This window comes from Dyella sp. A6, assembly GCF_036320485.1.
GTDB lineage: Bacteria > Pseudomonadota > Gammaproteobacteria > Xanthomonadales > Rhodanobacteraceae > Rhodanobacter_A > Rhodanobacter_A aluminiiresistens.
Map to the genome: position 1 here is coordinate 2,800,159 of NZ_CP132911.1, position 230,686 is coordinate 3,030,844.

Genomic DNA, 230,686 nt, shown 5'->3' on the forward strand with positions numbered 1-230,686 from the left:
AGGGAAGCCGCTGCCGTGGCGTCGACCTTCGACGTGCCAAGCAACATGGCCAAACCAAACACCAGCATCCCAGCCATGGGTCCCCTTGCCTCCCCCATCGACGACGGCCATTCCCTTAATCAAAGCCGCCATAAGCGGGTCATGATGCCAAAACCCTGTCCCACGGGCGAGTGACCACCGGCTGCCGCTACACTCCGCGCATGACCCGACGCCCGCGCCTGCTGCTTGCCGCGCTCGCCATCGCTGCCCTGCTATGGCTGCTGTTCGCCGCCGCTGAACGCGCACTGGCGCTGGCCCAGCGCTTCCTGGCCCTGCCCTCATGGCTGCAGTGGACACTGGGGAGCGTGCTGCTGGTGTTCTCCCTGGCCGGGCTCGCCGTGCTGTGGTGGCTGCTGCGGCCACGTCGCCGGCGTCGACCCGTACCGGCACCCGACCGCAACAGCCTGGAACAGCGCATCGGACAGTTGCGCGAGCGCGGTGCCGATACCTCGCCGCTCGCCACCGAACTGGCCGAACTCGACCGGCGCCGCACGGAACAGCGGGTCTACGTCGCCCTGTTCGGCGAGATATCCACCGGCAAGAGCAGCCTGATCCGGGCGCTGGCGCCCGATGCGCTGGCCGGCAGCGACGTGCGCGGCGGTACCACCCGCAGCGTGAGCCACTACGACAGCCTGTTGCCGGATGGCCGCCCGCTGGTGCTGGCCGACGTGCCCGGCAGCCGCGAAGCCGGCGGCGAAGCACACGAAGCGATGGCGCGAACCGAAGCTCTGCGCGCGCACGCGGTGATCTACCTGTGCGCCGGCGACCTCACCCGCAGCCAGATGGACGAACTGCGCTGGCTGGCGGACTTCGGCAAGCCGCTGCTGCTGGCACTGAACAAGGCCGACCAGTGGAACGACAGCGAACGCAGCCAGTTGCTAAACCGTCTGCGTCGCCAGACCCGCGACCTGGATGCCACCGTGACGGCGATCAGTGCGGGCGGCAGCGAACGTTTCCAGCGCCGGCTGGCCGATGGTGGCGTGGAGCAGGTGGAACGTCAGCGCACGCAGGACATCGCGCCGCTGCTGCAGGCGCTGGGCCGGCTGGTGGCGCCGGGGGCAAGCGGCCTGGAACCACTGCGCGAACACGCCGTGCTGGCCGGTCTGCATGAACGCACCGGCGAACTGGAAGCACGGACCCGCGCAGCCGAGGCGGAACGCATCGTGCGCAAGTATGCGCGTCGCGCCGTGGTCGGTGCGCTGGCCGCGATCGCGCCAGGCAGCGACCTGGTGATCCAGGGCGCACTCGCGGCCGCACTCACCCGCGAACTGGCCGCGCTGTACGAGGTGCGCGTCAGCGATGTCCAGGTCGAGGACTTCGTGCAACAGGCGCGGTTGACCCTGCGCACCGGCAGCTCGCTGGTACTGGCCGTGGCGGGCAATGCGCTGAAGGCGTTCCCGGGCCTGGGCACGCTTGGCGGCGGCGTGCTGCACGCCTTCGCCTACGCGCTGATCTTCGACTCGATGGGCCGCGCCCTGGCCGGCTCGCTGGCCGAGCGCAAGACGCTGGACCAGCAGGACGCCGGCAACCGGCTCAAGCAGCTGCTGACGGATGCCAGGGGCGAGCGCATGCGCGGACTGGCCACGCTGACCATGGAAGCCTGGCGTGAACGTGACCAGGACAAACAGGACCCGGGCCTGCGGCTGCGCCACGACTGATCCGCGTGGCGCATCCGTTGCGCAACCGGCATCACTCGCCACGGAACCACGATCTGGTGAACGATCCGTTCCATCGCGGCAACTGGCATCACCGGCGTGGTTCGGCCAGACTTCACGACATGCCTGCCCCACCCTTCATCCGCTGGCTGTCGCTCGCCCTGGCCGCATGGCTGCTGCCGGCCGCCGCGTGGGCGTCCATGCACACGTACCGCTACGACCTGGTGCACAGCCAGATCCTTTTCAGCATCGACCATGACGGCTACTCGCGGCCGTTCGGCCGGCTGCACATCGTGCACGGCTGGCTGCGCTTCGACGATGACGACTGGAGCCGCTCGGCCACCGTGCTCGACATCGATCTCGGCGGCGTGGACATGGGCGACGCCAAGTGGAACAAGGCGGTCTGCGGGCATGCACTGCTCGACTGCTCGCGCTACCGCTACGCGCATTTCGTCAGCACCTCGGTGATCCGCAAGGACGCCACCCACGGCGTACTGCACGGCACCCTCACCATGCACGGGGTCAGCCGACCGATCAGCATCCCGTTCCGGGTCAACCGGATCGCCCGCACCATCTTCGGCCTGCACGAGGTCGCCGGCTTCTCAGCCACCGCATCACTGGACCGCACCGACTTCGGCATCAATGCCTTTACCCATGCGATCGGTCATGGCGTGGCGATCTGGCTGGAGATCGAGGCGATCCGCGACGATCATCTCAACACCACTTCGGAAGCTTCACCATGAAACTGCGCAACGACCAGAACCAATGGGGCGCCGTCGCCAAGTTCCTCCACTGGATCATTGCGCTGGGCATTCTCGGCAATGGCATCTGGGGCCTGCTGATGACCGGCATGTCGCCGTCGATGGCCAAGATCAACGTGTTCGCACTGCACAAGTCGATCGGCCTGACCGTGCTGGCGCTGGTGCTGCTGCGCCTGGCCTGGCGCGCCGGCAACCGCGCGCCCCGCGACGAACCGATGCCGCGCTGGCAGCGCTGGGCCGCACACGCCACCCATGTGCTGCTGTACGTGCTGATCGTGGCGATCCCGCTCAGCGGCTGGTGGTTCAACTCGCTGCGCGGTTTCCCGCTGCAATGGTTCAAGCTGTTCAACCTGCCCGCACTGGCGGCCAAGAACGAGAGCATGGGACATCTGGCGCACGCGGTGCACGAGTACCTGTTCTGGCTGCTGGTCGTGGTGCTGGTGGGACACGCCGGCGCCGCCATCAAGCATCACGTGTTCGACCGCGACAACGTGCTGCGGCGCATGCTGCCATTCGTTCGCCCGCTTCCCCGCTCTTCGAATGAAGGAGACCGCTCATGACACGCCCCCGTCTGCGTACCTGGCTTGCGCTTGCCGCCTTCGCGCTGCCCTTCGCCAGCTTCGCCGGCAGCTACACGGTGCAGCAACCGGGCAGCACCCTCGGCTTCAGCGGCACCTTCCAGGGCGCCAGCTTCGATGGTCACTTCGGCAAGTGGAACGCGACCATCAGCTATGACCCCGCGCACCTGGCAAGCTCGAAGTTCGACGTCACCGTCGACCTGGCCAGCGCCAACACCGGTGACAGCGATCGCGACGGTGCCCTGCCCGGCCCGGACTTCTTCGACACCGCCAAGTATCCGCAGGCGCACTTCGTCACCACCCGCTTCCAGCAGGTCGGCGGCAAGGTGATCGCCGACGGCATGCTCACCCTGCGCGGCGTCACCAAGCCGGTCAGCCTGACGGTGAACTTCAAGCCGCAGGGCAAGGGCGCCACGCTGGACGTCAACGGCACGCTGAAACGGCTCGACTTCGGCGTGGGCGGCGGCCAGTACGCCGACACCTCGGTGATCGGCGCCGACGTCAAGGTCACCGCACACCTGGTGCTGCAGGCGAAGTAAGCCTGGCCATGGACCTCCACGCGCTGTGGCAGCGTCTGCGCGGCCGGCCGACACCGGCCGCCACGCCGGGCGCGCACACAGGCGCCGGGACGGGAACCGCGGCGACCGCCGTCGACGCACGCATGGCAGAAAGCCTGCGCAACCTGCTCGACGATCCCACCATTCCGCCCACCGTGCGCCACGAGCTGGCTGCCGATTTCGCGCGCGTGGAAAGCATGCTGGCCCGGCTCGAACGCGGCGAACTGCACGTGGCGGTGTTCGGACGCGTCTCGGCGGGCAAGTCGGCGCTGGGCAACGCCCTGCTCGGGCGCGAAGCCTTCGCCGTCGGCGTTCTGCACGGCACCACCACCGAGGCGGCGCAGGCACCGCTGGACGAAGCCGAGCATGACGGCCTGGTGCTGATCGACACGCCCGGGATCAACGAACTGGATGGCGAGACACGCGAGCGGCTCGCCTTCGAGGTCGCCGAGATCAGCGACCTGGTGGTCTTCGTCTGCGACGGCGACCTGACCCGCGACGAACTCGACGCGCTGAAAGCACTCGCGGCCACCCGCCGACCGCTGCTGCTGGCGCTGAACAAGGCCGACCGCTACGGCACTGGCGAACGCGACCGCCTGCTCGAGCAATTGCGCGAACGCACCCGCGGCATGGTGCGCGAGGCCGACGTGCTGGCGGTGGCGGCACACCCCGCACCGCTGCGCGTGATCGAGGACGACACCCGCGGCCGCAGCGTCATGCGCGAACAACCCGTGGCCCCGGATATCGCCGCACTGCGCGAACGCCTGCTGGCGATCGCCGCCAGCGAAGGCAAGACGCTGTCCGCCGTCAACGCGGGGCTCCATGCGGGCCGGCTTACCGACCAGGTCAGCGCGCGCATCGCCGAGACGCGGCGTGCGGTGGCCAGCCGGGTGATCCGCAACTACTGCCTGGCCAAGGGTGTGGCGGTGGCGCTGAACCCGATTCCGGTTGCCGACCTGCTCGCCGCCGCCGGGCTGGACGCGGCGATGGTGGTGCAGCTGTCGCGGGTCTACGGGCTGCCGCTGACACGCGCCGAATCCGGCCGGCTGGTCGCGGCGATCTCAGCCCAGCTTGCCGCACTGATGGGTGCGATCTGGGGCGTGCAACTGGTGTCCTCGGCGCTGAAAGGCGTCAGTGGGGGTCTTTCCACCGTACTGACCGCCGCAGCGCAGGGCGCGCTGGGCTGGTACGCCACGGTACTGATCGGCCGGGCGGCGGAGCGTTACCTGATCGCCGGAAAATCATGGGGCGAACAGGGCGCCAAGCGGGCCGTCGCCGACATCGTCGCCAGCCTCGATCGCGACTCGATCCTGCGCGAGGCGCGCGAGGAAATCCTCAAACTGCTGAAGTCGCGCCGCGACGGATGAAGTCGGCCACTCCGGCTGCATCGAACGGCCAGTCCAGCTCTCGTCCATCGCGCTGGTCGCGCAACACCGGCACGCGCGTACCGTAACGACGCTCCAGCGCCTCGCTGTCTTCCAGCCACACGCTTTCGAATGCCGGCATGCGAGCTTCCGCCAGCACGGCCAGCGCCATGTCGCACAGGTGGCAGTCGTCGCGTTGGTAGAGCACGAAGGGAACCGGCATGGCGCACGACGATACCCCAGCGGTGGCAACCACGGGAATCGATGTGTTGTCGAATCCTCGGCTTGATTGACGTTAATGAGAACCATTATCATATCTGGACACCCGCTCCAGCCACCGCGCCGCGACTGTCCGCGCCCCGCCTCGCCACGAGCTTCACCGCCCTCCGCGAGGATGTTCCACGATGCACATTGCCGCCCTGTCGCGCCTGCCTGCGCGACGATCCACCCTGCTCAGCCTGAACACGGCCTTCTGCCTCGCCGCACTGGCCCCGACAATTGGCCATGCCGCGACCGAAACCGCGATGACGCACGACCAGCATCACCCGGTGACGCTGAAAAGCATCAGCGTCACCGGCGTCGCGCAGGACGCCGACAGCTACACCACGCATGCCAGCGACAGCTCCACCCGCCTGCCGCTGACACTGCGCGAGACGCCGCAGTCGGTCAGCATCGTGACCCGCGCGCAGATGGACGACTTCGGCCTGGACAGCATCAACGCCGTGCTGGACGACACCAGCGGCGTGCAGGTGGAACGGGTGGAAACCGACCGCACCTATTACAGCGCCCGAGGTTTCGACATCACCAACTTCCTGGTCGACGGCGTGGGCATGCCCTTCGCCAACGGCGCGCAATGGGGCGATGTCGATACCGCCGCCTACGAACGCATTGACGTACTGCAGGGCGCCAACGGGCTGCTTTCGTTCACCGGCAACCCGTCGGCCACGGTGAACTTCGTGCGCAAGAAGCCCACCGCAAATTTCCAGGGAAGCGCCACGTTCGGCGTGGGCAGCTGGAACACGCGTCGCGGCGTGCTCGACCTGTCCGGTCCGCTCGACAACGCGCGCGATCTGCGCGGCCGGGTCGTTCTGGTGGATCAGCGGGGTGACAGTTATCTCGACCGTTACCATCCGCGCAAGAAACTGTTCTACGGCACGCTCGAGGCGGATCTCGCCGACGGCACGACCCTGAGTGCCGGCATCACTGCGCAGAAAAACCAGCCGCGCGGCGTCATGTGGGGCGCGCTGCCGCTCTACAACACCGACGGCACGCCCACGCACTACAGTCGGTCCACCAGCACCGCCACCAACTGGGCCTACTGGACCACCAGCGATACGCGAAGCTTCGTCCAGCTGGACCAGGCGCTCGGGCGCGGCTGGACGCTCAAGGCCGAGCTGGACTATCGCCGTCTCACCAACGACAGCAAGCTGTTCTACGTGTACGGCACGCCAGACGCGGCTACCGGTCTGGGCCTGTATTCCTATCCTTCGCACTTCACCGGACCGGAAAAGCAGTATGTGGCCGACATCTACGCCAGTGGCCCGTTCATGCTCGGTGGACGCCAGCATGAGCTGGTGATCGGCGCCGACTGGGCACGCGACGACGACAGCCAGTTGTCCGGCTACGGCAATGACACCATCGGCGTGGCGCTGCCTTCGCTGGCGCAGTGGAACGGCAGCTTCCCGCTGACCTCGCTGGATGATTACTTCAGCAACGCACACTTCCGCACGGACCGGCAGAGCGCCTACCTCACCGCCCGCTGGAACCTGACCGATTCGCTCAAGCTGATCACCGGAAGCGCCCTGGTCCATGTGCGTGCCGCCGGCGAAAGCTACGGTGTGCCGAACGCCTATGACCGCACGGGCAGCACGCCATTTGCGGGCGCGGTATACGACCTTTCGTCGCATTACTCGCTGTACGCCAGCTACGCGAAGCTGTTCAATCCGCAGACCCAGTTGGACAAGAACAACCGCATCCTCGATCCGGTGACCGGCTCCAACCTGGAAGCGGGTATCAAAGGGGCATGGTTCGGCGGCAACCTCAACGCATCCTTCGCCGTATTCCGCACGAAACAGGACCACCTTGCCGACTATGCCGGCTACAACTTGGCTACCGGCCAGGACTACTACCGCGGCATCGATGCCACGTCGAAGGGTTACGCGTTCGATATCGGCGGCCGCCTCGGCCCGAACTGGCAGCTGAGCGGTGGCTTCACCCAGCTCGGCCTGACCGATCCGCAGGGCCACAACGTACGCACGTATGTGCCGCGCCGCAGCGCGCACCTGACCACCAGCTACCGCGTGCCGGCCCTGCCCGGCCTGAAGCTGGGCGCCACCCTGCGCTGGCAGGGCGCGATCTGGCGCGACCAGGACAGCGTGGATACCCAGGGGCATGAGATCGTCACCCGCCAGGGCAGTTACGCCTTGCTCGGCCTGATGGCCGGCTACGACTTCGCACCGGGGTGGAACGCCACCCTGAATCTCGACAACGTGACCAATCGCAAATACATCAACAGCCTGTACTGGAGCCAGGGCTACTACGGTGCCCCGCGGCACTGGATGTTGAACGTGAGCTATCGCTTCTGAGCCTGCGCTGCGACGGCAGGCCTACCGTGGATGCCCGGCCCGTGCACGTCATGACGTGTACGGGCCGGGCACTCAGAGGTTACTTCGAGCTGCCGCCGGGCAGCCGCGTGAACACATCGCGGCCGAACACCGGCACGCTCTTCGCGCCGGCATAACCAAGGTAAGGCAGGCCGAACCAGTGCTCGATGCTGCGCAGGGTGGAGTAATGGTTGTACGGATGGCTGGACACGGTGCCCGGCCGGATGAACGGCGACAGCATCACTGCACCGATACGACCGCCGCCGGGTCCGTACTGACCGGGCGTCGGACCACCCGGCAGACCCTTTTCGCCACAGCAGGCCCGCGCGTCGGTGCCCTCGTCGAAGGTGATGATCAACAGGCCGTCCTTGCGGAAGGCGGGCGAGGCGGTGATCCGCGGCACCCAGGTGCGCAGGAACTTGTCGGCCGAGACCAGCCCGCCGGGCTCGCCGTTGCGGCAGGGCGCATCGTGACCGTCATGGCACAGGTCGGGGGTGATGAAAGCGAAGTTGGGCGTGGTCGCCACCGTCTGCAGGTCCTTCGTCATGTCGGCCAGCGGCACCACATGCGCATCGCAGTAGGCCTGGTCGTCGATGATCGAATGGAAGTAGACGAACGGGTCGTGCTTGTCGGCGTAGCGGTCCTTCACCGTCTCGAAGCGGGTGTCGTCATGGCTACCGATGGCCACATGCCCACACTGCGCCGCCTCGCGCGACGGGTCGCTGCCCATGCTCTCCATGTAACCCTTCCAGGACAGGCCCGCCGCATGCAGCTGATCGGCCACCGTCTTCACCTGGGTCGGAAAAATGCAGCCTTGCCCGGCCAGCTGTCCGTTGGCATCGAGCTTGCCGGTGGTCGGCTTGAATTCCTCGTAGCGTCCGCAGTCTTTCTGGGTGGCGGGGTTGGGCGCCTGGCCGCTGATCAGCGAGATGTAGTTGTCCAGGCTGTAATGGCCGGTCGCGTAGTACTGGGTCAGCAGCGCGCCCTGCTTCGGCAGCACGTGCGCCAGGTAGGGCGCCAGCGATTTCGCGCCGAAGGTGACCTTGTAGGGCTCGTTCTCCAGCACGATCAGGAACACATGGCGCACCGGCGCCACTACGGCCTTGGCCGGTGCGGCGGCCAGCGGGGCGGACATGGCCAGGGCCGGCAGCAACAGCGCCGCGGCACAGCGCCACAAAGAAAACGCAAGCGACTTCATGGGGAACTCCTGCAGGGTTTGCCGGGGAACGGGACCGCGTGAGGAACCGTACGGTCGCGAACAGACTGCTATGGCCAACAGCCGACGCGTAGAATGGCTGTTTGCTCCGACAAGTTTGACATACCACCATGGCCGTCAGCGTATTTGACCTCTTCAAGATCGGCATCGGACCGTCCTCCTCGCACACGGTGGGCCCGATGCGGGCGGCCTCGCGTTTTGCCGAGCGCTGGCTGGAGGAAAAAGGCGTGCTCGACCGTGTCGCGCGCGTGCGCGTCGAGCTGTACGGATCGCTGGCGATGACCGGCCGCGGCCATGGCACCGACACGGCGGTGCTGCTGGGGCTGGAAGGTGCGCATCCGGATACCGTCGACCCCGACGCGATCCCCGCAACGCTGGAGCGCATCCGCGGCAGCGGGCGCATCCGCCTGCTCGACAAGCATGAGATTGACTTCGAGGAAAAGCGCGACCTGGTCTTCAACAAGCGCCAGAAGCTGCCGTTCCACACCAACGGCATGCGTTTCTCCGCCTACGATGCAGAGGGCGGCGAGCTGGCCACGCGCGACTACTACTCGGTCGGCGGCGGTTTCGTGGTGAATACCGACGAAGCGGCCGAAGACCGCATCGTCGCCGACACCACCGAACAACCGTACCCGTTCAATACCGGCGAACAACTGCTGGCGCAGTGCGAGAAGCACAGCCTCAGCATCGCCCAGCTGATGCTGGCCAACGAGAGCGTGTGGCGCCCCGAAGCCGAGACCCGCGCCGGCCTGATGACCATCTGGAAGGCGATGCAGGACTGCGTGACGCGCGGCCTGCGTTCACCCGGCACCCTGCCCGGAGGCCTGCACGTGGCGCGGCGGGCTCCGGCGATGGCAGATGAACTGCGCAACCAGCCCGAAGCCTCGCTGCGCGACCCGCTCACCATCCTCGACTGGGTGAACCTGTATGCGTTGGCGGTGAACGAGGAAAACGCCGCCGGCGGACGCGTGGTCACCGCGCCCACCAATGGTGCCGCCGGCATCCTGCCCGCCGTCGGCCACTACTACCTGCGCTTCTGCCCCAAGGCGGACGAAAGCGGCATCATCGACTATCTGCTCACCGCCGCCGCCATCGGCATCCTGTACAAGGAAAATGCATCGATCTCCGGCGCCGAGGTCGGTTGCCAGGGCGAGGTCGGCGTGGCCTGCTCGATGGCTGCCGGCGGCCTTGCCGCCGCGCTGGGCGGCAACATCCACCAGATCGAGAATGCCGCCGAGATCGGCATGGAACACAACCTCGGACTAACCTGCGACCCGATCGGCGGACTGGTGCAGATTCCCTGCATCGAACGCAACGCAATGGCCTCGGTCAAGGCGATCAATGCCAGCCGCATGGCGTTGAAGAGCGACGGCAAGCATCGCGTCTCGCTCGACAAGGTAATCCGCACCATGCGCGACACCGGCCGCGACATGAAGGACAAGTACAAGGAAACCAGCCGCGGTGGCTTGGCGGTGAACGTCATCGAATGCTGAGGCACCGCCCGCCCCGGTGGGGCGGGTTCCGGATCAGCCGAACACGATGCTGGCGATCGCGCCGTTGGTCTCGGCGCGCGGCCGCATCGACACGTTCCAGCCATACAGGTCGCACAACCGGCGCACGATCGCCAGTCCCAGCCCGGCGCCGCTGCCGCCCGCGCCTTCACCGCGCACACCTCGCTGGAACAGGCGCTCGGCGTCCTCGGGCTTGATCCCGGGGCCGGTATCGATCACCTCGATGCGGTTGCCGTCCACCTCGACCTGCACTGTTCCCTCGAGCGTGTACTTGATCGCATTGCCGATCAGGTTGGTCAGTGCCACCGACAATACCGACGCCGGCGCGTTGACGCTCACCGGTTGCCTGATCTCCAGGCCGATCTCGACCGGCTTGCCGCGCAGCTGCGGACGCTGACTCTCGATCACATCGGCGGCCACCTTGCCCACGTCGGTGGTCTCGCCGCGGGTCGGCCCGCGCCGCTCGGCGCGCGACAGCAGCAGCAACGCCTCAATCAGCTCGGTGGCCTGGCGCGAGGCACGTTCGATGCGGTTGAGACGTTCGCGCAGCTTGTCGGTGAGATCGGGCGACCCCTGCAGCAGTTCCGTGGTGCTGGAGATCACCGCCAGCGGCGTACGCAGTTCGTGGCTCACGTCGGAGTTGAACTCGCGATCGCGCTCGACCATCGCGGTAAGCCGCGCGGCATATTCGTCAAGCGCCAGTGCCAGCTCGCCAACCTCGTCGTCGGCAAAGTTGTCGGCCAGCGGCTCGGCCTTGCCGGCCTTGCGGAAATCGCGCAGCCGCTGCGCCAGCTGGGTCACCGGCTTCAATACCTTGCGCGACAGCCACAGGCCGATCGCCAGCGAGAGCAGACTGAACAACACCACCGAAGCTACCAGCGAAGTGATCAGCTGGCGCTTGCTGAGGTCTTCGCGATCGATGTCGTAGCTGAGAAACGCTATCAGACCGTACTTGCGGCTGACTGCCAACTTGTAGTGGCGACGACGGCCCTGCGCATCCACGTCATGCATGTCGTAGACGCCAGTACCCAGGTTCTGCCAAGCCAGCGGCGCCTTGTAGATGGTTCGATCGCTGTAGAGCCAGGCGGAGATGAGCTGCGACTGCAACGGCTGGTCGGGATGCTCATGCTTGTTCTCCACCGCCTGATCGACGTCGTTCTGTAACGCCGACACCACCAGCTGGTCCTCGACCTTGGCGCGCACGTAAAGCGAAGCCACGGCGAACAGCGCGCTGAGGCCGAAACCGAACAGCGCGAACGAGACGACCAGCCGATACCGCAGCTTACGCCTGGACTGCATCCGGATCGACCATGCGGTAACCGATGCCGTGTCGGGTGTGGATCAGCGGCTTCTCGAACGGCTTGTCGATGGCCGCGCGCAGGCCGTGGATGTGTACCCGCAGGGAGTCGCTGTCGGGCAGCTCCTCGCCCCACACTTTCTGCTCCAGGTCCTGCCGGGTCACCACCGAGGGGCTGGCTTCCATCAGTGCCTGCAGCAGCTTCAGGCCGATCGGGTTGAGCTGGATCGACTTGCCGTCGCGGGTGACGGTGAGCGTGTCGAGGTTGTAGGTGAGATCGGCCACCTTGAGCACGCGGCTCTGCGGTCCCTTGCCGCGACGCGCCAGTACTTCCAGCCGCGCGGCGAGTTCCTGCAGCGCGAACGGCTTGGTCATGTAGTCGTCGGCGCCGGATTCGAAACCGGTGAGCTTCTGCTCCAGCGCATCGCGCGCGGTCAGCATCAGGATCGGGGTCTGCTTGTGCGCTTCGTGCCGTAGCTTGCGCGCCACGTCCAGACCATCCATGCCGGGCAGGGTCAGATCAAGCACGATCACGTCGAAATCGTGCACCACGGCCAGGTGCAGACCGGTCACGCCGTCGCCCGCGAAATCCACCACGTGGCCACGGTCCTCCAGATAATCGCCGATGTTGGTCGCGATATCGCTGTTGTCTTCAATTACCAGTACGCGCATGCGTCGCTCCGCTACGCTGCCGGCCACGGGCCAGCGGAGCCTAAAGCTTAAAGGGGGAAGGCCGCCGACGTAAGCGGCAAAGCTGAATCGTGCCGTCGAAACGCTTCCAGAACCGCCTCGGCGAGGGCGCACAGGCAACAAAAAGCCCGGACATAGGGCCAACTGGCCATATTGCCCGGGCTGAAGCTACGTGCCCCGATACCATCGCCCGCTGCCACCTTGACCTTGCGGTTGAAGTGCCAAGCAAAAACAACAGTGTGGCCTTTATAGGGGGCCATCGGTTATGCGGTGGTTAACCGCCATGTGCCAGGCGTCACGGTGTTCACATTGCGGCCGTACGACGGCCCCTAATCGCACGCGTGTTGTTCCAGATGCTGGATGATGCACGTGGATACGTCCACGCCCGTGGCCGCCTCGATGCCTTCGAGCCCAGGCGAAGCGTTCACTTCCAGCACCAGCGGGCCGCGCGCGGAGCGCAGCAGGTCCACACCGGCGATGCCCAGTCCCAGCGCGCCGGCCGCACGCACCGCGAGCTGCCTTTCCTGTTCGCTGAGTTCGACCGCATGGGCGGTACCGCCGCGATGCAGGTTGGCGCGGAACTCGCCGGCGCTGGCCTCACGCTCCATCGCCGCCACCACTTCGTTGCCGACGACAAAACAGCGCAGGTCGCAGCCCTTGGCTTCGCCGATGAATTCCTGCACCAGGAAATTGGCATAGAGGCCGCGAAAGGCTTCGACCACGCTCTGCGACGCGCTGCGCTTCTCCGCCAGCACCACGCCGGTACCCTGACTGCCTTCGTTCAACTTGATCACATGCGGCGGGTCGCCCAGCATCGCCAGCACGTCGTCGGTATCGTCCGGGTTGTCGCCGAACACGGTCACCGGCATATCCAGCCCCTGTGCGGCCAGCATCTGCAGGCAGCGCAGCTTGTCACGTGCCCGCAGCACCGCATCGGAGGAGTTGGGCGTGTACGCCCCCATCATCTCCATCTGGCGCAACACCGCGGTGCCGTAGAACGTGGTGTTGGTACCGATGCGCGGGATCACCGCATCGATGTCACGCAGCGGCTTGCCCTTGTAGCGCATCTGCACCGCACCTGGCGCGATGCGCATGTAGCAACGCAGGGGGTCGAGTACGCGCACCACGTGGTCGCGGGCACGCGCCGCCTCCACCAGCCGGCGAGTGGAGTACAGCCGTGCATTGCGCGAGAGGATGGCGATCTTCATAAGGGGTCCGCATGAATGCCGCCACGCACCGACCGCGGCCAGCCACGGCGCCGGATGGCGTCGAATCGTTGGGAATGCTTCGGAAAATGTCGGCCGATGGCACGGCTGATGGTCACCTTCATCGACACGCGCCCACGGGTCGTAACATCGAAAGCCGGTTGCCGGTGACTGCCCTGAGCGGGCGGAAGATGGAGCGGGCGATGGGAATCGAACCCACGTCAGTAGCTTGGGAAGCTACAGCTCTACCATTGAGCTACGCCCGCGCCGCCGGCGGATGGTAACCCGGGATCGTTGCGTTTTGGAATCCCGCCGTGCCGCCGCCACCGGCGCGCAGGCACCTGAACTGCGATGGTCGCCCGCGTGAATCGCCGTTGGCCAGCCTCACCGATCACTAAGTATTGGCCAGTTACAGTGTCATCGCGAGGACCGATCGCACGTTCTCGCGACCACGGTACCCAAGGACGTGATCCCCATGCGCCCACACGGAGGATGCCATGCGTAGGTCTTTCGTCTTGCCCGTCTTGCCGCGCTTCCGCGTTGCGGCACTTCTATTCCTGCTGATCGCCAGCCTGACCGGCACTGCCATGGCCCAGACCGGCGGCAATGGCACCGGCGACCCGCCCGCACGTGCCGCAAGGCTGTCTTATCTGGCCGGCGAGGTCGGACTGCTACCGGCAGGCAGCCAGAATGACTGGCGCCAGGTGGACATCAATCGCCCGCTGACCGACGGTGACCGGCTCAGCAGCACCCCCGGCGCACGGGCCGAACTGGAACTCGGCGGCGCCGCCTTGCGCATCGGCGGCGACACCCGCCTCGGCGTACTCGTGCTGGATGCCCAGCTCGGCCAGTTCAAGCTGACCCGGGGCACGCTGGAGCTCAGCGTGCGCCAGCTGGCCAGTGGACAGAGCTATGAAGTGGACACGCCCACCATCGCGCTGGTGATCGATCGACCCGGTCGCTTCCGCGTGGATGTCCGTCCGGATGGCAGTGCCACCCGGGTTACCGCCTTCGACGGCAACGCCGAGGTCTATGGGGTGGATGGTGCCCGGCAGGACATTCTTGCCGGCCGCAGCTACCGCTTCGAGGATGCCTCACTCGATCGCATGCTGATCAGCTACATCGCAGGCGGCGATGCCTTCGATGCGTGGTGTCAGGACCGGGATCGGCGTTACACCGACTCGATGGCTTCGCAGTACGTTCCGGCCGGCATGGTCGGTGCCGAGGACCTGGACAACTACGGCAGTTGGGTCGACGAACCCGATTACGGCGCCGTCTGGTTCCCGGCACAGGTCGCCGCCGGCTGGGCACCCTACCGTTTCGGCCACTGGGCATGGATCCAGCCATGGGGCTGGACCTGGGTGGACGACGCGCCATGGGGTTTCGCACCGTTCCACTACGGCCGCTGGGCGTTCATCCGCGGTGCCTGGGGCTGGCTGCCGGGAACCTATTTCGGGCCCCCGGTGTACGCACCAGCCCTGGTCGCTTTCGTCGGCGGCCGGCACTGGGACGTGTCACTGAGCCTGGGCGGTCCGATCGGCTGGTTCCCGCTGGGACCACGCGACATCTTCAATCCGTGGTACCACGCCAGCAGACGCTATTACGACCGGCTCAACCGGCAGGACCTGGACCACCACAGGGATCACGACCGACGCGACCGACGCGATATCGACGCACGCATCGCCCGCCACTACGACGCCTACCGCCGCGGTCGTGTGCAGGCGATCGACGCCGGAACGCATGGTTTTCATCCGCGCGGATTCAGTGCCGTACCGGCCCGCAACTTTGCCGCTGCGCACGACGTGCATCACCACCTTCTGCAGGTGGACCCGCAACGGCTTGCCGATGCCCGACCAAGCCTGCACGGTCCAGCGCACAGACCGCAGGCCGACCCGGCACGTCGGTACGGTCCCCGCCTGCACGCACTGCCCACCGATGGCCTGCATCGCCCGGTGGTGATGCGGCATATCCCGACTGACGGCCGGTTCCAGCGCGTCACCTGGCATGCGCCGGCCCGGCCACGCAGCTTCGCATCGACGCGACCGGCAATTCGCGCCCCCGTGCGGCCCGATGTCCGCTACGGGTCGCCCGCGATGCAGCGTGGCCAGCAGAATGCAGCGGTCCGCGACGAGATGCGTCCGGGCGTCAGCTTCATCAGTCGGGGGTCGGAACCCGGCCGTCCGACCGGACGCTTCAACGGCGGCCTTCCGCAGGTACCGCATCTGGAACCGCTGCGATCGCAAACTGCACGCAGCCCCATTTCCCGCCCCGTATCCAGGCCCGTCGCCACCGCCCCACGGCCGGCCGAGGTCCGCTTCGAGCCGGTGCGTCGGGCACCGCCGGCGGTCTTCCAGTCGCACATGGTGTCGCCGCGCGGCAATGGCTACGTCGCGCATCGGACCGAACAGGCTTATCGCCCGCCGGCATTCCGGCCGCCGCCGCGCGTCATGATGGAGCACCGGCAGGCACCCCGTGCACAAGCCCAACGCGCGCAGCCGCAGCGCAGGGCCCCGCCACCCTGGCACGGCAACGACCATCGGCACTGACCTTGCCGGTTACAATGCGCCGGCACGCACGCGTCCGGCGCCTTCGGCCCGATCCGTCGCCAGGCTGCCCATTGCCGTCCGTTGCAGCACCGCCGACGAGGCATCGCCGCACGCGACCGTTACACTTGTCGCCACTTCCCGATCTACGCACGCCGTCCCCGCTCGACCCGGGCATGGCCCGACCGCAGCACACGCCATGACCGACCATGACAGTTCCGCACATCCACGCCGCATCCGCAGCTTCGTCCTGCGCGAAGGGCGCATGACACCGGCCCAGCAACGCGCCTTCGACGCCCACTGGGCCCGCTACGGCATCGACTACAGCGGTACCGCGCAGGACTACGCGGCACGTTTCGGCCGCACGGCGCCCGTCGTCCTGGAGATCGGTTTCGGCAACGGCGAGGCACTGGCCTGGGCCAGCGAGCACGACCCCGCCCGCGATTACATCGGGGTCGAAGTCCATGGCCCCGGCGTGGGCCGACTGATGAACGCACTGGCTGCGCGTGATGCCGGCAACGTGCGGATCTACAAGCACGACGCCGTCGAGGTGCTGCAACACGAGATCGCTGCGGGCACCCTGGCCGAAGCCCGCATCTGGTTTCCCGACCCCTGGCACAAGAAGCGCCACAACAAGCGGCGCATCGTGCAAGCGGAATTCGTCGCCCTGCTGGCCTCGCGCATGGCGCCCGACGGGCTGCTGCACCTGGCCACGGACTGGCAGCCCTACGCCGAACACATGCTCGAAGTGATGGAAGCGGCGCCGGACTGGCGCAATGCCATCGCCGCCGGCAGTTACGCGGAAAAGCCCGACTGGCGCATCGAAACCCACTTCGAGCGCCGCGGCCTCAAGCTCGGGCACGGCGTGTGGGACCTGCTCTACCACCGGACCTGACCCGGCTCGCGCACAAAAAATGGCGGCAAATACGTCACGGTTCACCAGTCCTTGCATCTGGCCGCTTATACTTGCGCCCCAAACGGGGACCTGACTGCCGCAGCGTGACTGATCCACTGCACATCCGCATCGAGCCTGACCACGCATCCTGCCGGGACGACCGCTAGTGGGACTGTCGCTCACGCCCGACATGGTGCTTGTGCTTGGGCTGGTGCTCTTCACCATGCTCATGCTGGTGCTGGAGTGGATCCGTGCCGACATGGTCGCCCTGCTGGTGGTCGTCGCCATCGGCCTGACCGGCCTGATTCCCGCCGACCGCGTGTTCAACGGCTTCGCCGGCAATGCGGTGATCGCGATCATCGCCATCATGATCATGGGCGAAGGGCTGGACCGGGCCGGCGTGCTCAACCTGACCGCGCAGTTCGTGATGCGCATGGCGCGCGGCAAGGAGTCGCGCCTGGGCGTGGTGATCAACTCGGTCACCAGCTTGTTCAGCGCGGTCATTCCCAGCCAGGCGCTCGCCGCGCTGATGATCCCGGTAACCAGCCGCCTGTCCGCCCGTACCGGCGTGCCGATCTCGCGGCTGCTGCTGCCGATGGCGTTCTGCATCCTCACCGCGACGAACACCACGCTGATCGCGAACTCGCCGTTGATCATGCTGAACGACCTGATCGCCAGCGCCAACAACAACCTGCCGCCGGGGGCGCAGACGATCCCGAAATTCGGCCTGTTCAGCGTGACCCCGGTGGGTATCCTGCTGGCCATCGTGGGCGTGGTGTTTTTCCGCCTGTTCACCCACAAGCTGCTGCCCGACCGCGAGGACAGCCGGCAGAAGGTGACGCCCGGCCGCACCGAAAGCTACTTCGCCGAAACCTACGGCATCGTCGGCGAAACCGCCGAGCTGACGGTCACCGCCGAGAGCCCGCTGGTCGGCATGAGCATCGGCGAGGCCGAGCGGCTGCACGGCGCACCGCTGATCCTGGCGATAAAGAGCGGCAACGAGGCCCGCATGGCCCCGCCGATCGACCAGGTGATCTGGGTCGGCTCGGTGCTCGGCGTACTGGGTCCGCGCGAACAACTGGGCCAGTTCGCCAACAACCAGTTGTGCCGCTTGTCGCCGCGCATGCGCCAGCTGGGCGAACAGTTCAATCCCAGCCGGGCCGGCATTTCCGAGGCGGTGATCCCGCCCAATTCGCGCTGGATCAAGCAGTCCATCGGCGAGCTGCACCTGCGCAAGCGCCACGGCATCTCGGTGCTGGCGGTGACCCGCGGCGACCATGTGTACCGGGACGATGTGCGTGCGGTCAGCCTGCGCGCCGGCGACACCATGGTGCTGCACTCAAGCTGGCCGGATCTGGTCCAGGCATCGGAAGACCGCGACCTGGTGGTGGTCACCGACATCCCCCGCGAAGAACAGCGTCCCGGCAAGATCTGGCAGGCGGTGGGTTTCTTCCTGATGGCCAAGTGCCTGGCCCTGTTCACCAATCTGGACCTGTCGATCGCGATGATGTCCGGCGCCATCGGCATGCTGCTGTCCGGCGTGCTGAACATGGACGAGGCCTACAAGGCGATCAACTGGAAAACGATCTTCGTCACCGCCTGTCTGATTCCGCTGGGCTGGTCGATGGACTCCACCGGCACGGCCGCCTGGGTCGCGCAGGAAGTCCTGGCACACATGGGTGGCGCGTCGCCGTGGGTGCTGCAGGCGGCACTGGCCGTGCTCACCCTGCTGTTCTCGCAGGTGATGTCCAACGTGGGCGCCACGGTGATGATGGTGCCGGTCGCGATCAGCGTGGCGGTGGCCACCGGCGGCAATCCCTCGGCCTATGCGCTGATCGTCGCGGTGTCCTCGTCCAACACTTTCCTGATCAGCTCCGGCCACCCCGCCCTGATGATGGTGACCGGCCCTGGTGGCTACAACAGCAAAGACTTCCTGCGTGCCGGCATCCCGCTGACCCTGGTCGTGCTGGTGATCACCCTGGTGGCGATCAACCTGATGTTCCACTGAGCAATTCGACTGACACCCGGCACGGCGATCGACGTGGCAATGACTCCGCTTGCCGATCCGCAGCGGCACTCAGGCCAGCCAGACCTCATCGCTGTCCAGCCGCAACGGCACCGCATGCAGGCGATCGCCACGGCAGGGACCACCAACACAGGCACCGTTCTGGGTGCTGAAACTCGCACCATGCACTGCACACACCAGCAAGCCCTTGCTGATCAGGAACCGGCCCGGTGCCCAGTCCAGTCGGCGTCCGGCATGCGGGCAGATGTTGAGCCAGGCCCGCACCTCGCCGCCCTGTCTCAAGACGATCAGGTTCTCCTCGCCACCGGGCAGCATCGCATCCAACGCGACTGCCTCGCCCTCGGGCAATTCGTCGAACCTGCACAGCGGACGGGGCGAAATCTTTGTATCCATTGGCACTTGTCTCACGGGCCGTCAGGCCCCATCGTTGCACTCGTAAGTCGTTGATTTTAGCACACGGATTTTTAACACATGCGTTTTGTCCTGTTGCCCACGCGCCGCCCCCGCCATCCGCTGGCCCGCGCCCTGTCCCTGCTGCTGGGACTGGCCCTGGTCGGCATCCTGCTGGTGTTCGGCCTGATGGTGGCTGGCGTGCTCCTGGTCGGCGGCGGACTGCTGTTGGCCTGGCGCCATTGGCGGCATGGTCGTGCCCCGATCAGCTCCACGACCGGACCGACTCCCTCTGCGCACCGACCCGACCTGCTGGAAGGTGAGTTCGTGGTGATCCGGCAGGGGCGTCCTGCCGCACATTGAACTGCGTGCATCGAGCGGGTGCCGTGCGGCAACCCTCGTCGCATGCGCATAATCCGGATGGCCCGACGCGGCCGGCATGCCTAAGCTGGCCATGGATATTTCCACCGGCCAGGCCATGAACAAGTCCACCGAAAACGCGCTTGAACGGGTGCGCCAGCAGCTCGAAAGCGCCGACGAAGCGCCGACGCTCGACAGCCTGGCGCAGATCGCGCAACTCAGCCCCGCCCACCTGCAGCGCGTATTCCGCCGCCGCTACGGCATGAGTCCGGCCGAATACCACCGCGCACGCCGCTTCGGCCAGCTGAAGGCTGCGTTGCGCGAAGGCGCACCGGTAAGCGAGGCCGTATACGGCGCCGGCTTCGGCTCCGGCAGCCGCGTCTACGAACACAGCGACCGCCTGCTCGGCATGACCCCGGCCAGCTACCGTGCCGGCGGCGCCGGCGCCAGCATCCGCTACACCACCACGACCACTTCACTGGGCTGCCTGCTGGTCGCGGCGACCACGCGCGGTATCTGCGCGGTAACACTCGGCGTTGACGATGCCGAGCTGGAACAACGCCTGGCTGATGAATTTCCGAGAGCCGCACGCGAACGCGTGGACGCCGGCCGTGAAGAGTGGCTGGACGCGGTCATCGCCCGCATCGCCAGCGAACTTGGCTGGAGCAGCGGTAATGCGCCCGCGCTGCCGCCGCTGGACGTGGCCGCGACCGCCTTCCAGTGGCGCGTTTGGGACGCGCTGACCCGCATCCCGGCCGGCCAGACCCGCAGCTACGGCGACATCGCCGCCACGATCGGCAAGCCCGGAGCAGCACGCGCCGTGGGCAATGCCTGTGGCAACAACCGGCTCGCGCTGATCGTGCCCTGCCACCGCGTGATACGTGAAGACGGCTCGCCCGGCGGCTGGCGCTGGGGTGTGCAGCGCAAACGGCAGTTGTTGGCGCACGAACAGCAGCTTCACGGCTGACCTTGGCGTCCGCCACCAGGCTTGATCCAGGCTCAAGCCCGGCTTGCACCGTCATCACTGGCGCAGGCGGCTGCCAGGCGCCAAGATACGCGCCCGCGCCGGGTCTTGATGACGGCGAAACCTGCCCGGATCAAGACCATGAGCGACGCCTCCGCAACCACCGCCAACGACCCGACACTGGCCCCGTCGCCGCAGGCACTCGTGCCGTTCGGCCTGCTCGCCCTGTACCTGATCTGGGGTTCGACCTACCTCGCCATCCACTTCGCGCTGCAAAGCTATCCGCCCTTCCTGCTGGCCGGTCTGCGCTTCCTGTGTGCTGGCGTCCTGTTCTACGGCGTCCTGCGCCTGCGCGGCGCGGCACCACCGTCGCCACGGCAATGGCGCAACGCCGCGGTCACCGGCGTGCTGCTGCTGGGTTTCGGCAACGGCTTGGTGTGCTTCGCCGAGGAGCGGGTCAGCTCGGGCATCGCCGCGGTGGCGGTGGCCTGCATGCCGCTGTTCGCCGCCCTGTTCTCGGGCCTTTTCGGCGAGTGGCCGAACCGGCGCGAAGGGCTTGGCCTGGCGATCGGTTTTGCCGGCGTAGTCGTTCTGAATCTGGGCAGCAGCCTGTCCGGCTCGCGTCTCGGTGCACTGGCGCTGCTGACCGCCGCTGCCGCCTGGGCCTTCGGTTCGGTCTGGAGCCGACACCAGGACATGCCCAGCGGCCCGATGAACACCGCCGCGCAGATGCTCTGCGGCAGCGCGGCCCTGCTAGTGGCGGGCTTCGGCAGTGGCGAACGCCTGCCGGCGCACCCCACGCTGCACGCCACGCTTGCCGGCCTATACCTGCTGGTGTTCGGCTCGATGATCGCCTTCAGCACCTACCTGTACGTGCTGAAGCACGCGCGCCCGACCCTGGCCACCAGCTACGCGTACGTGAACCCGCCGGTGGCCGTGCTGTTCGGCGTGCTGTTCGCGGGCGAACACGTGGGGCCGATCGACCTGACCGGCATGGCGGTGATCCTCCTGGGCGTGGTGGTGATTTCGCTGGCACGCCGGAAGCGCCGGTAACGCGGAGCCCGCGAGCGAGCGCAAGACCGTCGGCCGGTCACGAACCGGCCATGGAAACTGCTAGGCTTTCGTCATGAACTACATCATCGCTCCACCCACCCCTTCCAGCCTGCCGGTTGCCGGCAGCGACCAGCGCTTTCCCGTGCGTCGCGTGTTCTGCATCGGCCGCAACTATGCCGAGCACGCGCGCGAAATGGGTGCCGCCGTCGAGCACGGCCAGCCGATGTTCTTCTGCAAGCCGGCCGACGCGGTGGTCACCGATGACACCGATGTGCCCTACCCCTCCGCCACCAGCGACCTGCATCACGAGGTGGAAATGGTGGTGGCCCTGAAGGCGGGCGGACGCGACCTTTCCCCCAGCCAGGCGAACGAGGCGGTGTTCGGGTATGGCGTGGGCCTGGACCTGACCCGGCGCGACCTGCAGGCCCAGGCCAAGGCGAAAGGCCATCCGTGGGACGTCGCCAAGGCCTTCGACCATTCCGCCCCGGTCTCGGCACTGCACCCTGCCACCGAGGTGACGCCGACAGCGGACACCGCATTGCGGCTCAGCGTGAACGGCGAGCTGCGCCAACAGGGCCGGCTGGGCGACATGATCCACGACGTGCCGGCGATCATCGCCGCCCTCTCGCGCCTGTTCGAGCTGAAGCCCGGCGACCTGATCTTCACCGGCACGCCCGCCGGCGTGGCCGCGCTGCAACGTGGCGACCGTTTCCATGCCGAGCTCGTGGGCATCGCCGAACTGGACGGCCAGATGGTCTGAGCACCGACTGGGCATATGCCCGATGCGGGCGTCGTTGCGCTGGGCTAAAGTGCTCCTGCCAACCGGCAACATCTCGGAGGAAACACGATGGGCATGATGAAGGAATTCAAGGAATTTGCGATGCGCGGCAACGTGCTCGACATGGCGGTCGGCATCGTCATCGGCGGCGCGTTCGGCAAGATCGTCACCTCGCTGGTGAACGACGTGATCATGCCACCGATCGGCATGATCACCGGCGGCATCGATTTCTCCAAGATGAAATGGGTACTCAAGCCGGCCGACGACAGCGACCCGAAGCACAAGATCGCCGAAGTGGCGATCCACTACGGCAGCTTCATCAACACCATCATCACCTTCATCATCGTCGCCTTCGCGATCTTCATCCTGATCAAGGCGATCAACCGGTTGCACAAGAAGGAAGAGGCCGCGCCCGCCGCACCGCCCGCCGACGTGGTCCTGCTCACCGAAATCCGCGACCTGCTCAAGAACAAGTAAGCCGCCGCACCGCGACGCCCCGCCAGGGGCGTCGCCCACACCGGCCATGCTTCATCAGCCGGCGCACGGAGCACATGTCGGACGTCATCAGCCTGATTGAACTCGAACGCGTTCCAGCCCCGCGTTCTGGTGCGTCGAAGCGACCTGCACCAAGGCCAGTGCATGCGGTGCAGGTGCCGTCTTAGTTGCCCGCCTCGGTCATGGGTTGCTCGGCCTCGTCCAGCGCCTGCAGGTTTTCCTTGATGCGGGTCAGCACGGCGGTCATCTGCATCATCTCCTCGCAGGAAATGCCCGTGCTGGCATCGATGCGCAGGTCTTTGGCGATGCGCTCCATGTCATCGACGACTTCGTGCGCCTGTTCGGTGGTGTAGAGACGCCAGGCGCGACGATCCTTGGGATCGGGGCGACGCTCGACGAAACCGGCCGCCTGCAGGCGGTCGATCACACGGCCAACCGCGATCGGTTCCATTTCGAGGAATTCGGCCAGTTCGGTCTGGCGCAGACCGGGGCGACGGTACAGCATCTTGGTGGCACGCCACTGCGCACGGGTCAGGCCGAACTTCACCGCTCGACGGTCGAAATGCTTCCGGAAAAGCAGTGTGACGTCGCTCAGCAGATAGCCGAATGAAATATCTTCCACATTCACCATGATGTACTGCCGTCTCCCCATCGTCTGGATGCAAGCATAAACGCATGTCGATCGTCGTGATCACCGCCGATATCGTCCAGCTGGAAGTGGACGCCATCGTGAATGCCGCCAACCCCACCCTGCTTGGCGGCGGTGGCGTGGATGGCGCCATTCACCGGGCCGCCGGACCACGTCTCTTGGCCGCCTGCCGCGCCCTGCCCGAGACCTCTCCGGGCATGCGCTGTCCAACCGGCGAGGTGCGCATCACGCCTGGCTTCGACCTGCCCGCCCGCTGGGTGATCCACACGGTCGGACCGGTCTGGCAGGACGGCAGCCATGGCGAGCCGGGGCTGTTGGCCCACTGCTACCGCGCCAGCATCGCGCTGGCCGCCGCCCATCGGCTCCATTCCATCGCCTTTCCGGCCATCAGTTGCGGCGTCTACGGCTTTCCCGCCGAACGGGCCGCAGCGGTGGCGGTGGCCGCGCTGCGCGAGGCACTGCTCCACCATGCCGACCTGCAGGTGCAGTTATGCGGGTTCGATGTGCGCATGAGTGCCATCCTGCAGCACGCCCTTGACACCCACGAACACGGTTGAACTAGCGCGAACCGAGGTCGAACGGATACAGCGGCGGCAGCGGCGAGTCGCCGGCGCCGGGACCCTCGTGCTTCCAGACAAAGCCGCGTTCGAACGCAGACCGCAGATCAGGGGCGTCTGCAGTGGGTACCGCAGCGCCATATTGCCGGCGCTGCAGCCCGGCAATCGCCGCCCGTTGCGGCTCGTATGCCAGCGCCGCCGACAGCTCGCCCAGATTATGCAGATCCGGTCGCTCGGCCCGCGCCCAGGCCAGTAGTTGCCGGGCCTGGGCAGCGACGTCGTTTCCGCGTGCAGCGTCGAGGAAAGCCTGCCGCAGGGCCTTGTCCGGAAGTGGCCTGATCACGGGATCCACCTTCGCCTGAGCCGGTGCCGGTCGCGGCGTGCGCCGGCGCAGGATCAACCAGCCCAGCAACCCAACCAGCAAGACTGCCAGGCTGCCGATTGCAAGCCAGCGCCACCAGACCGGGACCGTTGCACCGGTAGTCGCCGCCGCAGTCACTGCTGCATCCGGCTTCGATGCATGCGAGGCCGGCGCAACCGTTGCAGGTGCCGACACCGAAGCCGCGGCCGCCGGGCCCGACGCCGCGCCTGCTGCAGGAAGCACCGTGAGCGTGGTTGCCGGAATGCTCGCCGTCTCGGCCTGCCCGCTCTGCACGTTGAACCACTTCAGAGTGGTTGCCGGAATCGTCAGCGTGCCCGCCTGCTGCGGCACGATCGCAAAGGCGCGCTCGCGCTTGCCCTGTAGCCATTTGCCATCGTCGGTAGTGGTATCCACCGGGCGGTCCGGGTACACCGCGGCACCGCCCAGAGTCGGCAGGCTCGGCTCGGGCAGCGAATCGGCCGGCAATCCGCTCGCCTGGACAACCATGTGCAGGTTCAGTGCCTGGCCGACATGCACCTTGCCATCCGCCGGCAGGCCATCCAGCGAAAGCGTCAGCTGACGTGCAGGCAGCCAGTCGGTGCTGCCCCAGCCGGATGGCTGGGCTTGCACATGCAGCGTCACCGCCGGCGAAGCCGCCGATACGGCCTGCCCGACGCCGAACAGGCTCGACTGGCCAAAGAAGTTGCCCGGGTTGAACGGGTTCGACGGATCGCTGGCCGTACCCTGGAACTGCATGGAAGGCACCGTCAGCGTGCCCGCGCGCTGCGGCACCAGAGCGTAGCGTCGCTCGAGCACGTGGTATGTGTGCCCGTCGCGATTGACGTCGTAGTTGATGTCCTGCCCGATCCTGCGCACGTCGACACCGGCCAGCTGCGGTTCCTGCAGCGAACCGCTCAGGTCGACGTCGTGGTACAGCCGCACGGTGTACACCATCTGCTGGCCGACATAGCCATGGTCCGGCTCCACACCCGCTTCGATGAACACGGCCTTGCCGCTGTTGGCCGCGGCATTCGGGTCGGGGGGCGTCACGTCCAGCAGCAATGGCGCGGTATGTCCTCCCGCGATGGCCAGGGATGGGACCTTCAGCTGGCCGATGTGCTTCGGCCGCAACGCGATGCCGATGGTGTACTGCGCGCTCTGTCTGCCGTTGATGATGCTGATGCTGCTGCTGTTGGAGGTGCCCAGCACGTCGAAATCGCGCCGCAACGGATCGAGATCGGGCATGCCGACGCTGTCGCTGCCGTCCACGCTGAGGTTCAACGTGACGGTTTCGCCCAGCTGCACCTTGCTGCGGTCCAGCGAGGCACGCACGCTGCTGGCCGAGGCCAAGGCCGGCAGCAGCAAGGCAAGCAACAACAGTACGTAGCGCCCTTTCATGGTTGTCCGTTCTCCGACGAAGCGCGTTGCTGGCGCTCCAGATATTCGAGCATGAACTTGCGGCGCAGCAGCGCACCGGGGTCATCGGGCACGACCTGCAGCGTGTGACGCACATCGGCCGGCAGTTTCGACAACGGGTCGTCGTTCGCCATGGCACCCAGTTGATGGACGGGCGGTTGGGTCGTCTTCCGAGCCAGCGCCCGGTTCATCTGCTGGTGCAGCGCCTGCTGTGCCTTGGCGGTCGCTGCCTGCTGTGCGGCGCGTTGCTGCGCTGTCTGCGGCGTCGGTTTGTCCTGCCCGCCGGCCCCATGACGAGCCTGTCCGGTCTGCGCGTCCTGCGGGGACGACGATCCCTGCGATTTGGAACCCGATGGGTTGCCGGGTGGCGTGTGCTGGTCGCCATGCGGAGTCGAATCGCTCGAACTCTTGCCCTGCCCGTTGTTGCCCTGCGGCTGCTTGTCCTGCGGCTGGCCGCTTTTGTCCTTTGTGCCGGAGCCTTTGCCCTGCGACGACTGGTTGCTGCTTTTCCCGCTGCCGTTCTTGTTCTGTTTCTGCTTTTTCTGCTGTTGTTGCTGGCGTCGCATGGCTTCTTCCACGGCCTTGCGATTGGCGCGGGCATCGTCATTGTGCGGATTCATCTTCAACGCGCGGTCGTATGCCTTGATCGCTTCGGGATAGCGTCCCAGGCGCGCCAGCGCATTACCGAGGTTGTAGGCGGCATCGGCACCCTTGGCCTGCTGCAGTGCCTGCACCGCAGCGCGGTAGTTACCCGCCCGGTAAGCCGCGGCACCGCGCAAGGCCGGATCTTGCGCCAACTGCTCGGCCAGCTTCGGCTTGCCGTCGTGGAGCGCCGTGGACGCCTGCTGATCGGCACGTTGCCACCAGTCGCGCCATCCCGACGCATGCGCCGTCGATGGCAACGCCAGCGAAAACACGATCCAGGGCAGCACCAGCAGCCAGCCACGTCGGAAGCCCAAAGCCACCACGACCAGCAACGGCAGCAACAGCCACGGACCTTCGTCCTGCCAGGTGTCACCCTGCTGACCCGCCGCCACGGTCGCATGCTCCGGCGTGCGCAGCTCGCGGTGCAATGAGGCCACGTCCCGGTCGTCATTCGTCATCGGTACGTAGATGCCACCGCCGGCATTCGCCAGCGCAGCCAGGGCTGCATCGTTACGCCGGGCCAGTACCAGGTTGCCCTGCGCATCGTGCAGGAAGCTGCCATCGCCCAGCGCTACTGGGCCACCCTGTGGGGTCCCCACGCCGAGCACCGAGACCCGCACCCCTTCGGCATGTGCCTTGCGTGCTGCCGCTGTCGCTGCGGCATCCGCCGTATCGGTGATCAGCACCAGCGAGCCGTCGGCAACTTTCGCGTCTCGGATCAGCTTCACGCCCTGCGCGATGGCACGGGCGGCGTCGTTGCCATCCTCCGGCATGACATCCGGCGCCATCGCATCGAGCAGGTCGTCCAGACTGTGCGCGTCGCTGGTGAGCGGCGCGACCACGAACGACTCGCCGGCATAGCCGATCAGGCCATTGAAACCGTCGCGGTTCGCGTACATCAGGTCGTGCGCCTTGAATCTGGCGCGCTCGATCCGGCTCGGTGTGACATCGCGCGCCAGCATGCTCCTGGACAACGAGATCGCGATCACCTGGGCCGCACGGTCGGCATACAGCGGCCGCGCCACCCGATGCCAGGTCGGCCCGGCCAGCGCCAGTGTCGCCAGCAGCCAGCCCAGCGCCAGCAGGCCGGAAGGCGCGCGCCGGCTGCGCGGTCGTCCGTGCATGACATGCGGCAAGAGCTCGGGATCGACCAGCCTCGACAAGGCGCGCTGTGCGCCGTCTTCGCGCCGTCCCAGCCACAACAGCCAGGGCAGTGCGAGCAACGCCAGCAGCCAGAACGGCTGCAGGAAATGGAATGCGTGCAGGGTCGCACTCATGCGCGCGCCCTCCGCAACCGCGGCAACCAGGCCAGCAGCATCAGCAGGGCCGCGGCCAGCAGCGGCCAACGGAATAGTTCGTGGTGCAGGCGATAGCTGGGACCATGCTGGGGCATCGGTTCCAGTGCATCGATGGCGCGATAGGCATCGGCCAGCTGATGGCTGTCGGTCGCACGGAAGAAGCGGCCGCCGGTCATCTCGGCGATCCGGGTAAGCATGTGCGCGTCCAGATCGGCCGAGGGGTTGATCAGCTGGCTGCCGAAGAAACCGGACACCCGCATGCGCGTGGCACCGATGCCGATGGTGTAGATGCGCACACCGGCAGCCTTCGCCGCACGCGCCGCATCCAGCGGGGTCACGTTGCCGGCGTTGTTCACACCATCGGTCAACAACACCAGTACCCGCGCCTGCTGCGGCAGTGCGGACAGCCGCTTCACCGCCACCGCAATCGCATCGCCAATGGCGGTCTGCGTTCCGGCCAGGCCGACCGCGGCACCCTTCAGCTGTGCCCGCACGGCGCTGAGGTCATAGGTCAATGGCGTCACCAGGTAAGCCCGGCTGCCGAACAGGATCAGGCCCATTTCGTCGCCGCTGCGTCGCGCGATGAAGTCGCCGGCGATCGCCTCGACGGCACCGAAGCGACTGACCGGCTGTCCGGCCAGCGTCATGTCCTGCGTCTGCATGCTGCCGGACAGATCGACCGCAAGCATCAGTGCCCGGCCGCTGTGTTCCTGCGCATGCGGCGGCCCGAACTGCTGCGGTCGTGCTGCCGCGGTCAGCAGGCACAGCCATGCCAGTGCCAGCAGCCACGGCAATGCCCCATGCATGACCGTGGCACCTGCTTCATGCAGTTCCAGCCCCGGCTGCGGCAAATGCAGTGCACGACCCGGTGATGCGGGGCGCCACCAACGCCACAACAGCCAGGGCAGTGGCAACATCACGAACACCCATGGCCAGGCGAACTCAGGCATGGGCCTTGCTCCTATGCGTGCCCGGCATCCTCCGCCATGCCATCGACAACCAGGTGCGCGTCGCGGCCAGTGCCTGTACGCGATCGAACGCGCTGCTGGAGCGGTAGATCCGTTGTTCCAGCCCGACCAGGGTGTCCAGTACGGAAGCCTGCACCGGGACCTCTGCCAGGGTCGTGCGCCATGACTCGCCACGCGCGGTCACGGCACCGGCCGCGTAGCGCCGGGCCATGCGTCGCAGCAGTTGATGGAGCCCGTACGCCAGGGCCTCGTCGTCGTCCGCATGGCGCGTATCGAGCCGATCGACTTCGGCCAGCACCTGACGCAGTGCACGGCGACGCCGGAAACGGCGTGTCGCGAGCCATGCCAGCAACACGATCAACAGCAGCAACAACAAGGCCGACAACCACCAGCCCGGGGCCGGCGGCCACCAGGACGGCGCCGGCGGCATATGGATGTCACGCAGCACCAGCTGCGGTGGTGGTAGTTGGCCGGGCATGCCGTTCACCTCGTCCGCCCACGCGCACGCAGGAGTGCGGTGACCGCATCGCCCGGATCGACCACGGTGTCGATCCGCTCGACCGGCAGTGCCAATGTTTTCGCCAATGCCTGCAGGCGTGCCGGACCCGCCCCCATAGCGGTGCTGAAATCGCGCCGCGCACGTTCGCCAAGCAGTGCGATCTGCCGCTGTTCGCCCTCGTGTTCGATGGGATACCGGCCTGCGGGTGGCATGCCCAGCTCCAGCACATCGGCCACCACCAGGATGCGCACGGACGCATGCCGCGCCAGGTCGAGCAGTGGTCCGTGCGCCGCCGCGTCGCAACTCCAGCCGTCGCTGATCAGCAGCACCTGGCTGGCACCATGTTGCACCTGTCGTGCGCGGCGCAATGCCCTGGAAAGCGGTTCGCTGGAATGGCACGGCAGCCGGTCCCATTCCGACAGCGCACCACAGACCGACAAGGCACCACGTGCGCCGGCAGCGGGTTTAAGCAGCGACTGGTGGCCACCGAACGCCATCAGCCCGACACGTTCGCCGGCTCGCACCGCGTGCCAGCCGGCGAGTGCTGCCGCGCGCGCGGCCTGTACCGACTTGAACCGTGCACGGGTACCGAAACGCATGCCGGCATGGGTGTCCAGCAGTACCAGCAGGCGCGCCTCGCGCTCCTCCTGGAACAGTTTGGTGTGCAGCCTGCCGCTGCGCGCGGTAAGGCGCCAGTCCAGCCGGCGCACGTCGTCTCCGGGCTGATAGGCGCGCGATTCGGCGTAGTCCATGCCTCGCCCGTAAAGCCGGCTGAGGTGCTGACCGGCTCTTGCCGCATGCGTATCAAGCATCGTGTGGACCGGTCGCCCCACGCGGGTACGCAATGCGATCAGTTCGTCCAGGCTTGCCTGCGTACGGCCGTCGCCGGACACGTGTTGTGGCAGCACGACGCTCACGGCAGCGGCACGAGATCCAGCAGGCGGGCGATGACCTGGTCGCTACGGACCCCTTCCGCCTCGGCCTCGTAGCTGAGCAACACGCGATGACGCAGCACTTCGTGGACAATCGCATGCACGTCGTCCGGCAGCACGTAGTCGCGCCCTTCGAGCCAGGCATGCGCACGCGCGCAGCGATCCAGCGCGATGGTGGCGCGCGGACTGGCGCCCCAGGCGATCCAGCGCTTCATTTCCGGTCCATAGCGACCGGCATCGCGGCTGGCCAGCACCAGCTGCGTGATGTACTCCTCGAGCGCGGGCGCCATGTGCACGGCCAGCGCCGCTTCGCGCGCGGCGAATACATCGGCCTGGCTCAGCATGGCGGAGGGTTCGTCGTGCGAATGCAGGTCGCGGCGTGCCTGCTCGCGTGCAAGCCGCAGGATCGCAAGTTCGGCGGCAGCATCCGGATAAGCGATCTTCACGTGCATCACGAAGCGGTCGAGCTGCGCTTCCGGCAAGGCAAACGTGCCTTCCTGTTCAATCGGGTTCTGCGTGGCCATTACCATGAACAGCTCGGGCAGATGCCAAGTGCTTCGGCCCACCGTGATCTGCCGCTCGGCCATCGCCTCCAGTAGCGCGGACTGCACTTTGGCCGGCGCCCGGTTGATCTCGTCGGCCAGCACGATGTTGTGGAACAGCGGGCCACGCTCGAACTCGAATCCGCCGGACTGCGGGCGGAACACATCCGTGCCGGTAAGGTCGGCCGGCAGCAGGTCCGGCGTGAACTGGACCCGGTGGAAATCCGCTTCGATACGCGAGGCCAGCGCCTTGACCGCCGTGGTCTTGGCCAGTCCCGGTGCGCCTTCCACCAGCAGGTGACCGTCGGCAAGCAGCGCAACCAGCAGGCACTGGATCAGGTGCGGCTGGCCGATGATGCTGTGCTGCAGATCGTCGCGAAGCCGTGCAAATGATTTCTGCAACGCGCTCACGGGCTGATTCTCGGGCATGTCCATGGTCCTAAATCCGGTTTGCATGACGCGGTTACTGACCGCGTTTGTCCCGGAAAGTTTGCCATGGGTGTCCAACAGCCTCCGGATGTGGGTAGCGACAATGAAAAGGGCGGCACGATGGCCGCCCTTTCATGACCTTGCTGCAAGGCCTATTGCAGGTTGTCGCTGAGAATGCGCGGCGTTACAAAGATCAGCAGTTCCGCTTTGCTGTTCGTCCGCGACGTCTGGCGGAACAGGCTCCCCAGGATCGGAATGTCGCCCAGTCCCGGCACCTTCACGATCGAGTCGTTCTTGGTGATCTCGTAGATACCGCCCAGCACCACGGTCTGGCCATTGTCGACCAGTGCCGAGGTGTTCACCGAGCGCGTATCGATCAGCGGCACCTGGCCATTCGGCGTGGTGATGAACTTGTTCAGCGCGTCCTTCTTGACGTTGATCGACAGATAGATGCGGTTGTCGGCCGTGATGGTGGGCGTCACCTTCAGTTCCAGCACGGCATCCTTGAACTGCACCGAGGCCGTGGGCACGCCGCCGGCGCTGGCGGAGCCACTCTGGTAGGTCACGTAGCCGATTTCCTGACCCTGACGGATATCCGCTTCCTGCTGGTTCGCGGTGATCACGCGGGGGCTGGAGATCACCTCGCCACGACCCTCGGTCTGTGCGGCGGAAAGCTCCAGGTCCAGTGCATAGTTTTTGCCCAGAATGGCCAGGCCCAACGCGCCACCCGTGGTGGTCGACGGCAGGTTCACGTTGAACCCGCTCGGGCTTGCAATGCTGGCCGTACCGGTCCCGGTCGTCGTAGCACTGGTGAGCGGGCCACCGATCTGCAGGACCTGACCGCTAGGGTTGGTCTGCTGCCCGTTGATGCCCCACTTCACACCCAGATCGCGTTCGAAGCTGTCGGTGGCGATCACGATGCGCGACTCGATCAGCACCTGCTGCACCGGCTTGTCGAGTTCCGCTACCAGCTTGCGGATCTCGGCGGTCTTCGCGGCGGTATCGTTGAGCAGCAGGGTGTTGGTACGGTTGTCGTACGACACGCTGCCACGCGGCGACAGGAAGCCATGGCTGTTGTTGCCCGAGCTACCGCCACCGCCACCACTCTGCATGCTGCCCGTGGTCAGCAGCTTGGCGATGTCCTTGGCCTTGCCGTAGCTGATCGGGATATAGCTGGTGATCAGCGGTGCGCTGTCCTCTTCCTTGATCCGCGCCTGGGCCACGCTCTCCTCATAGGAAGCGATCTCCTTCTGCGGAGCGATCCAGATCACGTTGCCGTCGCGGCGCTTGTCCAGGCCCTTGGCGCGAAGGATCACGTCGAGTGCCTGGTCCCAGGGCACGTTCACCAGGCGCAGCGTGACGCTGCCACCCACGGAATCGGACGCCACCAGGTTGAGGCCAGACACGTCGGCCAGCAGCTGGAGCGCCGAACGGACAGGGATGTTCTGGAAATTGAAGGTGACACGATTGCCGGTATAGACGTGATGCTGCGACCCGTTGGCGATGGCCTCGGCCTTGGCATCGACCTTCTTCGGCGATATTTCGACGACGTACTGGTTACCCGTCTGGTACGACGAGGTATCCACCGAACCCCTGAACGAGATTTCCATGCGAGCACCACCCGGCGTCGCACGCGTGCTGATGTACTCCACCGGCGTGGCGAAATCCAGCACATCCAGACGCTGCGCGTCGCTGGCAGGCAGACGCACGTGCTCCAGATCCACCAGGACCTTGTCGCCTTCGCGATGCATGTTGGCATGCGCACCCGGACCGGCGAAGCTGATCAGAACCCGGCCAGAACCATTCACGCCGCGCCGGAAATCGATATTGCTTACCAACGGCCCATTGGTCGCCGAAGGCAGTACTTTCGACGGATCGATGGTTGCCGCCGCTGCCGCAGGCTGAATCGCGCTGCCGTTGTCGACAGTCAGCACCAGACTGTCACCCTCGACCTTGGTTTCATAGGTCGAGCTGCGGATCAGGTCGACCAGCACGCGTGTACGACCACCTGCAGACACCGCAGTGACGCCGGTAGTTGCACCCACGTTGAGATCCGTGTGCCGCGCGGCTCCATTGACCGTATTCGCAAAATCCACCGCGATGCGTGGCGGATTGTCCGTGGTGAAGATGCGTGGTTGCGGCACGGGGCCACCGGCGAAATCCAGATGCAGCGCCACGCGCCCACCGGGAAGCGTTTCTGCATGGATGTCCTTGAGGGTGGTCGTGGCCGCCGCGTCGGTCGCCCACACGGTGCCACCGATCAGCAGGGCCAGCATCAGGCAACGGCTTGCCAGGCGCATAACAGGGCTCCGGACGGGTTGGATTGATTTAGTCATTGCTTCAGCCCCTGTAGTCCTATTTCTCGCCTAGCGCGATGCTGGCGGGACGTTCCATCCAGCCACCATTGCCATTGGGAACCAGTTCCACCAGATCGACATGATCCGGAGCCACCTTGGTGACCCGGCCATAGTTCTGGCCCATGTATTCATCGACTGTGACGCGGTGAATCACGCCACCCGGGTCCTGAATCAGCGCCTGGATGTGCGAACCGGTGCCGATGGTTCCCACCATCTTCAGGCTGTCGAGCGCGAACATCTCCAGCGGTTGCTTCGGCCTGTTCTGGTCGGGGCGCGGACCGGAGGATGCGTTGTTCTGTTGCTCCTCGACCGGGCTTGGACCAAACGGGTCGCGCTTGTCCTGATCCTGATAGGTGAAGGTTTCGAACGTCTTGATGACAGGCAACGGCGGAATCGGCGCGCCCTTGAGTGATTTCTGATGGGCCACCCAGGCGCGCAGGTCACTCATGCCGCGTGTGCAGCCACCGAGCAGGAAAGCTGCACCCAGCATCAAGCCGATGCGGGCCAGACGGAGGGTTTTGGGAGCGTGCATGCTCATCACCGCCTCCCCCCGCGTGCAGGTTTCTTGTTGCTCTTGCTCATTTCACTGTCGTCGAGATAGCGGTAGGTTCTGACCGTACCCTGCAACACCAGTTGCTCGTTGGCGCGCGGCTCCGCCCCCTTGGCAGGCGGGTGCAGCGGCTTGAGCGACACGTCGTGCATGGTGAGGATCACCACGCGCGGCAACGAGGCCACATCACTGATGAACGTGCCGAACTGGTGGTAGGTACCGATCATCTTCAGCTTGATCGGCTTCTCGGCGTAGAAGTCCTTGGGCGTCTCCGGACCCGGCTGGAACAGCTCCGGATCGAGCCCTGCCGACAAGGCCGCTTGCGATATGTCGACCAGCAGCTCCGGCATCTCGGTCTTGCTGGGCAGCTGGCGCAGCAGCTGACGCAACATGTCCTGCATCTCGTCGAGCTGCTTCTGCAGCGCCTCAAGATTGACCGCCTTGGCCTGCTTCTGGGCAAATTCGCGCTTGAGCTGGACTTCCTTGCCCGCCAGGTTGCTCAGGTCATCCTGCTGGTTGCTGACATGCAGATACCAGCCGAAGAACACGATGACCAGGAAAACCAGCGCGGTGAAGAAGATCTTTATCGACTGCGGCCAGCCGCCGATGTTGTTGCGATCGAGATTGCGCAGTTCGTCGAAGAATTTCATGACTTGGCGCCCCCCTTGACCGCGGCATCATGTGCAGCCGGCGGATGCGCTGCCGGCTGCATCGCGCTGACCGAAACCGTCGGCTTTTCCACACTCTTGCCCTTCGTGGCAGTGGATGCGCTGCTGGCCGGCAGCTGAGCCGGCTTCATCGGTTTCATCGCCTTCGTTGCCGCTGCCTTGGTGGCGGGACCGTTGGTACCCACAGGCAGTTCAGCCTTGCTGCTGTCGGCGTCCTTGGGCCGGCTCAGGGCCACCGTCAGCCCGAAGGTGTACGGCATCCGCGTGGCCTCATGCGTGTTCTCGGTCTTGCTGAGGCTGGCCTGTCCCATCCAGGGCGATTTCTCGATGTTGCGCATGTACTCGGCAACACTCGCATTGGACTCGGCCACGCCATCGAGCGTCATCGACTGTCCGTTCTGCTTCAGTGCGGTCAGCCGTGCGCTCGACGGGATCGTCTTAACCAGTTCGTCGAACAGGTGCACCATCTGCGAACGGTTTTCCTGCAGCTGCTCGATGATCTTCTTGCGCGCCAGCAGTTCCGAGCGGACCTTTTCCAGACTGTTTATCTTGGCGATCTTCACGTCCACCTGCTTGATCTGGCCCTGCAGGTAGGCATTACGGTCGTTCTGGTTGTCGATACGCATGCCCATCCAGAACGACCACAACAGCACGAACAGGATGGCCGCCACGAAGGCGGCACCAAGCTGCATGAAGAATTCGCGTTCGCGCTGCTTGCGACGTTCGATGCGCCACGGGAGTAGATTGATGCGTGCCATCAGTCGAAGCTCCTCATGGCCAGTCCGACCGCGATCATCAGCGCCGGGGCGTCCTGTGCCAGTGCCTGCGCCTGCACGCGCGAGGAGAGCGACATGCGGGCCAGCGGATTGGCCACGATGCATGGCACACCCAGCTGTTCCTCAAGCATGCTGTCGATGCCCTCGATCGATGCGCAACCGCCTGCCAGTACCACCTGGTCGACCTTGCTGTACTCGCTGCCGGCATAGAAGAACTGCAGCAGACGGCTGATCTGCTGTACCAGTGATTCCTTGAACGGCTCCAGCGCCTCGCTCTCGTAGGACTCCGGCAAGCCGCCCTTGCGCTTGGCGCGGCCAGCCTCCTCGTACGAGAGCCCGTAACGACGCATGATTTCGTCGGTCAGCTGCTTGCCACCGAATACCTGTTCGCGGGAGTAGATCGTGCGCTGGTTGCGCAGTACCGACAGGGTGGTCATGGTCGCGCCGATATCCACCACCGCGACCAGTCCGTCGCGCCCGACGTTCAGCTGGTCGGCCAGCAAGGCGAAGGCATTCTCCATCGCGAACGCTTCGACATCGATCACCTGCGCGACCAGCCCGCCCAGATCGAGCGCGGCCACGCGCATGTCCACATTCTCGGTCCGCGAGGCGGCCAGAAGGATGTTGGTCATTTCCGGATTGTCGCGAACCGGCCCGAGCACCTCGAAATCGAGACTGACTTCATCGATCGGGTACGGGATGTACTGGTTGGCCTCGACCTGGATCTGGCCTTCGAGGTCGTCCTCGGACAACTCGCTGGCCATTGGCACGATACGCGTGATCACCGCCGAACCGGCCACGGCCGCCGCCGCATGCTTGAGCTTGGAGCCCGAGCGTGCCAATGCGCGCCGGATCGCCTCGCCCACAGCCTCGACTTCGACGATGTTCTTTTCGACCACGGCATTGGGAGGCAGTGGCTCCACCGCGTAGTGCTCCACGCGATATCGCCCGCCTGACTGACTGAGCTGCAGCAGCTTGACGGCCGTCGAACTGATATCGACGCCAACCAGCGGCGGCTTTTTGGGTGTAAAGAGACCCACGATTTTCCCCCTTGCCCCTTGCGGTTGCGGCCAGAGAAATGGCTCGCCTGCCGGGTCATTAAATCCAAAAATTAACGTAATGGCAACGGCCTACGCGATTTTTCTCGACTTTTTGGCGTGATCGTCGCCACATTATGTGCCATCGCGCTTTCCGGCCCGTGATCCGGTCGCGCCGTTCGCCTGTTCCGGTCAGGGATACTCCTACATCTATACTCTGGCGTGTTTTGACTCAGGTCTCGCTACATTCACATGATTCCATTCTTGAAGCGTTTGCTGCGCTGGCTGCTGATCCTCGGATTTTCCGGAATGCTGCTGGCCGTTGTTGCCGTTGGTGTCGCCTACTGGCTGGTCGCACCTCGCCTGCCCGCGGTGAGTGTGCTGAAGGACTATCACATGCAGGTGCCGCTGCGCGTGCTCAGCGCCGACGGCAAGCTGATCGCCACCTTCGGCGAGACCCGGCGCATCCCGGTCAGCATCGACCAGGTGCCGCCGATGCTGAAGGATGCCGTGCTGTCCGCCGAGGACGCCGACTTCTATCACCACCCCGGCATCGACTGGCGCGGCATCGTACGCGCAGGCTGGCACGTGATCCTGGCCGGCGGCCAGAAGGTGCAGGGCGGCTCGACCATCACCCAGCAGGTCGCGCGCAACTTCTTCCTCAGCCCCGAGAAGCTTTACTCGCGCAAGCTGATCGAGATGTTCACGGCGCTGCGGATGGAGAAGGAGCTGACCAAGGACCAGATCCTGGAGCTCTACCTCAACAAGATGTTCCTCGGCCACCGCGCCTATGGCGTGGCCGCTGCCGCCGAGTATTACTACGGCAAGAAGCTGGATCAGCTGACGATCGCCCAGTGCGCATCGATCGCCTCCACGTTCCAGTTGCCCTCCGCGGTCAACCCGGTGACCAACCCGAAGCGGCTGGTGGCCCGCCGCAACTGGGTGCTCGGCCAGATGCACGAGCACCACTTCATCAACAAGGCCCAGTACGAGCAGGCGATCGCCGCACCGGATGATGCCTCGCCGCACGAACAGCCCATCCAGGTACACGCCCCGTACGTCGCCGAGATGGTGCGGCAGCAGGTGCTCAAGCGCTTCGGCAACGATGCGCTGACCGAAGGCTATGTGGTGAAAACCACCATCGACAGCTCACGCCAGCAGGAGGCTGTAACCGCCCTTCGCAACGGGCTGATCGCCTATGACCGACGCCACGGCTGGCGTGGCCCCGAAGGACACCAGGATCTTCCCGCAAGCCCGTCCGCGGCGAACCTGGAACACGCCCTGGCCGGCTACAGCGCAATCGCCGGCATGGAACCCGGCATCGTCACGGCCGTCTCGTCCACCGCCGCCACGGTACACCTGGACACCGGCGACGACGTCCAGATCGGACTCGACGCCGTAAGCTGGGCACGCAAATACATCAACGACAGTCATGTCGGTCCGAAGCCGAAGGCGGTCAGCGATGTGCTGAAGCGCGGCGACATCGTCCGTCTTTCGCGCGACACCCAGGGTGACTGGCAGCTGGCACAGATTCCCAAGGCACAGTCCGCGCTGGTCTCGGTCAACCCCGAGGATGGCGCGATCCAGGCCATGGTCGGCGGCTTCAGCTTCACGCTGAGCAAGTTCAATCGCGCCACCATGGCGGCGCGCCAGCCCGGTTCGAGCTTCAAGCCCTACTTCTATTCGGCTGCATTCGACCGGGGCTTCACACCCGCCTCGATCGTCAACGACGCCCCGCTGGCCCTGCCCGACCCGTCGCGCCCGGGCGGCCTTTGGACGCCAAGCAACGACGACGACAAATTCGCCGGCCCGATGCGCCTGCGCACGGCGCTGGTCCTTTCCAAGAACCTGGTTTCGGTGCGCCTGCTCGATGCCATCGGCGTGGACTACGCCCGCACCTTCGCCACCCGTTTCGGCTTCTCGCTGGCCGCCCTGCCCGACAACCTGTCGCTGGCGCTCGGCACGGCCTCGGTCTCGCCGATGGACATGGCCCGTGGCTATGCCGTCTTCGCCAACGGCGGTTACCTGGTCACGCCGTACTTCATCAGCGAGATCGACAACCGCGACGGCAAACCGGTCTATATCGCCAACCCGGCACGCGCCTGCCGCAGTTGCGAAGAACGACTGCTGCATCCCACCCCTCCCGCACCACCTCCGACCAACATGCTGTCGACACCGGCCAACGGCGTCGCCACGGGCAGCTCCTCGCCCGCACCTGCTGCCAGTGCAGCGGAGGAAACGGAAGCCCTGCCAGCCGATGCCCATGGCGCCGGCGATCATCCGCCAGTCCTGGCACCCCACGTGCTCGGCATCCGCACCGATTACCTGATCACGTCACTCATGAAGGGAGTGATCCTTCACGGTACCGGTTCGGCCGCGGCGGCCCTGAAGCGCCCCGACCTTGCCGGCAAGACGGGGTCCAGCAGCGATTTCAGGGATGCCTGGTTCGTCGGCTTCAACGGCGACCTGTCCACCGCCGTATGGGTCGGCTTCGACAACTTCAGCTCGCTGGGCCGCTCGTATGGCGTCGGCGAGTTCGGCGCTCAGGCCGCCCTGCCGATCTGGATGAGCTACATGGGCAGCGCACTGAAGGGGCTGCCCGAGAACAGCCTGCCCATGCCGCCCGGCATCAGCACGATACTGATCAACCGCGATACCGGACTGCCGACCACGGCCAGCGACCCCAATTCGATGCCCGAAATCTTCAAGGTCGAGGACGTCGACCGCCTGCGCGCCAAGGCGGCACAGCAGCAGGACAAGGATCAGCAGCACGCATACAACATCTTCTGATGTCCATGGCATCTGTTCACGCGCCAAGCGTGAACGGATGCGTTTTTCCGTGTAGCCTGTCTGGCAAGGCTACGGAGGAACGCGCATGGCACGAGGCGAACACCACCGCATCCACGCGCACGACCGCGTCCAGCGCAACCGCCTGCGGGTTGCCCAGGAGGCGGCCCGCCTGATGAGCGAACACGGCATTCGCGATTTCCATCGGGCCAAGCTCAAGGCGGCGGAACGCTTGGGCATCCTCGATACCCAGGCACTGCCGCGCAACCACGAAATAGAACAGGCACTGCGCGAGCACCAGCGCCTGTTCCACGCCGAAAGCCAACCCCAGCTGCTGCGGCAACGACGCGAAGCAGCGGTAGAGGCCATGCGCTTCCTGCGGGCATTCGAACCCCGCCTGGTCGGCGCCGTGCTGGACGGTACTGCCGACGCCCACTCGGCGGTCTGCCTGCACGTATTCAGTGACGACGCCGAAGCCGTCGCCCTGTTCCTCCGCGAACACGGCGTGCCGTGCGAGACACAGACACGCCGCCTGCGTATTACCCGGGACACCCAGGCCGACTATCCGGTCCTGCTGTTCGCCGCCGAAGCCATCCCGTTCGACCTGACAGTGCTACCCCGCGACGCCATGCGCCAGGCGCCGCTGGACCGGATCGACGAAAAGCCAATGCGACGCGGCCACCTGGCCACAGTCCAGGCATTGCTGGACGCGCACGAGAACGCCGACTTCGAGCGCCAGCTGGCCGCCGCCCTGCGCTGAGTATGACGGCAGGCCCGATCGTGGCGCCAACCCAGACAAACAAAACGCCCCGACATGCGGGGCGTTTTGCTGTTGCGGAATACAACGCGTGGATCAGCGCTTGCCGGCCGCCACGTAGTCACGCACGTCGTGACCGGTGTAGATCTGACGCGGACGGCCAATGCGTGCACCCGGGGTTTCGTGCTGCTCGATCCAGTGTGCGATCCAGCCGGCAGTACGGGCAATGGCAAACATCACGGTGAACATCTCGGTGGGGATGCCCAGCGCCTTGTAGATGATGCCCGAGTAGAAGTCGACGTTCGGGTACAACTTGCGCTCGACGAAGTAGTCGTCCTTCAGCGCCGCTTCTTCCAGCTTCATCGCCACGTCCAGCAGCGGATCGTTGACGCCCAGCTCGGCCAGCACCTTGTGGCACATCTCGCGGATGATCTTGGCGCGCGGGTCGAAGTTCTTGTAGACGCGGTGGCCGAAGCCCATCAGGCGGAAACTGTCGTTCTTGTCCTTGGCGCGCAGCACCGCCGACTCGACGTTGTCCGGCGTACCGATCTCTTCCAGCATCTTCAGCACCGCCTCGTTGGCGCCGCCGTGGGCAGGACCCCAAAGCGCGGTGATGCCGGCGGCGATCGAGGCGTACGGATTGGCACCGGTGGAACCGACCAGACGCACAGTCGAGGTGGACGCATTCTGCTCGTGGTCGGCGTGCAGGATGAACAGCAGGTCCAGCGCCTTGGCGGCGACCGGGCTCATCTGCAGCGGCTCGCTGGGCACTTCAAACATCATGTGCAGGAAGCGATCCACGTACTCGAGGTTGTTGCGTGGGAAGCGGAACGGCCAGCCGATCGAATAGCGGTAGCAAGCGGCGGCGATGGTCGGCATCTTGGCGATCAGGCGGATCGCGGCCAGCTTGCGGTCGGCCGGATTATCCACGTCCAGATCGTCGTGGTAGAACGCCGACAGCGAGGCGACCGCGGCGGCCAGCATCGCCATCGGATGTGCGTCGTGGTGGAAGCCCTTGAAGAAGTCCTTCAACGACTCATGCATCATCGTGTGATGCGTGATCTGGTTCTCGAAGCGCGAGAACTCGTCCTGCTTCGGCAGCTCGCCGTTGAGCAGCAGGTAGGCCACCTCGAGGAAGTTGGAATGCTCGGCCAGCTGTTCGATCGGGTAGCCGCGGTACAGCAGTACGCCCTTGTCGCCATCAATGTAGGTGATCGCGCTCTTGGTGCTGGCCGTACTGCCGAAACCGACATCGTACGTGAAGTGGCCGGTGTCCTTGTACAACGTGGAGATGTCGATGCAGGCGGGGCCGAGCGTGCCGCTCAGCAGGGGCAGTTCGCTACTGCGATTGCTCGACTCGTCCACCAGTTTGACGGTCTTGGTATCGGACACGGAAACCTCCTTACGGCAAATGTCGACGCCGGCTAATGTCGATGGGGGACATCGGCCAGCGATGGGGAATGAAGTGGCGCGGGTGGGGAAACCACGCCATACAACCGACGCATTATCGCACAACAGGCACTGAACATCCGTCAGCGGATGGTCTAGATACAAGCGCAAAAAAACACGGAGCGGGCAGGGCCCGCTCCGTGTCGAATCAGCATCGGCTGGCCGCCTCAACGGCCGAGCAGATTACTTCTGCGCGTAGCGGCGACGGAACTTGTCCACGCGGCCGCCCGCGTCGATGGTCTTCTGCTTACCGGTGTAGAACGGGTGCGAGTGACTGGAGATATCCACCTTGATCAGCGGGTACTCGTTGCCGTCTTCCCACTTGACGGTTTCCTTGGACGCGATCGTCGAGCGCGTCAGGAACGCGAACTCGGACGACAGGTCCTGGAACACCACCGGGCGATAGTTCGGATGGATATCAGGCTTCATGTTCGGCTCTAAAGCGGCGGGTGAAAAGAGCGCAAGTTTACCGACGAACCGACCAGACCGTCAACCCACGCCCGGCTTGTCCGGCGATCAGGCTGCCGGGCCCGCGCCGAGCGCCGTCCGCACCATGGCGGCGAAGCGCGCCTGATCGACTTCGAGCACGATGTTGGCGTTCGCCGGATGCCCCAGACGCCCGGCCCAGTCGACCACCGTGGCACCACGGGTCAGACGGCCATCCAGCTCCACCGCCACATGACGCCGCTCGCTGCGAGTGACCATGTCCGGGTCGATCGCCACCGCCATCGCCAGCGCATCCGCCGCCACGATGCCATGCCGGTCATGCGTGGCATTGTAGGCCCGCGCGGTGCCGAACACCTTGCCGAAGAACGCTGCGCGCTTGTCTCCATCGGCCAGCCACTGATCGAACTCGGCATCCTCGAAGGCATGCCGCAACGTGGCCTCCCAGTCCACCAGATCGAAGTCGGAAAAGCTCTCGAACACCACGTGTGCCGCTTCCGGATCGAACCCGACATTGAACTCGGCCGGCACGTTGCCGGTATTGCCGTGGCCCGTCACGGCCCCACCCATCACTACCAGTCGCTTGACCCGCTGCGGCAAGGAAGGATCGAGCCGCAAGGCCAGGGCCAGATTGGTCAGCGGCGCCAGCGCGACCAGGGTCAGCTCGCCCGGGCGTTCGCGGGTCAAGCGCAACAACGCCAGGGCAGCGGACTCGTCCGATGCCTGCGCGACCGGCTCGGGAAAGCCGACATCGCCAAACCCGTCACCGCCATGCACAAAAGCCGCGTCCTCTTCCGGCTGACGTACCAGCGGGGTCGGGCAACCGCCGAAAACCGGGGTATCGGCACCGAGCAGATCGACCAGGATACGAGCGTTGCGTACGGTATGGTTCAGCCCCACATTGCCAGCGGCAATGCTCAGCCCTGCGACATCGGCATGCGCGTGCGCCATCAGGATGGCCAGCGCGTCATCCACGCCGGGGTCCGTGTCGATCAGGAGTTGCGGTCTGCTCATGGCGGGTCTTCCGTGTCGTCGGGCAGTCCAGTGTAGAGACATCCCGGTAAACCGAAAACCGGCTCAGGCGTGTGCGTAACGTGCGGCTGCACCGATCCAGCGCGTCATCAGCCGCCCGGCCTGCTCCGCGTGCGCAGCCAGCATCTGCTCACCCACCTGCTGCACCACCGGCAGCAGGTGGGCATCGCGGGCCAGATCGGCGATACGGAAAGCCAGCTGGCCTGTCTGACGCGTACCCAGCACTTCGCCCGGGCCGCGCAACTCCAGGTCCTTCTCGGCAATACGAAAACCATCGCCGGTTTCACGCATCACCTGCAAACGCTGCTTGGCCAGGCCGCCCAGCGGCGGCTGGTAGAGCAGCACGCAACTGGACGCAATCGAGCCGCGCCCGACCCGACCCCGCAACTGGTGAAGCTGGGCAAGGCCAAGACGCTCACTGTTCTCGATCACCATCAGACTGGCATTGGGCACATCCACCCCGACCTCGATCACCGTGGTGGCCACCAGCACGGCCAGCTCACCCGCCTTGAACGCATCCATCACGGACTGCTTTTCCTTCGGCTTCATGCGCCCATGGATCAGCCCCACCCTGCAATCGGTCAGCGTCGCCGCCAGCTCGGCATGCGCCGCCTCCGCCGCCTGTGCACGCAACTGCTCGGACTCCTCGATCAAGGTGCATACCCAGTACACCTGCCGCCCCTCGCCACAGGCCGCGTGGATACGCTCGATGACCTCGGCACGGCGCGCATTCGAAACGGCGATGGTCTGCACCGGCGTTCGTCCGGGCGGCAGTTCGTCGACCGACGACACGTCGAGATCGGCATAGGCACTCATCGCCAGCGTACGTGGAATCGGCGTGGCCGTGAGCACCAGTTGATGCGGTACATCCGCGGAATCTGCGCTGGCACCCTTGTCGCGCAGGCTCAATCGCTGCTGCACCCCGAAACGGTGCTGCTCGTCGACGATCACCAGCCCCAGCCGGGCGAAGACCACGCCTTCCTGCATCAAGGCGTGCGTGCCGATGGTGACTGCCGCCCCCCCGGCCACGCGTGCCAATGCACGCTGCCGAGCCTTGCCGGTCACTTTGCCGGCCAGCCAGACCACCTCGACACCGAGCGGCTCCAGCCAGTGGCGGAAATTGCGCAGGTGCTGTTCGGCCAGCAACTCGGTAGGCGCCACCAGCGCCACCTGCCAACCCGCCTCCACCGCCGCCAATGCCGCCAGCGCAGCCACCACCGTCTTGCCCGAACCCACGTCGCCCTGCACCAGCCGCAGCATCGGACGGACCTGGGCCAGGTCGGCCAGCACCTCGGCACTTACCCGCTGCTGTGCCGCAGTTAGGCGAAACGGCAACGCCGCCAGCATCGCTTCGCACAGGTGCCCGTCCCCACCCAGTACCGGCGCATGCCGCCGGCGTACGGCCGCACGCATGCGCTTGAGGCTGAGATGCTGTGCCAGCAGCTCCTCGAACGCCAGGCGCTGTTGCGCCGGATGACGCCCCAGCACCAGTTGGGACAAGGCCGCATCCGGCGGCGGCCGATGCACATACAGCAGTGCATCGCGCAGGGATGTCAGGCCATGTTCCGCACACAGTTGCGCAGGAATCAGTTCCAGCCGGGCATCGTCCGGCAACAGCCCCAGCGCCTTGTCGATCACGCCGGCCAGCCTTTTCTGGCCCAGGCCCTCGGTCGTGGGATAGATGGGACTGAGCCGATCCTCGACCGCCACCGGCTCGTCACCAGACATCCGCTGGTATTGCGGATGCACCATCTCCAGCCCGTGCGCGCCCTGGCGCACTTCGCCAAAGCAGAGCAATCGCGTGCCGGGCTGCAGTTGCTCGACCTGGGCACGCCGGAAATGGAAGAACCGAAGCAGCAATGAATGGCCGGCATCGTCGCCGATCGCCACCTTCAGCTGCGGCCGATAGCGAAAGCCCCGCTCGACCGCCTCCACGACACCGGCCACCTGCACGCGATCACCCACGCGCAAATCGGCCATGGCTGCCACACGGGTCTTGTCCTCATAGCGCAGCGGCAAATGAAACCAGAGATCCTGCACCCGCTCGAGACCCAACCTCCCGAGCGCTGCCGCTAACGCAGGCCCCACCCCCGGCAGACGGGTGACGGGCGCCAGCCCGGGATCACCCGTCTCGTCCGGCACAACTGGGCTGCGTGAAGCCATCGGGCAAGCCTAACCGAGCGACAGGCCATCGCCCAGCGCCACGGACACGGCACACTGCAGGCCCCGGCCACACAAACACGTCGGCCACCGCCGCAGCCGACCACCGGCCACGCGTCTGCCTGCCGACATCACGCCAATGTCATCAACGACAGGCGTCAGGACAGCACCATCACCGCATCGACTTCCACCTGCGCACCTTTCGGAAGCGCAGAAACCTCGATGGTGGAACGTGCCGGATAGGGCTGCGCGAAGTATTCGGCCATCACCGCATTCACCGCGGCGAAATTGGCCAGATCGGTCACATAGATGCCCACACGCACGATCTGGCCCAACGAACCACCTGCCGCCTTCGCCACTGCCGTCAGGTTGTCGAACACTCGTCGCGTCTGAGCATCAATGTCACCTTCGACCAGCTGACCCGTCAGCGGATCGAGCGGAATCTGCCCGGAAAAGTAGACCGTGTCACCCGCACGGACAGCCTGCGAATAAGGGCCGATGGCGGCCGGTGCCTGGTCGGTGGCGATGATCTGGCGGGACATGAAGACACACTCGCTATGACATGGAAGAGCTGGAGTCTAAACGAGACCGGACGATCGCGCAGGGCCCAATGCGCGACTGCGCGCAGACCCCACACCGGGATGACACTCAGCGGCCGGACACTCCGAAACCGGGACACCCCAACGGGTGCCGCGCATACGCGACGACCCGGTTCACCAGTCAGCGTCAAGCAGTCATTGCGGCTGTCGCGGCCAGCCGATGTCAAAGCGGGTAACGATGCACGCCGCTGACTACGCCGGTGCGTCGCACCCGGCGCATCACTTCAGCCAGGTGCTTGCGGTTCCTGACCTCGATGGTGAAGAGCAGAGTGGCGGCAGCCAGGTCGCGCTCCACGTATTCGACGTTCTCGATGTTCGAATCGGCCGCCGCAATCGCTGCCGCAATGGTAGCCAGCACCCCGGGGCGATTGATCACCTCGATACGCAGTTCGGCGCGGTAGTCGCCCTGCACGTCGCGATCCCACTCGATGGCCACGCAACGCTCCGGCGACTTGCGCAGCTCGACCACGTTGGGACATTCGGCCTGGTGCACCACGATGCCCTTGCCCGATGACAGGTAACCGATGATCTCGTCCCCCGGCAACGGGTGACAGCAGTTGGCGAAGCTCAGCACGCCCCGCTCGGCACCAGTGATGCGGATCTTCTCCTGCACATGCGGCGACGGTGCCGCACCACTCGTGCGACGCCCCCTGGCGGCAGCCGCCAATTGTCCGGCCACCTGGTCAGGCATGCGGTTGCCGAGCGCGATGTCGGACAGCAGTTCCTCGAGGCGCCTGAACTTGGAATCCTGCAGGAACCTGTCCAGCACCACCGGCGGAATAAGCTCCAGACTGGTGCCCAGGGTATCCAGCGCGCGATCAAGCATGCGATGACCGAAGTCGACCGCATCCTCGTGCTGCAGGTGCTTGAGGTATTGCCTGATCGCCGTTCGTGCCTTGCCGGTCACGACCACTTCCAGCCAGGCCGGATTCGGCACCGCGGAAGGCGCCGTGATGATTTCCACCAACTGCCCGGACTCCAGTCGCGTGCGCAACGGCAGCAGCTTCTTGTCAACCCGCGCGGCCACCGCGTGGTCGCCCACGTCGGTGTGCACGGCGTAGGCAAAATCCAGCGCAGTGGCATTGCGTGGCAGCGCGAGAATGTCGCCGCGCGGGGTGAACAGATAAACCTCGTCCGGGAACAGGTCGATCTTGACGTTTTCGATAAATTCCGCGGACGACGGCGTATGCACGGAGCTGTCCGCCAGCGAAGACAGCCATTCGCGCGCCCTCGCCTGCGCACTGTTGGCCGGCCCCGAATCGGTCTTGTAGGCCCAGTGCGCAGCTACCCCGCTCTCGGCCACGGAGTCCATTTCGGCCGTGCGTATCTGTACCTCGATCGGCGCCCCGAACGGCCCCAGCAGCACCGTGTGCAGCGACTGGTAGCCGTTCGCCTTGGGAATGGCGATGAAGTCCTTGAAACGGCGATCGACCGGTTTGTACAGCGCATGCACCACGCCCAGTGCCATGTAACAGCTCATCGCGTTTTCCACCACGACGCGGAAACCGTAGACATCCATCAGCTGCGCGAAGCTCTTGTGCTCATTGCGCATCTTCGAATAGATGCTCCACGCCGACTTGATCCGCCCGACCACCCGTCCCGGAAGCTGCTCGACGTCGAGCGCCATCGCCAGCGCCGCCTCGATCTTGCCCATCGCCTCCCGACGATTGCCCAGCGCGGCCCTGATACGATCGCTGATGACGCGATAGCGGTCGGGATAAAGGGCACGGAAACCCAGATCCTGCAGCTCGGCCTTGATCTTGTTCATGCCCAGCCGCTGGGCGATCGGCGCGTAGATTTCCAGCGTTTCGCGGGCGATACGACGGCGCGACGGCGCATCCTTGGCACCCAGCGTGCGCATGTTGTGCAGACGATCGGACAGCTTGATCAGGATCACGCGCAGGTCGCGCGCCATCGCCATCAGCATCTTGCGGAAACTTTCCGCATCAGCTTCCTGGCGGCTGCCGAACTTCATCTTGTCCAGTTTGGTGACACCATCGACCAGTTCGGCCACGGTCTCGCCGAACTCGCTGGCCAGTGCGGAACGGCTCAGCTCGGTGTCTTCAAGGGTGTCGTGCAGGATGGCCGCAATGACGGTTTCAGCATCCATGCCAAGCTCGGCCAGGATGCCTGCCACCGCCACCGGGTGAGTGATATACGGTTCGCCACTTTTACGCGCCTGCCCATCGTGCGCCTGCGCACCCACTTCATAGGCGCGCAGCACTCGGGCCACCTGGGCCTCGGGCAGATATCCAAGGCGCTCTTTCAGCGCCAGCACGTAGGGAGGCAGCACGGACGGGTCCACAGAACCAGGATGCGTGGCCGCCGACATGGTTGCGCGAGGGCCGTTCAGGCGCCCGCCCAGGGAGCGCACTCAGGTGTGCCGGCAATACCGGCCCGGCGACTGCACTGTCGACAGCCGCCGCCGTCCATCAGTCGTCGCCGCCCTTGGAGAGGTCGTCGTCCACTTCCGCCGCCGCCCACTCGAGCGCCTCACGCTCGGCCCGCTCGCGCTCGGCCTGCTCGATCTCGTCGATGGTGGCCTGGTCGATGCGGCGATCAGCAATCTCGCGCAAGGCAAGCACGGTCGGCTTGTCATTGTCCGGGCGGATGACCGGATCGGCTCCCTTCGCGAGCTGACGGGCGCGCTTGGTCGCCATCAACACCAGCTCAAATCGGTTGTCGACTACCTCAAGGCAGTCTTCGACGGTAATGCGTGCCATGTGAAATCCTGCGGGGCAAACAGCTTAAATTGGGATGATAGTTTAGCCAGCGCAGGCTTGGCTGGCAATGTAAGGGCTCGTATCATAAGCGGTCGCCTTCCCGCCAAAGCCAACGCGAAGGCAGACCGTGTAAAATAACAATACCAAGCGGTACAATTATGAACCCCTTGCAGCGGACTCCCCTGCCGATGCCTTACCTGCCCCGTATTCGTGTGCTCAAACCGGTCATCGCGGCCGCCATCCTGCTGCTTGCAGGTTGCGCCATCGCACCGCCCCGGACTGACGACCCGCTGCAGCACTTCAACCGCAAGGTCTACGCTTTCAACAGCGCGATCGACAAGGCCGCCATCCGGCCCGTGGCGGTTGGCTACCGCAAGGTGACCAACCCGCCGGTACGCCGTTCGGTCAGCAATTTCTTCTCGAACCTGCGCATGCCGATCACCGTGGCCAACGACCTGCTGCAGGCACGCCCGAAGCAGGCGCTGGTCGGCACCGGCCGATTCCTGGTGAACCTCACCCTTGGCATCGGCGGCATCTTCGACCCAGCCACGGCAATGGGCATTCCGGACAACCAGACCGACTTCGGCATCACGCTGGCGCGCTGGGGCGTTCCCGAAGGCGACTTCCTGATGCTGCCGCTGATCGGTCCGACCACGGTCCGCGACGTCTGGCGCCTGCCGGTCGATAGCTACTTCTTCGATCCACTCAGCTACGTCACGCGCAATCACAAGTTCCATCACGGCCTGTATTACACCCCCACCGTGCTCTACCTGATCTCGCTGCGTGCGCAGGCTATCGACGCGGAGAGCTTCCTGGACAGCGCCTACGATCCCTACGCGTTCCTGCGTGACGCCTATCGCCAGCAGCGCATCAACATGCTTTATGACGGCAATCCTCCGGCGTCGGTCATCGACCGCATGCAGGGTCTGGATCAGAAGGGCTTCGACCCCGACCTGTTGCTGGAGCAGCAGCGTCAATGGGAAAAGCAGCAGAAGAGCAAGCCCGCCGGTCAGCCCAAGCCGTCCGGCGCCCAGAACGGTACGCCGACACAACAGTAGGATTGCCTTACACCAGACATGAAAACGGGGCCTGTTGGCCCCGTTTTCATGTCTGGAAGAAGCAGGATTCAGACGGCAATCAACGACGCAACCCCGCTTACCTGTGCCAGGTCATGCATGCCGGCCGGCACATTGAGCACCCGCACGGGCCGGCTCGCAGCCGATGCTTCGGCAAGCACCGCCAGCACACAGGCAAGCCCGGCACTGTCGCAACTCTCGACCGCAGCCAGATCAAGCTGGGTGGCCCGGCCACGCGCAAATGCACCACCGAGAGCCTCCAGCACTGCTGCCGCGGTAGCAAAGCTCAGCCTGCCGGACACCTTCACGGTATCCGGCAGGCTGCAATCCAGCTGAAAGCCTTTCGCATCCACGTTAGTGGCCCTGATCCTTTTCCATCGACTTCAGCGCCTGCGCGCCCTGGTTCTGCAGATTCTTGATCAGCTGGTCAAGACCGATCTTGCGGATCTCGGCATCGACCTGGTTGCGATAGTTGGTGATGTAGGAAATGCCTTCGATGATCACGTCGTAGGCCTTCCACTCGCCGCTCTGGGTTTTGCGGAAGGCATAGTCCACCGAAACCGACTTGCCGCTCTCCAGCATCACCCGGGTACGCACGACCGTACGCCGATCGTTGAGCGCACCATTGAACGGCAGCACCTTCACCGCACCCTGCGTGTAATTGAGCAGGCCCTCGGCATAACGGTGGGTGATCGACTCGTAGAACGCCTTGGCAAAGCGCGAACGCTGTTCCGGCGTGGCTTCCCGCGCGTGCTGGCCAAGTACCAGGATCGCGGCATAGTCCACGTCGAAGTGCGGGCGGAAAATCTTGTTGATGACCGAAATCAGCTTCTCCCTGTTCCTGGAGAGCTCGGCCTTGTGACCGGCCACGGCGACATCCAGCTCGTGAGCGATATCCTGAACGACCTGTTCGGGCGTCGCATCGACGGCAGGGGCCTGGCTGGCGGTGTTCTGGGCCAACACGGGAGCGGCAAGCGTGCCGCCCAGGGCGAGGGCCGTGGCAAGTACCAGACTGCGCAACATGGAATCTCCTTCAAATATCGGGGGAAGGGCCGGTCAGTGTTTGCCAGCCGGGGAATTCGACGAACCACCGCCCGACTTGTCGCTGCCGGACCCGTTGACCAGGAACTTGCCGATCAGATCCTCCAGCTGCATCGCGGACTGGGTCAGGATCATCTCGTCGCCATTCCTCAGCATGTCCGGCGAACCGCCCGGCTGGATCGCAACGTACTGGCTGCCGATCAAACCGCTGGTGAACACGGCGGCCGAAGAATCGTCCGGAATCTGGTTGTAGCGGTTATCGATCGCCAGGGTCACTTTGGCGTCCAGCTTGGTCGGATCGGCCTGGATCGAGGCCACGTGACCGATCGCCACGCCGGCCATCTTCACCGGCGCCCCCACCGAGAGCGTGCCGACATTGCCGAAGCTGGCCGTCACCATGTAGGTGCCGCCAATGTCGTCCGCGGCACCGCCGGCGCCGAAGAACTTGCTGATCATCGCTTCCAGCGGCTCGCTGGAACGCGTCAGCGCCAGCTTGCTGCCGTCGGCCAGGTCCTTCTTGGCATGGCCGTATTCGATACCCACGTACTGGTCGCCCAGCAGGCCACTGGTGTAGATGGTGGCCACCGAGTCGACCGGAATGGTGTCGTAGCGCTTGGCGATCGACAGCTTCACATCCGCCACGGACTTGCCGGGCTCAAGCTCGATCGACTGCACCTGGCCGACCCGTACCCCGGCCACCTTCACCGGCGCACGCTCTTTCAGCTGGCCGATGTTGGTGAACTGGGCGTCCACGGTGTAGCTGTCGCCCTGATGCCGGTTGGCCACCGAACTGGTCTGGGTTGCCAGGTAGGCCAGCGACGCAAAACCGAGCACGATGAACAGGCCGGTGCCGACGGCATAGGATTTTCTCTGGCTCACGGCACGATCCTCGAAACGGTGGAAGTCATGGAATGGGTCATGGCGACAGTCACATCAGGAAGGCAGTCAAGACGAAGTCCAGCGCCAGGATGGCAATGGACGAGGCCACCACGGTGCGCGTCGTGGCATAGGCCACGCCCTCGCTGGTCGGTGGCGTGGTGTAGCCCTGGAACACCGCGATCAGCGAGACCACGGCGCCGAACACCAGGCTCTTCCAAATCACGCCGTTGATAATGTCCTTCCAGACATCGACGGTGGCAGTCATGTTCGACCAGAACGTACCGTTGTCGATGCCCAGCCAGGTCACCCCGACCAGATGCCCGCCGAAAATGCCCAGCGAGCAGAACACGCAGCACAGCAAGGGCATGGCGATCAGCCCCGCCAGGAAACGGGGGGCCGCGACATAGGACAGCGGATCAACCGCCATCAGCTCCATCGCGGCAATCTGGTCGGTGGCACGCATCAGGCCGATTTCGGCGGTGATCGCGGTACCGGCCCGGCCGGCGAACAGCAGCGCAGTGACCACCGGGCCAAGCTCGCGGTAGATCGCGATCGCCACCACCGTGCCGGTCGCCGCGGTGCCGCCGAAGATCGACAACACGTGATACAGCTGCAGCGCCAGCACCATGCCCACGAACAGACCGCAGACCATGATGATGGTCAGGCTCATCGCGCCAACGAACCACAACTGGCGTATGGTTTCGCGCAGGTAGCGCATGCTGCGCGGAACGGCGGCCAGCACACGCAACAGGAACAGGCCGCACTCGCCGATCTGCTCCAGCGAGCGCATCACGATGTTCTCATTGCCGACACGAGCGTTCATGCCCCACCCCGCTTGAAACCCAGCGCTTCCGCATAATCGCCGGCCGGATACTGGAACGGCACCGGGCCGTCGGCCTCACCACCGAAGAACTGGCGGGTCCACGGCGACCCATCGTCGGCGATCGTCTTCGGGTCACCCTGAGCCACCACCTTGCCATTGGCGATGAGGTAAATGTGGTCGGCCACCTGCTTGATCGCTTCCAGCTCGTGCGCCACCAGCACGCTGGTGATGCCCAGCGTCTCGTTGAGCGTGCGGATCAGCTTGAGAACCTGGTTCAGCGCGATCGGATCCAGGCCGACAAAAGGTTCGTCGTACAGAATCAGCATCGGATCGAACACAATGGCGCGCGCCAGCGCCACGCGCCGCGCCATGCCGCCGGACAATTCGCTGGGCATCAGCGCCGCGGCGCCGCGCAGCCCTACCGCCTGCAGCTTGGTCAGCACGATGTTGCGGATCAGCACCTCCGGCAGCCGGGTATGCTGGCGCAGCGGAAAGGCCACATTTTCGAACACGTCGAAATCGGTCAACAGCGCCGAGTTCTGGAACAGGTAACCGATGCGCTCGCGCAGCGTGTACAGCGCTTCGCGGTCCAGCGTAGGCACATTCTGCCCATCCACCCGGATCTCGCCGGCATCGCCGCGCATCTGGCCGGTGATGTGTTTCAGCAAGGTGGTCTTGCCCGTGCCGCTGGGGCCCATGATGGCGGTGACCTTGCCGCGCGGGATATCCAGATCCAGCCCGTCGAACACTTTTTTGCCGCTGAGCACCGTGGTCAGGCCACGGATGCGGACCAGAACACGATCGTCGGGCATGCTGCGGACAGGCTCGGTCATAAACTGACGGGTACAGTAAAAGGGTGAACGTTAGCGGAAGACGCTCCCGAAGGCCAACGAGGATAGGGGCGATTCATTCAGCCTCCAGCAACTCGTCGATCAATGCCTGATAACGCTGGCATTGCATGGGGGTACGCAACCGCACCGCATGGACGATCGCCTGCAGGTCGCGCAACGCGTCCTCGAAACGGTCGTTGACAATGATGTAGTCGAACTCGTGCGCATGAGCAATTTCGCCGCGCGAGTTGCGCAGGCGACGCTCGATCACATCGGGGGCGTCCGAGCCCCGGCCACGCAGACGGCGTTCCAGTTCCGCCCGCGACGGCGGCAGGATGAAGACACTGACGCAATCGGGCTTGCTGAGCCGGATCTGCTGCGCACCCTGCCAGTCGATTTCCAGCAGGACATCGCGTCCCTGTGCCAGCAAGCCCGACACCGTGGTGCGCGAGGTGCCATAGAGATTGCCATGCACCTCGGCATGCTCCAGGAAGATGCCATCGGCAACCTCCCGCTCGAACTCGGCCCGCTCCACGAAGTAGTAATGCCGTCCGTACTGCTCGCCCGGCCGCGGTGGGCGCGTGGTGTGCGAGATCGACAACGAAATGGCCGGCTCGCGCTCCAGCAATGCATTGACCAGGGTGGATTTGCCGGCACCCGAAGGCGCAGCCACCACGAAGAGGGTGCCTTCCGGCAGTTCCTTCGACACCTAGACCCCCATCTTTCGTTGCGATGAATCGCAGCCGGTAAACGCCCAGAAGCATGGCTTCTGCTTCTGGCGGCGTGCCTGGATACGGGCCGGGGAGATCACATGCATTGCTGGGTCGATCTGGTTGGCAAGGTGAAAGTATAGCCCGTGCGCCATCGCACACGGGCGAGTTGCCTGGTGTTCGGCCTTAGCATCGCTCCCTTTGGCTTGCCACCGTGTTAGGACAAATCCTACACACTGCAACCGTATGCACTGACAGGCGACAAACACTGGCTTGCGCCAAGCTGACGCCGCCCCGCGAGTCTGGCGATGCGAACAGTCCGCTGCGCATGACAGCCGATGACCGGGGCCACCCCACCCAAGATGGAATCCCTGCCTCCCCCGCCCCCATCGGCCCAGTCAAGGCTATCGGGTGACCGCCCGTGGGTATGCCGGGCAAAGGGTTGCAGGCGGCCAAGGCCGGATCACGCAAGGCTGGCTGACACCAGGGCAGCAGCACATCACTCGATGTTCTGGACCTGCTCGCGCATCTGCTCGATCAGCACTTTCAATTCCACGGCGGCATTGGTCGTACGTGCATCGACCGACTTGGAACCCAGTGTGTTGGCTTCGCGGTTGAACTCCTGCATCAGGAAGTCGAGGCGTCGCCCGACCGGCTCCTTCAGCCCGAGCACACGACGAGCCTCGGCGACATGGGTCGCCAGGCGGTCGAGCTCCTCGTCGACGTCGCAGCGGGTGATCTGCAGCACCAGTTCCTGCTCGAGGCGCCCCGGGTCCGCAGGCTGCTTGAGATCGGCCAACCGCGACTCCAGCCGCGCGCGCAGCGCCGTGCGGATCTCGGGCATCCAGCCGCGCACATCGGCGACGATCCGCTCGATCGCATCCAGCCGGTCGTGCAGCAGCGCCGCCAGCTTGGTGCCCTCTCGCTCGCGGGTGGCTGTCAGCGCATCCAGCGCACGATCGAGCACATCGAACAGAGCTGCCTGCTGCGCTTCGGGATCGACCGCTTCCTGCTGCAGTACGCCAGGGAACCGCAGCAGTTCGGTGAACTCCACTTGCAGTCGAGGAAAGCCCGCTTCCAGTTCCTGCGCCAGCCCGGACAGACGCGACAACAGAGCCTGATCGACCTGCAGCGACGAACCACGCGTATCGCCAGTCCGACGCACGGTAAGGTCGAGCTTGCCGCGCGAAAGACGGGCAGCCACCCGCTCGCGCAGCTGCGATTCCATGCTGCGCAGATCGTCGGGCAGACGTGGACTCAGCTCGAGATAACGATGGTTGACCGTGCGCAGCTCGCAACAGAGCGCCCCGGCGGGGCCGGTGGCTTCGGCGCTGGCGTAGGCCGTCATGCTGCGAATCATCGGGACCGTCCGGAGTACTGGAAAGGGCGCAATGGTAAACTCTTGCGTCACGCCTTGCCCAATCCGGCCAGCGAAGCCAGGAATGCCCATGACCGTCACCCGCCCCAGCGGCCGCGCCAGCGACCAGCTGCGCCCCGTCACCATCGAACGCCACTACACCAGCCATGCCGAAGGTTCGGTGCTGGTGAGCTTCGGCGAAACCCGCGTGCTGTGCACCGCCAGCATCGAGGACCGCGTGCCGCAGTGGTTGCGCGGCAAGGGCGAGGGCTGGATCACGGCCGAATACGGCATGCTGCCGCGTGCCACCCACACCCGCATGCAGCGCGAAGCCGCCCGCGGCGGTCAGGGCGGCCGCACCATGGAGATCCAGCGCCTGATCGGCCGCAGCCTGCGCGCCTGCATCAACCGCCAGGCACTGGGCGAGCGCGTTATCACCCTGGATTGCGACGTGATCCAGGCCGACGGCGGCACCCGCACCGCCGCGATCACCGGCGCCTACGTCGCGCTGGTCGATGCGGTGAACTACCTGATGGCCCGCGAAAACCTCAAGCGCAACCCCGTCGTCGGCGCCATCGCCGCGGTGTCGGTGGGCATCTACAAGGGTATGCCGGTGCTCGACCTCGACTATGCCGAGGACTCCGATTGCGATACCGACATGAACGTGGTGATGAATGACGGCGGCGGCTTCATCGAGATGCAGGGTACGGCCGAAGGGCACGCCTTCCGTCGCGACGAGATGGACGCGATGCTCGCGCTGGCCGAAAAGGGCATTGCCGAGCTGGTCGCCGCGCAACGTGCCGCTCTGGCACAGTAACGGGGCCAGGATATGCAGCGCATCGTGCTGGCCAGCGGCAATGCCGGCAAGCTGAAGGAGTTCGGCAGCCTGCTCGCCGACAGCGGCTTTGAGGTCGTGCCGCAGGGCACCCTCGGCGTCAGCGACATCGAGGAGACCGGCCTCAGCTTCGTCGAGAACGCGCTGTTGAAAGCGCGTCATGCGGCACGCACCACTGGCCTGCCCGCGCTGGCCGACGACTCCGGCCTGTGCGTGACGCACCTCGGTGGCGCTCCCGGCCTGTACTCGGCCCGCTATGCCGGCCATCACGGCGACAATGCCGCCAACAACGCCAAGCTGTTGCAGGCACTCGACGGCGTGCCGGGCGACGGCCGCCGCGCTTTTTTCATCTGCGTCCTGGCACTGCTGCGGCATGCCGACGACCCGGCCCCGCTGATTGCCGAAGGGCGCTGGCACGGACGCATACTGGATGCGCCGCGTGGTGTGCAGGGTTTCGGCTACGACCCGCTGTTCCTGCCGGACGGCCAGAGCAGCTCAGCCGCCGAGCTCGACGCCGCCGTCAAGAACCGGCTGAGCCACCGGGGGCAGGCCCTGGCCAGGCTGAAACAGGCCCTGGCAGACAACTGAGTTCCGCCTGCTCCCCATCTCCGCGTCACGCTCTGAATAATCCGCTCATGCCGCTGGCCGCCCCGCCCCTGTCGCTTTACGTGCACATGCCCTGGTGCGTGAAGAAGTGCCCTTACTGCGACTTCAACTCACACGGGCTGCGCGGTGAGCCACCGCCTTACGCGCGCTACACCGACCTGCTGCTGGACGACCTGGACGCGGACCTGCGCGACTTCGGCCAGGCCGTAGCCGGGCGTGAAATCGTCAGCGTGTTCTTCGGCGGCGGCACACCCAGCCTGTTCGCACCGGAGCTGATCGCGCGCTTCCTCGACGGTGCGCGCGAACGCCTACGTTTCGCAGGCGACTGCGAGATCACCCTGGAGACCAACCCCGGCACGGTCGAACACGGCCGCTTCGACGGCTATCTGGCTGCCGGCGTGAATCGCCTGTCGTTTGGCATCCAGAGCTTCGACGACGACAAGCTGAAGCGCCTTGGTCGCATCCACTCCGCCAGCGAGGCCGAGGCAGCCGTCAAGTCGGCACAGGATGCCGGCTACGCCCGTATCAATCTCGACCTCATGTATGCGCTGCCCGAGCAGTCGCTGGAAGGTGCCCTGCGCGATGTGCGGCAGGCGGTCGCGCTGGCTCCCACGCACATTTCGCACTACCAGCTCACCCTGGAGCCGAATACCGCTTTCGCCGCCAACCCGCCGCCGCTGCCGGACGACGATCGCGCCTGGGCGATGCAGGAAGCCTGCGAGGCCTATCTGGCAGCGTCCAGCTACGGCCAATACGAGATCTCCGCCTATGCCCGCGCCGGCCATCGCTGCGTGCACAACCTCAATTACTGGCGCTTCGGCGACTACCTGGGGACTGGTGCCGGCGCGCATGGCAAGCTAAGTGACACCGCATCCGGACAGGTCCTGCGACGCTGGAAGACGCGCCATCCACGGGCATGGATCGAGGCGGCGGGCGGCGCGGCGCGCATCGGCGGCGAGGGCCCGGTGAGCCTCGACGAACTGCCGTTCGAATACATGCTCAACGCCCTGCGCCTGATCGACGGCGTGCCGGCTTCCGACTTTGCCGAACGTACCGGCCTGTCGCTGGAACACCTCGCCACGCCCCTGGCCGAGGCCCGTCGCAACCACTGGATCACCAGCGACCCGGGACAATTGCACACCACGGCCCTGGGCCAGCGGTTTCTGAATGACGTGATCGCCCTTTTCCTGCCGTGAGCCCCTAGGAAAATTCGAGGAATATCCGATAGGCACATCGCCCCATCCGACCTACACTAGCATTTCGGGGTAAACCTAAGGATTCACGCCATGGATGTCGAGCCCAAGCGACGACACCAATCGGTCCTGTCGAATTTCGGCCAGCGTCCTGCACGCCGGCCGTGGCCTGCGCGTACCCGTCGCCTGCTCGAAGAAGCCAGCAACCTGTGCACCGGGTGGCTCGACGTGCCGCTGCATCGCTGCATGGACGCCTTCGACCAGAACCTCTACCAGATGGCGGAGAACTCCCGGAACCATCTTGATCAGCAACGCCTGTTCGAAAGCCGCGCCCTGCTGGTAAAGCACTGGACGGTAATCGAGGATCGACTGCTGAACGAACTGCGCGAGCAGTTCGCCCGGATCGGCGAACCCGATCCGGGCAGCGGCGTCACCGCCCAGTCGACCTCGCTCTCCCTGCTCGACTACAACGAACACGAGCTCATCAGCGCACTCGACAAGCTCGCCGCGCGTGGTGAGGCACAAAACAGCACATTGCTGTCCGAGCTGAGCTTCCGCTTCGCCGTGCTGGTTGCCGCGCCCCCGCTCGAGGGCACCGCATTTCCGGCCACCCCCGCAAGCCTGGCCAAGGCACTGCGAATCGCCAGCGAGTCACTCGATCTGCCGATCGAGCACCGCCTGCTGTTGCTGCAGGCATTCGAACAGACCGTGATCGGCGCACTCGGCGCACTTTACGAAACCCTCAACGCGCACTTGCTGGACGACGGCATCCTGCCTCATCTGCGCGCATTCCCGACGGCCCGTCCGCTGGCGCCCCAGCGCTCGGCCGACAGTCCGGCCACGCCCCAGAATACGGTCGCACCAGAGATGGTGGAGCCGGAACCGGAGCCGGTCGACTCAGGGGCGGACACGGCGCGCAACAACGAACCCATCTCCGTCCTGGAAAGCCTGCGGGACCTCCTCGCCAGGGGCCGTCATACGACGAAGACCGCAGCATCCGGCCGTACTGCCACACCCGACGAGCTGCAGACCGCCCTGGGCGCTCTGCAACAACATCTGGCGCAGGTCGCGGACAAGGCGGGCCGCGAACTGCGAAGCGCGCAGCGCCTGCGCGAAGAGCTGCTGCTTCAGCTCAATGCCGGCCTGCCCGAGGGCTCGGCAAGCATGCAGCTGACGCCGGAACAGGACGACACGGTCGAACTGGTGACGATGCTGTTCGAGCAACTCAGCCAGCAAGTGAACCACGGACCACGCGCACGTCAGCTGCTTGGCGGCCTGCAGCTGCCCATGCTGCGCCTGGCCGTCACTGATCGTGACTTCTTCGACCAGCACGAGCATCCCGGACGACGCCTGCTTGGCACCGTCGCCCAGGCCGCCAACGACTGGCTCGACGATCCCAACGGCGAGGTCGACCGCCCCTTGCTCGCCCAGCTCGAGCAGTTGGTGGAGCGTGCCCGCAAGGAGCCGCCCAGCGCTGGCCTGTACACGGCATTGCTGGCCGACATCGAGCACCACCTGGCCCAGCTTGCCCGCAAGGCCAAGGCGACCGAGCGACGTCACATCGAGGCCATGCAGGGTCGCGAGAAGCTCGACCATGCCCGCCATCGCGCCGCCGAGCTGATGAACGAGCGTTTCATGCGCTCGCAGCCACGCGGCCTGCTGCGTGCACTGCTCGAACGCGCCTGGTCCGACGTGCTGGCTCTTACCCTGCTGCGCAATGGCGAAGAAAGCGAAGCCTTCCGCTCGCGCCTGGAGATCACCGACCAGCTGCTTGGACTTGCACCCGTCGGCGACCCGGCGCAACTGCAGCGCGAAGTGGAAAGCGGCCTGCAGCAGATCGGCATGCATCCCGAGGAGGCCGAGCAGGTCGCCCAGCGCCTGATCGGCACAGGCATTCCCGCTCCCACCGCCACACCGCCCTCACCCGGCAGCATGCCGGACATCAGGGTCTCGGTGCCGGCATCCAGAACTGACAAGCCCGCGGTCGACAGCACTACGACTGCAGCGCCCGCCGCCGCATCGACAGCAGCGCCCACACGAGCAACGGAACCGGTTCCAGCTCCAGTCTCCGCTTCGGCTCCAGTTTCCGCTTCGGCTTCGGTGCCAGCGCCGCCGACGGCCGCATCCGCGACGACATCCGCACCCGTGGTCGGGTCTCCCGCGACGTCCCGCGAAAAAGTGCCGGCAGAACAGGCAGAACAACCCAAACCAGCCCCGGCGAGCGCGCAGGAAAACCAGCTCAGCACCACCGACCTGGCCATGCGCCTGAAGAAGCATCCGCGACTGGGCGAGCAGCGCGATCAGGAAAGCAAGCCTGTCGCCAGCACCAACGAATCACGGGAAGCACCACTCGGCCCGCAGGAAGCACGCATCCACAATCGCCTTCGCCAATTGCCTTATGGCACCTGGTTCGAGTTCACCGATCCCGCCAGCGGGCAGACCAGCGTACTCAAGCTGGCCTGGTTCTCGCCCATGACAGGCAACAGCCTGTTCGTGACACGTCGTGGCCAGCGCGGCGAAGAACTGAACCTGCGGGAACTCGCACGCGCCATGGCCAGCGGCCGGGTCCGCGAAATGCAGCAGCAGCGCGACAACCTGCTTGATCGTGCCTGGCGCTCGCTCACCAGCAACCTGCTGCGCCCGGCGCAGAGCGGCGGACAGCCATGAACACGGCATCGAACCACAACGAACAGCGGCGCGCACCGCGCAAATCGGTCAACGCCACAGTCACCGTCATGGATGTCATCCGTGACCAGCCACTGGGCTACCTGGGCAATCTTTCCGCCACGGGCATGCTGCTGATCGGCCAGCACCCGCCCACTCCGGATGCGGTCTATCAGGTCCGGCTGAACCTGCCCATGGCTGGCGTGCCCACGCCTACCATCGAAGTGGGCATCCAGGCCCAATGGCACCAGCCAGCCGCTCGGCCCGGCCAGGTCTGGGCCGGCTATCGCATCATTGCCATCGCCCAGGACGACGCTGCACGACTGAGTCAGTGGCTGCGTCTGGCCTGAACGACACATAGGTCGTCGCGAACATCGCGTTAGACTGGCAGGCTGCAGCAACCTGTCAGGAGTCCGCATGAACGACCGCATCGCCCTGCTTTACGCCCAGCATCTGGCCACGGTGCGTGCGCACGCCGACCAGGCACTGGCCCTGGCGGGCTTCGATCACCTGCTGATCGCCGCGGGCACGCCGCTGCGCAAATTTCTCGACGACCAGGACTACCCCTTCGTCGCCAACCCGCACTTCAGGCACTGGCTGCCGCTGGCCGATGTACCGGGCAGCTGGATCGCCTATGCACCGGGCCGGAAGCCGACCCTGATCTTCGTGCAGCCGAGCGACTACTGGCACGTCGTGCCCGAAGCCCCCTCCGGCTACTGGGTCGAGCACTTCGACATCGTCGTCGTACGCAATGTGAGCGAGGCCGTTGCTCACCTGCCCCGTGGTCGCTGTGCGGTGATCGCGCCGGCCTGCCCGACCATCGACGGGGTGACGGTCAACAATCCACAGGCCGTGATCGACTGCCTGCACTGGCAGCGCAGCTTCAAGACCCCGTACGAACTGGAACGGATGCGTGACGCCAGCCGCATCGGCACGCGCGCCCATGCCGCGGCCGAAGCCGCGTTCCGTGCCGGCGAAAGCGAGTTCGGCATCCACATGGCCTACCTCGCCGCCGCCCGGCAGACCGACGCCGAACTGCCGTATACCAGCATTGTGGGCCTCAACCAGCACGGTGCGGTGCTGCACTACATGCATCTCGATCGCACACCGCCAGCCGAACATCGATCCTTCCTGATCGACGCAGGCGCCAGCAGCGCAGGTTATGCAAGCGACATCACCCGCACCTACGCCGCATCGGGGCACGGCGAATTCCAGGCCCTGATCGACAGCATGGATGCCGCACAACGCGGCTTCGTCGCGAAGGTCCGTGCCGGACAGAACTATGCCGACCTGCACATCCACGCTCACCATGTACTGGCCGACATCCTGCGCGAACACGGCCTGATCCGCATGACGGCGGAAGGCGCGGTCGAATCCGGCGTCACCTCGGCGTTCTTCCCGCACGGCCTCGGCCATTCGATCGGCCTGCAGGTGCACGACGTCGCCGGCTTTCAGCGTGACGAAAATGGCGGCAGCATCGCACGCCCCGAAGGCCATCCCTACCTGCGCATGACCCGTGTACTGGAACCCGGCATGGTGGTGACCATCGAGCCGGGGCTCTACTTCATCGACATGTTGCTGCAGGAGCTGAAAGACAAGCCTTTCGCCAGCGACATCGACTGGGCGAGGGTCGATGCCTTCCGCCCCTACGGCGGCATCCGCATCGAAGACGACGTGGTCTGCACCGAAAGCGCGCCGGAAAACCTGACCCGCGATGCGTTTGCCCTGACCGACTGAGGCACCAACACGAAACCTGCCGCACCTCCCTGCGTGGCAGGGAAGCGCTATGCGGCGGAATCGACACCGCCTCGGACAGCCGCCGCGCTACGCAGCCGCAGGCGACGCACATAGATGCCGCCCCATGCCAGACCCAGCACCGCGGAGATAAGCGAGGCCACCAGCACGCCCAGCTTCGCCGCTTCCAGCATGTTCTCGTCCGCGAAGGCGAGCATGGCGATGAAGATGGCCATGGTGAAGCCGATGCCCGCCAGCAGACCGACCAGGCACAAGCCTCCCCAGGAAACGCCCTGCGGCAAGCGGCACCAGCCAAGGCGGACCGCCAGCCAGCTCACCGTGATGACGCCCACCGGCTTGCCCAGCACCAGCGCAAGCACGACGCCTAGCATCACGAACTGCGCACCACCGGAAAGGTGGACGCCACCCAGCCCCACGCCCGCGTTGGCCAATGCGAACAACGGCATCACGCCGTAGGCCACCCAGGGGTGCAACGCCATCTGCACACGGCTGACCGGCGCCAGCACTTCACGCTGGGCCACCCGCAGCTGCCGCAGGGGTTGCATCAAGGTATGCGGATCGTGCGCCGTCACCTGGTCATGATTCAACTCGCCGGAGACACGCGAAATGACATCCAGCGGTCGTTCGCGCATGGGCAGCGAGCGTACCGGCGTCATCAGCCCCAGGATCACGCCCGACAATGTGGGATGCGCGCCCGTCATCAGCATGCCGACCCAGATGATCGCGCCCGGCACCACATACGGATACGCCGAACCGATACCGATCCTCTGCATGCCCAGCAGCACCAGGATGCCGAGACCGACGGCCAGGAAGCCGCTGTAGTCCATGCCACCGGAGTAGAACACGGCGATGATCAGCACGGCGACGATGTCGTCGATGATCGCCAGGGCCAGCAGGAAAATGCGCAGGTTGGCCGGAATCGAACGACCCAGCAGGGCCAGCACACCCACGGCGAAGGCAATATCGGTCGCCGTAGGAATGGCCCAGCCATGATGCCGGGCCGGCAGCGCATTCAGGCTCATGTAGATCAGCGCCGGCGCCGCCACGCCACCCAGGGCTGCCGCCATCGGCAGCGCCGCCTGGCGGAAGTCGCTGAGCGCGCCTTCGTGGATCTCGCGCCGGATCTCCATGCCGACAACCAGGAAAAACACCGTCATCAGACCGTCGTTGATCCAGAAGTGCAGCGAGCGCGAGAACACATGACTGCCCACACTGATCGACAGCTCGGTATGCCACAGGTGGTGGTAGCTGTCGGCCGCCGAGGAGTTGGCCCAGACCAGCGCCAGCGCAGCCGCGAGCAGCAGCACGATACCGCTGACTGCCTCGATGTGAAGGAAGCTTTCGAGTGCGGACAAGGCGCGCTCGGCCAGGTGCTGGACACGCGGCAGCTCACGCCGGTCAGGCTGTCGATTCATGTAGCGAAACTCCGCGCGGCGGCCCGACCTGCGCATTGACCTGCCTTGCCGCCCATGCGGCAGGCACCCGGAATCAATCTACAGGGGCCTCGTCGCACAGGGCAACCGCAGCCCCGCGGCAACGACGACAGGCGACAGCCCGTGACGCCGATCCGCACGGCTCGCGGAAACGCCCCGGTCAGCGCGCCGCCAGCAGCTTTTCGATGTCGGCAGGAGCCTTCGGCACATCCGCCGACAGCACCTCGCATCCCTCCCGCACCACCGCCACATCGTCCTCGATACGGATGCCGATCCCGCGCCAGCGTTCGGCCACGCCGGGCTCGTCCGGCGGCACGTAGATGCCCGGCTCCACGGTCACCACCATGCCTGGCTCGAGCAGGCGTGGCTCACCATCGACCCGATAGTCGCCGACGTCATGCACGTCCATGCCCAGCCAATGCCCGGTCTTGCTGGGAAAGAAGCGCCGGTAACTGCCCTCGGCGATCGCCGTGTCGGCATCGCCATCGAGGAGGCCGAGCGCACACAGCCCCTCGGCGATCACCCGCACTGCCGCATGATGGGCCGCGTCGAAGGGGTGACCCGGCCGCACCTCGTCAATCGCCGCCAACTGGGCTTCGAGCACGATTTCGTACAAGGCACGCTGTTCGCGGCTGAAGCGGCCATTGACGGGAATCGTGCGGCTGATGTCGGAGGCATAGCAGTCCAGCTCGGCACCCGCGTCGATCAGCAGCATGTCGCCAGCGGAAAGCTGCGCGCGGTTCGCGGTGTAGTGCATGGTGCAGGCATTCGCGCCGCCGGCGACGATCGGCGTGAAGGCCGGTACCGCGCCGCGCATGCGGATCGCGCGCAGCAGTTCCGCCTCCACTTCGTACTCGCGCCGCCCGGGTAGCGCGACGTGCATCGCCGCCACATGTGCTTCGGCCGCAATCGCCGCAGCGTGCCGCATCAGGCGCAACTCGTCGCGCGACTTGTACAGGCGCAGGTCGTGCAGCAGATGACCCAGCGCCACGAACTCCTTGGGTGCCACACCGCCGCCGCGCAGCTCGCGCAGACGACGCATCCAGCCCATCAACTGGGCATCGAACGCCGGTTCGCGACCGAAATGGCAATATACCCGCGCCCGCCCCTCGATCATGCCGGGCAGGATGTCGTCGATGTCGTCGATCGGAAAGGCATCGTCCATGCCGTACGCGCTCACCACGCGCTCGGTTCCGACCGACTCGCCATGCCAGCGTTCGTGCCCGGGGTCCCGCTCGCGGCAGAACAGCACGGCTTCGCCATGCCGGCGCCCCGGCAGCAGGGCCAGCACGGCACCGGATTCGGGGAAGCCGGTGAGGTAGTGGAAGTCCGAATCCTGCCGGTACGGCCAGGCTGCGTCGGCACTGCGCATGCGTTCGGGCGCGGCGGCCACGAGCAGTGCCGCATCCTCGCCCGCCATCTTCATCAGCTGGCGCCGGCGACGCGCGAATTCACCGGGGGCGATGCTCAATGCAGCGTGCCACCCGTCGGCCGGTTGCGGCCACCGGCACACTCGGCATGCAGCAGCATCGCCGCCATGCGCACGAACTCGTGCAGTTCGATCAGCGCATCCTCGTCCTCGCTTTCGTCGCCGAAGTCGAATGCGGAACCGGCGAGCGTCTCGATATCGCGCAGGATTTCCTGCGCCTCGTCGGAAAGCTTGGCGTGCGTACCCGCCCCGGTCAGGCCAAAGCCGCCGAGAAAGCCGCGGCACCAGTCGCCCAGCGCCTCGGCACGCTCCGACAACGGACGATCGTCTGCCGGCAACAGCGGCTCGAAACCCAGCTCGGGGTCGGCCAGTTCGGCTTCACTTTGTCGCACCAGCCGCTGCAGCATGGCCTGGTCCGATGCGGACGCCGTATCACCGGCTGCATCGAGGTGCAGCGCCGACGTCAGGCTGCCGCCATCGAGCGTTCCGCCGCCCGCGAGAAAGCCGCACAGCGAACCGTGCAATTCGCTGGCATCGACGGCCAGGCCCAGACGCGCGCTCAGGGCATCCAGCTCGTCGTAGCCGATGATTTCGTCGGCGGTCATCGTGGCAACTCCAGGACTCGAAACAGGCCGCCAGTCTAACAGTGCGTCAGCAGGCGGGGCGCAGTGCATCCGCGGGCGAGGCGGCTCCCGGAGCCACCTGAACTGCCCCTGCGCGGTTCCGCGATCCGCCCCACGGAATTCGCTTCGTCTGCTGATATAGTCGGCAGCATGAGCTCGCCCGACGCCGTCCAGCACGAAGTCACCGCACTGACCCAGCAGATCGATCGTCTGCTCGACATGGTGCGCCGGCTTCACGAGGAAAACCGCAGCCTGCGGCACAGCCAGGAACAGCTGTCCACCGAACGTGCCGGCCTGATGGCTCGCAACGAGCAGGCGCGCAGTCGTGTCGAGGCGATGATCCAGCGATTGAAGGCGCTCGAAAGCAATGGCTGAAACGACCCAAGCCAGCGAACCGGTGGCACTGCGTCTGGTCGACCGCGAATTCCTGATCGCCTGTGCTCCTGAAGAACGCGATGGCCTGCTCGAGGCGGCCAGCTACCTCGACCGCAAGATGCGCGAACTGCGCGCCAACGCCAAGGCACCGGGCTTCGACCGGCTTGCGGTGCTTGCGGCGATCAGCATCACGCATGAGTTTCTCGGGCTGCGCAGGCAGCATGACGGTACCGACCACAACGTCACCGACGCCCTGGTCGCGCTGCGCCGCAGGCTCGAGGCGGCACTCGACGCCCAGTCCGGCCCGCTAGTAAAATAGCCCTCGGCGTTCTCTGCGGTGTGCGCCAGCACACTCTTACATTTGCCTTGTTCCTAAATACGGCCCCGGGTCGGCCTTTCTTGGTTGTTGCGCATGTCCGCCACGAGCGGAAAGCCTTGAGACCCTGATTGCCCTCCCACCTGATCCATCGTGGATCAAGGTCGTTTGGTGGGCAGCGGCATCGCGGTAGACGCCACCCTATTTTCCGTACGGCGGGTGCCCTCTGGTGCCATCCGCCGGTGACGGGCCGCCTGCGGCGACGTCCAGCGGACGCGCCATGCTTCCTGGAGACACGCCACCGTGGACGCATCTGCCCGACGCAGTGAACTCCGCCAGCAGTTGCTTGCGCAGCGGCGCGCGCTGTCTCCGCCACAGCGCATGGCTGCGGCACAGGGCCTGCGCCGCAGTCTGGAGCAACTGCCCGAATTCCATACCGACCAGCGCGTGGCCGGCTACTGGGCCAGCGACGGCGAGCTGCCGCTGAACCTCGCCATTCCGCCCTTGGCCGAGCGCGGCCAGCAGTTCCTGCTGCCGCTGGTGGGCGATCATCGCGAACTGCGTTTCGCGCCCTGGCAGGCGGGCGACCCGGTATCGCCCAATCGCTATGGCATCCCCGAACCGGTCGCACCCGAACAGTGGTTCGCCCCTTTCCAGCTCGACCTGGTACTGGTGCCGCTGCTGGGCTTCGACCGCCGTGGACACCGGATCGGCTACGGCGGCGGCTATTACGACCAGAGCTTTGCCTTTCTCAAGGACCAGGCACGCCCCACCGAACCGCTACTGGTCGGCATCGCCTATGCCTTCCAGCAGCTTGAGGCGATCGATGCCGAACCCTGGGACGTGCCGCTGGACTTCGTCGCCACCGACCGCGAACTGATCGACTGCCATGCCGACGGAGCTGCCGCATGAAAAACCACTGGCTGATGAAGTCCGAGCCGGACGCCTTTTCCATCGACGACCTGAAGCGCAACAAGCAGGAGCCGTGGGATGGCGTGCGCAACTACCAGGCACGCAACTTCATGCGTGATGGCATGCGCGTGGGAGACCAGGTGTTCTTCTACCACTCCAACTGCAGCGAGCCCGGCATCGTCGGTATTGCCAAGGTGGCCACCGACGCCTACCCCGACCCGAGCCAGTTCGACCCGAAGAGCAAGTACTTCGACCCGGCCAGTTCACGCGACAGCCCGCGCTGGATGCTGGTGGACGTGGCCTTCGTGCGCAAGCTGAAGCGCACCGTCACCCTGAAGGAACTGCAGGCGCGGCAGGATCTCGACGGCATGGCGCTGCTGCGCAAGGGCAACCGGCTGTCGGTGATGCCCGTGGATGCCACGCACTGGCAGACCATTCTCGCGCTGGAATGACTTCTCGCCCTCTTACTCCTTCAGGAACGACCCCATGAGCAACGCAAACGAGAAACGCCTGGCCGGCGAAGCCGCCATCCGCTACGTCGAGGATGGCGCCGTCGTCGGCGTCGGCACCGGCTCCACTGTGGCCTACTTCATCGAAGCCCTGGCCGGCATGAAGGACCGCATCAAGGGCGCCGTGTCCAGCTCCGAACAATCCACCGCCCAGCTGCGCAAGCACGGCATCGAGATACTGGATCTCAACAGCACCGGGCCACTGACGATCTACATTGATGGCGCCGACGAGTGCGACCCGCACAAGCGCCTGATCAAGGGTGGCGGTGCCGCGCTGACGCGCGAAAAGATCGTGGCCGAAACCGCGCAGAAGTTCGTCTGCATCATCGACTCGAGCAAGCAGGTCGACGTGCTCGGCACGTTCCCGCTGCCGATCGAAGTGATCCCGATGGCGCGCAGCCTGATCGGCCGCGAGATCGTGAAGCGCGGCGGCAACCCGGTATGGCGCGACGGCGTGGTCACCGACAATGGCAACTGGATCATCGACGTGCACGGCTGGCGCATCACCGATCCGGTCGCACTGGAGCGCGACCTGAACCAGCTGCCCGGCATCGTTACCGTGGGCCTGTTCGCGCGGCGCCCCGCCGACGTGGTGCTGGTGGGCGACCGCGAGATCTGAGCATTTCCCTGCTGCCGTCGACGCCTGTCGACGGCAGTGGCGACAACCTGCCCCGCGTCACGACAACCGCCATTGACGCCACCGATGACCCGGCATCAATGCAGGTCAGACCCCGCCTTGCCGTCATGCGGCATGAACATCTGCAGCAACGCTCCCGCGTAATGCTTCAGGCGCGTCTCCCAGCCCTCCGCAGCCAACGCCGGATTCCACTCGAACGTCGCCACGCTCATCGGCAGCATGGTGTATGCGAAGAACACCTTGCCCTGCTGCACCCTCACGCGATGCGGCCTGTTGGTGCTGTTGGTGACCACCAGCACCACCGACCCTCCGTCGGCATTGCGGAAGGCCACGTTATCGAGCCCCGGCCCGGTTGCAGTGGACCACACGCGCACGGCGCCGGGGCGCACGAACCGGCTGTAGTGGGCGAACGCGTAGTACTCATCGTTGCGGCTTATTTCGCCGGTCTTCGAATCGACCGTCACCAGCCCCCTGCAGTTGCCGCAGCCACCGTCATGCGGACCGTGCTGCTCGTCCAGTACCAGGTTCCAGTAAATGACGCCGCGTGCCCAGTTGCGCAGACTTCCGAGCAACAGGTCCTGGGCGAACCAGAGCAGCTCGCCACCCTCCGCAGAAGCCCAGTCGCCGCCCGAGCATTCGGTCACATAGACTCCCTTACCGGGGTAGGCACTATGCACCTGCGTCTGCGCAGTTGGGTCGCCTGCATAGCAATGCCAGGCGACCGCGCGTATGTAGCGCGCGGCACCCGGATCAGCGAGCACGCTCAGCGGCTGCGCGGGAGCATCCCAGTTGTGGTCCCAGGCCAGGATATGGGTCTGTGGCTCGCGTGCGGCCAAGGCCGGCCCGAGGTACTGCCCGATGATACGGGCCCGCATATCGGCCGGCAGCAGCATGCCCGGATAGGTCACCGGCTCGAACGCCGGCTCGTTCTGGAGCGTCAGACCCCAGATCGGGATACCCAGACCTCGGAAGGCATCGACATACTTGACCAGATACTGGGCGTAGACACTCTCGTATTGCGGCAGCAGCGTGCCACCGATGAGATTGGCACTGGTTTTCATCCATGCCGGCGCACTCCATGGCGAAGCGACGATACGCAGCTCAGGATCGTCGTCCAGCAGCTCGCGCAGCGTCGGCACCACGTTGCGCAGGTCGGCCGCGATATTGAAGTGCTGCAGTTCCGGGTCGACCTGGCCAGCAGGCATATCGTCCAGCGTGTAAGGCTTGCGCGAGAAGTCGGAGGCCCCGATGGTGAGCCTGAGCATGTTCAACCCAAGACCTGGCGGCGGACCGAACAGATTCCGCAACAGGGCCGCCCGCTGCGCCGCAGTCATGCGGTGCTGCATCAGCCACGCCGAACTATCCGTCAACGCCCCGCCGAAACCCACGATGGACTGATAACTTCGACGGGTATCGATCACGATGTCGGCCGATGCGGCAGCTTGCACGGCAACCGGGATATCCGGCTGCCGCGCCAGTTGCAGACGACGGTCCTGCGTGCTGACCCATACCTCGATCGCCGACCCCGGCAACGCTGTAAGCGGCAGCTGGCGAAGCGGCGGCGCGGGTGGCAGGCGGAGTGGAATACGCAGTGCGGACAGCGCCCCCATGCTAAGCAGGATCACCAGCGCAATCGCCATCCAGCGTGGCGATGTGCCGCCCTCATGCATGACCGGGCTCCCTGATGCACCCGATGCGCTCGATTGACCTCACCGGTGTCGGCAGCCATCTGCACATACCGGCTGCGGGAAGTCTCTCTTCCACTCGTCGGCTGACATAGGTGGGCGTTGCTGTACGCCCCGCACGCCGCGATTGAAACCAGCCGGTATGTCGCATCCCCAAATATCGCCTTCCAGTGGACCGGTAACCGAAATGCCCATGGGCAGCGCTAGGGTAGCGTAGAGGTGCCCCCGGAAAGTTCCTCAACGCATGTATTTCGGCAATGTCGGGCTCGGCTTGACGCCGGACGCGCCGGATGCACGCTGGGCACATCGCCAGACACCGACCTTCGGAAACACAAAAACCCGCCTTGCGGCGGGTTTTTGCGGGATCGCGCCGACAGGTATCGGGCGATTCTTGTTTGGCAGCCCCGGAAGGATTCGAACCTCCGAATGCCTGAGTCAGAGTCAGGTGCCTTACCGCTTGGCGACGGGGCTATGAAACGTAGTTTAGCGCTTGGAGAACTGCGTGGCACGACGTGCCTTGTGCAGACCCACCTTCTTGCGCTCGACCTCGCGGGCGTCGCGGGTCACGAAGCCGGCCTTGCGCAGCGGCGACTTCAGGGCCTCGTCGTACTCGATCAGCGCGCGGGCAATGCCCAGGCGGATCGCGCCGGCCTGGCCGGTGATGCCGCCGCCAGCCACGGTGACCATGATGTCGAACTTTTCGGTGTTCTCGGTCAGTTCGAGCGGCTGACGCACGATCATGCGCGAGGTTTCGCGACCGAAAAACTCATCGAGCGGCTTGCCGTTGACTACGATCGCGCCGTTGCCCTTGCGCAGGAACACGCGGGCGGCGGAGGTCTTGCGGCGGCCGGTGCCGTAATTCTGCTGAATCGCCATGATGTTTCCTTAGATTTCCAGCGCCTGCGGCTGCTGGGCGGTATGCGGATGCTCGGCGCCGCCGTACACCTTGAGCTTGCGGTACATGGCACGACCCAGCGGGTTCTTCGGCAGCATGCCCTTGACGGCGATCTCGATGACGCGCTCCGGATGCGTCGCCAGCATGTCCTTCAGACTGGTGGTCTTCAGGTTGCCGACGTAGCCGGTGAAGCGGTGGTACATCTTGTCGTCCAGCTTGGCACCGGTGACGGCCACCTTCTGCGCGTTGATCACGACGATGTAGTCGCCGGTGTCGACGTGCGGGGTGAACTCCGGCTTGTGCTTGCCGCGCAGGCGACGGGCGATCTCGGTCGACAGACGGCCGAGCGTCTTGTCCGTGGCATCAACCACGAACCAGTCGCGCTTGACGCTTTCCGGCTTGGCGCTGAACGTTTTCATTTCGGAATACCTGATCTGCCGCCACGAAGGCGGTGGGCGGAATCGTGTGGAACTAAAGGCGCGAGATGATAGCCGAGCTTTCACCTATCGCGCAAGCCCGACCTCGTCGAGCTGCGAGCCGGGAATGATAGCATGAACAACATGCCGCTTGAGAATACCCCCGCCCGAATTGCCACCCTGGCCGACCAGTGCGTGCAATGCGGCCTGTGCCTGCCGGCCTGCCCCACCTATGCACTGGACGCCAGCGAGGCCGAGTCGCCGCGCGGGCGCATCGCCCTGGCCGCGGCGCTGGCCCGCGGCCAGGTATCGCCGACACCCGCCCTGCGCGAACACCTCGACCACTGCCTGGGCTGCATGGCCTGCGAACGCGTCTGTCCGGCCAAGGTCGACTACGGCGAGCTGCTGACGGCGACCCGTGCCCTGCTCGGCCCGTCACCGCGCCGTCCTGGGCGGCTGATTTCGCTGCTGCGCCATCCACGTGCCCTCCGCCTGCTGCACCGGCTTCTCCCGCCCCGCGCCAGGGACTGGCTGCGCCACCTGCTGCCGGAACGTTCCGCCGCGCGCACCGCACTCGACCTGCTGCCCACGAGCTCGCCGGCCGCAGTGATGACCTCATCCCGCGAGCCGTCATCGGCAAGCGACGCTGACACCATCGGCCTGTTCCCCGGCTGCGTCGCCAGCGTGGAAGATGCCGAGGCACAACAGGCCGCCCGTGAACTGCTGCGTGCGGCCGGCTATCGGGTCTTTGTACTGCCGGCATTCTGCTGTGGCGCGCTGGACCTCCATGGCGGCGAAGTCGCCGCGGCCGAGCGGGCAGCCATTGCAGTGCGGGAAGCCTGGCAAGCTAGTGGCGCCCGGCACTTGGTGACCATCACCCCGGGCTGCCTTGGCACACTGCGCCGCGCACTGCCCGGCGTGGCCGTCGATGACCCGTTCAGCCTGCTTGCGTTGCGCGCCGACCGGCTGCATTTCCGGCCGCTGTCACAATCCGTTGCCATTCATATGCCCTGCACCCAGGTCAACGTGGCGCGCAACGACGAAGCACTGATGCAGCTGCTCCGCCGCATCCCCGACCTTGATCTCGCACGCGTCGGCGGCCCGCCTTACTGCTGTGGCGCCGCGGGCAGCCATGTACTGGAATTTCCGGAACGGGCCGACATTCTGCGTGACGCCTTGCTGGACCGCGTATCGGCGCTGGCACCGGAACGTCTGCTGTCGTCCAATATCGGCTGCCGGCTCCATCTGGCCGCAGGCATGCGTGTCCGCGGCGATCACTGGCCCCTGCAGCATCCGCTGACGCTGCTGGCCAGGCAACTGGAATCCACTGGAAAAAATACGCCATGAACATACGCGCCCTGTCCCCGCTCGATCGCATCCTGTGCGGCCTGGAACGCGCCCTGGAAACCGTGGCCGGCTCGCCGGAAGCGCATCGTCCGTCGCCAGCCACCGGCCTTCCGGCGAATGAGCTGGACGAAACCGAGCGACGTCATGTCGCCGGCCTCATCCGCATCAACCACACCGGCGAGGTCTGCGCCCAGGCGCTTTACGACGGCCAGGCCGCGCTGGCCCGCAGCGATGCGAACCGTGCCCACCTGCTGCAGGCTGCCGCCGAGGAGACCGATCACCTGGCCTGGTGCGCCGGCCGGCTGCGCGAGCTGGAAAGCCGCCCCAGCCTGCTGAATCCCCTGTGGTACGCCGGCAGCTATGCGATCGGCGCGCTGGCCGCCCTGGTCGGCGATGCGGTCAGCCTGGGTTTCGTGGTGGAGACCGAGCACCAGGTCGAAGCACATCTTGCCGAACATCTCGAACGCCTGCCCCCGCAGGACGACCGCTCGCGCGCCATCCTCACCCAGATGCAGGCCGACGAAATCCGTCACGCCGACAACGCACAGGAGCACGGCGGTATCCGGCTGGCATTTCCGATCCCGCAGCTGATGCACGCCAGCTCGATGGTGATGAAGACCGTGGCCTACCGCATCTGACCCGGAATCACGGGTCCCACACGACTCCGTTGACCGGTGCCGGCAGCCACCGGTGAAAGTCGTCCGCCGGTACCCACCAACGAAAAGCCCGCCTGGCGGCGGGCTTGGTGTCACATCAGGTTGCGGCCGTGGAACAGTTCCTCGATCTCGCGCCGCAGCAGCGACTCGATCTTCTGCCGCTCCTTGAAGGAGAGGTCGTCGGCATGCGCCTCGAACAGATAGGTGTCGAGGTCGAAGTCCTTGATGTGCATCTTGGTGTGGAACATGTTCTCCTGGTACACGTTCACGTCGAACATCTCGTACTTCTGCTTGATGTGACGCGCCAGGTAGTCCTGCACCGAGTTGATCTTGTGGTCGATGAAGTGCTTCTTGCCCTTCACGTCGCGGGTGAAGCCGCGTACGCGGTAATCGCACACCACGATGTCCGACTCGAAGCTGTCGATCAGGTAGTTCAGTGCCTTCAACGGCGAGATCACGCCACAGGTGGCCACGTCGATATCCGCACGGAAGGTGGCGATACCGTTGTGCGGATGCGTTTCCGGATAGGTGTGGACGGTGATGTGGCTCTTGTCCATGTGGGCCACCACTGCGCCCGCGATCGAATCGCGGCCAAGCTTCTCCACCACCGGCTCCTCGGAGATCAGGATGGTCACCGAGGCGCCCTGCGGATCGTAGTCCTGGCGGGCCACGTTCAGGATGTTCGCGCCGATGATCTCGGCCACGTCGGTGAGGATCTGGGTAAGACGATCGGCGTCGTACTGCTCATCGATATACTCGATGTAGCGTTGACGCTGTTCTTCCGACACCGCGTAGCAGATGTCGTAGATGTTGAAGCTCAGCGCCTTGGTCAGGTTGTTGAAACCCTGCAGGCGCAGTCGGGGAAGGGGTTTAACCACGACGACTCTCCATGGCCAGTTCACGGCCAGCAGACGAGGCGGGTTAGCAGCAAGGGTCCCCGCTGGGTACTGGACGTGCAAGACCCTTATCCTGCACGCCCCCGGTTAAGCCCATGCGACAGTCCGCATGGGCTAAAGACTGTCAATTATGCGACAAAATCCCGAAAAACTGAACCTGTTACCCCGCCGCCACTTTGCCATAATGGTGGGGTTGCAAGGGACCCGCACATACAGGATGCGGCCGCCGTTCATCGGCGGCCCTTGAGACACTATTCATTTAGGACGGCAACTCGTGGCACAACTCAAATATCAGCTCCAGCAGGCCTTCGAACGCTCCCAGGCCCCTCTCGGCTTCGCGCCAGACCCCGCCTCGATGGAACGTTTCCTGGCCCTGTGCCACCGCCGCCGCTATCCGGGCAAGACCGCCATCATCCGCCCCGGCGACCCGGCCAACACCCTGTACTACGTGATCGACGGCTCGCTGGCGGTCTGCACCGAGGACGAACAGGGGCGCGAACTGATCCTGGCCTATATCAGCCGCGGCCAGTTCATCGGCGAAATGGGGCTGTTCGTGGAGCAGGCGCAGCGCGAGTCGGTGGTACGCAGCCGCACCCCGTGCGAAATGGCCGAGATCAGCTACGAGCGACTGTTCCAGCTGCTGGAAGGTCCGCTGCGCGAGGAATGCCCGAAAATCCTCTTCGCCATCGGCGCCCAGCTCACCAACCGCCTGCTGCGCACCTCGCGCCAGGTCAGCCGCATGGCGTTCATGGACGTCACCAACCGCATCTCGCGCACGCTGCTCGACCTGTGCGACGAACCGGACGCCATGACCCACCCCGAAGGCACCCAGATCCGCATCTCGCGCCAGGAAGTCAGCCGCATCGTGGGCTGCTCGCGCGAAATGGTCGGCCGCGTGCTCAAGCAGCTGGAAGAACAGGGCATGATCGACGTCTCGGGCAAGACCATCGTGGTCCGCGGCACGCGCTAGGAGCGCGTATCGCGGCCTGCTGCCGGGCCGGGCTCCCCGGCCACGCTTCCGGCCGGCTCGTAGATCATGTACACGTCGGCCCGTGCGTAGTGCGAACCCGGCCGCGGTGCCGACTGCATGCGGAAACCCGCGGCTTCATACATGTGCAGCGCCGTCCGCAGCATGCTGTTGGACTCCAGGAACAAGCGCACGCCACCGCGCCGGTGGAATTCGGCAATGGCCTCGTCGAGCAGGCGTCGCCCGGCACCGAGGCCACGGAACCCTTCATCCACGCCCATCTTGGTCAGCTCGAAGACCCCCGGCGACTCGTGCAGCAGGGCGCACGTGCCGATGATCTCCGTGCCCAGGCGAGCGAAAAAAATCGCGCCACCCGGCTGCAGGATGTAGTGCTCGGGATCGCCAAGCACCTTGCGATCGATATCCTCGACCATGAAGTGCCTCTGCAGCCACTGCACATTCAGGCGACTGAAATGTTCGCGCCATTGCGCCGCATACGGCACGATCTGTAGCGGCTCGGCCAGCAGCGCCGCACGCGCGGCCAGTACCGCATCCGCCAGCGGCCGCTCGGCCATCGCCCGTTCGCAGACGGACACGGCGTCCAGCAGACTATTTACATGCGATGACCCCAGCGCGTCGTCCAACCCCCGTTGCACCGCAAGCCAGGTCGGGCCGAGCCCTGACAGGACACGGTGCGCCTGGTCGGTCAGTTCCAGCACACTCCGACGGCCGTCCAGAGGGTCGCGCTGCCGCCTGACCATGCCGGCCCGCACCAGCTTGTCGGCCAGCTGGCTGACCGCCGAATGCGCCTGGCCGATCGCCACTGCCACCTGGGTCACCGAGTGCGGGCCCGCACCCCACAGATAGTGCAGCACCGGCAGCCAGCGCGACTCGATGCCCGCATCCGACAGCTGATAGACCTGATCGACCGCGCCATACAGCTGGTCGCTGAGCGCCTTCAGCCGGCTGGCCAGCGCCAGCTTGCCCAGAGATGCCAGATACACGGAGGACCTCGCCCAGGAAATGCGTCAGCGCCAACGTATATGCGGCACGTCGGTGCGGCAAGCCATGCTCAGTACCACTCGACCCGATCGACCGACTTGCCGAGCGCGCGTTCGACGCGCTTGCAGGTCGAAGGCGAGGCATTCACCAGCACCGGGCCTTCGGCGAGCTTCAGCATCGGAATATCCATGCTCGAATCACTGTAGGCGACGGCACAGCCGCTCACCGCCAATTCCGTCAGTGACCGCACTTTCTCCCGACCCACGTTGTGGCGTCCGGTGCGCATGCCCAGCCAGCCCGGCCGCAACGACGAGGCGACGACCGGAATGCCACCCAGCCCGAGTTCTTCCAGCACGGTGCGCGTCAGGTGCGCCTCGCACCCGGTCACCACCAGCACCCGGTGCCCATCGGCCAGATGTCGTCGCAACTGGCGCAGGCCATCGCGGCAGAACTGTCCCGGACGGCGTGCCAGCGATGCACCGAAACGCCCGGCGGCCTCGCGGTAACCCTGCTCGTCGAGTCCCCACAAACCCACGTGGACCAGTGTCCGCAGCGCACGACGACGCGAAAAGGGCCATTGCAGCACCAGCCAAGGCAACACCAGCACGGCCGCCAGCCTGCGCCACCACGCCCGCGCGTAGCGGTCACGCATGAATAAGTAGAAGGTGTCGCCGCGCACCAGTACGCCGTCGAAATCGAACAGCACGACCTGTGACGCATCCACGGCCTCAAAGGCCCCGCAAGGCGAGGCCGGCGAATCCCCAGTATTCATGATCGTCAGCGCGCGTCGAAAAGCTTCTGCAGTTCCAGCCCCGGGTCTTCGGCACGCATGAACGCCTCGCCGACCAGGAACGCGTTGATGCCCGCTTCGCGCAGCATCGCCACATCGTCAGCCGTACGGATACCGGACTCGGTGACCATGATGCGGTCGTATTCCATCAGCTCATGCAGCTCGAGCGAGGTGTCGAGCGAGGTCTCGAAGGTCCGCAGGTTGCGGTTGTTCACGCCCACCAGTGGCACCGGCAAGGCCAGCGCGCGCTCCAGTTCCTCGGCATCGTGCACTTCACACAGTACGTCGAGGTCGAGTTCCGCCGCCAGCAGCGACAGTTCCAGCAGGGCCGCATCGCTGAGCGCGGCGACAATCAACAGGATGCAGTCGGCACCGATCGCGCGCGCCTCGTACACCTGGTAAGGGTCGATCACGAAATCCTTGCGCAACACCGGAAGCTGGCAGGCGTCGCGCGCCTGGCGCAGGAAATCCTCGCTGCCATGGAAAAAGTCCTTGTCGGTAAGCACCGACAGGCAGGCCGCGCCGCCTTTCGCGTAGCTGCTGGCGATCGCCGCCGGATCGAACTGCGGCCGGATCACGCCCTTGCTCGGGCTGGCCTTCTTGATCTCGGCGATCACCGCGGGCAGGCCCTCGTCGATCTTCGCCTCGATCGCCGCGGCAAACCCGCGCGTGGGCGCCAGGTCGTCGATGCGCGCGGAAAGCTCCGCCAACGGCAGGCGCGCGCTGCGCTCGGCCACCTCTTCCGTCTTGCGCGCGAGTATGCGGTTCAGGATGTCGGTCATGAGGACAGATACCGGCCGTCGAAACGAGGAAACAGTGGGGAGGACGGCACCATCTTAACCGGCATCGGCCAGCCGGCGCGTGGCCGCCACGAATGCCTGCATTTTCGCATGCGCACCGCCACTGGCAATGGTGGCACGCGCCAGCGTGATGCCTTCGTCGATGGAGTCGGCCACATTCGCCGCATACAGGGCGGCCCCGGCGTTGAGGCAGACAATGTCGTGCGGCACGCCAGGCCGGCCTTCCAGCGCTTCCAGCAGCATGGCCTTCGATTCACCCACGTCTGCGACCCGCAGGTTGCGACTGGACGCCATCGCCAGACCGAAGTCCTCGGGCTCCACTTCGTACTCGCGGACCGTGCCGTCGCGCAGCTCGCCGACCAGTGTCGCGGCACCCAGCGAAATCTCGTCCATGCCATCGCGCCCCCACACCACCAGCGCGTGCCTGGCGCCAAGCTGCTGCAGCACGCGTACCTGGATACCCACGAGGTCGGGGTGGAACACACCCATCAGGATGTTCGGCGCACCCGCCGGATTGGTCAGCGGACCGAGGATGTTGAACAGCGTGCGCACGCCCATTTCCTTGCGCACCGGGGCCACGACTTTCATGGCCGGGTGGTGATTGGGCGCGAACATGAAGCCGATACCGGTCTCTTCCAGGCACTGTGCCACCTGTGCCGGCTGCAGATCGATGCGTGCGCCCAACGCCTCCAGCACGTCGGCACTGCCGGACTTCGAAGACACGCTGCGCCCACCGTGCTTGGCCACGCGCGCACCAGCCGCCGCGGCAACGAACATCGAAGCAGTGGAGATGTTGAAACTGGAGGCTCCGTCGCCACCGGTGCCCACGATATCGAGAAAGTTCGGATGCGCGGGCACGTCGACCTTGGCCGACAGCTCGCGCATGACCCGCGCGGCACCGGTGATCTCGCCCACGGTTTCCTTCTTCACCCGCAGGCCGGTGATGATCGCCGCCGTCATCAGCGGACTTACCTCACCACGCATGATCTGCTGCATCAGCGCGATCATTTCGTCGTGGAAGATCTCGCGATGCTCGATCGTGCGTTGCAGTGCTTCCTGCGGCGAGATGGTGATCGCGCGCTTGTTCATGCCGCCAGCTTCCGCCGCGGCAGGCCGAGAAAATTGGCCAGCATGTCGTGGCCGTACTGGGTCAGAATCGATTCCGGGTGGAACTGCACGCCCTCGACCGGCAGGGTGCGGTGACGCAGACCCATGATCTCGTCGATCGAGCCGTCGGCGTTCTCGGTCCATGCGGTGACCTCGAGACAGTCCGGCAGGGACGACTGCTCGACCACCAGCGAGTGATAGCGCGTCGCCTCGAACGGGTCGGGAAGACCGGCGAACACGCCCTGCCCGCGGTGCCGCACCGGCGAAGTCTTGCCGTGCATGATCTGCTTGGCGCGGATCACCCGGCCACCGAAGGCCTGGCCGATCGCCTGATGCCCGAGGCACACGCCAAAAATCGGCAGCTCGCCCGAAAGCTCGCGCAGCACGTCCAGCGATACACCCGCATCGTCCGGCGTACCGGGGCCGGGCGAGATCATGATGTGCGAAGGCTTCAGCGCACGGACGCCGGACACGTCCAGCGCATCGTTGCGGATCACCTTCACCTCCTGTCCCAGCTCGCCCAAGTACTGCACGAGATTGAAAGTGAAGCTGTCGTAGTTGTCGATCATCAGGACCATAAATGGCCTATCTCTCGGTTCAAGCGGAATCACCCGCGGACGCCACACCTCGATCGACGCGGATCAGGGGGCGCGATGCGGGTATACCGGTACATTTTTGCACGTATCGTCGTCAGCCGGCCGATTTCCGGGCCCGCCGGAGCGCATCCGGGTTATTGCGAAATTGCCGAAGCGGATCCGGCTGACGCCTATGGCCCGGTATCCGGGCACCCGGCAAACAGCAGCCGGGACCACGCTCGCACTCAACCCGTCTTGCGGGGCAACAGGCTCAGGAACTCGCGGCGCAGTGCGGAATCGTGCAGGAAGGAGCCACGCATGGCGCTGTTCAACATCTTCGAGCCGTCGTCCTTGACGCCGCGCCAGTGCATGCAGAAGTGATCCGCCTCCATCACCACGGCGATCCCGTCGGGCTGCAATCGCCGTTCGAGCAGGTCGGCGATCTGGCTGATCGCCTCCTCCTGGATCTGCGGTCGACGCATCACCCACTCGATCAGGCGGGCATACTTGGAAAGGCCGATCAGGTTGGATCCGGCAGCGGGCATCACGCCGACCCAGACGTGCCCCATGATCGGGCACAGATGGTGGGAGCACGCACTGCGAATACGCACCGGACCGACGATCATCAGTTCCTCGAGGCCTTCGGCATTGGGAAATTCAGTGACCACCGGCGCAGGCTGGTAACGGCCCGCGAACACCTCGCGCACGAACATCCTGGCGAGCCTGGCTGCCGTTTCGCGCGTGTTGTGATCGTTGTCGACATCGATCACCAGCGCCCGAAGCAGTGCCTGGGCCCTCGCTTCGACTTCTTGTTCGATCTCGGCTAGTTCATCGTCCCGGAGGTATCCGGCGATGTTGTCGTTCGCGTGAAAACGCACGCCTGCCTGGCGGAGACGGTCAGCGATGCGCATCGAGGGCATGTCCCCGGCGGCATCCTGCATGTGGAGCTTTTCCCGCATCATCTGCACCATACAAGCCTCTCGAAGACCACCAACCGGAACTGGACGCTGTCGCTCGGTACGTGCAGGCAAGCGGCGGATACGAAACCTCTTACGCAGCGACAACCCGATTGGATGTCTCGGCCATCACAGCGCATCGAGCCGGTCCAGCACCTCGGCGGCACGTTTCCGCAGCGCATCGCGGCGCGTGTCCGGCATGCGGTCCAGTTGGCGGTACGGCATGGCGAGACGCGGATTGCCTGCCAGCACACCGCGGTTCCGTGCGAGAAAATCCCAGTAGAGCGCGTTGAACGGGCAGGCACGTTCGCCGCTGCGTTCGGCATGCCGGTAACGACAACCGCCGCAGTAGTCGCTCATACGGTGGATATAGGCCGCCGAGGACACATACGGCTTGGTTGCAAGCAGACCGCCATCGGCGAACTGGCTCATGCCCAGGGTGTTGGGCATCTCCACCCATTCGAACGCGTCGATGTAGATACCCAGGTACCAGCGATGCACCTGCTGCGGATCAAGGCCGGCCAGCAGCGCGAAATTGCCGACCAGCATCAGCCGCTGTATGTGATGCGCATGCGCGTGCTCAAGGGACTGGCCAATCGCATGACGCAGGCAGTTCATCTGCGTATCGCCCGTCCAGAACCAGCCCGGCAGCTCCCGATCGTGGCCAAACACATTGCTTGACGCATAACCGGGCATGCGCGCCCAGTAGACCCCGCGCACGTATTCGCGCCAACCGAGTATCTGTCGAATGAAGCCCTCGACCGCTGCCAGCGGCGCGGCCTCGTCACGCCACGCCTGTTCCGCGCGGTCGATTACTTCCCGTGGCGAGAGCATCTTGACGTTGAGCGCGAACGACAACAGCGAATGGAACAGGCGCGACGCACGCTCGCTCATCGCATCCTGGTAGTCGCCGAAATACGGTAGTGCGCGATCGACGAAGACATCGAGCTGCGCCACGGCCTCGGCCCGGTTCAGCGGCCAGCGAAGATGTTCCGCACGGGGTTCGCCGAAAGAGTCCACCCCCGCCGCGACAATCTGTGCCCACAGGTCGCGATGATCGTGCATCGCACGACACTCGGCAGGCTCGGCCGGTGAGCCATGCCACGCCTTGCGGTTCTCCGCATCGAAGTTCCAGCGACCGCCGACCGGCGCACCCGCTGACGTCATCAATACCCCATGCCGGGCCCGCATGCGTCGGTAAAACGACTCCATCGTCCAACGGCGGCGGCTACCGAAGAAACCCGCCGCCTCATCGCGTCCGGTCAGGAAATGCTCGCTGTCCCGCATCGCGGCAGGTATCGCAAGCGCCTCTGCATAATCGGCCAGTTGTCGGTCCAGCCGCCATTCGTCGGGCGCCAGGTATTCAAACGCGGTGACCCGATGGCGGGCGATCAGCCGATCCAGGTTGGCCGGAATGGATTGCAGGTTGTGCGGATCATCGATCGACAGATAGCAGACCCGATGCCCCGCCGATGCCAGGTGCTTCGCGAAATCCCGCATGGCGGCGAAGATCGCCAGAATCTTCTGAGCGTGATGCAGTACGTAACCAGTTTCCTGGCGTACTTCCATCAACACATACAGCATACCTGGGTCCGCCCGCCCGAACCAGCTGTGGTTGGCGTTGAGCTGGTCGCCAAGCAGCAGGCGGAGCACAGTCATGGCAATTTATCCGCCTGCCCGGTCGCCATCTAAAGACTGCTGGCGAAACGGCCGGCACCATAACGACCACAGCAGGGTAGCCACGGCCAGCGCAAGCGCCGTCCATGCCGCGTCATCGGCACCGGCCAGCGCCGAGCCATGCTGTTTGACGTAGACCCCGAGCAGCCCCCAGATCACCGCCAGTACGTACCACGGGTTACCGCGCAGCCGCGAAATCGTCCAGAACACAAGCATCGCCGCCGCCGCGAACAACACCAACGTCCACGGCAACATGTGAGTCACTAACAACAGCCGGAAAGCCACCACCACCTGCGCCACATTCAGGAAGACCGCCAACGACACCCAACCGGCATGCAGCGACAGCGGCACCCACTGCCACCAGCGCGCACGCGCATGCCGGGTCGTATGCGAAACATGCCAGGCCGCGACCAGCAAGGCGCCAAGGCTGACCCAGATCACCACCAGTGCCAGCCAGAACCATTCCAGCGCGAACACCACCATCCACAGGCTGGTCATCGCGAACGCCAGCGCCGTCCACGGCCGGGCGTGCTGTAGGCGCGCATCGTGGGTCCGGTCGAGCCATTGCCAGGTGCCGTAGATCAGGTCCAGCACGAAGATCGGACCCCAGATCGAAAACGCGTAGCCGGCCGCGACGATCAAGGTCGGATACGCATCCGAGATCACGCGATTGGTCGGGCCGAACAGGCCGCTGTTCGACAGCCAGGCCACCACGGGCATGAGCCAGGCCAGGATGGCGACGAGATATTTCATAAGCAGTATCGACCGGGCTTCGGCGCAGCGCGCCTGCTGCCCACGAATACGCACGCCGGCCCGGATCGGATGCAGGCCGCACACTTCGACGTTACCGCTCGGCTTGCGATGCGGCAGCACGTAGAGTGATGCCACCATTTTGTTTCTCGTGGAATGATCCACCGATGCACTCATTGTCATCAGTACAACGCTCGCCCGCCCGCCATGCAACGGCACTGGCCATGAGCCTGCTGCTGGCCGCGTGTGCTCATGTACCGCCACATAATCCGCTGGCCCACTGGACACCCTCGCCCAACTTCAACACCCGCATGCCCATGCTGATCGTCCTGCACTACACCGAGCAGGGTTCGATGAAGCAGAGCCTCGATACCTTGCGCACCGGCAACAGCGGCGGACGGGTGAGCGCGCACTACCTGATAGGACGCGACGGCCGGATCGACCAGCTGGTGGCCGACCGCATGCGTGCATGGCACGCCGGACAAGGCCGCTGGGGCACCATCACCGACCTCAACTCCGCCTCGATCGGCATCGAGCTGGACAACAACGGGCACGAACCGTACACCGGGCCACAGATCGCCAGCCTGCTGCGCCTGCTGGATGACCTGACCACGCGACTGCATATTCCGCGCCCCCAGATCATCGGTCACGAAGACCTGGCCCCCACCCGCAGGAACGATCCCGGCCCCTATTTCCCGTGGGCGCAACTGGCTGCCGCAGGCTACGGCCGCTGGCCGATACCGCCGCTATGCGATCCACCACCCGGTTTCGACCCTTGGATGGCGCTTGCCGCGCTCGGTTACCCGCTGGACGACCGCGACGCTGCCGTGCACGCCTTCCACAATCATTTCCGTGGCATGCAGGGCCGGCAACTGGACCCCGAAGACCTGCGCATCCTGTACAACCTAGCCCGGCAGATCGATGGTGGAAGCCGATCCTGCGGCGCAGCGACAGCACTCGACCAGGCCACTACCGAATAACGACGCAGAGTCCGACCCCTGCCGTCGATGTGAAGGCATGGAAAGATGACTCGAACGGCTCTCGAACAGCGTCTTACAGCCCCTTGGCAGCCTGCGCCACGGCGCGGAACAGCGCCCGCCCCTTGTTCATCGTCTCTTCCCATTCCGCGGCCGGGTCCGAGTCGTAGACGATGCCCGCGCCGGCCTGCACATGCAGGCGCCCGTCCTGGATCACCGCGGTGCGGATCGCGATCGCCGTATCGGCGTCGCCCCACCAGCCGATCCAGCCGATTGCACCGGCATAGATGTTGCGCTTGTAGGGCTCCAGCTCCTGGATGATCTCCAGTGCGCGGATCTTCGGTGCGCCGCTGAGCGTGCCGGCGGGAAAGGTCGCCTTGAGCACGTCCATGTAGCTGAGCCCGGGCTTCGCCGCACCCTGCACCTGCGAGACGATGTGCATGACATGCGAGTAACGCTCGATCACGAACGACTCGCTCACCTCCACGGACCCGGTTTCGCTGATGCGGCCGATGTCGTTGCGTCCCAGGTCGATCAGCATCACATGCTCGGCGCGCTCCTTGGGGTCGGCCAGCAACTCGGCCTCCAGCGCCACGTCCTCCGCCTCGGTGGCACCGCGCTTGCGCGTGCCGGCCAGCGGACGAACCATTACCTTGCCGTCCTTCAGCCGTGCCAGGATCTCCGGCGAGGACCCCACGATCTGGGTGTCGCCGAGGTCGACGAAATACATGTACGGCGACGGGTTCAAGGCACGCAGCGCGCGGTACACATCGACCGGCCGCGCATTGAAGCCCACACTGAGCCGCTGCGAGGGCACCACCTGGAAGATGTCGCCGGCGCGGATGTATTCCTTCGCCTTCTCCACCATCGCCTCGAACTCGGGCTTGGTGAACGAGGACTTGAAGTCACCCTCGTCCAGGGCGACCGACTGGGTCAGCTGCGGATAGGCCGCGCCGCCCTGGCGCAGGCGATAGACCAGCGCGTCGAGACGACGCTGTGCATTGGCATAGGCCTGCGGCTGCGACGGGTCGGCATGGACGATCAGGTAGAGCCGGCCCTTCAGGTTGTCGAATACCGCCACTTCCTCGGCCAGCATCAGCAGCACATCGGCCGTACCCAGCTCGTCGGCGCGATCCCACTGCGCCAGCCGCGGCTCGATGTAACCGATGGTCTCGAAACCGAAATAGCCCACCAGCCCCCCACTGAACGCCGGCAACTGCGGCAACCGCGGCACGTCGTACTGCTTGCGCAGTTTTTCGATCTCTCCCAGCGGATCATCGAGATGACGACGCTCGACCACCTCGCCCGCGTCCTCCACCTCCAGTTCATGCCCGCGCAAACGGAACACCCGCTTCGCCGGCAGGCCGATGATCGAATGCCGCCCCCAGGTGGCGCCACCCTCGACCGACTCGAACAGGAAGGTGTACGGGCCGTCGGCCAGCTTCAGGTACACCGACAGCGGCGTATCGAGGTCGGAAAATACCTCGCGCACCAGCGGGATGCGGGTATGGCCTTGCGCGGCCAGCGCATCGAAGTCGTCTCGGGAGATCACGTGGGCATCCGGATGGCCAAACGGGAAGCTGCATTGTAGGGGCAGCAGCCAGAATCGAAAGCCTCCTGCCGGCAGACGCTGCCCTGCTCAGCCCAGCCGCGGCCGTGGCATGCCCTGCAGGGAAAGGCTGAAAGCCACGCCACTGCCGTCGTCCAGGTTGCGCGCACTGGCGGTTCCGCGATGGCGTTCGGCCACCAACCGCACCACATAGAGGCCCAGCCCGAGATGCGGGGCATCGCCGGGTGTCGCCTTGTCACGCAGGCTGACCAGGGAGTCGAAAAGCCGCCCCTGCATGGCTGCCGGCAAGGGCGGACCCTGATTGGCCAGCTCGATTTCGGCGCCGCCTTCGACGGCGTGCAGCGAGAGCCGCAACCAGCCTTCCGGCGGGGTGAACGACAGCGCATTGTCGAACAGTTTGTCCAACGCCTGGGCAATCGGCTCCGGCGCGCAATGCAGATACAGCGGCGCATCGGGAAGACTGCATTCCAGCCGTCGCGCACCGGCCAGCGCACGGTAGGCGTCGGCGCAGCCGCGGACCACTTCGCGCAGGTCCACATCCTCGGGCTCGGCGGCGGCAATCGCCCGCTCCATCCGGCTGGACTCGCTCATCGCACGCACCAGCGTACCCAGCCGACCGACACCGTCGCGGGCACGCGCCAGGTAAGGCTGGGCATCGGCCGGCAACCCGGCATGTTCAAGGTTGTCGAGCGACGACTTCACGATCGCCAGCGGCGTATTCAGCTCGTGCGAGAGCTTGGAGGCCAGCGTGCGCAGGTAGTCGGTGTAGCCACCCACCACTTCGAACAGCCGCGCAAAGCTGCGCGCCAGATCGCCGATCTCGTCCTCGGCATCGACCATCGGAAAGCGGCTGCCGAGCAGATGAGCATCCAGGTGCCCGTCGTCCAGCTGCGCGCGCTCCGCCGCGTCGCGCAGACGGCCCAGGCGCAGGCTCAGACGCGTGGCAAACCCGAACAGCACGGCACCGGCAGCCAGCAGCACCGCGAAGCTGGTCAGCAACAACCCGAACAGGGCCTGGTTGGCCAGCAACGGCACAGCCCGGCTCGCCTGCTCGAGCAGCAGCACACCAGCTAGCTGGCCCTGCCGCTGGATCGGCACCGCCGCGGAAAGCACCACGGTGCCGCGCTGCTCGCCCCAGCGCCAGATCGCATCCGGCTTGCCGGCACGCGCCTTGTCCACCTCCGGCAGGCTGGGCCGCGGCGCCAGCTCGGTCCATGGCTTGGACTCCGCCAGGTGATCGGCCAGCAGCAACCGGTACACCACCGAAGCGAACCAGCCCGGCTGGCGCCCGCCTGCGCCAAGATGCCCGCTCTGCGCCAGCAACCAGCCGGAAGGCGACAGGATGCGCGCACGCACATTGCCCGGCGCCAGCTGGCCCAGCTCGTGCGAGATCGATTTCGAATCATGCAGCAGCGGACGGGTGTCGACCGCCAGCGGGTTACCACCGGCAACCCCGTCGTACACCCCTGCGCCCAGCTGCGTAAGCTGCAGCGTCGGCGGCAGGCGCAGCTCGACGCGATAGCCGCTGCCGTCTTCCTGCCACCACGCATCGATCCGGTCCGGCAGCCCCGGCACGGGCGGATCCAGCGGCCGGGCCTGCAGCGGCCCCGGCGCCGCACTGGCGATCAGGTACCGACGCTTGCCAGTGCCGTTCGCCAGCAACAAGGTCAGGTGGTCGGCATGCAGGGCGCCCGGGTCGTCGGCATCGGCGCGGGTTCGGCGCGCACAGCGTATGTCGGCATACAGGTAGAACCCGTCCGCATCCCTGGCCAGCAGCAGCTTGCCGCGCGTGCCCAGTGCCTGGCTCCAGGGCGTCATCGGCGCCCAGTCGTCGCCATAGCCGTCCACCGTGATCGGGTTCACCGCGCGCTGCACGTACCAACCCTTGTCGCCCGTGGGCAAGGGCACATTCGTCACCACCAGACTGCGCGCCACCGCGCGCGCCGACGCAATCAGCGCCTGTGCCTGTCCCTGGCGCAACAGCGCCTCCATCTGACGCACGTAAAGCCAGCCGGCTACCGGCAGCGCAAGCGTACATAGGGCAACCAGAAGAAGCTTGCGTCGCAGGGTCATCGGTAATACATGCAGCCGTCAGTGGACAGCAGTGTGCGGCACACCCGAGTCGCGTCGCCAATGCGTGGCCACGACCACGTCCATGAAATCGTCGAGCAGCGACTGCCGCTCAGGGTCGTTGTCGTTGAAGCTCATCGACCAGCTCAGGCGCACTCCGCTGGCCGTGCCCGGATCGCAGAACGCCACCACATCGTCGACATGGTCGGAGCCTTCATACACCGTGGCACGGCAAGGCATGGCCGCATGCGGAATGGGGAAGCTGCTGGCCTTCGCATCGGGGTCGAGCTGCAGGTAATGCTTGCGGTCCGCATCCAGCTCGGCCTGCAGCGTGGGCAACTTGCGCGGCCATACGTTCAGCACCATCACGCGCTGGGGCTTGCCGGTCCAGTCGCCGCGATAGAGCACGGCATCGACACCGATGCCGCGGGCATATTTGCAGCAGTCACGCGTCCAGCCGGCAGGCGTGACCACATCGATCGCCCAGGCTGGCGCCTTGCCGTCCTTCGCGCCACGCGCAAGCGTGTCGCCGGTTGCCTGTGCCGCTATCACTTTTGTCGGCACGGCCGCCTGCGCAGTCGACACGGCAAAAGCCAGCAACAGGGCTACCATCACGAACCCGACAAGGCGCTTCATGGCTTCCACCGGTAACCGACGCCGTGCACCGTCTCGATCGCGTCGAAATCCGGCGCGATGGCGACGAACTTCTTGCGGATGCGCTTGATGTGCGAGGTGATCGTCGCATCGTCCACCACCAGCTCGGCCTCGCGCATCAGCTGGTCGCGGTTTTTCACGTGGCCGGGGAAACGCACCAGCGTGTGCACCATCCAGAATTCGGTGACGGTGAGCGGTATTTCCTCGTCGTTCCAGGTCACCCGCATGCGCTCGGCTTCCAGCTTCAACGGCCCATGCTCGATCACCGTTTCGCTGGACGCCGGCGCCTTCAGCGACTCGATGCGCCGGAACAGTGCCGCGATGCGCGCGGCCAACTGATGCAGGCTGGTGTCCTTGCTGAGATAGTCGTCGGCACCCAGTCGCAGACCGGAGATCACGTCGAAATCCGAATCGCGCGCGGTCAGGAAAATGATCGGCAAGGTTGCCGACTTGGCGCGCAATTCGCGGCAGAGGTCGAAACCACCTTCCGGCTCGTCGCCCAGACCGATATCGATGATGACCAGCTCGGGCAGACGCGCGGTGAAGGCCGTCGAAGCCTCCTGTCGCGAACCATAGCCGCGCGTGTCATAGCCGAAGCGATTGAGTGCCTCGACGTAATTGGCGCGGATCAGCGGTTCGTCTTCGACGATGGCGATACTGCGTCCCATGGGGTGGTTCCTCCTTTGCAATGTCGCGCAGCGTGCTATGCGGGGCGTCGGCACGCAAGCGGCCTGCGCGGGCTGCCCGCGTTTTGCCTTATCCCGTCGCCACTTCGCCCGTTCGTTGCCGGCGCGGTTGCCTGTGCCGAGCGCCAGATAGACCCAAGCCCACAGGACAACGACCGCGATGCCCGACCAGACACCACGCCCCGACCCCAATGCCGAGCTGTACGATTTCGAACCGTTACGCGTTGCACTGGCACTGGGCGCGCTGCTGCTGGCTCTTCTGCTGATGCTGCCCTGACCGGCGCACACGCATCACACGCTACCGAGGTTGACGGCCATGAACAGACCCACCGCGTATTTCGACCCCTTCATGTTGGCTGCCGTGGAAGGCTATGCCGCGACCGGTGCAAAGGGACATGCACTGGTCGCGGCGGGGGACGACGAACCCGATCCCGACTGGCAACCGCTCTGAACATAACCTTCTCGGCTTTTTCCCGCCGTTCCTTCATGCCCCCGTCCTGCGGGGGCTTTTTTTGTCCGGCGGAATGATCCATCTGCCGCCGCAGCGACATCATTCCGTGTCGGCGGACCTGGCCCCATCGCCATGACCGCGGGACAAGACCTGCTTAAGTCCTTGCAGCAATCGCTGGGTGGAGAACGGTTTATCGAGCATGAGCACCTGCAGCCGCGACCCGGCGACAGGGACCGGCGAACCGCTTGCCCCGGTCAGCATGACCACCCCGCCGGCATAGCCGCGCTGCAGCAGTTCCGCCAGCGTGCGTTCGGCCGGGAACAGGCTCATGTCGGCATCCATCAGTACCAGGTCGGGCAGGCCGCTGGCCTCGATCCACTGCAGGGCGGCGGTACCGCTCTGGCTGACATGCACCTGGTAGCCCCAGGCATCCAGGGTGTCTCTCAGCAGCGACAGCAAGGCCACCTCTTCCGCCACGACCAGCACATGCTCGGCACTGCCCTGCAGGTTGCCGGCCTCCTCCCCCGCTCCGACGTCGGAAGTAGACTGCGCCAGCGGAATGTAGATACGGAAACGCGTGCCCACACCCGGTTTGCTGTCCACCCGCATCACCCCGCCATGGCTGGTGACGATGCGCTGGCAGGACAGCAAGCCAAGGCCCGTACCATCCTGCTTGGTCGTGTAGAACGGCTCGAACAGGTGCGACAGCACCTCCTCGGACATGCCAGCGCCGGTATCGGATACGGTCAGGCAAAGCCCTTGTCCAGGCCGAACCTCCTCGCCTTCCGCGAAAAACTCCGCGGACAAGGCGACCTTTTCCGTGTTGATGTGCAGCTCGCCACCGCCGGGCATCGCCTGGATCGCGTTCAACGACAGGTTGAGCAGGCACTGCTGCAACTCGGTGTGATTGCCTTCGAAGTGCAGCTCCGGGTCATGCATGCCGATGACCAGATGGACCGAACGCGGCACACTGCCCTGCAACAGCAGGCCCAGCGCATCGAGCAGGTCACCCAGCCGCACCTGTTCGGCACGTCGCGCCCCTCGTGCGAACGAGAGCATCGACTGCACCATCTCCAGGCCGCGCCGACCGCAGTCGCGGACCAGTGCCCCCAGCCGCGCCAGGCGCGGGTCGTCCTGGTAGTCCTGCAGGCTGTCGCCTGCCAGCAGCAGCGGCTGCAGCATGTTGCGCAGGTCATGACTCAGCCCGCCGGCAAGCATCGCCAGGCTCTCGAACCGCTGTGCGCGGATCAGTTCCGCTTCGGCATGCCGACGTGCACGCCGCGCCTCCACTTCGCTGAGGGCACGGCGAACAGCGCTGGCCAGGCGGGCGGGATTCTGCTTGAGGATGTAGTCGGTTGCACCGTTGCGCAGTGCCTCGACAGCTGCTTCCTCGCCCAGCGTGGCGGATACATAGATGAAGGGCAGGTCGTCGCTGCGTTCACGCAGCAGTTCCAGCGCCCGCTGACCGGAAAAGCCCGGCAAGCTGAGATCGGACAGCACGATGTGCGGGTCGAACGCCTGCAGCTCGGCGATATACGCCCGCTCGTCGTCGACCACGCGCGCCTCGCAGACGATGCCATCAGCCTCCAGCTCGGCCAGCGCAAGCTCGGCATCCGGCAGACTGTCTTCCACCTGCAGCACCCGGATGCGGTGCGGTGTGGCATGGGCAATATGGTGATCGTTCATTCACGCATCCGTGATCGTCCAAGCGTTTCCGCAATCCACCTTCAAAACGAATCGCCCGATATCGTTCGGCCACTGCGGGTCAATCCGACACCCCGGGTCAGTCCGAATCGGGCGACTGGTTCAGTACCGCCCAGAACTGGCCCAGCGTGCGCACGGCATCGAAGAACTGACCCACGTCCACGGGTTTGATCACGTAGGCGTTGGCGCCCAGATCCCAGCTGCGTGCCAGGTCGCTCTCCTCACGCGAGGACGACAGGATAACCACCGGAATGCGGCGCAGCTTCTCGTCCTCGCGCATGTGGGTGAGCACATCCAGGCCGTTCATCCGCGGCATCTTGATGTCCAGCAAAACCACTACCGGATCGCCATCCGTACGACCGGCAAAGGCGCCACGCGCATGCAGCCAGTCCAGGCAATCGACGCCATCCTCGACATGCACGACAGGGTTGGCAAGGTTCGCCTCCTGCAGCGCATCCATCGCCATCTCGGCGTCGGCCAGGCTGTCCTCGACAAGCAGGATGGGGCGCAAGCAGGTTTTCATCATGATGGATTCCGTGCGTGGGTCGTGGTCGGCTCAGTCGCCGACAGGGTGAAATGGAATCGCGCGCCCTGGTCCGGCTCGGCCTCGGCCCAGACCCGGCCGCCGTGACGCATGACGATGCGTCGCACATTGGCCAGCCCGATGCCGTTGCCCGGGAACTCGGAGGCACGATGCAGTCGCTGGAACACGCCGAACAGCTTGCCCGCGTACTGCATGTCGAAACCGGCACCGTTGTCGGAAACGGTGAACTCGTAGTCACCGCTGGGCGTACGGCGCGAGCTCACCTCGATCTGCGCCAGTTCACGCTGACGGGTGTATTTCACCGCGTTGCCGATCAGGTTCTGCCACACCGTGCGCAGCATGTTTTCGTCACCGACCACCACCGGTAGCGGCGCGATCTTCCAGCTGACATGGCGGTCTTCGGCGTCCGCCTCGGCCATGGCGCGGGCCTCTTCCACCAGCGACTGCATGTCGACCGGCTGCAGGCGCAGTGCGCCACGTCCCAGGCGGGAAAACACCAGCAGGTCGTCGATCAGCAGCGCCATCCGCTTCGATGCGTCGCGGATCACTTCCAGGTAGTGCCGGGCACGTTCGTCGGCCTGATCGCCAAGATGCTGCTCGAGCTTGCCGGCGAAGCCGGCGATGTGACGCAACGGCGCACGCAAGTCGTGCGAGACGGAATAGCTGAATGCCTCCAGCTCGCGGTTGACGTCGGAGATCTGCGCTACCTTGCCTTCGAGCTGGTGGTTGAGCTCGGTCACCTGCTGCTCGGCCAGCGCACGCGCGGTGACGTCACTGACCGTCAGCAGCAATGCCGGTGCGTCGCTGTCGTCCTGCTGCAGTCGCCGGGCATTGATCACCACATGACGCTCGACATCGTCGATGGTCCGCTGCACCAGTTCGTAGTCCCACAGTTCGCGGTCGCGCAACAACACGTCGGTGAGCCGCTGCAGCAGCGCCTGGTTGCTCCACGCTCCATTGCCGATCTCGGCCAGCGGCTGTCCGCGCGCATCGTCCGACACGCCGTACAACTCACTGAAGGCCGCATTGACCAGCAGCGTCTGCAGCTCATCATCGAGCAAGGCGATCGGTTCGCGCACCGCCTGCACGATCAGCCGCGAACGCCTCACTGCCTGCCCTTCGCGGATCTCGGCACGCAACCGCCGGCCAATCTGGCGTTCCGAAACCACCACCACGATCGCCAGCAGCAGGACCTGGGCCGCGGCAGTGATGGCCAGCACCAGGCTGCTGTCGAACGACTGCTTCCGTGCCGCGACGCGCCGAGCCTGCAAGGCACGTTCCTGGCTGGTGACGATCTGACTGGTAAGGGTGTCGATGTTGTAGAGCTTTCCGGCGTCCTGCATGGACGTGTTGGCACCGGCCAGATCACCCTGCCGGAAACGCAGCATCGCCTGATCCATCAGCGCCAGCCGACCGCTGACCGCGGTGGCGAGCGCGCTGATCTGTCCGCGCTCCTGCGCACTGTCGTTACGCCGGCGCAGCTCCTCGAGCAGGGCTGGCGCTTCGTGGTCGGCCCGCTGCGCGCGCGCCAGCACGGTGGCATTCTGTTCGCCGGCCAGCATGCGATAGATCGCGGCCTCGCTGTCCCTGACGGTGTAGGCGATGCGGTAGACCAGCGCACTGGCCTCGGCCGAATGGGTGACCTGCCCCCCTGCATCCAGCGCCAGCTGGGCACCGCTGCGGGTGATCATGTAGGGCAACGCGACGATCACCAGCACGGCGAACAACAGGCTGACGATGCGCCAGCGCAGCGCCACTACATCCCGCATGCCTTTCCGGATCATTGACCAGCCCTGTCATCCATACCGGAATAATCTGACATGTTGGCGGCGAGCGCCAGATCGGCCTCGCCGCCTGTACTCCGTCAAGGCTCGTACCGGCTCATTGACGTCGGCCGTCCGGCCACGCTGCGACCCCACTGGCGGTTGGGCGTGGCCTGCATGGTGAAGTGCAGCACGCCGCCATCGACGATATCGGCGTGGCGCAGATACACCCGATCCAGCGGCTTGCCGTTCAGCGTGACCTTGCCGACATAGGGGTGCGCCGCATCAAGATGGTCAGCCACCATGGTGAAGGTGTGGCCGTTCTCCAGGTGGATCACGGCCTTCGGCACGAACGGCCGGCCGATGGCGTATTCGTTGCTGGCCGGCGTCACCGGGTAGAAACCCAGCGCGGTGAAGATGTACCAGGCCGACATCTGGCCAAGATCGTCGTTGCCGGCCAGGCCGTCGGGCCGTGCATCGTACTGGCTGTCCATGATCTGCTTCAGGCGCTGCTGGGTCTTCCACGGCGCACCGGCGTAGTCGTACAGGTACGCGATGTGGTGGCTGGGCTCGTTGCCGTGCGCGTACCAGCCAATCAGCCCGGTGATGTCCTCCACGTTCTTGAAGTGGCCGGGATCGACCTTGGCGTCGAACAGTTCGTCCAGCTTGGTGACGAATTTGGCATCGCCGCCCATCGCCCGGATCAGCCCTGCCACATCCTGCGGCACGTACCAGGAATACTGCCAGGCATTGCCTTCGGTGTAGTCGCTGCCGTAACCGGCGTAGGTGGGGTCGAACGGCGTGCGGAACTTGCCGTCACTGAGCTTGGCGCGCATGAAACCGGTCTTCGGGTCCCATACGTTGCGCCAGTTGGCCGCGCGCTTTTCGAACTCGGCGGCAATCCTGGTCTTGCCCATCGCCCGCGCCATCTGCGCCAGCGACCAGTCGTCGTAGGCGTACTCCAGCGTCTTCGACGCCGCTTCCGGTTCCTTGTCGATCGGCACGTAGCCCAGCTTCATGTAGTCGGCCAGGTCGCCGTAGGGACCATAGGTGGCGCTGGCGATCATCGCCTTGAGCGCCTTGTCGGCATCGAAGCCGCGCACGCCCTGCATGTAGGCGTCGGCAATCACCGGCACCGCGTGGTAGCCGATCATGCACCAGGTCTCCAGCCCCTGGTACGCCCATACCGGCAGGATGCCGAACGGGCTGTGCTGCTGTGCCGCCACCAGCGAGCGCACGAACTGCGAGCTGAGGTCCGGCCGCAGCAGCGCCATCAGCGGCTGCTGCGCGCGGTAGACGTCCCACAGCGACCACGTGGAGTAGAAGTCGAAGCCATGGGCCGTGTGCACGCCATGGTCCGGGCCGCGGTATTCGCTGTTCACGTCCATGCTCAGGGTGGGCGACAGCATGGCGTGATAGAGAGACGTGTAGAACTGGGTCCGCTGGTTCGGCGTGCCCGACACGTCGATCACCGACAGCGCCTTGTTCCAGGCCGCCATGGCCTCGGCGCGACGGGCGTCGAAATTCCAGCCCTTGCCGTCCTTGTCCAGGTTGGCAATGGCATTCGCCTCGCTCACCGGCGAGATCGACACCTTCACCAGCAGCGGCTTCTGCAGCTTGCCGAAGTCGAATACGCCCTCAAGTGCGCGGCCATTTTCCGCATCGTGATCCACTGGCTGGTTGCCCGGGCCCTTGAAGCCCTTGTAGATCAGGTTCGTCTCGCGGTCGTACAGGGTCCGCGACACCATCGGTTGCGAAAAACGCATGGCGAAGCACAGCACGCGGCCGGGTGCCCAGCCGCGGGTCATGCGGCAACCCGACACCGTACCGTCCGGACGCACGCGCAGCCGTGCCCAGAGCACCTTGCCCGGGTAGTCGTAGATGCTAGGCCGAAGGTCCAGCAGCACGTGGGCCGGCTGGTTCTTCGGGAACGTGTAGCGGTGCCAGCCCACCCGGCGGCCGGCAGTCAGCTCGGCGCGAATGCCGTAGTCGCTCAGCGTCACCGCGTAATAGCCCGCCTGCTCCACTTCGGTGTTGTGGCTGAAACGCGAACGGTAACCGCTGCCGGGCTTGGCCGGATCACCCGGATCCAGCCTGACCGCACCGGCGATCGGCATCACCAGCACGTCGCCCAGGTCCGAATGGCCCGAGCCGGAAAAGTGGGTGTGCGAAAAGCCCATGATGGTGGGGTCGCCGTACTGGTAACCGGCAGCCCAGGCGTAGGCATGCTTGAAATTCGGCATGGCGGTATCGGGCGACAGCTGGATCATGCCGAACGGCACGGTGGCCCCGGGAAACGTATGGCCGGCACCACCGGTGCCGATGCGCGGATCGACCGCGGCGGCAGGCCCTGTCGCCGCCATGGTCAGGCCAGGCAGCAGACCAAGACTGCAGGTGAGGATGATCGGCAGGTACGACAGCATCGGGCGGCGCGGCATGTCAGGTCCTCAGGGCATGATTTGGATCGTTTGAAATATGCAAACTAGCATCTGCTGACCGGGCGCCGCATGTTGCACTGCACGAATACAAATTTCCCGCGATCGGCGAGATTCGGTTACATTTGGATCGTTACAAACCGGGGAATATCCAGCATGGGGAGCACTCCGCAGGTTCGACGCAAAGTTACGCTGAGCGACATCGCAGCCGGCTGCGATGTTTCGCGCGCCACGGTATCGCTGGTGCTGCGCGGCAGTCCGCTGGTGAACAAGAACACCCGTGCCCGCGTGGAAGCGGAGCTGCGTCGCCAAGGGTACGTCTATAACCGCGCCGCAGCCAACCTGCGCCGGCGCACCACATCCAGCATCGCGCTGGTGCTCAACGACCTGGCCAATCCGTTCTTTGCCGAATTCGCCGCCGGCGTGGACGATGCCGTGGGCGGTGCTGGCTTCGTCACCCTGCTCGGCAGCAGCGCGGAATCGACCAAGCGCGAGCAGGCCGTGTTGGGCTCACTGGTGGAACATGGTCCAGGCGGCATCATCCTGTCACCGGCCGAGGGCAGCGACGCACGCAAGGTCCTGGCCGCGGTGGGCGAACACATGCCCTTGCTGCTGTTCAACCGCGAACTGGATGGCAGCCTGCCCGAGGTAGCGCACTGGGACACCCTGGCACTGGACAACCAGCACGGCGCGCAGATGGCGACCGAACACCTGCTCTCGCTGGGACACAAGCGCATTGCCTTCTTTGGCGGCCATCGCGACTCCAGCTCGTGCCGCCAACGTCGCGAAGGCTACCGCCAGGCGATGCAGGCCGCCGGCCTGCGCGTCGAATCGCAATGGATGATCGAAAGTGCACCGACCCGCCTGGATGCCGCACACCAGGCCGGCGCGCTGTTCGCCGGCAAGACCTCGCCCACCGCGGCCGTCTGCTACAACGACGCGGTGGCGCTGGGCCTGATGCTGGGCCTCTACCAGCATGGCCGACGCCCTGGTCACGACTTTGCCTTGACCGGCTTCGACGATATCGCCGAGGCACAGGTCAGCATGCCGCCATTGACCACGCTTTCCACCGTGCCGCGGGAACGCGGCAAGCAGGCCGCCGCACTGCTGCTGCATCGGCTGCACCACCCGGACACGCCGGCCAGCCGCACCATCGCACCGGTAACGCTGGTCGTCCGCGACAGCAGCTGCCCGCCCCCTACCGCCTGAGCCAGGGAGACACGCATGGCCTTCACCGCACCACCGTCCTCGTCCGCGCCCCCCACGCGCGACGGAGGTCAGCGTTATACCGACTACCCGATGGCGTTCGGGGTGCTCACCACGATCTTTTTCATGTGGGGCTTCCTGACGGCACTCAACGACAGCCTGATTCCGCACCTCAAGGCGGTATTCGAGCTCGACTATTTCCGCGCGATGCTGGTGCAGTTCACCTTTTTCGGCGCGTACTTCCTGATGTCGCTTCCGGCCGGTCGACTGGTGGCTCACCTGGGCTTCAAGCTGGGCATTGTGGCCGGACTGGCGATCGCAGGCATCGGCGCGCTGGTGTTCTGGCCGGCGGCCCAGTTCCACAACTATTCGCTGTTCCTCGGCGCCCTGTTCGTGCTGGCCACCGGCATCACCGTGCTGCAGGTGGCAGCCAACCCCTACGTCGCACTGCTGGGACCGGCACAGACCAGCTCCAGCCGGCTGACCCTGGCACAGGCATTGAACTCACTGGGCACGACCATCGCGCCGCTGTTCGGCGGCTTGCTGATCCTGTCCGCCACGGTGAAAAGCCACGACCAGATCGACGCCATGGGTGCGGCCCAGCAACTGGCCTACCGCACCCATCAGGCCCAGGCGGTGCAGCTGCCCTACCTGGGCCTGGCACTGGTGCTGTTCGTGCTGGCGGCGGGGGTATGGATGTTCCGGCTGCCGGCACTCACCGAAAGCACCGAGCAGGCCGACAAGGTCAAGCACACCCTGCTCGACGCCCTGCGTCATCCGCATGTGGCATTCGGCGTGCTGGCGATTTTCTTCTATGTGGGCGCCGAGGTATCGATCGGCAGTTTCATGACCAATTACCTGACGCTGCCGCAGATCGGCGCGATGACCGAGCAGCGCGCCTCGCACTTCGTCTCGCTGTACTGGTTCTGCGCGATGATCGGTCGTGGCCTGGGTTCGGGCCTGCTGGCATGGCTGAACCCGCGCCGGTTGCTGGCCGGGTTCGCCGTCGTCGCGGGCCTGCTGGTGCTGACCACCATGTTCACCGATGGCAGCACGGCGGTTTACAGCGTGGTGCTGATCGGCCTGTTCAACTCGATCATGTTTCCCACCATCTTCGCCCTCGGCATCGAGCGCATGGGCCCGCTCACCGACAAGGCATCGAGCCTGCTGATCATGGCGATCGTGGGCGGTGCCCTGGTGCCGTTGCTGCAGGGCATCCTGGCCGACCGCATCGGCGTGCAGCACGCCTTCGTGCTGCCGCTGCTGTGCTACGCCTACATCGTGTTCTACGGACTGTCGGGCTCGAAGGTGCGCACATCTCCTGCGGTCGCTTCGACCTCGACATCGGAGGCATCGGCCTGACATGCGATCCATCCTCTGCTTCGGCGAAGCGCTGATCGACTTCCATTCCGAAGGTTCGGACGGCCACGGCTTTCCGCGCGCTTTCGTGCCCTTCGCCGGCGGGGCGCCCGCCAACGTCGCCGTGGCGGTAGCGCGACTGGGCGGCCCGGCGCGCTTTGCCGGCATGCTTGGCACCGACCTGTTCGGCGACATGCTGCTGGACAGCCTGCGCCGCAGCGGAGTGGGCGTGGACGACGTGGTACGCACCGACGATGCGAATACCGCACTGGCTTTCGTGGCGCTCGATGCGCATGGCGAGCGCAGCTTCAGCTTCTACCGCCCGCCATCCGCCGACCTGCTGTTCCGTCCGCGCGATTTCCGCGCAGACGCTTTCGCCGACACCGCGATCTTCCATGTCTGCTCCAACAGCATGACCGACCCCGCGCTGGCCGAAGCCACCCGCGAGGGCATGCGCCGCGCCCGAGCCGCCGGTGCGCTGGTCAGTTTCGACCTCAACCTGCGCCCTGCGTTATGGCCGCGCGGTGCCGACGCGCACCCCACACTGTGGGACGCACTGACCCTGGCCGACCTGGTCAAACTGAGCGCGGAAGAATTCGACTACCTGGCAACGGACAGCGAAGAAGCCGTACTCGATCGACTCTGGCAGGGCCGCACCCGGTTGCTGGTGGTCACCGACGGCGGCGGCACGCTGCGCTGGTATGCTCCTGACGCGGAGGGCGAACTGCCGACCTACCAGGTCACCGCCGTGGACAGTACCGCCGCGGGCGACGCCTTCGTGGGCAGCCTGCTGTATCGGCTGGCCGCGCAGGCGATCGGTCCGGGCGAGCTGCCACGCCTGATCACCGAGCTGCCGCGCCTGCACGCCACGCTGCGCTTCGCTGCCGCTGCCGGCGCCCTTACCGTTACTCGCCAGGGTTCGTTCTCGGCCATGCCCGACGAGGCCGAAGTCCTGGCTTTCATGGAATCGCACGCATGAGTCCCCGCCTGCCTGCCGAACCCCTGCCCGACCTGCGCTCGGCCGAGATCCTGCGCCAGCACGTCGCCGACATCATGGCGTTCTACCACCCCCATGCGATCGATCCAGACGGCGGTTTCTTCCAGTACTTCAAGGACGACGGCCGCATCTACGACCGCGGCCACCGCCACCTGGTGAGCAGCACCCGCTTCGTCTACAACTACGCGATGGCGGCGATGGAATTCGCCGACGACGCGGCGCTGGCAGGCGAGTACCTGGATGCCGCCCGGCATGGCCTGCGCTACCTGCGCGAAGCACACCGCAACCCGCAGAACGGCGGCTACACCTGGACGATCCGCGATGGCACGCCTGAAGACCGGACCAATCACGCCTACGGGGTCGCCTTCGTGCTGCTCGCCTACGCCACCGCGCGCAAGGCGGGGCTGGACGAGGCCGTGCCGTGGATGGACGAAACCTGGGACCTGCTGGAACAGCGCTTCTGGGACGCCGATGCCGGCCTCTACCGCGACGAGGCCGATGCCAACTGGCACTTCAGCGACTACCGCGGCCAGAACGCCAACATGCACATGTGCGAAGCCATGCTCGCCGCCTGGCAGGCCAGCCACGACGCCCGCTATCTCGACCGTGCACTGACCCTGGCCGATCACATGACCCGGCGCCAGGCCGCGAAGATGGGCGGACTGGTGTGGGAGCATTACGACCGTAACTGGAATGTCGACCCGGATTACAACAAGGACGACCCGCGCAACCTGTTCCGCCCCTGGGGCTTCCAGCCCGGCCACCAGACCGAGTGGGCCAAGCTGCTGATGATCCTCGACCGTGAACTGCAGGTCGCGGGCCGCACCCCACCCGACTGGCTGCTGCCGGTCGCCCGTCACCTGTTCGACACCGCCGTCAAGCACGCCTGGGACCCCGAGCACGGCGGCCTGTGCTACGGCTTCGCGCCGGACGGCAGCATCTGCGACGGCGACAAGTACTTCTGGGTGCAGGCCGAATCGCTGGCCACCGCGGGCCTGCTGCACGCGCGCAGCGGCGACGCCGGCTACGACACGTGGTACGGCAAGCTGTGGGGCTACGCGTGGCAACACCTGGTCGATCATCGCTACGGCGGCTGGTTCCGCATCCTGACCCGCGACAACCGCAAGTACGACGACGACAAGAGCCCGGCCGGCAAGACCGACTACCACACCATGGGTGCCTGCCACGAAATGCTGGCGCTGATCCGTCGCGGCGGGAAGCCCTGACATCGACAGCATGAAACCTGTGTGCCCGGATCGTTGCACCCGGGCAGCAGATCGCCACCTGAAATCGCATGGCCGGGATCGGAGCGTCAGTCCGCGGCCAGCCAGACCAGGCTGGCGAAGCGGCCGCTGCGCGCACCCTCGCGCCGGTACGAATAGAACCGCCGGTCGACCAGGGTATCGAAGCCGCCCCCGTAGACCCGTGTGATGCCGGCGGCAGCCAGCCGCTGCCGCGCCAGTGCCGCCAGATCGCAATGCCAATGCCCCGGACGCGTGGCACTGAAACATGCCACTGCAGCGGCAGCATGCTCGACGAAGGCGGCACGCACGTCCGCCCCCACTTCGTACGAGGGGCCGCCGATGCACGGACCCAGCCACGCCATCTGGCGCGACGCCGGTATCTGCATCTGCTCGATGGTGGCCTCCAGCACGCCAGCGGCGAGGCCGCGCCAGCCGGCATGCGCCGCACCGATCACGCTGCCGTCATCGGCGCAGAACAACACCGGCAGGCAATCGGCGGTAAGAATCGCCAGCACGGTACCCGGAATGCGCGACACCGCGGCGTCTGCCTGCGGCGGTTCGGCAGCCGGCAGCGGGCCGAGTTCGGCGACCGTGCTGCCATGTATCTGGCGCAACCAGCGCGGCGCGGCAGGCAGGCCCAGCGACTGGCGCAGTACCTCACGGTTGCTGTCCACCGTATCGACCAGCTCGCCGCTGGCACACCCCAGGTTGAAGCGGCCGAACGGATCGCTCGACACGCCGGGCCCGTCGCGGGTGGTCACCGCCGCATGTACCCCGCGTGGCGCCGGCCATTCGGGGAACACCCAGGCATCGGTCATCGCAGGCATCGCCGCTCAGTCCTCATCCGGGCCGTTCACGGCCAGGTCGTCGCGCAAGGCGGCCAGCAGGGTTTCCATGTCGGCCGGGCGCGGCGCCTCGAACGACATCGCCTCGCCGGTCACCGGGTGCTCGAAGGCCAGGCGTTCCGCATGCAACGCCTGCCGGCGGAAACCGCGCAGCGCGGCAACCAGCTCCGGGGTCGCACGCCGGGGCAATTTCAGGCCACCGCCGTACAAGGGGTCGCCCACCAGCGGATGGTGGATATGCGTCATGTGCACGCGGATCTGGTGGGTTCGCCCGGTTTCCAGATTGCACTGGATCAGACTGTGTGCACGGAAGCGTTCGCGCAGACGGTAGTGGGTGACCGCATGCTTGCCGTCCTCCTCGTCGCGCACGGCCTGGCGCAGGCGGTCGCCGAGGTGACGACCGATCGGCGCATCGACGGTACCGCCGGCCACCATGGTGCCCAGCACCACCGCCTCGTACTGGCGCTCCACCGCATGGCGCGACAGCATTTCGACCAGTGCGGTCGACGCCGGCAATGTTCTGGCCACCACCATCAGGCCCGAGGTGTCCTTGTCCAGCCGGTGCACGATGCCGGCACGCGGCAGTTCGGCCAGTGCCGGATCATGGTGCAGCAAGGCGTTGAGCAGGGTTCCGCTCGGGTTGCCGGCACCCGGGTGCACCACCAGGCCGACCGGCTTGTCGATCACCAGCAGGTGCGGGTCCTCGTAGACGATGGCCAGCTCGATCGCTTCGGGCTGGCTGGCCACCTCGGTTTCCAGTTCCGCGTCCAGCCGCACCTGTTCGCCACCACGCAAAAGCTGGCGTGGCGGGACCGGTGCACCGTCCAGCGTGATCGCGCCCGCCTTGACCCAGGCGGTGAGACGCGAGCGCGAATAATCCGGGAACATCTCGGCCAGTGCCTGGTCAAACCTGCGACCTGCGGCCGACAGGGGCACGACCGCCTCATGACGGATGACAGTCATTGCGTCCTCCCCGGCTTCCGGGCGGTTTCGGCTATCATGCCTTTTCGATCAAACATCTGAATCCTTATTCCATGCGCGTAAACAAGCCGTCGGCCATCCTGCTGCCCGCCCTGAAAGGGCTCGTGCTGCTCCTTCTCGTGATCGGCATGAATGCCTGCGCGATATTCCGCCACAAGGGGCCGACCATCGACACCATGTCGCTGCCGCAGCTCTATGCCAAGGCGCACAACGCGATGGTGCATGCCGACTATTCTGCAGCCGAACAAGACTACCAGCGTCTGATAGCCCGCTTCCCGTCCGGCGCATACAACCAGCAGGCCCAGCTCGATCTGGCCTATGTGCAGTACAAGGACAACAAGCCGGACGACGCCTATTCGACGATCGACCGCTTCATCAAGACCTACCCGCTGCAGAAACATGTGGATTATGCCTATTACCTGCGCGGCCTGATCAATTTCGACCGCACCGGTGGCGTGATCGAGCGCTGGTTCGGCCGCAACAGCGCCCAGTCGCGCCGCGACCAGGGCTACAACCTGAAGTCCTTCGACGATTTCGCCGAACTGACCCGCCGCTTCCCCAACAGCGCTTATGCCGCCGACGCCCGTCAGCGCATGATCTACCTGCGCAACATCCTGGCCCAGTCCGAGATCAACGTGGCCGAGTTCTACCTTCGCCACCGGGCCTACATCGCCTCGGCCGACCGCGCGCAGTACGTGATCGAGCATTACCAGCAGGCACCCGAGGTGTCGGACGCACTGGCCATCCTTTGCCGCAGCTACCTGATGCTGGGCCAGAAGCAACAGGCCGCGCAGGTGCGCAAGGTGCTGGCGCTGAACTATCCGAACCACCCGTACCTGAAAGACCCGAAGTGGCCGCACTCGCCCTCGACGCTGCGCAAGATGATCCCGTTCTCGGGCCATCACTGAGGTTTGCCGGGCGGCGCACGAACCGCTGCCGCCCGATCCGAAAAAGCCGGCGCATGCGCCGGCTTTTTCGTACCTGCATGGTCTGGCGACTCAGCGCCAGCCGGAAGTGATCGGATAGCGCCGCTCGCGCCCGAACGCACGGGTGGTGACGCGCGGCCCCGGCGCCGACTGCCGGCGCTTGAACTCGTTGACCAGCACCAGCCGCACGACGCGATGCACGGTCTCGGCGGCAAAGCCCGCGTCGACGATTTCCGCCTGTGCCTGCTCACCCTCGATGAAACGTTCGAGAATCGCATCCAGCTCGTCGTAGGGCGGCAGCGAATCCTGGTCGGTCTGGTCGGCGCGCAACTCCGCCGAGGGTGGCCGCTCGATCACCGCGGACGGAATCGTCTCGGCACCGTCCGGCTGCAGGTTGCGCCAACGAGCCAGGCGGTACACCACCGTCTTGTACACGTCCTTCAGCGGCGCGTAGGCACCGCACATGTCGCCGTAAAGCGTGGCGTAGCCCACCGCCATCTCGCTCTTGTTGCCGGTGGCCAGCAGCAACCGGCCATGCTTGTTGGACAAGGCCATCAGCATCACGCCACGGGTGCGCGACTGCAGGTTCTCCTCAGTCGTATCGGGCCCCTTGCCGGCGAAGGCGGGCGTCAGCGCCTGGATGAACGACGCGACGCTGGGCTCCACGTCGATCACGTGATAGTCCACGCCCAGCCGTTCGGCCTGGGCACGTGCGCCGTCCAGCGACAGGGTCGAGGTATAGCGTGACGGCATCATCACCGCGGTGACGCGGTCGGCACCCAGCGCATCCACTGCCAGCGCCAGGGTCAAGGCCGAGTCGATACCGCCGGAAAGGCCCAGCAGCACGCCCGGAAAACCGTTCTTGTCGATGTAGTCGCGGACGCCGCGGACCAGTCCGGCATACAGCACGGCCTCGGCCGATGCATCGGCGACCATGGGCCAGCCCGCTGCCTCGAAGGTGCGCGTGGCGGGATCGAAATCGGCCCACAGCAGCGCATCGACGAAAGCCGGCGCGCGCGCGGCCACCTTACCGTCGGCGTTCACCAGCAGCGAGCCGCCGTCGTAGACCACCTCGTCCTGGCCACCGACCAGATTGAGGTAGGCGATCGCGCAGCCGGTTTCCCGCGCACGGTCGATCAGCACCGACTCGCGCTCGGCTGGCTTGGCCGCGTCCCACGGCGACGCATTGACCACCAGGATCAGCTCGGCGCCGGCACGCGCGGCGGCTGCCGCCGGCTCGGGCTGCCACACGTCCTCGCAGATCAACACCGCGACGCGCACGCCATCGATCACCGCGATGCTGCTGGCGCGGCCCGGACGGAAATAGCGCTGATCGTCGAACACCCCGTAATTGGGCAATGCCTGCTTGTGCGCCACCTGCACCACGCGGCCATCCCGCACCACCGCGGCGGCGTTGTAGACCTCGCCCTCGCTGTGCGGAAAGCCGACGACCGCCGTGAGGCCATGGCTGGCGCTGGCCAGCGATTCCAGTTCCTGCTGGCAGGCGGCAAGAAAGCTGGGCCGCAGCAGCAGATCCTCCGGCGGATAGCCGCTGAGGGTCAGCTCGGGGAAAGCGACCAGTGCCGCACCACCGGCACGTGCTTCGTCGATCAGTTCGCGCACCTTCGCCGCATTGGCCGCAACCGCGCCGACGGGGAAATCGTGCTGGGCCAATGCCAGCCTCAGGCCTGCCATGGATCGGATCCTTGGAGATACGGAAAATCAGGAGCGAATGGTAGTGCATCGCCGGTAGCGCCAGTGCCATGGAACCGCCCCGGTTCAGCCACCGGCTTGGCTGCAGCAGAACCGGCCGCCAGAGCCAGGCAGCGACGTACCAACGGCCTGGACCCGGGCGAATCGCCATGACGCCAGGCCCAAAAGAAAGGGCCGCACAGGGCGGCCCTTTCTGCATCGACACGGACGCGTCGATTACTTCTTCATCAGCTGGGCAAGCGTCTTGCCCAGGTCGGCCGGCGACTTCACCGTGGTGACGCCCGCCTTTTCCAGCGCGGCGAACTTCGCTGCCGCAGTGCCCTTGCCGCCGGAGATGATCGCGCCGGCATGGCCCATGCGCTTGCCCGGAGGGGCCGACGCACCGGCGATGAACGACACCACCGGCTTCTTGACGTACTCGCCGATGAACTCGGCGGCGTCTTCCTCGGCCGAACCGCCGATCTCGCCGACCATGATGATGCCTTCGGTCTGCGGATCGTCCTGGAACAGCTTCAGGCAGTCGATGAAGTTCAGGCCGTTGATCGGGTCGCCGCCGATGCCGATGCAGGTCGACTGGCCCAGACCTTCGTTGGTGGTCTGGAACACGGCTTCATAGGTCAGCGTGCCGGAACGCGACACGATGCCGACCTTGCCCGGCTTGTGGATGTGACCCGGCATGATGCCGATCTTGCACTCGCCCGGGGTGATGACGCCGGGGCAGTTCGGCCCGATCAGCACGGTTTCCGGATGCTGTGCCAGCACGTTCTTCACGCGCAGCATGTCCAGCACCGGGATGCCTTCGGTGATCGCCACGATCACGCGGATGCCCGCGTCGATCGCTTCCAGGATCGAATCGGCCGCGAACGGCGGCGGCACGAAGATCACCGACGCGTCGGCGCCGGTTTCGTTGACGGCTTCGTCGACCGAGTTGAAGACCGGCAGGCCGATGTGTTCGCTGCCGCCCTTGCCCGGGGTCACGCCACCGACGACCTGGGTGCCGTAATCCAGCGCCTGCTGCGCATGGAAGGTGCCCTGCTGGCCGGTGAAGCCCTGTACCAGGACCTTGGTGTTCTTGTTGACGAGAACGCTCATTGGTTCGCTACTCCTCAGGCCTTGGCCGCAGCCACGGCTTTCTGCGCCGCATCGTTGAGATCGTCGGCCGGCGTGATCGCCAGACCGGAGTTGGCCAGCAGTTCGCGGCCCAGCTCGACGTTAGTGCCCTGCAGGCGCACCACCACGGGGATGGTCAGGCCCACTTCCTTCACCGCGGCGATGATGCCTTCGGCGATCAGGTCGCAGCGCACGATGCCGCCGAAGATGTTGACCAGGATGGCCTTCACCTTGTCGGAGGAAAGAATCAGCTTGAACGCCTCGGTCACGCGCTCCTTGGTGGCACCGCCGCCGACGTCGAGGAAGTTGGCCGGCTCGCCGCCTGCCAGCTTGATCACGTCCATGGTGGCCATGGCCAGGCCTGCGCCGTTGACCATGCAGCCGATGGTGCCGTCCATGGTCACGTAGTTGAGGTTGTGCTGCACGGCAGCCGCCTCGGCCGCGTCTTCCTGGGTCAGGTCGCGCATGGCGGCCAGGTCAGCGTGACGGAACTCGGCGTTGTCGTCGGAATTGACCTTGCCGTCGAGCGCGGCCAGCGAGCCGTCGGCAAGGATCGCCAGCGGGTTCAGCTCGACCAGCGACAGGTCCTTCTCGTTGAACAGCTTGTACAGGCCCAGCATGATCTTGGTCAGCTGGTTGACCTGCTTCGGGTTCAGGTCCATCGCGAAGCCGAGCTGGCGGCACTGGTACGGCTGCAGACCCTCGACGAAGTCCACCACGATGGTGTGGATGTCTTCGGGGGTGTCGCGCGCGACCTGCTCGATGTCCACGCCACCGTGCTTGGAGGCGATGAACGAGACGGACTTGCTGTCACGGTCGACCAGCACCGACAGATACAGCTCCTTGGCGATATCGGTGGCGTCGGTGACCAGCACCAGGTTCACCGGCAGCGCACGGCCGGCGGACTGGTAGGTCTCCATCTTGGTGCCCAGCATGCCCTTGGCGGCATCGCGGACGGCGTCGAGGCTCTTGCAGAACTTGACGCCGCCGGCCTTGCCGCGGCCACCTGCGTGGATCTGCGCCTTGACCATCCATTGGGAACCGCCCAGCGCCTTGGCGGCGTCGACGGCGGCATCGGGGGAATTGGCGACCTTGCCCGGCGGCACGGTAATACCGTACTGCGCGAACAATTCTTTGGCCTGGTACTCGTGGAAATTCATTCGATACCTCGAGTGAACGGGGGAAGGGTCGGACTCGCGCTCAAGACACCCGGCGCGGGCTGGAAACGGACGGCGGTTCGGAACGCGCTGCCGGCATGCATGCGCCGCGGCCATGCTTCAACATGACGGGAACCGCGCAACACGGCCGCCTATTTTCGTGGAAGCGGGCCGCAATGGAAAGGGGCCCTTGGTCGAATCCCCCGCAAAGCGCCCCACGGCGGCCTTTTGCGCATCGCCCAAAGCCGGCGACGCGGCGCCATGTGGCGGCCTCCGTGCGACAGCCGATAGACTGGCCTGACCTAGTCGCCGAGCACCGCCCGTGTCCCGTCGCCCGCCATCCGAGCCGTCGCCCGCTGTCGCCGTACCCAGCGTGATTCGCCACGAGCTGCTGTTCCTGTGCTATTTCCGGGTAGCCCAGGCCATGGTCTATACCGGTCTGGCCTTCAGCCCGCCCGGTCTTGGTTGGCCACGACTGCCCCACACCGGCATCGCGCAGGGCCTGGCCCTGCTGTACTTCGCCTTTTCCGTGCTGACGCTGCTGTCGGTGCGCAAGATGCTGCAGCGGATCCAGCTGGCGGTATCGATCACCCTGGTGGTGGACGTGCTGATCGCCGTGCTCGCGCTGAGCGCCATGAACAGCGCGCGGATCGGCATAGAAATGATGCTGGCGGTCAACCTGGCGGCCGGTGCCCTGCTGCTGCCACTGCGACTTGCCGCGTTTTTCGCTGCGCTGGCCACGCTGGGGCTGATCGGCCACACCGTGCTGGCCACCCCCGGCGGCGACCACCGGCTGCTGGAATCGAGCCTGTTCGGGCTGGCCTACTTCGCCATCGTGGCGCTGTGCAATGTGCTGAACCGGCAGATGAAGGCCACCGAGGCACTGGCCGAACAGCGCAGCATCGACCTGGCCAACCTTTCCCAGGTCAACGAGCTGATCATCCGCCGCATGAAGACCGGCGTGCTGCTGGTGGACGACGCCAACCGCATCCACCAGATCAACGAGTCGGCCTGGATGCTGATGGGCAACCCGTCGGCCGACCAGCGCGACCTTGGCCGGCTGGCTCCCGAGCTGTCCCGCCGCCTGTATCACTGGATGACCTCAGGCAAGCTGGATGAGAGCGCCACCCAGCTCGCCGACGGCACACCCGAAGTGGTCCCGCGCTTCACCCGGCTGGCACCGAACGACGATTCGCTGGTGCTCATCTTCCTCGATGACACGTCACTGGTCTCGCGCCGTGCCGAAGAACTGACGCTCAGCTCGCTGGGCCGCCTGTCCGCCTCGATTGCACATGAAATCCGCAATCCGCTGGCGGCCATCCGTTATTCGGCCCAGTTGCTGGCCGAATCGGACGACATGAACGACAGCGACCGGCGCATGGTGGAAATCATCAACAACCATTGTGTGCGCCTGAACGAGATCATCGAGAACATCCTGCAACTGTCTCGCCGCGAGCGTTCGCGGCCGGAAACCCTGGACCTGGGCCACTGGGTCAGCGACTTCGTCGACGAATACCGCCTGGGCAACGACCTGGGCGGCGACTCGCTGCGCGCCATCAACAGCAGTGGCGAGGTGGTCGCCGTGGCCGACCCGCAGCAATTGCAGCAGGTGGTCTGGAATCTGGTGCAGAACGCCCTGCGCTACGGCCGCATGCCGGGCGAGCCCGCGCGGGTGATGGTGGTGGCACGTCAGGGCGAGCATGGCACGCCGATCCTGGAAGTGATCGACCGCGGCCCCGGTATCGTGCCCAAGGTGGCCGCGCAGATCTTCGAGCCGTTCTACACCACCCACGAATATGGCACCGGCCTGGGCCTGTACCTGGCGCGGCAGATGGCCGAAGCCAACCAGGCAGCGCTGGAATATGTGCGCGTGGCCGGTGGCGGCAGCTGCTTCCGGCTGGTGCTCACGCCGCCGGCACGCATCGCCGAAACAGCCGCCTGAGACGGCATCCGGCCGGGCCGGGGCAACTCAGGTCGAGCGCACCACCAGGGTCGTCGGCAGCATCTGCGATGCGACCGGCTGCCCCTGGATCATCGCCAGTACCTTGCGCGCCAGCAGCACGCCCCCCTCCTGCCAGTTCTGCCTGACCGTGGAAAGCGGCGGCAGGAAACTGGCGCCGTGCGGGGTATCGTCATAGCCGACCACCGATACGTCGTTCGGCACGGAAAGGCCCAGCTCCACCAGCGCCCGGATCGCGCCCATCGCCAGCAGGTCGCTGCAGGCAAAAATGGCATCGAAGTGTACCTTGCGGCTGGCCAGCGAACGGACCGCGTCGGCGCCGGAATCCAGCGTCCAGTCGACCCGCTGCAGCAGCAGCGGCTTGATGCCCTGGCCGGCCAGCTCATCGACGAAGCCATGCAGACGCTGCGCCATTTCCGGGTGATCGGGGTTGCCGATGAACACCGGGTGGCGTCGCCCGATCGAAAGAAAGCGCTCGGCCACGCTGATGCCGCCCTGGCGATTGTCGCTGCCGACCACGATATGTTTGTCGTGCTCGCTTTCCGCCCCCCACACCGCCATCGGCAGACCCAGCTTGTCGTACAGCCGGACCGCGTCCTGGCGCACGCCCTGCCCCAGCAGGATCACCCCGTCCGCCGCCTGCACCACCGCGTCGGCGGCACCTTGGCGCGTCGTCAGCAGCACGCTGTAGCCGGCCGAAGTCAGTTCCTGCGAGATACCGCCCAGCAGCGACAGCGGGTAGGGATCCCACATCGTGCGGCTGGAAGACGGCTTCATCTCAACGATCACCGCCACCGTGTGGCTGCGCCGCAGACGCAGGTTGCGGGCATTCACGTTGAGCTTGTAGCCGTGCTTGCGAGCCAGCGTCTGGATGCGTTCGCGCGTCTCCGGCGTCACCAGCGGGCTGTCGCCCAGTGCGCGCGAGACGGTGATCTTGGACACCCCCGCCAGCTTCGCCAGGTCCGCCATGGTGGGACTGGGACGTGCGGCGACGGGCTGCTTCTTCTTGGCGGGACTCAAGCCATGTCTCCGGATCATGATCGATGGGCATATGCCATGTGCACCGGTCGCCGTAGTCGGCCGGTGCACCCGCGGCCTAGTGTGGCCTGCCGCGGATAACGGTTCAATCGAGCCGCCCCCGCATGGCGCAAGGCCTGCCCGGCCCTCGCCCGGCAGCGGCAAGCATCGCCGCCAACCGGCATCCGCGACCATTTCGTCGTACTTATTGATATGACAAGGAAAAATGATGCGACGCAATAATGATATCGATACCTTGATATCGATATCATTGCCTCGTATGCTCCGCCCCCAAGGCGCCGATCGAGCCGCCGGTGATCCATTCGGGGAGAGTTCCACGTGCAGCATCAAGATGCGTCATCGACCGTCGCCGAACGCGTTGCAGCGCCCGCCCAGCCCCAGGCTGGCGGCGCGCTGGATCCGTGGCGACTGGTCCGCACCGACCGCAACCCTGCACGTGATGCGCACTTCGAAAGCCTGTTCGCGCTGGCCAATGGCCACCTCGGCGTCCGTGGCGGCCTGGAAGAGGCGCCCAGCCCCAGCCAGGCCAGCTTTCTCGGCGGCGTCTGGGAACGCACGCCGATCGAATACCACGAGCGCTTCCCCGGCTTTGCCCGTCATACCGACACCCGCCTGCCGGTGGTCGACGGCACCCGCATCGGGTTGACCCTGGACGGGCAGCCGGTCGAGCTGGACAAGGGCGAGCTGCTGGCTTTCGAGCAATCGCTGGAGCTGCGCGATGGCCGCCTGCGCCGTCACACGACGTGGCGCTCGCCCACGGGTGCCAGCGTGGAAATCCAGGCCGAACGCATCGTGCCGTGGCACACGCACGGCCTGCTCTGCCTGCGCTACCGCATCCGCTCGATCGACTATCGCGGCCCGATCGCCCTCGACTCGTGCCTGGCGACGGGGGTGACGGCCACCGGCCAGGGCGACGATCCGCGCATCGGCGTCCGCGTCGACGGCGGTCTCAGCCTGACCCATCGCCTGGCCGACCTGGCCCGCGCCAGCGTGGGCCAGGCCACGCAAGCCAGCGGCATCCGGCTCGCCTGCGTGCAGGGCCACCGCCTGCCCGACGCAGCGCTGGCCTTCGATACTGCAAGCACCGATGACAACGGCGCGCGCCAGCGATACACCGCCGAGCTGACGCCGGGCGACAGCGTGACGCTGGAAAAATACGTGGCGTATGCCTGGAACGAGCCCGGCGACGACACGCCCCACACCAGTCTGCTCGAACGCGCCGAGGCCGAGCTGGCGCAGGCCCTGGAACAACCGTTCGAACAGCACCTGGCCAGGCAGGCATCGGCTTGCGCCGGGTTCTGGCAGACGGTCGACCTGGCCATCGATGGCGACCCGGCTACCGAACAGGCCCTGCGCGTGAACCTGTTCCACCTGCGCCAGTCGACCGCACCCGGCGGTCACGCCAGCGCCGCGGCCAAGAGCCTGACCGGCGAGGGCTACGAAGGGCACTACTTCTGGGATGCCGAGGCTTTCGTGCTGCCCTCGCTGGCCTGTACCGCTCCCGCGCTGGCCCGCGGCATGCTGGCGTATCGGGTACGCATGCTCGATCGCGCGCGCGCCCATGCCCGCGAGATGAACCACGCACGCGGCGCACTGTATCCGTGGCGGACCATCGGCGGCGACGAATGCTCGGCGTACTTCCCCAGCGGGTCGGCGCAGTACCACATCAATGCGGCGATCGCCTTCGCGCTGAAGCTTTACGTGGATGCCACCGACGACACCAGCCTGCTGCTGGACGGCGGCGCCGAGATGCTGTTCGAAACCGCCCGCATCTGGCTGCAGGCAGGCAGCTACAGCCAGCGCCGTGGACAGGCGTTCTGCATTTTCCAGGTCACCGGGCCGGACGAATACACCGCACTGGTGGACAACAACCACTACACCAATCGCATGGCGCAACAGCACCTGCGCCATGCAGCCTCGGTCGCCGACTGGCTCGCGAGCGAACACCCCGCCGAGCACGCCCGGGTGGCTGCAGCGATCGGCCTGACCAGCGGCGAACCGGGCGAATGGCGCCGTGCCGCCGACGCGATGTACCTGCCGGTGGACGAGCAACTGGGCATCTTTCCGCAAGACGACGCGTTCCTGGAAAAGCCCCGGCTGCCCGAATCGCTACGCAGCGACACCCAGCACAACCCGCTGCTGCTGCGCCTGCATCCACTGACCATCTACCGCTACCAGGTCTGCAAGCAAGCCGATGTACTGCAGGCCTTCGTGCTGGCCGGCGCAGACATCGACCTGGCCAGCAAGCGACGCAACTTCGACTACTACGAAGGCGTCACCGTGCACGACTCCACGCTGTCGGCGTCCACCTTCGGCATTGTCGCCGCCGAGGTCGGATACGACTACAAGGCCTGGCACTACTTCCAGGATGCGCTGCGCGTGGACCTGGACGACTCGCACGGCAACACGGCCCACGGCGTGCATCTGGCCGCCATGGGCGGCAGCTGGCTCGGCCTGGTGTGGGGCTTCGGCGGTTTCCGCAATGTCGACGGCACACCCACGTTCGCGCCCTCGCTGCCAACCGCATGGCGCGGTTACCGCTTCGGCCTGCAGTGGCGCGGCCGGCAGATTCGCGTAACGGTCACATCCGGGGGTGTCGAATACCGGCTTATCGACGGCGCGCCGCTCGAGATCCGTCATCGCGGCCGTCCGGTGATCCTGCAAGCCGACCACGAGACCGTGATGCCGCTATCCGGAAAGGCAGCCCTGCCGCGGCCGTTCAAGGGCGTGATCTTCGACCTCGACGGTGTGATTGCCGACACCGCAGTGGTTCACCATGCCGCCTGGAAAAAGCTGGCCGGCGAGATCGGCCTGCCGTTCGATGACTCGATCGGCGAGCGCCTGAAGGGCGTCGATCGCCGCGCGTCGCTGGAGATCCTGCTGGAAAAGGCCGCGCGCCCTTATTCGGAGGCCGAAAAGGAAGCACTGGCCACGCGCAAGAACGATTACTACCGCCAGCAGATCGAACGCTTCGGTCCGGACAACCTGCTGCCGGGCGCGCGCGACGCGGTTGCCTCGGTACGCCGTGCCGGCCTGAAGACCGCACTGGCATCGGCCAGCCGCAACGCACCACTGCTACTGGAACGCCTGGGGATTGCCGAGCTTTTCGACTACGTGGTCGACGCCGCGCGCATCGCGCGACCCAAGCCCGATCCGGAGATTTTTCTTGCCGCGGCAGCCGGCCTGGAGCTCATGCCGGCCGATTGCCTCGGCGTGGAGGACGCCGCCGCCGGCATCGCGAGCATTCGCGCTGCCGGAATGACGGCGCTTGGCATCGGCCAGGCGGAGGCACTGGCCGATGCAGACCGGCTGTTGCCGGACATTGCCGCGTTCGATCTCGGGCAACTCACGACATAAGCGGTAAAGCGGCGCGGGTATCCGCGTCATCAATAAACAAATGGTTGGGGAGTAACGCAATGAAGAACAAGCAACTGACACGTCTGACGTTATCGGCGGCGATCGCCGCGACGCTGATGGCTGGCACCGCCTATGCTCAGGGCAGCGCACAGTCGTCCACGACATCCACCAAGCAGGCCGCGGCGCACAAGCCCAGCGTGAAGAACGCGCAGAACCTGGAGCAGATGGTCGTGACCGGCGTGGCCACCACTGGCGGCGTGCGCAAGATCGACGCGAGCTATTCGATCACCACCGCCACCAACAATCAGATCCAGCTTGCCAATCCGCGCAGCTCGGCCGACCTGCTGAAGCTATCCCCCGGCGTATGGCCGGAATCCACCGGCGGCGAGACCGGCGCCAACATCGAGGTGGCCGGCTTCCCGGGCGGCGGCGACGCGCCCTTCTACACCAACCAGATCATGGGCACGCCGCTGTATGGCATGCCCTCGCTGTCGTTCTTCGAGCAGAGCTCGATGTTCCGCTTCGATGACACCGTCGACCATGTCGAAATCCTGCAGGGCGGCCCCTCGGTGGTCTTCGGCGACGGCCAGATCGGCCTCACCTCCAACTACATCCTGAAGCAGGGCACCGATACGCCATCGGGCGACATCGGCCTGACCTACGGCTCGCAAGGCAAGGAACGCCTGGACGGCTTCTACGGCTTCCCGATTGGCCAGAACGGCTGGTACGGCAGCATCGGCGGCTTCTGGCGCAAGTCCGATGGCGTGCGCGACCCGCAATTCGCCGCGAACAAGGGCGGCCAGCTCACCGCCACGCTTACCCGCGACTGGGATGCCGGCTCGCTGGTGTTTTGGGCGCGTGGCCTGGACGATAAGAACCAGTTCATCACGCCGATTCCGCTGATCCAGAACAGCCCGGGTAACTTCTCCGCGTACCCCGGCTTCAATCCGCTGACCGACACCTACTACAGCCGCGCCATGCAGCACGTGTACCTGGAGAGCTATCCGGGTGGCGGCACCAACGCCAACCTGGCCGATGGCCGCGGCGCCAAGCTGGGCTTCTTCGGTGCCAACTTCGACTGGGATTACGGCAACGGCTGGAGCATCAGCGACAAGTTCCTGGTCGACGGCGGCAACATGGACACCAATGCGCTGTTCTCCGGCTCCAACCCGCAGACGCTGTCCTCGTGGGAGACCGGCAATGGCGTTCCGACCGGCGCAGCGGTCACCGCCAGCTACACCAACGGCTCCGGCATGGTCACCAACCCCAATGCCGACGTGATCAGCCAGGGCTGGTGGCACATCCACAAGAACCTGAAGTACGTCGTCAACGACTTCCGCGTGAGCCGCCGGCTGTTCGAGGGCAACACGCTGACCGCGGGCCTGTACCTGGCGCACTACACCGACAATGATCGCTGGTCGCTCGGCAACCCGATGCTGATGACCAACACCCCGAACGCCACGCCGATCGCGGTGAGCTACGTGCAGAACGGCCAGACCTACTACGTCACCAACGGGCAGGGCCTGATCTACAACGGCGGCTACAACATCACCGAGAACGGCGTCGCCACCAACAAGGCGTTCTACCTGTCCGACTCGTGGAAGATCGGCCAGTGGCTGCTGGATGCGTCGGGCCGGGTCGAGAACGAGAACGCCCACAACACCGTCTGCAACCTCTCGCCGGTCAACATCGACGGCAATGCCTACACCCTGTACGACAACACGGTGTCGATGTGCAATGGCACGTATACCCGTACCGACTACAACAAGACGCATCCGTCGTGGACCATCGGCGCCACCTACAAGATTCGGGAGAACATGGCCGTCTATGCGCGCGCCAACAAGGGTGTGCACTTCAACAGTTTCGACGACATGCGTGGCAGCACCACCGGCAACACGCCGCCGCTGCTGAAGATCCAGAACTTCGAGGTGGGCTACAAGTATGAGAGCCGCGAGTTCCTGGCGAACGTGTCCTTCTACCATCGCCAGTTCGACGGCCTGAGCTATCAGCCGTCGGTGTTCGGCGTACCGACCGGCGCCAAGTCCACCTACGGTTCGGACACCAAGGGCATCAACTTCAACATGAAGTACACCACGCCCAACCAGCTCTTCTCGGTGGACTGGGTCGGGGACTGGATGGATGGCCACTACTCACACTTCGAGGGCAACGTGGCGTTCTACGGACTCCCGACGGCCGGCAATCCGAGTGGCGTGTTCTACACCAACATCAACGGCAAGCAGCTGCAACGCCAGCCGAAGGTGCAGTTCCGCCTGACCCCGGCCTTCCGCATTCCCACCGCATACGGCGATCTGCGCCTGTGGGCGACCTGGGAACACGTCGGCAACCACACCCAGGACCAGACCGGCCTGCAGGAACTGGGCAGCTACAACGACTTCGATGTCGGTGCGCAGTTCGACTACGGCAAGAACTGGGTGTTCACGCTGATGGGCTCGAATGTCACCAACGCACTGGGCCTGACCGAGTCGAACTCGCGCATTGCCGGTTCGGCGGCCGGCGCGACCGGCGTCATCCTGGCCCGCCCGCTGGAAGGCCGCGAGTACAGCCTGCAGGCGAAGTACCGCTTCTGAAGGTAGCGGATGCCGACCCGCGGTTCCCAACCTCCCCGGGGAACCGTTCGACCTGCCGGATGCTCCCCGTCCGGCAGGTCCGGGGTTGGCATGCACGGTGGCAACGACGCATGCGCCGTGCCATCGTGACCCGCGCGATGAGCCCGGCGACCGGCATGGGTCGCCGATCACCGCCGGCACGGCCGGCCCACATGCACCGATCCGCAGGCAGCACCGCATGAACCGATTCCGCATGATCGCCGCGCTGGCCCTGATCTACATGGTCTTCGCGATACTTCTCAACAGCGTCGGCACGGTGATCCTGCAGTCGATCTACACCTTCGGCGTCGGCAAGCCACAGGCCAGCCTGCTGGAACTGTTCAAGGACCTGCCGATAGCGATCACCTCGTTCCTGGTCGCATCGTTCCTGCCCCTGCTCGGCTACCGGCGCGCGATGATGATCGCGCTGGCCATCGTCGCCGTGGCCTGCGTACTGATGCCGATGTTCCCCGGCTTCCATACCACCGAACTGCTGTTCACCTGTGTCGGCGTGTCGTTCGCGCTGGTCAAGGTGTCCGTCTATTCCTCGATCGGTCTGCTGACCGACGACAAGGCCGAACACGGCCGCCTGACCAACACCATCGAGGGTGTCTTCATGGTCGGCGTGCTGATCGCCGGCTGGCTGTTCAGCGCCTTCGTCGACCGCAGCGCGCCGGCCAATCCGTCCTGGCTCAACGTCTACTGGCTGCTGGCGGTGATCTGCGTGCTGGTGATCGCGCTGCTGGCCACATCGCGCATGGACGAGTCCGCCGCGCGCAGCGAAGAAGGCAAGTCCATGCGCGGCTCGCTGCTGGAGATGGTGCACCTGTTCGTGCGTCCGCTGGTCTACGTGTTCCTGGCCTCGGCGTTCCTGTACGTGCTGATCGAACAGAGCTTCGGCACCTGGCTGCCGACCTTCAACAACGAGATCCTCAAGCTGCCCAATGCGATGAGCATCCAGATGGCGAGCATTCTGGCCGCGACCACTGCGATCGGCCGCATCGGCGCCGGTCAGGTACTGCGCCGGGTGCGCTGGTACACCCTGCTCAACATCTGCGTACTTGGCATGGGCGCGGTGGTATTGCTGGTGCTGCCACTGGCGCGCGGGGTGGTGACGAACCCGCACGTCGGCTGGCTCAACGCACCGGCGGCCGCCTACCTGATTCCGCTGATCGGCCTGCTGATGGCACCGATCTACCCGGTCATCAATTCGGTGGCGCTCAGCTCGCTGCCTAAGCCGTCGCACGCAGCCATGACCGGCCTGATCGTGATCTTTTCCGCACTGGGCGGCACGCTCGGTTCGCGCATCACCGCCATCGTGTTCTCGCGCTTCAACGGCATCGACGCGTTCTACTTTTCGCTGGTGCCGATGACGCTGATCCTGGTCACGCTGTTCTTCTTCAAGCGCGAGACGGACCGCCACGGCAAGGGCGGCCAGCCTGCCCGGATCAGCCTGGCAGGCAAATAGGCGACACCACTTCCCGGCGACAGCGACGGATGCTGCCGTCCCACATGCATCAGGAGCGATCATGCTTCCACGCCGTTCCCGCATCACCCATCCGCTGTTCCTCGGCCTGCTGCTGTCGGGCATCGCTCTCGCGCCGATGGCGCGCAGCGCGACCGACCCCAGCTTCCTGCTGACCGCCACCGCGAAGAACTTCGACACCTATTTCCCGAGCTACCTCGCCAACGGCTACTTTTCGGTGATGACCTCGCCACGCGGCACCGAGCCGGACCGCAGCTACATGGTCGCCTTCATGGACTACAGCAAGGGCGACATCTCGCGTCCGGCGGCGATCCCGGGCTGGAACGAGATCGACTACAACCAGGGCGGCGGCTGGCTCAACTCGACCCGGCTGGGTCCGAAAATCTTCCGGGACTACAGCCAGACGCTGGACATGCATGGCGCCACGCTGACCACGCGCTATCGCTTCGACTACGCCAACAAGACCACCGACGTACAGGTCGTCAGCTTCGTCAGCCAGGCCGATCCGCACCTGGCGGCGATCCGCTTCAGCATCACCCCGCAGTTCAGCGGCGACGTGCAGCTGACCTTCCCGATCCGCCTGTGGTCGGAGTACCAGCCGCGCTTTCCCATCGCCAGGCTGACCGGCGCGCAAATGATCAACGCGGTGATCGCCAGCGGCCAGAACCTCAACAACAAGCCGATACCCACGCCAGACCGCGCGCCGGTCTGGTACCCCGGCTACACCCAGGTGCTGTCCGACGACGGCGACGCCAAGTCGCTGACCCTGTGGCTGGACGGCCGCGCCAGGCAGGGCCTGCGCATGGCCGAGGCCGCCGCGCTGCAGCTGCCGGCCGGCATCGAAGTGAAAAGCGCGAAGCTGGCAAAGGGGCCCTACAAGCTCTCGCTCGACCTGGTGGTGCATGTCGAACAGGGCCATACCTACGCCTTCACCAAGTACATCGCCGCCTCGCGCCAGGGCTGGGGCGGTGACGCCAAGACCGATCTTGCGCTGGCCGAACAGGCACGCCACACCGGTTTCGACACCCTGCTGGCACGCCACCAGGCCGCCTGGCACCGGCTGTGGAAGTCCGACATCGTGGTCGACGGCGCACCGGCCGTGCAGAAGGCGCTGCACTCGGATCTCTACTACCTGCTGTCCAACACCACCACCGGTACCGCCTGGCCGATGGGCGCCTGCGCGCTCACCCCCAACTACGCCGGGCATGCCTTCTGGGACAGCGACTCATGGGTGTTTCCCGCGCTGCTGCTGCTGCACCCGCAGCGCGCCAGGCCGATCGTAATGTTCCGCCACCGCACCATGCAGCCGGCGATGGCGCGCGCGAAACAATACGGCGCGAAGGGCCTGATGTATCCATGGGAGTCCGACCCGCAGACCGGCGTCGACAACACGCCCTATTTCGCGCACGGCGTCTACCGTGAGATCCACGTCAATGCCGACATCGCCATCGCCCAGTGGCAGTACTACCTGACCACCGGCGACACCGCCTGGCTGAAGCAGGACGGCTGGCCGGTGATCCGCGGCATCGCGCAGTTCTGGGCCAGCCGCGTCACCTACGACAAGGCGCACGACCGCTACGAGATCCTGCACGTCACCTCGCCCGACGAGGCCTATGACGACGTACCCAACGACGCGTTCACCAATGCCGCCGCACGCAAGGCCCTGCGCATCGCGGTGAAGGCCGCCGCCATCGTCGGCGCCACGCCGAACCCGCAGTGGTCACGCATCGCCGACAAGATGTACATCCCGTTCGATACCGCGGCACAGCGGCACTACGACTTCGATCCGTCGGTACCGCACGACAAGATCACCTGGATGGGTTCCTCGCTGGTCTGGCTGATGTATCCGAACCTCGACCTGCCGATGAGCGGGACGGTGCGCCGCAACGACTTCGACTTCCAGCTGCACGAGCTGAAGACCCACGGCGACGACCCCAACGAGATGATGATGGTGATGCTGTCGGTCGGCGCGGCCGAACTGGGCGACGCGAAGGCCGCCGGCCACTGGATCGACCGCAACCTGGTCGGCTTCCTGAAACCGCCGTTCAACGTGCGCACCGAAACCGTGGCGAACAATGCCGGCTACATCCTGGCCACGTCGGCCGGCTTCGTGCAGAGCATGGTCTACGGCCTGACCGGACTGCGCATCCAGGACAAGGGCCTGGACGACGCCTACGCCCCGGTGCTGCCGCCTTCGTGGAAATCGCTGACGCTGAGGAACGTGAGCTTCCGCGGCCATCGCTACGACATCACGGTCGAGCGCAATGCGGCCGGCAAGACCACCCTGGTGCGCAAGGAACTCTGACGATGCGCGCGGACGGTCCAGCGACACATGCCGTGCAGCGGGTTGTCGCCACCGCTGCACAATGGCTGCCGTCGTCCGCGCCAGGCACCGGCACATGAGCACTTCAACACCCCCTTCCAGCGACGCCATGCGCAGGATCGACGCGATGCTGCAGGCGGGCGACCTGCACGGCGCACACGCGCAGTTGCAGGACATCGTCGCCGCGCACCCGGACAACGCCGAGGCGCTGCGCCTGCTGGGCGGTCTGAAGCAGGGCCTGGGCGACAGCGACGACGCGGAAGCCTTGCTGCGCAGGGCGATGACGCTGGACCCGAACTGGGCGCCGACCCTGATGACGCTCGGCGAAGTGCTGCTGGCCAGCGGCCGTGGCGCAGAAGCCGAACCGCTGCTGCGCCGCGCGGCAACCCGGATGCCGCAGGCTGCCCTGCTGCTGGCACGCCATTACAACGACCAGCAGCGTCATGCCGAAGCGCTGAGCGTGCTCGAACCGTTCTGCGCCACCGGCCAGGCACCGGCCGAACTGGTGACCCAGCATGTGAATGCCCTGGCCGCACTCGGACGCCACGAACACGCCGTCGCGTTCTATCGACGCTTTGCCGAAGCCGCGCCGGAACACCCCGGTGCATCGCATGCACTGGCCATTGCGCTGGCCGCCGCCAGCCGGCACCAGGACGCCGAACGCATGGCCAGCCATGCATTGGCACGTGGACACCGCAGCGCCAGCGTCCATTTCACCCATGCGCGCAGCCTGGTGGCGCTGGGCGATTTTGCCCAGGCCGAGGCCGCCTTGCGCGACGGTCTGCAACAGGACCCGCGCAACGTGGACGCGCACAACCAACTGGCACGGCTGGTCTGGATGCGCACCGGCGACACGCTGCAATCGACCGCGCGGCTCGACCATGTGCTGCGGCAACACACCGGCGACGAGGCACTGCTCGCGGCCAAGGCCGCGATCCTGCAGGGTGCCGGCGAACCGGATGCGGCCCTGGCCTGCCTGTCGGCAGCGGCGGAACGCCCGCAGGCCAGCCCCGCACTGCTGGTGCGGGCGGGGCTGGCCGCTCTCGATGTCGATCCGGCCGTCGCCCGCCACCTGGCCGAACGCGCGTTGGCACGATCGCCCACGACCAACGCGCGTCACCTGCTGGCAGCGGCCCTGCTCGGCACCGGCGAACCCGAACGCGCGCTGGCCGAGTGCGAAGGGTTACTTGTCGCAACCCCTGACGACCAGTACCTGATCGCCCTGCAGACCACCGCGTGGCGCCTGCTCGGCGATCCGCGCTACGCCATCTACAACGACCATGCGCAACTGGTTCGCCCCTATCGCCTGCCCACGCCCGCGGCATGGCCGGACCTGCCGGGCTTTCTTGCCGACCTGCGCGAAAGCCTGCGGCGCCTGCACGACCCGCACGGTCACCCGCTGCTGTTCCAGTCGCTGCGCCACGGCACCGAAACCACCGCGGACCTGGCACGCCACGCCGATCCAGTGATCCAGGCCCTGTTCCAGGCGTTCGATGAGCCGATCCGCGACTACCTCGACCACGTCGGCCATGGCGACGATGCGCTGCGCCGTCGCAACCACGGCCACTACCGCTTCAACGGCAGCTGGTCGGTACAACTGCGCAGCGCGGGCTACCACACCAGCCACGTGCATCCGCGCGGCTGGATCTCGTCGGCGTTCTACGTCGATCTGCCCGAAGGCATGGCCACTGCCGACACCCCGGACGGCTGCCTCGCCTTCGGCGAGCCCGGCATCGCGACCCAACCGTCGCTGCACGCCGAACACATGGTCCGCCCGCAGTCTGGCCAGCTGGTGCTGTTCCCGTCCTATCTATGGCATGGCACCGTGCCGTTCCACAGCGACCACCCGCGACTGACCGTCGCCTTCGACGCCATTCCGGAAGGCCCGCCATGACACTGAAACGATCCGCCATCGGGCTGCTGGTGCTGCTTGCGGCACGCGCGCATGCAGCGACCGACCCGAGTTTCCTGCTGCATGCGGACGCCGTGAATTTTGCCGACTACTTTCCCGGCCAGCTCGGCAACGGCTATGCGTCCGTACTGACCGCGCCACGCGGCACCGAAGACACACCCGCCTACCTGGTCGCCTTCATGGACCGCACGCCGGGCGACATGGCACGCCCCGCCGTGGTGCCCGCCTGGAGCGGCATCGACTACCGCACCGGCAACGGCCACTGGCTCAATCACGCCCCGCTGGACGCCGCGCATTTCCGGCACTACCGGCAGACCCTGGACATGTACGACGGCACGCTGCGGACGCATTACCGCTTCGATGACGGCGGACGCTCCACCGGGATCGACGTCACCAGCCTGGTCAGCCAGGCATCGCCGCACCTGGCGGCCAGCCAGCTCACCATCACACCGCACTTCGACGGCCTGGTGCGGCTCTCGTTCGCACTCGACGCATGGGCGCCGCACCGCCCGCGCTTCGCATTGGCAAAGCTCGATGGCGAGCAGGTGAACAAGGCGCTGGCCGCGCACCACCTGACCCTGCAGCCGGTCGCGCCCGCCACACCGGACCGCGCCGCGTTGTGGTACCCGGGCACCACGGAAGTGATCAAGCGTGGCGGCGACCGCCGGCAGCTGACGCTGTGGCTCGACGGACGCGCCGCCCATGGCGCGAACATGGCCGAAGCGGTCGCGGTGTCCTTGCCGCAGGGCGTGCAGCCGGTATCGACGCGGCTCAAGCGTGACGGCAACCACTTCGCGCTCGAGCTGGTGCTGAAGCTGCGCAGCAACCGGCACTACCGCCTCACCAAGTTTGTCGCGGTATCGCGCCAGGGCTGGGGCGGCGATGCGCATGCCGACCTGGCACTGGCCCTGCGTGCCCGCACGCAGGGCTTCGCTGCACTGCTGCGTGCACAACAGGACGCCTGGCATGCGCTGTGGCGATCGGACGTGGTGATCGATGGCGACCCGGCCGCGCAGCGCATCGTGCATGCCGATCTTTATTACCTGCTGTCCAACGTGACCCCGGCCACCGGCTGGGCCACCGGCGCCTGCGGCATGACGCCGGGCTATGCCGGCCACGTGTTCTGGGACAGCGATTCGTGGGTGTTCCCTGCCCTGCTCCTGCTGCATCCGCGGCGGGCGGAATCGCTGGTGATGTTCCGCGCACGCACGCTGCCGGCCGCCGAGGCACGGGCCCGTGCGCGCGGGTTGCGCGGCGCGATGTACCCGTGGGAAGCCGACCCTGACAACGGCAGTTCGCAGACGCCGTATTCCGCCCATGTGCTGGACGAGACCGAGATCCACGTCGATGCCGACATCGCCCTCGCCCAGTGGCAGTACTACCTGGCCAGCGGCGACCGGGCGTGGCTGACCCGGCATGGCTGGCCGGTGATCCGCGCACTCGCCGATTTCTGGGTCAGCCGGGCCAGCTACGACCCGGTGCACCATCGCTACGGGATTCTGCACGTCACGTCGGTGCAGGAAAACCACAACGACATCCCCAACGATACGTACACCAACGCCTCGGCCCGCAGGGCGCTGCAGATCGCCAGCGCGGCGGCCGCGGTGGTCGGCGTCAAACCCGATCCGCGCTGGGCCGAGGTGGCCAGCGGCTTGTACCTTCCGTTTTCGACACGCGACGACCGCTACCTTGCCTTCGACCCGAGCGTGCCGCAGGGCCCCGGCAGCGATACCGCGGGTTCGCTGCCGCTGCTGTCCTATCCGTCGCTCGACCTGCCGATGCGCCCTTCCGTGCGTCGTCACGACTACGCGATCGCCGCCGCCGAGCTGGCCCCGCGCAAGGACCTCAACAGCATGGCGCTGGCGCCGCTGTCGATCGCTGCCGCCACCGTCGACGACACCCGTGCCGCGGCCGACTGGTTCCAACGCAATCTGCAGGCCCACGTGATCAAGCCACCCTTCGACGTGCGCACCGAAACGCCGACCAACAACACCGGCTACTTCCTCACCGCCAGCGGCGGTTTCCTGCAGAACCTGGAGTTCGGTTTCACCGGCCTGCGCATCAGGGCGCGCGGGCTGGTCGCCGCCTATCCGCCGGTGTTGCCGGCCGGCTGGTCCCGGCTGACCCTGAAACACGTCAGCTTCCGCGGCCGCCATTACGACATCAGCGTCCGGCCCGCACCGGACGGCAAGGCGACACTGTCGATGACCCTTCTGTCCTCCGCACGGAGCACCTCACCATGAAAATCCGCTCACGCCTGATTGCCAGCGCGCTCGCCTCGCTGCTCGCCACCACTGCCGGCGCCGCCACGCCGAATCCGGCCCATACGCGGGCCTACATCGATCACGCCTGGTCCACTCTGACCCGCCACATGGCCGACTGCTCGGCCTTCGGCATGGGGCCCGGCGACACCCAGCGCGTGGTCTACCTGCCGCACCGGTTGCCGATGCCGGCCGATCTGCCGCGCATCGCGCAGACCTGTCATGTCGAGGTGCGCCGCTTGCCGCGGAGCATCCGCGAACTCGGCAGCCTGGACGCGGCCACGCTGCCGGTGCAGGGGCTGCTCTACCTGCCGCACCCGTATGTGGTGCCCGGCGGTTTCTTCAACGAAATGTACGGCTGGGACAGCTACTTCATCATGCTTGGCCTCGTCGCCGACCACCACGAAGCGCTGGCGCGCGACATGGTCGACAACGCGCTGTTCGAGGTCGCCCACTACGGCGGCGTGCTCAACGCCAACCGCAGCTATTACCTCAGCCGTTCGCAGCCGCCGTTCCTCAGCGCGATGATGAGTGCGCTGCTGCATGCCCCCGCCAGTTTCCGCAACGCCGCCGACCGGCGCGCCTGGCTGGCCAAGGCCTATCCGCTGGCGGTGCGCAACTACGAGGTGTGGACCCGACCCGGCCACCTGGCCGGCAAGACCGGACTGGCCCGCTATTTCGATTACGGCCACGGCCCGGTGCTGGAAGCGCATGACGCCAGCTACTACATCGGCGTGATCCGCTGGCTGCAGGCCCACCCTTCCCGCGACCCCGGCTACCTGATCAAGGCCCCCCAGCACCCCGACGCGGCCGAAGCGGCACGTCTGAAAACCACCAGCTGCGACGTCACGCGCTCGACTGTCTGCATGGATGCCTGGTACGGCGGTGACCGGCTCCGTGCCGACTACTACCTGGGCGACCGTGCGATGCGCGAGTCCGGCTTCGATACCGATTTCCACTTCGGGCCGTTCGGCGGCTCCACCCATCACTACGCACCGGTGGGACTGAACAGCCTGCTCTACCGCTACGCGCGTGACCTGCACGACTTCGCCGTCGAGCTCGGCAAGAGCGCCGATGCCAGGCGCTGGGCGCAGGCCGCCGACGCGCGCAAGGCGGCGATCGACAAGTACCTGTGGCAGCCCGCCAGCGGCCGCTACATGGACTACGACTTCGTCGATCACCGGCCGTCCGGCGACCCCTACCTGACCATGTTCTACCCGCTGTGGGCGAAGGCCGCCTCGCCGGCCCAGGCGCAGGCGCTGGTCCGCCAGCTGCCGCTGTTCGAGAAGCGTGGCGGGCTGGCGATGAGCACCCGCGTCACCGGCGCGCAGTGGGACGCGCCGTTCGGCTGGGCGCCGACCAACTGGCTTGCAACGAAGGGACTGGCGAACTACGGCTTCGACGCCGATGCACGCCGCATCGCGACCAAGTTCACCGCCACCATCGACCGCAGCTTCGCGACCGACGGCACCATCCGCGAGAAATACAACATGGTGCTGGGCAATGCCGACGTGAAGATCACCGCCGGCTATACGCAGAACGTGGTGGGCTTCGGCTGGACCAACGGCGTCTACCTGAAACTGCACCAGCTGCTGGATGACACCGCGAAAGACGTCGCCACGAAACCCACCAACAGCCACGCCAAATGACTGCGTGCGCCCGGCGCAGCCGCCCGGGCGCACGTCACCCTGGCGAAACGAGGTAGCACCATGCGCTTTCGACACGTATCGACCATCGCCCTGCTGCTGGGCGGCGCGCTGCTGGCCAGCGCAACGACCGCGCATGACGTCGGGCCCGGCATGCAGCCCGACGGCACTGTGACCGCGCCGGCGGTCAGCATCCCGTATTCGAGCCTGGCCTCGCCGCAGGCACGCGCGTTCTTTCCCAAGCTGCTGGCCGAAGGTGCCAAGGCGCCGCCGATCACCGCGCCGATCGCCCAGAGCCGGGCGTTTTACGGCCGCCTCAACCGCGACCGGGTACGGCGCATGGAGCGCATGTTCCCGGTCAAGCTCAGCCACGGCCACATCGCCGGGGTCGATGTCGACATCGCGATGCCGGCGAACGGCACGACACCGGCCAACCGCCATCGCGTGCTGATCAACCTGCACGGCGGCGCGTTCCTGTGGGGTTCGCACAGCGGCACCCTAGCGGAGTCGATCCCGATCGCCAGCCTGGGCCGGATCAGGGTGATCGGCGTGAACTACCGCCAGGGTCCCGAATACACGTTCCCGGCCGCCAGCGTCGACGTGGAAAAGGTCTACCGCGCCCTGCTCAAGACCTACAAGCCGGGCGAGATCGGCATCTACGGCTGCTCGGCCGGCGGCATCCTCACCGGCGAGGCGGTGGCGCACTTCATCCACGATCACCTGCCGGTCCCCGGTGCGATCGGCATGTTCTGCAGTGCGCTGGTCGACATTGCCGGAGACTCCTCCTACATCGCGCCACTGCTCAACGGACAGGGCGTGCCGGCACATCCGTTCGGCCTTGGTGCGCTGCCCTACTTTCACGGCGTCGACATGCGCAACCCGCTGGTACAGCCGGGGCTCTCGCCCGCGCTGCTGCGCAAGTTTCCGCCCTCGCTGCTGATCACCGGGACACGCGACATGACCATGAGCTCGGTGATCTACAGCAACGAACTGCTCGACCAGGCCGGCGTACCGACCGAGCTGCATGTATGGGAAGGCATGTGGCACGCCTTTTTCGTCGACCCCGAACTGCCCGAGTCGCAACAGGCCTATCGCACGATCGTGCGCTTCTTCGATCGCCACCTGGCGCACTGAACGTGCACCGGTCATCGCATGCGGCTTTGCCCGCGATGGTGGGACGAGTATCCTGAAGGAACTTCACCCAGATCGCCCCGACCATGAGCCAACAGACCGTCCTGGTCATTGACGACGAACGCGATATTCGCGAGCTGCTTACCATTACCCTCGGCCGCATGGACCTCAAGGTCGATGCGGTCGGGACGGTCACCGACGCCAGGCGGGCGCTCGCCGAAAACACCTACGACCTGTGCTTCACCGACATGCGCCTGCCCGACGGCAACGGGCAGGAGGTGATCGAGCTGATCGCCGAAGATCATCCGGACATGCCGGTGGCCATGATCACCGCCTACGGCAACGTCGATGCCGCGGTGAATGCACTGAAGGCCGGCGCCTTCGACTTCGTGTCCAAGCCGGTCGACATCCAGATGCTGCGACGGCTGGTGCGCACGGCGCTCAAGCTGGCCGAGGAGCGCCGTTCCGGCAACGGTGCGGACAGCGGCGCATCGGGCGGCGGCAGCCGGCTGATCGGCGACTCGCCGGTCATGCAGCAGGTCCGCGCCACCATCGGCAAGCTGGCGCGCAACCAGGCGCCGGTCTACATCGCAGGCGAATCGGGCGTGGGCAAGGAACTGGTGGCCCGGCTGATCCATGAGCAGGGACCACGTGCCAGCGGACCGTTCGTACCGGTGAACTGCGGCGCGATACCGTCCGAACTGATGGAAAGCGAGTTCTTCGGTCACAAGAAGGGCAGCTTCACCGGTGCAGCGGCCGACAAGGAAGGCCTGTTCCAGGCGGCCAACGGCGGCACCCTGTTTCTGGACGAGGTGGCCGAACTGCCCCTGCACATGCAGGTGAAGCTGCTGCGCGCGATCCAGGAAAAGGCCGTGCGCCCGATCGGCGCGCGCGAGGAAATCCCGGTCGACGTGCGCATCCTGTCGGCCACGCACAAGAACCTCGCCGCGCTGGTCGAACATGGCCAGTTCCGGCAGGACCTGTTCTACCGCATCAACGTGATCGAACTGCGCGTGCCGCCGCTGCGCGAGCGGCGCGGCGACGTGCCGCTGCTGTCCGCCTTCATCCTGAAGCAGCTTGCCGCCAAGAACGGCGGTGACGAAGGTCGCCTGCTGCCGGACGCGAAACAGGCGCTGGAGTCGTACGATTTTCCCGGCAACGTGCGCGAGCTGGAAAACATTCTCGAGCGTGCCATGGCCATGTGCGAGAGCGACGGCATCACCGCCGACGACCTGATGCTGCCGCAACGTGCGCCACGCCCTGCCGAGGCGACGCCCAGCCACCCGGCGCCCCAAGCCGGCATGCCCCCCGCCGCACATGCTGCGGGTGCGCCGGCGGCAGCCGCAACCCCGCCTGCGGGTCCCGATGGCGGCCTCGACGACTACATCAGCAACCTCGAGCGCAATGCGATCGTCAAGGCACTCGAGGAGTCGCGCTACAACAAGACCGCGGCCGCACGGAAGCTCGGCATCACCTTCCGCGCATTGCGCTACAAGCTGAAGAAGCTGGGCATCGACTGAAGGGCCCGGCCGGCGCACTGCGCGCACGGCTAGCCCCGTCCGCCCGTCACGCGCCGGTATCGATGCCGGCATCGGCCAGCAACCGCTCCAGCGGCGCCAGCCAGGGACGATATTTCTCCCAGCGCCCGATCGCGCGCCGGTGCATCGGCTCGCGCACCTGCGCCGTACTGGCCGTGGCTACCGCCGAGGCATTGCGCTGGAATTCCAGGCAGGCGTCGTTCCACGGCAACTCGCAATAGGCCAGCAACTGGCGGATGACCGCCTCCTTGTCGGCAATCAGCCCCTCGTAGTCCACCTGCATGATGCGTCCCGGCAGAACCGCATTCCAGTGCGCCATCATGCGGTCGAACTGCACATAGAAGCGGCCGATGTCGAGCAGGTCGAAGCTGTAGCCGTGGAAGGCCGAATGCTCCACGAAGGTCTCGCGGAAATTGCTCAGGCAGGTATCCAGCGGATGGCGCCTCAGGCAGATGATCCTGGCCTTGGGCAACGCCTTGGCGATCAGGCCCAGGTACATGAAGTTATGCGGCAGCTTGTCGATGAAACGCGGCTTGACCGCCGTCTGCGGCCGGGTCCCGTCGACATACAGCACGCCCAGCTTTTCCCAGTCGTAGCGATGCGCCTGCGCGATCAGGGCGGGCTCGATCCTGCGCGGAGCACCTTCCGGCGCCAGGCGTCGCAGCTGCACGCCGAAATCCATCAATTCGCCCGCCGAATAGACTTCCGGATGGCTGGAAAGAATGCGCTCGACCAGGGTCGTGCCCGAACGCGGCATGCCGACGATGAAGATGGGCTCGTCGCTGCCGTAGCCGCTGTCGCCGGCCACCACCGACGGGAACGCCTGGATCATCGCGTCCACCATGGCGCGGTCCTGCTCGGGCCGGTAATTCACCCGGCGCCGTGCCGCAGCCTTGCCCAGACTGAAATGCTCGAAGGCCCTGGCGTAATCGCCAAGGTCCTCGTATTCCTTGCCGAGCGCGCTGTTCAGGTGAATCTGCGCATCGACGGAATCCGGGTGGCCGGCGCGCAGCGCCACCAGTGCATCGATGTGGTTGTCGGCCGGCGTCTGCCGCCGCACCCTGGAACGCAGCCCGTAGGCAGGCCAGAACGTCGGCGAGGACGCGAGGCAGGCATCGAAGTTCGCTTCGGCTTCGACATAGTTGCCGGTAAAGGTGTAGGTCACAGCCGCATTGAAGCGAAACCCGGCTTGGCCGGGCGCCATCGCCACGGCACGCCGGAACAGCACATTCGCGCGTTCGTGCGCATTGCACTGCATGTACACGCCACCCAGCACATCCAGCGTCTCCGGGCTGGCCGGAGGCAACGCATAGGCAATATTGGCAACCTGCAGCGCATGGCCATAGCGCTCGGCCCGCGCCAAGGCCAGCGCGAAATACGTGGCATATTCGGCCGACCGGGCATTCAGCGCCACGGCACGATTCAACCGCTCCAGCGCCGGCACCATCTGCCTGCTGTCCAGACAGATACGACCGACGACGTAATGCGCCTCCGCGCATTCCGGGTCCCGCTGCAGCACCTGCTGGGCGAGTTGGCCCGCACGCGACAGGTCGCCCTGTGCATAAGCCTGCGCGGCCTGGACTGACAACGCCTGGACCGCGCCGGTGTCTGGGAATGCTTGATTCATCACTCGTCTCGCTGGAAGCCTGGGCGAGCCAAGCCCACGTCGCCTTCGACGCCCCGCGAACGACCCGGTGCGTCGACTATCAGGCAAGTGACAAAACCGCCCCGGGTTCAGAGGCGTTCCTCAGATCTGTTGGTAGAACTTAAAAGGGAATGTCGTCGTCTTCGAAGCCGCCGTTGTCGGCCGGCGGCGGCGCGGGCGCGCGCTGCTGCGATCCGCCACCGAATCCACCACCACTGCCGCCGCCACCGTAGTTGCCCTGACGGGAGCCGCCCTGCGGACGTTCGCGCTGGAATCCACCGCCGCCACCGCCACCACCTTCGTTGCCGCCCAGCATCTGCATTTCGTTGCCGATGATGTCGGTGCTGTAGCGCTCGACACCGTCCTGGCCGGTGTACTTGTCGGTGCGCAGCGAACCCTCGATATAGACCTGGCGACCCTTCTTCAGGTATTCGCCAGCGATCTCGGCAAGGCGGCCGAACAGCTTGACGCGGTGCCACTCGGTGCGCTCCTGGCGCTCGCCGCTCTGCTTGTCCATCCACGATTCGGAGGTGGCGATGCGCAGGCTGGCGATGGCGGTACCGCCCGCGCTGTAGCGGACCTCGGGATCGGCACCCAGGTTGCCGACGAGAATGACCTTGTTGATGCCACGTGCCATGGAAGCGCCCTTGCTGGAAAGCCTTGAATACGGACGGAGATGCTAGCACGCCCCCACCGCCGGCCGCGCAGCACAGCGGCACGGGGCTTGGGGGAAAGCGGATACGACAGACGCCGGCCTCAGGCCGATGCCGTGGCGCCAGCCGCGACCACCCGGTGCCGCCCCCAGAGCAGCAGCGGTACCCAGATCACCAGCAACGCGGCGGCGGCGACATAAACGGCCGACGAGCCGTACTGCTGCAGCACCACGCCACCCATCACGCCACCCACACCGGCACCCAGGAACTGGCTGGTGGCATAGGCTCCCAGCGCCGCGCCGCGCATGTGGCCGGGTGCCAGCCGCGACACGAGGCTGGGCAGGCTGGCCTCGAGCAGGTTGAATGCGCTGAAGAACACGATGGCCGCGATCCACAGCAGCGCCTCGGCGTGTCCGGCCAGGCTCAGGCCATAGGCCGCCAGTCCAAGCAGGATCGCGCAGGTCAGCACCAGCCGCATGCTGCCGGCCACCGAGGTGACCCGGCGCAGCACGCCGCCCATCACCACGGCGGATGCCAGCATCACCGGAAGATAGAGCTCCCACTGGCGGTCCAGGCTGATGCCGGTGTCGTGCACCAGCGTCAGCGGCAACACCACGAACGCGGCGGTGAGCATCACATGCATCATGAAGATCGAGGCGTTCAGCACCACCAGCTGCGGTTTCACCAGCATGCGCAGCACGGTCGACCAATGGGCCGCGTCTTCGGCCCTCCGCTGGGTCGGCCGCGGCACCACGGCCCAAAGCAGCGCGATGGCGCACACGGCCAGCAGCGCGGTCAGGCCGAACAGCCCGGGCAGGCCGGCGATCGTCGCCAGCGGCGCGCTGAGGATGATCGCCAGGATGAAGGCCAGCCCGATGCTGACACCAATAATGCCCATCACCTTGCTGCGGTTCTCCGCGTTGGAGTGATCCGCGGCCAGCGCCTGGCTGGCGCCGGATACCGCACCCATGCCCTGCAGCACGCGGCCGGCGATGATGCCGTCGATGCCGTGCGCCATGGCCGCCAGCACACTACCCGCGGCGAACACCAGCAGCCCCACGGTGATCGTCAGATGACGCCCCATGCGGTCGGACGCCAGCCCCACCGGCACCTGCAGCAGCGCCTGCGCGAAACCGTAGACGCCGATCGCCAGCCCGACCAGGAACGGCGTGGCGCCGGGCATGTGGATCGCATAGGCGGTGAACACGGGCATGATCAGGAACAACCCAAACATGCGCAGGCCGACCACGCTGGACAACGCGAGGGAGGTATTCAGTTCACGCTTGCTGAGCTTGCTCACGATGATCGGCATCCGGTAGCGAAGGGAATGGGCGATTATAGGCCGCCGGAACCGGTTCCCGATGTGGCACATCGCCACGACAGCGCAGACGACGTGACGGCATCGGCCGCACGCCACGCGTGCCAGCCCCTATAATCGCGCCTCAACCCAATGCAGGCCGTCCATGAGCTCAACCGCCGAACATGTCCCCGGATCACCGCGCGACTTCGCCGCCGTACGCGAGCTGGCCGCGCCCGACATGCGCGCCGTCGATGCGCTGATCCGCCATCGGCTGTCCTCCGATGTGGTGCTGATCAACCAGATCGCCGAGCACATCATCGCGGGGGGCGGCAAGCGCCTGCGGCCGATGCTGCACGTACTGGCCGCCGGCGCGGCGGGCTACACCGGCGAGCAGCAGATCAAGCTGGCCGCGGTGATCGAGTTCATCCACACCTCCACCCTGCTGCACGACGACGTGGTGGACGAGTCCGGCCTGCGCCGCGGCCGCCAGACCGCCAATGCGCTGTGGGGCAATGCCGCCAGCGTGCTAGTGGGCGATTTCCTGTACTCGCGCTCGTTCCAGCTGATGGTGGAACTGGACGACATGCGCATCATGCGCATCCTGGCCGACACCACCAACACCATCGCCGAAGGCGAGGTGCTGCAGCTGCTCAACATCGGCAATGCCGACGTGGACGAAACTGCCTACCTGGCCGTGATCGAACGCAAGACCGCGGTGCTGTTCGCGGCCGCCACCGAACTGGGCGGCCTGCTGGGCGGCCTGGCACCGGACCAGGTTGCCGCGCTGCGCCGTTACGGCATGGAGCTGGGCTATGCATTCCAGATCGCCGACGACCTGCTGGACTACACCAGCGACGCTGAGACCCTGGGCAAGAACATCGGCGACGACCTCGCCGAAGGCAAGCCCACGCTGCCGCTGATCTACGCGCTGGAAGCCGCCAACGAGGAGCAGGCGCAGGCGCTGCGGCACGCCATCGAGCACGGTGGCCTGGATGCGCTGGACCGCATCGTCGCAGCGATCCGCGACTCTGGTGCGCTTGAGCGCACCCGTGCACGCGCCGAAGCGCATGCGCAGGCGGCCCACAACGCACTGGGGACGCTGCCGCCGTCGCCGTGGCGCGACGCGCTGGCGGTACTGGCGGATTATTCGGTGCAACGATCGTTCTGAAACAACGACCGGCACGCGCCTAGGGCGTGCCCGCGAACGCGCTGGCCAACCACATATGCATCAGGCGGTAGCTGCGCGCGGCCGCCTTCGCGTCGTACCTGCAGCCGGGCTCGTTCTCGCCGACCTCGGTGAAGCAGTGCACGGCGTGACCCAGTACCACGAACTGCCAGTCGGCCGGATCCTGCCGCATGTCGGCAAGGAACGCGTCCGCGTCCTTCATGGTCCAGCTGTCGTCCGCACCGTTCATGGCCAGCACGCGGGCCCTGATCTGCCGGGCCAGGGCAAGCTTGTCGGTGGACAGGTCGCCGTGGAACGACACGACGGCGGCCAGATCGGCGCCACTGCGGGCCAGGTCCAGCACAGCCGCGCCGCCGAAGCAGAAGCCGATCGCCGCCAGTTTCGAGACATCGATCGGCGCGCTCGCCGCCTGCGCCCGCAGTTGCACCAGTGCCTCGTTGACCCGCTGCCGCATCAACGCGCGATTGGCGTAGAGCGGCTTCACCGCCGCCTGTGCTTGGCTGGCATTGCCCTGCTGCGGGCGCACGCCGGCGCCATACATGTCGGTCAGCAGGATCACGTAGCGGCGACCGGCGATCATCTCGGCCTTGCTGATCGCCGCCGCGTTCACGCCGTACCAGTTCGGCACCATCACCAGGCCGGGTCGTTTCGCGGTGGACGCGTCGTCGTACACCAGCACGCTGTGGAAGCGCGTGCCGCCCAGCGTCCAGTCCACCGCACGATGCACCATCTTCGCCTGTGCGGCGAAGGCGACCACGGAAAGCAACAACACACTGCCAAGACGCGCCATACGCATGACCCACCTCCAGCCGTCGAAGGCCCCGGACGGCGGGGCCGAACTCAGTTTCCGGCTGCGTGCGCCGCCAGGCGGCGCTTCAGCGGCGACAACCTGTCCAGCATCCGCACGCCGAGCCCGCGCGCCGCCACCAGCGGTGGCGACTGCCAGGCATGGATACGTGCCAGTGCATCGAAACCGTGTGCATCGAGGGTGTCGGCGCTCAGCCGGCGGCGCGCATAGCGGCGCAACACGTGGGCCGCGGCGATATCGCGCCCCTGCAGACGCGCGGCGACCAGCGTGTCGCGCAGCTCGGCCACGTCGCGCAGGCCCAGGTTCACGCCCTGGCCGGCCAGCGGATGCACCACGTGGGCGGCGTCGCCCAGCAGGACGAAACGCTCCGACTGGTAGCGCTCGGCAAGCTGCAGCCGCAACGGAAAGGCCGCGCGTTTGGTGGTGGCGAGAATGCGGCCGAGCCGGAAGTCGCTGGCCACGCCCACGGCATCGCGGAAGGCCGCGTCGTCCAGTGCCTGCACCTGACCCGCCTCATCGTCCGGCAGCGACCACACGATCGAACTGCGCCCGTCGGCCAGCGGCAGCAGCGCCAGCGGGCCGCTCGGCAGGAAACGCTGCCAGGCCGTGTCGCAGTGCGGATGCTCGGTCGTCACGTGCGCCACCACCGCCCGCTGCGCATAGTCGCGTCCGCGGGTCTCGATGCCGGCCATGGTCCGCAGCGGCGATGCCGCGCCGTCGGCCGCCACCAGCAGGCGGGCCTGCAGACTCTCGCCACTGGCAAGGTCCAGGGTCACCCGGTCCTCGCGTGCCTCGAACGCATGCACCTCGGCCGGACACAGCCGGCGCACGCCGGCGGCGTCCAGCACCTGCCACAGGGTCCACTGCACCAGCCCGTTCTCGACGATGTAGCCCAGCAGATCGCGGCCTTCGTCAGCCGCGTCGAAATCGATCGCGGCGCCGTTCTCGCTGTCCCACACATGCATGTGCGCGTAGGGACCGGCGCGCGAGCTGCGGATGGCCGACCACACGCCCAGTTCGTCGAGTAACGCGATCGACGACGGCGCCAGACCGACCACGCGCAGATCGACTTCGTCGGCAGCCCGCCAGGGTCGGGGCTCGCGCGCATCGAGCAGGGCCGTAGCGAAACCGGCCCTGGCCAGCGCCAGCGCCGCGGCCGCACCGACCATGCCGCCACCGACCACCGCCACATCCAGCGCGGGCGGGCGACGACGTTCGGTCACCGCGCTCACGGCAGACGCTCCAGCACGGCACGCGGCGGCTTGCCGCGAAAGCCCATGCCCCGCCGCGCCAACATGGACTGCAACGGCGACACACGATCGTAGGCCAGCAGGCCGAGCGAGCGCAGCGGCGCCAGTAGCGGCTGCTCCAGACAGGCCAGCCGGACCAGGCCATGACTCATCGCCATGGTGCCTTCGCGGTCCGGCGCACGCTGCGCGGCGTAGCGTTCCAGCAGGCCGGCATCACCCGGGTCGGGCGCTCCGGCGACCAGCTCGGCCAGGGTCAGCGCATCACGCAGGCCGAGGTTGAAACCCTGTGCGCCGATCGGATGCACGGTCTGCGCCGCATTACCCACCAGCACCGCGCGCGGACCCGTGAGACGGGCGGCCGCGACACGGTGGATCGCATACGGATGACGCTTGCCCGGACGGCTCAGGCGGCCCAGCCGCCAGCCCAGCCGGCGCTGCGCCAGCGCGAGGAAGCCCTCGTCGTCCAGCGCCGCCACCGCCCCGGCCTGCTCGCCGGGAACCGTGAGCACCAGACCGCAGCGCCGCCCGGCCAGGGGCAGCAGCGCTACCGGCCCATCGTCGGAAAAACGCTCGTAGGCGCGATGTGCGTGTTCGCGTTCCGGCGTGACGGTGGCGACGAACAGGGTCTGCCGGTAATCGATGCGTTCCGCCTCGATGCCCAGCTGCGCGCGCACCAGCGACTCGGTGCCGTCCGCACCCACCAGCAGTGCCGTGTCGATGACCTGCTCGCCATCGGCCGTGCGTACATGGGCACGCCAGCCGGCATCGAGCGGCTGCAGCCGCTCCAGCTTCGCCGGCGCGAGACGCGTCAGCCGCGTGCACGACGCCAGGCGGGCCAGCAGCGCCGCGCCCAGCTCGCGTGCGGGCAGTGTCCAGCCCATCGCGTCCACACCGTGCAGGGCCGCATCGAGACGCGCACTGCCGAACTCGCCGGCACGGCTGACATGGATGTGCCGGATCGGCGTGGCCTGCGCGGCGGCATGCGTCCAGACCCCGATCGCGTCGAGACCGTTGACGGTGGCGCGGGCCAGCGCCAGGTTACGCTCGTCGTAGCTAGGCTGGGCGTCGGCGCGTGGTGCCGCGGCCTCGACCAGCACGGCCGGAATGCCGGCCGCGTCCAGCGCGATCGCCAGGCTGGCCCCGACCAGGCCACCGCCGACGATCAGCACGCCGGTCTCGCGGATGGGAGCTTCGGAAGGATTCATGACCGCGAATGATACGCGCCGGTCGCCCCGGACCGCATCGCCTGCCGCACATTCGGCTAAACTGTGGGTTCGAATCCGCTTGACGACCACGGAGTACACCATGGCCACGACGCAACCCCAACGCCTGGGCATTTTCATCGCACTCGCCCTGGTGATGGCGGCGACCCGCATCCACCTGTCGCTGCTGCACCACAGCGTATGGGACGCCTCGTGGGGCGTGTTCTTCCTCGCCGGCTTCTGGCTGCGCGGCCAGGGACGCTGGGCGTTCCCGCTGCTGATGGCCGAGGCGATCCTGGTCGATTACGTGGTGATCACCCAGCAGGGCATCCCGTTCTGGAGCCACTACTGCGTGTCGCCGGCGTACTGGTTCCTGATCCCGTCGTACGGCGCACTATGGCTCGGTGGCAGCTGGCTGGCCCGGCGCCAGCTCGGTCTGCGCCTGCCCACGCTGGGCCTGGCCGCATTGACCCTGCTGGTCAGCGAAGCCGTGTGTTACCTGATTTCCAACGGCAGCTTCTACTGGCTGAGCGCCAACGTGCCGGCGCCGCGCAGCTTCGGCGCATGGTTCGTCAACCTAGGCGACTGGTACCTGCCGTTCCTGGAAACCACCGCGCTGTACGTGGCACTGGGCGCGCTGCTGCACGTCTTCGCCGTGCAGGTCTCGCGCATGCTGCAGCACGGCGGCCAGACCCAGCACTGAGCGTGGGCAACCGGCTCTCGAAGATCTACACACGCACCGGCGACGATGGCTCGACCGGCCTCGGCGACGGGTCGCGGGTGGCGAAGGACTCGCCCCGGGTCGCCGCCTACGGCACCGTGGACGAGCTCAACAGCACCCTCGGCATGGTGCTGGCCTGTGCCGGCATCGCCGACGACATCCGCGAGACGCTGACCCAGGTCCAGCACGAGCTGTTCGACCTGGGCGGCGAGCTGTGCATCCCCGGCATGGCGATGATCGAGGACGCCGACATCGACCGGCTGGAAAGCGTGCTGGACGGCTTCAACGAGGCGCTGCCGCCGCTGAAGGACTTCATCCTGCCCGGCGGTGGCATGGCGGCGTCCTGCTGCCACCTTGCACGCACTGTGTGCCGGCGCGCCGAACGCGAGGTGATCGCCCTGGCCCGGGTCGAGCAGATCCGCCCGCAGGCGCAGCGCTACCTCAACCGGCTGTCCGACCTTCTGTTCGTGCTGTGCCGCGTACTGGCACGTGCCGACGGCCACGGCGAAGTGCTGTGGCAGCACGAACGCCGGCGCAAGCCCAAGGCCTGAGCCGCCCGCCCGATGCTGCGGCTCTACACGCATCCCGCCTGCCTCAGGCATGACACCGGCCCGGGTCATCCGGAATCCCCCGCGCGCCTGAGCGCGGTGCTGCGGGCACTGGACCACGACCGTTTCGCCGCCCTCGACCGGGTCGAAGCCCCGCGGGCCACCCGCGAACAGCTGCTGCGGGTCCATCGCAGCGCCCATGTCGCCAATATCCTCGACACCGCCGTCACCGATGGCAGCCGGCGGCTCGATGAAGACACCGTGATGTCGCCCGGCTCGGCCGAGGCCGCGCTGCGCGCCGCCGGTGCCGCGGTCGCGGCGGTCGATGCCGTGCTGGCGGGCGAGGCGCTCCACGCCTTCTGCGCCGTGCGCCCGCCCGGCCATCACGCCACGCCGGACCGGGCCATGGGCTTCTGCCTGTTCGACAACGTCGCGGTGGGCGCGGCGCATGCCCTGGCCGTACACGGCCTCAAGCGTGTCGCGATCGCCGATTTCGACGTCCATCACGGCAACGGCACCCAGGCGATCTTCGAGCGCGAGCCACGCGTGCTGTTCCTCTCCAGCCACCAGTCGCCGCTGTACCCCGAAACCGGCCGCGAGGACGAGCGGGGGGTGGGCAATGTCGTCAACGGATGCCTGTCGGCCGGCGACGGCTCCTACGCCTTCCGCGAAACCTGGGACGGCCTGCTGCTGCCGCGGCTACACGCATTCAAGCCGCAGCTGGTGATGGTCTCGGCCGGCTTCGACGCGCATCGCGACGACCCGCTGGCTGACCTGCAGCTGGCCGCCGAGGACTACGCCTGGCTGACCGCGAAGCTGGTCGACCTGGCCCGCAGCCATGCCGGGAACCGGCTGGTCTCGACACTGGAGGGCGGCTACGACCTTCAGGCCCTGGCGGCCTGTACGGCCGCCCACGTCACCGAATTGATGGACTAGCCCCTCGGACGCACGGACCTGACCGGGCTAGTTGATCGGCAGGAAATCCAGCGCCAGCGAGTTGATGCAATAGCGCATGCCGGTCGGGCGCGGGCCATCCGGAAACAGGTGCCCCAGGTGCGAATCGCAGTTCGCGCAACGCACTTCGGTACGCCGCATGCCGCGACTCTGGTCCTGGTGCAGGCTGATCGAGGTACGCGCGAGCGGCTGGAAAAAGGCCGGCCAGCCAGAGCCCGAGTCGTATTTGGTTTCGGAAGCGAACAGACCGGTCCGGCATCCCACGCACACGTAGGTGCCGGCCTCGCGATGGTGGTACCACTTGCCGCTGAACGGCGGCTCCGTAGCCGAACAGCGGCACACCGCGTACTGCTCAGGGGTCAGATCGGCCTGCCACTGGGAGTCGGTCTTGTGCAACCGGACCGGATTCGTGAGTGGGTTTGGGGTCGAGCTCATCACATCGATCCTTGCGCAGGCTATTGGGTCACGCCTGCCGAAGACAGGCCCTTTCTGTTAGCTTACTGCGTCTTCAAGCCGACAGAATGCCATCGTGACGCGCACGCCCCGCCACCTGCCCCCTCGTCGCCTGCTGGCGGTTGCCGCCGCACTCGCCCTGATCGGCGCGCAAGCCGATGCCGGCACGGGGTCGCACAGCCATCATCCGCACCCCAAAGCCTCGCTCGACGGGTCCGAGACGGTCTGCCCGCTGGGCACCTTCATCTGCCCGCCGCGGCCGGACAACTTCGCGCTGTGCCGACCGAACGCCATGCTGTCGTTCTACGATCCGTTCCTGCCGAAGGACCCGGCGCTGCGCGACACGTCGAAAACCTATGTCGAAGCGGAGCACGTGGACAGCTCCAACAAGACGGTCTACCACCTCTCCGGCCGGGTGAAGATCACCCGCGACGACCAGCAGCTGCGGGCCGACCGCGCCGACTACAACGACAGCACCACCGACTACGACGCCCGTGGCGATGTCCGTTACCAGGACTACAGCCAGCTGCTTTCGGCCGACCACCTGTGGGGCAACGAAGACGCCAGCCGCGGCATCGCCAAAGGGCACCTGCGCTTCCAGATGCTGAAATCGCACGGCAACGGTACGGCCCAGCAGGTCCACATGCTGGACGCCAAACACAGCCGCTACCGCGAGGTGACCTACTCCACCTGCGACGTCGGCCACCATCTCTGGGAGATCCGCGCCCAGAAGCTCACCGTGAACAAGGTCAGCGGTCGTGGCGTGGCGCAAAACGCCACCATGCGCCTGGACGGCGTGCCGTTCCTCTACCTGCCGTGGCTGAGCTTCCCGGTGGACAACCGGCGCATGACCGGTTTCCTGTATCCGACCTTCGCGCACACCAGCCGCGGCGGTTACATGTTCAGCGCGCCGTTCTACCTGAACCTGGCGCCCAACTACGACGCCACACTGGAGCCACGACTGTATTCGCTGCGCGGTCCGATGCTGGCCGGCCAGGCTCGCTACCTGCTGCCGGGCACGCACGGCCAGCTCGATTTCGAATACCTGTCCAGCGACCGTTTCGACGACACCACGCTGTCGTCCACCGCTACGCCCACCCTGGGACACAAGCGCTGGCTGGCCAAGTACACCGACAGCACGGCGCTGTGGCCGGGCTGGTCGTTCAGCACCAACATCAACCGTGCCTCCGACCGCAATTACCTGCGCGACTTCGGCAACAACCTGTACACCATCTCGACCGGCACCCTTGCGTCCAACGCCTACATCTACGGCTCGGGCAACTGGTGGAGTGCATCGTTCGGCGCGGACTACTACCAGAATGTCGACCCGTCGCTGCCGGACAGCGTGGTGCAGTACAAGCGCTGGCCACGCGCCACGTTCAACGTGGACCTGCCGCTGAACCGCTGGCTGGAAACCGGCCTGACCAGCGAGGCGGTGGCCTTCCGCAAGTACGACGTGGTGGAAGGCGACCGGCTCGACCTGGCGCCCTATATCGGCGCCGATTTCCAGGGTCCCGCATGGTTCGTGCGGCCCAAGCTGGCGTGGCGCTACACCGGCTACCAGCTCAACAACGGCTACCAGAACTACGGCTATTACAGCCAGTTGTCGACCGGTCAGACGTCACCGTTCACCGACCATACGCCCAGCCGCTCGCTGCCGATCGTGGACCTGGACAGCGGCCTGATTTTCGAACGCAACACCTCGCTGTTCGGCAACAGCTACACGCAGACCCTGGAGCCGCGGCTGTACTACCTGTACGTGCCCTACCGGAACCAGGACAACCTGCCGTTGTTCGATACCACCCTGATGTCGTTCGACTACTGGCAGTTGTTCACCACCAACGAATATTCCGGCGCCGACCGGCAGATGAACGCGAACAACCTATCGGCCGCAGTGACCACCCGCCTGCTCGATGACGGCGGCGTGGAACGGCTGTCGCTGAGCTTCGGCCAGATCCGCTACTTCACGCCGCAGCGGGTGCAGTTGCCGAACTCCAACACCACCACCAATCTCTACACCGACTATGCCGGTTCGGACTACGTAGTGCAGCTGGACAGCCAGCTCAGTGACAACTGGCGCCTGTCCAGTTCCTACCAGTGGAACCCGAACACCCGCCTGACCGACACCGGCATGCTGGAGCTGCAGCGCCGGGTGGGCCTGGACGGCGTGCTGAACTTCTCGTACCGCTTCCGGCGCAACCTGCTGGAACAATACGACGCTTCGATGGTCTATCCGGTTTCCGATCGCTGGCGCCTGCTCGGTCACTGGACGTATTCAGTCAAGGACAGGCGCACGGTGGAAGCGATGGCCGGTCTGCAATACGAGAACTGCTGCGTGAAGCTCAGCGTGCTTGAGCGCCACTACGTACGCGGTTACGACGGACTGGTCACCAGCACCACCACAACGAACCCGGGCACCGACAACGCGATCATGTTCGAGATCGAATTCAAGGGCATGGGCGCGTTCAACGGCCAGACGGAGACCTATCTGCGCCGTGGTATCCTTGGCTATCAATAAACCCTGTCGCCACCAGCGACTGAAGGCCCCCGACTGATGAAGCAGACCTTCGCGTTACTCCTGCTCGCGATTACCTTCGCGATCGCCCCGCTCGCCCATGCCCAACTGCTTCCGCAGGCCGCATCCGGGCAGACCGGCTCCGGCCAGGAGCAGCGCCTCGACCGCATCGTCGCCGTGGTCGGGGAAGACGTCATCCTGCAGAGTGAACTGGACCGCGCGGTGCATGCCGTGCAGCAGCAGTATGCCCAGCATCCGGACCAGCTGCCGCCGCTCAGCGTGCTGCGTCGCCAGGTGCTCGATCGTCTGATCCTGATGAAACTGCAGCTGCAGCACGCCGACGACCAGGGCATTCACGTTTCCGACCAGGACGTGGATCGTGCCGTGCAGGCCGTCGCCCAGCAGAACAAGATGACGCCGGACCAGCTGCGTCAGGCCGTCGAGCAGACCGGCCAGAGCTTCGCGGATTTCCGCCAGCAGTTGCACGACCAGCTGGTGGTGCAGCGCCTGCACCAGAGCGTGGTGCAGAGCTCGGTGAACGTGACCCAGAGCGAAGTCGACAACCTCCTGAACAGCCCCGCCTACAAGGCAGGCGAGGTCCACCTGGCCCACATCGAGATCAACGTTCCCGCCGGTGCCAGTGCCGAAGACATCAGCGCCGCCGCCGCCAAGGCCAAGGCCGCACTCGATGCGATCAAGGGCGGCATGAATTTCCAGGCCGCGGCCATCCGTTATTCCGACGCCACCGATGCCCTCGATGGCGGTGATCTGGGCTGGCGCCGCATGGACGCCATTCCGCCGGCGTTCCTGGACACCATCGCCAACATGGAGCCTGGCCAGGTGAGCCCGGCGCTGCGCGGCCCCACCGGCTTCCACATCCTGAAGCTGCTCGGCCGGCGCAAGCCCGCCAAGCAGGTGGTAACCGAGTATCACGCGCTGCACATCCTGATCAAACCCACTGCGGTGGTGACCATGCAGCAGGCCGGCCAGAAGGCTGAGGCGCTGTACCGCCGCATCGTCGACAAGCACGCCTCGTTCGCCAAGCTGGCCGAGGCAGATTCCGACGACGACACCACCGCCAACAACGGCGGCGACATGGGATGGTTCCAGAAGGATGCCTGGGGCAGCGCGATCGGCCAGCAGGTCACCATGCTGAAGGATGGCGAGGTTTCCAAGCCGTTCCAGACCGCGGAAGGCTGGCATATCGTGAAGCGCCTGGGCGAACGTCAGACCGACGTGACCGAGCAGGACGCCCGCGCGCAGGCCCGCCAGGCGATCGGCAACCGCAAGGCCGAGCAGGCCTACGACAACTTCCTGCGCGAGCTGCGCTCCCGCGCCTACGTGAAGATCCTGGTCCCGTCGCTGGCCAGCGACGGCAACAGCAAGGCCACCCCGTGATACCGGGGCGCGCTGCTGCCCGGGTGTAAAGGTGCAGTTGCTTCCACGGCTTGCCGTGACCGCAGGCGAACCTGCGGGCGTCGGCCCCGAACTGCTGATCCGATTGGCCGCCACTCCGATGGCGGCCAATCTCGTTGCGGTCACCGATCGTGAACTGCTGCAGCGCGCCGCCGCCCGCTGCCGGGTCACGCTGCACCTGCTCGACGATGACGGCACCGACATCACCGAACGGCCCCCGGGCACCCTGCGTGTTCGCCACGTTCCGCTCGGGGTGCCCGAACGCCCGGGAAGCCCGGATCCGGACAATGCGCGACATGTGCTCGACACGCTGACCGAAGCGGCGGATGGCTGTGCCGAAGGGCGTTATGCCGCCATCGTCACCGCCCCGCTGCAGAAGGCTTCCATCAACGATGCCGGCATCCGCTTCAGCGGCCACACCGAGTTTTTCGCCGAGCGCAGCCACGCCGAGGTAGTGATGATGCTGGCCAGCCCGGAGCTGCGCGTGGCCCTGGCCACCACGCATCTGCCGCTGGCCCGTGTTTCCGCCGCCATTACCCGCGAACGGCTCGAAGGCACGCTGCGGATCGTGCATCGCGAACTGCGCGGCAAATTCGGTCTTGGCGTACCGCGCATCGCCGTGCTTGGCCTGAATCCGCATGCGGGTGAAGGCGGCCACCTCGGCCACGAAGAGCAGGACACCATTGAACCGGTACTCGACGCACTACGCGCCGAAGGCATGCAGCTGATCGGCCCGCTGCCCGCGGACACTGCCTTCGTGCCCGCGCAACGGACGCGCTACGACGCGGTACTGGCCATGTACCACGACCAGGCACTCCCCGTGCTGAAAAGCGAAGCTTTCGACCGCACCGTGAACCTCACGCTCGGGCTGCCCTTCATCCGCACCTCGGTCGACCACGGCACCGCACTCGACCTGGCCGGAAGCGGCCAGGCAGACCCGTCCAGCCTGATCGCTGCCACGCGGATGGCGCTGGAACTGATCCACAGGAGCCACGGCGCGCGCGACGCGGGCTGATCCGGCGCACACACGCCCGCCCGCATCCACGCACGCCCATCATCATGAACACACCTGCCCGCCCCAAGAAAAGCTTCGGCCAGCACTTCCTGCACGAAACGCGCTACATCCAGCGCATCGTCGCGGCCATCGCCCCCCGGCCCGACGAGTTCGTGGTGGAGATCGGCCCGGGCGAGGGTGCACTCACCCTGCCGCTGCTGAAGGCGGCTGCAAAGCTCACCGCCATCGAACTGGATACCGACCTGATTCCCGGCCTGCAGTCGCGTGCAGCGCCGGTCGGCGAGCTGTCGATCGTCCATGCCGACGTGCTCAAAGTCGACTTCACCGCCATGGCCCACCGCCACGGCGTGCAGAAACTGCGGCTGGCCGGGAACCTCCCCTACTACATCTCCAGTCCGATCCTGTTCCACTGCGTTGAGCACGCAGCGAGCATCAGCGACATGCATTTCATGTTGCAGAAGGAAGTGGTCGACCGTATGGCCGCCGAACCCGGCAGCAAGGTCTACGGACGGCTCTCGGTCATGCTCCAGCTCGCCTGTCAGGTCATCCCCCTGTTCACCGTGCCGCCGGGCGCGTTCCGGCCGCCACCCAAGGTGGATTCGGCCGTGGTGCGCCTGGTGCCGCTGGAACCGGCGCAGCGCCACGATGCCGACCCGGAGCGCCTGCATGCCGTGGTCAAGGCCGCCTTCGCGCAGCGTCGCAAGACACTGGGCAATGCGCTGCGCCAGCTGCTCGACGCCGACGCGATCCGTCGTGCCGATGTCGACCCGAAGGCCCGCGCGGAAACGCTGGCGCCGTCCGATTTCGTGCGACTGGCCAAGATCGCGCCATCGGCCTGAACAGTACAGCGCGACTCGACCGCATCATCGCTGCCCTTGGACGACGGCAACCCGTACAATTCCGACATGATCGAGAAATCCCCCTATACGATCGACGTCTGTGTCGTCACGCGCTTCGTACCGGATCAATCGCGACCCGACGACAACCGCTACGTGTTCGCCTACACCGTTACCTTGCGCAACGCGGGCGACGTTCCCGCCCGCCTGATCACCCGGCACTGGGTCATCACGGACGCCAACGGCAAGACCGAAGAGGTCAGCGGCGAGGGCGTGATCGGCGAGCAGCCGTGGATGCGCCCCGGCGACGACTACGAGTACACCTCCGGCGCCGTGCTCGAGACGCCCGTTGGCACCATGGGCGGCAGCTACCAGATGCTGGCCGACGACGGCACCCGTTTCGAAGCGCCGATACCCCGCTTCACCCTGTCGATTCCACGCACGCTGCACTGATGGACAGGACCTGACATGGCGGTCTATGCGATTGGCGACGTACAGGGTTGCTATCCGGAACTTCAACGCCTGCTGGACAAGCTGGGGTTCGACACCGCCCAGGACAAGCTCTGGTTCTGTGGCGATCTGGTCAACCGCGGCGGACAGTCGCTGGAAACGCTGCGCCTGATCCACGAACTGCGCGAGCACGTCGTGGTGACCCTTGGCAACCATGATCTCAGCCTGCTTGCGATCGCCGAGCGAAAGCCCGACGCCCAGGCGCGGGTCAATCCCGAACTGCGTGCCGTGCTGTTCGCCGACGATGCGCCGGTGCTGTTCGAGTGGCTGCGCAGCCAGAAGCTGCTGCATCACGACGAATCGCTCGGCTGGACGATGGTGCATGCCGGGCTGTCGCCATTCTGGACAATACGACAGGCACAACGCTGCGCACTGGAAATCGAGCGTGAACTGTCCGGCCCGAACCGGGGCCGCCTGCTTAAGAATCTATTCGGCAACCGTCCGGCGGCATGGACCAACCGGCTGCAGGGCATCGACCGCCAGCGCGCCACTATCAACACCATGACCCGCATGCGCTTCTGCGACGTCAACGGCCGCATCGACTTCGAAGGCAAGGGCGTGCCCGGCACCCAGAAGCCCGGCATGTATCCATGGTTCGAAGTCCCGGGCATGCGCCGTCGCGATACCCGCATCGTGTGCGGCCACTGGTCCGCCCTGGGGCGCTTCGCCGGCCTGGGCATCCATGCCATCGACACCGGTTGCGTATGGGGCGGCACGCTCACTGCACTGCGCCTGGACAGCGACGAACCGACCTACGTCAGTGTCGCCGCCGAGCCGCACCGCAAGCGGATACCGGGCGCCGACTGACTCCCGCTGGCTGCCGTCGTGCTGCGGCCGGACGCCATGCACACTCCGTGCTAGCGTGGAGACTCCCCACCGACACGGAGTCCCCGCCATGCAGCACCAAGGCACCGTCACCCGTCAGTTCGGCAGCCAGGCACAGGCCTACCTGTCCAGTTCCGTGCACGCGCAGGGAGCCGACCTTGCCCGGCTGGGCGAACTCGCTGCCAGCCTTGCCCCCGGCTCGGCCGTACTCGACCTGGGGTGTGGTGCCGGACACGCCAGCTTCGCGGTAGCACCGCATGCGGGCGAGGTCGTCGCTTACGACCTCTCCGATGACATGCTCGCCGTCGTCGCCAAAGCGGCGGCCGAGCGTGGACTCGACGCGCTGCGCACGCAGCAGGGCCCGGCCGAGCAGCTGCCCTTCGCCGACGGCGCGTTCGCTCTCGTCATCAGCCGCTACAGCGCGCACCACTGGAGCGACCCGGCCCGTGCGCTCACCGAAGCCGCTCGCGTGCTCGCCCCTGGCGGGCGGCTGTGCCTGATCGACATCGTGGCTCCGCACGGACCGCATGCCGCCCTGATCGACACTCACCTTCAAGCCCTGGAACTGCTGCGCGACGTATCCCACGTCCGCGACTACAGCCATGCCGAGTGGCGCAGCATGCTCGCCGCGGCCGGCTTCGGGCCGCCCGAGGTACAGGACTGGCGACTGGATATCGGCTTCGACGCCTGGCTGGCACGCATGCGCACGCCCGTCGTGTTCGAAACAGCCATACGCCAGCTGCTCGCCGGCGCACCCGACGAGGTGCTGCGCTACTACGCGGTCGATCCGGCGACGCTGGACTTCAAGCTCGAGTCGGCCATGTTCAGCGCGCGCCGCCCATAAACCCATGAAAAAGGCGGCCGGGTCGCCCCGGCCGCCTTGCGTTCGTTGACGAGCGGCTACGCCGTCCGACTCAAGCCAACTGGCCGTGGCAGTGCTTGTACTTCTTGCCCGAGCCGCACGGGCACGGATCGTTGCGACCGACCTTGGGACCGCTGGACGCAGGCACTGCCGCCATGGCCGTAGCCGCATCGCCGCCGCCCAGCGCATCGGCCGGCGCGCCACCGCCGCTGGCCTGCATCTGACGCTGCATGCGCTCGGCCATGCGACGCTGCTCGGCCTCCATTGCAGCCACTTCCTCTTCGCTGCGAATGCGGATCCGCGCCAGCATCTGCACCAGCTCGTGCTTGATCCGCTCCAGCATCTCGGAGAACAGCTCGAACGACTCGCGCTTGAACGCCTGCTTCGGATCGACCTGGGCGTAACCACGCAGGTAGATGCCCTGGCGCAGGTAATCCATGCTGGCCAGATGCTCCTTCCACGCGTTGTCGACCACGCTGAGCATGATGTGCTTCTCGAGCTGGCGCATGGTTTCCGCGCCCACCTGCTCCTCCTTCGCCTGGAACAGCTCGTCGACCAGCGTACGCACATGCTCGAGGATGCCGTCGGCGTCGATTTCCGGCTGCTGCTCGATCCAGTGCTTCAGGTCGGCCGAAATGCCGTACTCGCTGTCGAGTTCGCGATCCAGGCCGGCAATGTCCCACTGCTCGTCGATGCTATCCGCCGGCACATGATTCCGCACCAGTTGCGCTACCACATCCTCGCGGATATCGGCCACGGTGGCGGAGACGTCGTCCTCCTCGAGCAGCTCGTCGCGCTGCTTGTAGACCACCTTGCGCTGGTCGTTGGCGACGTCGTCGTACTCGAGAAGGTTCTTGCGGATGTCGAAGTTGTGCTGCTCGACCTTGCGCTGCGCCTTTTCGATCTGGCGGCTGATCATGCGATCTTCCAGCGCGTCCTCTTCCTTCATGCCGAAGCGCTTCATCCAGCGCACCAGGCCCTCGCCACCGAAAATACGCAGCAGGTTGTCCTGCAGCGACAGGTAGAAGCGCGAGGAACCCGGGTCGCCCTGACGACCGGAACGGCCGCGCAGCTGGTTGTCGATACGACGCGACTCATGCCGCTCGGTACCCACGATATGCAGGCCGCCGGCAGCCAGCACCTGTTCGTGCAGCTTCTTCCAGTCGGCCTTGACGCGGGCGCGCTCGACCTCGCCAGCATTCTCCGGCAGCGCCGCCAGGGCGGCTTCGAGGCTGCCACCCAGCACGATGTCGGTACCGCGACCCGCCATGTTGGTGGCGATGGTCACCGCACCGGGCGCACCTGCCTGGGCGACGATCTGCGCTTCGCGTTCGTGCTGCTTGGCGTTCAGCACTTCGTGCGGAATCTTTTCCTTCCGGAGCAGGTTCGACAGCAGCTCGGACACGTCGATCGACGCGGTACCCACCAGCACCGGCTGACCACGCTTGTGGCAGTCCTTGATGTCGGCGATCACCGCGTTGTACTTGTGCTCCTGGCCAAGGAAGACCATGTCCGGGTTGTCCTTGCGGACCATCGGCTTATGGGTGGGAATGACCACCACTTCAAGGCCGTAGATGCTCTGGAACTCGAACGCCTCGGTATCCGCCGTACCGGTCATGCCGGCCAGCTTCTTGTACATGCGGAACAGATTCTGGAACGTGACCGTGGCCAGCGTCTGGTTCTCGCGCTGGATCGGCACGCCCTCCTTCGCCTCGACCGCCTGATGCAGGCCGTCCGACCAGCGCCGGCCAGCCAGGGTTCGGCCGGTGAACTCGTCGACGATGATCACCTCACCGTCGCGGACGATGTAGTCGACGTCGCGCTGGTAGATCGCATTGGCGCGCAGCGCGGCGTTGAGGTGGTGCACGATGGCCAGGTTCTTGGAATCGTACAGGCCGCTCTCGGACTCGATTACCTTGGCCTGGCGCAGCAGCTCCTCGGCATGCTGCATGCCCTCTTCCGACAGATGCACCTGCTTCTGCTTCTCGTCGACCCAGTAGTCGCCCTCGCCTTCCTCTTCCTGCTGGCGCACCAGTTGCGGCACGATCTTGTTCACCGCCAGGTACATCTGCGGGGAGTCTTCGGCCGGGCCGGAAATGATCAGCGGCGTGCGCGCCTCGTCGATCAGGATCGAGTCGACTTCGTCGACGATGGCGTAGTGCAGGCTGCGCTGATAGCGCTGATCCTTGCCCAGCGCCATGTTGTCGCGCAGGTAGTCGAAACCGAATTCGTTGTTGGTGCCGTAGGTGATATCGGCCGCATAGGCCTTGTGCTTCTCGGCATGATCCATGCCCGGCCACACCACGTCGGTGGTCAGACCCAGGAAGCCATACAGCTTGCCCATCTGCGCGGCATCGCGGCGCGCCAGGTAGTCGTTCACGGTGACCACGTGAACGCCCTTGCCTTCCAGCGCGTTCAGGTACACCGGCAGGGTCGCCACCAGGGTCTTACCTTCGCCGGTGCGCATTTCGGCGATCTTGCCCTGATGCAGCACCATGCCGCCGATCATCTGCACGTCGTAATGGCGCATGCCGAGCACGCGCTTGGCGCCCTCGCGCACCACCGCGAAAGCTTCCGGCAGCAGCTTGTCCAGCGACTCGCCGGCGGCGATGCGCTGCTTGAATGCCTCGGTCTTGCCACGCAGCGCTTCGTCGCTGAGCTTCTCGAGCTCGGGCTCGAGTGCGTTGATGCGGGCGACGGTCTTGGAAAGCTGGCGCAGCACGCGGTCGTTACGGCTGCCAAAAACGCTCGTCAGGGCACGATTGAACATCGATCTTCCGGATCTGGAGACAGGTATCACCCGCCGGGAAACCCCAGCCGGGACAAAGGGGTGATGATACTAGGGTCGGCCGGCTATCCAAAACGCAGGAGCCGGCGACGACGCCCCCGCATCATCGCCCGACCCGTCTTGGAGTGGCGGCGTGGCGTCGAAGTTTCAAGGCCGGCGCCGCCGGCGCGCTCAACGATGGCTGCGGACATAGGCCAGCGGGTTGACCACATGCCCCTTGTACCAGACCTCGAAATGTACGTGCGGACCGGTCGTGCGGCCGGTCATCCCGACTTTGGAGATCACCTGCCCCACACTCACCCGCTCGCCCGGATGGACCAGCAGCACGCTGTTGTGGGCATAACGGGTCATGTAGCCGTTGCCGTGGTCGATCTCGACCACGTTGCCGTAACCCCGGCGCACCCCGGCGAAGGTAACCATGCCCTCGGCCACCGCATGTACCGGAGTGCCGTAGGGCACCGCGATGTCCAGCCCGGAATGCAGTTCCACCCGTCCGTTGAACGGGTCAGGCCGCATGCCGAAGTAGGACGAGATGTAACCGCCATGCACCGGCATGCCGGTGGGCTTCAGGTCCGAGTCGATGCGCGCATTGAGCAGCAGGCTCTGCAGCGCATCGAGCTGAGTCTGCTGGCTGTCGAACTGTTTGGCCAGCTGATCGATGCTGGCGCCCAGGGCCTGCGGCAACATGTAACTGCCGGTGGAATCATCGACGCCACCGACCGGCGGGGGCTGATCGAAATTGAATTCGCCATTGTCGAGCTTGCCGACTTGGGCCAGCCGCTCACCCAGCGCATTCAGCCGGGTCGACTGGGCCTGCAGTTGCCCCAGCTTGACCGCGAGCGCATCGAGCTGGCGCTGAGCGTCCCTGCGCATCTTGCCCAACTGCCCGTTCTGCTGCTTGACCTGCTGACGCAGATGACTGATCTCGGTCAGCGCGCGGCCACGCGGACTGGCCACGGCGAGAGCCAGTCCCGCACCGAGAGCGGCGCAACCCAGCACGGCAGCCGCCACCACACCCAGCAAGCGCCAGCGCAGTCGTCGATCGGCCAGATCCAGTGTTTTTGGCACCTTCCTGGCACGCGAGACGAGTATGATTTGCATGTCTTTCCACATCGATTGTCTGCCCCCCATGCAGCGCGACGCACCCTCCGCCGCTCAACGCACCGGTCACGGACTTAAGTCCATCACCGAGTGCGGCCCGTTCGCCGCCCTGGCCCGCCAGGCTGGCGAACTGGATGCGCTGGATCGCGCATTGCGCCAGACCTTGCCGCCCCCCCTGCGTGAACAGGTCAGATTCGCCCAGCGGCGAAACGACCGCCTTGTCTTCCTTGCGACATCACCTGCCTGGGCGTCGAGGCTGCGGCTGATGCAGACGCAAATCCTCTCCGCAGCCCACGCCATCGGCGTACAGGCCGGCTCAGTCATCGTGAAAGTGGCCCCCCTACCTCCGGTTGCCAGCATGCCGGAGCAGTCAAAACCGCTTTCTGCCGCCGCAGGCCTCCACCTGAAGGCCGCCGCGACATCCATCCCAGACCCCGAACTGCAGGCGCTGTTCCTGGAACTGGCATCCATCGCCGAAACTGCTGGGTCCAAGCCTGACGCGTCAACCTGATTCAGGACAGCGCATCCGGCACACCCCGAAGCAATCTCGGCCTCGAGGGGTTCCGACGTTTATACCATAGGACTTTTCGTCCGATACCTTATGACGTGCTCATGACGTGAACGACAGTGCAGCACTGCCGTGATTCTTATCACAAAACAAAAGGCCGTACCCGAGGGTACGGCCTTTGTGTCGCCACCATCGGCGGTATCAGGCGTCAGATGGCCTGTGCCGGGTGCGCATAGGAGATCGGCGCAGTCGCCGGATCATCCTGGTAGCTGACCTCTTCCCACGCGGTGGCGTCGGCCATCAGCGTGCGCAGGAGCTTGTTGTTCAGCTCATGACCTGACTTATGGGCGTAATACGCGCCCACCAGACTATGGCCCAGCAGGTAGAGGTCGCCGATGGCGTCGAGAATCTTGTGCTTGACGAATTCGTCTTCGTAGCGCAGGCCATCCTCGTTCAGCACGCGATAGTCGTCCAGCACCACGGCGTTGTCCATCGAGCCACCCAGCGCGAGGTTGTGCTCGCGGAGCATCTCGATGTCGCGCATGAAGCCGAACGTGCGGGCCCGGCTGACTTCCTTGACAAAGGACGTGGTGGAAAAGTCGATTTCCGCCTTGGAGGTGCGCTTGGAGATGATCGGGTGGTTGAACTCGATCGAGAAGCCGACCTTGAAGCCTTCGAACGGTTCGAAGCTTGCCCACTTGTCGCCTTCCTGCACCTTCACCGGCTTCTTGATCCGGATGAAGCGCTTGGCGACAGGCTGTTCCTCGATTCCGGCCGACTGCAGCAGGAACACGAACGGACCCGCGCTGCCGTCCATGATCGGAACTTCCGGTGCGGACAGATCGACATAAGCGTTGTCGATCCCCAGGCCGGCCATCGCCGAGAGCAGATGCTCGACCGTGGAGACCCGGATGTCGCCATTCACCAGCGTGGTCGAAAGCCGCGTATCGCCCACATTGTCCGGACGCGCATAGATGTCGACCGGCGGACTGAGGTCGGTGCGGCGGAACACGATACCCGTGTTCGGTGCCGCCGGACGCAGGGTCATGTAGACCTTGTCGCCGGTGTGCAGACCGACGCCGGTAGCCCGGATGATGTTCTTGAGCGTACGCTGCTTGATCATTGTTGTTGGTACCTGTCAGTAGGCAGCAGCCAATCAGGGAGCGGATGCTAACACAGTCTTAACCAGTGAGAAAGCAAACCGTACCGTACAGTCTGTTGGACCCTTCATTTTCCTTTCATCATCGAATGCGATCCATTCGCATTCTTGATTCGAGCAGGTACGCCAGTCCAGCCAAGGACTTGCATGTCGACGCAGGGACTCCGTACCGGGACGGGATGCCGGTTACGGAGCCCTGGACAGATCGGACATTCGCTCCATGGCCCGATCACCCCTGTCTTGCGCCATCCCGGCGCATCGTCTCATTGCATTCACACGATCTTCGCAGGCTGGACTGCACGCCTGACGATCTGTCCGCTAGCCGTATCCGGCGCTGCCGGCACGCAGCAGCTCCGGCCTCATCCGACCCCATATAACTGGAATCGGCGCACCCGGGGTGTACAGACAGATCAATCCGACGTTCGTTCAACGATACGCAGCCTCCCTCAATCGGCCTGCCGGCGCAAGAAAGCCGGAATATCGAGATAGTCGAAGCTGGAATCGGCACCCTTGGCCGGCGCCTCGTTCCGGGTGCTGTGTGTCGCCACGGCCTCGGGCTGGGCGTAGTCGACCACCTCGTTGCCGGTACCCGTACGCAGCACCATCGGGCGCGGACGGGCGCGCATTTCCACCTGCTGCGTCGCCACCGGACGTACCGGCTGGCGGGTTGCCGCACGATTCAGGCCCGTGGCGACCACGGTCACGCGCACGTCGTCCTTCAGCTCCGGATCCAACGAGGTACCGATCACCACGGTCGCGTCTTCGCTGGCAAACTCGTGGATCACCCGGCCAATTTCGTCGAACTCGCGCATAGTCAGGTTCGGACCGGCCGTGACGTTGACCAGGATGCCGCAGGCGCCGTTCAGGTTGACGTCTTCCAGCAGCGGGTTGTTGATTGCCGCTTCGGCCGCGGCCTGGGCACGATCGTCGCCGCGCGCGGTGCCGGAGCCCATCATCGACAGGCCCATCTCGCTCATCACGGTGCGCACGTCGGCAAAGTCGACGTTGATCAGGCCCGGGCTGGTGATCAGGTCGGCGATCCCCTGCACCGCTCCCTGCAGCACGTCGTTGGCAGCCTTGAAGGCATTCAGCAGCGTGACCTCGCGCCCCAGTACCGACAGCAGCTTCTCGTTCGGCACGGTAATCAGGGAGTCGACATGCTGCGACAGGTCCTCGATACCCTTCATCGCCACCTGCATGCGGCGACGGCCTTCGAACGGGAACGGCTTGGTCACCACGGCGACCGTCAGGATGCCCTTCTCTTTCGCGAGCTGGGCCACCACCGGTGCCGCGCCGGTACCGGTGCCACCGCCCATGCCGGCAGTGATGAACACCATGTCGGCGCCTTCCAGCATTTCCTCGATGCGCTCGCGATCCTCCAGCGCGGCCTGACGGCCCACTTCGGGGTTCGCGCCGGCGCCAAGACCCTTGGTCACGTTGGCGCCCAGCTGCAGATGCATGCGGCCACCGCAGCCCTTCATGGCCTGGGCATCGGTATTCGCCACGACGAACTCGACGCCTTCGATGTTGGCGTTGAGCATGTGCGCAACGGCGTTGCCGCCACCACCGCCGACGCCGATCACCTTGATGACTGCGTTCGGTGCGATTTTTTCGATCAATTCAAACATTTCCCGTCCTCCGTAGAGCTTTCGTTGTCGTTGTATCCGTGGGACGGCTCCTGCCGTTCCGCGGGGGTGGACGCATCCTTTCGTCCATGGCGATGCGTCCTGCACCGCCAGATGTCATGAGCGACCGGGCAGATGCCCGCCCACTCAGAAATTCTTGGTAATCCAGTCGCGCAACCGGCCGACCACGCCGCCGACGTTGCCCACCATCGGCACGCTGGTGCGCATGCCACCGGCGCGCGAACCCTGCAGCAACAGCCCCACTCCGGTGGAATGCAGCGGATTGGCGATGACATCGCCCAGGCCACTGACATGCTGCGGCACACCCAGGCGCACCATCTTGTGGAAGATTTCCTCGGCCAGCTCCAGCGCACCCTCCATCCGGGCGGCCCCGCCAGTCAGCACCACGCCGGCGGCCACCAGGCTGTCGTAACCGGAACGGCGCAGTTCGTCCTGCACCATCTCGAAAATTTCCTCGTAGCGCGCCTGCACCGACTGCGCCAGCGACTGCCGGGCCAGACGGCGCGGCGGACGATCGCCCACGCTGGGCACCTGGATCGTTTCTTCGGCATGCGCCAGCTGGGCCAGCGCACAGGCGTACTTGATCTTGATTTCCTCGGCATGGGCGGTTGGCGTATGCACGCCGTAGGCAATGTCACTGGTCACCTGGTCGCCACCCACCGGCAGCGACTTGGTGTGGCGGATCGAACCCTGGGTGTAGATCGCGATATCGGTGGTGCCGGCACCGATGTCCACCAGGCACACGCCCAGCTCGCGCTCGTCGTCGGTGAGCACGGACTTGGCGCTGGCCACCGCCGACGGCACCAGTTCGTCCACCGACAGGCCGCAGCGCTGGATGCACTTGGTGATGTTCTGCACCGCGGCCGCCGCACCGGTGACCAGGTGCACGGTCGCCTCCAGCCGGACGCCGCTCATGCCGACCGGCGAGCGGATGCCGTCCTGACCGTCGATGCGGTACTCCTGCGATTCCTTGTAGAGGACTTTGCGGTCCGCCGGGATCGCTACCGCGCTGGCCGCTTCGAGCACCTGCTCCAGGTCGCCCGGCGTCACTTCGCGGTCGCGGATCGCGGCGGTGCCATGGGAATTGCGTGTTTCGAGGTGGCTGCCGGAAATCGATGCGTAGACCGAACGGATATCGCAGCCGGCCATCAGTTCGGCCTCTTCCACCGCGCGCTGGATCGAATGCACGGTCGACTCGATATCCACCACCGAGCCGCGCTTCAGCCCCCGCGAGACATGCGTTCCGATACCGATCACCTCGATCGGCTCACCCGGCTCGTACTCGCCGACGATCGCCACCACTTTCGAGGTACCGATGTCCAGGCCTACCACCAATTGTTTTTCGTTGCGCGGTTTCATAGTGAGGTGCTCATGTGCGCGGAAGGCTTGCGGCAGTGCCCGGGGCAGGCGTCGGCCACTTCACGGCAAAGCCGTTCGTGTAGCGGAGGTCGGCATAGACGAAGGTGCCGGTATGGCCCGCCATGACCTGGGCATACGCACCCAGGAATCGCCGCAGGCGGGCACCGGCATGTGCGCTGTCGCCCAGCACGATGCTTGCCCCCGATGCCGTCGTCAGGGTCCAGCTGCCGCGGTCGCTCAGGGTCACGCCGGCCACTTTCAGCGACGTGCCGGCAAACATCTTCAGGGCGTCGGCATAAAAGCCGACCACGTCCGACATCTGGTCGGCCGGACCGTGCAGGTCCGGCAACGCGGTATAGGACGACGCATCCGCCACCTTGAACACCTCGCCCCTGCGATCGATCAGGCTGTCGCCGTTCCAGCGCGCGAAGGGCTCGCGTTCCACCACGCGCAGCAGCAGGGTGTCCGGCCAGCGCTTGCTGGCCTCCACCGACGCCACCCAGGGCAAGGCCGCCACGGCACGCTGCACCTTGTCCAGGTTCATCGCGAAGAAGCCCTTGCCCAGATGCGGCAGCACCACGGCACGCAACTGCTCGGCGCTGACATGGTGGAACTCCGCCTGCACGGTAAGCCGGGTCACCGGCCAGCGGCTGGCGGCAAACCAGCCGTTGAGCACGCCGACGATCGGCAGCGCCACCAGCGCAACCGCCAGACACCAGGCAACGAGGCGGTAGCTGCCCTTCATGCACCCTCCACGAAGCTGGTTTCCAGCACGTGCCAGCACAGCGTCTGATAGTCGATGCCAGCGGCCGCAGCGGCCTTGGGCACCAGCGAGTGCGAGGTCATGCCGGGCGCCGTATTCACCTCCAGCAACCAGTTGCGTCCCGCGCGATCGCGCATCACATCGACGCGCCCCCAACCGCTACAGCCGAGCGCATCGAATGCGTGCAAGGCCAGGTCGCGCAGCTCTGTCTCGGCATCGCCACGCAGACCGGGGCAGAGATATTGCGTGTCCTCGGCCACGTACTTGGCGTTGTAGTCGTAGAACGCAGCCTTGGGCACGATATGAATGGACGGCAATACTTCGCGTCCCAGGATGCCCACGGTCAGCTCGTCACCCTCGATCAGAGTCTCCATCAGCAGGTCACCGGGATATTCCGCGGCAAGCGCGACGGCGCCGGCGAGATCCTTTTCCTCGAACACCCGCGTGACACCAACACTGGAACCCTCGCAGGCCGGCTTCACGATCAGTGGAAACCCGAGCTGTCGCGCCGCCGCATGCACGGCATCGGCACCGGCGCCGCGCGGCAACGCGACAAAGACCGGGGTGGGCAGGCCGAGCGACTGCCATACGCGCTTGGAACGGGTCTTGTCCATCGACAATGCCGAGCCCAGCACGCCCGAACCGGTATAGGGCACATGCAGCGATTCCAGTGCACCCTGCAGCACGCCGTCCTCGCCACCACCGTGCTGGCCATGAAGGATGTTGAACACACGCGCGAAGTGGCCGGCGCGCAATGCATCCAGCAGCGCGGGAATGCCGTCGATGGGGTGCGCGTCCACGCCGCGCGCCTGCAGCGCCGCCAGCACATTGCGCCCGGAGTCCAGCGACACCTCGCGCTCGGCCGAGCTGCCGCCCATCACCACGGCAACGCGTCCGAACTGTGCGGGATCGGTAATCGTCCTGTTCATGTCTTGCTCGTTTTCAGTACGCCGGCCTTCGCCAGCTCGACCGCTGCGGTGCCAATATCGCCAGCGCCCAGCAGCAGCAACAGATCACCGTCGTGCAGCAGCGACGGCAGGGTGTCCTTGAGGTCGCGCGGATGTTCCACCAGCACGGGGTCGACCTTGCCGCGCGCGCGTACCGCACGTGCCAGTGCGCGGCCATCGGCACCGGCGATAGGCGCCTCGCCGGCCGGATAGACATCCGTCAATACCAGCACATCGGCATCGGCCAGCACATTCGCGAAGTCGTCCATCAGGTCGCGCGTGCGGCTGTAGCGGTGCGGCTGGAAGCCCACCACCAGCCGGCGCTCCGGCCAACCGCCACGCACGGCGGCGAATACCGCAGCCAGTTCACGCGGATGATGACCATAGTCGTCCACCAGCAGCGCGTGACCGTGGTCCAGCGCCAGTTCGCCGCGACGATGGAAGCGTCGCCCCACACCCTCGAAATTCGCCAGTGCGTGGGCAATCGCGCCGGCTTCCACGCCCAGCTGCCAGCCGATGCTGGCGGCCGCCAGCGCATTCAGCACGTTGTGCCGGCCGGGCAGATTCAGCGTCACCGGCAACGGCTCGGGCCGCCCTGGCAGCAGCAGGTCGAAATGCATCTCGAAGCCGGATTGGCGCAGGTTGACCGCACGCACATCGGCATCCGCCGCGTCGATGCCGTAGGTCATCACGCGGCGCGTGGTGTCCTTCGCCAGCGCGGCGACCTCTTCGTCGTCGATGCACAGCACGGCCAGTCCGTAGAACGGCAGGCGATGCAGGAAGTCGGCGAAAGCCTTCTTCACCTCGGCGAAATCACCGTGGTAGTTCTCCAGGTGATCGGCGTCGATATTGGTCACCGCGGCAATCACCGGCGACAGCAGCAGGAACGAACCGTCCGACTCGTCGGCCTCGGCGACGAGATACTGTCCGGTGCCCAGCCGGGCATTCGCACCGGCGGCGTTGAGCTGGCCGCCGATCACGAACGTCGGATCGTAGTCCGCCTCGGCCAGCACACTGGCGACCAGGCTGGTGGTGGTGGTCTTGCCATGCGTGCCGGCGATGGCAATGCCACGCCGGAAGCGCATCAGCTCGCCCAGCATCTCGGCCCGCGGAATCACCGGAATACGTTCGGCCCGGGCCGCCATCAGCTCGGCATTGTCGGCCTTGATCGCACTCGAGGTGACGACCACGTCGGCACCTTCGATATGCGCCGCCTCGTGACCGATGCGCACGTCGATGCCGAGCCCGGCCAGGCGCTGCGCAGTCGCGGAATTGGCGCGGTCCGAACCGGACACGGCATAGCCCAGGTTGTGCAGTACCTCGGCAATGCCGCTCATGCCCACGCCGCCAATGCCGATGAAATGGACCCGGCGGAAGGTCGTCATCAGGTCTTCGTGGGCCAGCAGTCGGCGCGGCGTCATGCAGCCACCTCCAGACAGGCGTCGGCAATGCTGGCCGCCGCATCGGGCTTGGCCAGCGTACGGGCCGCTTCGGCCATGGCGCGCAGGCGCGCGCGGTCGTGCAGCAGCGCGTCGAGGCGCTGCGCAAGTCGGGTGATGTCCAGATCGCGCTCCTGGATCAGTTCGGATGCACCCACGGCGACAAGCGCCGCGGCATTGCGTGTCTGGTGGTCGTCCACCGCGTGCGGGAACGGCACGAGTATCGCGCCCAGACCCGCTGCGGCCAGTTCGGCGACAGTCAGCGCACCGGCACGACAGACCACGAGGTCGGCGCGCGCATAGGCTGCCGCCATGTCGTCCACGAACGGCACGACCTCGGCCTCGACACCGGCCTTTGCGTACGCCTCGCGTGCCTCGTCGAGTCCGCGTGCGCCGCACTGGTGCAGCACCTGCGGACGGCGCTCCGGCGCGAGTTCTGCCAGCGCCTTCGGCACCGACAGGTTCAGCGCGCGGGCACCCAGGCTACCGCCAAGCACCAGCAGGGTCGGTCGCCCGTCGCGTGCTGCCATGCGTACGCCCGGCGCAGGCAAGGCCGCGATGGCGGCACGCACCGGGTTACCTACCCACTCGGCCTGCGGCAATGCGCCCTCGAAACCGGCCAGTACGCGTTTCGCATGCGACGCCAGCTTTCGGTTGGTGTAACCGGCCACGCCATTCTGTTCATGCACCAGCAGCGGTCGACCCAGCAGGCGTGCGGCCACACCGCCTGGTCCTGCGGCATAGCCGCCCATCGACAGCACGCTGCGCGGCTGCAGTCGGCGCAGCACGCGCAACGACGCAAGCAGGGCGCGCGCAAGCATCAGCGGTGCCGTCACCCGCGTCTTCCAGCTCTTGCCGCGCAGGCCACCGACCGGAACGGTATGCAACTCGATGCCGTGCGACGGCACCACCCGGGTTTCCATGCCGCCGACGGCACCAAGCCAGGCCACCGGAACGCCACGCGCGCGCAGCACTTCGGCCACGGCAAGACCCGGGAAAATATGGCCACCGGTACCGCCAGCCATGATCAGCACGGGGCGCTGGTCCTTGCTCATGCGGCCTCCGCCTCAGGCATGCCGGCCGCTTCGGTTTCGTCTGTCGCGACATTGGCCACGGCCACGCGGTGCGAACCCTGCCGTGCATCGACCGCGCGACTGATTTCCCATGAGGCACGCAGCAGCACGCCCGCCATCGCGCAGGTCAGCGCCATGGACGAACCGCCGTAACTGATCAGCGGCAGGGTCAGGCCCTTGGTCGGCAGCGCCCCCAGGTTCACGCCGATCGAGACCAGCGCCTGCAGGCCGATCATTAGCGAGATACCGAAGGCTACATAACCGGCGAAGCGCTGGTTCACCTCCACACCCTTCAGACCGATGTAGAGGCCGCGCCCCACGACCAGTGCGAACAGCGCCATCACCGAGAGGATGCCGACCAGACCCAGCTCTTCACCGATCACGGCGAAGATGAAGTCGGTATGCGCCTCGGGAAGGTAGGACAACTTCAACACACTCGAACCGAGCCCGACACCGGTCCATTCGCCACGACCGACCGCCATCAGCGACTGGGTAAGCTGGAAGCCATCGTCGAACGGGTGGTCCCAGGGATGCAGGAAGGTGGTCAGGCGCTTCATGCGATAGCTTTCGCTGGTCGCTGCGACCACCAGCGCCGGCATCAGCGGCAGCCCCATCAGGAACAGGAACAGCGGCCGCGCGCCGCCCAGCCAGACCATCGCGATGGTCACCGCGATGACCAGCATGGCCGAGCCGAAATCCGGCTGCGCCAGCAGCATCAGCACGATCACGCCAGCCACCAGCAGCGGCTTGATCAGGCCCAGGAAACGGGTCTCGATGCTCTCGCGGTGACGCACCAGGTAGCTGGCCATGTAGATCACCAGCACCAGCTTCACTGCTTCCACCGGCTGGAAGCTGGTGATGCCGAGATTCAACCAGCGATGCGCGCCGTTGATGCGCATGCCGAAGTGCGGCACGAACACAGCCAGCAGCAGGATGAACGCCAACGCCAACAGCGGGAACGCGAACTTCTCCAGCACGCGCAGCTCGGTGCGCATGGCCACGCCTGCCGCCACCAGGCCGATGCCAAGAAACAGCAGGTGCTTCTTCAGGAAGTAGAACTCCCCGATATGCTGGCTGGCCGCCACCGCGATGGAGCTGGACGCCACCATCACGACGCCCACGCAGGCCAGCCCGATCAGCCCGATCAGCAGCCACTGGTCGTAGCTGCCGCGCGGGCCGGTCCGGCGTTTGGCCTGGGTGGTGTCGAAGATGCCCATCAGCGCACCTTCAGCGTCGCAAGGCCGATCAGCACCAGCACCACGCTGATGATCCAGAAGCGCACGATCACCCGCGGCTCGGGCCAGCCTTTGAGCTCGAAGTGGTGATGGATCGGCGCCATGCGGAACACCCGCTTGCCGGTGAGCTTGAAGCTGGCGACCTGGATCATTACCGAGACGGTTTCCAGCACGAATACGCCGCCCATCACGATCAGCACGATTTCCTGCCGCACGATTACCGCGATCGCCGCCAGTGCGGCACCGATCGCCAGTGCGCCCACGTCGCCCATGAACACCTGCGCCGGATACGTGTTGAACCACAGGAAGCCGAGCCCGGCACCGGACAGCGCGCCGCACAGGATCGACAACTCGCCAGCGCCCGGTATCGACGGTATGCCCAGGTATTCCGAGAACACCTTGTTGCCGGCCAGGTAAGCGAACAGGCCCAGCGCACCCGACACCAGCACCGTCGGCATGATCGCCAGACCGTCCAGGCCGTCAGTCAGGTTCACCGCATTCGAGAAGCCCACCACCATGAAGTAGGCGGTCACCACGAAGAACATGCCCAGCGGAATCGCCACGTGCTTGAACAGCGGCACGAACAGTGCCGTCTCCGCCGGCAGCACCGCGGATCGATACAGGAACACCGCCGCCGCCAGCCCGAACACCGACTGCCAGAAATACTTCCAGCGCGATGCCAGCCCACGGCTGTCCTTCAGCACCAGCTTCTTGTAGTCGTCGTAGAACCCGACCGCGCCGAAACACACCAGCACGGCCAGCACCGTCCAGACATAGCGGTTGTGCAGGTCTCCCCACAGCAGCGTCGACACGACTACGGCGAGCAGGATCATCACCCCACCCATCGTCGGCGTACCCGCCTTCACCAGATGGGTCTGCGGGCCGTCGCTGCGCACCACCTGGCCGGCCTTCAGCGCGGCCAGCTTGTTGATAAGTCCCGGCCCCAGCAGCAGCGAGATCGCCAGCGCGGTCAGCGCGGCCATGATCGTGCGGAAGGTGATGTACTGGAACAGGTGCAGCGCCGTGAAGTAGCGCGCCAGCCATTCCGCGAGTTCAAGCAGCATTGTCGGCGCCCTCCCCTAGTGCGTGGCGCTTCAGCTCGGCCACAACCTGTTCCATGCCCGACGAGTGCGAACCCTTGACCAGACAGGTCACGCCCTCGTGCAGATTCTTCTCCAGTGCCTCGATCAGCGTCGGCTTGTCGGCGAAGTGCTCGCCGGCCGCACCAAACGCGTCGACCGCAGCCGCGCTCAGCGGCCCGGTGGCGAACAACCGGTCGATGCCCTTTTCGCGTGCACGTGCACCCACCCCTGCATGCAGCGCGTGCGCATCGGCGCCCAGTTCGGCCATGTCGCCCATCACCAGCCAGCGCTCGCCGGCGGCCAGAGCCAGCGTGTCGACGGCAGCCGCCATCGAGCTGGGATTCGCGTTGTAGCTGTCATCGACCAGCATCCAGCCGCCGGGCATCGCCTCGCGACGCAGCCGACCCTCGACCGGCGCTGCACGCTCGAGCCCCTTGACGATGACGTCGAGCGGCACGTCCAGCGCAAGCGCGATGGACGCGGCCGCCAGCGCATTGGCCACGTTATGACGCCCCGGCAGGCCCAGTCGGACCTCGGCATCGCCCGACGGCGTGCTCAGCACGAACACGGAACCATCCGCACGCTGCTCGACGATGTCGGCGCCCACATCCGCCCGATGCTCCAGGCCGAAGCGCAGGATCCGCCGCGAGCCGGCCCAACCCGCAAAGGAGCCGGCGAAGGCGTCGTCCGCATTGATGATGGCCACACCATCCGCAGGCAGCGCCTGGTACAGCGCGCCCTTGGTCTCGGCCACGACTTCCACGCTGCCCATACGCTCAAGATGCGCCGGCGCGATGATGTTGACGAGGCCGATATCGGGCCGCGCGATGGCGGCCAGGTAAGCGATGTCGCCCGGCTTGCCCGCGCCCATCTCCAGCACCGCGTATTCGGTGTCTTCCGGCATCGCCAGCAGGGTCAGCGGCAGGCCGATCTCGTTGTTGTAGCTGCCGGTATTGACATGGGTACGGCCGTGCAGCGACAGAATCGACGCAGTGAGCGTCTTGACCGTGGTCTTGCCGTTGGAGCCGGTGATACCGATGACCCGCGCCTGACGCTGCGCGCGCACCGCGCTGGCCAGGTCGCCGAGCGCAGCCTCGACGTCGTCGACCAGCACCTGCGGCAGATCCACATCGACCTTGCGCGAGACCAGTGCGGCCGTCGCGCCGGCCGCGGCCGCTGCAGCCAGATAGTCGTGCCCGTCCACGCGTTCGCCCTTGAACGCGGCGAACAGGTCGCCCGCCTTCAGCTTGCGCGTATCGATGGCCACGCCGGTGACTTCGGCGTCGGCGCCGAGCAGGCGGCCATGGGTCCACAGGGCAATCGCGCTCAGGCGCATCATGCGTGTCGCTCCACAGGAAGTTTGTCCAGCGCGGTGGCAGCCACCGCCATGTCGTCGAACGGGCGCTTGCCGTCGGCACCTTCCTGATAGGTCTCGTGTCCCTTGCCGGCAATCAGCACCACGTCGCCCGTGCGCGCCATGCCGAGTGCCTGACCGATCGCGGCGGCACGATCGCGCTCGACGCGTGCATCGCCAGGTTGGGTCATGCCAGCCACGATCTGCGCCACGATGGCATCGCCATTCTCGCCACGCGGGTTGTCGTCGGTGACGATCGCCAGGTCGGCCAGGCGTTCGGCGATCGCGCCCATCTGCGGACGCTTGCCCGCATCGCGCTCGCCACCGCAGCCGAACACGCAGATCAGGCGGCCTTCGCAGTGCGCCCGCAATGCGCTCAGCGCCTGCTCCAGCGCATCCGGCGTGTGGGCGTAGTCGACCACGACCAGCGGCAGGCCGTCGCGTCCGCCCAGGCGATTCATGCGTCCATTGATCGGCTGCAGCGATTCCAGCGCCTCGATGATGCGCTCGAACGGTTCGCCCAGTGCACCCAGGCAGGCGGCGACCGTGAGCAGATTGTCGACATTGAAGCGTCCAAGCAGGGCGCTTCGGATCGCCCGGGTTCCCCACGGCGTATGCAGTTCGAAGGCAATCCCTTCGGCCGATGTAGTGATGGCATGCGCCGAAAGGTCAGCTCCTGCGGTACCGGACGCGCTGAAGCGCAGGGCACGCACGCCGGACGGCAGCTGTTCCGCCAGGGTGTGACCGAAGGCATCGTCGACATTGATCGCCGCCGCCTTCAGGCCCGGCCAGGCGAACAGCTTGGCCTTGGCTTCGCCATAGGCCTGCATGCTGCCGTGATAATCGAGATGATCGCGGGTGAGATTGGTGAAGGCCGCCGCCTCGAACGCTACGCCCGACACGCGCCCCTGATCCAGGGCATGCGACGACACCTCCATCGCCACGTGCGTGGCACCGGCATCGCGAAACGAGGCCAGCAGGCCCTGCACACTGATCGCGTCCGGCGTCGTTCGTTCGCCCTCGCGCAGTTCGCCATGCATGCCGGCCCCGAGTGTGCCGATGGTTGCCGTAGGATGGCCCAGGAAGGTCAGCGCCTGTGCCAGCAGCTGTACCGTCGACGTCTTGCCATTGGTCCCGGTGACGCCGATGACGTGCAGCCCGGATGTCGGCTGGCCGAAGAAACGGGCGGCGATTTCACCGACGCGCTCGTGCAGGCCGTCGATCCACAACACCGGCACGGCGAGGGGCGGAAGCTCGCCAGCCGGCGCTTCCGCCAGCACCACGCGGGCACCTCGCTCGGCCGCGCCCTGCGCGAAGTCGATGCCATGCCCACGACTGCCGCGCAGCGCGAAAAACGCGTCACCCGTGCCCACCCGGCGCGAATCCAGGCACAAGCCGTTCACGACGAGATCGCCGTGCACTCCGGCGTCGGCGATCCCATGCAACAGCTGATCGAGGCGCTGGCCGTTCATGGGCCTACCCCTTCTTTCGCCGATGCGCCACCGGACGGATCGGGCGGCGGCACGCTGCCGGCCAGGCCACCGTTGCTGATCTTCGGCCCGCCCACGTACCAGCGACCGATGTTGTCCGGCGGAATGTCGAGCAGGCGCAGCGCACCGGTCATCACCTTCTGGAATACCGGCGCCGCAGCTAGGCCACCGTAGTACCCACCCTTCTCCGGATTGTTGATCACCACCACACCGACCAGCCGTGGAGCACTGGCCGGCACGATGCCCGCGAACAAGGCGTTGTAGTGGTTCTTGGCGTAGCCGCCGGGAATCGCCTGGTGCGCCGTGCCGGTCTTGCCGGCCACGCTGTAGTTGGCAATTTCTGCCCGCGTGGCGGTGCCGCCGGGTTGGGTGACGGTTTCCAGCATGCGCACGATCTCGTCCGCCACCTGCGGCGCAACGATCTGCTTGCCCGGATTGTCGTCGCCCTTGATGAAGGTGGGGTCGTGCATCACGCCGTGATCGGCCAAGGTGGCGTAGCCGTTGGCCAGTTGCAGCGCGGTGACATTCAGGCCATAGCCGAAGGCCATAGTGGCCTGTTCCAGCGGCCGCCAGTTGCGCCACACCTTCAGGTAACCGGACGACTCGCCCGGAAAACCGCTCTGCGTGGTGTCGCCGAACCCGAACGCGCGATAGGTGTTGTAGACATACTCGGGACCCAGCGACAGCGAGATCTTGGCGGCACCGATGTCACTCGACTTGGTCAGCACGCCGGTCGGCGTAAGCTGGCTTTCCGCCTCGTCGTCGCGGATGTCGTGCCCCTGGAAGTACCAGTTGCCGTTGTTGACGTTGATCACCGGAGTCGTCGGCGTGTACTTGCCGCTCGACAGGCCCGCCGCCATCGTGAACGGCTTCATCGTCGAACCCGGCTCGACCACGTCGGTCACCGCGCGGTTGCGACGTTCGGCAGCGGTGCTGTCGTTGATGTCGTTGGGATTGAACGTGGGCAGGCTGACCATCGCCAGGATCTCGCCGGTCGCCACATCCAGGATCACCATCGAACCCGAATCGGCCTGGCTTTTCTCGATCTGGTTCTTCAGCTCGTTGTAGGCCAGGAACTGGATGCGCCGGTCGATGCTGAGCGTGAGGTTCTTGCCCGGCTGCGGCGCACGCAGCAGGTCTACGTCCTCCACGATGTGGCCCTGGCGGTCGCGAATCACCCGCTTGGCACCCGGCTTGCCGGACAACCAGCTGTCGAACGCCAGCTCCAGCCCTTCCTGGCCACGGTCGTCGATGTTGGTGAACCCGAGCACATGCGCGGTGACGCCACCGGACGGGTAGTAGCGCTTGTATTCGCGCTGACCGTTGACGCCGGGAATATCCAGAGCCAGCACGGCCTTGGCCGCCTCGGGATTCATCTGCCGACGCAGATAGGCGAAGTCGCGGGTGGAGCGGCGCTCGAGGTACTGCCGCAGGCGATCCGGGTCGATGCCCAGTGCGTTTGCCAGGGCCGGGATGCGGTCGGCGTTCTGCAGCACCTGCCCCGGCACCGCCGTGATCGACACCATCGGCGTCGACACGGCCAGCGGGTCGCCGTTGCGGTCGAAAATGGTGCCGCGCGAGACCGGAATCTTCACCTCGCGCAGAAAGCGGGCGTCGGCCTGGTCCTGATAGAACTGGTTCTGGATCACCTGCAGGTCGAACGCACGCGCCACCAGCCCCAGCGAGGCGATCACCAGCACGGTCACCACCAGCACCATGCGCCGACGCGCACTCGGCGGCGTGGCACGGCGGCGTCCCGTCGGCTTCGCTGGATGCTGTTCGCGCCGCTTCATTCGGTCACCAGCCGAATGTCCTGCGGCAGCGGCGTGAGCATGCCCAGCCGGCTGCGCGCCTCGCTGTCGATTCGCCGTGGCTCGGCCCACGTCGCCTGTTCCAGCTCAAGCTTGTTGTATTCGATGTTCAGCGCATCGCGCCGGTTCTGCAGCTGGGTCAGCTGCATGAACAGCGCACGGCTCTGCTGGCGCGTCCACACCACGCCGATCGCGGTGACCATGGTGACGCCCAGCAGCATCAGCAGCAGCGCGACGCCGACCACTTTCATGCGGCACCGCCTGCGGGCAGCTTCGTCGCCACGCGCAGCACCGCCGAACGGGCACGCGGATTGGCGGCCAGCTCGGCTTCAGACGGAAAGCGGGCCTTGCCCACGGCAGCCATCTCGGCCGGACGCGCCGCCACCGGCGGTCCACGCCGGCTGCCCTGCACGCGCCCCTCGTGGTCGCGGATGAAATGCTTGACCGCGCGATCCTCAAGCGAGTGGAAACTGATCACCGCCAACCGTCCACCGGGCTTCAGGCGCGCCAGCGCCGCTTCGAGTCCGGCATGCAACGCATCCAGTTCACCGTTCACGCGGATGCGCAGTGCCTGGAAACTGCGGGTGGCCGGATGCTTGCCGGGCTCGCGCCGCCCCAGCACGCGCTCGATCAGCGCGGCCAGTTCGCCGGTACGGGTGATCGGCGCTTCGGCACGGCGTTCGACGATGCTGCGTGCGATCTTGCGGCTGAATCGCTCCTCGCCGAAACGCCACAGCACGTCGGCGATCTCGCGTTCGTCGGCGTGGGCCAGAAAATCCGCCGCACCCTCGCCCTGGGTGGTATCCATGCGCATGTCCAGCGGCGCATCGGCCATGAAGCTGAAACCACGGGCAGCCTCGTCCAGCTGCGGCGACGACACGCCCAAGTCGAGCAGCACGCCGTCCAGCCCCGCCGCGGTTTCGTCCCACTCGGCCAGCGTCCCGAAATTCGCATGGCGGATCGACACGCGCGGATCATCGGCAAAGGTTTCGCGCGCCCAGGAAATCGCCTGCGGGTCGCGGTCCATCAGCAGCAGGCGGCCGTCCGGCCCCAGGCGCGACAGCACGGCGCGCGCGTGACCGCCGCGTCCGAATGTGCCATCCAGATAACGCCCACCTGCCTGCACGGCAAGCCCCTCCACCGCTTCGCCCAGCATCACCGGGATGTGCCGCAACTCGGCCATGCCGCACCCTCCCGTACCCATATCGTGTCCACCCGCCGCGCCCGCTTACAGGCGCAGGCCCGCCATGTCGTCGCTGATGTCGTCTTCGCCGATCGTCTGGCGGATCTTGGCCAGGTGGGCCTGTTCGCTCCAAAGCTCGAACTTGTTACCCATGCCCAGGAGCACCGCCTTCTTCTCGATACCCGTGGTCGCACGCTGGCTGGCAGGAAGCAGGATGCGCGCGGCACCGTCCGGCTCCACCATCGCCGCCGCACCGACCAGCTTCATCTGCAGGGCGCGATGCACGGACTTGACGTTCGGCAACGCATTGACCTGATCGCGCACCCGCTCCCACTCGTCATGGGGGAAAAGCCAGAGACAACCCGCCTCGAACGGGTTGTAGGTGATCACCAGGCGATTGCCGCACGCACCCGTGACCAGCTCCCGATAGGCCGTCGGGATGGCCAGACGACCTTTGTCGTCGACGGTGATGGCAGTTTCGCCCTGGAACACGACGCAATGACTCCACTTATTCCCACGATTTCACACTGAAAGCCACGATAGTCTCGCCCCATGAGACTGTCAAGCGATTTTTCTTTGTGAATCAAAGGGAAAGGCGAAGGTATGGCCAAAATTCCAGCCATTTCTAGGAAGCTTGCAAAGGTGCTTGAATGACAGGGATTTTTTGCGAATCGCATCAAGCTCTCGCGTTCGCTTCGAAACGGCATCGGACACGCGACCGACTGAACCGGACATCCACTCCCGGTCGCAGCCGCGTCGGTGATCCATGGACCACTGACGCGACTGCGGAAAGGGAATGAGGTGGAGTCGGCCTGTAAGCCGGGTTCTGTGCGCCTTGCGACGCGACAGTCATTCATCTCGGCCAGATGTCGCCATCTGGCTCCAGCAACCTACCCGGGAACAACGCGGGCCGCGTTATCGTTCCCCTATTCGGTCTTGCTCCGGGTGGGGTTTACCGTGCCATGCGACGTTGACCCCGCATGCGGTGCGCTCTTACCGCACCCTTTCACCCTTACCACGCACATCCGGAGATGCCGTTCGGCGGTCTGCTCTCTGTTGCACTGGCCGTCGGCTCGCGCCGCCCAGGTGTTACCTGGCACCCTGCCCTGTGGAGCCCGGACTTTCCTCGACGCGCTTGCGCGCGACGCGACTGTCCGGCCGACTCCGCCGACAAGTATAGATGAGCGGCATGCCGGAAAGCGCGGCAACGCATGCCGGCGATCCGGCCCGGTCACTTCTCGTAAAGCGCCTTGCGCGGTGCGCCACTGATCGCCGCCGCCAGTTTCGCCGCCTTCGCCGGCGGCAGCTCCTCGCGCAGGATCGCAAAAACCCGCTGCCCCTCGGCGAGCTTCGCATCCGCATCGTCGCCGCGGCCGGACACCAGGATCACGCACTCGCCGCGCTGCTGGTCAGGATCTGAAGCCACGCGCGCAGCCAGTTCGGCCAACGGTTCGCCCAGCACCGTCTCGAACAGCTTGGTCAGTTCGCGCGCCAGTACGACCTCGCGCTCGCCGCCGAACACATCGCGCATGTCGGCCAGGCTCTCCGCCACACGATGCGAGGACTCGTAAAAAATGATTGTGCGCGGGTCACCGGCCAGTACCTGCAGACGACTGCGGCGCGCCGCCGATTTCGGCGGCAGGAAACCCTCGAACACGAACCGGTCGCTGGGCAGGCCCGCCACCGACAGCGCTGCGATCGCAGCGCATGCCCCGGGCACCGGCGCGCAGCGGATACCCGCCGCGCGGGCCGCGCGCACCAGCCGGAAACCCGGATCGGAAATCAGCGGCGTACCGGCATCGGAAATCAATGCCACGGACTCGCCTTCCTGCAGCCGCCGCACCAGCGCATCGACTACGTCGCGCTCGTTGTGCTCGTGCAGTGCCACCAGTGGCGTGGCGATATTGAAATGCTGCAGCAGCGGCCGACTGTGCCGGGTATCCTCGGCCGCGATCACCGTCGCCTGGCGCAACGTTTCGACGGCACGCGCCGACATGTCGTCGCGGTGTCCGATCGGCGTGGCGACCACCCACAGGCAGCCGGGCGTGCTGGATGTCATCCTAAATAGACTCCGTGTCGCCGCGAGGCGGCAATATGATCGGCTATCATCGCGCAATCGCCGATCCTGTCGATACCGACCGAGGAATATCCATGCGTTCGTACCGCGTCGCGGCCGTTGTCCTGCTGCTTTCACTGGCATTGAGCGCCTGTGCGCCTGCCATCCGGCCGCCATCTCCCGCGGAAACCGCCGCCGCGCAACAAGCCGCCACACTCGCCAGCCAGGGCCAGTTCGACCAGGCGGCCAGCGCCTACCTCACCCTGGCCCAGCAGACATCCGCCCGCAGCAGCCATTACCGCCTGCTCGCCGCCGAAGCCTACCGCCAGGAAGACCAGCTTGGACGTGCCGCACCCATTGTCGCCACCATCGACCGCAGCCAGCTGACCGGCGACGAACCGCTACGCCTGGACCTGCTGCGTGCCGAGATAGCACTGCAGCAGCACGATCCGGCCACCGCGCTGCGACTGACCACGGAGTCCGGCGTGAACACGCCGCTGGCGCTGCGTCCTCGCCTGCTCGAGCTGCGCGCGGAAGCCATGGCCGCCAACCACGACTACTGGGGCGCCGGACGCACGCGCGTACAGATGGACAGCCTGCTGCACGGCTTCGACCGCAGCCAGAACCGCAAGCAGGCGGTCAACCTGCTGGCCAAGGTCGGTGTCGCCGAACTCAAGCAGCGCGCCGCGGCCATGAAGCCGAATGACCGCATGCTGCCGTGGATCAACGAGGCATTGACCCAGTTGGGCATCGTGGTGGCGCAATCGCAGCCCAATCTCGGCCAGCCGGTGGGCACCCTGCTGCCGGGCGCGGGCGCCAACGTGCGCCAGGGCTACAAGGTGCCGGCGAAGATCGCGCTGCTGCTGCCGCAGGGCAACGGCTTCGGCGGCATCAGCCAGGTGATCCGCGAAGGCTTTTTCGCCGCCTACTTCGACGCCGCCAGCAACCATGCGCCGCGTCCGTCGGTGCGTGTCTACGACAGCACGGGCACCGCCGACGGCGCCGTGAAGGCCTACCAGCAGGCGGTGGCCGACGGCGCACAGATGGTGGTCGGCCCGCTTACCCGCGCCGCCGTCAGCGCCGTGCTGGCGCAAGCGTCCCTGCCGGTGCCGGTGCTCGCCCTGAACCACCCGAACAGCGGCACCCTGCCCGCCGCAGGGGCGAGCGAGTTCGCGCTGCGCCCCGAAACCGAAGGTGCCGAAGCCGCCGACCACATGAGCGAGCGCGGCATCACCCAGGCCTACATCATTGTCTCCGACGACGATTTCGCCGGCCGCGCCGCCGCCGCCTTCAAGGCCGAATTCCAGGCACACGGCGGACTGGTCCTCGGCCAGACCCAGATCACCCGCGGCAGCGTCAACTACCGCAACCAGATCGCCGGTCTCGGCATCCCCGCCACCCCCGCGGACCAGAACATCAACAGCAGCGCGAACGCATCGGCACCGACGGCGGGCATCTTCATCAGCATGCATCCCGAGCAGGCCCGCCTGCTGCTGCCCCAACTGCGGGTGGCCCGCATCACCCTGCCGGTGTACGGCACCTCGCATATCTATGCCGGCAGCGACGACCCCAGCGACGACAACGACCTCGACGGCGTGTCGTTCTGCGATGCGCCGTGGCTTTTCGACGCGCAGACCGGCCTGCCCAAGCATGACGCCATCACCGCACTGCTGCCCGAAGCACGCGGCGCCAGCAGCCGCCTGTTCGCCTTCGGCATGGATGCATGGAACCTGGTGCCCTACATCGACTGGATGCGCGCGAACCCGGGCAGCTACCTGCCTGGCGCCAGTGGCCAGCTGACTGCCGACGCCTTCGGTCACGTGCGCCGCATCCTGATCTGGGCGAAGTTCCAGAACGGCGTGGCCCGACCCACCGGCGACAACCTGCAGATGCAGATGGACACCACGCCGGCCCCCGCCGGCAGCGCGCCGGCACCGGCCAGCAGCAGCGCGCCTGCGACCAGTCCGGCAGCACCGGCGAGCGCCGCCAGCAGCCCAACACCTGCGAGCACCCCGGCCGGCTGATGCGTGCCAGCGGCGCCGTCTTCGAACAGCGCGCCCGGATCGAACTGGAGCGCGCGGGCCTGCGCCTGCTGGCCAGCAACTACACCACCCGCCATGGTGAGCTCGACCTGGTGATGCAACACGGCGATACCGTCGTGTTCGTCGAAGTGCGACACCGCCAGCGCGCCGGCCACGGCGACGCCACCACCTCGGTCACCCGTAGCAAGCAGGAAAAGCTGATACGCACGGCACAGCTATGGCTCGCCGCGCACCCGCAATACGCCCAGCGCCCATGCCGCTTCGACGTGGTCAGCTACGACGGCCCGGCGGACGACGCGCGCATGCACTGGCTTAAGGGCGCATTCGAGGCGTACTGATTCACTGCTTCGTGGATTACGCTTGCCGCATGAAGATGCCCGGCGCACTACTCGACACCCTGCATACTCTTTTCGGCGACGACGCCATCTCCACCGCCGACGCCGAGCGGCTGGCCTATGCCTACGACAACTCGCGCCGCAACGCCCTGCCCGACGCTGTGGTGTTTCCGACCACGCACGAACAGGTCGAAGCGCTGGTGCGCGCTTGCCGCGAGCATCGGGTACCGCTGATTGCACGTGGCCGCGGCACTAATACCACCGGTGCCACGGTGCCGGTGGAAGGTGGCGTGGTGGCCAGCTTCGAGCGGATGACGCGCATCCTGCGCATCGATCCGGACAACCGCCTTGCCGTGGTCGAACCGGGCGTGCTCAACGGCGACCTGCAACGCGCGCTGGCACCGCACGGTTTTTTCTGGCCGCCCGACCCGTCCTCGTCGCCCTGGTGCAGCATCGGCGGCAACCTGGCCTGCAACTCGGCCGGGCCACGCACGGTGAAATACGGCAGCCCGCGCGAGAACACGCTGGGCCTGCGCGCCGTGGCCGGCAACGGCGAGAGCTTCCGTTGCGGCACCTACACCAGCAAGGGCGCCACCGGCTACGACCTCACCCGTCTGCTGATCGGCTCGGAAGGCACCCTGGCACTGATCACCGAAGCCACGCTCAAGCTCACCCCGAAACCCTCGGCCGTCCGCACGCTGCGCGCCACCTACCGCAACGTGGGCAGTGCGGCGCGCGCAGTGGCGCGGATCATGGCGCAGCCGGTAACCCCGTGCGCGCTGGAATTCATCGACGACGTGGCGCTGAAGCTGGCCCACGACTACGCCCCCGACGCCGGTGTACCGCTAGCCGGGGCGATGCTGATGATCGAAGTGGACGGCGAACCGGAAAACCTGCCGTCGGCCGCCGAGGCGGTGGCGCGCGCCGCTCGCGGCGATGGCCTGGAAGAACTGCGCGTGGCGGCCGACGCGGACGAGACCCGGGCGCTCTGGTCCGCCCGCAAGGCGCTGTCGCCCGCCCAGCGGACGCTGTCGCCGAACAAGATCAACGAAGACGTGGTGGTGCCGGTGAGCCGCCTGCCCGAACTGGTCGACGGCGTGAAGCAGTTGGCCGCGCGACACGACGTGCCGATCGTCAGCTTCGGCCACGCCGGCAACGGCAACCTGCACGTGAACCTGCTGCCACGCGACGACGCCGAACGCGAACGTGCCCATGCCGCGCTCGCCGGCCTGTTCGAACAGGTGATCGCGCTGGACGGCACACTGTCCGGCGAACACGGCATCGGCATGATCAAGCGCGAATTCATGCCCCTGGCGCTGTCCGGCGAAACGCTGGACCTGATGCGCGGCATCAAGGCCGCCTTCGATCCCGACGGCATCCTCAACCCGGGCAAGCTGCTGCCGTGAAAGCGGCACCACTGGACGCGCTGCTCGCCGAGATCCGCGCCTGCCACCTGTGCGCCGCGCAGTTGCCGCTGGGGCCGCGGCCGGTGGTGCAGGCATCGGCGCGGTCGAGGCTGCTGATCGTGAGCCAGGCGCCGGGGCGCAAGGTGCATGACACCGGCGTGCCGTTCAACGATGCCAGCGGCGAGCGGCTGCGTGACTGGCTGGGTATCGACAAGACGGCCTTCTACGATCCGTCGAATGTCGCCATCGTGCCGATGGGCTTCTGTTTTCCCGGCACCGGCAAGGGCGGTGACCTGCCGCCGCGAGCGGAATGCGCGCCGGCCTGGCACCCGCGCCTGCTGCCGCTGCTGAACCGGGTACGACTGACCTTGGCGGTGGGCCAGTATGCCCAGGCCGGCCTGCTCGGCGACCGGCGCGGACGCACGCTGACCGCGACCGTGCAGGCATGGCGCGGGCACCTGGCCCAAGACGTGCTGCCGCTGCCGCACCCCAGCCCGCGCAACCAGCTGTGGTTGAAGCGCAATCCCTGGTTCGAGACGGAACTGCTGCCGGTGCTGCGACAACAGGTGAAGGAAGCACTTCGCTAGCAACGGCCTCAGGCGGCGCGGCGCGCGAAGATCAGATGCAGGCCGAAGAGCATGAACACCGCACCGGCGCAGCCGTCGATCCAGCGGCTCAGACGCAGATAGCCACGTCGCATCGCTGGCAGCGCGAACACCCCGGCGACGAAGGCGAACCACAGCAAAGTCTCGACCACCACCATCACCCACAGCCCCCAGCGGGCGCCGGCACCGAGGCGGTCGCCCACGAAGGCCGAGAAGATGCTGCCGAAATACACCACCGCCTTGGGGTTGGCCAGATTGGTGAACAGGCCATTGCGCAGGGCCCGCCAGGGGCCGTTGGCCAGGCGCACCGCATGCGTCGGCAGCGACGCCGACGCGACCATCGCACCACGCAGCATCTTCAGGCCCAGCCAGCAGAGATAGGCGCCGCCGCAGATCGCGATCAGCCGTTCCAGCCACGCCAGCCGGTGCAGCAAGAGCTGCAAACCAAGCAAGGCCAGCGCCGCCCACACGGCCACACCCAGTGCAATGCCCGCAACCCCGGCCAGTGCCTCGCGTCGCGAATGGCTGACCGCGGTCTGCGAGACATAGAAGAAATCCGGCCCCGGGCTCATCAGGGCGATCAGATGGACCAAGGCGATGGTCAGGAACAGGCTCATGGGCGTCGATCCCCGTGCGAGGCTGACAGTGTAGCGATGCCGATGCGGCGGCGGTTGCCTTGCCGTGCCGTGGCGGCTTCATCTAACCTGCGACGATTCGCCGGCTCTGGGGGTGTTCCCCGGCTTCCTACAGGGGAAACACGCATGCGGAACATCGGCCCATGAATCTCAAGCTTCGCCTCACGGTGATGAACTTCCTCCAGTACTACATCTGGGGGGCCTGGCTGCTGACCATCGGCACGTGGTGGTTCCATACCCAGCACTGGTCGGGCACCAGCTTCGGCGCGATCTTCTCGACCATGGGCATCGCCTCGCTGTTCATGCCCTCGCTGGCCGGCATCGTGGCGGACAAGTGGATCAACGCCGAACGCCTGTACGGGCTGTTCCAGATCGCCGGCGCGGTGGTGCTGTTCGCGATACCCACGGTGCACAGCCCCGACACCATGTTCTGGGTGATGCTGCTCAACATGTGCTTCTACATGCCGACCATCTCGCTTTCCATCGCGGTGGCCTACAACGCGCTGAAGCAGCAGGACATGGATGTGGTGACCGTCTACCCGCCGATCCGCGTGTGGGGCACGGTCGGTTTCATCGCGGCGACCTGGACGGTGAGCCTGCTCGGCTTCGAGTCGTCCGCGACCCAGTTCCACGTGGCCGCCGGCGCCTCGCTGCTGCTGGGCCTGTACGCGTTCACCCTGCCCAAGTGTCCGCCGAAGCTGGACGCCACGCACAGCCGCACGCTGACCGACCGCCTCGGTCTCACCTCGTTCGTGCTGTTCAAGAACCGCAACATGGCGGTGTTCTTTATTTTCGCCATGCTGCTGGGCGCGGCGTTGCAGCTGACCAACGCCTACGGCGACACCTTCCTGAAGGACTTCTCCAAGGTCCCCGCCTACCAGCACCTGCTGACGGTGAAGTACTCGGCGATCATCATCTCCATCTCGCAGTTCTCCGAAACCGCCTTCATCCTCACCATCCCGTTCTTCCTCAAGCGCTTCGGCATCAAGGCGGTGATGACCATGAGCATGCTGGCCTGGGTGCTGCGCTTCGGTCTGTTCGCGTTCGGCAACCCGGACGGCGGTCTGTGGATGATCGTGCTGTCCTGCCTGATCTACGGCATGGCCTTCGACTTCTTCAACATTTCCGGCTCGCTGTTCGTCGAGGGCCAGGCCGACCCGAAGATCCGCGCCAGCGCGCAGGGGCTGTTCATGCTGATGACCAACGGCATCGGCGCCGTGCTGGGCAGCCTGATCGCGGGCTGGATGATCGACCACTTCTTCACCAACCACAGCTGCAACGACACGTTGCTGATCTGCAAGGACTGGCGCGGCATCTGGCTGACCTTCGCCACCTATTCGCTGATCATGGCGGCCTTGTTCGTGCCGTTGTTCAAGCACCGGCACGAGCGCAAGGCGACGACGGAGGTCGCGCCCACGCACTGAGCGCTACTCAGGTCACCAGGGTGCTGGCCACCACGCGGTTGCGGCCGTGCGCCTTGGCCTCGTAGAGCGCCTGGTCGGCCGAGCGCATCCAGCTGCTGATGTCGTGGCAGCGCACACCGTCGAACACAGCCACGCCGATGCTGATGGTGATGCGTGACACCTTGGCATCCGCCGGCAGCGGCATCGCCGCCATCTCGGCGCGCAGGGTTTCGGCCAGGCGCATGCCGGCCTCCGCGCCCATGTCCGGGCAGAGCACGACGAACTCCTCGCCGCCGATGCGGGCGACATGGCCCGCCGCCCCGCTGACACGACACAGGCAGGAAGTCACGATGGTCAGCACCAGATCGCCCTGCGCATGACCGGCCTGGTCGTTGACGCGCTTGAAGTGGTCCACGTCGATCAGCAGCAGCACGTGCGCCTGCAGCGGTGAGGGCAACGGCCTGGCCAGCAGGGCATCGACGCGTTGCTGGAACGCGCGCCGGTTTTCGATGCCGGTGAGCGGATCGCGCTGAGCCTGCGCGCGCAGCTCGGCCGCATGGCGGCGTTGCGCGTGCAGCAGCAGGAACAACAGCAGCGCCACCAGCGCGCCGCCCACCGCCACGATCTTGGTGAGCAGGCTGCCCAGGGCCTCGCGCCGACGTGCCTCGTCGCGCCGCGCGGCCTCGGCCTGGGCCGCCTTCAGCTGCAGGTCCTTCAGCTGGTTCTCGCGCTTCAGCGAGAGAATCTGCAGTTCCTTCTCGCGGGTGGCGTAACGGGCCTCCAGCTCCGCTTCGTCCGAACGCAGCACCGCAGTGTTGCGCACGTCCAGGTCGCCGGCCACTTCGCGCATGTCGTCCAGCGCCGGACGCAGCTTGCCCATGGCCGCCTCCAGCCGGCTGCGCTGCTCCAGCTCATCGGGCAGCAGGCCGTGAATATGCTGGGCACGGGCGTCGCGGATGATTGAATCCATCAGCTCCAATGCATGTTGCCGCTGCCCCATCGCCTCGTAGTCCAGGGCAATGTCCATGCGCGAACCGAACGCGTCACTGATGCGCCCTGCCTTCAGCTCCTGCTTCAGCGAAGCCTGCGACAACGGCAGCGCCTCGCGCACGCGGCCGGTCTTGCGGTACGCCTGGGACAGGTTGTCGCCCACCAGCACCACCATTTCCTGCGCGCCGATCTGCGCGAAATGCCGACGCCCGCTGAGATAGACCTTGATGGCAGCGGCGTAACGGCCAAGGTTCGTGTAGACGATGCCCAGGTCGTTTTCCGCGTTGCCCTGGCCCCACAAGTCGTGCTGGCTGCGGTAGGTGTCGATGGCCTGGCGACACAACGGTACCGCCCGATCGAACTCTTCGGACATCGCGTAGGCGTCGCACAGGGTGTAGCGCATCCGTCCCAGCATCAGCGGGTCGGTCGTGCCCTGCACCCTGGCGACCGCCTGCAGCTCCTCGCTGACGCCGTCGCCCTCGCCGGTGGCGATCATCTGGCGCGAGCGCAGGAACCCGGCATCGGCAGCAGCAGCCGGGTCATGGTTTTGCTGGGCGAGGTCGTCCAGCATGACCGTGGCTTCGGTCAGGGCCGCATCGTCGTTGACGTTCACTGCCGCCGTGCCCATCAGCCACAGCCGCTCGCGCGTCTCCGGCTCGCCCATCGGCGGGGTCTGCCGGTCCAGTTGCTGACGGATGTCGGCAATCAGCGCATGCGGATCGGTCTCGGTGCGATAACGCAGCGCGTCGCGCGCAGACATGCCCTGCCCATGCACAAGCACCGGCAGCATCAGCAGAGCCGCAAGCATGAACCCCTGCATCGAACGCCCGTCCAAGGCCCGATCCAAAGCTGCATTTTTGGACGGCTGGCCGCCCGGCGCAAGTCTCGGTGCCGGGGCGGTTACAATTCCCGCATGCAGATCGGCCCTTACCACCTCGACCCGCCGCTGGTGCTGGCCCCCATGGCAGGGGTCACCGACAAGCCGTTCCGTCTGCTGTGCAAACGGCTGGGCGCGGGGCTGGCCGTGTCGGAAATGACCACCGCCGACCCGCGTCTGTGGCATACCCGCAAATCGCTGCGGCGGATGGACCACGCCGGCGAACCCGAGCCGGTGAGCGTGCAGATCGCCGGCGCCGACCCGGCCGTGCTGGCCGAGGCGGCGCGCTTCAACGTGGCCAACGGGGCGCAGATCGTCGACATCAACATGGGCTGCCCGGCAAAAAAGGTCTGCAATGTCTGGGCCGGCTCGGCCCTGCTGCAGGACGAATCGCTGGTGGCGCGCATCTGCAAGGCGGTCGCCGACGCGGTCGAGGTGCCGGTGACCCTGAAGATCCGCACCGGCTGGGACCGCGACCACAGGAACGCGCTGGCCATCGCCCGCATCGCCGAGGACAGCGGCATTGCCGCCCTGGCGGTGCATGGCCGCACCCGCGCCGACAAGTACGAAGGCGAAGCCGAATACGAGACCATCGCTGCGGTGAAGGCCAGCGTGCGCATCCCGGTGCTGGCCAACGGCGACATCAGCACGCCGGAACGTGCCCGCCACGTGCTCGACGCCACCGGCGCCGACGCGCTGATGATCGGCCGCGGCGCCCAGGGCCGGCCATGGATCTTCCGCGAGATCGCGCACTACCTCGCCACTGGCGAGAAGCTGCCCGAGCCCACGCCGGATGAAGTGGCGACGATCCTGCTCGGCCACCTGGAACACCTGTACGCGTTCTACGGCGAACAAGCCGGCGTGCGCATCGCGCGCAAGCACCTGGGCTGGTACGCCAAGGACCGCCCCGAGAACGCCGCTTTCCGTGACGTGGCCAACCGTGCCGAAAGCGCGCAGGAACAGCTGCGCCTCACCCGCGACTATTTCGCCGCACTGGCCGCCGGCGAACGCCTCGCGGCCTGACCGGTACCCGCGCTCAGGCTGCCAGCACCTCGGGTCCGGCATCGTCGGCGGTCAGGCATAGGCGCGGTGGAATCTCGGCCAGCACCTCGCCGCGATGGCTGAGCAGGCGCAGGGTTCCGTGCGCGTCCTCGCTCAATGCGGTCAGGCTCTCCACCCAGTCGCCATCATTGGCGTAGACCAGTCCGTCGCGCTGGATCAGCCCGGCCCGATGAATGTGTCCGCAGACGATGCCGTCCAGCCGGCGACGCGTCGCGTCATCCAGACCCGCCTGTACGAAGCGCGCGATATAGCGTTCGGCCGCGCCGCTCTGCCGTTTCACGAAGGCGGACAGCGACCAGTAGCGCAGGCCCAGCCGACGACGCGCCAGATTCAGCCAGCGGTTGCAGCTGAGGATGCGGTAGTAGATCCAGTCGCCCAGCTGTTCCTGCAGGTCGCCGAACTGGGTGACGTTGTCGTAGTCGTCGCCATGCGTGACCAGCAGTCGACGGCCATCGGCAGTGACGTGCACGACTCGTCGGCGCACCCGCATGCCCGGCACCATCAGGCCGCACAGCTTGCGCAGCGGCCGGTCGTGATTGCCGGGCACGTAGACCAGCGCCGTGCCGCGCTGATGCAGCGCGTGCAGCGCCTCGATCACGCGCGCATGCGCACCGCTCCAGCGCGTGCGACGGCGGGCGATCCACCACAGGTCGACGATGTCGCCGACCAGGTACAGCCGCTCGCAACGCAGGTTGTCGAGGAACTCCGCCAGCTCCGTCGCATGGCAGTGCTTGGCCCCCAGGTGCACGTCGGAAATGAATACTGCCCGCAACCGCCGATCGCCCTGGCCGGCCACCCGCTTCATGCCGTTGCACCCTGCCGGCGTTCCAGATAGCGCTGGCGCTTGCGTGGTCGCAGCCGCTCCAGGTCCACCTCGATCAGCCCGTCGACACAAGCGCTGAAGTCCGGATCCACGCTGAAGGCGAGAAAGCTTGCACCGCCCGGCTCGCACAGCTCGGTGTACTGCTTGTAGAGCATCGGCACGGTGGCGCCGACACGGCCCAGTGCGGCCTTCATCGCGTCGAAGGCCGCATCGATGTCGAGACCGTCGAACAAGGGTGCCGCCGCCTCGAACACGAACGGCCGCAGCGCATCGGCCAGCACCTGCTCGCTGCCGTAGAAGCGCTGGTAATAGCTCACCACCTGCTCCGCTGCATCGCGCGGCAAGGTCCCGCTGATCGACACGGCACCGAACAGGTAGCGCACGCCGGGATGGCGCTGCAGATAGGCGCCGATGCCCTGCCACAGATAGTCCAGGCTGCGGCTGCCCCAATAGTCGGGTACCACGAAACTGCGCCCCAGTTCCACCCCGTTGGCCAGCCGCGGTATCGCCGCGTCGGCGTAGCGGAACAGCGACGCCGTATACAGGCCCGCCAGGCCCGAGCGGGCCAGCGCCTCGGCGCCACGTATCACACGGTAGGCACCGGCAATCCGCGCTGCGCCGCTGTCCCACACCAGAATGTGGTCGTACCACGCGTCGTAGGCGTCCAGGTCGCAGCTACGGCCGGTGCCCTCGCCCACCTGGCGGAAGGTCAGCTCGCGCAGCCGGCCGATTTCCTGCAGCAGCGGCGTGCCCCCGGCCTGGCGCGCCAGCCGGATCTGCTTGCCGTCGCTGGTCTTGCCGAGCAGCTCGGTCGCTTCGATCGCGGCGACCAGTTCGGCCTGGTCGACCGCCGTGGCGAGCGGCTCGGGCGCGCCATTCGCCGGTGCATCCTGCCGGCCGATGGCATACAGCGCGCGTCGTATGCGGCGCACCGCTTCGCGCTCGCTTTCAGCGGCCGCGACCGCGGTTTTCTCGCCCACGTGCAGACGTACCGGCTGCTGCCGGCGGGCAAACATCTCACGCGCCAGCAGCGCCGTCGAGGCCGGCCGGTACAGCGCCGAGACACCATAGAAAAGCCTGGAATTGCGTGCCTCGATGCGTACCGGCAACACCGGCGCATCGGCATTGCGCGCGAAGCGCAGGAAGCCGTGCCGCCAACGCGTGTCGCTGACCCCGCGCGGACCCAGACGGGACACCTCGCCGGCCGGAAACACGATCACGCACTGCTCGTCCTGCAGCGCCCGTTCCACCCGGCGCAGACTGCCTGCGCCGGCGCTACCGCCGAACACGCGCACCGGCAGCATCAGTTCGGCCAGCGGCTCGACCAGCATCAGCATTTCGTTGGCGACGATCCTGACGTCCGGCCGGACCCGCCCGACCATGTCCAGCAGCGCCAGCGCATCTAGCGCGCCGCATGGGTGATTGGCAACGATCAGCAGGCGGCCACGCGGCGGAATGCGCGCCAGATCGGCCGGCTCCACGGCATAGTCGAGATCGAGGAAGCGCAGGCCTTCGCGCAGGAAATCCAGGCCACGCAGGTGACTATGGGTACGCACGAAGGTGTCGATGCTGTCGAACCTTGACCAGCGGGCCAGGGTTCTCAGCAAGGGGGTGGCGATACGGCCACGACGGCCGCGGAACCAATGGGGATATCGCTGCTGCAGACGCTGTTCGATGGCTTGCATATCGGCAACGCTCGGCTTCGCTCCGTCGCAAGCATGCGCGGCTTTCGGGACGCTGGCGTTGCGCGCCTGCGTCAGAGCGGTGACAGCGGCCGGGGCGCCATCAGGCCCCGGCGTGCAGCAGTCCGGTCGGCGCGGCTATTCCGCGGCCGCGTGTGCCGGCCGCGGCGGGAACCCGTAATGCGCCAGCACCGGCTTCAGAGCCGCGATCCAGATCGCGTAGCCGGCCGGCGTCATGTGCAGGCCGTCGGGACGGAACAGACTGGCCGACGGCCGGCCTTGCCCGTGCAGCATGCGCGTAGCCACGTCGACATACGTCACATCGTGCTGCGTCGCGGCCCATTGCCGGATCAGCCGATTTGCCGCACGCATGCGCGGCCACAGCGACCAGCGCGCCCGGCTGGGCTTGATCGAGACGAAAGCCACCGGCACCTGCGGCAGGTCGTGTCGCACACGCGCCACGAAGGCCCGGAAGTGTGCGGCCACCTGCGCCGGCGCCAGACCCTCGGCAATATCGTTGTCGCCCGCGTACATCACGATCAGCGCGGGGTGATACGGCACCACGATGCGGTCGGCGTAATAGGTCGAATCGGCAATGGCGGATCCGCCGAAACCGCGATCGATCACCGGCACGCCAGGAAAATCCCCGGCCAGGGTGGGCGCCCAGAAACGGATCGACGAACTGCCAATGAACAGCACGCCATGCTGCGGCGGAGGGTTGCTTCGGTCGTGCGCCACGAAGGCGTCGATATCGGTGCGCCAGTGCGCCGGCGAGGGTGGCTGTTGGCCAGCGGCGAACGCCAACGGCAGGGCCAGCATCAACAGTGCCCCGACCAGCCAGCGCAGCTTCCGGTTGACGACTCGATTCATCACGATGCTCCACGCGGATCCATCCGCATTATGCAGCAGCGCCTGCCGGCGCCGACGCCAGCCCCGCCCCGTTGCCGCCACCCGCGCCTGAACGCAGGCCATCACCGCCCTGTCATGGTGCGACCGCACGATGAAATTCCGGGCGACTGGCTGTATCATGAGCAATCCCTTTCCATCTCTTTATCCGTAAAGAAGGATAAATGCCGCGATGAGCAACTTCCTCTTCACCTCCGAATCGGTCTCCGAAGGCCATCCGGACAAGGTCGCCGACCAGATCTCCGACGCCGTCCTCGACGCGATCCTCGCGCAGGACCCCCGCGCCCGCGTGGCCTGCGAAACGATGGTGAAGACCGGCGTCGCGATCGTCGCCGGCGAGATCACCACCAGCGCCTGGATCGATCTGGAGGGCCTGACCCGCAAGGTCATCCTCGATATCGGCTACGACTCCAGCGACGTCGGCTTCGACGGCGCCACCTGCGGCGTGCTGAACCTGATCGGCAAGCAGTCGCCGGACATCAACCAGGGCGTGGACCGCAAGAAGCCCGAGGAACAGGGTGCCGGCGACCAGGGCCTGATGTTCGGCTACGCCACCAACGAGACCAAGGACTTCATGCCGGCGGCGGTGTACTACTCGCACCGTCTGGTCGAGCGCCAGGCCAAGGTGCGCAAGAAAAAGAACTCGCCGCTACCGTGGCTGCGCCCGGACGCCAAGAGCCAGGTCACGCTGCGCTACGAGAACGACCAGGCCGTGGCGATCGACGCAGTGGTGCTGTCGACCCAGCACGACCCGGGCGTGAAGCAGAAGGACCTGATCGAAGCCGTGCGCGAGGAAATCCTCAAGCCGGTGCTGCCGGCCAAGCTGCTGCACAAGGGCACCAAATTCCACATCAACCCGACCGGCAAGTTCGTGATCGGCGGCCCGGTGGGCGACTGCGGCCTGACCGGCCGCAAGATCATCGTCGACACCTACGGCGGCTGGGCCCGCCACGGCGGCGGCGCGTTTTCCGGCAAGGACCCGTCCAAGGTCGACCGCTCGGCGGCCTACGCCGCACGCTACGTGGCCAAGAACGTGGTGGCCGCCGGCCTGGCCGACCGCTGCGAAGTGCAGGTGTCCTACGCGATCGGCGTGGCCGAGCCCACCTCGATCTCGGTGACCACCTTCGGCACCGGCAAGATTCCGGACGAGAAGATCGAGAAGCTGATCCGCAAGCACTTCGACCTGCGCCCGTACGGCATCATCAAGATGCTCGACCTGATCCACCCGATGTACCAGCAGACCGCCAGCTACGGCCACTTCGGCCGCAGCCCCTACGAGGTGAAGGCCGCCGACGGCAGCACCTACACCGCGTTCTCGTGGGAAAAGACCGACAAGGCCGAAGCGCTGCGCGCCGACGCCAAACTGAAGTAATCGGCGGCGCGGCGTCCAGCACGCCGGAGTCGCATACGCAGACGGGCCGCCCCCTTGGGCGGCCCGTCTGTTTTAGGGCCCGATGCAACGTTGCGGCTTGCGCGCCACCAGGTCGATCAGTGCCGACATGCCTTCATGTCCGCTGCCTTCGTGGATTTCGATGTCATAGCTCGCCAGATGTTCGATCTGCAGTGTTGCGAAGGCGTCCCGCAGCAGCGTCTCGGTATACAGATTGGCCAGGTCCGACGGGCCGCCCGTGCCGTAGCCGAGCTGCTCCGGGCGGTAACCCTCCAGCAACAGCACGCCGCCCGGCCTGAGCGCTGAGCAGATACCCTCGAACATCCGCTGGCGCAGGACCGGATCGGCGAACTGGACGAAGATCGCCGCGATCACGTCGAAGCGCTCGGTACCGAAATCCCACTGCGCCAGGTCGGCCTGCTCGTGGTGCAGGGTCACCCCGCGACTGTCCGCCAGCCGCCGGCTCTTGGCCAGCCCGGTCGCGGAGGCATCGACGGCCAGCACGTCCAGCCCCTGCTCGGCCAGCCAGACGCCATTGCGACCTTCGCCGTCGGCCACCGCCAGCGCCGTGCCGGCGGGCGGCAGGCGATGCCGCTGCGCAGCCAGGAAGGCATTCGGTGCCGTGCCGAAAAGAAACGCCTCGCCAGCGTAGCGCTCGTCCCAACGGTTCATCGTTACGCTCCAGTCCAGGGGTCGCCATCTTAAGCCACGCGGACATACGCCACGTATGCCCGGCACGCGACAGCCCGTACAATGACGGCATGTCCCTGATCCAGCTCCAGCACGTCGATTTCAGCATCGGCGGCCCTCTCCTGCTCGCGTCCGTCGACCTGTCGATCGAGGCGAACGAGCGCGTGTGCATCGTCGGTCGCAACGGCGAAGGCAAATCCACCCTGATGAAGCTGATCGCCGGCGAGCTGAAGCCCGACGACGGCGAGATCCGCGTGCAGGGCGGCACCGTGGTCGCACGCATGGCGCAGGAGGTGCCGCAGGGCACCGCCGGCAGCGTATTCGACGTGGTGTCCGAAGGCCTGGGCGACCTGGGCCACCTGCTGGCGCGCTATCACCACCTGCTGGCCGAAGGCCTGCACCTGGACGGCGCGGTGGAGGAGCTGGGCGAGGTGCAGCAGCAGATCGAGGCGCAGCACGGCTGGGACCTGGATCGCCGCGTTGCCGACGTGATCGCGCGGCTGGAACTGCCTGGCGACACCGACTTCGCCGCGCTCTCCGGTGGCATGAAACGGCGCGTGCTGCTGGCCCAGGCGCTGGTCCGCCAGCCCGACGTGCTGCTGCTGGACGAGCCCACCAACCACCTGGATATCGAAGCGATCGACTGGCTGGAAGGCTTCCTCAAGTCGTTCGCCGGCAGCATCATCTTCGTCACCCATGACCGCGCCTTCCTGCGCGCGCTGGCCACGCGCATCGTCGAGATCGACCGCGGCCAGCTCACCGATTGGCCCGGCGACTACGACAATTACCTGCGCCGCCGCGAGGAACGCCTGCATGCCGAAGCGCAGGCCAACGCGCAGTTCGACAAGAAGCTGGCGCAGGAAGAAGTGTGGATCCGCCAGGGCATCAAGGCCCGGCGCACCCGCAACGAAGGCCGGGTGCGCGCACTGAAAGCGCTGCGCGTGGAACGCGCGCAACGGCGTGAGCTGTCCGGCAACGTAAAGATGACTGCCGCCGCGGCGCAGTCCTCGGGCAAGAAGGTGATCGACTTGGCCCACGTGCATCAGGCCTATGGCGGCCGCGTGCTGATCGACGACTTCACCGCCACGGTGATGCGCGGCGACCGCATTGGCATCGTCGGACCCAACGGCGCCGGCAAGAGCACCCTGCTGAAGATCATGCTGGGCGAGCTCAAGCCCGAGCGCGGCGAGGTGCAGCTGGGCACCAACCTTGAGATCGCCTACTTCGACCAGCACCGGGCCCAGCTCGACGATCGCCTCAACGCGCTGGACAACGTGGCGCAGGGGCGCGAATACATCGAGCTGAACGGGCAGCGCAAGCACATCGTCGGCTACCTGCAGGACTTCCTGTTCTCGCCGGAACGCGCGCGTGCGCCGATCACCCGGCTGTCCGGCGGCGAACGCAATCGCCTGCTGCTGGCGAAGCTGTTCGCGCAGCCGTCGAACCTGCTGGTGATGGACGAACCCACCAACGACCTGGACGTCGAAACGCTGGAACTGCTGGAAGAGCTGCTCACCGACTACCCCGGCACGCTGCTGCTGGTCAGCCACGACCGCGCCTTCCTCGACAACGTGGTCACCAGCACGCTGGTACTGGAAGGCGGCGGCCGGGTGGGCGAGTACGTCGGCGGCTACAGCGACTGGCTGCGCCAGCGGCCGGAGCCCGGTGCGACGACACCTGTCGCCAGCGCGACCACCGCTGCGCCTACGGCCACGCCGTCGGCTGCCGCTGCGGAACCGAAGCGCAAGCTCAGCTACAAGGAAACGCGCGAGCTGGAACAGCTGCCCGCCCGGATCGAACAGCTCGAGACCGAGATCGCGCAGCGCAGCGAGGCCATGAACGACCCGGCCTTCTATCAGCAGGACAGCGACGGCATCGTTGCCGCCAACGAAGCGCTGGCGAAGCTGCAGTCGGAACTCGACCAGGCCTATGCGCGCTGGAGCGAGCTGGACGGCTGACCCACGCCTGGATCAGGCCGGTCGAATGAACCGCCGCGCAGGCCCGGACGGACCTGCGCGGCGAGGCTCACATCTGCTCCAGTTCCTTGCCGCGCGTTTCCTTGACGTAGCGCAGCACGAATACCGTCGACAGCGCCGCCGCGACGGCATAGATGGCATAGGTCGGCGCCAGCCCGATGCCGACCAGCAGCAGCGGGAAGGAAATGGTGATCGCGAAATTGGCGATCCACTGCGCGGCACCGGACACCGCCAGGCTGGAACCGCGGATCTGGTTCGGGAACATCTCGCCCAGCATCACCCACATCACCGGGCCCCAGGACATGTTGAAGAAGGCTACGTAGACGTTGGCGGCCACCAGCGCCACCGTCCCGATCGGCGACGGCAGCACGATCTTGCCGGCCGCATCGAGATGGGCATGTGCGAAGGCCCAGACCACGATCGCCAGCGCGACCGTCATGCCGAGCGAGCCGATCCACAGCAGCGGTTTGCGACCGATGCGGTCGACCAGCATCACCGTCACCAGGCACGCCGCGATGCTTAGCGCGCCCGACAGCACGTTGATCAGCAGCGCGTCGCTCTCGGAAAAGCCTACCGCCTGCCACAGCACCGCGCCGTAGTAGAACACCACATTGATGCCCACCAGCTGCTGCAGCACCGCCAGCCCGATGCCCACCCATACCACCGGATGAACCTTGCGCGTGGCCTTGTCGACCAGGTCGGACAGGCTGGGACGGTGACGGTCATGCGCCAGCGAGGCGCTGATCTCTTTCAGCTTGGCACCGGCCGAGGAGGCGCCGTACAGGCGTGCCAGCACCACCTCGGCCTCGGCGTCGCGCCGACGCATCGCCAGGAAGCGCGGGCTCTCCGGAATGAACATCAGCGAGCCCAGGAACAGCGACGACGGCAGCACCTGCATCCAGAACATCCAGCGCCAGGCGCTCTGTCCCAGCCACAGCACCTCGGTCGACGAACCCGCCGCACGTGCCAGCAGATAGTTGCTGAGGAATGCGCAGAACAGGCCGCTGATGATCGCCACCTGCTGCACCGTGGCCAGACGCCCGCGGTAGCGCGAAGGCGCCACCTCGGCGATATAGGCGGGAGCGATCACGCTGGCGGCACCCACCGCGAAACCGCCGGTCAAGCGCGACGCCACGAAAAACTCCACCGCATGCGCGGCACCGGCACCCAGCGCCGACAGCAGGAACAGCATGGCGGCGGCGATCAGCACCGTGCGGCGTCCCTTGAGGTCGGCCGCACGGCCGGCGAAGAAAGCACCGATCGCGCAGCCCAGCAGCATCGAGGCCACTTCGAAGCCGATCTCCGCGGCGGTGGAATGGAAGGCCAGCTTGAGGCCGTCCACGGTGCCGTTGATCACCCCGCTGTCGAACCCGAACAGGAACCCGCCCAGAGTCGCCACACAGCTGATCTGGACGATCAGCCGGGTGTTTTCCGTAGCCGATGACATCCCGGTGTCATCGAGTGCCGCACTGTACATTTCCACGCGTGGACCCCTCTTGTGATGCTGCTGGCGTTGCCGCTGGATACCCCCGGCAACCCGGACCGGTCAGGCCCGGATCAGATACTGGTTGAGCAGGTTCTCGTAACGCTCCTGCTTGCCGCTGCGCTGTGCCGGCTCGCCATGGCCGAGCGCATAGGTGCGCAGATCATCCAGGCCCAGCTTGCCCTGTGCAAACGCCAGCCCCTCGCCCGAATCGAAGGTGGCATAGCGATCCTTCCGCCAGCCTTCCAGCGGCGACTGTGTCAGCAGTGCGTGCGCCACTTCCAGACCACGCGCGAACGAGTCCATGCCGCCGATGTGGGCGATGAACAGGTCTTCCGCGTCGGTCGACTCGCGCCGCACCTTGGCATCGAAATTCAGGCCGCCCGGCTCCAGCCCGCCCTGCCGCAGCACCACCAGCATGGCGCCCACGGTGTCGTAGAGATCGCTCGGGAACTGGTCGGTATCCCAGCCGTTTTGCGCATTGCCGCGGTTGGCATCGATGCTGCCCAGCAGGCCGTGGTCCGAGGCCACCTGCAGGTCGTGCTCGAAGGTGTGGCCGGACAGCGTGGCGTGGTTCGCCTCGATGTTGAGCTTGAAGTCCTTGTCGAGGCCGTGCTGCTTCAGGAAACCGACCACGGTCGACGAGTCGAAGTCGTACTGGTGGTTCATCGGCTCCATCGGCTTGGGCTCGATCAGGAAGTTGCCCTTGAAGCCGATGCTGCGACCGTAGTCGCGGGCCGCTGTGAGGAATCGCGCGAAATGGTCGAGCTCGCGCTTCATCTGGGTGTTGTGCAGCGACGCGTAGCCTTCGCGGCCGCCCCAGAACACGTAGTTGCCGCCACCGAGCTCGACAGTCGCTTCCAGCGCCGCGCGCACCTGCACCGCGGCACGGGCCACCACGGCGAAGTCGGGGTTGGTCGCCGCGCCATTCATGTAACGCGGGTGGGCGAACAGGTTGGCGGTGCCCCACAGCAGCTTCATGCCGGTGGCCTGCTGGCGCTCCTTGGCCATCCCGACCAGCTGCTTCAGCTGGCGCTCGTAGGTGGCGATGTCGTCATCGTCCGGCGCCATGTCGATGTCATGGAAGCAGTAGTAAGGCACACCGAGCTTGGTGAAGAACTCGAAGGCGGCATCCATGCGTGCCTCGGCGCGCGCCATCGGCGTCGCCGGCACGTCCCATGGATAACGTCGGGTGCCGGGGCCAAACGGGTCGTGGCCGGCATTGCAGAAGGAGTGCCAGTAGCACACCGCGAAACGCAGGTGCTCGGCCATGGTCTTGTCGCCGATCTTCTTCTTCGCGTCGTAGTACTTGAAGGACAGCGGGTTGTCCGACGCCGGACCTTCATAGGGAATGGAGCCGATGCCGCCGAAATATTCTTGCTTGCCGATGAAGGGAGTTGTCATGGAATAGTTGTCCTCTGCGAGAAATTGCACCGCCATGGGGTTCAGTCCATCGCCCCGGTCGCCGACGGCCCCTGCTGCTGCAGGGCATCGAGCTGGGCGATATAGCGGCGGTAAGGCGCTTCGTATGACTGGACGCTGGCATGCACCGGCTGGGCCGCGCATGCCACGTCCATCACGACGTGCTCACCGGTGATTTCGGCGATGCCGACAGCATCGCCCTGATGACGGCGCCAGGCCCACAGCGCCTGCAGCGCGGCCCCCAGGGCCGCACCCTCGGTCTCCACGGGCGACTCCACCGGCAGGTCGAACACGTCGGCCACCATCTGGCGCCACGCGGCACTTTTCGCACCGCCGCCGGTGAGCCGCACGGCACTCGCCTGGAGGCCGGCGGCGCGCAGCGCGTCCAGCCCATAGCGGAGCGCGTAGGTCGCGCCTTCCATCGCGGCACGATAGAGATTGGCGCGGGTGAAGTTGTCCGGGTCCATGCCGTGCAGGCTGGCGCGTGCCTCGGGTAGATTCGGCGTGCGCTCGCCGTTGAAGAACGGCAGCATGGTCAGCCCGCCCGCACCCGGCTCGGACTGCCCGATCAGGGCCTCGCCCTCGCGGGGATCGAAGCCGAGCGCGTGGGCGACGCGACCGGTCGCCACCGTGCAGTTCATCGTGCAGATCAGCGGCAGCCAGCTGCCGGTGGACGAACAGAACGCTGCCCACAGGCCCTCATCACTGACGATCGGCCGGTCCGCACAGGCGAACAGGGTGCCCGAGGTCCCCAGGCTCACGCTGAGCGTGCCGGGCGCCACGTTGCCGGTACCGATCGCCGCCATCATGTTGTCGCCGCCACCGGCCGACACGCGTACCGTGCGCGGCAGGCCCAGGGCGTCGGCGATATCCGCCGCGATCGGCACACTGGCATCGGCCGCCAGCAACGGCGGCAGGCATGCCGAAAGATCGCGGTCCGCGTCGGTGGCCGCCAGCATCGGGGCGGACCAGTCACGCGACCGCACGTCGAGCCAGCCGGTGCCCGATGCGTCGCCGCACTCCATCCAGCGTTCGCCGGTGAGCCAGAAATTCACGTAGTCGTGCGGCAGCAGGATGCTGGCGAGTCGCCGGTAGACATCCGGGCGATGCTTGCGCGTCCATGGCAGTTTCGACGCGGTATAGCCCGCCAGCACCGGGTTGCCGGCCTGGGCGATGCACTGCGCGGCACCGCCGGCCGCCGCCATGATCTCGCCGCACTCGCGCCAGGTGCTGGTATCGCACCACAGCTTGGCCGGAGCCAGCACCTCGCCGGCCGCGTCCAGCGGGACAAAACCATGCTGCTGACCCGATACGCCCAGCGCGGCGACACGCCCGCGCAACGCGGGTTCCAGCTCGGCGAAGCACTGACGGATCGCGTCGATCCACCACTCCGGCTGCTGCTCGCGGCTGCCATCGGCTTCGGCGGTCAGCGGCAGCGGACGGCTATGCACCGCCAGCATCGAGCGGCAGGCGGCATCGTAGGCGACCAGCTTGACGCTCTGCGTACCGACATCGAGTCCGACAACGACGCTCATGCCGCCGGCCACGCCTGTCCGTGGGTGGCAGCGCCCGCCGCAGATTTCGGGTACGTGGTCGAACCGTTCAAGACACCTGGCCCTTTCAGGATCCTCGCGATGCCCTGCTTGCCAGCATGCCGGCCGTCATCGGGTATCGCCATTCCGGGAATATCGCGGCATCGGGAGAAGCCGCCGCCTGCGGAAGGATCAGGTCCGTTCCGTCGAAGCGATGCTGCAATCGGGGCCCGCATGCCGCAATTGCGAAATCCACCATTGCGGCACGTCATTTTCCGTGCCGCAATGCCGCATGTGCCTAAGCTCTACAGCAGGTATTGTCCGTGCGTATAGACAGATATCGATTGGCAAGGCACTGGTATTCCATGGCTTCACCACATCGCATCGCCCTGCTTTTCAATGCCAACAAGGTTTACGACCGCAACGTCCTTACCGGCATCGGGCAATACCTTAAATCCACTCGTGTGGAGTGGGACCTCTTCATGGAGGAGGATTTCCGCTGCCGCACGCTGGGCATCCACCACTGGCGCGGCGACGGCATCATTGCCGATTTCGACGATCCGGTCGTGGTCGAAACGCTTTCCGGCATGCCCCTGCCGGTGGTCGCGGTAGGCGGCTCGTATGCCGACCCCAGGCAGTACCCCGAAAACATCCCGTATGTGGGCACTGACAACGCCAAGCTGGTGCGGCTTGCCTACGATCACCTGATCGACCAGGGCCTGCAGCGCTTCGCCTTCTACGGCCTGCCTCCAGCACCCGGCAACCGCTGGGCCATGGAGCGCGAGCAGGCATTCCTGGACATGACCCGCGCCGACCGGCTCGACGCACTGGTGTACCGCGGCTCGCCCACAAGCGCAGGTGGCTGGGGCGTGGCCCAGCAGGCAATGGTGGCGTGGGTGCGCTCGCTGCCCAAACCCATCGGCATCATCGCGGTCACCGACGCGCGCGCGCAGCAGCTGCTGCAGGCCTGCGTGGTGGCCGACGTGGCGGTTCCCGCACAGATCGCTGTAGTCGGCATCGACAACGATCCGATGGCGCAGCTGCTCAGCCGCATCGCGCTGACTTCGGTGCTGCAGGGCGCGGAAGAAATGGGCCACACCGCCGCTCAGCTGCTGCACCAGATGCTGCATGGCGGCCGTGTTTCGCAGACCCGCATCATCGTGCCGCCGAAAGGCATCAACGTGCAGGCCAGCAGCCAGCACCAGCCGCTGAAGAGCCCGCACGTGATGCGCGCGCTGCACTACATCCGGCATTACGCCTGCCTGGGCATCAAGACCGACCAGGTGGCCGACTATGTCGGCGTGTCGCGCACCCTGCTTGAGGAACACTTCAAGCGCGAGACCCGGCAGACGGTGCACCAGGCCATCCTGCGGCACAAGCTGGAAACCGCGCAGAAAATGCTGGTCAATGACGCGGTTCCGCTGGCCGACGTGGCCGTGCAGAGCGGCTTCACCTCGCTGCAGTACATGTACGCGGTATTCCGTCGCGAACTGGGCTGCACGCCGCGGCAATATGCCGAGCAGAACGGCAGCGACCACGATCTGCCGCCCGCCCGGCAAGCACCGGACGGGCGGCGGCAAGGTGCCTCAGAGCTTCACGCTGACTAGCTTGCCCGCATAACTGACGCGGACGTCGCCCGCCGTCGCCGCAGCGGCCGGATCGGGGTGACGACCGTCGATCCGCCGCACGATGAACTCGCGGGTGGCCGGCGCGCCGGTACCGTCGCCCTGGCGGGCACCGATGGTCAGTGTATCGGTAGCGTTGTCGTAGCTGAACGGCACGCGCGAATAGTGGCCCTGTTCGTAGCCGTAGGTGGTGCCCGCATCCTCGTACAGCGAGAAGTGACCGTCCGCGCCCGTGTACACCAGCAGGGTGATCGGGGCATCGGGCTTCTCGCCGGTGTACTGGATCGCCGGGCCGGTCGGGATGATCGCACCCGCCCGCACGAACAGCGGCATCCGGTCCAGCGGTGCCGCGGCATCGACCGTCTGTCCGCCAGCCAGCTCGCGACCGCTGTTGAAGTCGTACCACTGCGTACCGGCTGGCAGGTAGACCTTGCGCGACGTCGCCTTGTAGGTGGTCACCGGGGCGACCAGGAAGGACGGACCGAACAGGTACTCGTCGTTGATGTCGCGCACCTTCGCGTCATGCGGGAAGTCCATCACCAGCCCGCGCATGATGCTGCCGTTCTGCCAGTAGGTATCCGCGGCCAGCGTGTAGATGTAGGGCATCAGCCGGTAACGAAGCCGGTCGTAATAGGCCAACGTGTCGTAGACCGGGGTGCCCGGCCTGGCGATGTTGTAGATCTCGCGCAGCGGCGGCTGGCCGTGCGAGCGGAACAGCGGGCAGAACGCGCCGAACTGGAACCAGCGGACATACAGCGCGCGCCACTCCGCCAGTGCCGCCGCATCCGGATGCAGGTACTTCGGCGGCGTCACGTAGCCACCGATATCGGTGGTCCAGTTGGGAATGCCCGACATGGAGAAATTCACCCCGGCCGAGATCTGGTCACGCAGGTCGCGCCAGCGCGAGGCCACGTCGCCGCTCCAGCTCGCCGCCGCATTGCGCTGCTGTCCGGCAAAGGCCGAGCGGGTCAGGATGAACACCCGCTGGTCGGGGTAGCTGCGACGGCTGCCCTGGTAGACCGCGGTCGTCGTCATCAGCGGGAACGCATTGAAATCGGCCGCGGCCGCACGACCGCTGACCGGCTCCATCAGGCGGATGCGTTCGGCGATCGAGGTGTTGGAATTGATATCCGGCTCGGTCGCGTCGAGCCACCAGGCGTCCACGCCCAGCTTGGCCAGGCTGTCCTTGATCTGACGCCAGTAGATGCGGCGCGCGCCCGGCTTGAATGCGTCATAGAAGGCGTATTCGTAGCCCGGTCCCACCCAGTCCTTGAGCCCTTCCTTCACCGACTCGGGATACACGTCGCCGGCGGCGGCGAGTTCCTTGTAGTGGCTGGTGGTGGTGTAGAACTTCGGCCACACCGAGATCATGAAGTGTGCATGCAACTCGTGCAGCTTGCGGATCATCTGCGCCGGGTGCGGATAGCGCGAGCGGTCGAACTGGTGGGTGCCCCAGTCGGGGTCCTTCCAGTAGCGCCAGTCCTGCACGATGTTGTCCAGCGGCAAGCCCAGGCTGCGGTACTTCTCGACCGTGTCGATGATTTCCTTACTGTTGGTGTAGTGGTCGCGGCTCTGCCAGTAGCCATAGGCCCAACGCGGCAGCATCACCGATTTGCCAGTGACCTTGCGGTAGCCGGCGATCACGTCGTGCAGGTCGTTGCCGTGGATGAAGTAGTAGTTGACCGACTTCGCCACCTGCGAGAACAGCGACAGCTCGTCCTGCTGGCCCGCCGGCAGCGGGTCCAGGTGCTGCAGCGCGATGTAACCGCCCTGCGGCTCCCACACGATGCGGAACGCGTGCTTCTCGCCCGGCTTCATCTGGATGCGGAAGTCGCGGTACCAGGGGTTCCAGTTCTGCCGCCAGTAATCGAGCACCAGTTTGCCGTCGATGTACAGCTTGGTCGAGCCGCTGGCATACAGGCGGAACTTCTGCGCACCGGTCTCGTCGGCGCCCAGCTGGCCCTGCCACACCACCTTCTGCAGCTTGGTGCTGTCGAGGCCGTCCGGATACTTCTTCTGGTCGCTGAGGAACTGGTAGTCGATGTCCGACTCGTCACGACGCAGCACCGCCTTGCCGTTGACGTAGTACGTCGCGGTCAGGCCGCCGGGCCGGCCCTGCGCGTCGAACAGCTTCAGATGCGGCGAGGCCTTACCGGTGAGGCGGTACGGCCGCGGATCGCCGAAACGGGTGATGGAGTCGTTGTCCCACAGCACGCCGTAGTCGCGCGAGGACACCACGAAGGGAATCGCGATGTCCATGTTGTGCTGGGCCAGCTGGACATCCTTACCCTTGTAGTTCATCACGCCTTCCTGATGCTGCCCGAGGCCGTAGAACGCCTCGTCGCGCGGCGAGTGGAACTGCTGCCGCACGGCGTAGTAAGGCTGCCCGCGCACCTGCTCGGGGGTGAAGCTGCGGCCACCGTCCAGCTCGTGCAGGATCGGCCGGCCCTTGGCGTCGAAGAAGCTCACCGCTCCGCCCGTCAGCGCCACGTGCGCACTGAGCGCGGGCGTGGAAAGAATCGCCTCGCCGTTGTGTTCGGTCACGGTGAAATGCGTGTCGCCACCAGTGTGCAGCGCCATCCGGCTCGGCGGCAGGTCGAAGCGCCCATCCGGCGTCGCGGTGACATGCACGATATCGGCGTCGACCACCTGCAGTCTGACCCGCTGTTTCGAATGCGCCAGGCTCACGATGATGCCGTCGGATAGCTTCTGCACGTGCGGTAGCACGTCAGCGGGCGTGGCGGATACGCCCAGACCGAGTGCCGCCATCGGCACGGCCAGGCACCAGGCGGTGCGCAAAGAGGTCTTCATGGTTGTGCTCCCATCGTGATGTCGGCCTGCAGCGGCGTGCTGTCTGAAGCATCGCCCACATAGACAACGAACTTGCCCGGATCGACCCGCCAGCCATGCCGGCACACGTCGTAATAAGCGAATGCGCGGCGATCCAGAACGATATTCACATGCCGGCTCTCGCCCGGCGCCAGACGCAACTTGCGGAACCCCTTCAGCTCCCGGGCCGGCCGTGCGACCTGCGCCGACGGATCGCCGACGTACACCTGCGCCACTTCGGCACCGGCCCGGTGGCCGGTGTTGGCCACGTCGAAAGCCACCTCGACCGAACCGTCGGTGCTTGGCCCGGACACCTTCAGGTGACTGAAGCGGAACTGCGTGTACGACAGACCGAAGCCGAACGGAAACACTGGCTGCGGCTTGTCCGGATGACTGGTATACCAGCGATAGCCCAGGAGCACGCCTTCACCATAACGCACCACCGGGTGCCCGTCGGGCGCGGCATGCGCATAGTAGAAATCGTGCACCGGATTGTCTTTCCAGGCGCGCTGGAAGGAGAACGGCAGCTTGCCTTCCGGCGAATGCCGGCCGAACAGGATGTCGGCGATCGCTGTGCCACCCTGCTGTCCTGGATACCAGTTCTGCAGCAAGGCAGGCACGTCGTCCAGCCACCCCCGGGTGGCATAGCCGCCGCCCGAGGTCACCGTTACCACCGTGTGTGGGTTGGCACGCGCAACGGCTCGGATCAGCGCGGCCTGGCCCCATGGCAGTTCGAAACTGCGATCGAACGCCTCGCTTTCCGCCGCGGGCCCGTAACCCACTGCCACCACAGCGGCATCCGCCATTGCGGCCATCTTGCGCGCGGCCGGTGCAATCAGGTCGTCAACCGCGATCACGCCAAAGCCCATCCGGCTGTAGGCGACATCGGGCTTGTAGTCGAGCCGCAACTGCACCGGCTTGCCTGCGACCAGCGACAGCGTCACCGCATGCGGTGCCTGCCCCTCGCGCATCGGCTGCACGATCTCGGCCTTGCCGTTCACGTACAGCGTGTAGCTGTCCTGGCTTGCTGCCGCCGTGAGGAACAGGTACTTGCCGCTCTTGCCCGGCACGAAACGGCCGGACCAGCGGATGCTCTTGCGCAGGGTCGCCGGCGTGGTCCACAACTCGGGCTTCCAGTGATCGACCGTCGCATCGACCGTGCTGGCCGCAGGAAGGCCGGCGAAATCGGGGTTGTCGAAGGTCTGCCGCAGCAGGCCCGGCTTCCCGTCACCCGTGACGAAGGCCGGCCGTTTGAACACCTGGTCCGGCGTCGGCAGGCCAGGACTATAGAGCACCTTGACCTTGCTCCCGACCAGTTGGCTGATCCCCTCGAGGATGCTCACGGTGTGGAACGTATCGATGTGCGAACTGCCGCCCGCACTGGCTGCGCCGGGATACGCCATCGGGCCGATCACGGCAATCGTCTTCATGCGGGCTGCGTCGAACGGAAGCGTATGGTGTGCGTTCTTCAGCAGCACCGCCGATTCCAGTGCCGAGCGCAGCGCCACCTGATTCGCAGCGGGACCGAGCAGCGGTTCCGCGTAGTCCTGCCGCGGGCGATCCATGAGACCAAACCGTACCGCCGTACGCAGCAACCGGCGTACCTTGCTGTCCAGCTGCGTCTGCGACAGCGTGCCGTCCTGCAGGCCCTGCAGGATTTTCGCGGGCGTCATCTGGTCCGCCGCCGGCATCTCCAGGTCCAGCCCCGCCTTGAACGCCTTGATCCCGTCGTGTACTGCGCCCCAGTCGGACATGAACAGACCCTTGAAGCCCCACCCACGATCGAGCACGTCATGGATCAGGTAACGGCTTTCGGCGGTGTAGTCGCCGTTGACGCGGTTGTAGCTGCTCATCACCGCACCGACGTGGCCCTGCTTCACCGCCATCTCGAAGGCGCGCAGGTAGATCTCGTGCAGCGTGCGCTCGTCGACCAGGCTGTCGAGGTGGCGACGGTCGTATTCGGAATTGTTCGCCACGAAATGCTTGATCGTGGCGACCACGCCCTGGCTCTGGATGCCCTTGATCATGCCGACCGCGATCGATCCAGCCAGCAAGGGATCTTCGCCGTAATACTCCATGTTGCGGCCGTCCAGCGGCGCCCGGTAGATGTTCACCGCCGGGCCAAGCACGAAGCTGATGCCGCGCGCGCGCGCGTCCTTGCCAATCGACGTGCCGACTTCCCGCGCCAGCGAAGGGTCCCAGCTCGCCGCCAGCGCCATACCGGCGGCATAGGCATTGGACGGACCATGCATGCGCACGCCGACCGGGCCATCGGACATGCACAGCCTGGGCAAGCCGATCGTCGGCATCGCCCGCGTGCAGAAGCCGTCGACGCCGCCCAGCAGGTCGACTTTCTGCTGCAGGCTCAGTTCGCCCAGCAGGTGATTCACCTGCTGCTCGACGGCAGGCGTGTCCGGCAATGGATAGCCCGCCGTTCCGGCGACAACGGCGGCCGGGCCCGACATCAGCAGCGACAGACTCAACAAGGCCTTGCGCATGACATACCTCAATACGTACCCAGCCGCACCCGAAGCACGGTCGGCTGGTCGGTGAAATTCAGGCCGTAGTCGGTCTGGTCGCCATTCCACTCGCGGCGGAAAACCCAGTGGCCATGCTGGTAATGACCTTCCTCGACATGGTCGTAGAGGAAATGGATGCCCTTGTGGCCGGCACCGGGTTCGAAGCTCACCCGCACGTTGCGGCCGGTCACCAGGTATTCGTTGGGTGCCAGCCGAGCGATCAGCGCGCCGCCTTCGGGACTCGGATTGCCCTTGGGCGGCACCTCGCCGAACTGTGGCTGGCCGTAACCGAGGCGGACCTTCCAGGCCCCCAGGTCCAGCGTCTGCTCATGCGTCGCGGTCGGTTCGCTGGCGCCCCACAGGCGACCATCGAACGACGCCTGCGCAAGTATCCGGTCGACCGACTCCAGCACGCGGTAGCTGGGCGCGAACGGGGCCACACGGGCGGCGCCATCCTTGGCCGAAGCACCCAGCGGATAATTGGTGTAGCGGGTGAAGTCCATGCCGAACGGCGAGAAGCCGATGGCGCCGTGTCCGAGTACGGCGTAGACGTAGCGCGCATACGCGGCGGCGTTGCCCGTTTCCGGCACGAACAGCGGGTTGTCCGCACGTGCGTAATGATCGAGCACCGCCATGTAGCGGGCGTAATCGGGAAAGTAGATATCCGGTGCGACCAGGTCCAGCGATGGCGCGGTGGCGCGCCAGATCGGTATCACATTGTCGCTGGGACCACCGCTGGGATAGCTCCCGGGCGGGCCCGGTTTCAGCGGGTCGCGCAGGGCTGCGTTGGCGTACATCGGCAGGTCGTAGACGGCCTTGCCGGCCTGCGCGATCTGGTTGATGTAATGCGAGATCGACCAGGCGCTGAAATCCACTGCCGCGTCCTTGCCGAACACCTGCGTCCAGTTGCCCGGCGACTTGCCCAGCGCCTGCAGCAGCGCCGCGGGCACCGGCCCGTCGAACAGGTGGTTGGCCGCGTCCGAATAGTCGCGGTCGTTGCCATACATGCCCGACTCGTTTTCCACCTGCACCATGATCACCGTGTGCCGCGCGCCATCGACCTTGCGCAGATGGGTCATGAAGGCGACGAAGGCGGTGCGGTCGGCATCCAGCGTGCTCTTCGCATACGGCGACAGCACATTCAGCATGCGGCCATCGCGGGTGATCACGCGCGGAAAGCGACGATTGTCCAGCTTCACCCACGAAGGTGCGTAGTTCGGCGAGGTGTTCTTCCAGGTGCCGAACCACAGCAGCACCAGCCGCACGTGGTGGGCCCGAGCCTGATGCAACAGGGTGTCCAGGAAGCTGAAATCGAAGTGCCCTTCCTGCGGCTCGACCTGCCCCCAGGCCATCGGCACCTCGACCGTATTGGCATGCATCTGTTCGATCGCCGGCCACACGTCGGCAAGCATGGCCGGCCACGCACTGGAATTGTTGACCTGCGCGCCCAGGATCAGGAACGGCTTGCCGTCGACCAGCAACGCGTGACGACCGTCGTGGGTGACGATGCGCGGTATCGGCGCGTCGGCCGCCCACGCCGGGCCTGCACCCAGCAGCAGCACGCAGAGGATCCGGGCGGCCCGCCGTGCGAGCCATGCAATACGTCCGCTCATCGTTTCACCTCGTCACGGAATGGTCCCGCCGGCAGGCCGTTCTGGCCGATCAGGTCGGCGTCGACCGGGTCTTCGCTCCACGCATAGCGCACGGCCACGGGATGCTTCACATCGGCGCTGCCGACCACCACCTCGTGTCCAACAATCCGCGCCTGCGCCGGCTTGTAGTGCATGTCGGCACCCGCCAGCTCGAATCCGCCGACACGGTCGCCGCCGCCGCGCACCGCCAGCGCCTGGCCCTGGGTCGCGAAATGGATCCGCACGCTCGATCCTTCGACCTGCATCGAGCGGAACACCGGACCAGAATCGATCACCTTGTCGCCAAGGATCAGTCGACGCGCGACCAGCGCCAGCCGGTGCCCCACATCCTGCTTGTCGGTCGGATGGATGGTGTCGGTGCTGCCGATGTCGATGGTGATCGCCTGACCGGTTTCAGGCAGTGCCAGTGCGGACGTCTGGGCCGCACGCAGTTCTGCCCACGGGCTGTATTGTGCGGTGTCCTCGCCGGCCTTGAAGTTGGCCAGCTGGACCCAGATGAACGGCAGCCGCGGCCGGCTCCACTGCTTGCGCCAGACGCGGATCAGGGTCTTGAAGCGCGTCGCATAGGACCGTGCCTCATGCGCCAGCGCATTGGCCTCGCCCTGGTACCAGATGATGCCGCGCAGCGGGTAACCCAGCAGCGGGTGGATCATCGCGTTGTAAAGGATCGCCGGCTTGATCTCGCGCATGTCGGTACGGGTCAGGTAGACCGCCTGCGGGCGGAACAGCCATTGCCCGGCCAGCGGATGCCGCGTGCCGTCCGCATACTGCACGTACAGCGCGTCCGCACTGCCATGGATGCCGCCGCCGGCGCCCAAGTCGTCCACCCGCACCGCGATCACATTGCGCCCAGCGTGCAGGAAGCGCGCGGGAACCGTGTAGACACGCGGCTTGTTCCAGGCTTCGCTGGTCGCGCCGACCAGATGTCCGTTGACATAGCTGCGATCGGAGTCGTCCACCTCGCCCAGGCCCAGGGTGATGCCCTGCGCTGTCTGTGCCGCGTCCAGCGTGAAGCTGGTGCGGTACCAGGCCAGGCCGTCCATGTCGTAATAGCCCTTGGTTTCCCAGTAGGCCGGCACCGGAATCCGCGCCCAGTCCGCAGTATCCAGCCCGGGGGCCGCCCAGCCCGACCACGTGCCGGTCTCGGCCGGAAGAACGGCCGCGTCGTCCGCCGCCAATGCGGCCGGCCAGCGCGCCAGCTGCCGACGCGCAGCGGCCATGCGCCGGTCCTCGACGGCCGCTTCGGCCTTCAGTTCGCGGGCCAGCTTGGGCATGTCGAAATGGCCGGTGACAGCATCGGTCCAGGCCTGGATGCTGCTGCCGCCCCAACTGCTGTTGATCAGGCCCTGCGCCACATGGGTACGTGCCTGCATGTCCCTGGCGAAGAACCAGCACACCGCCGAAAACTTGCCCACCGTGGCCGGGCTGGCGTCCACCCAGCTGCCGCCGGCAAGCTGTGACTGCGGCTGCAGCGAGGCGCTGCGCGGCACCTTGAATTGGCGGATGTCGGGGTCGTTCGCGCGGGCGATCTCGGCAGCCGCATCACGCACCTCGCTGACGGTGAACTCCATGTTCGACTGACCCGAACACAGCCACACGTCGCCCACCATCACGCGGGGAATATCGATGCGCTGCGCGCCGTCCACCACACTGAGGGTGTATGGCCCGCCCGCGGCATGCCTGGGCAGTATCGCCTTCCAGCGCCCGTCCTTGCCGACGGTCGCGGTAGCCGCGCTGCCGTCCAGCGCCACGTCCACATGATCGCCGGGCGCGGCCCAGCCCCATACGCGCAGCGGCTGTCCGCGCTGCAGCACGGCTCCACTGGAAAAAACCAGCGGCATGCGCAGGGAGGACGCATGCGCCACTGGAAAGCAGAGGCAGCCTGCCAACAGGATGCCCAGATGTCTGAATTTCACTTTGCGCCTCCTGCCGGCTCGCCATAGATGATTCCGCGCGCATCGGGCGCGATGTAGACCCGCCCGAACACCCGTGGGTCGCCGATGATCAGATGGACGCGCCCGTATCGATGCGCGGCATCGTCGATTTCCTGCCACTGCCGGCCGCCGTCGATCGAGCGGTAGATGCCCTGCTTGGCCTGCAGTCGACCGGCGACGAACAGGGTCGGCGCATGCTGCCCCGGCGCCGCCTTGCCGAAGCCGAAGGCATCCACGCCGTCCAGCTTCGCGTAGCGCATCAGCACATGGCCCTGCACATCCGCGCGTAGCAACGGCACATCGCGCGCCGCCACGTAGACGATCCCACCCTGCCGCGGCGAGGCTTCCAGCAATACATGCGCATGGCCGTGGACAGCGGTTGCCAGCTCGCCGCCCATTGCCACGAAGCTGCGACCGCCATCGTCACTGGCGAACAATGCGCCGGTGGCCGGATCGACCGCGTAGAAACGCTGTGCATCGAAGCGGTCGCTGCGTATCTGCAGGCCGCCCGGCAGACCCTTGGCAAGCTGCCAGTGCCGGCCGAAGTCGGTCGTGCGGTAAGCCGCGGCAGCACCACGCGGGGCCCACACCACGACAGTGCCATCGGCATTCACTGCCAGGCTGCCGGCGCCCTTGCCCGTCGGCGGTTCGCTGGCGAACGCCGTCCAGTGCCGGCCATCGTCGCGGGACCACGCCGCGCGTATGGCCGGTCCGAACGGATGGCGAAGATAACCGCTGCGCACGATCAGCGAAGGCCGGCGACCCGCATAGTCGATGCTTTCGCTGTTGGCGTAACGCGGCGGCGCCGGGAACTGCGGCGGCGCCACCGACAGGTTGGCGTGACGGAACCCGTCGAGGTCGCCGACCGCACTGAGCAGATGCGCACCGGTCGGCGGGCTGATCAGCCCCAGCGGCACGGTTTCCTCCAGCCCGCGATCCTGGAACCACCAGTGCACGCGGCCGCCGTGGTCCAGCTTGCGCATGTCACGCGATGCCCAGATGCCGTAGCCGGTGACGAACAGCACGTGATCGGGATCGGCCGGATCGATGACCACGCGGGTCATCCAGTGCGGCGCATGCCCCACGGTCCACACCGCATTGCTGTGGTCGAATTCCGAATGAGCGAACACGTTGGTCCAGTGGCGACCGCCATCGGTGCTGCGGAACAGCAGGTCGTGCGGCGTGTAGTGGTCCATCGTGCTGGCCATCAGCACCTTCGGATTGGACGGATCGATCGCCACGTCGCCCCAGCCGAAACCCTTGGACACGCCACCCGCCGGCAACGGCGTGATGTTGGTCCAGCGGCCGATGGCCGGCTGCCAGCGCCAGACCGCGCCACGCGTCATCGTGTCCGGGCCGGGCTGGTCGCCATAAGTGAGGTAGTACGAGCCGTCGCTGGAACGGTGCATGTGGCTCGGCCGCAGACCGGTCGGCTGACCGGGCACGGGCCGCCAGTGCAGGCCGCCATCGACGGATTCGAAAAGACTGGTCTGGCGGGTCGACACGCCGGCATACAGCACTGGCGTGGGCTGGCCCTTGCGACCGCTGGCCGAGTCGAACACGACGAACACGATACCGATCGGCTGGCGCCGCCAGGCGTTGGCCGCCGTCGAGGATTTGCTGGTCGCGACCGAGGGAAAACTTTTTACCTGCTGCCAGTGGGTACCGTGGTCGTCGCTGCGCCACAGGCCCGCATTGCGCGAGCCGAGGAAAAGAATACGGCCGTCATGCGGGTCCACCGCCAGCCGCTCGCCATTGCCGCGGCCCAGCTCGTTGCCGCCCATCGGGAACGGCAACCGCGCCGCCGTGAAATGGCGCCCCCGGTCGGTGGAGCACAGCACCGCCGCATCGCCGGCCCCGGGGAACGTGTAGGTACCCGCGAGCAGATAGAGCCGATTCGGGTCGGACGGGTCCAGCGCCAGGCTGTCGATGCCCAGCCAGTTGGTATCTGCCGCCTCGATCCAGTCGGTCAGCGACACCCAGCGTCGCTGACCGCTGTCCCAGCGGTAGGCACCACCCACATCGGTGCGTGCATACAGCAGTCCGGGCACGGCTGCGTCGAATGCCAGCCCGGTGACGTAACCGCCTCCGCCGATGCGCACACCGGCGAAGTCGTACTTCACATGTTCCGCCGGGTGGCCAGTGGCATGCAGCGAACCTGCCACCAGAACCAGACCCCACACCCACTTGCGCGCGCTGCGGCGGAACATGCGAAATACCTCCATCGCTTAGAACGTTGCCCGGAAGACCAGCTCGTAACGCCGGTCGTTGACGAAAATGCCACGCTTGTACAGGCGCGGATCGACCGTGCCGTCGCTGTAGCTGGTCGGGCCCATCAACACGCGCGTCTTGGCGTTGTTGAGGTTGTTCATCTGCAGACCGACCTGCATGTGCTTGTTCAGGTGGTAGAACACCGAACCATCCAGCTGCCCATAGCTGTCCGACCAGGTCGGCAGATGCGTGGACGCATCGCTGGTACTCAGCAGGTAACGCGAACGCCAGTTCCAGGCCAGACGCGCCGACCAGCGGCTGTAGTCGTACATCGCGATGAAGTTGTAGTTGTTCTTGGACAGACCGACCAGCGGCAGAGCCACGCCCTTCACGGTCGTCGCGTAGTACGGGTCGGTCGCGGAGTTCACGCCACCCTGGCTCTTCACGTAGGTGTAGTTCACCTGCACGCCCAGCCCCTGGAGCCAGCCCGGCAGGAAGCTGAAGAACTGCGAGTAGCCGAACTCGGCACCACGGACCGTACCGGTACCGTTGTTGTACGGACGCGTTACTAGGTAGTTCTGACCGTTGTAGTTCTCGGTCTTGGTTTCGGTCTCGATGTAGTTGCTGATGTCCTTGTAGAACAGCGTGGTGTACAGCTCGCTGGTGGGACCGAAGTACCACTCCAGCGCGGTGTCGTACTGTTTCGCTTCCATCGGTTTCAGGTTGGGGTTGCCCGCCGCGCCGGTCCACTGCGTCACCGCGGTGTTGTCGGCATTGAGCGTGGCCCCCAGCTGCAGGTACGGCTGCAGCTGGGCGAAGTCCGGCCGGGCCATCGCCTTGGACGCGGCGATACGCCACTGCAGGTCATGCGTCAGCTTGAAACGCAGGTTCAGGCTGGGCAGCGCGTTCTTGTAGGTACCGCCACCGCTCAGCGGGAAGTACTGGCCGGTGTATGCGGTGGCCAGGCTGCTGGTCACGCCCGACTGCGATAGGTTCGGGTACTCGCCCCAGCCTTGTGCATTCTCCTGCGTGCGCACCAGCCGCAGGCCGAGGTTGCCGTCGAACGGAATACCAAACACCTGGTTGCCGAAGAACACGATGCCGTAGGCGGCCTGGGTCTTCTCGTTCTGGTTGTTGATGTCCTGCAGCGAGTACGCCGTCATCGGCGTCCAGCCCCAGGACACACCGACCGAGTGCAGCGCCTTGTACGCCGCCATGTAGTTCTCGGCCAGCGAGTCGTTGGCGAAGTACAGCGACGGCATCGTGGCGTTGCCACGGAAGAAGTCCGAGTAGTTGTACAGCTGCGACATGCCCGGCAGGTAATTGTTGAGATCGGCCAGGCCATTGGGGCTGTTGATGGTCGCCCAGTTGTCGGTGATCACGCCCCAGTTGTAGCCGCTGATCTTGTTGGTCTCGATGCGGCTGGTGGCGCGCACGCCGAACTTCACGTACTGCAGCCAGTTGCTGTTGTCGAAGTCGTATTCCAGATCGATACGCGCGGCATGCTCCCAGCCACGGTCGTCCTCATGGTGATCCATCGCCGCCGACCAGAAGTAATTGGCTGGATTGTCGACATAGTTCGACGGGCTGACGGTCACCTTGGGCAACGAACCGCTGGTGTCGAGATAGACACCCGGCAGATAGGTGGAGTCGAACACGGTGAAGTCGACACCGCGGCTGGTGGACTTCACCATCTGGAAGTCGGCCGACAGGATCCAGTTGTCGCTGAGGTACCACTTGAAGTGGTTGGACCAGTCAGTGGTGATGGTGCGCTGGTGCGAGTAACGGTTGTCGCCGCTGAAGCGCACACCATCGCCGCTGAGGCCGCCGCGCCAGGAGTTGGACGCCAGCCAGCCCCCTTCGAACACGCCGTCGGGGCTGTACTGGAAGGTGGTTCCGGGCGCCGGCACCACGTTGTTGGTGCTGTCGTTGAAGATCGCGCCGTGCTCGTTCCAGCTCATGTCATAGCCGGAACGCAGCACCTGGGAGATGAACTCCATGTTGTGGTTCGGCCGCCACTGGAACGCGCCCGCGATACCGATGCGGCGACGCTGGAAATCCAGCGTGCGCCAGTCGGCGCCGCCGGGCACGTAGACCTGGCTGAAATGGGTGCCCGCCAGCACCGCCGCATCGTTGCGGCGCACGTAGGGCTCCACCTGGATGCCGTCGCTGCGCGTGGCCAGCGAGGAATAGGCAACGTCGAACAGCGCGCCCATCTCGCCGAGGTTCTCGGTCTTCCAGCGGTTGCTGTAGAGGAATGAAGCCGAGGGCTTGCTCTTCTTGGACATGTCACCTTCGTTCACGCCCGTGTTGAACGAGATCAGCCGGCCCGGCGCGTCGAACGGCAGCCGTGTGCGCAGGTTGACCGTACCGCCGATGCCGCCTTCGATGATGTCGGCCGACGGGTTCTTGTACACGTCCACGCCGGCCATCAGTTCGGCGGGCACGTCCTGGAAGCTGAGGCCACGCGCGCTGTTGGCCGAAAAGATGTCGCGTCCGTTCAGTTCACCGCGAACCTCGGTCAGGCCGCGGATCATCACGCCGCTGCCTTCGGCCGACGGATGGTCGGAGTCGTTCGGCGACAGGAAGTGGTCGATGGTGACGCCGCTGATGCGCTGCAGGGTTTCGGTCACGCTGCGGTCGGGCAGTGCACCGATGTCGACCGCGGTAACCGAGTCGACGATCTGCGGTGCATTTTCCTTCAGCTGCTCGGCCGACATCAGGCTGGCGCGCATGCCGGTGACGGTGACCGCCGACAGGTTGGTGGTCGTCTTGGCGGTCTTGCTCTTGTCCTTGATGTGGTGCTTGACGACCGTGGCGCCGGTCTGCACCTGGTCCGGGGACGCGGCATGCGCGCCCAGCGACACCATTCCCAGCAACGCGACGCCGATAGCGGCAGACAAGCGCGTCAAAACAGAAACGCGAGTCATGCCATGCATACCGCTCACGTGGTTGGTCTTGTTCATGCGAAACACTCTCCCCATAGCTGCTTGCTTGTCGGTGGGAGCTTCTGTTCAGCCGGACATCGATGGCTGAAGGCTGTCGCGGCCATCACGAAGGCCTGCGCTCCCTTTTTTGCTGGTGCGGATGCTGATGTGCCCCACCCGCCGAGACAATTACGAAATTGCCAGCCGCGGTTAATGTTTCTTCGTATGCAATCGCACAAGAACTCTTCCGGGCCCGGGCTTGCTGCTAGCGTGTAGCGATCCAAACCACGGAGTGACCCATGGCTGCTAGGCCCGCCATACGCCCCTTCCGGCCACGTGCCGTCATCCGTCGCGGATGGCTCGCCGGCCTGCTCGTACTGGCCAGCTCAATGCCGTTTCTGACCATGGCCGGGCAACAGGCCGACGCACCGACCGCAAAAACGTTAACGCCGGAACAGATGGACCAGGCCTGGCAGCGCGCCACCGCGCGCTATGCACCGGTGCGCAAGGAACTGCTGGCGAAAGTTGCCAAAGCCGATGCCCAGGGGCCGTTCCGACCCGACTGGAGCTCGCTGCTGAAATACCAGCCACCGGCATGGTTCGGCGCCGCCAAGTTCGGCATCTTCATCCACTGGGGCGTCTACGCCGTGCCGGCCTTCGCCAACGAGTGGTACCCGCGCAACATGTACGACCACACCACGCGCGAATACGCCCACCAGGTCGCCACCTACGGCTCGCTGACCAAGCACGACTACAAGGACTTCATCCCCGACTTCAAGGCACAGCACTGGCATCCCGACGCCTGGGCGCGACTGTTCCGCCAGGCCGGCGCGCGCTACGTGATCGAAGTGGCCGAACACTCCGACGGCTTCGCCATGTACAACTCGCGCCTCAGCCGCTGGACCGCCGTCCACATGGGGCCGAAGCGCGACGTGGTCGCGGCGTTGGAGAAGGCGGTGCGCGCACAGGGGTTGCGCTTCGGCCTGTCCTCGCACCGTGCCGAGCACGACTGGTTCTTCGACCAGGGTCGCGACATCCCGTCCGACGTGAACAACCCGGCCTACGCCGATTTCTACGGCCCCGCGGAACCGCATGTCACCCAGGACGGCGACCAGGACCTGCAGCAGGACTGGACCTACGTGTCGCAGGCCTGGGTGCACGACTGGCTGGCCCGCACGATGGAGCTGGAAAGCTATTACCACCCTGACCTGATCTACCTCGACTGGTGGGTCGGCCACCCCGCGTTCCGCCAGGCGCTGGCCGACTTCCTGGCCGGTTACTACAACGACGGCGTGCGCCGCGGCGGCGTGGTGCTGACCTACAAGCTGCATGCCATGCCAACCGGCAGTGCGATCCTGGACGTGGAGCGCGGCCAGCTCGCCGGCATCCGCGCCCAGCCGTGGCAGACCGACACCACCATCAGCAACAGCTCCTGGGGCTACGTAAAGCACGACACCTTCCGTTCCGCCGCCGACATCATCCATCTGCTGGCCGACGTGGTCAGCAAGAACGGCAACCTGCTGCTGGACATCGGCCCCAAACCCGACGGCACCATCGTGCCGCAGGAAAAGTCCGTGCTGCTGAAGATCGGCAAGTGGCTGGCGACCAACGGCCAGGCCATCTACGGCAGCCATCCGTGGCGCGTGTACGGCGAAGGCCCAACCACGCAGAGCGCCGGCGAGTTCAAGGAAAACCTAGGTCAGGCCTACACCGCCGAGGACTTCCGCTTCACCCGCAAGGACGGCGTGCTGTATGCGATCGAACTGGGCTGGCCGGCCAGCGGCAGCGTGACGATCCACTCGGTCAAGCCTTCCGATCGGGTACGCGAGGTGCGCCTGCTCGGCTCGTCCGAAGCGGTGCACTGGCAGAGCACGCCCAAGGGCCTGGTGCTGCATGTCGGCGCACAGCCGGGACATGCCGCGGCCTACGTGTATGCCATCCGCACGGCGCACGGCCACGCGTAAAGCGCGCCTGACCGGGGCCTCGACCAAAAACCACTACCCGCAGACACATCACACGCCATGACCGATATCACCCGCAGGAACCTGTTCAAGGCCGTCGCGGCCAGCGCCGTCGCCGTACCGCTGGTCAGGGCCACGCGTGCCGACGCCACGGAAACCTGCGTCCCGGCCGACCCGCACTGGGGTCACGGTATCGAAGACCAGCGCAAGGCCGACCTCGGCAACGGGCGCTACCTCAACCCGATCGTGGCCGGCGACCATCCCGACCCCACCGTGCTGAAGGATGGCGACGACTACTACATGACGTTCACGCCGTTCACCGCGTCGCCCGGGATCGTGATCTGGCACTCGACCGACCTGCTCAACTGGAGCCCTGTCGCCACAGCCCTGCATAAGCCGATGGGCAACGTGTTCGCGGTCAACCTGTGCAAATACAAGGACCGCTACTACATCTACCTGCCGGCGCAACGGCCCGGCGGCGACTGGGCGATCTTCGTGATCTGGGCCAGGCAGGTTACCGGTCCCTGGAGCGACCCGATTGATACCGGCGTCACCGGCTGCATCGATCCGGCCCACGTGGTCGGCGAAGACGGCAAGCGCTACCTGTTCGTCAACGGCATCCGCATGGTCCGGCTGACCGACGACGGCCTTGCCGCCGATGGTCCGCTCAAGCATGCCTACACACCATGGCACTACCCCAGCGACTGGGTGGTCGAGGATTTCGCTCCGGAAGGGCCGAAACTGCTCCGCCGCGACGGCTGGTTCTACCTGGTCAGCGCCGTCGGCGGCACCGCGGGACCGCCGACCAGCCACATGGTCATCGTGGCCCGTTCGCGCTCGGTGCACGGCCCGTGGGAAAACTGCCCGCACAACCCGATCGTGCACACCCGTTCGGCCGCCGAACCCTGGTGGTCGCGCGGCCACGCCACTTTCATCGACGGACCGGCCGGCGACTGGTGGATGATCTATCACGGCTACGAGAACAGCTTCCGCACCCTGGGCCGGCAGGCACTGCTGGAGCCGATGGAGTGGACCGCCGACGGCTGGCCGGTGGCGACCGGTGGCGACCTGTCCCGCCCCTTGCCCATCCCCGCCGGCGGCAAGCCGGGGCCGGCCGGCTTCGCGCTCTCGGACGACTTCTCCAGCAACCGCTTCGGCATCCAGTGGGCCTTCCACGATCCGCGGCCGGATGAAATCCAGCGCGCCCGCTATGGCGGCAACGGCCTGCAACTGGCGGGTGCCGGCCATTCCCCTGCCGACAGCTCGCCGATGGTCTGCCGCGTGGGCGATCGCGCCTATGTCGCGGAAATCGGCTTCGAGCTTTCCGGCGATGCCGAGGCCGGCCTGTTGCTGTTCTACAACCACAAGGCCTTCGTCGGCGTCGGCTTCACCCCCGACACCATCAAGACCTTCGAGTACGCGCAGGAACTGCCGTGGGCACGCATCAAGCGGGACAACCGCCGGGTACGCGTGCGCATGACCAACGACCACAACGTGGTGACCTTCGAGTACTCGCACGACGACGGCCACAGCTGGCAGCTGCACACCATCCGCATGGAAGTGTCGGGCATCAACCACAACGTGTTCGGCGACTTCCTGAGCCTGCGGGTAGGCCTCTACAGTACCGGCGCCACCCCCGCCCGGTTGCACGACTTCCGCTACCGCGCGATCAAGGGCAACCCGCTGATATGACGCCCTGAGATGCATGGCCGGACGCGCGCCCGCGCTCCGGCCGTGCATGCCGTCGCAAGTCATCGAGGAACAACGCCTGACCGGCGCTTGCCAACGCGCCGGTTGCAGATCCATCGCAGCCACACCTAACCTGTGGATACCCCAGGCAGCCACGGAACATGGCCATGCGGATACGGACAGCAACAAGGCGTTGGAAATGGCGCATTCTGCTTGCGGCGTGGTCGATACCGCTCGCCACCATCGCACTGGCATACGGCAGCACTGCTGCGTCGAACGGCAATCTCCACGATCGCTGGCTCAGCCAGGCGGTGACCACGCTGGAGCATCGTCCCGATGCCGACTCATTGGTCACGGCAGCCATGCTGCAGCCACCGCCCGCGAACGCGAACCGTCGTGCGCTTCAACGACTGGACCAGGCATCACGGCGCGACCCCACGGCAGCGGACATCGCTGCACTGGCCATGCTGGAATGCGTGCCGGCTGATGGCTGTGACATCCATCGGCGCGCCCTTCGGCTGCAAGCCTTGGCACCGCACAACGCACTGGGCTGGCTGCCTGCACTGAACGCCGCGCAGGGCCACGGTAAGGCGCCTGAAGTGACCCGAATCCTGCAGCGCATGTCCCAGGCCGGTGGCTTCGAGACCTATCAGACATCGCTGGCCAGACGCATCCAGCATGGACTGGCAGACCTGCCACCTCCTCCGCCCGACATGGACCTGCCTTATCGCCTGGACGAAAAACACGACCGTCTGTTGCAGGTCCGCATCTACGTATCACTGATGCCCATGCCTGCCTACCAGCCCCTGATGAAGGCCTGCCGACCCGATGGCCCCGAGTTTGCGCAGCGACGATCGGCGTGCCGCAAGATCGGGACCAAGCTGACCAGGTCATGGGCGATCATCGCCAACCTCATCGGCATCGAATTGCAGCGATGGACCGCACAAGGCGCGCAGGATTGCCAGCAGACACTGACGCGTGAACGCGAGATGGATTGGCTGATTCCCGTCCACGCATCATGCGATCGAGCACATACCGCCGCCTGCCTCGACGCAGACATGCATGCCAAGAGCGAGCTCGATGCAGACCGCGCGATTGCCCGCCAGTTGGGCAAACCCCTCACGCCGTCGGCTGACTGGGTAGACCGACGCCTGCAAGCCTCAATTCGAATGGAGCAGCAAAGGTTTCATTCGCTGACCTGCAGTAGTGCCGCCACAAAAGCCACCACGGCCACGCAGCCGGCAGCCAACCGGATCAGGGCACCGCTGCAGTAGGACGAACGCCATCCAGCGACGGCTGCGCGGCAACGGGCAACCACAGACAGGCTATCGCGCCCGGCGTGTCGACCCGCGCCGTCAATGTCACCCCACCCTCGTGCGCCTCGGCGATCTGGCGCACCAGTGCCAGGCCGATACCGGAGCCACCGGGCTTGGTGGTGAAGAACGGCACGAACAGGTTGTCGCTTGAAGGCGGCCCCAGGCCATCGTCCTCCACCTCGATGCATACCCGTCCGGTCTCGCTGTGACAACGCATGCGCACGCCGCCGTCGGTGGACTGGACAGCCTCGACCGCATTGCGCAGCAGGTTGATCAACGCCTGCTCGATCTGATCGGGATCGGCCTGCACAACCGGCACGTCTGCGGCTTCGAGCTGTATCGCCAGGCGCTGTTCCAGCCCGGCCACCTTGCGCAACAGGGCCACCAGGTCGACAGCACGCGGCTGCGGCGGCGGCAGTCGCGCCAGCCGGCTGTAGCTGGAAAGAAATCGTCCCAGCGCCTCGGCGCGATGGCCGATCAGCTCCAGCCCGCTGCGGAAGTCGTCGCGCCAATCGTCCGGCAGCCGCTCGCGTGCGGCCAGGGTCGCCAGCGTGCCGGCCATCGACTGGATCGGCGCCAGCGAATTGTTGACCTCGTGGCCGAGCACGCGCAGCAGGCGCTGCCAGGCCTGACGTTCTTCCTCACGCAGCACGCGACCGACATCGTTGACCACCAGCAGCTGACCACCACGGCCGCCACTGCGCAGCGGCGCATGACGGACCTCGAAACGCCCAGCCCGCCCCGGGAATCCGTGCGAAAGCACGCGCGCAGGCGCACCGGCCAGCAACAGGTCCAGGCCCAGCTCGGCGGACGTGCGGCCGAACAGAGAATCACGCGATGTGTCCAGCAGTGTCTGTCCGGCCGGGTTGGCCAGGCGCAGCCGCTGCTGTTCGTCGAACACGAAGACCGCGCTGTCCAGCGCCGCCAGCGTCTTGCCCAACAGGTACGACGATTCCTCGAAGTCGAGCCGCTCGCGCTGCAAGCGGTCTGCCAGTGCGTTGATGTCGTAGATCACGTCGCCGAGCACGCCGCCGGAAGTGCCGCGCAGGCTGTAGTCGCCCTCCCGCAAGGCCTCCAGCAGACCCGACAGTGTATGCAGCGGATAGGTGACACGACGCAGATGCCGGTATGCCAGCCATGCCGTAAGCGCGATGGCGCTTGCCAGCAAGCCGGCGCGGACCACGGTATCCAGCGGCTTGAACAGCACCATTACCCAGACCAGCAGCCAGGCGGGCGCGGCCACCAGCAGCGCACCGTAGAGCACGCGACGTTCGAACCGTGGCATGCGTCCGGCACGCTGCTCGGATAGCTCAGTCGTCATCGCCGGCAACGCGCAGCTCGTGCTTTTCCAGGCGCCGGTACAGTGACTGGCGGGTGATTCCCAGGGCATCGGCGGCGTGCTGCAGATTGCCGTCGTGGCGTTCCAGCGCACGCTTCACCAGCATTGCCTCGGCCTGTTCGAGCGTCATGCCGTCCAGGTCCGGCCCGGCTTCGGTCGGCGGCCCGAAGGCAAGCGCCGCGGCACTGACCTGATCATGTTCGGCCAGCAGTGCGGCACGTTCCATCAGATGCTGCAACTCGCGCACATTTCCCGGCCAGCCCCACGCCACCAGTGCCCGCTCCGCGGAGGGTGCGAGCGCAAGACCATCACGGCCATAGCGCGCCGCGCTGCGCGCCAGGAAAACGCGTGCCATCGGCAGAATGTCCTCACGGCGCTCGCGCAGGGGCGGTAGCCTGACCTCCAGCGTATTGAGCCGGTACAGCAGGTCGCGGCGGAAACGTCCCTCGGCCACTTCCGTGGCGAGATCGGCATTGGTCGCGGAAACCAGCCGCACGTCCACCCGCTGCGTGCGCGAGGAACCCAGCCGTTCGAACTCGCCGTCCTCGAGGACCCGCAGCAGCTTGGGCTGCTGTGCCGCGGGAACGTTGCCGATCTCGTCCAGGAACAGGGTGCCGCCGTCGGCAAGCTCGAAGCGGCCGATGCGCTCGCCCTTGGCGTCGGTGTAGGCGCCACGCACATGACCAAACATCTCCGACTCGAACACGCTCTCGGCGATACCTCCCATGTTCACCTTGACCAGCGAACGTGCGGCACGCGGCGAAAGTGCATGGATACGCTCGGCGATCACGCCCTTGCCGGTACCGTTCTCGCCCAGCACCAGCACGTTGGCGTCACTGAGTGCAACGCGCTCGACCAGAGCCAGCACCCGTCGCATCGCCGGCGACTCGGCAATACATTCGCCCACGTCACCGCGCAGCAGCGCGTTCTCGGCTTCCAGCCGCCGCTGCCGGCGCGCGCTTTCGCCCAGCGCGATCTGGGCACGCAGCACGCTGACCAGTCGTGCGTTGTCCCACGGTTTCTCGATGAAGTCGGCGGCTCCGCGGCGCATCGCCTCCACCGTCAGCGGCACATTGCCCCATGCGGTCATCGCCACCACCGGCAACTCCGGTGCCGCCTGACGCAGCTGTTCCAGCAACTCGATGCCCTCCTCACCCGAGGTGGTATCGCGCGAATAGTTGCAGTCGATCAGGGCGCAGGAAAATTCGCGCCGGCGCACGGCATCCAGGGCCATGGCCGGATCGGCCACCCCCACGCTGGCGATGCCCTCGGCCTTCAGCAGCAGACGCAACGCCTCGCGCACGTCGACCTGGTCGTCGGCCAGCAGTACCATCGGATTCGATTCGCGCGCCATGCCCTGATTCATGCCTGCAGTGTAGCGATCACTCGTAGCGCAGCGCGATGGCGGGATCGACCCGCAAGGCACGCAGCAGTGGCAACAGCACAGCCAGCACCGACACGCACCCCACCAGCAGCAGAACGGTGACGAACACCACCGGATCGTGCGCGCGTGTGCGCAGGTCCGGGCTTGCCAGCACATTCGACCAGGGCACGGCCAGCACAAAGCCGATCAGCAACCCCAGGCCCAGCTGCCAGAACAGTTGACGCCCCGCATCGCGCAGAATGGCGCCACCCACCGCGCCAATGGCCCGGCGAATGCCGATCTCGCGCGTGCGCTGCTCCACCGAAAACGCCAGCACGCCGTAGAGCCCGGCAGCTGCCAGCAACAACGCCACTAGGCCGAGCCCGCTGAACACGTCAGTCAGCACCACCAATCCTACGCGAGCCACCGCTATGTCCTTCGCCTGGCTATACACGGCATAGACGGCTGCCTGCGGGTCGACGCCATGCACCGCATCGGTCAATCGCGGCGAGAAGGCAACGGCTGCGGCATGTGTCCGCACGGCCAGCCCGACCGCGTGCAGCGGCGACATGGTAGCCGCCTGATCCAACGGCATTAGCAGGCCCGGCCGTGACCTCTCCGTCATGCTGTCGAGCTGCAGCGACTGGACCACACCGACCACAGTCACCGTCTTCGCCCATGAGTGCCCTGGATAAAGCACCAGTTTGCGGTTGAGTGCACCCTGATGTGGCCACATCGTGGCAGCCATCTTGGCATCGACAACCACCACGGGCTCGCTTCCCGCATGGTCTCGCGCGTCGAAAAAGCGACCTTCGAGCAGACGCACACCGTAAGTGTCGAGGAAATGCGGATCGACGATGCCCATCTGCGGCCGAAGCCAACCGTCCGAAGGCTGCACCTGGCCCGGCAAGGAAACGTCTTCGTGACTGCCGAGCACTGCGCTCGGCACGGTATCCGAGGCCGTTGCGTCGACCACTCCGGGATCCTGGCGCAGGCGCTCGACCACGCTGTCGAAAAAGCGTATGCGCTGCGCATCGTCCCGATACAACTTCGGCGGCAACGCCACGTTGGCGGTCAACACATGGGTGGCATGCGTCGCACCCACCGTTGGCTGTGCCAGCAGTGCATCCAGCGCGCGCACGAAGGTACCCGCGCCCACCAGCAGCACTACGGTAAGCGCCACTTCGACCACCACCATCACCTTCGCCACCCGTGCGAAGCCGCCACCGGAGCCCTTGCTGCCGTCGCGCAAGGCATCCTGCAGATCAGGCCGCGACGCACGCCAGGCAGGAATGCCTCCGGCCAGCGCGGTGCCTAGCATCGCCACCGCAGCACCGAAAGCCAGCACCCAACCGTCGATACCGTGCGTAAAGGGTATCGAATCCGGATGAGTCGCCATCCAGGTCTCATGCATCCAGCGAATGCATCCATGCGCAACAGGCAACGCAACCGCCAGCGCGGCCGCCGCCAGCAACAGACTCTCGATCAGGGCGCCGAGCATCAGTCGGGCGCGACTACCCCCCAGCGCACTGCGCAGAGCCAGCTCGTGACGACGCTGCAATGTCTGCATCAATTGCAGATTGGCGACATTGATGCACGCCAACAGCATCACCACCACGCCGGCACCGAACATCAGCCACAGCCACCGGCGCAAGTCCAGCGGCGCAAAGCTCACCGATAGCGGGTAGATCGTCAACCGCTCTGCACGCTGACCCGGCGGCAACGTGCGTTGCAGCCGGCCAGCCCAGGCGTTCAGCTCCGCGCGCGCCTGGTCCAGCTGGATCGCGGGTGCCAACCGGGCGGCCACCGAGATGTAGCCGTGCCGACCCGATTCGAGATGCAACGGCATCCATGCCTCCGTATCGCCACTCGGGAAACCGACGTCCGAAGGCAACACACCAACCACCGTAGCCCAGGCCCCGTTCACACGCACGGCGCGACCGATGATGTGCGGATCGGCAGCGAATGCATGGCGCCACAACGCCTCGTTCAGCAGCACCACACGCGGCGCGTCAGGCTTGTCGTCGGCAGGCACCAGGCTACGCCCAAGCAAGGGCTTGATGCCCAGCAACTTCATCATGGAGGCAGTGAGCAGAGCCCCCGTGTGATGCGTCGCTCCGCTGCCACTGTCGAGGTTGATGTCGGCACCCGTGTACGCACCCATCAAAGCCATGCTGTGCAATTTGCCACGCAGCTGCAGGTATTGATCGCTATCCATCCCACCGATGCCGTTGAACACAGGCTCGCCCACCGCCACCAAGCGGTTGGCCTGCGGGAACGGTAACGGCTGCAAGATGACGTCATTGATCATCGCGAACAGGAACAGCAGCACACCCAGCCCTACGCCCAGCACAACAACCGAAAGCAGCGTGTATCCCAGCCGCCCGACAAGCCGCCGCCATGCTTCGCGAAGTTCGCGCACGATCATCATGATCAATCCCCCCTCAACGCACGCATCGGCGCCACCCGCGACGCGCGCAATGCCGGGACCAGGCAGGCCAGCAACCCGGCCAGCAGCAGCAGCGCGACCACACCTGCCAGGGCCCATGGCTCGAAGGCATTAGTCCGTCCCAGCGCGTCGAACATCAATTCACGCGCGAACCGCGCCAGGCCGAGCGTAAGGCCGATGCCGATCATCAGCCCGATCAGTACCTGCCACGCACCATCCAGCAGTATGCGGCGCAAGAGGCGCGGCGGCGCAGCGCCCAGCGCCATGCGAACACCGATCTCGCACTCCCGGGCAGCCACCGACACCGCCATCACGGCATACAAGCCGGTTGTAGCCAACAACAGGGCCATGGCGGCCAACACGCCGATCAGCAACAGGTCCTGGCGCGTATCGGCGGTCTGACTGGCGACGACAGAGGTCAGCGTGCGCAGGTTGGCGATCGGTTGCATCGGAGCCACGCGGGCCACGACCCGGCGCACCGCGTCGCGGTAGGTCGCCGGATCGCCGTGCACGCGGATCGCGAAGCGCATCGGCTCGAAGTAGCGGAACACATCGAGCAGTTGAGTCGGCGTCTGGGTCAGCGGCAGGTAAAGGATCGGTGGTTGGGGCCACAACGCCCCGAATTGGCTGGTGTTGTCGACTACGCCAACGATACGCAGGGGCAGCCGGTGCCCGCCGCTACCGATGGTGATGGTCTTGCCGAGCGCATCGCCTCCGTAATCGTGACGGGCCAGTTCGCGGTTGACGATCGCCACCGGTTCGCTGCCGCGGGCATCCTCGCGCGTGAAGACCCTACCCGCATGTATGCGAATGTGGAACAACGTGAAGAAGCCCGGCGTGATGGCGCGGAACTGTACGTTCTGCGGCTGCTCGCCGCGCGAGGAGACCACGTCGCCGATGTTGAACTGCATGCCTACCGGCAGGTTGGTACTGGCAATGGCCGCATCGACGCCAGGCAAATTCCGCAATGGCTCCAGCACCTGCTGCGACAACCGCTGAATACTGGCGGCATCCGGGTAGATCGCCTTCACCGGCGCCAGTTCGAACGTCAGGATGCCGCGATCGGAAAACCCGAGTCGCGTGTGCGCGGCCTGGTAAAGCGCATGCAGAAACAATCCGGTGACTGAAAGCATCATCGTCGCCAGCACGACCTGCGTCACCACCAGTACACGGCCCAGGCGCCGATCGGTGCGGCCGCCCTCACGCAAGCGCTCGGGATCCGCCAAGTGACGGCTACGCCACACACCCATGCCTGCGGCAAGCAGTGCGACGACCACCGCGGCGACTACTGCCAGCGCCATGGTGCCTGGCCCGAACGCCACCACGCTCAGGTCGACGAGATTCCCGGCCACGAAGACACGCAACATCTTCAGCCCCAGGGAGGCCAGCACGATACCGGCCAGCCCCGCACACAGGCCCATCAGCAACGCCTCAGCCAATACAGGCAGGGCCTGGTGCAACGCCGATGCACCCAAGGCACGGCGTACCGCGCCGTCGTGGCCGCGTGCCAAGGTGCGCAGCAGCATGAGGTTGCCCACATTGACCAGCGCGATCAGCAACACCAGCAGCGCGCAACCAAGGAATAGCATCATCACGCCGTGTTCGTCGGCATGCCGTTGCTGTCGCAAAGTGACGGCCCGGAAATGCACATGCCGCCAGAACGCATGTTGTGACGCCGAGTAGGCGTTGGACGACTCCATGGTGCGTAGGCGTGCATCGATCTGGGACGATACCGACGCGAGGCTCACACCCGGCGCAAGGCGCGCCACCGTGAGATCGTTGGTGCCGTCGTCGGTGGTGCCCGGCGACAGCGCCATCGGCAGCATGATGTCGATCTTGCCAAACAGGTCGAAGCCGGCAGGCAGCACGCCAACGATGATGTGCGGCGTACCTTCGACCACAAGCGTTCGCCCCACGACATCCTTCCGTCCACCACAAAAACGCTGCCAGAAGGCGTACCCGAGGATGACTGCCGACGGTCCGTGCGGACGATCCTCGTCAGCTGTGAAATCACGACCGAGGAACAGGTGCACGCCAAGCGTGGGCAGCAGGTGACGATCGGCCAGCATCGTCGGCACCTGCACCGGCTGGCCCTGAACATAGACGTTGGACGGTGCCAGCGACGCGCCGATACCGATCGACCGGACTCCGTCGAGGCCAAGCAAATGCTGGTACATCTGCGGCGACGTGGTGACGGCCCCGTTGTCCTCCGGCATGCCAAGCGCTACCAGTCGCCCGGCTTGCGGATACGGCAGCGGCTTCATCAGCGTGCCCTGGATCAATGCGAACACCGTTGTGGTCGCACCGATGCCCAGCGCCAGCACACCGGCAGCCAGCAGCAGGAAACCGGGGCGGCGCAGGCTGGCGCGCCACGCGAGCCAGATCTCGGCAAGCCAGATGTTCATGCACCGACACCGATGCGCTGACCGATCAACGCATCGAGGCGTGACTCGTCCTCGCGACGCAGCCGGTCGAAGGTTTCCTCGTCGACCACGCGCCCGTCGAACAGGCGTACCTTGCGCTGCGCCAGTTCGGCGTAGCGGGCGTCGTGGGTGACCATGCAGAGCGTGGCACCGCCTTTGTGCAGTTCGTCGAGCAGGCTCATCACCGCCTCGCCGTTACGCGAGTCGAGGTTGCCGGTAGGTTCGTCGGCCAGCAGTATCGCGGGACGCCCGACCAGCGCGCGCGCCACTGCCACGCGCTGCTGCTGGCCGCCGGAAAGCTGTGCCGGATAGTGCCGCATGCGGTGCGCCATACCCACACGTTCCAGTGCTTCCTGCACCCGTGTCCGACGCTCGCCGGCATCGATGCCCCCACGATAGGTGAGCGGCAGTTCGACGTTTTCCTGCACGGTGAGATCGCCGATCAGGTTGAAGGCCTGGAAGATGAAGCCGATCTCTGCGTTGCGGATGCGTGCGCGCTGCCCGGCGTTGAGCCCAGCGACATCATGGCCGTTGAGTACGTAGCTGCCTTCAGTCGCGGTATCGAGCAGCCCAAGGATCGACAGCAGCGTGGTTTTGCCGCAGCCGGACGGCCCCGAAATGGACACGTACTCGCCGCGACGGATGTCCAGATGCACCTCGCTCAGCGCGTGGGTTTCCACTTCGTCGGCCTGGAATACCTTGCGGATGTCGCGAAGGGTGATGACGGAAGCATGGTCGGTCATGAGAACTCCATTTGCTGGATCACGTTGTTTCTGGAACCGTTGTCCGCCAGTGAGGCAAACGACCGGACGAAGCAGAGCCATTCGGGGCGTCTTGCTGACGCATCATCTGGCGCTGCCTCCGTGGCTCACTCCAACCGAATACGGTCGTAGTTGTCCCACTGGCTGGTATCGGACAGGATCACCTTGTCGCCAACCTTCAGCCCGCGCAGAACCTGCACGCGATCGACCGAAGTGGCGCCAATGCGAACCGGCACCCGGGTCGCGGTATCGCCCCCAGGATCGAGGCGGAACAGGCTGAGGTCGCCATCGGCCTTGGCCAGCGCGGGGCGTCCCACCGACAGCACATCGTGCAGTTCCGCAATGCGGATGCGCCCGTCGACGGAGAGATCAGGGCGCGCGCCCGGCGGCAGCTTGCCGGTCAAACTCACGTCTACCCGCACGCTGCCGTCGCGCACAGCCGGATCGATACGCTCGACTTTGCCGTCGACTAGGCCGTTGTGGGTGTCCACGCTCACCGGCATGCCCAGGACCACGTCCTTGGCCTGGACTTCGGGCACCTGCAGGCGGGCGATCAATACATCGGGCACAGCCACGCGTGCCAGGTTCGCACCGGCAGCCACCTGTGCACCCTCCTGCACGGGCACGTCCTGCAGCACGCCCTTGATGCCGGCCTTCACCTGCAGCGCATCGGCTTGCCGCTGGCGCAGGGCAAGGTTGCTTCGTTGCTGCAGCAGCGCCGCCTGCACCGCCGCCATCTGCGCCTTCATGTTGTCGACAAATGCCGTCACGCGCTGCCGCTCGATTCCTGTCCTGAGCGCGAGCTGCTTCAGTACGATCTGCTCCTGCTCGTACTGCACGCGTGGAATCAGCTGCATCTTCTCGGCCTTGGCATCAGCCACCGCCTTGACCTTGGCCGAGGCGTAGTCAGACTCGGCCTGGGCCAGGCCGGCGCGCTGGTCGAGCAACTGCGATTCGAGTTCGGCACGCTTGGCCGCCACATCGGCCTCGGCCGCAACGACCTGGGCCTGCGCGTTGCGCAGTGCATCCTCGGTCGCGGGGTCGGACAAGCGCATCAGCACGGTATCCGGCTGCACCTGTGCGCCGGGCCAGACCAGGATCTTCTCCACCGTGGCGGGTGTGGCGGCGGCCAGCCAGCGGATTTCGCGCGGCACCAGGGTGCCGGTGGCACGCACTTCGCGCAGCATGTCGCCCCGCTGCACGCTGTCGATCCACAGGCTGCTGCGGTCGACGGTCGGCAAGGCCGGCCCCAGACGCAGCATCAGCACCAGCAGGACAAGTGCCATGAGCGTGCCCGTGGCGATGCTCCACTGCAGGCGACGACGCTTGCGGATCTTGATCATGGGATTGGCGATATCCATGCATGGCATGCGGCAAATGCCATGCCAACGCCGATCGCTTGCCAATCCCCGTTGAACCCCAGACGTGACGCGAAAGCTCGCATCACGCGGCCCACGCGAGCGTCCGCCAGCGGACAACGCCATCCGCTGGCGGACACTTTGTTCGAGGCGCGGCTCAGCCGGTGTTCTGCAGCCCCTGCGACACGCCGTTGACGCAGGCGACCAGGGCCCGCAGCAGGGTGTCGTCCTCGCCGCCGGTGGCACGCCAGCGGCGCAGCAGGTCGACCTGCAGCAGGCTCATCGGATCGACGTAGGGGTTGCGCAGGCGGATCGACACCGCCAGGCGCGGGTCGTCGCGCAGCAGTTCGCTGCTGCCCTTGAGCCGCAGCAGCCAGTCGCGGGTGCGCACGAATTCGTCACGGATCAGGCCGAAGAATTCCTCGTGCAGCGGGCCGGACAGCTTCGAGAACGCCTCGGCGATATCGAGGTCGCATTTGGCCAGCAGCATCTCGACGTCGTCGAGCGCATTGGCAAGGAACGGCCAGTCACGCGCCATTTCGGCCAGCGCCTTCTCGCCGTATTCGGCCGCGCCCCACTCCAGGGCACTGCCCAGTCCGTACCAGCCGGTGATGATGGCGCGGCACTGGGTCCAGGCGAACACCCACGGGATCGCGCGCAGGTCTTCCACGCCACGCATGCTGCGCCGGCGCGACGGACGCGAGCCCATCGCCATCCGTTCGATCACGTCGATCGGGGTGGCGGTACGGAAGTACTCGATGAAGCCCGGCCGGTCGATCAGTGCACGGTAGGCGTGGCGGCTTCGTGCGGCGAGCCCGCTCATGCGCTCGCGCCAGATGTCCTCGCGCGACTCTTCTTCGCGCGGTCGCAGGCTGGCCCGCAGCACTGCGCTTACGGTCTGTTCCAGGTTGCGCAGCGCCAGCGCGCGGATGCCGTACTTGCGGTGGATCACTTCGCCCTGCTCGGTCACGCGCAGCACGCCGGCCACCGAGCCGCGTGGCGAGGACATCAGCGCGGGCATGATGCGGGCACCGCCGCGACTGGCCGAACCGCCGCGACCATGGAAGAACGAAAGCTGGATGCCCGCTCCAGCGGCTACCTCGAGCAGCTCGACCTGGGCGCGCTGCAGACCCCAGCGCGAAGCCAGCGTGCCGCCGTCCTTGCCGCTGTCCGAATAGCCGAGCATGACCCACTGGCGATCGCCGCGGGCGCGCAGATGCTCGCGATAGACCGGGTCGTCGAGCAGCGCGCGCAGGGTCGCCGGCGCATTCTTCAAGTCGTCCACGGTCTCGAACAGCGGCGCGATGTCCAGCGGCACGCGCGCCGCATCGTCGACCAGCCCGCCGCAGCGGGCCAGCGCCAGCACCGCAAGCACGTCGGCGGCACTGCGCGCCATGCTGATGATGTACAGGCCGGTGGCTTCGATGCCGTAGCGGCGGCGGGCCTCGCCCAGGGTGCGGAACACCGCCTGCAGACGCAGCACGGTCTCGTCGTCGCTGCTCCCGAAACCCTGCTCGCCGCTGGCATAGGGACGCAGCCGGTCGGCCCGCGCCGCGGCATCGCGCTCGTTCCATTGCGGCTCGCCGAGCAGCACCGCCAGCGCGTCGTCGTGCACGCGCGAGTCCTGGCGCACGTCGAGCCGGGCCAGGTGGAAGCCGAAGGTACGCACGCGGCGGATCAGCCGGCGCACGGCGTAGACGCCGGCATGCAGACCGCGATGTCCGATCAGGCTGTCGTCGATCAGCTGCAGGTCGTCGAGCAGCTCGGCGACGCTGGCGTAACCCTCGGGGTGGTGATCCTCGTGGGTGGCCTGCAGCCGCGCGCCGACCAACGTGAGCAGGCAGCGGTAGGGCATGTCGGCATGGCGCGGGCGGATCTGCGCCGCGGCCTGCGGGAAGCGCTCGCGGTAGTCGGCCAGGCGCCGCACCAGGCGCGAATCGACCGCCACCCGGCCTTCGGTCTGGCTGAGCAGGCGCGCCAGCACGGCGACGTCGTCGATGTAGTGCTCGAGCACGTGTGCGCGCTGGCTGGAAAGGCTGGTCTCGATGGTGTCGGCGCCCACGTTGGGGTTGCCGTCCATGTCGCCGCCGACCCAGTTGGCGAAGCTCAGCAGGCGTGGCAGCGGAATATCGAGGTCATAGACCTGCCGCAGCGCGCTGCCCAGCGACTCGTACAGTGCCGGCACGATGCGGTAGATCGGGTTGGCGATGTAGAAGCCGACGTGGTGGTGTTCGTCCTGCACCGTGGGACGGATCGGCGATGCCTCGGCGGTCTGCCAGCCGGACGACAGCGCCATGAAGATGCGGTCGTCATCCTCGGTGCGCTCCTGCGGCGTGCGGGTGGGGTCGAAGTCGTCGACCAGTGCGCGCACGATGGCCTGTTCCTTCTCCAGCAGCGAACGCCGCACGGCTTCGGTGGGGTGCGCGGTGAATACCGGCTCGACCTGCACTTTCGGCAGCCAGTCGAGCAGCTCGTCGGCGGTCACGCCCTGCGCCTTCAGCTGGATCAGCACGTCGAGCAGCGACTCGGGCTGCGCCGCGCCGCTTTCGCGCTGGTAGTCGCGGCGGCGACGGATGCGGTGTACGCGCTCGGCGGTGTTCACTGCCTGGAAATAGGTAGCGAAGGCGCGTGCCAGCGCTTCCGCGTCGTCCGCTTCCAGCCCGGCCAGCGACGCGGCCAGGCCGTCCACCGCCTCGCCGTCGAGGCGCCGGCGGATCGCGGCGGTCCGCACTTGTTCCACCCGCTCGAAGAAGGCCTCGCCCCCCTGTTCGGCCAGCATGCGGCCAACCATCGCGCCGAGTCGGTGCACGTCTTCGCGCAGTGGGCCGTCGTGCGGCAGGAATTCGGGGTCGCGGCTCGCTTCCATCAGTCCCTCCGGTAATTGGATCGTCTACACGTCACCCGGGCAAGCATGACCCCGTCATTCCGGCGGGCGCCGGACTCCGGTGTCTTCAACACGGCGCCAGGGCGCTGGATCCGGGCTTTTGCCGGAATCACGGCCATGCAGGCTCGTCGGGTATCTCCCCTAGCCTACAGAATTTGCGTGATGACGCTGCTTACGAGTTGTCATAACGCTACAATCAACCCTTTCCATCGAGGGGCGCTGCGACCGTGCGCATCACGGCCAGGCTCGGTGGACGCTCAACTTTTCAACGGCGCCCGGTGAGCTGCGACACACTCGCAGACCGACCCGGAGATATTTGATGAACGCTGTTACCCAAGACGCCGCCACGCCGGACTACAAGGTCCGCGACATCGCCCTCGCCGACCTCGGCCGCCGCCGCATCCGCATGGCCGAAGAGGAGATGCCCGGCCTGATGCAGATCCGCGCCCGCTACGCGCCGCAGCAGCCGCTGAAGGGCGTACGCCTGTCCGGCTCGCTGCACATGACCAAGGAAACCGCGGTGCTGATCGAAACACTCAGCGCGCTGGGTGCCTCGGTACGCTGGGCCTCGTGCAACATCTTCTCGACCCAGGATGACTGCGCGGCCGCGATCGCCGCCAGCGGTGTTCCGGTGTTCGCCTGGAAGGGCGAGACGCTGGAGGAATACTGGGATTGCACGCTGGACATGCTGACCCACTCCGGTATGCAGGGTCCCGAACTGATCGTCGACGATGGCGGCGACGCCACCCTGCTGATCCACAAGGGCGTGGAAATGGAAGACGGCTCGGACTGGGTCGACCAGCCCGGCGCCAACCACGAGGAGCAGGTGATCAAGGACCTGCTCAAGCGCACCCGCACGGAGCGTCCCGGCTTCTGGAAGAAGGTCGCGGCCGGCTGGAAGGGCGTGTCCGAGGAGACCACCACCGGCGTGCATCGCCTGTACCAGTTGGCCGAAGCCGGCAAGCTGCTGGTGCCCGCGATCAACGTCAACGACTCGGTGACCAAGAGCAAGTTCGACAACCTGTACGGCTGCCGTGAATCGCTGGCCGACGGCATCAAGCGCGCCACCGACCTGATGGTCGCCGGCAAGGTCGCCGTGGTGTGCGGCTACGGCGATGTGGGCAAGGGCTGCGCGCACTCACTGAAGGGCTTCGGCGCACGCGTGATCGTCACCGAGATCGACCCGATCAACGCGCTGCAGGCGGCAATGGAAGGCTTCGAGGTCACCACCGTCGAGGACACCCTGGGCCGCGCCGACGTCTACGTCACCACCACCGGCAACAAGGACATCATCACCCTGGAACACATGGCGGCGATGAAGAACAACGCACTCGTGTGCAACATCGGCCACTTCGACAACGAGATCCAGATGGATCGCCTGAACACCGCCGCAGGTGTCACCCGCGAGAACATCAAGCCGCAGGTGGACCGCTACACCTTCGCAGGCACGTCGTCCAGGAGTGGCGGCCACAGCATCTACATGCTGGCCGAGGGCCGGCTGGTGAACCTGGGCTGCGCCCACGGCCACCCCAGCTTCGTGATGTCCAACAGCTTCAGCAACCAGACGCTGGCGCAGATCGACCTGTGGGCGAACAAGGACGCATACGAAAAGACCGTCTACCGCCTGCCCAAGAAGCTGGACGAGGAGGTCGCCCGCCTGCACCTGGAGCAGATCGGCGTGAAGCTGACCAAGCTCAGCGCCGAGCAGGCCGCCTACATCGGCGTGCCGGTGGAAGGCCCGTACAAGCCGGAGCATTACCGCTACTGACCGGTGGATCGGCGCTATCGCCACCCATCGCAAAAAGGGCGCCGCAAGGCGCCCTTTTTGCTGGTATCAGTGCTCGGGCTGGATACCGTGATAGTCCATCAGCCCCATGCCCGCCATCCAGCGTGCCAGCAGTTTCGGCCACACCGAAAGCAGGCGATCGTGCTGGCCCAGGCCGGTACCGTGGCCGCCCTCGCGGAACATGTGCAGTTCGGCCGGCACATGGTGGTGCAGCAGCGCCAGGAAATAGTCGACGCTGTTCTCGGGCGGCACGGTGGTGTCGGCAGCGGTGTCGTAGATGAACGCCGGCGGCGTGTCCGCGGTGACCTGGGTCTCGTTGGAAAGGCTCTCGACCAGTGCCGGCGACGGATGCGCACCGATCAGGTTGAGCCGCGAACCCTGGTGGGTCAGGCCCTCCTTCATGCTGATCACCGGATAGGCCAGGATGGTGAAATCAGGCCGCGCGGAAACCTTGCCGATGGCGTCGTGGGTGATCGCCGTGCTCGCGGCGAAGTGGGTCGACACCGTGGACGCGACATGCCCGCCCGCCGAAAAGCCCATGATGCCGATGCGGTGCGGGTCCAGCCCGTATTTCGCCGCGTGGTAGCGCACCCAGCGCATGGCGCGACGACCGTCGTCGATCGGCTGCGGGTAGGCATGCCCGGGACCGTACCGGTACTGCAGTACGAAGGCCGCCACGTGATGCCGGTTGAACCACTGTGCCACCAGCGTGCCCTCCCAGTCGGTGGCCAGGAAGGCATAGCCGCCACCGGGGCAGATCACCACCGCCGTATGGGTGGGATTGCTTGCCGGGATATAGGCCGTGAGAGTCGGCGATGCCTTCTGGCGCGGCCCGTCCGGCGGTGCCCCGCCCGGCCACAACCGGATCACGGGCGCCGCGGCCGGCGTTGCCGTCGGCGCGGCCAGGGCCACACCCGGCAGGGCGATCAACAGTCCCAGAAGAACAAGCAGGTGACAGCTCATCGATCAGGCCTCGCAAACGAGTGGAAAAAACGGATGGTCGCTTTTGTTGCACACTCGCCCGCCCACGTCCAATCCACAAGCCCCGCGCACCCGTCAAAGCTACGACCCTAAATGAAGACGGCGGCTCTGGGGCCGCCGTCGATGCTTCGTTGTACGTCTAGGCAAAACAGGATCAGACCGGCTCCAACCAGCCCCACTTGTCGTGGGTCTTGCCGCTGAACAGGCCGAAGTACAGCTCCTGCAGACGACGGGTCACGCGACCGGCCTTGCCGGCACCGATCTGCTTGCCGTCGATCGAACGGATCGGCGTGATCTCGGCTGCCGTGCCGCACATCAGCACTTCGTCGGCCAGGTACAGGTATTCGCGCGGCAGATCGCGCTCGACCACCTCGATGCCGTCCTCGCGGGCCAGTACCTTGATGGTGTCGCGGGTGATGCCGGTCAGGATGGATGCGCTGGCCGGCGTGGTGTGCAGCACGCCGTCGAAGACCAGGAACAGGTTCTCGCCAGCACCCTCGCTGAGCAGGCCGGTCGAGGCCAGTGCAATGCCTTCGCCGAAACCAAGCCGACGCGCCTCTCGTGCGACCAACTGGCCGGACAGGTAATTGCCACCGGCCTTGGCACCGGCGGGCACGGTGTTCGGCGCGAACCGCTGCCAGCTCGACACGCAGGCGGTAATGCCCTGCTCCAGCGCCTCCGGCCCGAGGTACGGACCCATCGGCCAGGCGGCCACCGCCACGTCGATCGGCGTTTCGGCGGACAGGCCGAAGCCGCCCAGGCCGCGGAACGCCACCGGGCGCAGATAGGCCGCGGTGAGTTCGTTTTTCTTGATCACTTCGCGACAGGCGGCAGCCAGCTCGTCCTGGGTGTACGGCAGCTGCATGTCGTAGATGCGCGCCGACATGTACAGGCGCTTCAGGTGGTCGGTAAGCCGGAAGATCGCCGCGCCGTCGGGCGTGGCATAGCTGCGGATGCCCTCGAAGACCGAGGAGCCGTAATGCAGCGCGTGCGACATCACGTGGGTGGTGGCATCGGCCCACGGCTTGATCGAGCCGTTCTGCCAGATCCAATCAGGGTACTGCTGTGCCATGGCAAATCTCCGTCGGGGACCGCCCATGATACTCGCTCCGTGGGCAACCGGTCTCAGCCCCCGGCCTGCAGCCACAGGCAGCCAGCCTGCGGTACCACTGCGAAATAGCTTTGTCCCGGCTCGCCCAGACCGTTGTCGGAGCCCGTGCTGAGCTGCAGCCCCTGCGGCAATGTGTCCGGCATATCGACCGTGGCCGCAGGTGCCGGATCGCCGCCGGCCACCGTCGTGGCATCCGCCCCGACCACCTGCACGCCCAGCAGCGGGTGCTGCATCAGCCGGCCCAGCGCCAGCATGTCGGCCACCGCTGCCGGCTTCGCATAGCCTTGCCACAGCATCAGGCCAGCCATGCGGTTCGGGTCGTGGTCGGCGAAGGCATCCACCACCCGACGCTTGAGGGTGCCGATGCTGGCCGCGCAATGCTCCAGCGCCGGTGGCGGCTTGAGCGGCGTCCCGGCAACGTTGCTTGCCGGCGACGCGATCACCCGCACCGCATGCATGGCGGCACAGGTGCTGTCGGTGAAGACGGGGTTGCCGTTCGCATCCACGCAATGGTGGATGGCGTCCTGCGCATGCGCGGCGGCAGCACAGCACAACAGAAGCAGCAGGATCAGCGGGCGCATGCACGAAGCATAGCGCCGCGCCCGGAACGCTTCAGTGCAGTCGGTCCAGGATTGCGAGCGTGGTCCGGGCACGGTTCAGCGTATAGAAGTGCAGCCCGGGCGCGCCGCCGTCGAGCAGACGCCGGCATAGCTGCGCCACCACCTCGACGCCCAGCTCGCGGATCGCGGCCGCATCGTCGCCGTGCGCCTGCATGCGCTTGGCGATCCAGCGCGGGATCTCGGCGCCGCACGCATCGGAAAACCGCTTGAGCTGGCTGAAGTTGGAGATCGGCATGATGCCCGGCACGATCGGCACCGCCACGCCCAGCCGCTGCGCATCGTCGACGAAACGGAAATAGGCATCGGGGTTGAAGAAATACTGCGTGATCGCGCCGTTCGCGCCAGCCTCGACCTTGCTCTTGAAATGCCGCAGGTCGGCCAGCGCGTCGTCCGCCTGTGGATGCACCTCGGGATAGGCCGCCACCTCGATATGGAAATGGTCGCCCGAGTACTCGCGGATGAAGCGCACCAGCTCGGCGGCGTAACGGAAGTCGCCCGGCGTAGCCATGCCCGAGGGCAGGTCGCCGCGCAGCGCCACGATGCGCCGGTAGCCCGCGGCGCGGTATTCGTCCAGCAACGCGGCGATCTCGGCGCGGCTGCCGCCCATGCAGGAAAGATGCGGGGCGACGTGGAAACCGTGCTGCTGGTGCAGCCGCTGCACCGTCTCGGCGGTGTAGCTCAGCGTGGAGCCGCCCGCACCGAACGTCACCGAAACATAATCCGGTTCAACCGCCTGCAACGCCGTGGCGGCGCGGTCGAGCTGCGCGCGCTGCTCGTCGGTCTTGGGCGGAAAGAACTCGAGGCTGATCGACGGCATCTGGAAAACCCGTGGCTTGGCGACCGCGCCATTATATATATCTCTTGTTCCGGATGAAGCGATTAAAACTCCTAACCAGCCTGATCCGGCGCCGCATGCAGAGATCGGCCTGCGTGCCGACCGGATCGCCGGCACGCCACGCGCCACCGGCGCACGACCGGCACCACGCCTGCACGCGGCTGACAGGCGCCGCTCAGGTCTGTCATCATCACAGGCTTGTGCCGTCGGGGAGACGGCTTCACTCCTTGGCCACCCGGGAGCCTGCATGTCGCATTCCAATTCGATCCGGCGCGATGTCCGCGCTTTTCCTCTCATGCTTACCGGCCTGGGCTCGATCATCGGCTCCGGCTGGCTGTTCGGTGCCTGGAACGCCGCCAAACTGGCCGGCCCCG

Annotated in this window: 190 protein-coding genes, 2 tRNA genes, 2 other RNA genes and 1 riboswitch (2 of these 195 running past the window's edge); of the genes, 77 read left to right on the forward strand and 117 right to left on the reverse strand. The window is 66.2% G+C overall.

Features of this window, described 5'->3' with window-relative positions; translation table 11 throughout:
- Positions 1–77, reverse strand: partial view of a hybrid sensor histidine kinase/response regulator gene (locus tag RA164_RS12620; protein ID WP_329741201.1) — the 5' end (the start) only. It extends 3,517 nt beyond the left edge of the window; 77 of the gene's 3,594 nt are visible here — the first part of the coding sequence; its start codon is at positions 75–77; its stop codon lies beyond the left edge, outside the window.
- A 123-nt stretch (positions 78–200) separates the two neighbouring features.
- Here RA164_RS12620 and RA164_RS12625 point away from each other — a divergent pair, with 123 nt between their 5' ends.
- From RA164_RS12625 to RA164_RS12645, 5 genes are read left to right on the forward strand one after another with little or no spacing between them, the layout of a single operon-like run.
- A complete protein-coding gene (locus tag RA164_RS12625) occupies positions 201–1,697 on the forward strand; it encodes a GTPase (protein WP_329741202.1) in 1,497 nt (498 codons plus the stop codon).
- A 56-nt stretch (positions 1,698–1,753) separates the two neighbouring features.
- Positions 1,754–2,437 (forward strand): YceI family protein, encoded by a 684-nt coding sequence (locus tag RA164_RS12630; protein ID WP_329741203.1) that lies wholly within the window; start codon positions 1,754–1,756, stop codon positions 2,435–2,437.
- Positions 2,434–3,015 carry a cytochrome b gene (locus RA164_RS12635; RefSeq protein WP_329741204.1) on the forward strand — a complete coding sequence of 194 codons (582 nt, stop codon included), beginning with the start codon at positions 2,434–2,436 and terminating at the stop codon, positions 3,013–3,015. The genes RA164_RS12630 and RA164_RS12635 overlap by 4 nt, the downstream gene beginning before the upstream one ends.
- On the forward strand, positions 3,012–3,572 hold the full coding sequence (locus RA164_RS12640) for a YceI family protein (RefSeq protein WP_329741205.1): 561 nt from the start codon (positions 3,012–3,014) through the stop codon (positions 3,570–3,572). The genes RA164_RS12635 and RA164_RS12640 overlap by 4 nt, the downstream gene beginning before the upstream one ends.
- Before the next feature lie 8 nt (positions 3,573–3,580).
- The gene (locus RA164_RS12645; RefSeq protein ID WP_329741206.1) at positions 3,581–4,957 is read left to right on the forward strand and encodes a GTP-binding protein; all 1,377 of its coding nucleotides are present in this window, start codon (positions 3,581–3,583) and stop codon (positions 4,955–4,957) included.
- Here RA164_RS12645 and RA164_RS12650 read toward each other — a convergent pair.
- Positions 4,926–5,177: a glutaredoxin family protein gene (locus RA164_RS12650; protein ID WP_329741207.1), complete on the reverse strand. Its 252-nt coding sequence runs from the start codon at positions 5,175–5,177 to the stop codon at positions 4,926–4,928. The genes RA164_RS12645 and RA164_RS12650 overlap by 32 nt on opposite strands.
- A 181-nt stretch (positions 5,178–5,358) precedes the next feature.
- On the opposite strand from RA164_RS12650, the gene RA164_RS12655 reads away from it, so the two are divergent.
- Positions 5,359–7,539, forward strand: a complete 2,181-nt coding sequence (locus RA164_RS12655; RefSeq protein WP_329741208.1) for a TonB-dependent siderophore receptor — start codon at positions 5,359–5,361, stop codon at positions 7,537–7,539.
- Positions 7,540–7,618: 79 nt separating this feature from the next.
- Here RA164_RS12655 and RA164_RS12660 read toward each other — a convergent pair whose 3' ends face one another.
- The gene (locus tag RA164_RS12660) at positions 7,619–8,755 is read right to left on the reverse strand and encodes an alkaline phosphatase family protein (RefSeq protein ID WP_329741209.1); all 1,137 of its coding nucleotides are present in this window, start codon (positions 8,753–8,755) and stop codon (positions 7,619–7,621) included.
- A 128-nt stretch (positions 8,756–8,883) separates the two neighbouring features.
- On the opposite strand from RA164_RS12660, the gene RA164_RS12665 reads away from it, so the two are divergent.
- Positions 8,884–10,266 (forward strand): L-serine ammonia-lyase, encoded by a 1,383-nt coding sequence (locus RA164_RS12665; protein ID WP_329741210.1) that lies wholly within the window; start codon positions 8,884–8,886, stop codon positions 10,264–10,266.
- Positions 10,267–10,299: 33 nt separating this feature from the next.
- Here the strand turns inward: RA164_RS12665 and RA164_RS12670 are convergent, their stop codons facing one another.
- The 5 genes from RA164_RS12670 to RA164_RS12690 all read right to left on the reverse strand — a co-directional run bounded on the left by RA164_RS12670 (position 10,300) and on the right by RA164_RS12690 (position 13,742).
- Positions 10,300–11,583: a sensor histidine kinase gene (locus tag RA164_RS12670; protein ID WP_329741211.1), complete on the reverse strand. Its 1,284-nt coding sequence runs from the start codon at positions 11,581–11,583 to the stop codon at positions 10,300–10,302.
- Positions 11,567–12,253 carry a response regulator transcription factor gene (locus RA164_RS12675; protein ID WP_329741212.1) on the reverse strand — a complete coding sequence of 229 codons (687 nt, stop codon included), beginning with the start codon at positions 12,251–12,253 and terminating at the stop codon, positions 11,567–11,569. Before RA164_RS12675 ends, RA164_RS12670 begins: the two co-directional genes overlap by 17 nt.
- A 47-nt stretch (positions 12,254–12,300) precedes the next feature.
- Positions 12,301–12,531: a hypothetical protein gene (locus tag RA164_RS12680; RefSeq protein ID WP_329741213.1), complete on the reverse strand. Its 231-nt coding sequence runs from the start codon at positions 12,529–12,531 to the stop codon at positions 12,301–12,303.
- Between the two features lie 69 nt (positions 12,532–12,600).
- The gene (rimK, locus tag RA164_RS12685; RefSeq protein ID WP_329741214.1) at positions 12,601–13,479 is read right to left on the reverse strand and encodes a 30S ribosomal protein S6--L-glutamate ligase; all 879 of its coding nucleotides are present in this window, start codon (positions 13,477–13,479) and stop codon (positions 12,601–12,603) included.
- Positions 13,480–13,668: 189 nt separating this feature from the next.
- Positions 13,669–13,742: transfer RNA gene (locus RA164_RS12690), tRNA-Gly, on the reverse strand.
- A gap of 231 nt (positions 13,743–13,973) precedes the next feature.
- On the opposite strand from RA164_RS12690, the gene RA164_RS12695 reads away from it, so the two are divergent.
- From RA164_RS12695 to RA164_RS12705, 3 genes are all read left to right on the forward strand, one after another.
- Complete coding sequence (locus tag RA164_RS12695; RefSeq protein ID WP_329741215.1) at positions 13,974–16,022, forward strand: FecR family protein; 2,049 nt, start codon at positions 13,974–13,976, stop codon at positions 16,020–16,022.
- Between the two features lie 196 nt (positions 16,023–16,218).
- Positions 16,219–16,914: a tRNA (guanosine(46)-N7)-methyltransferase TrmB gene (gene trmB, locus RA164_RS12700; protein ID WP_329741216.1), complete on the forward strand. Its 696-nt coding sequence runs from the start codon at positions 16,219–16,221 to the stop codon at positions 16,912–16,914.
- Between the two features lie 190 nt (positions 16,915–17,104).
- Positions 17,105–18,922 carry an SLC13 family permease gene (locus RA164_RS12705; RefSeq protein ID WP_329743545.1) on the forward strand — a complete coding sequence of 606 codons (1,818 nt, stop codon included), beginning with the start codon at positions 17,105–17,107 and terminating at the stop codon, positions 18,920–18,922.
- A 69-nt stretch (positions 18,923–18,991) separates the two neighbouring features.
- On the opposite strand, the gene RA164_RS12710 is transcribed toward RA164_RS12705, so the two are convergent.
- Complete coding sequence (locus tag RA164_RS12710; RefSeq protein WP_329741217.1) at positions 18,992–19,333, reverse strand: Rieske (2Fe-2S) protein; 342 nt, start codon at positions 19,331–19,333, stop codon at positions 18,992–18,994.
- A 78-nt stretch (positions 19,334–19,411) separates the two neighbouring features.
- On the opposite strand from RA164_RS12710, the gene RA164_RS12715 reads away from it, so the two are divergent.
- From RA164_RS12715 to mscL, 5 genes are all read left to right on the forward strand, one after another.
- Positions 19,412–19,693: a hypothetical protein gene (locus RA164_RS12715; protein WP_329741218.1), complete on the forward strand. Its 282-nt coding sequence runs from the start codon at positions 19,412–19,414 to the stop codon at positions 19,691–19,693.
- Positions 19,694–19,769: 76 nt separating this feature from the next.
- A complete protein-coding gene (locus RA164_RS12720) occupies positions 19,770–20,657 on the forward strand; it encodes a methylated-DNA--[protein]-cysteine S-methyltransferase (protein WP_329741219.1) in 888 nt (295 codons plus the stop codon).
- Between the two features lie 138 nt (positions 20,658–20,795).
- Positions 20,796–21,707, forward strand: coding sequence for a drug/metabolite exporter YedA (yedA, locus tag RA164_RS12725; RefSeq protein ID WP_329741220.1), 912 nt, complete (start codon positions 20,796–20,798; stop codon positions 21,705–21,707).
- Positions 21,708–21,780: 73 nt separating this feature from the next.
- Entirely contained in the window at positions 21,781–22,467 is a 687-nt protein-coding gene (locus tag RA164_RS12730; RefSeq protein ID WP_329741221.1) for a fumarylacetoacetate hydrolase family protein, read from the forward strand.
- An 87-nt stretch (positions 22,468–22,554) separates the two neighbouring features.
- Entirely contained in the window at positions 22,555–22,962 is a 408-nt protein-coding gene (gene mscL, locus RA164_RS12735; protein WP_329741222.1) for a large-conductance mechanosensitive channel protein MscL, read from the forward strand.
- 181 nt (positions 22,963–23,143) lie between these two features.
- Here mscL and RA164_RS12740 read toward each other — a convergent pair whose 3' ends face one another.
- Positions 23,144–23,611, reverse strand: a complete 468-nt coding sequence (locus RA164_RS12740; RefSeq protein WP_329741223.1) for a MarR family winged helix-turn-helix transcriptional regulator — start codon at positions 23,609–23,611, stop codon at positions 23,144–23,146.
- Between the two features lie 44 nt (positions 23,612–23,655).
- Between RA164_RS12740 and RA164_RS12745 the strand changes: the two genes are divergently transcribed.
- On the forward strand, positions 23,656–24,186 hold the full coding sequence (locus tag RA164_RS12745; protein WP_329741224.1) for an O-acetyl-ADP-ribose deacetylase: 531 nt from the start codon (positions 23,656–23,658) through the stop codon (positions 24,184–24,186).
- A 1-nt stretch (position 24,187) separates the two neighbouring features.
- Here RA164_RS12745 and RA164_RS12750 read toward each other — a convergent pair whose 3' ends face one another.
- From RA164_RS12750 to RA164_RS12800, 11 genes are all read right to left on the reverse strand, one after another.
- Positions 24,188–25,945, reverse strand: coding sequence for a BatD family protein (locus RA164_RS12750; RefSeq protein WP_329741225.1), 1,758 nt, complete (start codon positions 25,943–25,945; stop codon positions 24,188–24,190).
- The gene (locus tag RA164_RS12755) at positions 25,942–27,885 is read right to left on the reverse strand and encodes a tetratricopeptide repeat protein (protein WP_329741226.1); all 1,944 of its coding nucleotides are present in this window, start codon (positions 27,883–27,885) and stop codon (positions 25,942–25,944) included. Before RA164_RS12755 ends, RA164_RS12750 begins: the two co-directional genes overlap by 4 nt.
- Positions 27,882–28,856, reverse strand: a complete 975-nt coding sequence (locus RA164_RS12760; protein WP_329741227.1) for a VWA domain-containing protein — start codon at positions 28,854–28,856, stop codon at positions 27,882–27,884. The genes RA164_RS12755 and RA164_RS12760 overlap by 4 nt, the downstream gene beginning before the upstream one ends.
- Entirely contained in the window at positions 28,849–29,352 is a 504-nt protein-coding gene (locus RA164_RS12765; RefSeq protein ID WP_329741228.1) for a DUF4381 family protein, read from the reverse strand. The genes RA164_RS12760 and RA164_RS12765 overlap by 8 nt, the downstream gene beginning before the upstream one ends.
- A 5-nt stretch (positions 29,353–29,357) precedes the next feature.
- A complete protein-coding gene (locus RA164_RS12770; RefSeq protein WP_329741229.1) occupies positions 29,358–30,290 on the reverse strand; it encodes a DUF58 domain-containing protein in 933 nt (310 codons plus the stop codon).
- On the reverse strand, positions 30,287–31,282 hold the full coding sequence (locus RA164_RS12775; RefSeq protein WP_329741230.1) for an AAA family ATPase: 996 nt from the start codon (positions 31,280–31,282) through the stop codon (positions 30,287–30,289). The genes RA164_RS12770 and RA164_RS12775 overlap by 4 nt, the downstream gene beginning before the upstream one ends.
- A 146-nt stretch (positions 31,283–31,428) precedes the next feature.
- Positions 31,429–33,576: a type IV pilus secretin PilQ gene (pilQ, locus tag RA164_RS12780; RefSeq protein ID WP_329741231.1), complete on the reverse strand. Its 2,148-nt coding sequence runs from the start codon at positions 33,574–33,576 to the stop codon at positions 31,429–31,431.
- A 55-nt stretch (positions 33,577–33,631) separates the two neighbouring features.
- Complete coding sequence (locus tag RA164_RS12785) at positions 33,632–34,171, reverse strand: pilus assembly protein PilP (RefSeq protein WP_329741232.1); 540 nt, start codon at positions 34,169–34,171, stop codon at positions 33,632–33,634.
- A complete protein-coding gene (locus RA164_RS12790; RefSeq protein WP_329741233.1) occupies positions 34,171–34,833 on the reverse strand; it encodes a type IV pilus inner membrane component PilO in 663 nt (220 codons plus the stop codon). Before RA164_RS12790 ends, RA164_RS12785 begins: the two co-directional genes overlap by 1 nt.
- Entirely contained in the window at positions 34,830–35,609 is a 780-nt protein-coding gene (locus RA164_RS12795; RefSeq protein ID WP_329741234.1) for a PilN domain-containing protein, read from the reverse strand. Before RA164_RS12795 ends, RA164_RS12790 begins: the two co-directional genes overlap by 4 nt.
- Positions 35,609–36,667 carry a pilus assembly protein PilM gene (locus RA164_RS12800; protein WP_329741235.1) on the reverse strand — a complete coding sequence of 353 codons (1,059 nt, stop codon included), beginning with the start codon at positions 36,665–36,667 and terminating at the stop codon, positions 35,609–35,611. Before RA164_RS12800 ends, RA164_RS12795 begins: the two co-directional genes overlap by 1 nt.
- Positions 36,668–36,919: 252 nt before the next feature.
- Between RA164_RS12800 and RA164_RS12805 the strand changes: the two genes are divergently transcribed.
- A complete protein-coding gene (locus RA164_RS12805; protein WP_329743546.1) occupies positions 36,920–39,454 on the forward strand; it encodes a penicillin-binding protein 1A in 2,535 nt (844 codons plus the stop codon).
- 85 nt (positions 39,455–39,539) lie between these two features.
- Complete coding sequence (locus RA164_RS12810; protein ID WP_329741236.1) at positions 39,540–40,211, forward strand: hypothetical protein; 672 nt, start codon at positions 39,540–39,542, stop codon at positions 40,209–40,211.
- 93 nt (positions 40,212–40,304) lie between these two features.
- Here the strand turns inward: RA164_RS12810 and RA164_RS12815 are convergent, their stop codons facing one another.
- The 7 genes from RA164_RS12815 to rpoZ all read right to left on the reverse strand — a co-directional run bounded on the left by RA164_RS12815 (position 40,305) and on the right by rpoZ (position 48,615).
- Entirely contained in the window at positions 40,305–41,600 is a 1,296-nt protein-coding gene (locus RA164_RS12815; RefSeq protein WP_329741237.1) for a citrate synthase, read from the reverse strand.
- A 240-nt stretch (positions 41,601–41,840) separates the two neighbouring features.
- Positions 41,841–42,086 carry a type B 50S ribosomal protein L31 gene (locus RA164_RS12820; RefSeq protein WP_329741238.1) on the reverse strand — a complete coding sequence of 82 codons (246 nt, stop codon included), beginning with the start codon at positions 42,084–42,086 and terminating at the stop codon, positions 41,841–41,843.
- A gap of 87 nt (positions 42,087–42,173) precedes the next feature.
- The gene (locus RA164_RS12825) at positions 42,174–43,115 is read right to left on the reverse strand and encodes a nucleoside hydrolase (RefSeq protein ID WP_329741239.1); all 942 of its coding nucleotides are present in this window, start codon (positions 43,113–43,115) and stop codon (positions 42,174–42,176) included.
- Between the two features lie 63 nt (positions 43,116–43,178).
- On the reverse strand, positions 43,179–45,296 hold the full coding sequence (gene recG, locus RA164_RS12830; RefSeq protein WP_329741240.1) for an ATP-dependent DNA helicase RecG: 2,118 nt from the start codon (positions 45,294–45,296) through the stop codon (positions 43,179–43,181).
- Between the two features lie 155 nt (positions 45,297–45,451).
- Complete coding sequence (locus RA164_RS12835) at positions 45,452–45,835, reverse strand: RidA family protein (RefSeq protein WP_329741241.1); 384 nt, start codon at positions 45,833–45,835, stop codon at positions 45,452–45,454.
- 220 nt (positions 45,836–46,055) lie between these two features.
- Positions 46,056–48,224, reverse strand: a complete 2,169-nt coding sequence (locus RA164_RS12840) for a RelA/SpoT family protein (protein ID WP_412731030.1) — start codon at positions 48,222–48,224, stop codon at positions 46,056–46,058.
- Between the two features lie 100 nt (positions 48,225–48,324).
- Positions 48,325–48,615 (reverse strand): DNA-directed RNA polymerase subunit omega, encoded by a 291-nt coding sequence (rpoZ, locus tag RA164_RS12845; protein WP_329741242.1) that lies wholly within the window; start codon positions 48,613–48,615, stop codon positions 48,325–48,327.
- A gap of 188 nt (positions 48,616–48,803) precedes the next feature.
- Between rpoZ and RA164_RS12850 the strand changes: the two genes are divergently transcribed.
- Positions 48,804–49,673: an MlaA family lipoprotein gene (locus tag RA164_RS12850; RefSeq protein WP_329741243.1), complete on the forward strand. Its 870-nt coding sequence runs from the start codon at positions 48,804–48,806 to the stop codon at positions 49,671–49,673.
- Positions 49,674–49,741: 68 nt separating this feature from the next.
- Here the strand turns inward: RA164_RS12850 and RA164_RS12855 are convergent, their stop codons facing one another.
- From RA164_RS12855 to RA164_RS12885, 7 genes are all read right to left on the reverse strand, one after another.
- A complete protein-coding gene (locus RA164_RS12855) occupies positions 49,742–50,044 on the reverse strand; it encodes an STAS domain-containing protein (protein WP_329741244.1) in 303 nt (100 codons plus the stop codon).
- Position 50,045: 1 nt separating this feature from the next.
- Positions 50,046–50,714 (reverse strand): MlaC/ttg2D family ABC transporter substrate-binding protein, encoded by a 669-nt coding sequence (locus tag RA164_RS12860; protein WP_329741245.1) that lies wholly within the window; start codon positions 50,712–50,714, stop codon positions 50,046–50,048.
- A gap of 33 nt (positions 50,715–50,747) precedes the next feature.
- The gene (gene mlaD, locus RA164_RS12865) at positions 50,748–51,611 is read right to left on the reverse strand and encodes an outer membrane lipid asymmetry maintenance protein MlaD (RefSeq protein WP_329741246.1); all 864 of its coding nucleotides are present in this window, start codon (positions 51,609–51,611) and stop codon (positions 50,748–50,750) included.
- A gap of 49 nt (positions 51,612–51,660) precedes the next feature.
- Positions 51,661–52,434 (reverse strand): lipid asymmetry maintenance ABC transporter permease subunit MlaE, encoded by a 774-nt coding sequence (gene mlaE / locus RA164_RS12870; protein ID WP_329741247.1) that lies wholly within the window; start codon positions 52,432–52,434, stop codon positions 51,661–51,663.
- Positions 52,431–53,267: an ABC transporter ATP-binding protein gene (locus tag RA164_RS12875; RefSeq protein ID WP_329741248.1), complete on the reverse strand. Its 837-nt coding sequence runs from the start codon at positions 53,265–53,267 to the stop codon at positions 52,431–52,433. The genes mlaE and RA164_RS12875 overlap by 4 nt, the downstream gene beginning before the upstream one ends.
- Positions 53,268–53,340: 73 nt before the next feature.
- Positions 53,341–53,973: a guanylate kinase gene (gene gmk, locus RA164_RS12880; protein WP_329741249.1), complete on the reverse strand. Its 633-nt coding sequence runs from the start codon at positions 53,971–53,973 to the stop codon at positions 53,341–53,343.
- Between the two features lie 500 nt (positions 53,974–54,473).
- Positions 54,474–55,334: a YicC/YloC family endoribonuclease gene (locus tag RA164_RS12885; RefSeq protein ID WP_329741250.1), complete on the reverse strand. Its 861-nt coding sequence runs from the start codon at positions 55,332–55,334 to the stop codon at positions 54,474–54,476.
- Positions 55,335–55,422: 88 nt separating this feature from the next.
- Between RA164_RS12885 and rph the strand changes: the two genes are divergently transcribed.
- The 6 genes from rph (at position 55,423) to pepQ (ending at position 62,366) form a co-directional block, all read left to right on the forward strand.
- Positions 55,423–56,148, forward strand: coding sequence for a ribonuclease PH (rph, locus tag RA164_RS12890; protein ID WP_329741251.1), 726 nt, complete (start codon positions 55,423–55,425; stop codon positions 56,146–56,148).
- Between the two features lie 12 nt (positions 56,149–56,160).
- Complete coding sequence (rdgB, locus tag RA164_RS12895) at positions 56,161–56,754, forward strand: RdgB/HAM1 family non-canonical purine NTP pyrophosphatase (protein WP_329741252.1); 594 nt, start codon at positions 56,161–56,163, stop codon at positions 56,752–56,754.
- A gap of 47 nt (positions 56,755–56,801) precedes the next feature.
- Complete coding sequence (gene hemW, locus RA164_RS12900) at positions 56,802–57,968, forward strand: radical SAM family heme chaperone HemW (protein WP_329741253.1); 1,167 nt, start codon at positions 56,802–56,804, stop codon at positions 57,966–57,968.
- A 90-nt stretch (positions 57,969–58,058) separates the two neighbouring features.
- The gene (locus tag RA164_RS12905) at positions 58,059–60,632 is read left to right on the forward strand and encodes a DUF1631 family protein (RefSeq protein ID WP_329741254.1); all 2,574 of its coding nucleotides are present in this window, start codon (positions 58,059–58,061) and stop codon (positions 60,630–60,632) included.
- Complete coding sequence (locus tag RA164_RS12910; RefSeq protein ID WP_329741255.1) at positions 60,629–60,979, forward strand: PilZ domain-containing protein; 351 nt, start codon at positions 60,629–60,631, stop codon at positions 60,977–60,979. Before RA164_RS12905 ends, RA164_RS12910 begins: the two co-directional genes overlap by 4 nt.
- Positions 60,980–61,046: 67 nt before the next feature.
- Positions 61,047–62,366, forward strand: a complete 1,320-nt coding sequence (gene pepQ / locus RA164_RS12915; RefSeq protein ID WP_329741256.1) for a Xaa-Pro dipeptidase — start codon at positions 61,047–61,049, stop codon at positions 62,364–62,366.
- A gap of 47 nt (positions 62,367–62,413) precedes the next feature.
- Here pepQ and nhaA read toward each other — a convergent pair whose 3' ends face one another.
- The 3 genes from nhaA to RA164_RS12930 form a co-directional block, all read right to left on the reverse strand.
- Positions 62,414–63,799, reverse strand: coding sequence for a Na+/H+ antiporter NhaA (nhaA, locus tag RA164_RS12920; protein WP_329741257.1), 1,386 nt, complete (start codon positions 63,797–63,799; stop codon positions 62,414–62,416).
- 178 nt (positions 63,800–63,977) lie between these two features.
- The gene (locus RA164_RS12925; RefSeq protein WP_412731107.1) at positions 63,978–65,243 is read right to left on the reverse strand and encodes an aminopeptidase P N-terminal domain-containing protein; all 1,266 of its coding nucleotides are present in this window, start codon (positions 65,241–65,243) and stop codon (positions 63,978–63,980) included.
- 41 nt (positions 65,244–65,284) lie between these two features.
- Entirely contained in the window at positions 65,285–65,851 is a 567-nt protein-coding gene (locus tag RA164_RS12930) for a UPF0149 family protein (RefSeq protein ID WP_329741259.1), read from the reverse strand.
- Positions 65,852–66,019: 168 nt separating this feature from the next.
- On the opposite strand from RA164_RS12930, the gene RA164_RS12935 reads away from it, so the two are divergent.
- The 6 genes from RA164_RS12935 to rpiA all read left to right on the forward strand — a co-directional run bounded on the left by RA164_RS12935 (position 66,020) and on the right by rpiA (position 68,600).
- Complete coding sequence (locus tag RA164_RS12935) at positions 66,020–66,244, forward strand: TIGR02449 family protein (protein WP_329741260.1); 225 nt, start codon at positions 66,020–66,022, stop codon at positions 66,242–66,244.
- Positions 66,237–66,563, forward strand: coding sequence for a cell division protein ZapA (locus RA164_RS12940; protein WP_329741261.1), 327 nt, complete (start codon positions 66,237–66,239; stop codon positions 66,561–66,563). The genes RA164_RS12935 and RA164_RS12940 overlap by 8 nt, the downstream gene beginning before the upstream one ends.
- 7 nt (positions 66,564–66,570) lie before the next feature.
- A non-coding RNA gene (gene ssrS, locus RA164_RS12945) (6S RNA) lies at positions 66,571–66,757 on the forward strand.
- A gap of 106 nt (positions 66,758–66,863) precedes the next feature.
- On the forward strand, positions 66,864–67,472 hold the full coding sequence (locus RA164_RS12950) for a 5-formyltetrahydrofolate cyclo-ligase (protein WP_329741262.1): 609 nt from the start codon (positions 66,864–66,866) through the stop codon (positions 67,470–67,472).
- On the forward strand, positions 67,469–67,924 hold the full coding sequence (locus tag RA164_RS12955) for an EVE domain-containing protein (RefSeq protein ID WP_329741263.1): 456 nt from the start codon (positions 67,469–67,471) through the stop codon (positions 67,922–67,924). Before RA164_RS12950 ends, RA164_RS12955 begins: the two co-directional genes overlap by 4 nt.
- A 34-nt stretch (positions 67,925–67,958) precedes the next feature.
- On the forward strand, positions 67,959–68,600 hold the full coding sequence (gene rpiA / locus RA164_RS12960) for a ribose-5-phosphate isomerase RpiA (protein ID WP_329741264.1): 642 nt from the start codon (positions 67,959–67,961) through the stop codon (positions 68,598–68,600).
- 95 nt (positions 68,601–68,695) lie between these two features.
- Here the strand turns inward: rpiA and RA164_RS12965 are convergent, their stop codons facing one another.
- The 4 genes from RA164_RS12965 to rplM all read right to left on the reverse strand — a co-directional run bounded on the left by RA164_RS12965 (position 68,696) and on the right by rplM (position 71,617).
- The gene (locus RA164_RS12965; RefSeq protein WP_329741265.1) at positions 68,696–70,288 is read right to left on the reverse strand and encodes a glycoside hydrolase family 30 protein; all 1,593 of its coding nucleotides are present in this window, start codon (positions 70,286–70,288) and stop codon (positions 68,696–68,698) included.
- Positions 70,289–70,699: 411 nt separating this feature from the next.
- Positions 70,700–70,774: transfer RNA gene (locus RA164_RS12970), tRNA-Gln, on the reverse strand.
- Between the two features lie 12 nt (positions 70,775–70,786).
- Positions 70,787–71,179: a 30S ribosomal protein S9 gene (gene rpsI, locus RA164_RS12975; protein ID WP_329741266.1), complete on the reverse strand. Its 393-nt coding sequence runs from the start codon at positions 71,177–71,179 to the stop codon at positions 70,787–70,789.
- A 9-nt stretch (positions 71,180–71,188) separates the two neighbouring features.
- Positions 71,189–71,617, reverse strand: coding sequence for a 50S ribosomal protein L13 (gene rplM / locus RA164_RS12980; RefSeq protein WP_302071919.1), 429 nt, complete (start codon positions 71,615–71,617; stop codon positions 71,189–71,191).
- Between the two features lie 132 nt (positions 71,618–71,749).
- On the opposite strand from rplM, the gene RA164_RS12985 reads away from it, so the two are divergent.
- Both RA164_RS12985 and coq7 read left to right on the forward strand, forming a co-directional pair.
- Positions 71,750–72,961, forward strand: a complete 1,212-nt coding sequence (locus RA164_RS12985; protein ID WP_329741267.1) for a (Fe-S)-binding protein — start codon at positions 71,750–71,752, stop codon at positions 72,959–72,961.
- Positions 72,958–73,599: a 2-polyprenyl-3-methyl-6-methoxy-1,4-benzoquinone monooxygenase gene (gene coq7, locus RA164_RS12990; RefSeq protein ID WP_329741268.1), complete on the forward strand. Its 642-nt coding sequence runs from the start codon at positions 72,958–72,960 to the stop codon at positions 73,597–73,599. The genes RA164_RS12985 and coq7 overlap by 4 nt, the downstream gene beginning before the upstream one ends.
- A 110-nt stretch (positions 73,600–73,709) precedes the next feature.
- Here the strand turns inward: coq7 and speD are convergent, their stop codons facing one another.
- Positions 73,710–74,495, reverse strand: a complete 786-nt coding sequence (gene speD, locus RA164_RS12995) for an adenosylmethionine decarboxylase (protein ID WP_302071917.1) — start codon at positions 74,493–74,495, stop codon at positions 73,710–73,712.
- 292 nt (positions 74,496–74,787) lie between these two features.
- Here speD and crp point away from each other — a divergent pair, with 292 nt between their 5' ends.
- On the forward strand, positions 74,788–75,483 hold the full coding sequence (gene crp / locus RA164_RS13000) for a cAMP-activated global transcriptional regulator CRP (protein ID WP_329741269.1): 696 nt from the start codon (positions 74,788–74,790) through the stop codon (positions 75,481–75,483).
- Here the strand turns inward: crp and RA164_RS13005 are convergent.
- The 8 genes from RA164_RS13005 to RA164_RS13040 all read right to left on the reverse strand — a co-directional run bounded on the left by RA164_RS13005 (position 75,480) and on the right by RA164_RS13040 (position 83,278).
- Positions 75,480–76,484, reverse strand: a complete 1,005-nt coding sequence (locus tag RA164_RS13005) for a bifunctional helix-turn-helix transcriptional regulator/GNAT family N-acetyltransferase (protein ID WP_329741270.1) — start codon at positions 76,482–76,484, stop codon at positions 75,480–75,482. The genes crp and RA164_RS13005 overlap by 4 nt on opposite strands.
- Before the next feature lie 68 nt (positions 76,485–76,552).
- Positions 76,553–77,206: an HAD family hydrolase gene (locus RA164_RS13010; RefSeq protein ID WP_329741271.1), complete on the reverse strand. Its 654-nt coding sequence runs from the start codon at positions 77,204–77,206 to the stop codon at positions 76,553–76,555.
- A gap of 53 nt (positions 77,207–77,259) precedes the next feature.
- The gene (gene trpC, locus RA164_RS13015) at positions 77,260–78,054 is read right to left on the reverse strand and encodes an indole-3-glycerol phosphate synthase TrpC (RefSeq protein ID WP_329741272.1); all 795 of its coding nucleotides are present in this window, start codon (positions 78,052–78,054) and stop codon (positions 77,260–77,262) included.
- Positions 78,055–78,108: 54 nt separating this feature from the next.
- Entirely contained in the window at positions 78,109–79,161 is a 1,053-nt protein-coding gene (gene trpD / locus RA164_RS13020; protein WP_329741273.1) for an anthranilate phosphoribosyltransferase, read from the reverse strand.
- Positions 79,158–79,757, reverse strand: a complete 600-nt coding sequence (locus RA164_RS13025; protein WP_329741274.1) for an anthranilate synthase component II — start codon at positions 79,755–79,757, stop codon at positions 79,158–79,160. Before RA164_RS13025 ends, trpD begins: the two co-directional genes overlap by 4 nt.
- Before the next feature lie 242 nt (positions 79,758–79,999).
- Positions 80,000–80,725 (reverse strand): GTP cyclohydrolase I, encoded by a 726-nt coding sequence (folE, locus tag RA164_RS13030; protein WP_329741275.1) that lies wholly within the window; start codon positions 80,723–80,725, stop codon positions 80,000–80,002.
- Positions 80,726–80,839: 114 nt separating this feature from the next.
- Entirely contained in the window at positions 80,840–82,369 is a 1,530-nt protein-coding gene (locus RA164_RS13035) for a cryptochrome/photolyase family protein (protein ID WP_329741276.1), read from the reverse strand.
- A gap of 6 nt (positions 82,370–82,375) precedes the next feature.
- On the reverse strand, positions 82,376–83,278 hold the full coding sequence (locus tag RA164_RS13040) for a hypothetical protein (protein ID WP_329741277.1): 903 nt from the start codon (positions 83,276–83,278) through the stop codon (positions 82,376–82,378).
- Between the two features lie 83 nt (positions 83,279–83,361).
- Here RA164_RS13040 and RA164_RS13045 point away from each other — a divergent pair, with 83 nt between their 5' ends.
- Positions 83,362–84,117 (forward strand): N-acetylmuramoyl-L-alanine amidase, encoded by a 756-nt coding sequence (locus RA164_RS13045; RefSeq protein ID WP_329741278.1) that lies wholly within the window; start codon positions 83,362–83,364, stop codon positions 84,115–84,117.
- Positions 84,118–84,190: 73 nt separating this feature from the next.
- Here the strand turns inward: RA164_RS13045 and trpE are convergent, their stop codons facing one another.
- From trpE to pdsR, 4 genes are all read right to left on the reverse strand, one after another.
- Positions 84,191–85,666, reverse strand: a complete 1,476-nt coding sequence (trpE, locus tag RA164_RS13050) for an anthranilate synthase component I (protein ID WP_329741279.1) — start codon at positions 85,664–85,666, stop codon at positions 84,191–84,193.
- Between the two features lie 87 nt (positions 85,667–85,753).
- The gene (locus RA164_RS13055; RefSeq protein ID WP_329741280.1) at positions 85,754–87,757 is read right to left on the reverse strand and encodes an ATP-binding protein; all 2,004 of its coding nucleotides are present in this window, start codon (positions 87,755–87,757) and stop codon (positions 85,754–85,756) included.
- 18 nt (positions 87,758–87,775) lie between these two features.
- Positions 87,776–88,390 (reverse strand): hypothetical protein, encoded by a 615-nt coding sequence (locus RA164_RS13060; RefSeq protein WP_329741281.1) that lies wholly within the window; start codon positions 88,388–88,390, stop codon positions 87,776–87,778.
- Positions 88,387–89,076 (reverse strand): proteobacterial dedicated sortase system response regulator, encoded by a 690-nt coding sequence (pdsR, locus tag RA164_RS13065; RefSeq protein WP_329741282.1) that lies wholly within the window; start codon positions 89,074–89,076, stop codon positions 88,387–88,389. Before pdsR ends, RA164_RS13060 begins: the two co-directional genes overlap by 4 nt.
- A gap of 334 nt (positions 89,077–89,410) precedes the next feature.
- Between pdsR and RA164_RS13070 the strand changes: the two genes are divergently transcribed.
- Positions 89,411–89,545 (forward strand): hypothetical protein, encoded by a 135-nt coding sequence (locus RA164_RS13070; protein WP_329741283.1) that lies wholly within the window; start codon positions 89,411–89,413, stop codon positions 89,543–89,545.
- A 99-nt stretch (positions 89,546–89,644) separates the two neighbouring features.
- On the opposite strand, the gene RA164_RS13075 is transcribed toward RA164_RS13070, so the two are convergent.
- The 4 genes from RA164_RS13075 to RA164_RS13090 all read right to left on the reverse strand — a co-directional run bounded on the left by RA164_RS13075 (position 89,645) and on the right by RA164_RS13090 (position 95,994).
- A complete protein-coding gene (locus RA164_RS13075) occupies positions 89,645–91,231 on the reverse strand; it encodes a hybrid sensor histidine kinase/response regulator (RefSeq protein ID WP_329741284.1) in 1,587 nt (528 codons plus the stop codon).
- 97 nt (positions 91,232–91,328) lie between these two features.
- The gene (locus RA164_RS13080; RefSeq protein ID WP_329741285.1) at positions 91,329–91,775 is read right to left on the reverse strand and encodes a response regulator; all 447 of its coding nucleotides are present in this window, start codon (positions 91,773–91,775) and stop codon (positions 91,329–91,331) included.
- Complete coding sequence (locus tag RA164_RS13085) at positions 91,772–93,562, reverse strand: sensor histidine kinase (protein ID WP_329741286.1); 1,791 nt, start codon at positions 93,560–93,562, stop codon at positions 91,772–91,774. Before RA164_RS13085 ends, RA164_RS13080 begins: the two co-directional genes overlap by 4 nt.
- A gap of 95 nt (positions 93,563–93,657) precedes the next feature.
- Positions 93,658–95,994, reverse strand: coding sequence for a GH92 family glycosyl hydrolase (locus tag RA164_RS13090; RefSeq protein WP_412731031.1), 2,337 nt, complete (start codon positions 95,992–95,994; stop codon positions 93,658–93,660).
- Positions 95,995–96,138: 144 nt separating this feature from the next.
- On the opposite strand from RA164_RS13090, the gene RA164_RS13095 reads away from it, so the two are divergent.
- Genes RA164_RS13095 through RA164_RS13110 form a run of 4 tightly spaced genes read left to right on the forward strand, consistent with a single transcriptional unit; the run spans position 96,139 to position 100,779 of the window.
- Entirely contained in the window at positions 96,139–97,200 is a 1,062-nt protein-coding gene (locus RA164_RS13095) for a LacI family DNA-binding transcriptional regulator (RefSeq protein ID WP_329743549.1), read from the forward strand.
- Between the two features lie 15 nt (positions 97,201–97,215).
- Positions 97,216–98,559 (forward strand): L-fucose:H+ symporter permease, encoded by a 1,344-nt coding sequence (fucP, locus tag RA164_RS13100; RefSeq protein ID WP_412731032.1) that lies wholly within the window; start codon positions 97,216–97,218, stop codon positions 98,557–98,559.
- Position 98,560: 1 nt separating this feature from the next.
- The gene (locus RA164_RS13105; RefSeq protein WP_329741287.1) at positions 98,561–99,535 is read left to right on the forward strand and encodes a carbohydrate kinase family protein; all 975 of its coding nucleotides are present in this window, start codon (positions 98,561–98,563) and stop codon (positions 99,533–99,535) included.
- Positions 99,532–100,779, forward strand: a complete 1,248-nt coding sequence (locus RA164_RS13110; RefSeq protein ID WP_329741288.1) for an AGE family epimerase/isomerase — start codon at positions 99,532–99,534, stop codon at positions 100,777–100,779. Before RA164_RS13105 ends, RA164_RS13110 begins: the two co-directional genes overlap by 4 nt.
- An 86-nt stretch (positions 100,780–100,865) precedes the next feature.
- On the opposite strand, the gene pgeF is transcribed toward RA164_RS13110, so the two are convergent.
- The gene (pgeF, locus tag RA164_RS13115) at positions 100,866–101,615 is read right to left on the reverse strand and encodes a peptidoglycan editing factor PgeF (RefSeq protein WP_329743551.1); all 750 of its coding nucleotides are present in this window, start codon (positions 101,613–101,615) and stop codon (positions 100,866–100,868) included.
- 15 nt (positions 101,616–101,630) lie between these two features.
- Positions 101,631–102,605, reverse strand: coding sequence for a 23S rRNA pseudouridine(1911/1915/1917) synthase RluD (gene rluD / locus RA164_RS13120; protein ID WP_329741289.1), 975 nt, complete (start codon positions 102,603–102,605; stop codon positions 101,631–101,633).
- Between the two features lie 71 nt (positions 102,606–102,676).
- On the opposite strand from rluD, the gene RA164_RS13125 reads away from it, so the two are divergent.
- Positions 102,677–103,531, forward strand: a complete 855-nt coding sequence (locus RA164_RS13125; protein WP_329741290.1) for an outer membrane protein assembly factor BamD — start codon at positions 102,677–102,679, stop codon at positions 103,529–103,531.
- Positions 103,532–103,621: 90 nt separating this feature from the next.
- Here the strand turns inward: RA164_RS13125 and RA164_RS13130 are convergent, their stop codons facing one another.
- From RA164_RS13130 to sucC, 3 genes are all read right to left on the reverse strand, one after another.
- The gene (locus RA164_RS13130) at positions 103,622–105,244 is read right to left on the reverse strand and encodes an NAD+ synthase (RefSeq protein ID WP_329741291.1); all 1,623 of its coding nucleotides are present in this window, start codon (positions 105,242–105,244) and stop codon (positions 103,622–103,624) included.
- Positions 105,245–105,478: 234 nt separating this feature from the next.
- Positions 105,479–106,354, reverse strand: coding sequence for a succinate--CoA ligase subunit alpha (gene sucD, locus RA164_RS13135; RefSeq protein ID WP_329741292.1), 876 nt, complete (start codon positions 106,352–106,354; stop codon positions 105,479–105,481).
- 14 nt (positions 106,355–106,368) lie between these two features.
- The gene (gene sucC, locus RA164_RS13140) at positions 106,369–107,532 is read right to left on the reverse strand and encodes an ADP-forming succinate--CoA ligase subunit beta (RefSeq protein WP_329741293.1); all 1,164 of its coding nucleotides are present in this window, start codon (positions 107,530–107,532) and stop codon (positions 106,369–106,371) included.
- A 421-nt stretch (positions 107,533–107,953) separates the two neighbouring features.
- Here sucC and RA164_RS13145 point away from each other — a divergent pair, with 421 nt between their 5' ends.
- Positions 107,954–109,471 carry a sensor histidine kinase gene (locus RA164_RS13145; protein ID WP_329743552.1) on the forward strand — a complete coding sequence of 506 codons (1,518 nt, stop codon included), beginning with the start codon at positions 107,954–107,956 and terminating at the stop codon, positions 109,469–109,471.
- A gap of 27 nt (positions 109,472–109,498) precedes the next feature.
- On the opposite strand, the gene RA164_RS13150 is transcribed toward RA164_RS13145, so the two are convergent.
- A complete protein-coding gene (locus RA164_RS13150) occupies positions 109,499–110,458 on the reverse strand; it encodes a LacI family DNA-binding transcriptional regulator (protein WP_329743553.1) in 960 nt (319 codons plus the stop codon).
- A 387-nt stretch (positions 110,459–110,845) separates the two neighbouring features.
- On the opposite strand from RA164_RS13150, the gene pgmB reads away from it, so the two are divergent.
- The 9 genes from pgmB to RA164_RS13195 all read left to right on the forward strand — a co-directional run bounded on the left by pgmB (position 110,846) and on the right by RA164_RS13195 (position 128,769).
- The gene (gene pgmB, locus RA164_RS13155; RefSeq protein WP_329741294.1) at positions 110,846–113,884 is read left to right on the forward strand and encodes a beta-phosphoglucomutase; all 3,039 of its coding nucleotides are present in this window, start codon (positions 110,846–110,848) and stop codon (positions 113,882–113,884) included.
- 59 nt (positions 113,885–113,943) lie between these two features.
- Positions 113,944–116,472, forward strand: a complete 2,529-nt coding sequence (locus RA164_RS13160) for a TonB-dependent receptor (protein ID WP_329741295.1) — start codon at positions 113,944–113,946, stop codon at positions 116,470–116,472.
- A 217-nt stretch (positions 116,473–116,689) separates the two neighbouring features.
- Positions 116,690–117,958 carry an MFS transporter gene (locus RA164_RS13165; protein WP_329741296.1) on the forward strand — a complete coding sequence of 423 codons (1,269 nt, stop codon included), beginning with the start codon at positions 116,690–116,692 and terminating at the stop codon, positions 117,956–117,958.
- Between the two features lie 61 nt (positions 117,959–118,019).
- Positions 118,020–120,281: a glycosyl hydrolase family 95 catalytic domain-containing protein gene (locus tag RA164_RS13170; protein WP_329741297.1), complete on the forward strand. Its 2,262-nt coding sequence runs from the start codon at positions 118,020–118,022 to the stop codon at positions 120,279–120,281.
- Between the two features lie 94 nt (positions 120,282–120,375).
- Positions 120,376–122,193 carry a tetratricopeptide repeat protein gene (locus RA164_RS13175; protein WP_329741298.1) on the forward strand — a complete coding sequence of 606 codons (1,818 nt, stop codon included), beginning with the start codon at positions 120,376–120,378 and terminating at the stop codon, positions 122,191–122,193.
- A complete protein-coding gene (locus RA164_RS13180; RefSeq protein WP_329741299.1) occupies positions 122,190–124,454 on the forward strand; it encodes a glycoside hydrolase family 65 protein in 2,265 nt (754 codons plus the stop codon). Before RA164_RS13175 ends, RA164_RS13180 begins: the two co-directional genes overlap by 4 nt.
- Complete coding sequence (locus RA164_RS13185) at positions 124,451–126,121, forward strand: trehalase family glycosidase (protein ID WP_329741300.1); 1,671 nt, start codon at positions 124,451–124,453, stop codon at positions 126,119–126,121. The genes RA164_RS13180 and RA164_RS13185 overlap by 4 nt, the downstream gene beginning before the upstream one ends.
- Positions 126,122–126,181: 60 nt before the next feature.
- The gene (locus RA164_RS13190) at positions 126,182–127,252 is read left to right on the forward strand and encodes an alpha/beta hydrolase (RefSeq protein WP_329741301.1); all 1,071 of its coding nucleotides are present in this window, start codon (positions 126,182–126,184) and stop codon (positions 127,250–127,252) included.
- 83 nt (positions 127,253–127,335) lie between these two features.
- Positions 127,336–128,769: a sigma-54-dependent transcriptional regulator gene (locus tag RA164_RS13195; protein ID WP_329741302.1), complete on the forward strand. Its 1,434-nt coding sequence runs from the start codon at positions 127,336–127,338 to the stop codon at positions 128,767–128,769.
- Positions 128,770–128,815: 46 nt separating this feature from the next.
- Here RA164_RS13195 and RA164_RS13200 read toward each other — a convergent pair whose 3' ends face one another.
- The 3 genes from RA164_RS13200 to RA164_RS13210 all read right to left on the reverse strand — a co-directional run bounded on the left by RA164_RS13200 (position 128,816) and on the right by RA164_RS13210 (position 132,385).
- Positions 128,816–130,414, reverse strand: coding sequence for a tetratricopeptide repeat-containing sulfotransferase family protein (locus tag RA164_RS13200; protein ID WP_329741303.1), 1,599 nt, complete (start codon positions 130,412–130,414; stop codon positions 128,816–128,818).
- Between the two features lie 139 nt (positions 130,415–130,553).
- Positions 130,554–131,069 carry a single-stranded DNA-binding protein gene (ssb, locus tag RA164_RS13205; RefSeq protein ID WP_329741304.1) on the reverse strand — a complete coding sequence of 172 codons (516 nt, stop codon included), beginning with the start codon at positions 131,067–131,069 and terminating at the stop codon, positions 130,554–130,556.
- A 119-nt stretch (positions 131,070–131,188) separates the two neighbouring features.
- Entirely contained in the window at positions 131,189–132,385 is a 1,197-nt protein-coding gene (locus RA164_RS13210) for an MFS transporter (RefSeq protein ID WP_329741305.1), read from the reverse strand.
- Positions 132,386–132,548: 163 nt separating this feature from the next.
- On the opposite strand from RA164_RS13210, the gene RA164_RS13215 reads away from it, so the two are divergent.
- Complete coding sequence (locus RA164_RS13215) at positions 132,549–133,553, forward strand: polyprenyl synthetase family protein (protein ID WP_329741306.1); 1,005 nt, start codon at positions 132,549–132,551, stop codon at positions 133,551–133,553.
- 19 nt (positions 133,554–133,572) lie between these two features.
- Here the strand turns inward: RA164_RS13215 and RA164_RS13220 are convergent, their stop codons facing one another.
- The 3 genes from RA164_RS13220 to ubiH are packed head-to-tail and all read right to left on the reverse strand — an operon-like array spanning position 133,573 to position 136,834.
- Positions 133,573–134,367 (reverse strand): dienelactone hydrolase family protein, encoded by a 795-nt coding sequence (locus RA164_RS13220; protein ID WP_329741307.1) that lies wholly within the window; start codon positions 134,365–134,367, stop codon positions 133,573–133,575.
- A 44-nt stretch (positions 134,368–134,411) separates the two neighbouring features.
- Positions 134,412–135,548, reverse strand: coding sequence for a UbiH/UbiF/VisC/COQ6 family ubiquinone biosynthesis hydroxylase (locus RA164_RS13225; protein WP_412731108.1), 1,137 nt, complete (start codon positions 135,546–135,548; stop codon positions 134,412–134,414).
- 59 nt (positions 135,549–135,607) lie between these two features.
- Entirely contained in the window at positions 135,608–136,834 is a 1,227-nt protein-coding gene (gene ubiH, locus RA164_RS13230) for a 2-octaprenyl-6-methoxyphenyl hydroxylase (RefSeq protein WP_329741309.1), read from the reverse strand.
- A gap of 100 nt (positions 136,835–136,934) precedes the next feature.
- Between ubiH and RA164_RS13235 the strand changes: the two genes are divergently transcribed.
- Genes RA164_RS13235 through RA164_RS13245 form a run of 3 tightly spaced genes read left to right on the forward strand, consistent with a single transcriptional unit; the run spans position 136,935 to position 139,036 of the window.
- Positions 136,935–137,534: a hypothetical protein gene (locus RA164_RS13235; protein WP_329741310.1), complete on the forward strand. Its 600-nt coding sequence runs from the start codon at positions 136,935–136,937 to the stop codon at positions 137,532–137,534.
- 2 nt (positions 137,535–137,536) lie between these two features.
- Complete coding sequence (locus tag RA164_RS13240; protein ID WP_329741311.1) at positions 137,537–138,103, forward strand: cob(I)yrinic acid a,c-diamide adenosyltransferase; 567 nt, start codon at positions 137,537–137,539, stop codon at positions 138,101–138,103.
- Positions 138,104–138,115: 12 nt separating this feature from the next.
- Positions 138,116–139,036, forward strand: a complete 921-nt coding sequence (locus RA164_RS13245) for a histone deacetylase family protein (protein ID WP_329741312.1) — start codon at positions 138,116–138,118, stop codon at positions 139,034–139,036.
- Positions 139,037–139,063: 27 nt separating this feature from the next.
- Here the strand turns inward: RA164_RS13245 and msrB are convergent, their stop codons facing one another.
- Positions 139,064–139,489 carry a peptide-methionine (R)-S-oxide reductase MsrB gene (msrB, locus tag RA164_RS13250; protein WP_329741313.1) on the reverse strand — a complete coding sequence of 142 codons (426 nt, stop codon included), beginning with the start codon at positions 139,487–139,489 and terminating at the stop codon, positions 139,064–139,066.
- Positions 139,490–139,583: 94 nt separating this feature from the next.
- On the opposite strand from msrB, the gene RA164_RS13255 reads away from it, so the two are divergent.
- From RA164_RS13255 to RA164_RS13285, 7 genes are all read left to right on the forward strand, one after another.
- The gene (locus RA164_RS13255; protein WP_329741314.1) at positions 139,584–142,025 is read left to right on the forward strand and encodes an LPS-assembly protein LptD; all 2,442 of its coding nucleotides are present in this window, start codon (positions 139,584–139,586) and stop codon (positions 142,023–142,025) included.
- A gap of 36 nt (positions 142,026–142,061) precedes the next feature.
- Complete coding sequence (locus RA164_RS13260; protein ID WP_329741315.1) at positions 142,062–143,420, forward strand: peptidylprolyl isomerase; 1,359 nt, start codon at positions 142,062–142,064, stop codon at positions 143,418–143,420.
- Positions 143,421–143,451: 31 nt separating this feature from the next.
- Positions 143,452–144,453, forward strand: a complete 1,002-nt coding sequence (gene pdxA / locus RA164_RS13265; RefSeq protein WP_329741316.1) for a 4-hydroxythreonine-4-phosphate dehydrogenase PdxA — start codon at positions 143,452–143,454, stop codon at positions 144,451–144,453.
- Positions 144,454–144,497: 44 nt separating this feature from the next.
- Positions 144,498–145,292 (forward strand): 16S rRNA (adenine(1518)-N(6)/adenine(1519)-N(6))-dimethyltransferase RsmA, encoded by a 795-nt coding sequence (gene rsmA, locus RA164_RS13270; RefSeq protein WP_329741317.1) that lies wholly within the window; start codon positions 144,498–144,500, stop codon positions 145,290–145,292.
- 66 nt (positions 145,293–145,358) lie between these two features.
- Entirely contained in the window at positions 145,359–145,742 is a 384-nt protein-coding gene (apaG, locus tag RA164_RS13275) for a Co2+/Mg2+ efflux protein ApaG (protein ID WP_329741318.1), read from the forward strand.
- Positions 145,743–145,757: 15 nt separating this feature from the next.
- Positions 145,758–146,606, forward strand: a complete 849-nt coding sequence (locus RA164_RS13280; RefSeq protein ID WP_329741319.1) for a symmetrical bis(5'-nucleosyl)-tetraphosphatase — start codon at positions 145,758–145,760, stop codon at positions 146,604–146,606.
- Between the two features lie 88 nt (positions 146,607–146,694).
- Positions 146,695–147,468 carry a class I SAM-dependent methyltransferase gene (locus RA164_RS13285; RefSeq protein WP_329741320.1) on the forward strand — a complete coding sequence of 258 codons (774 nt, stop codon included), beginning with the start codon at positions 146,695–146,697 and terminating at the stop codon, positions 147,466–147,468.
- A gap of 70 nt (positions 147,469–147,538) precedes the next feature.
- Here RA164_RS13285 and secA read toward each other — a convergent pair whose 3' ends face one another.
- Together secA and RA164_RS13295 are read right to left on the reverse strand one after the other, a co-directional pair.
- Positions 147,539–150,256, reverse strand: coding sequence for a preprotein translocase subunit SecA (secA, locus tag RA164_RS13290; protein WP_329741321.1), 2,718 nt, complete (start codon positions 150,254–150,256; stop codon positions 147,539–147,541).
- Positions 150,257–150,445: 189 nt separating this feature from the next.
- The gene (locus RA164_RS13295; protein WP_329741322.1) at positions 150,446–151,375 is read right to left on the reverse strand and encodes a M23 family metallopeptidase; all 930 of its coding nucleotides are present in this window, start codon (positions 151,373–151,375) and stop codon (positions 150,446–150,448) included.
- 28 nt (positions 151,376–151,403) lie between these two features.
- Here RA164_RS13295 and RA164_RS13300 point away from each other — a divergent pair, with 28 nt between their 5' ends.
- Positions 151,404–151,886, forward strand: a complete 483-nt coding sequence (locus RA164_RS13300; RefSeq protein WP_329743554.1) for a DUF721 domain-containing protein — start codon at positions 151,404–151,406, stop codon at positions 151,884–151,886.
- 205 nt (positions 151,887–152,091) lie between these two features.
- On the opposite strand, the gene lpxC is transcribed toward RA164_RS13300, so the two are convergent.
- The 17 genes from lpxC to rsmI form a co-directional block, all read right to left on the reverse strand.
- Positions 152,092–153,006, reverse strand: a complete 915-nt coding sequence (gene lpxC / locus RA164_RS13305) for a UDP-3-O-acyl-N-acetylglucosamine deacetylase (protein WP_329741323.1) — start codon at positions 153,004–153,006, stop codon at positions 152,092–152,094.
- Positions 153,007–153,488: 482 nt separating this feature from the next.
- Complete coding sequence (ftsZ, locus tag RA164_RS13310; protein ID WP_329741324.1) at positions 153,489–154,670, reverse strand: cell division protein FtsZ; 1,182 nt, start codon at positions 154,668–154,670, stop codon at positions 153,489–153,491.
- 144 nt (positions 154,671–154,814) lie between these two features.
- Positions 154,815–156,047, reverse strand: coding sequence for a cell division protein FtsA (gene ftsA, locus RA164_RS13315; RefSeq protein WP_329741325.1), 1,233 nt, complete (start codon positions 156,045–156,047; stop codon positions 154,815–154,817).
- 10 nt (positions 156,048–156,057) lie between these two features.
- Positions 156,058–156,792 carry a cell division protein FtsQ/DivIB gene (locus RA164_RS13320; protein ID WP_329741326.1) on the reverse strand — a complete coding sequence of 245 codons (735 nt, stop codon included), beginning with the start codon at positions 156,790–156,792 and terminating at the stop codon, positions 156,058–156,060.
- A complete protein-coding gene (locus RA164_RS13325) occupies positions 156,789–157,739 on the reverse strand; it encodes a D-alanine--D-alanine ligase (protein ID WP_329741327.1) in 951 nt (316 codons plus the stop codon). The genes RA164_RS13320 and RA164_RS13325 overlap by 4 nt, the downstream gene beginning before the upstream one ends.
- Positions 157,736–159,178, reverse strand: a complete 1,443-nt coding sequence (murC, locus tag RA164_RS13330) for a UDP-N-acetylmuramate--L-alanine ligase (protein WP_329741328.1) — start codon at positions 159,176–159,178, stop codon at positions 157,736–157,738. Before murC ends, RA164_RS13325 begins: the two co-directional genes overlap by 4 nt.
- Positions 159,175–160,251, reverse strand: coding sequence for an undecaprenyldiphospho-muramoylpentapeptide beta-N-acetylglucosaminyltransferase (gene murG, locus RA164_RS13335; RefSeq protein WP_329741329.1), 1,077 nt, complete (start codon positions 160,249–160,251; stop codon positions 159,175–159,177). Before murG ends, murC begins: the two co-directional genes overlap by 4 nt.
- Entirely contained in the window at positions 160,248–161,486 is a 1,239-nt protein-coding gene (gene ftsW, locus RA164_RS13340; protein ID WP_329741330.1) for a putative lipid II flippase FtsW, read from the reverse strand. The genes murG and ftsW overlap by 4 nt, the downstream gene beginning before the upstream one ends.
- Positions 161,486–162,568 carry a phospho-N-acetylmuramoyl-pentapeptide-transferase gene (mraY, locus tag RA164_RS13345; protein WP_329741331.1) on the reverse strand — a complete coding sequence of 361 codons (1,083 nt, stop codon included), beginning with the start codon at positions 162,566–162,568 and terminating at the stop codon, positions 161,486–161,488. Before mraY ends, ftsW begins: the two co-directional genes overlap by 1 nt.
- Positions 162,558–163,925 carry a UDP-N-acetylmuramoyl-tripeptide--D-alanyl-D-alanine ligase gene (locus RA164_RS13350; protein WP_329741332.1) on the reverse strand — a complete coding sequence of 456 codons (1,368 nt, stop codon included), beginning with the start codon at positions 163,923–163,925 and terminating at the stop codon, positions 162,558–162,560. The genes mraY and RA164_RS13350 overlap by 11 nt, the downstream gene beginning before the upstream one ends.
- Positions 163,922–165,412, reverse strand: a complete 1,491-nt coding sequence (locus RA164_RS13355) for a UDP-N-acetylmuramoyl-L-alanyl-D-glutamate--2,6-diaminopimelate ligase (RefSeq protein WP_329741333.1) — start codon at positions 165,410–165,412, stop codon at positions 163,922–163,924. Before RA164_RS13355 ends, RA164_RS13350 begins: the two co-directional genes overlap by 4 nt.
- A complete protein-coding gene (locus tag RA164_RS13360) occupies positions 165,409–167,223 on the reverse strand; it encodes a peptidoglycan D,D-transpeptidase FtsI family protein (RefSeq protein ID WP_329741334.1) in 1,815 nt (604 codons plus the stop codon). Before RA164_RS13360 ends, RA164_RS13355 begins: the two co-directional genes overlap by 4 nt.
- Positions 167,220–167,492 (reverse strand): cell division protein FtsL, encoded by a 273-nt coding sequence (gene ftsL / locus RA164_RS13365; RefSeq protein WP_329741335.1) that lies wholly within the window; start codon positions 167,490–167,492, stop codon positions 167,220–167,222. The genes RA164_RS13360 and ftsL overlap by 4 nt, the downstream gene beginning before the upstream one ends.
- The gene (gene rsmH / locus RA164_RS13370; protein ID WP_329741336.1) at positions 167,489–168,424 is read right to left on the reverse strand and encodes a 16S rRNA (cytosine(1402)-N(4))-methyltransferase RsmH; all 936 of its coding nucleotides are present in this window, start codon (positions 168,422–168,424) and stop codon (positions 167,489–167,491) included. Before rsmH ends, ftsL begins: the two co-directional genes overlap by 4 nt.
- Positions 168,425–168,469: 45 nt before the next feature.
- Positions 168,470–168,916, reverse strand: a complete 447-nt coding sequence (gene mraZ / locus RA164_RS13375; protein ID WP_329741337.1) for a division/cell wall cluster transcriptional repressor MraZ — start codon at positions 168,914–168,916, stop codon at positions 168,470–168,472.
- Between the two features lie 307 nt (positions 168,917–169,223).
- An RNA gene (gene rnpB / locus RA164_RS13380) (RNase P RNA component class A) lies at positions 169,224–169,590 on the reverse strand.
- 65 nt (positions 169,591–169,655) lie between these two features.
- Positions 169,656–170,483: a 16S rRNA (cytidine(1402)-2'-O)-methyltransferase gene (rsmI, locus tag RA164_RS13385; protein WP_329741338.1), complete on the reverse strand. Its 828-nt coding sequence runs from the start codon at positions 170,481–170,483 to the stop codon at positions 169,656–169,658.
- A gap of 92 nt (positions 170,484–170,575) precedes the next feature.
- Between rsmI and RA164_RS13390 the strand changes: the two genes are divergently transcribed.
- The 4 genes from RA164_RS13390 to RA164_RS13405 are packed head-to-tail and all read left to right on the forward strand — an operon-like array spanning position 170,576 to position 174,850.
- Positions 170,576–172,504 carry a penicillin-binding protein activator gene (locus RA164_RS13390; protein WP_329741339.1) on the forward strand — a complete coding sequence of 643 codons (1,929 nt, stop codon included), beginning with the start codon at positions 170,576–170,578 and terminating at the stop codon, positions 172,502–172,504.
- Entirely contained in the window at positions 172,504–172,860 is a 357-nt protein-coding gene (locus tag RA164_RS13395) for a YraN family protein (protein WP_329741340.1), read from the forward strand. The genes RA164_RS13390 and RA164_RS13395 overlap by 1 nt, the downstream gene beginning before the upstream one ends.
- A 29-nt stretch (positions 172,861–172,889) precedes the next feature.
- The gene (locus tag RA164_RS13400) at positions 172,890–174,263 is read left to right on the forward strand and encodes an FAD-binding oxidoreductase (RefSeq protein WP_329741341.1); all 1,374 of its coding nucleotides are present in this window, start codon (positions 172,890–172,892) and stop codon (positions 174,261–174,263) included.
- On the forward strand, positions 174,260–174,850 hold the full coding sequence (locus RA164_RS13405) for a uracil-DNA glycosylase family protein (protein ID WP_329741342.1): 591 nt from the start codon (positions 174,260–174,262) through the stop codon (positions 174,848–174,850). The genes RA164_RS13400 and RA164_RS13405 overlap by 4 nt, the downstream gene beginning before the upstream one ends.
- 8 nt (positions 174,851–174,858) lie before the next feature.
- Here the strand turns inward: RA164_RS13405 and rhtC are convergent, their stop codons facing one another.
- Complete coding sequence (rhtC, locus tag RA164_RS13410) at positions 174,859–175,485, reverse strand: threonine export protein RhtC (RefSeq protein ID WP_329741343.1); 627 nt, start codon at positions 175,483–175,485, stop codon at positions 174,859–174,861.
- A gap of 161 nt (positions 175,486–175,646) precedes the next feature.
- Here rhtC and RA164_RS13415 point away from each other — a divergent pair, with 161 nt between their 5' ends.
- Positions 175,647–176,927, forward strand: a complete 1,281-nt coding sequence (locus RA164_RS13415; RefSeq protein WP_329741344.1) for a nucleoside permease — start codon at positions 175,647–175,649, stop codon at positions 176,925–176,927.
- A 7-nt stretch (positions 176,928–176,934) separates the two neighbouring features.
- On the opposite strand, the gene RA164_RS13420 is transcribed toward RA164_RS13415, so the two are convergent.
- Positions 176,935–178,704: a tetratricopeptide repeat-containing diguanylate cyclase gene (locus RA164_RS13420; protein ID WP_329741345.1), complete on the reverse strand. Its 1,770-nt coding sequence runs from the start codon at positions 178,702–178,704 to the stop codon at positions 176,935–176,937.
- Positions 178,705–178,809: 105 nt separating this feature from the next.
- On the opposite strand from RA164_RS13420, the gene dusB reads away from it, so the two are divergent.
- On the forward strand, positions 178,810–179,796 hold the full coding sequence (dusB, locus tag RA164_RS13425) for a tRNA dihydrouridine synthase DusB (RefSeq protein ID WP_329741346.1): 987 nt from the start codon (positions 178,810–178,812) through the stop codon (positions 179,794–179,796).
- A gap of 13 nt (positions 179,797–179,809) precedes the next feature.
- On the opposite strand, the gene RA164_RS13430 is transcribed toward dusB, so the two are convergent.
- The 3 genes from RA164_RS13430 to RA164_RS13440 form a co-directional block, all read right to left on the reverse strand.
- Positions 179,810–180,640 (reverse strand): UDP-2,3-diacylglucosamine diphosphatase, encoded by an 831-nt coding sequence (locus RA164_RS13430; protein ID WP_329741347.1) that lies wholly within the window; start codon positions 180,638–180,640, stop codon positions 179,810–179,812.
- Positions 180,637–182,343 carry a bifunctional ornithine lipid synthase OlsF gene (olsF, locus tag RA164_RS13435; RefSeq protein WP_329741348.1) on the reverse strand — a complete coding sequence of 569 codons (1,707 nt, stop codon included), beginning with the start codon at positions 182,341–182,343 and terminating at the stop codon, positions 180,637–180,639. The genes RA164_RS13430 and olsF overlap by 4 nt, the downstream gene beginning before the upstream one ends.
- Before the next feature lie 135 nt (positions 182,344–182,478).
- On the reverse strand, positions 182,479–183,210 hold the full coding sequence (locus RA164_RS13440; protein WP_329741349.1) for an SGNH/GDSL hydrolase family protein: 732 nt from the start codon (positions 183,208–183,210) through the stop codon (positions 182,479–182,481).
- A 208-nt stretch (positions 183,211–183,418) separates the two neighbouring features.
- Between RA164_RS13440 and metK the strand changes: the two genes are divergently transcribed.
- Positions 183,419–184,618 carry a methionine adenosyltransferase gene (gene metK, locus RA164_RS13445; RefSeq protein WP_329741350.1) on the forward strand — a complete coding sequence of 400 codons (1,200 nt, stop codon included), beginning with the start codon at positions 183,419–183,421 and terminating at the stop codon, positions 184,616–184,618.
- 72 nt (positions 184,619–184,690) lie between these two features.
- Here metK and RA164_RS13450 read toward each other — a convergent pair whose 3' ends face one another.
- The gene (locus RA164_RS13450) at positions 184,691–185,308 is read right to left on the reverse strand and encodes a class I SAM-dependent methyltransferase (RefSeq protein ID WP_329741351.1); all 618 of its coding nucleotides are present in this window, start codon (positions 185,306–185,308) and stop codon (positions 184,691–184,693) included.
- Between the two features lie 89 nt (positions 185,309–185,397).
- Between RA164_RS13450 and RA164_RS13455 the strand changes: the two genes are divergently transcribed.
- Positions 185,398–187,284, forward strand: a complete 1,887-nt coding sequence (locus RA164_RS13455) for an ATP-binding cassette domain-containing protein (protein ID WP_329741352.1) — start codon at positions 185,398–185,400, stop codon at positions 187,282–187,284.
- A 67-nt stretch (positions 187,285–187,351) separates the two neighbouring features.
- Here RA164_RS13455 and RA164_RS13460 read toward each other — a convergent pair whose 3' ends face one another.
- The 3 genes from RA164_RS13460 to xylB form a co-directional block, all read right to left on the reverse strand.
- Complete coding sequence (locus RA164_RS13460) at positions 187,352–188,779, reverse strand: sugar porter family MFS transporter (RefSeq protein WP_412731109.1); 1,428 nt, start codon at positions 188,777–188,779, stop codon at positions 187,352–187,354.
- A 69-nt stretch (positions 188,780–188,848) separates the two neighbouring features.
- Positions 188,849–190,189: a xylose isomerase gene (xylA, locus tag RA164_RS13465; protein ID WP_329741353.1), complete on the reverse strand. Its 1,341-nt coding sequence runs from the start codon at positions 190,187–190,189 to the stop codon at positions 188,849–188,851.
- Positions 190,190–190,230: 41 nt separating this feature from the next.
- Positions 190,231–191,742: a xylulokinase gene (gene xylB, locus RA164_RS13470; protein ID WP_329741354.1), complete on the reverse strand. Its 1,512-nt coding sequence runs from the start codon at positions 191,740–191,742 to the stop codon at positions 190,231–190,233.
- 362 nt (positions 191,743–192,104) lie between these two features.
- Here xylB and RA164_RS13475 point away from each other — a divergent pair, with 362 nt between their 5' ends.
- Positions 192,105–193,346: a XylR family transcriptional regulator gene (locus RA164_RS13475; RefSeq protein ID WP_329741355.1), complete on the forward strand. Its 1,242-nt coding sequence runs from the start codon at positions 192,105–192,107 to the stop codon at positions 193,344–193,346.
- Here the strand turns inward: RA164_RS13475 and RA164_RS13480 are convergent.
- The 6 genes from RA164_RS13480 to RA164_RS13505 are packed head-to-tail and all read right to left on the reverse strand — an operon-like array spanning position 193,326 to position 207,475.
- Positions 193,326–196,175: a TIM-barrel domain-containing protein gene (locus RA164_RS13480; RefSeq protein WP_329741356.1), complete on the reverse strand. Its 2,850-nt coding sequence runs from the start codon at positions 196,173–196,175 to the stop codon at positions 193,326–193,328. The two genes, RA164_RS13475 and RA164_RS13480, sit on opposite strands and share 21 nt — an antisense overlap.
- Positions 196,172–198,691, reverse strand: a complete 2,520-nt coding sequence (locus tag RA164_RS13485) for a glycoside hydrolase family 3 C-terminal domain-containing protein (protein ID WP_329741357.1) — start codon at positions 198,689–198,691, stop codon at positions 196,172–196,174. The genes RA164_RS13480 and RA164_RS13485 overlap by 4 nt, the downstream gene beginning before the upstream one ends.
- Before the next feature lie 8 nt (positions 198,692–198,699).
- On the reverse strand, positions 198,700–200,325 hold the full coding sequence (locus RA164_RS13490) for a GH35 family beta-galactosidase (protein ID WP_329741358.1): 1,626 nt from the start codon (positions 200,323–200,325) through the stop codon (positions 198,700–198,702).
- A complete protein-coding gene (locus RA164_RS13495; protein ID WP_329741359.1) occupies positions 200,322–202,280 on the reverse strand; it encodes a sialate O-acetylesterase in 1,959 nt (652 codons plus the stop codon). Before RA164_RS13495 ends, RA164_RS13490 begins: the two co-directional genes overlap by 4 nt.
- Complete coding sequence (locus tag RA164_RS13500) at positions 202,277–204,508, reverse strand: beta propeller repeat protein (RefSeq protein ID WP_329741360.1); 2,232 nt, start codon at positions 204,506–204,508, stop codon at positions 202,277–202,279. Before RA164_RS13500 ends, RA164_RS13495 begins: the two co-directional genes overlap by 4 nt.
- An 18-nt stretch (positions 204,509–204,526) precedes the next feature.
- Positions 204,527–207,475, reverse strand: a complete 2,949-nt coding sequence (locus tag RA164_RS13505; protein WP_329741361.1) for a TonB-dependent receptor — start codon at positions 207,473–207,475, stop codon at positions 204,527–204,529.
- Positions 207,476–207,735: 260 nt separating this feature from the next.
- Here RA164_RS13505 and RA164_RS13510 point away from each other — a divergent pair, with 260 nt between their 5' ends.
- The 3 genes from RA164_RS13510 (at position 207,736) to RA164_RS13520 (ending at position 212,360) form a co-directional block, all read left to right on the forward strand.
- Positions 207,736–209,400: an alpha-L-fucosidase gene (locus RA164_RS13510; protein ID WP_412731033.1), complete on the forward strand. Its 1,665-nt coding sequence runs from the start codon at positions 207,736–207,738 to the stop codon at positions 209,398–209,400.
- Positions 209,401–209,457: 57 nt separating this feature from the next.
- A complete protein-coding gene (locus RA164_RS13515; protein ID WP_329741362.1) occupies positions 209,458–211,089 on the forward strand; it encodes a family 43 glycosylhydrolase in 1,632 nt (543 codons plus the stop codon).
- Positions 211,090–211,550: 461 nt separating this feature from the next.
- On the forward strand, positions 211,551–212,360 hold the full coding sequence (locus tag RA164_RS13520; RefSeq protein WP_329741363.1) for a hypothetical protein: 810 nt from the start codon (positions 211,551–211,553) through the stop codon (positions 212,358–212,360).
- Here RA164_RS13520 and RA164_RS13525 read toward each other — a convergent pair.
- From RA164_RS13525 to ppc, 7 genes are all read right to left on the reverse strand, one after another.
- Entirely contained in the window at positions 212,341–213,723 is a 1,383-nt protein-coding gene (locus tag RA164_RS13525; protein WP_329741364.1) for a sensor histidine kinase, read from the reverse strand. The two genes, RA164_RS13520 and RA164_RS13525, sit on opposite strands and share 20 nt — an antisense overlap.
- Positions 213,713–215,095, reverse strand: coding sequence for a sigma-54-dependent transcriptional regulator (locus RA164_RS13530; protein WP_329741365.1), 1,383 nt, complete (start codon positions 215,093–215,095; stop codon positions 213,713–213,715). Before RA164_RS13530 ends, RA164_RS13525 begins: the two co-directional genes overlap by 11 nt.
- Positions 215,096–215,123: 28 nt before the next feature.
- The gene (locus tag RA164_RS13535) at positions 215,124–217,535 is read right to left on the reverse strand and encodes an ADOP family duplicated permease (RefSeq protein WP_329741366.1); all 2,412 of its coding nucleotides are present in this window, start codon (positions 217,533–217,535) and stop codon (positions 215,124–215,126) included.
- Between the two features lie 2 nt (positions 217,536–217,537).
- Positions 217,538–219,958 carry an ABC transporter permease gene (locus RA164_RS13540; protein WP_329741367.1) on the reverse strand — a complete coding sequence of 807 codons (2,421 nt, stop codon included), beginning with the start codon at positions 219,956–219,958 and terminating at the stop codon, positions 217,538–217,540.
- On the reverse strand, positions 219,955–220,719 hold the full coding sequence (locus RA164_RS13545; RefSeq protein ID WP_329741368.1) for an ABC transporter ATP-binding protein: 765 nt from the start codon (positions 220,717–220,719) through the stop codon (positions 219,955–219,957). The genes RA164_RS13540 and RA164_RS13545 overlap by 4 nt, the downstream gene beginning before the upstream one ends.
- Before the next feature lie 125 nt (positions 220,720–220,844).
- Entirely contained in the window at positions 220,845–222,098 is a 1,254-nt protein-coding gene (locus RA164_RS13550; RefSeq protein ID WP_329741369.1) for an efflux RND transporter periplasmic adaptor subunit, read from the reverse strand.
- A 154-nt stretch (positions 222,099–222,252) separates the two neighbouring features.
- On the reverse strand, positions 222,253–224,961 hold the full coding sequence (ppc, locus tag RA164_RS13555; RefSeq protein ID WP_329741370.1) for a phosphoenolpyruvate carboxylase: 2,709 nt from the start codon (positions 224,959–224,961) through the stop codon (positions 222,253–222,255).
- Positions 224,962–225,184: 223 nt separating this feature from the next.
- Positions 225,185–225,263, forward strand: a riboswitch (S-adenosyl-L-homocysteine riboswitch).
- Positions 225,264–225,298: 35 nt separating this feature from the next.
- Between ppc and ahcY the strand changes: the two genes are divergently transcribed.
- Positions 225,299–226,747, forward strand: coding sequence for an adenosylhomocysteinase (ahcY, locus tag RA164_RS13560; RefSeq protein WP_329741371.1), 1,449 nt, complete (start codon positions 225,299–225,301; stop codon positions 226,745–226,747).
- A gap of 66 nt (positions 226,748–226,813) precedes the next feature.
- Here ahcY and RA164_RS13565 read toward each other — a convergent pair whose 3' ends face one another.
- From RA164_RS13565 to metF, 4 genes are all read right to left on the reverse strand, one after another.
- Entirely contained in the window at positions 226,814–227,728 is a 915-nt protein-coding gene (locus RA164_RS13565; RefSeq protein WP_329741372.1) for an alpha/beta hydrolase, read from the reverse strand.
- A gap of 172 nt (positions 227,729–227,900) precedes the next feature.
- Complete coding sequence (locus RA164_RS13570; protein WP_329741373.1) at positions 227,901–228,818, reverse strand: branched-chain amino acid transaminase; 918 nt, start codon at positions 228,816–228,818, stop codon at positions 227,901–227,903.
- Positions 228,819–228,871: 53 nt separating this feature from the next.
- Positions 228,872–229,438 carry a DUF4124 domain-containing protein gene (locus RA164_RS13575; protein ID WP_329741374.1) on the reverse strand — a complete coding sequence of 189 codons (567 nt, stop codon included), beginning with the start codon at positions 229,436–229,438 and terminating at the stop codon, positions 228,872–228,874.
- Between the two features lie 31 nt (positions 229,439–229,469).
- A complete protein-coding gene (gene metF, locus RA164_RS13580; protein WP_329741375.1) occupies positions 229,470–230,294 on the reverse strand; it encodes a methylenetetrahydrofolate reductase [NAD(P)H] in 825 nt (274 codons plus the stop codon).
- A 265-nt stretch (positions 230,295–230,559) separates the two neighbouring features.
- On the opposite strand from metF, the gene RA164_RS13585 reads away from it, so the two are divergent.
- Positions 230,560–230,686, forward strand: the beginning of a protein-coding gene (locus RA164_RS13585) for an APC family permease (protein WP_329741376.1). 1,535 nt of this gene lie beyond the right edge of the window; only the first 127 of its 1,662 coding nucleotides appear in the window; its start codon is at positions 230,560–230,562; its stop codon lies off the right edge, out of view.

Excerpts from the sequence above, each read along its gene's own strand:
- RA164_RS12785 (WP_329741232.1), bottom strand. The coding sequence starts at position 34,171 with ATGAGCATGCACGCTCCCAAAACCCTCCGTCTGGCCCGCATCGGCTTG.
- rph (WP_329741251.1), top strand. The coding sequence starts at position 55,423 with ATGACCGTCACCCGCCCCAGCGGCCGCGCCAGCGACCAGCTGCGCCCC.
- RA164_RS12795 (WP_329741234.1), bottom strand. The coding sequence starts at position 35,609 with ATGGCACGCATCAATCTACTCCCGTGGCGCATCGAACGTCGCAAGCAG.
- secA (WP_329741321.1), bottom strand. The coding sequence starts at position 150,256 with ATGTTCAATCGTGCCCTGACGAGCGTTTTTGGCAGCCGTAACGACCGC.
- RA164_RS13150 (WP_329743553.1), bottom strand. The coding sequence starts at position 110,458 with ATGGCGGACCTGGCGAAGCTGGCGGGGGTGTCCAAGATCACCGTCTCG.
- mscL (WP_329741222.1), top strand. The coding sequence starts at position 22,555 with ATGGGCATGATGAAGGAATTCAAGGAATTTGCGATGCGCGGCAACGTG.
- RA164_RS13390 (WP_329741339.1), top strand. The coding sequence starts at position 170,576 with ATGCGTTCGTACCGCGTCGCGGCCGTTGTCCTGCTGCTTTCACTGGCA.
- RA164_RS13090 (WP_412731031.1), bottom strand. The coding sequence starts at position 95,994 with ATGCCGCGCCGCCCGATGCTGTCGTACCTGCCGATCATCCTCACCTGC.
- RA164_RS12930 (WP_329741259.1), bottom strand. The coding sequence starts at position 65,851 with ATGACCGCCGACGAAATCATCGGCTACGACGAGCTGGATGCCCTGAGC.
- RA164_RS12660 (WP_329741209.1), bottom strand. The coding sequence starts at position 8,755 with ATGAAGTCGCTTGCGTTTTCTTTGTGGCGCTGTGCCGCGGCGCTGTTG.
- RA164_RS12765 (WP_329741228.1), bottom strand. The coding sequence starts at position 29,352 with ATGCCCGGCCAACTACCACCACCGCAGCTGGTGCTGCGTGACATCCAT.
- RA164_RS13350 (WP_329741332.1), bottom strand. The coding sequence starts at position 163,925 with ATGATGCGCCTGAGCGCGATTGCCCTGTGGACCCATGGCCGCCTGCTC.
- RA164_RS13360 (WP_329741334.1), bottom strand. The coding sequence starts at position 167,223 with ATGAAGCGGCGCGAACAGCATCCAGCGAAGCCGACGGGACGCCGCCGT.
- dusB (WP_329741346.1), top strand. The coding sequence starts at position 178,810 with ATGCAGATCGGCCCTTACCACCTCGACCCGCCGCTGGTGCTGGCCCCC.
- RA164_RS12905 (WP_329741254.1), top strand. The coding sequence starts at position 58,059 with ATGGATGTCGAGCCCAAGCGACGACACCAATCGGTCCTGTCGAATTTC.
- ubiH (WP_329741309.1), bottom strand. The coding sequence starts at position 136,834 with ATGAATCCTTCCGAAGCTCCCATCCGCGAGACCGGCGTGCTGATCGTC.
- RA164_RS12675 (WP_329741212.1), bottom strand. The coding sequence starts at position 12,253 with ATGCGCGTACTGGTAATTGAAGACAACAGCGATATCGCGACCAACATC.
- RA164_RS13060 (WP_329741281.1), bottom strand. The coding sequence starts at position 88,390 with ATGAAGCGCCTTGTCGGGTTCGTGATGGTAGCCCTGTTGCTGGCTTTT.
- RA164_RS12625 (WP_329741202.1), top strand. The coding sequence starts at position 201 with ATGACCCGACGCCCGCGCCTGCTGCTTGCCGCGCTCGCCATCGCTGCC.
- RA164_RS13455 (WP_329741352.1), top strand. The coding sequence starts at position 185,398 with ATGTCCCTGATCCAGCTCCAGCACGTCGATTTCAGCATCGGCGGCCCT.
- RA164_RS13080 (WP_329741285.1), bottom strand. The coding sequence starts at position 91,775 with ATGATGAAAACCTGCTTGCGCCCCATCCTGCTTGTCGAGGACAGCCTG.
- metF (WP_329741375.1), bottom strand. The coding sequence starts at position 230,294 with ATGCCGTCGATCAGCCTCGAGTTCTTTCCGCCCAAGACCGACGAGCAG.
- murG (WP_329741329.1), bottom strand. The coding sequence starts at position 160,251 with ATGAGCAAGGACCAGCGCCCCGTGCTGATCATGGCTGGCGGTACCGGT.
- ahcY (WP_329741371.1), top strand. The coding sequence starts at position 225,299 with ATGAACGCTGTTACCCAAGACGCCGCCACGCCGGACTACAAGGTCCGC.
- rimK (WP_329741214.1), bottom strand. The coding sequence starts at position 13,479 with ATGAAGATCGCCATCCTCTCGCGCAATGCACGGCTGTACTCCACTCGC.
- RA164_RS13450 (WP_329741351.1), bottom strand. The coding sequence starts at position 185,308 with ATGAACCGTTGGGACGAGCGCTACGCTGGCGAGGCGTTTCTTTTCGGC.
- RA164_RS13185 (WP_329741300.1), top strand. The coding sequence starts at position 124,451 with ATGAAAATCCGCTCACGCCTGATTGCCAGCGCGCTCGCCTCGCTGCTC.
- RA164_RS13570 (WP_329741373.1), bottom strand. The coding sequence starts at position 228,818 with ATGGCACAGCAGTACCCTGATTGGATCTGGCAGAACGGCTCGATCAAG.
- RA164_RS13320 (WP_329741326.1), bottom strand. The coding sequence starts at position 156,792 with ATGAAGGGCAGCTACCGCCTCGTTGCCTGGTGTCTGGCGGTTGCGCTG.
- RA164_RS13260 (WP_329741315.1), top strand. The coding sequence starts at position 142,062 with ATGAAGCAGACCTTCGCGTTACTCCTGCTCGCGATTACCTTCGCGATC.
- RA164_RS13550 (WP_329741369.1), bottom strand. The coding sequence starts at position 222,098 with ATGGATATCGCCAATCCCATGATCAAGATCCGCAAGCGTCGTCGCCTG.
- RA164_RS12635 (WP_329741204.1), top strand. The coding sequence starts at position 2,434 with ATGAAACTGCGCAACGACCAGAACCAATGGGGCGCCGTCGCCAAGTTC.
- mlaE (WP_329741247.1), bottom strand. The coding sequence starts at position 52,434 with ATGAACGCTCGTGTCGGCAATGAGAACATCGTGATGCGCTCGCTGGAG.
- RA164_RS12835 (WP_329741241.1), bottom strand. The coding sequence starts at position 45,835 with ATGTCCCGCCAGATCATCGCCACCGACCAGGCACCGGCCGCCATCGGC.
- rsmH (WP_329741336.1), bottom strand. The coding sequence starts at position 168,424 with ATGGCCGAGTTGCGGCACATCCCGGTGATGCTGGGCGAAGCGGTGGAG.
- ftsZ (WP_329741324.1), bottom strand. The coding sequence starts at position 154,670 with ATGTTTGAATTGATCGAAAAAATCGCACCGAACGCAGTCATCAAGGTG.
- rsmA (WP_329741317.1), top strand. The coding sequence starts at position 144,498 with ATGAACACACCTGCCCGCCCCAAGAAAAGCTTCGGCCAGCACTTCCTG.
- coq7 (WP_329741268.1), top strand. The coding sequence starts at position 72,958 with ATGAACATACGCGCCCTGTCCCCGCTCGATCGCATCCTGTGCGGCCTG.
- RA164_RS12745 (WP_329741224.1), top strand. The coding sequence starts at position 23,656 with ATGTCGATCGTCGTGATCACCGCCGATATCGTCCAGCTGGAAGTGGAC.
- RA164_RS13300 (WP_329743554.1), top strand. The coding sequence starts at position 151,404 with ATGCAGCGCGACGCACCCTCCGCCGCTCAACGCACCGGTCACGGACTT.
- RA164_RS12810 (WP_329741236.1), top strand. The coding sequence starts at position 39,540 with ATGGCACGAGGCGAACACCACCGCATCCACGCGCACGACCGCGTCCAG.
- RA164_RS13525 (WP_329741364.1), bottom strand. The coding sequence starts at position 213,723 with ATGACGACTGAGCTATCCGAGCAGCGTGCCGGACGCATGCCACGGTTC.
- rluD (WP_329741289.1), bottom strand. The coding sequence starts at position 102,605 with ATGACTGTCATCCGTCATGAGGCGGTCGTGCCCCTGTCGGCCGCAGGT.
- RA164_RS13070 (WP_329741283.1), top strand. The coding sequence starts at position 89,411 with ATGAACAGACCCACCGCGTATTTCGACCCCTTCATGTTGGCTGCCGTG.
- RA164_RS12710 (WP_329741217.1), bottom strand. The coding sequence starts at position 19,333 with ATGGATACAAAGATTTCGCCCCGTCCGCTGTGCAGGTTCGACGAATTG.
- hemW (WP_329741253.1), top strand. The coding sequence starts at position 56,802 with ATGCCGCTGGCCGCCCCGCCCCTGTCGCTTTACGTGCACATGCCCTGG.
- RA164_RS13220 (WP_329741307.1), bottom strand. The coding sequence starts at position 134,367 with ATGCGTATGGCGCGTCTTGGCAGTGTGTTGTTGCTTTCCGTGGTCGCC.
- rpsI (WP_329741266.1), bottom strand. The coding sequence starts at position 71,179 with ATGGCGATTCAGCAGAATTACGGCACCGGCCGCCGCAAGACCTCCGCC.
- olsF (WP_329741348.1), bottom strand. The coding sequence starts at position 182,343 with ATGCAAGCCATCGAACAGCGTCTGCAGCAGCGATATCCCCATTGGTTC.
- RA164_RS13105 (WP_329741287.1), top strand. The coding sequence starts at position 98,561 with ATGCGATCCATCCTCTGCTTCGGCGAAGCGCTGATCGACTTCCATTCC.
- RA164_RS13040 (WP_329741277.1), bottom strand. The coding sequence starts at position 83,278 with ATGGTGGCATCACTCTACGTGCTGCCGCATCGCAAGCCGAGCGGTAAC.
- RA164_RS13035 (WP_329741276.1), bottom strand. The coding sequence starts at position 82,369 with ATGACTGTGCTCCGCCTGCTGCTTGGCGACCAGCTCAACGCCAACCAC.
- RA164_RS13165 (WP_329741296.1), top strand. The coding sequence starts at position 116,690 with ATGAACCGATTCCGCATGATCGCCGCGCTGGCCCTGATCTACATGGTC.
- RA164_RS13520 (WP_329741363.1), top strand. The coding sequence starts at position 211,551 with ATGCTGGAATGCGTGCCGGCTGATGGCTGTGACATCCATCGGCGCGCC.
- RA164_RS12935 (WP_329741260.1), top strand. The coding sequence starts at position 66,020 with ATGAGCTCGCCCGACGCCGTCCAGCACGAAGTCACCGCACTGACCCAG.
- RA164_RS12775 (WP_329741230.1), bottom strand. The coding sequence starts at position 31,282 with ATGGACATGCCCGAGAATCAGCCCGTGAGCGCGTTGCAGAAATCATTT.
- RA164_RS12965 (WP_329741265.1), bottom strand. The coding sequence starts at position 70,288 with ATGCATGAGGGCGGCACATCGCCACGCTGGATGGCGATTGCGCTGGTG.
- RA164_RS12790 (WP_329741233.1), bottom strand. The coding sequence starts at position 34,833 with ATGAAATTCTTCGACGAACTGCGCAATCTCGATCGCAACAACATCGGC.
- RA164_RS13565 (WP_329741372.1), bottom strand. The coding sequence starts at position 227,728 with ATGAGCTGTCACCTGCTTGTTCTTCTGGGACTGTTGATCGCCCTGCCG.
- RA164_RS13280 (WP_329741319.1), top strand. The coding sequence starts at position 145,758 with ATGGCGGTCTATGCGATTGGCGACGTACAGGGTTGCTATCCGGAACTT.
- trpC (WP_329741272.1), bottom strand. The coding sequence starts at position 78,054 with ATGACCGACATCCTGAACCGCATACTCGCGCGCAAGACGGAAGAGGTG.
- rplM (WP_302071919.1), bottom strand. The coding sequence starts at position 71,617 with ATGAAAACGTTCAGCGCCAAGCCGGAAAGCGTCAAGCGCGACTGGTTC.
- metK (WP_329741350.1), top strand. The coding sequence starts at position 183,419 with ATGAGCAACTTCCTCTTCACCTCCGAATCGGTCTCCGAAGGCCATCCG.
- RA164_RS12665 (WP_329741210.1), top strand. The coding sequence starts at position 8,884 with ATGGCCGTCAGCGTATTTGACCTCTTCAAGATCGGCATCGGACCGTCC.
- msrB (WP_329741313.1), bottom strand. The coding sequence starts at position 139,489 with ATGAGCTCGACCCCAAACCCACTCACGAATCCGGTCCGGTTGCACAAG.
- RA164_RS13460 (WP_412731109.1), bottom strand. The coding sequence starts at position 188,779 with ATGTACAGTGCGGCACTCGATGACACCGGGATGTCATCGGCTACGGAA.
- RA164_RS12925 (WP_412731107.1), bottom strand. The coding sequence starts at position 65,243 with ATGAAGATGGCGGGCGAGGATGCGGCACTGCTCGTGGCCGCCGCGCCC.
- RA164_RS13395 (WP_329741340.1), top strand. The coding sequence starts at position 172,504 with ATGCGTGCCAGCGGCGCCGTCTTCGAACAGCGCGCCCGGATCGAACTG.
- RA164_RS12750 (WP_329741225.1), bottom strand. The coding sequence starts at position 25,945 with ATGAAAGGGCGCTACGTACTGTTGTTGCTTGCCTTGCTGCTGCCGGCC.
- RA164_RS13110 (WP_329741288.1), top strand. The coding sequence starts at position 99,532 with ATGAGTCCCCGCCTGCCTGCCGAACCCCTGCCCGACCTGCGCTCGGCC.
- RA164_RS12740 (WP_329741223.1), bottom strand. The coding sequence starts at position 23,611 with ATGGTGAATGTGGAAGATATTTCATTCGGCTATCTGCTGAGCGACGTC.
- rhtC (WP_329741343.1), bottom strand. The coding sequence starts at position 175,485 with ATGAGCCTGTTCCTGACCATCGCCTTGGTCCATCTGATCGCCCTGATG.
- RA164_RS12645 (WP_329741206.1), top strand. The coding sequence starts at position 3,581 with ATGGACCTCCACGCGCTGTGGCAGCGTCTGCGCGGCCGGCCGACACCG.
- ftsA (WP_329741325.1), bottom strand. The coding sequence starts at position 156,047 with ATGAAACCGCGCAACGAAAAACAATTGGTGGTAGGCCTGGACATCGGT.
- rdgB (WP_329741252.1), top strand. The coding sequence starts at position 56,161 with ATGCAGCGCATCGTGCTGGCCAGCGGCAATGCCGGCAAGCTGAAGGAG.
- RA164_RS13145 (WP_329743552.1), top strand. The coding sequence starts at position 107,954 with ATGGTCTATACCGGTCTGGCCTTCAGCCCGCCCGGTCTTGGTTGGCCA.
- RA164_RS12640 (WP_329741205.1), top strand. The coding sequence starts at position 3,012 with ATGACACGCCCCCGTCTGCGTACCTGGCTTGCGCTTGCCGCCTTCGCG.
- yedA (WP_329741220.1), top strand. The coding sequence starts at position 20,796 with ATGAGCGACGCCTCCGCAACCACCGCCAACGACCCGACACTGGCCCCG.
- RA164_RS12650 (WP_329741207.1), bottom strand. The coding sequence starts at position 5,177 with ATGCCGGTTCCCTTCGTGCTCTACCAACGCGACGACTGCCACCTGTGC.
- RA164_RS12850 (WP_329741243.1), top strand. The coding sequence starts at position 48,804 with ATGCCTTACCTGCCCCGTATTCGTGTGCTCAAACCGGTCATCGCGGCC.
- RA164_RS13075 (WP_329741284.1), bottom strand. The coding sequence starts at position 91,231 with ATGAACGATCACCATATTGCCCATGCCACACCGCACCGCATCCGGGTG.
- RA164_RS12910 (WP_329741255.1), top strand. The coding sequence starts at position 60,629 with ATGAACACGGCATCGAACCACAACGAACAGCGGCGCGCACCGCGCAAA.
- RA164_RS13130 (WP_329741291.1), bottom strand. The coding sequence starts at position 105,244 with ATGGCAGGCCTGAGGCTGGCATTGGCCCAGCACGATTTCCCCGTCGGC.
- ppc (WP_329741370.1), bottom strand. The coding sequence starts at position 224,961 with ATGGAAGCGAGCCGCGACCCCGAATTCCTGCCGCACGACGGCCCACTG.
- rpiA (WP_329741264.1), top strand. The coding sequence starts at position 67,959 with ATGAGCAACGCAAACGAGAAACGCCTGGCCGGCGAAGCCGCCATCCGC.
- fucP (WP_412731032.1), top strand. The coding sequence starts at position 97,216 with ATGGCCTTCACCGCACCACCGTCCTCGTCCGCGCCCCCCACGCGCGAC.
- RA164_RS13480 (WP_329741356.1), bottom strand. The coding sequence starts at position 196,175 with ATGAAGACCTCTTTGCGCACCGCCTGGTGCCTGGCCGTGCCGATGGCG.
- RA164_RS13440 (WP_329741349.1), bottom strand. The coding sequence starts at position 183,210 with ATGAATCGAGTCGTCAACCGGAAGCTGCGCTGGCTGGTCGGGGCACTG.
- RA164_RS13490 (WP_329741358.1), bottom strand. The coding sequence starts at position 200,325 with ATGAGCGGACGTATTGCATGGCTCGCACGGCGGGCCGCCCGGATCCTC.
- RA164_RS12755 (WP_329741226.1), bottom strand. The coding sequence starts at position 27,885 with ATGAGTGCGACCCTGCACGCATTCCATTTCCTGCAGCCGTTCTGGCTG.
- RA164_RS13415 (WP_329741344.1), top strand. The coding sequence starts at position 175,647 with ATGAATCTCAAGCTTCGCCTCACGGTGATGAACTTCCTCCAGTACTAC.
- RA164_RS12655 (WP_329741208.1), top strand. The coding sequence starts at position 5,359 with ATGCACATTGCCGCCCTGTCGCGCCTGCCTGCGCGACGATCCACCCTG.
- pilQ (WP_329741231.1), bottom strand. The coding sequence starts at position 33,576 with ATGCGCCTGGCAAGCCGTTGCCTGATGCTGGCCCTGCTGATCGGTGGC.
- RA164_RS12840 (WP_412731030.1), bottom strand. The coding sequence starts at position 48,224 with ATGTCGGCGGCCACGCATCCTGGTTCTGTGGACCCGTCCGTGCTGCCT.
- RA164_RS12695 (WP_329741215.1), top strand. The coding sequence starts at position 13,974 with ATGCGTAGGTCTTTCGTCTTGCCCGTCTTGCCGCGCTTCCGCGTTGCG.
- RA164_RS12670 (WP_329741211.1), bottom strand. The coding sequence starts at position 11,583 with ATGCAGTCCAGGCGTAAGCTGCGGTATCGGCTGGTCGTCTCGTTCGCG.
- RA164_RS13055 (WP_329741280.1), bottom strand. The coding sequence starts at position 87,757 with ATGACCCTGCGACGCAAGCTTCTTCTGGTTGCCCTATGTACGCTTGCG.
- mraY (WP_329741331.1), bottom strand. The coding sequence starts at position 162,568 with ATGCTGCTTGAACTCGCGGAATGGCTGGCGCGCTACTTCACGGCGCTG.
- RA164_RS12715 (WP_329741218.1), top strand. The coding sequence starts at position 19,412 with ATGCGTTTTGTCCTGTTGCCCACGCGCCGCCCCCGCCATCCGCTGGCC.
- RA164_RS13355 (WP_329741333.1), bottom strand. The coding sequence starts at position 165,412 with ATGAACGGCCAGCGCCTCGATCAGCTGTTGCATGGGATCGCCGACGCC.
- murC (WP_329741328.1), bottom strand. The coding sequence starts at position 159,178 with ATGACGCCGCGCCGACTGCTGGCCCACGAAGACCTGATGACGACCTTC.
- RA164_RS13545 (WP_329741368.1), bottom strand. The coding sequence starts at position 220,719 with ATGACCGACCATGCTTCCGTCATCACCCTTCGCGACATCCGCAAGGTA.
- pdsR (WP_329741282.1), bottom strand. The coding sequence starts at position 89,076 with ATGGGACGCAGTATCGCCATCGTCGAAGACGAACCGCTGATCCGCGCC.
- RA164_RS13195 (WP_329741302.1), top strand. The coding sequence starts at position 127,336 with ATGAGCCAACAGACCGTCCTGGTCATTGACGACGAACGCGATATTCGC.
- RA164_RS13215 (WP_329741306.1), top strand. The coding sequence starts at position 132,549 with ATGAGCTCAACCGCCGAACATGTCCCCGGATCACCGCGCGACTTCGCC.
- RA164_RS13285 (WP_329741320.1), top strand. The coding sequence starts at position 146,695 with ATGCAGCACCAAGGCACCGTCACCCGTCAGTTCGGCAGCCAGGCACAG.
- RA164_RS13180 (WP_329741299.1), top strand. The coding sequence starts at position 122,190 with ATGACACTGAAACGATCCGCCATCGGGCTGCTGGTGCTGCTTGCGGCA.
- RA164_RS13200 (WP_329741303.1), bottom strand. The coding sequence starts at position 130,414 with ATGAATCAAGCATTCCCAGACACCGGCGCGGTCCAGGCGTTGTCAGTC.
- RA164_RS12820 (WP_329741238.1), bottom strand. The coding sequence starts at position 42,086 with ATGAAGCCTGATATCCATCCGAACTATCGCCCGGTGGTGTTCCAGGAC.
- RA164_RS13225 (WP_412731108.1), bottom strand. The coding sequence starts at position 135,548 with ATGGTCGGTGCGGCCGCGGCGCTGGCGCTGGCCAGGGCCGGTTTCGCT.
- RA164_RS13400 (WP_329741341.1), top strand. The coding sequence starts at position 172,890 with ATGAAGATGCCCGGCGCACTACTCGACACCCTGCATACTCTTTTCGGC.
- RA164_RS13475 (WP_329741355.1), top strand. The coding sequence starts at position 192,105 with ATGGCTTCACCACATCGCATCGCCCTGCTTTTCAATGCCAACAAGGTT.
- RA164_RS12875 (WP_329741248.1), bottom strand. The coding sequence starts at position 53,267 with ATGACCGAGCCTGTCCGCAGCATGCCCGACGATCGTGTTCTGGTCCGC.
- RA164_RS13175 (WP_329741298.1), top strand. The coding sequence starts at position 120,376 with ATGAGCACTTCAACACCCCCTTCCAGCGACGCCATGCGCAGGATCGAC.
- RA164_RS12825 (WP_329741239.1), bottom strand. The coding sequence starts at position 43,115 with ATGAGCAGACCGCAACTCCTGATCGACACGGACCCCGGCGTGGATGAC.
- RA164_RS13540 (WP_329741367.1), bottom strand. The coding sequence starts at position 219,958 with ATGAACATCTGGCTTGCCGAGATCTGGCTCGCGTGGCGCGCCAGCCTG.
- folE (WP_329741275.1), bottom strand. The coding sequence starts at position 80,725 with ATGGTGCAGATGATGCGGGAAAAGCTCCACATGCAGGATGCCGCCGGG.
- recG (WP_329741240.1), bottom strand. The coding sequence starts at position 45,296 with ATGGCTTCACGCAGCCCAGTTGTGCCGGACGAGACGGGTGATCCCGGG.
- pgeF (WP_329743551.1), bottom strand. The coding sequence starts at position 101,615 with ATGACCGATGCCTGGGTGTTCCCCGAATGGCCGGCGCCACGCGGGGTA.
- RA164_RS13515 (WP_329741362.1), top strand. The coding sequence starts at position 209,458 with ATGACCGATATCACCCGCAGGAACCTGTTCAAGGCCGTCGCGGCCAGC.
- RA164_RS13430 (WP_329741347.1), bottom strand. The coding sequence starts at position 180,640 with ATGAAGCGGGTGGCCGGCCAGGGCGATCGGCGGTTGCGGGCAGTATTC.
- RA164_RS13190 (WP_329741301.1), top strand. The coding sequence starts at position 126,182 with ATGCGCTTTCGACACGTATCGACCATCGCCCTGCTGCTGGGCGGCGCG.
- lpxC (WP_329741323.1), bottom strand. The coding sequence starts at position 153,006 with ATGATCAAGCAGCGTACGCTCAAGAACATCATCCGGGCTACCGGCGTC.
- RA164_RS13485 (WP_329741357.1), bottom strand. The coding sequence starts at position 198,691 with ATGCGCAAGGCCTTGTTGAGTCTGTCGCTGCTGATGTCGGGCCCGGCC.
- RA164_RS13500 (WP_329741360.1), bottom strand. The coding sequence starts at position 204,508 with ATGTTCCGCCGCAGCGCGCGCAAGTGGGTGTGGGGTCTGGTTCTGGTG.
- RA164_RS12760 (WP_329741227.1), bottom strand. The coding sequence starts at position 28,856 with ATGCCTGAGTTCGCCTGGCCATGGGTGTTCGTGATGTTGCCACTGCCC.
- RA164_RS12860 (WP_329741245.1), bottom strand. The coding sequence starts at position 50,714 with ATGTTGCGCAGTCTGGTACTTGCCACGGCCCTCGCCCTGGGCGGCACG.
- RA164_RS12680 (WP_329741213.1), bottom strand. The coding sequence starts at position 12,531 with ATGGCCCCCTATAAAGGCCACACTGTTGTTTTTGCTTGGCACTTCAAC.
- RA164_RS13530 (WP_329741365.1), bottom strand. The coding sequence starts at position 215,095 with ATGGCGCGCGAATCGAATCCGATGGTACTGCTGGCCGACGACCAGGTC.
- RA164_RS12985 (WP_329741267.1), top strand. The coding sequence starts at position 71,750 with ATGAACAACATGCCGCTTGAGAATACCCCCGCCCGAATTGCCACCCTG.
- ftsW (WP_329741330.1), bottom strand. The coding sequence starts at position 161,486 with ATGGGCATCTTCGACACCACCCAGGCCAAACGCCGGACCGGCCCGCGC.
- pepQ (WP_329741256.1), top strand. The coding sequence starts at position 61,047 with ATGAACGACCGCATCGCCCTGCTTTACGCCCAGCATCTGGCCACGGTG.
- trmB (WP_329741216.1), top strand. The coding sequence starts at position 16,219 with ATGACCGACCATGACAGTTCCGCACATCCACGCCGCATCCGCAGCTTC.
- RA164_RS13295 (WP_329741322.1), bottom strand. The coding sequence starts at position 151,375 with ATGCAAATCATACTCGTCTCGCGTGCCAGGAAGGTGCCAAAAACACTG.
- RA164_RS13535 (WP_329741366.1), bottom strand. The coding sequence starts at position 217,535 with ATGATGATCGTGCGCGAACTTCGCGAAGCATGGCGGCGGCTTGTCGGG.
- ssb (WP_329741304.1), bottom strand. The coding sequence starts at position 131,069 with ATGGCACGTGGCATCAACAAGGTCATTCTCGTCGGCAACCTGGGTGCC.
- trpD (WP_329741273.1), bottom strand. The coding sequence starts at position 79,161 with ATGAACAAGCGCGCGATCACCATCTCGCCGCAGGAAGCACTGCAACGC.
- sucD (WP_329741292.1), bottom strand. The coding sequence starts at position 106,354 with ATGAGCGTTCTCGTCAACAAGAACACCAAGGTCCTGGTACAGGGCTTC.
- RA164_RS12885 (WP_329741250.1), bottom strand. The coding sequence starts at position 55,334 with ATGATTCGCAGCATGACGGCCTACGCCAGCGCCGAAGCCACCGGCCCC.
- rpoZ (WP_329741242.1), bottom strand. The coding sequence starts at position 48,615 with ATGGCACGCATTACCGTCGAAGACTGCCTTGAGGTAGTCGACAACCGA.
- sucC (WP_329741293.1), bottom strand. The coding sequence starts at position 107,532 with ATGAATTTCCACGAGTACCAGGCCAAAGAATTGTTCGCGCAGTACGGT.
- apaG (WP_329741318.1), top strand. The coding sequence starts at position 145,359 with ATGATCGAGAAATCCCCCTATACGATCGACGTCTGTGTCGTCACGCGC.
- RA164_RS13025 (WP_329741274.1), bottom strand. The coding sequence starts at position 79,757 with ATGGTCCTGATGATCGACAACTACGACAGCTTCACTTTCAATCTCGTG.
- RA164_RS12955 (WP_329741263.1), top strand. The coding sequence starts at position 67,469 with ATGAAAAACCACTGGCTGATGAAGTCCGAGCCGGACGCCTTTTCCATC.
- RA164_RS13575 (WP_329741374.1), bottom strand. The coding sequence starts at position 229,438 with ATGCGCCCGCTGATCCTGCTGCTTCTGTTGTGCTGTGCTGCCGCCGCG.
- RA164_RS12940 (WP_329741261.1), top strand. The coding sequence starts at position 66,237 with ATGGCTGAAACGACCCAAGCCAGCGAACCGGTGGCACTGCGTCTGGTC.
- RA164_RS13420 (WP_329741345.1), bottom strand. The coding sequence starts at position 178,704 with ATGCTTGCGGCTCTGCTGATGCTGCCGGTGCTTGTGCATGGGCAGGGC.
- RA164_RS12730 (WP_329741221.1), top strand. The coding sequence starts at position 21,781 with ATGAACTACATCATCGCTCCACCCACCCCTTCCAGCCTGCCGGTTGCC.
- RA164_RS13160 (WP_329741295.1), top strand. The coding sequence starts at position 113,944 with ATGAAGAACAAGCAACTGACACGTCTGACGTTATCGGCGGCGATCGCC.
- RA164_RS12705 (WP_329743545.1), top strand. The coding sequence starts at position 17,105 with ATGGTGCTTGTGCTTGGGCTGGTGCTCTTCACCATGCTCATGCTGGTG.
- RA164_RS13045 (WP_329741278.1), top strand. The coding sequence starts at position 83,362 with ATGAGCCTGCTGCTGGCCGCGTGTGCTCATGTACCGCCACATAATCCG.
- RA164_RS12720 (WP_329741219.1), top strand. The coding sequence starts at position 19,770 with ATGCCTAAGCTGGCCATGGATATTTCCACCGGCCAGGCCATGAACAAG.
- RA164_RS13510 (WP_412731033.1), top strand. The coding sequence starts at position 207,736 with ATGGCTGCTAGGCCCGCCATACGCCCCTTCCGGCCACGTGCCGTCATC.
- ftsL (WP_329741335.1), bottom strand. The coding sequence starts at position 167,492 with ATGAAAGTGGTCGGCGTCGCGCTGCTGCTGATGCTGCTGGGCGTCACC.
- xylA (WP_329741353.1), bottom strand. The coding sequence starts at position 190,189 with ATGACAACTCCCTTCATCGGCAAGCAAGAATATTTCGGCGGCATCGGC.
- RA164_RS13170 (WP_329741297.1), top strand. The coding sequence starts at position 118,020 with ATGCTTCCACGCCGTTCCCGCATCACCCATCCGCTGTTCCTCGGCCTG.
- RA164_RS13505 (WP_329741361.1), bottom strand. The coding sequence starts at position 207,475 with ATGAACAAGACCAACCACGTGAGCGGTATGCATGGCATGACTCGCGTT.
- nhaA (WP_329741257.1), bottom strand. The coding sequence starts at position 63,799 with ATGAATCGACAGCCTGACCGGCGTGAGCTGCCGCGTGTCCAGCACCTG.
- RA164_RS13085 (WP_329741286.1), bottom strand. The coding sequence starts at position 93,562 with ATGCGGGATGTAGTGGCGCTGCGCTGGCGCATCGTCAGCCTGTTGTTC.
- RA164_RS13235 (WP_329741310.1), top strand. The coding sequence starts at position 136,935 with ATGGCCACGACGCAACCCCAACGCCTGGGCATTTTCATCGCACTCGCC.
- RA164_RS13325 (WP_329741327.1), bottom strand. The coding sequence starts at position 157,739 with ATGAACAGGACGATTACCGATCCCGCACAGTTCGGACGCGTTGCCGTG.
- xylB (WP_329741354.1), bottom strand. The coding sequence starts at position 191,742 with ATGAGCGTCGTTGTCGGACTCGATGTCGGTACGCAGAGCGTCAAGCTG.
- rsmI (WP_329741338.1), bottom strand. The coding sequence starts at position 170,483 with ATGACATCCAGCACGCCCGGCTGCCTGTGGGTGGTCGCCACGCCGATC.
- RA164_RS13125 (WP_329741290.1), top strand. The coding sequence starts at position 102,677 with ATGCGCGTAAACAAGCCGTCGGCCATCCTGCTGCCCGCCCTGAAAGGG.
- RA164_RS13245 (WP_329741312.1), top strand. The coding sequence starts at position 138,116 with ATGCTGCGGCTCTACACGCATCCCGCCTGCCTCAGGCATGACACCGGC.